The following is a 230,686-nucleotide window of genomic DNA, read 5'->3' as shown; positions in this document are numbered from 1 at the left end:
GGGGCGCGCCGCGCTCGCCAGTCTGCTCGCCGTCTCTGATCTGGAGGAGGCCACCGATGCGTGATGACCTGCCGTTCGTCGAGCAGATCCACAGTGACCTGAGGGATGTCCGGTGGCCGGCCCCGGAGGAGATTCGCTCGCGGGCCCGCCGTCGCAGCCAGCGCAGGATCGTGGTGGCCACCGTCGTGCTGGCGTTTGCCGGGGTCTCCGCGGTGGCGGTCGCCGCGCCGCGGAAGTCCCCGGCACCGGCCCTGCCGGCCGCCGCGCCCTCGGCCGCGCCGACCCGGCACGAGATCACCACCGACGCTCTGTTGCAGCCAGCCGAGCTGTCGCAGCAGGTCGAGGTGCGGCTCAGCGACTCCGGGCTCGGTGAGCCGGTCCAACTCGATCACCAGCTCGACTACTGCCGGACGAGCCAGGGGCGCTCGGACGGCCGGAAGATGTCCATCCTGTCCCGCTCGCAGACCCTGGTGCACAGGCAGTCTCCGAGCGTTGCCACGCAAAGCAAGGGCGTGTTGACGCAGGATCTCTTCCGAATGGTGCCCGAAGCGGCCACGCAGCTCTTCGCCGAACTGGACGAGTTGGTCGCACCCTGCGCCGAGTGGCGCAGCGTCGGGCAGGTGAAGACGGCAGAGGGCATCCGCACGATGGAGGCGGTCCACCGGTGGGCGGTGGTGCAGCGGGGCTTCGCCGGGGACGACGCCGCCATCCTGCGGGACTCGCTCACCGCCCCCCGGGACGTGCAGACCGGGCAGCCGCTCGGCGACGACCCTCCGCCGATCCTGCTGGCGATCGTCCGGGTCGGCGACACCGTCTCGGTGCTCCGCCTCTGGGCGGGGGGCACCGAGGCCGAACTCCGCCAGCTCACCCTGGCGGCGGCGGCCCGGATGTGCGCCGCCGCCAACCCGCCCTGCTGACCCCCCGGTCCGCGGAGCGGCCTCAGAGCGGGATGTTTCCGTGCTTCTTGGGCGGCAGGGTCTCCCGCTTGGTACGCAGCACGCGCAGCGCCCGGACGATCTGGGTGCGCGTCTCGTGCGGGGCGATCACCGAGTCGATGTAGCCGCGCTCGGCGGCCACGTACGGGTTGGCCAGCGTGTCCTCGTACTCGGCGATCTTCTCGGCGCGGACCGCCGCCGGGTCCTCCGCGCCGGCCAGCTCGGAGCGGTAGAGGATGTTGACCGCGCCCTGTGCGCCCATGACCGCGATCTGGGCTGTCGGCCAGGCGAAGTTCAGGTCCGCGCCCAGGTGCTTGGAACCCATCACGTCGTACGCCCCGCCGTACGCCTTGCGGGTGATCACCGTGACCTTGGGGACTGTCGCCTCGGCGTACGCGTAGATGAGCTTGGCGCCCCGGCGGATGATGCCGTCCCACTCCTGGCCGGTGCCGGGCAGGAAGCCGGGCACGTCCACGAAGGTCAGCACCGGGATGTTGAACGCGTCGCAGGTGCGTACGAACCGGGCGGCCTTCTCCGAGGCGGCGATGTCCAGGGTGCCGGCGAAGTGCATCGGCTGGTTGGCGACGACGCCCACCGGGCGGCCCTCCACCCGGCCGTAGCCGACCACGATGTTCTGCGCGTAGAGCGGCTGGACCTCCAGGAACTCCCCGTCGTCGAGGACGTGCTCGAGCACCGTGTGCATGTCGTACGGCTGGTTGGCCGAGTCCGGGATCAGCGTGTCCAACTGCCGGTCCTCGTCATTGATCTCCAACGAAGCCGGTGCGTCGAAGACCACCGGCTCGTCGAGGTTGTTCGACGGCAGGTACGACAGCAGCGCCTTGACGTAGTCGACCGCGTCGTCCTCGTCGCTGGCGAGGTAGTGCGCGTTGCCGCTGCGGGTGTTGTGCGTGCGTGCCCCGCCCAGCTCCTCCATGCCGACGTCCTCGCCGGTCACCGTCTTGATCACGTCCGGTCCGGTGATGAACATGTGCGAGGTCTGGTCGACCATCACAGTGAAGTCGGTGACCGCCGGGGAGTAGACCGCGCCGCCCGCACAGGGCCCCACGACCAGGGAGATCTGCGGGATGACGCCGGAGGCCCGCACGTTGCGGAAGAAGATCTCGCCGTAGAGGCCGAGCGAGACCACCCCCTCCTGGATGCGGGCGCCGCCGGAGTCGTTGATGCCGACCACCGGGCAGCCGATCTTCATGGCCAGATCCATCACCTTGACGATCTTCTCGCCGAAGACCTCGCCGAGCGAACCACCGAAGACCGTGAAGTCCTGCGCGAACACGCACACCTGCCGGCCGTCGACAGTGCCGTAGCCGGTGACCACACCGTCGCCGTACGGGCGGTTGCGCTCCAGCCCGAAGGCCGTGGACCGGTGCCGGGCCAGCTCGTCGAGTTCGACGAAGGAACCCTCGTCGAGCAGCATGTCGATCCGCTCACGGGCGGTCTTCTTGCCACGCGCGTGCTGCTTCTCGACCGCGCGGGCCGACCCGGCGTGCACCGCCTCGTCGACCCGGCGCTCCAGGTCCGCCAACTTGCCCGCGGTGCTGTGGATGTTGGTCCCGGTCTCGGTAGTCACCCAGGGAATATAACGATGGTTCAGGTCGGTGCCGCTGTGCAGTACCCCTCAGTGTCGACGCCACCACCGCCGTAGGCTGGCGGAATGTCGGGCTCCCCGTACACCGATCTGGACCGCCCGCCGCTGTCGGCGGCCCGGTTGCGCCGCGCGCTGGTCGCGCCGAACGGGCCGTGGGCCCGACTGGAGCTGCGCGCCGAGACCGGCTCCACGAACGCCGACGTGGCCGAGGCGGCCCGGGCCGGCGAACCCGAAGGTCTGGTCGTGGTGGCCGAGCGGCAGACCGCCGGGCGTGGCCGGCGCGGCCGGGTCTGGCAGTCGCCGCCCCGGGCCGGCATCGCGACAAGCGTGCTGCTGCGGCCCGGTGTGGCCGTGCCGGACCGCGACTGGCGGCCCGTGCCACCCACCGGGTACGGGTGGCTGCCGTTGCTGGCCGGCGTGGCGCTGGTCGAGGCGGTGGCCCGGCTGGCCGAGCTGGACGCCACCCTGAAGTGGCCCAACGACCTGCTGATCGACGGCGCGAAGTGCGCGGGTGTGTTGGCCGAGGCGGTGCCCGGACGGGCGCCGGACCAACCGCCGGCCATCGTGCTGGGCATCGGGCTCAACGTGACGCTGCGCGCCGACGAGTTGCCGGTGAATCCGACCGGGCTGCCGGCCACCTCGTTGCAGTTGGCCGGCGCGACGGCGACCGACCGGGACCCGCTGTTGCGGGCGCTGCTGCGGGCGGTCGCCGACTGGTACGACAGGTGGCGCTCGGCGGGTGGCGACGCGGTGGTCAGCGGCCTGCGCGACGCCTACCTGGCGGCGTGCGCGACGATCGGCCGTGAGGTACGCGTCCTGCTCCCCGACGGCGAGACTCTCACCGGCACCGCCACTGGCGTCGACCCGGACGGCCAACTGATGGTCACCACAGCGACCGGAGCGCGCACCCTGGCCGCCGGGGACGTCCTGCACCTCCGCTGACCGCCGTCCCCGCGATCGAGCGGTGTCGGTCGGGCCAGATCGGGTGCGCGCCGCGCGACGACGACCGAAAGCGCAAGATCGCGGCGAACGGGTGGGGGCCGCGTGGCGGATGTCGGCGTGGGGCTTGTGGGGTTTACCGTCGGCGCGTCCAGAAAATGGCGATGGAGGTTGTCGTGGCGTTTCCTGAAGACGTGCTCACCGCGGACGAGCATGTCGTGCTCCATCTGCACCCGCACTGGAAGGCGCTGATCCGGCCGATCGTGGTGCTGGTGCTGGCCATCGCCGCGGTGGTGGTCGGTGTGCTCCTGCTGCCCGAGGGTGGTGGCGGTTCGGTCGCGCTGGCCGTGATCGGAGTGATCGCCCTGGTCGGGGTGCTCTGGCTCGGGCTGTGGCCGTTCCTGGTCTGGCGCACCACGCACTACCTGTTCACAAACGAGCGAGTCCTGCTACAGCAGGGTGTCTTCTCCCGCGATCGGCGGGACCTCCCGCTCGCCCGGGTCAACGACCACTCGATGAACCAGCGGTTCGTCGAGCGCCTGCTCGGTTGCGGCACGCTCACCATCGAGTCGGCAGGTGAACGCGGTCAGTCGGTGCTCGCCGACGTGCCGGACGTCGGAAAGGTGCAGACCACCCTGTACGAGCTGGTCGAGGCACAGCACGACAAGCACTCGCTGGGCGATGGCGAGATGCGCGACATGCTCGCCGACATGCAGGACGGCAAGCCGCTGCGGGACACCACGACCTGATCCGGGTCGACTGCGGTCGAGGCCCGCCTCGGCCGCAGTCCGTCGAGGCGGGGTCAGTCGGTCGGTTCGGCCTCGGTCGCTTCTACCCCGCCTGGGCCGGCCTCGGTCGGGTCGGCCCCACTTGGGTCGGCCCCACTTGGGTCGGCCTCGGCTGGGTCGGTCTCGGCTGGGTCGGTCTCGGCTGGGTCGGCCTCGGTCGGTCGGACGGCGAACCAGCCACGGAAGCGGGTCCGGAGCACCTCCTGCTCGGGCCGGTCGTCCGGGCCGAGACGCAGCATGGTGCCGGTGAGGCTGACGGTGCCGAGCCCCGGGCGGGCGGTCGACGGTCGGGCGCCCATCACGTCGACCCGGACGGCGAGCCGGTCGCCAGCGCGCACGGGGGCGAGCCAGCGCAGCTCTTCCAGGCCGGGGGACGCGTCCGCGGCCGCCCGGGACAGCAGGTGGTCGACGTACGCGCGCATGAACAGGCTGACCGTGTAGAAGCCGCTGGCGATCAGTCCGCCGTGCCGGCTGGCACCGGCCAGGTCGGCATCGACGTGGTACCACTGCGGGTCGAAACGGCGGGCGAAGGCGACCATCTCGTCGCCATCCACGGTGACCACACCGAGGTCGACGGTGAGCCCCGGGACAAGATCCTCGAAGAACAGCTCGGCGGGTTGCCCGGTGCCGGAGCGAGCGTCCGGTGTCGTCACCGGCGGGGAGCGCGGCGAGTGCTGACCTGCAACTCCGCGGCGAGTTCCGCGTCCAGGTCCGCGTCGGGGCTGACGCTCAACCGGGGGCGGCCCTGGGGCGGCGCGCCGGGCGGTGGGTCGGCGCGTCGCGCGGCCTCCGCCTCCTCCAGTTCCGAGACGGATTCGGCCAGCTCGGCGACCGGGTCCATCTCCGCCATGGTGTCCCACTCGTCGCGCGGGATGTCGTGCCAGGTGGGCTCGGTCTTCGCCGCGTCGTCATCGGTGACGGGCTGGAAGACGAAGGTCCGGTACGACCAGAACCGGAACAGCGTGGCCAGCAGGACGCCCGCGGTCTTGGCCACGTTCAGTGCCAGCAGGCCGTGGACGCCGAGGCCGTACTTGGCCGCCGCCACGGCGCCCAACTCGATGATCAGACCAGCCCCGTTGAACAGGAAAAACAGGACGTACTCCCGGCGCATCGCCGATTTCGGGCGATCCCGGTACGTCCAGTGCCGATTCATGAAGTACGACGTGATCGTGGCGACGACAGTCGCAATCACCGTCGCCTTCAACTGACCATTGACGAAAACGGTCAGTGCAAGGGCGTTGAACACCGCGTAATTGATGACGGTGTTGATGCCACCGACGATGCCGAACTTGAGCGCCTCGTGGATGAACTTCTGCCAGCGCTCAGGCAGCAGGCGGACAAGACGCATGCGAAACACCTTAGGGCAGTCGGTGCGGCCGGCGATCACCGGCCGAACGAGGTGGGCGGCAGGTCACGCCCCGTGGTCACGGTCGGGATCCACCTGCGGAAGGGTCGGGGTTCCCGCTTCGACGAAGACGAACCGCCGGTACGACCAGAATCGAAACAGCGTGGCGAAGCCCGTGCCGACGATGTAGCTGGCGAGGTTGTCTGCCAGCTGGGTCTGGAACACCGCCGGCCAGATGGCTCCCAGCCCGTAGTGGCTGAGCGCGAGGCAGGCGACCGTGATCCCGAGACCGACCGCGTTGAAGAAGAAGAACAGCGCGTACTCGCGGGCCGCGTTGGTGCGCTGGCGGTGCCGCCAGGTCCAGAACCGGTTGCCCACGAAGGCGACGGAGGCCGCGATCACTGTCGAGATCGTCTTCGCCGTCACCTGTTCGACGTCGTGCTGACTCAACAGGTAGTTGAAGAGCGTGAAGTCGACGAGGAACGCGAAGCCGCCCACCGTGGCGAACTTGCCCATCTCGCGGATCAGGTGACCGAAGCGGTCGAGGAGTATGCCGACGAGACCCCGTCGGGTCTGCCGGGGACCCGGTTGTTCCCCGGTCATCGTGGCGGCCACGAAGGGAGCCTACCGGCTCTGGACCAGTCAGCGGGGTAGCTACGGCAAGCGGGCGTGGTCGCCCGGCGCTACTGATCACCGTGTGCGAAGCCGTCGTACGCAGCGTAACCAACTGGGAGGACTGACGCGCCTCGGAACGGGAATCCACGCACCGGTCGGCGGGGTAGGTCCACGGCCCGACCGCGACAAGCGTCCGTCGGGGCGCACAACAAGATTTGCGTGAAACTGCGCGGGAAAGCGGGTATCAGATCGTGATGCCGCAGCGTGGCCGTAGCTTGTGCAGTTCTTCACAACCTGTCCCACTGACTCGGAAGGCTGCCCGGTTTACGCTGAGGCCAATCCCAGGTTTCCACGAAGGCGACGCATCGCGCCGCCGAGTCTCGTGCATCCCATAGATCGGTCAGCGTCGACCACAAGGAGATGTGTCATGGTTGCTCCGGCTGTTGTGCGGGGTATTGATCAGGCCCCGACGTCCCATCCGAAACTGCTCGCCTGGGTCCGTGAGGTCGCGGAACTGACCACCCCCGACCGGGTCGTCTGGGTGGACGGGTCCGACGAGGAGTGGCGCCGCCTCACCGACGAGCTGGTCGAAGCCGGCACGCTGATCCGGCTCAACCCGGAGAAGAAGCCCAACTCCTTCTACGCGCGTACCGACCCGACGGACGTCGCCCGGGTCGAGGAACGCACCTACATCTGCTCCGTCGACGAGGCGGACGCGGGCCCCACCAACAACTGGATGGCGCCGCCGGAGATGAAGCGGACCATGACCGAGTTGTACCGCGGCTCGATGCGGGGCCGGACCATGTACGTCATCCCGTTCGTCATGGGTCCGGTCGAGGCCGAGTCCCCGATGTTTGGTGTCGAGATCACGGACAGCCCCTACGTGGTCGCCTCGATGCGCATCATGACGCGGATGGGCACCCGCGTCCTCGAGGCGATGGGCGACGACGCGGACTTCGTGCACGCGTTGCACTCGATCGGCGCCCCGCTCGCTCCTGGCCAGCAGGACGTCGCCTGGCCGTGCAACGAGACCAAGTACATCTCGCACTTCCCGGAGACCCGGGAGATCTGGTCGTACGGCTCCGGTTACGGCGGCAACTCGCTGCTCGGCAAGAAGTGCTACTCGCTGCGGATCGCCAGCGTCATGGGTCGCGACGAGGGCTGGCTCGCCGAGCACATGCTGATCCTCAAGATCACCTCGCCGGAGGGCAAGGTCCACCACATCGCCGGCGCGTTCCCCTCGGCCTGCGGCAAGACCAACCTGGCAATGGTGGAGCCGACCATCCCCGGTTGGAAGGTCGAGACCATCGGCGACGACATCGCCTGGATGCGGTTCGGCCCGGACGGCCGCCTCTACGCGGTCAACCCGGAGTATGGCCTGTTCGGTGTCGCGCCCGGCACCGACTGGAAGACGAACGCCAACGCCATGCGCACCCTGGACCGGGGCAACTCCGTGTTCACGAACGTCGGCCTCACCGATGACGGCGACGTCTGGTGGGAGGGCATGGGTGAGCCGCCCGCGCACCTGATCGACTGGAAGGGCAACGACTGGACGCCGGAGAGCGAGGGCCTCTCCTCGCATGCGAACAGCCGGTTCTGCACCCCGATCACCCAGTGCCCGATTCTCGCCGACGAGTACTTCGACCCCAACGGCGTGCCGATCGACGCGATCCTCTTCGGTGGCCGTCGTAAGGACACCATCCCGTTGGTGACCGAGGCCCGCGACTGGGTGCACGGCGTCTACATGGGTGCCACGCTCTCGTCGGAGACGACGGCCGCCGCGTCCGGCGCGGTCGGCGTGGTCCGCCGGGACCCGATGGCGATGCTGCCGTTCATCGGCTACCACGCGGGCGACTACTTCCGGCACTGGATCGAGATGGGCAAGGGCACCGACGGCGACGAGGCGAAGCTGCCGAAGATCTACTACGTCAACTGGTTCCGCAAGGACCCGGACGGCTCGTTCCTCTGGCCCGGCTTCGGGGAGAACTCCCGGGTGCTCAAGTGGGTCGTCGAGCGGATCGAGGGCACGGCCGACGCGGTCGAGACCCCGGTGGGCATGGTGCCGACGCCCGAGTCGCTGGACGTCGAGGGCCTGGACATGACCCCGGAGGACGTCCGGATCGCGCTCAAGGTCGACCCGGACGAGTGGCGCGGCGAGCTGCCGATGATCACCGAGTGGTTCGAGAAGTTCGGTGACAAGCTGCCCGGCGTGCTCTGGGCCGAGTTGGACGCGTTGCGCGCCCGCCTGGACGCCGTCCAGCCGCAGCGCTAGGTGTGAAGATCGCCCCGCGTGGGCATCATCTGATCCCATGAGGACGGCCGCCGAGACCCAGGTCCGGCGGCCGTCCGCCGTCCGGGTGCTCACCATCCTGCTCGCTACGACGGCGGCGGCCACCGTCGTGGTCGAGCTGCTCAATTGGTGGTACGCCCCGGAGCAGGGCTTCGGGTTGGCCGTGCGGACCGGCTGGGCGATGCTGCGCTCGCTCGGCTTCCTGCTGCTGATCGGGCACGTTCGCCGGGGCCGGACGGTGGCCCGCCCGTTCGGGCTGATCCTCGCGGTCACCACGGTCTTCGCGGTCGGCCGGTTGATCGTGCCCCGGCAGGGGGTGCCACCGCTGCCCGGCCTGCTCGGCTTCGCCGTGCTCACCGCGCTCTGTGCCGCGGTGGTCTGGCTGCTGTACCGCTCGTCGGCGCTGGCCGGGCACCTGGTCCGGCACCGACCCCGGCTGGTCCTCGACCGTGCTGGTTTCTCCTGGCGGGAAACCCCGCCGCGGCGGCCGGAGGCGAACGCCTGGCTGTTGACCAGCCGGGTGGCGGCGTTCACCTACAGCCCACTGATGCTGGTGCCGGCCCTGGTGGCCGGCGGCTCCATCCTGGATGGCCGGCTGACCGCGCTACCCGCCGTGCTGTTCTGGTTCGGCGCCGGGATCACGGCCAGCTACGCGGTGTTGTTCTGCACCGCGTTCCTGATGCGCGGCAAGGACTGGGCACGCGGCCTGCTGGTCGGCGTCACCCTGGTCGTGCTCGCCGTGGATCTGCCGCTGTGCTGGTGGCTGCTGGGCGTGGACGGTCTGGTCCGCGACGGCGCCCCCCTGCTCGCCGCGGCCGGGCTCACCCTCTACGGCCTGCGCCGCGCGTCCCGCGCCGACGACGTCGACCCCGGCTGACGGCAGCACCACCCGCGTCCGGGCGGCTCGCAGCCTCCGTCTCTGGCCAGGTAGTCACAGCCGCTGTAGAGCTGCCCCAGATGTGGGGCGCGCCGGCTCAGGAATCAGACGCGCCGGCACGCGGGCACAGCCTCGACTCCGCCCGCGTCCGTATCCACGCCGCCGCCGAGGGCCCTGCCTGCTGCCCCAGATGTGGGGCAGGTCTACAGGCGGTTGGACAGGTGGGCGGCCTCCGCAGCGCTGACGTCTCCCGGCAGGGGCGGCCTTCGATTCGTCACGCCTGGACTGCTGGTGCCTGCCACGGCAGGCGATCGCCGTTCTGACGGCAGGAAATCAGCGCTGCGCGGGTGCGGCACGCACGAGGGGGCAGGGGGCAGGATGGCGGGTGGCGTCGGTCACAACGGTCGGCGTGGGCGGCGCAGGTGGATCGTCGGGCGGTGCGGGAACGGCACGGCCGCGCCGCGCTGGTCGGAGGGAGGCGCGCGGTGAGCGACGAGTTCGACGTGGTGGTGGTGGGAGCGGGGCCGGCCGGGGCGGCCGCGGCGTTGACGGCACGCCGGGCGGGCGCGAGCGTGCTGCTGCTGGACCGGGCCGACTTTCCCCGGGACAAGGCGTGTGGTGACGGGATCGCCGCGCACTCGGTGGACGTGCTCGCCGAGCTGGGGGTGACCGAGGCGGTGGCGGGCTACGCGCCGCTGCCCGCCCTGCGCATGATCGCGCCGGGTGGTGGCGCCGTGGCACGGGCGCTGCCCCGACCCGCGTACACGGTGCCCCGGGAGGTCTTCGACGCGCGGCTGGTGGCGGCGGCCGTGGCGGCCGGCGCGCAGTTGCGCCGGCACACCGTGCGCCGGGTCGAGCCGCGCGCCGACCGGGTGGTGCTCGACGGGGAGGTGTCCGGCCGGGTGGTGGTGGGCGCCGACGGCGCCGCTTCGGTGGTGCGTCGGGCGCTCGGGCACCCGCAGAATCCCGACCGGCACCTGGCGCTTGCCATCCGGGGGTACGCGCCGGCCCTGCCCGGCCCGTCCGAGCAGCTCATCGTCACCTCGAAGGCGCGCTGGCCGGCGTACGCCTGGTCGTTTCCGATCGGCGACGGTCGGGCGAACGTCGGGTACGGGGAGGTGCTGCGCGGTGAGCCGTTGAGCCGGGCCTACCTGCTGGACCGGCTGGCCGCGCTGCTGCCCGGCACCGACCTGGACACGGTGACCGCGTTGCGCGCCCATCACCTGCCGCTGTCCACCCACCGGCCGACACCGGGCCGTGGCCGCACGTTGCTGGCCGGGGACGCGCTGTCACTGATCAATCCGTTCACCGGGGAGGGAATCTTCTACGCGCTGCTCTCCGGTGCGCTCGCCGGCACGGCGGCGGCCCGGTCCCCCGAAGCGGCAGCCGGTCGCTACGCGCACGGGTTGCGCCGGCGCCTCGGTACCCACCTGCGGCACAGCTCGGTCGCGGCCTGGTTGGCGCGCCGCCGCCGGGTGGTGGACGCGGCGGTTCGGGCGGCCCGGCGGGACGACCGGGTGTTCTACGACGTGGTCGAGCTGGGACTGGGTGACGGACGGCTCACGGCCCGTACGCTGGCGATGATCGGCATCGGTCTGCCGGGCCGGGATGGGGCTCCGAGGCGGTGATCTGACCGAAGGGTCGCTACGCTGCTAGGTGATGACGCTGCGGGACCTTATCTACTCCGTGTACGAGCGCCGGCTCACGGCGAAGCTCGCGGGTAAGCCGGTGCCCCGGCACGTCGGGGTGATGTGCGACGGCAACCGGCGCTGGGCGAGGGAGATGGGCTTCGTCGACCCGAACGACGGGCACCGGGTCGGCGCGGCGAAGATCAAGCATGTCCTCGGCTGGTGTGACCAGGCCGGCATCGGGCACGTGACCCTCTACCTGCTGGCCACGGACAACCTGCGCCGACCGGCAAGTGAGCTGGACCCCCTCCTCAAGATCATTGAGGATCTGGTGGTGGAGCTGTCGGAGGAGGGCAACCCCTGGCGGTTGCGCATCGTCGGCGCGCTCGACCTGCTCCCGGCGCAGACCGCGGCGGCGCTCAAGGGCGCCGAGGAACGCACCCGCGAGCGCACCGGCGGCGCGGAGGTCAACATCGCGGTGGGCTACGGCGGTCGCCGGGAGATCACCGACGCGGTCCGCTCGCTGCTGTTGGAGCACGCCGCCTCCGGCGGCACGATCGAGGAGTTGGCCGAGGTGCTGGACGTCGAGCACATCGCCGAGCACCTCTACACCCGTGGCCAGCCCGACCCCGACCTGGTCATCCGCACCAGCGGGGAGCAGCGGCTGTCCGGCTTCATGCTCTGGCAGTCCGCGCACTCGGAGTTCTACTTCTGCGAACTCAACTGGCCGGATTTCCGGCACATCGACTTCCTGCGCGCCCTGCGCTCGTACGCGACGAGACAACGCCGCTACGGCGCCTGAGCCGGCGGCGGGCGACGCCTCTGTCGCCGCGCGGCCGGGTCAGGGCAGGTGGGTCAGCGCCTGGGTGAGGAAGTCGCCCAGGGCGGCCGGTGACTCGATCGTCAGGTCGGCGGCGTTGGCCACCTCGTGGCCGGTCTCCGGGTTGGCCACGGCCACGCAGATGCCGAGGAAGTCCGGGTCGGCGGCGGCGCGGGCGCGTAGCGCGGCGAAGGCCTTGATGTCCGAGACGTCGTCACCGAAATACCAGGCCCCGGTGGCGCCCTTGATCGCCTCGCCGATCACCATGCCCTTGTCCCGGTCGACAGGCGGTTTGAGCTCCAGCACCATCCGCCCGGCCTGCACGCGCAGCCCCAGTCGGTCGGCCTGCGCCTGCCCCCACTGCTGCACGGTCGAGCCGAGCTGCGGGGCGGTACGCCAGTGCAGGGCGACGGAGAGCCGCTTGTATTCCACTAGCGTGCCGGGTGGCAGCTCGGCCCGAGCGAGGTCGGCCAGCTCCACCATTGTCGGCACCCAGGGCAGCGCGGCCGGCTCGGTGACGGTCTCCCCGCCGGAGTGGCTGTGCTCCAGCCCGTAGAGGCCGTAGAGGTCCACGCCGGTGAGCCCGCCGAGCTGATCCCGAAGGAACTCGACGGGCCGGGCGGAGACGATCGCGACCCGCTGCACGACCGGGGCCAGGGCCTCGATCGCGGCCAACGCCTTGGGCGCCGGGCGTACCGCGGTCGGATCGTCGTCGACGGGCGCGAGCGTGCCGTCGAAGTCGAAGAAGAGCACGGTCCCGGCCGCCCGGCTGGCGGTGGTCCGCCAGGCCTGGTCGGCGTTCAACGGGGTTCTCGGCTGGTGGTTGCCCACATTCAACGGCGGCACGCGCGTCAGCGTACCCCGGCGATGAAGGCTCATTCCTGGCCGAGCGGACCCGTTGCGGGGTGGGCGATCAGCGTTCGGCGGCTCCCCGTCCACGCCGGCCGAACGGCACCACCGCCGCGTCCTGGCCGTGGCTCAGGAGGTAGCCCTCCACAAACCCGGTGTTGCGATCGCCGGTGTGGTTCTCGATCTCGTTGAGTCGTGCCACCAGGAATTCGGTGAGCGCGCTGATCCGGTCGTTCATGCGCTCGTGCAGTTCGGCGACGACGGCCAGGATGACCGCGGTGCCGGCGGTGATCAGCACGAAGAGGTTGACGAGCAGCGGAAGCTGCCCGCCGTCGACCGCGAGGGTCACCGCGTTGCCGGTCGCCCACAGTGTCATCGACACCGTCGCGACCACGACTGCCAACCACTTCAGGGTCATGGACAGACCCCTCCTTTGTCCCGCAGGGCTGGGTTCGGCCTTGTCCCGTCCCCCCGCCGATGACGAGCCCAAGCAGTACGAGTAGGGACGCTAGCGTGCCCGTTCCGGCCCCGGAGGCAAACGAATAAACCTGACCAGGCGTTCTTTCGCCATCTGAGGAACTACCCTGCTTGATTGCCTCTATTTCGGACATCGACCGGCAACGTTGGGCGGTATGCGAGATATCTGATGGTTTCCCGGATGTGGAACTTCTCCGCGTCCGAGACGTTCGGATCGACCAGGCGGCGGAGCAGGGCCTCCACGTCCGGGTCCATCGGAGGGGCGGGCTGGCCGCCGCGGGGGCCAGCCGCGGTGCGGTCCCAGCCGAGCGCGGCGAAGGCGGCCGCCGGATTCAGCCCCAGGCCCTCGCAGAAGGCGACCACCCGTTCGGCCTCCGGGTCGCTGGCCCAGTCGCCCCGGACCCACCTGTTGATGGTCTGCCGGGAGACCCCGGTGCGCCGGGACACCTCGGTGCCGCTCCAGGCTCGGGTCGCTCGTGCCTCGTCCAGGGCGCGGCGGACGAAGGTGGCGAAGGCGATCTTCCGCGCATTGGCCGTCTCGGTCACCCCGTGACCGTACGGCCAGCCGCTGGCGAGCGCGCGCCCCGGCTCGCCACTGTCACGCCTACGTGACGGGATCTTCGGATTTCCGGTAAACGAGTCAGTGCCACTGTTGAGGGGTGTCACGCGGGCAGAATAGATGCCCGTAGTGGCGAGCGTAAGCGGACGAAAAGCTGATACTGTCACGCCCATGGGACAATCTACGGTGTGTCACGTGCATGAGACGATTGGTGCTCACATGCGTCACGCCCCCGGTTCGGAGGGGGTGTGGTGACCGAGCTCGCCACCCGCGCCCAGGCCTTCGGGCTGATCGCCGAGGGGGTGGCCGCGGGGCTGACCGCCCCCTGGCGCCTCTACCTCGCCCGAGGCTGTCGCTACCTGTCGCTGAGCGTCGGCGACCGCGCCGAGTGGAACGCCTGGCGTACCCATCTCGGTTGCCCGGAGCTGAGCGTCCGGGTCTACGACGCCGGCGGCGAGATCCGCCGTTCCTCGGTGGCCGAGATCGTGCTGGACGGCTGCCGGATCAGCGTCGAGCTGGTCGAGGAGGTCAGCACCGACGACCTGGACCGGCTGCTCGTCGCCGATCCCACCACGATCGAGCCGGAGGAGCGATGACCGGGCGTCCGAGCCGGGCCGGGGCCGCCCGATGAGCCCGTTCCTCGCGGTATTCCTCGTCCTGGTGCTCGGCGCGACGAGCTACGCGGCCGGCCGGTTGCACGGGCAGCTCAGCTACCGCATCGGCTACCGCTTCGGCTACCGACAGGGCTACTTCGACGGTGACCGGGGCGCCTGGAACCGGCGTCGCCGCGACGCCCAGGCCGCGATCGCCTCCGCCCTGTCGGTGTCCCCGGCGGGGGTCGTCCGCTCGACCAGCACCGTCGCCCGCCCCGGCACCACGTACACCGGCTCGTCGTTCAGCGCGCCGGCCGCCCCGATCGCCGGGCGGCACCCGACCGGCACGCTCGTTCGGCGTACCGGTTGAGGTCGGTCGGCGGGCGTGGGCCCGCCGACCGGCACCATCGACGCGGTGCGTCGTCCGCGGCGGACACGCACCGTCGGGGTCACGTCAGACCGGTGACGGTGGCCCCAACCCGGCCGGGGTGCGCGCAGGGGGCATGCATCCCGGCCGGTTCCGCCGCGCCCGCCGCCGGCCTTCCCGGTGGTGCGGGGCCCCGCGAAGCCGTGTTCACACGCCCGTCTAGGTAGATCCACGTCCGCCCCCTAGCCGGGAGGGTCCGGCGGGGCTAGCGTCTAGCTATGGCACGGGGTTCTCCCGGGCCAGCCGGTCCGCCCGGATCTGCGACCTCGCGCATGGGGTTCCGCATCCGACCCCGTGTCCCCGGGCACCGGAGGAGGCGGAACACGGGTGGCGGGTGCCCATCCGTCGGAGCAGGCCTGTGACGACTCGCCGTACCACCGCCGGTGCCGACCAGACCCCGGCCGCGACTGCCACGACCCGCCGTGCCACCAGGAGCCGCCGTACGGCGGCCGCCGCGCCGGCCGACCCGAAGGAGCCACGACCAGCCGGCCAGGCCTTTGTCCTGGACACGTCCGTGCTGCTCTCCGACCCGGCGGCGTTCCACCGGTTCGCGGAGCACGAGGTGGTGCTGCCTCTGGTGGTCATCACCGAACTGGAAGGCAAGCGGCACCATCCGGAGCTGGGCTGGTTCGCCCGGCAGTCGCTGCGGATGTTGGACGACCTACGGGTCCGGCATGGCCGACTCGACCGACCGGTGCCCGCCAACGACGTCGGTGGCACCCTGCGGGTGGAGCTCAACCACACCGACGACGGCGTGCTGCCGCCCGGCTTCCGGACCGAGAGCAACGACGCCCGGATCCTGTCCGTCGCGCTCAACCTCGCCGCCGAGGGGCGGGAGGTCACCCTGGTCAGCAAGGACATGCCGCTGCGGGTGAAGGCGGCCTCGGTGGGCCTGCGCGCCGACGAGTACCGCCACGGCCAGGCCAGTGACCCGACCTGGACGGGCATGTCCGAGCTGGACCTGACCGACGAGCAGATCGGGTCGCTGTACGCCGGCGAGACGCTCGACCTCGACGAGGCGGCCGGTCTGCCCTGCCACACCGGCCTGGTGTTGCACTCGGGGCGGGGCTCCGCGCTCGGCCGGGTGCTGCCGGACAAGTCGGTCCGGCTGGTGCGGGGCGACCGTGAGGCGTTCGGCCTGCACGGCCGCTCCGCCGAGCAGCGCATCGCGCTCGACCTGCTGCTCGACGAATCGATCGGGATCGTCTCGCTGGGCGGCCGGGCCGGCACCGGCAAGTCGGCGTTGGCGCTCTGCGCCGGGCTGGAGGCGGTAATGGAGCGCCGCCGGCACAAGAAGGTGATCGTGTTCCGCCCGCTGTACGCCGTCGGCGGCCAGGAGTTGGGCTACCTGCCCGGGTCGGAGTCGGAGAAGATGTCGCCGTGGGCCCAGGCGGTCTTCGACACGCTCGGCGCGGTGGTGCACGAGAACGTGCTGGAGGAGGTCACCTCGCGGGGCATCCTGGAGGTGTTGCCGCTCACCCACATCCGGGGGCGCAGCCTGCACGACGCGTACGTGATCGTGGACGAGGCCCAGTCGCTGGAGCGTGGGGTGCTGTTGACGGTGCTGTCCCGCATCGGGCAGGGCTCCCGGGTGGTGCTCACGCACGATGTGGCCCAGCGGGACAACCTGCGGGTCGGCCGGCACGACGGCGTGACCGCGGTCATCGAGGCGCTCAAGGGTCACCCGCTCTTCGCCCACGTCACCCTCAGCCGGTCGGAGCGGTCGCCGATCGCCGCGATGGTCACGGATCTCCTGGAGGACATCCCGATCTGATGATTTTTGCGGGCTTTTGTCCGCATATTTTATGTGGCACAGATCACAAACAGCGTGGTTGGTTTCCCATCAGCCTCACTGTGCGCAATCGTGTCCCACGAGCGTCCACGCGCCATGGGCATCGTTGGCTATCGAACGTCGCGAGACGGGCGATATCGGCGGCGGTCGGTGCGTCGGCGCGACCGGCAAACGGTCGGGGCGCTCGTGGCACGGTTGACGGTCCATTTCTGGCCCGCGCCGCGCCGCGTCCATGCCCCCGACGAAGGGACCACTTCGTGAGTCGGCTGTGGAGCCGGTTGGGTGCCCGTACGGCTGCTGTGGCGCTGCTCTCCGTGGGCGTTGCCGGCGGCTTCTACCTGGGCGAAGACCGGGAAACCCAGCAACAGGGGCTGACCGAGCAGGTCAGCCGCGAGGTCGACCAGGCCGACCTCGCGTACCAGCGTGAGCGGCAGTCCGCCCACCAGGTGCAGTTCTCCAAGCAGCGGGCCGCCGAATACCAGGCCAAGCTGCGGGCGGCGCAGGCCGCGAAGGAGGCCGCCGAACGCGCCCGCCGGGCCGAGGCCGCCGCGGCGTCCCGCAAGCGCGAGCGCGAGGCCGCGAACGCGCCCGCCAAGCCGTACGACGGGCCGATCCCGGCGTCCTGCGAGGAGTTCAGCGGCAACCGCAAGACCGGCTGCGCCCTGATGATCAGCTCGGGCTTCGGCATCTCCGAGTTCCCCTGCCTGGAGAAGCTCTGGACCAAGGAGAGCGGCTGGAACCACAAGGCCGCCAACAACTCGTCCGGCGCGTACGGCATTCCGCAGGCCCTGCCCGGCAGCAAGATGGGTACGGTCGCCGCCGACTGGCGGACCAACCCGGCCACCCAGATCACGTGGGGGCTGGGCTACATCAAGGGCAGGTACAAGACGCCCTGCGGCGCCTGGACGTTCTTCCAGAACAACAACCACTACTGACGACTTTCGAAGGCGGGGCCGGGTGGATCTCCACTCGCCCCGCCTTCGCGCGTACTCCGGACGGGACGTGAGTGGCGGTCGGCCGCTTTTGCTGATAGCAGTTGTCAGGTGACCCTGCACCCGTCAAGCGGCGACCCCTTCCGGTTCGGCACCGAGGCGTTCTACGCCGCGCTCGGCCGGGCGTTCGTCGCCATGTGCGCGGTGGTCCCGTTCCTGTTCCTCATCGAGGCCGTCGACCAGGGGCTCGCGTTCGGCCTGGACGCCAACGCCGGCATCATCCCGCAGCGCATCGAAGGGTTGGACGGGGTCTTCTTCTCCCCGTTCCTGCACCACGGCTTCGACCACCTCTACAGCAACAGCATCCCGCTGATCCTGCTGGGCACGTTCGTCCTGGCGGCCGGTGCCCGCCGCTTCCTCTGGTCGACCCTGGTCATCATCCTGGTCAGCGGGCTCGGCGTCTGGTTCACCGGCTCGCCCAACTCGGTGGTGGTCGGCGCGAGCGGCGTCATCTTCGGCTACCTGGGCATCCTGCTCACCCGGGGCATCGTCGAACGCAGTTGGTGGAACTTCGCGGTCTTCCTGTTGGTCGGCCTGCTCTACGGCTGGCAACTCGTCGGCATCCTCCCCACCGACGAGCGGATCTCCTGGCAGGGCCACCTGTTCGGCCTGCTCGGCGGGGTGGTGGCGGCGATCCTGTTCCGCCGCCGGCGCCCGGCCGTGGACGGGCCGGACTACTCGGGGTCCACGCTGAGCATGCCCTGACCAATTCCCCGGCGCGCCCCTGAGACGTGCTTGCCGGACCGCCGCCACCCGCCTACGGTCGAGATCAGCAAGCGTTGATCGTAAGCGGAAAGCGACGGTACGCCATGCGCGAGGTCGATGTCGCCGTGATCGGGGCCGGTCCGGCCGGTCTCTTCGCCGCGTACTACGCCGGGTTCCGGGGTCTGTCCGTGGCGGTGATCGACGCCCTGCCCGAGCCCGGCGGTCAGGTCACCGCCATGTACCCGGAAAAGTTGATCCTCGACGTCGCCGGCTTTCCCGCCGTCAAGGGCCGGGACCTGGTGGCCAACCTGGTCGCACAGGCCGCCCCGTTCGATCCGCACTACCTGCTCGGCACCCGTGCCGAGAAACTCTCGTACGCCGACGACCGTCCGGTGCTCGGCCTGGCCAACGGCGAGCAGCTCGCGTGTGGCGCGGTCGTGGTCACCGGTGGGCTCGGCAGCTTCAGCCCGCGTCCGCTGCCGTGCGCCGACGGCGCTCCCGGCACCGGGATCGTCTACTTCGTCACCGAGCCGACCGCGCTGGCCGACCGGGACGTGTTGATCGTCGGTGGTGGCGACTCCGCCTTCGACTGGGCGTTGACGCTGCAACCACTTGCCCGTTCGGTGACCCTGGTGCACCGTCGGGAGAAGTTCCGGGCGCACGCCTCGACGGTCGCCCGAGTGCTTTCCCTGCCGGTGCGGGTGGTGGTCAACGCCGAGGTCAGCCGGCTGATCGGGGACGGCGCGGTGACCGCCGCCGAGGTGACCGTACGCGGTGGTGCCACCGAGACGCTGCCGGTGGACACCGTGGTCGCCGCGCTGGGCTTCACCGCCGACCTGGGCCCGCTCGCCGAGTGGGGGCTGCGTCTGGACCGCCGGCACATCCTGGTGGACAGCGCGATGGCCACAAACCTGCCCAGGGTCTTCGCGGCGGGCGACATCACCGAATACCCGGGCAAGGTGCGGCTGATCGCCACCGGCTTCGGCGAGGCGGCGACGGCTGTCAACAACGCGGCCGTGGCCATCGACCCGAGCGCGCACCTCTTCCCGGGGCACTCCTCCGAGGGCGGCTGATCGTCGATATCGGACCCAGACCGACCTGAGTCCGGATCGAGACGGGTCGACCCGACCCTGAGGGGATGACGGGTTCCGAGACACCGCAGGATGGCGCACCCACCACGCTGTCCTGGCTCTGCCATCCCGCCACCGTGATCGCCCTGGTCCTGTTGCTGGTCAACGACCACGTGCTGAAGGCGGCCTTCCCCGGCCCGGTGACCGGGAAGCTGAGCGACGTGGCCGGCCTGGTGCTCGCCCCACCGCTGGTCGCGGTGCTGCTGACCCTCCTGGTGCCGCGGTTGCCGGCCCGGGCCGCCGCGCTGGCCGGTCTGGTCGCGGTGGGCGCCGGCTTCGCGCTCGTCAAATCCAGCGGGTACGCCGCCGAGCTGGCCTCGTCGGCCTGGACCGTGCTGGCCGGGCCCTCGCTGGTCCGGGCCGACCGGACCGACCTGCTGACCCTGCCGGCGCTCGGCCTGGCCTGGTGGAGTTGGACCCGGTCGCGCCGCCGACCGGTGCGCCAACGGACCGCCCGACTGGTCCGACTGTTCGTGGTGCTGCCGCCGGCGGTGCTGGCGGTGGCCGCGACCAGCCCGATCTACTATCCGTACGCAGTGGCCACCGCTGTCGTCGACGGTCACCCGGCGATCTCGGTCGGCACCGGCTACAGCACGTCGGACTGGCCGGCCGATCCGTTGGACGGGCAGTGGGCGGTCAGCGAGGATGGCTCGACCACCTGGCGGCTGGCCACGGAGGATGAGCAGCGGCAACTGTCCCGCCAGGAGCTCGGGCAGCAGCAGGCGTGCGCTTCGAATGAGCCCCGGCGTTGCTACCGGATCGTCACCGGGCACCTACGGGTCGAGGAGAGTGACGACGCCGGTGCGACCTGGCGGGTGGCCTGGGAGGTGCCCGACGGGCAGCGGGAGGAGTTGGCCCGCCGGTCGCCGAACCCGGGCGATGTCCCGCGCCACTTCGCCTCCCGCGATCTCGTCGTCTATCCCCATGCCGGGGGTGGTCACGAGGTGCTGGTCGCCAACGGGCGGGACGGTTTTCTGCGCCGTCTGCCCGACGGTGGGTGGCAGCGCGACGGGTTCCTCTTCGAGGAGGGGCAGCTCGGCACGTCGTGGAACGAACCGCCCCGACTGGGCGGTGGCGGACCCGGCGACCGCCAGTTGGACCTGTTGCTCGCCGTCGCGCTGGCGCTGACTCTCGGCTGCGCGGTCACTGCGCTCGCCGGTCATCTCGCGATCCGCCGTGGTGGAGGTCCGCGCTGGTGGGGGGTCGTCAGCAGTGCGTCGATGCTGGTCGCGGGGATCGTGTTGACCGCGGCCTGGGGGCGCGACGACGACACCCTGGCGTTCATGGCCGTGCCGTTCGTGCTGGCGGTGGGCGTCCTCACGGCGGTGGCCATGATCGTTCGAGCTTCCTACCAGGGCGCTCTGCGGCGCTGGATCGGCCGGGTGCTCGCCGGGTTCCTGCTCACCGTGCTCCTGGCTGGGCTGCCGCTCGTCGGTTGGCTGTACGGCACCCCGTCGCGGACCCGGTTCGCGGTGGCGCTTGCCCTGCTGGCCACGGTGCCGGGCGTGTTGCTGGCCACCCGGATCGCGCGGCTGGTGGACCCGGCCCGTGGGTTCGAGCGCCGGTACCCACCGCGCCTGCCCTATCCGCCGTACGGGCCCTATCCGCCTGCGCCATACCCGGCTCGCCCACCGACGGTGCCTGATCCGCCGTACCCGTCGCAATCGCCGCCGCGGTGAACCTCCGACGTGCGGCTGACCCTGCTGCGTGCGGTTGGCCAGCGGCGGGCCGCTAGGTCAGCGGGCGGGCCGGTGGCGCCAACGCGGCGATCAGCACCGCCACCATTGTCAGCGCTGCCCCGAGCAGGGTGTTCACACCGGGGTGCGAGGCCGCCGTGGGCAGCACCAGGTCCAGCAGGACCGCCCCCACGATCTGGCCGGCGATGGTGGCCAGGCCCAGCAGCAGCACCCCGGTGAACCGCACGATCGCGGCGGCGATCGCGATGAACACGATGCCGATCGGGCCGCCCACGTAGAGCCACGGCTCGCTCGGCAGGTGGCCGGTCGGCCAACCGCGTACCGCGACGTCGATGGCGAACGCGACGAGCAGGGTGGCGGTGCCGACGGCGAAATTGACGAGTGTCGCGGTCAACGCGCTGTCGGCCGCCGCCCGGACCCGCCCGTTTACCGCCTGCTGCCAGGCCGTGCCCACCCCGGCGACCAGCGGCAGCAGGGCCAGCGCCAGCGTGCCCGGACTACCGAGCCGGTCGCCGACCGCCAGGCCGACCGCGAGCACGGTGAGCACCGCGCCGGCCAGCCGTTGCCGGGTCACCGGCTGCCGGCCGGTCGGGCCGATGCCGGCCCGGTCCACGGCGAGGCTGCTGCCGGACTGGCCGGCGACCACGGCCACGGTGAAGACCGCCACGCCCAACGTGCCGATGGTGAGGCCCTGGCAGGCCACCAGGAACGCCCCGCACATGCCACCGAGGCACTGCCACGGCCGCAGCGTGCCCGTCGCGAGCGCGCGCCGCACCCCGACCAGCCCACGCCGCCCGGTCGCGGTGGCGGGCACCAGCACCAGGAGCACCAGCAGGCCGAGGCCGAACGAGACGACCGCGGCGGCGAAGCCGTCGTCGAGGCGCACCCCCAACTCGCCGTTGATGCGCGACTGCACCGCCACCGCGAGCCCGGCGACGGACGCCAGCGCGACGCCGCTGATGCGGCGGGCGGCCGACAGGACCTGCGGTGTCTCCGTGTTGGCGGCTGTCACTCCTGCTCGGCCAGCGGACGACCGTCGAAGTCGACAGCGGAGTAGAGCGCCAGCTTCTCCAGCCGGTGGTACGAGTCGATCACCCGGATGGTGCCGCTCTTCGACCGCATCACGATCGACTGCGTGTACGCGCCGCCGGCCCGGTACCGCACCCCGCGCAGCAGATCTCCGGAGGTGACCCCGGTCGCCACGAAGAAGCAGTTGTCGCCGGTGACCAGGTCATCGGTGCCGAGCACCCGGTCCAGGTCGTGCCCGGCGGCGAGCGCCTTCTCCCGTTCCTGCTCGTCGCGCGGCCAGAGCTTGGCCTGCATCGCACCGCCCATGCACTTCAGGGCGCACGCGGAGATGATGCCCTCCGGGGTGCCGCCGATGCCCATCAGCACGTCGACCTCCGACTCGCCCCGCGCGGCCGCGATGGAGCCCGCGATGTCACCGTCGGAGATGAACCGGATGCCCGCCCCGGTCCGGCGAATCTGTGCGACCAGGTCCTCGTGGCGGCTCCGGTCCAGCACACAGACCGTCACCTCGGAGACGTCGGTGCCCTTGACCTTGGCGATCCGCCGCACGTTCTCGGCGACACCGGCGTTGATGTCGATCACGTCGGCGTACGCCGGCCCGACGGCGAGCTTCTCCATGTAGAAGACGGCGCTGGGGTCGAACATCGCACCCCGCTCGGAGACGGCGAGGACCGCGACCGCGTTCGGCATGCCCTTGCTCATCAGGGTGGTGCCGTCGACCGGGTCGACGGCGACGTCCACCTCCGGGCCGGTGCCGTCGCCGACGTGTTCGCCGTTGAAGAGCATCGGGGCGTTGTCCTTCTCGCCCTCGCCGATCACCACCACGCCACGCATCTGGATCGAGTTGATCAGCTTGCGCATGGCGTCGACGGCCGCGCCGTCGCCGCCCTCCTTGTCGCCCCGGCCCACCCACCGACCGGCCGCCATCGCGGCGGCCTCGGTGACCCGGACCAGGTCGAGGGCGAGGTTTCGGTCGAGATCCTGTGGGATCCGCGTCCTGGTGTTGGTCATGACGGCTGCTCCTCCTCGCGACGGTGCGGGGACGACCGGCGGCGGGGCGGTCCCCACTGCCGGCTCTGTCGCTGATCCTCACACGATGGCCGACCGGGCGTTGGCGCGGGGCGGTGATGGCCTGGATACCGCCGGTCGGGCGGCTGCGAAGATAACGGGGTGGAACCCGCACAGCCAGCCGACCGCGTACCCGCCGACCGCACGCCGCCCGACGGTCAGCCGCCGGTTGACGTCCCAGTCGCCGCCGGTGGTGAGCCCACCGGCGACGACCCGATGCCACCGCCGCGGGCGAAGCCCGCCAAGTCCGAGCGGTCGCCGAAGGACATGGCGATCTCGTTGCTGGTGCTGCTCGTCCCGATCGCGCTGCTGCTGGCGTTCTACCGGGGCTTTCTCGGTGGTGACCAGGCCACGACCGTCGATCCGGCCCCGGCCATCGAGCAGGCCCGGTCGGCGAACGTGTTTCCGGTGAGCCAGCCGGAAGGGCTCGGCTCCGGCTGGTCGACGGTCAGCGCCCGCTACCAGACAGTCGACGGCGGCGCGAACCTGCGGATCGGCTACCTCACGCCGGAGGGGCGGGGCGTCCAGCTCCTCCAGAGCAGCGTGCCGGCCGAGCGGCTGCTCCCCGCCGAGCTGACCGACCAGGGCCAGCCCCAGGGCCCGACCGAGCTGGCCGGGCGGAGCTGGCAGCTCTACGCGGCCCGGGGCAACCAGCAGGCGCTGGTCCTGCTGGAACCGACCCGCACGGTGATCGTCGTCGGCGATGCCCGGGACAACGAACTACGCGAGTTGGCCGGCTCGCTGCACTGAACGGACAGAAGGGCGATTGTCCGACCCGACAACAGGGAACAGAGAGGGAGTGATCCGGGCGCGCTGCTCGGCCCGGATCGCGCGACGCGGCCGACGGTGCTGCCGCGTCGCCCGGTTTCCGGCGCCGCCCAGGTCGTCGGGTGACCCTCTTGGGAGACACGTATGACTGTCCGACGACTCGGCGCCGGCCTGGTAGCCGCCGCTCTGATCACGCCCGCCCTGGCCGCCTGCGGCGACGGCACGACAGGCACCGCCGGATCGACCGCGACCCCGACGGTGACCGCGTCCGCCACGGCGAGCGCGTCCGGCGCCCCGGCGGCGGGCGACGCCAAGCAGGCCCTGCTCGACTCCACCAAGGAGATCAGCAGCGGCAACTTCCGGTTCACCCTCGCCGGTGCCGGCTCCACGGCCGAGGGCCAGGTGCACCAGCCGAGCCAGAGCGCGGAGATGAAGATCGCGGTCGGTGGTCCCTCGTCCGACCTGGCGATGAAGCTCGACGTGATCCACTTCAAGCCGGACAGCTGGGTGAAGCTGGAGCTGACCGGCTCGAGCGCCAACAGCCTGCCCACCATCAAGCAGCTCAACCTCGGCAAGTACCAGCACCTGGACCAGACCCGGATCAAGGGCAACCGCAGCCTCGGCTTCGACTTCGACAAGGTCGACCCGGCCGGCAGCGCGGTGCTGACCCAGGGCATCACCGAGGTCCGCAGCACCGGCACCGGCGCGTACGCGGGCACCATCGACGTCACCAAGGCCGCCGAGGCGGGTTCGCTGAACGCCGCCACGATCGCCGCGCTGGGCACCCAGGCGAAGACGGTTCCGTTCACCGCGAAGGTGGACCCGCAGGGCCGGCTCAGTGAGCTGGTGCTGCAGTTGCCGGCCGCCGGGCAGACCGCCGCCCAGGAGATCAAGATGACGTACTCCGACTACGGCGCCGCCACGGCCGCGCAGAAGCCGCCGGCGGCCCAGGTCGTCGAGGCGCCGGCCGAGCTGTACAGCCTGTTCAACTGACGCGTCCGCGTGGGGCGGCTCCGGCCGCCCCACCGGCGGTCGGTCAGGAAGCGGGCTCCTGCCGGGCGGCGTCGATCCGCGCCCGCGCCCCGTCCAGCCAGCGTTGACAGATCACCGCCAGCGCCTCGCCGCGCTCCCACAGCGCCAGCGACTCCTCCAGGGACGTGCCGCCGGCCTCCAGCCGCTCGACCACCGAGGCCAGCTCGGCGCGGGCCTGCTCGTAACTGAGCCGTTCGTCCGGCCCGGCCTTCGTGTCGTCAGTCATCGCACCCATCTCAGCACACCGCTCGCCAGGTCACCGCGTCGCCACTGCGCCGTCCACGGTGGCGGCCAGTTCGCCGTCGGCCAGCCGTACCCGCAACGGGTCGCCCTTGCCGACGTCCGCCGTCGCGCGCACCACGTGGCCGTCGGCGCGCTGCACGATCGCGTACCCCCGCTCCAGGGTGGCGGCGGGGGAGAGCGCGCGCAGCCGGGCGAGGGTGTGGCGCAGGTCGTCGTCGGCGGCGACGAGCCGGTGCTCCAGGCAGCGGCCGGCCCGCTGGCGCAGCGCGGTCAGCTCGGTCGCCCGATGCTCCACCATCACCTGCGGCCGGGCCAGCACCGGCCGGGAGCGGAGTCCGTCGAGCCGGTGCGTCTCCCGATCGACCAGATTGCGCACCGCCCGTTCCAGGCGGTGCCGGGCCTGGCCGATGAGGCGTACCTCCTCGGTGAGGTCGGGGACGACGCGCTTGGCCGCGTCGGTCGGGGTGGAGGCGCGGACGTCGGCGACGTAGTCGATCAGCGGCGCGTCCGTCTCGTGACCGATCGCGCTGACCACCGGAGTACGGCAGCCGAACACGGCGCGGCAGAGCGCCTCGTCGGAGAAGGGCAGCAGGTCCTCGATGCCGCCGCCGCCCCGGGCGATGATGATCACGTCGATGCTCGGGTCGGCGTCGAGCACCCGGAGCGCGTCGACGATCTGCGGCACCGCGGACGGCCCCTGCACGGCCACGTTCACCGTGCGGAACTCCACCGCCGGCCAGCGTCGCCGGGCGTTCGTCAGCACGTCCCGCTCCGCCGCCGACGCGCGCCCGGTGATGAGCCCGATCCGGCCGGGAAGGAACGGCAGTCGGCGCTTGCGGGCGCGGTCGAAGAGCCCTTCGGCGGCGAGCAGCTTCTTGAGTTTCTCCAGTCGGGCCAGCAACTCCCCGAGCCCCACCTGGCGGATCTCGTCGGCGCGCAGGCTCAGCGTGCCCCGGGCGGCGTAGAACTCCGGCTTGGCGTGTAGCACCACCCGGGCGCCCTCGCGCAGCTCCGGCGCCCCGGCGTCCAGCACGTCCCGATTCGTGGTGACGGTCAGGCTCAGGTCGGCCGACGGGTCACGCAGGGTGAGGAAGACCGTGCTGGCCCCGGGACGACGGCTGATCTGCGCCACCTGCCCGTCCACCCACACCCAGCCGAGCTTGGCGATCCAGGCCCCCACCTTCTGGCTGACCACCCGTACCGGCCAAGGCTCCTCCGCGCTACTACGAGCCCCCTCACTCACCGCCCACCCCCGCTCGCCCACTCGACCACTCACCCACCCGCCCACCCTACGGACCCCCACGGTCTGCCCCGTTGATCATGAGGTTATTGCCCCTGGTGTCGGGCGTGTCGCAGCGATAACCTCATGATCAACAAGGTCTTGGGAGGGGCGGCACGTACGATGGGTTCGTGACTGAGGCTGAGGCGACTCCCCGGACCGGCAAGCGCGTGCTCCTGGCGAAGCCCCGCGGTTACTGCGCTGGTGTCGACCGCGCCGTGCAGACCGTCGAGGAAGCACTGAAGCTCTACGGCGCCCCGATCTACGTGCGCAAGCAGATCGTGCACAACAAGCACGTCGTGCAGACGCTGGAGGCCCAGGGCGCGATCTTCGTGGAGGAGAACGAGGAGGTGCCGGAGGGGTCCACCGTCATCTTCTCCGCGCACGGCGTCGCCCCCGAGGTCTACGAGCAGGCCAGGCAGCGCTCGCTGAAGGCGATCGACGCGACCTGCCCACTGGTGACCAAGGTGCACCACGAGGCGAAGCGGTTCGCCGCCGAGGACTACGACATCCTGCTCATCGGTCACGAGGGGCACGAAGAGGTCATCGGCACCGCCGGTGAGGCCCCCGCGCACATCCAACTCGTCGACGGCCCGGACGGCGCCGACAAGATCACCGTACGGGATCCGGAGAAGGTCGTCTGGCTCTCCCAGACCACGCTCTCGGTCGACGAGACGCTGGAGACGGTGGCCCGGCTCAAGCAGCGACTGCCGCTGTTGCAGTCCCCGCCCAGCGACGACATCTGCTACGCCACCTCCAACCGGCAGCACGTGGTCAAGGAGATCGCCGCCGACTGCGACGTGGTGATCGTGGTCGGCTCGACCAACTCCTCCAACTCGGTCCGCCTGGTCGAGGTCGCCCTGGACGCGGGCGCGCGCGCCGGCCACCTTGTCGACTTCGCCCACGAGATCGACGACGCCTGGCTGGAGGGGGCCACCACGGTCGGCCTGACCTCCGGCGCGAGCGTCCCGGACGATCTGGTCCAGGAGGTGCTCGGCTACCTCGCGGCGCGGGGCTTCGCCGACGTCGAGGAGATCACCACCGCCAACGAGCGGCTCGTGTTCTCCCTCCCGCAGGAGCTGAGGCGGGACATGAAGGCCGCGGCGGCACGCGGCTGAGCGCGGGAACGAACTCGACCCGGCGTACGTCAGATCCGGCATGAGGACCTTTCGGCTCGCCGTCTCCGCGCTGACCATCTGCGTGGCGCTGAGCGCCTGCGCCAGCGAGGACGCCGGACCCGGCAACCCCCCGCCGATGCCGACCGGAACGCAGCCGGTGACCAGCCCGCCGACCCCCGCCCCGAGCGGCACGCCGTCGATCGTCGACCCCGCACCGACCACCCGGCCGTCGAACCCGAAGCCGGGCGGGCCGAGCACGCCCCCGGGGGTCCGGGCCACCACCATAACCGGGGTGGTGCAGAGCGGGGTGGAGCCCAACTGCGTCCTGCTCGGCGATTACCTGCTGCTCGGGGGGCCGCGGGACGTGCTGACCCCGGGCGCGCGGGTGGAGGTCACCGGCCGGGCCGAGCCCGGCATGATGACCACCTGCCAGCAGGGCACCCCGTTCGTCGTGTCGAACGCCAACCCGTCCTGACCGGCCGAGCTAGCGGGTCGCGACCTCGTCGTCGGCCGGATCGACCAGCTCGGGCGCCTGCGGCTGTCGGGGCGTCAACTCGACCTGCGCGGGCGCGGCCAACTCCTCGTCCGACACGCCCAACTCGGCGAGCTTGCGCGCGCTGACCAGCACCCGGGCCTCCAACGAGCCGACCGCCCGGTTGTACGCGGTCACCGCACCGGCCAGCGACGACCCGAGCTTGCCCACGTGGTCGCCCAGGGTGGAGAGCCGACCGTACAGCTCCCGGGCGAGGGTGTGCACCGCCAGCGCGTTACGGGCCAGAGCCTCCTGCCGCCACGAGTAGGCGACGGTGCGGAGCAGGGCGACAAGCGTGGCCGGCGTGGCCAGCACCACGTTGCGGGTGAAGGCGTGCTCCAGCAGCGTCGGGTCACGCTGGAGCGCGACGTCGAGGAAAGGGTCGGCGGGGACGAACAGCACGACAAACTCGGGTGAGTTGTCGAACGCCGACCAGTACGACTTGGCGGCCAGGGCATCCACATGCCCCCGCAGGTGCCGGGCGTGCGCGTCGAGGTGGGTGTCTCGGCCACGCTCGTCACGGGACTCCATGGCCGTCAGGTACGCGTCGAACGGCGCCTTGGCGTCCACCACCACGGATCGGCCGCCGTGCAGCCGGACCACCAGATCCGGTCGGACGACCTGCTGGTCGGTGGCGGCGGTGACCTGCTCGGAGAAGTCGCAGTGCTCCAACATCCCGGCCGCCTCGACGATCCGGCGCAACTGGTGCTCGCCCCACCGGCCCCGCACCTGCGGCGCGCGCAGCGCCGCCACCAGTTGTTTGGTCTCGGTGCGCAGCTCACCGGAGACGGCGGTCATCGACCGGACCTGTTCGCGCAGCTCGGCGTACGCGTCGACCCGGTCGTGCTCCAGCTCGGCAACCCGCTGCTCGTAGCGGCGCAGGGTGTCGTGCAGCGGCGCGACCGCCCGGGCCACCGCCTCCTGGGACTGCGCGGTGGCCTCGTAACCCAACGCCCGCATCGACTGCTCCAGCCGGCCCTCGCCCTCCCGGGTGGCGGCCAGCGTGGCATCGAGGCGGGCGATGTCGGCCGCCGAGCGGGACCGGGCCGCGAGCCAGCCCACCGCCCCGCCGGCACCGAGGCACACGATCACCAGGAGCAGCGTCGAGACGTCCATCACCGGAGCTTGCCAGACCGGTACGACGTGCGAGCCGGGGGTACGTTCGATGACATGGAACTTGTGTTGTGCCTCGCCGTGGTGGTGGTTGGCGCGTTGGGTGCCGCGGCGCTCGTCCGCGCCCAGGCCGGCGCTCGGCAGCGCACCGCGCTCGGCGACGCCCGCGCGGAGGCGCAGCGGTGGTACGAGCGCCTCGGCGGCCAGTTGATGAACCTGCAGGGCGACGAGCCAGCGGTACGCCAGGCGCTGGCCGATGCCGGTGAGCGGTACAACGCGGCCGGCTCGCAGTTGGAGCAGGCGCGTACGCCGCACCAGTTCGGGCTGGCCCGGGAGACCGCGCTGGAGGGGCTGGCGTACATCCGGGCGGCGCGTACCGCGCTGGGCATCGACCCGGGCCCGGAGGTGCCGACGCTTGCCGCCGCGCGCGGCGTCGGGCAGCTCACCAAGGAGCGCGAGATCGACGTGCAGGGGCAGACCTTCCGGGCCGGTCCGCAACCCGGCCGGGAAACGCCCTACTACTACCCCGGTGGGCGTTACCAGGGTCGGCCGGTGCCCGCCGGGTGGTATTCGACGCCGTGGTGGAAGACCGCGCTGGGCGCCGGGGCCGGTGTGCTCGGCGGCATCCTGATCGCCGACGCGCTGTTCTCGCCGGCCTTCGCCGACCCCGGGTACGGCTACGACGCCGGCTACCAGGAGGGCTTCGGCGACGGAGTCGACCAGGGCGGCGACGGCGGCGACCAGGGCGGCGACTTCGGCGGCGGCGACCAGGGCGGCGACTACGCCGGCGGTGACTACGGCGGCGGCGACTTCGGCGGCGGCGGCGACTTCGGTGGCGGCGACTTCGGTGGTGGCGACTTCGGTGGCGGCGACTTCTGACAGTCGTTCACACCTACGGAAACGGGCCCCGGTCGCAGCGACCGGGGCCCGTTCTCGTACCTGTTGATCAGCCGGTGTTGCGCATTCCGGCGGCGATGCCGTTGACCGTGGTGAGGAGTGCCCGCTCCAGGGCGGTGCCGTCGCTCGGTGCGCGTCGGCCGCCCGGGGCGGTGGCGATCGCCCGTCCGGCGGCGCCGGACTCCCGGTACTGCCGCAGCAGCGCCACCTGGAGATGGTGCAGCGGCTCCAGGTAGGTGTCACGGACGGCGAGGGTGCGCTGGAGCACCGGCGAGTTTTCCAGCAGGGCGGGCGAGGCGGTCACCGCCAGCACCTCCCGCTTGGTGAGCTCGTACTCCTGCTCGATCTGTTCGAAGATCGGGTGCAGCTTCTTCGGGACCAGGGTCTCGACGTACCGGCGGGCGATGCTCAGGTCGGTCTTGGTCACCATCATCTCGACGTTCGACAGGAACGTGCGGAAGAAGTGCCAGTTGCGGTGCATCTCGGCGAGCACGTCCGCCAGGCCGGCCTCGCGGGCGGCGGCCAGACCGGAGCCCACGCCGAACCAACCCGGCACGATCTGCCGGGTCTGCGTCCACCCGAACACCCACGGAATGGCCCGCAGACCGGACAGCCCCGCGCCGGTGTTCGGGCGCTTAGCCGGCCGGGAGCCGATGTTGAGCGCGCCGAGCAGCTCGGTGGGGGTGGACGCCCAGAAGTACGCCGGCAGGTCCGGGTCCTCGACGAGCGACCGGTAGGACCGGTACGCCGACTCGGAGACGACGTCCATGGTGGCGTCCCAGCGTTCCAACATCTCGGCCGGCTGCCGGGGCGCGGTGTGCAGCAGGGTCGCCTGGAGCACCGCGGCAAGGGTGAGTTCCAGGTTTTCCCGGGCCAGGGACGGCAGGGTGTACTTGTCGGAGATGACCTCGCCCTGCTCGGTCACCTTGATCGCGCCGTCCATCGTCCCGTACGGCTGAGCCAGGATCGCCTCGTGCGTCGGCCCGCCGCCGCGCCCGACCGTGCCGCCCCGGCCGTGGAACAGCCGCAGGTGCACCCCGTGCCGGGCGGCCACGTCACGCAGCGCGCGCTGCGCCCGGTGGATCGACCACTGGCTGGTGGTGATCCCGGCTTCCTTGTTGGAGTCGGAGTAACCGAGCATGACTTCCTGTACGTCGCCTCGGGCGCTCACAAGTGCCCGGTACGCGGGCAGCGACAGCAGGTCGTCGAGGAGTTCGCCGCCGGCGTTCAGCTCGGCCGGGGTCTCCAGCAGCGGCACGAACCCGATCCGCGCCCGCCCGCTGTGCACGTCCACGAGACCTGCCTCGCGGGCCAGCACCACCGCGGCCAGCACGTCGTCGACGCCCATGGTCATCGAGATGATGTACGACTCGATCACCTCGGTGCCGAAACGGTCCTGGGCCTCGCGGATCGTGCTGAACACGTCGAACGTCTTGCGGGTGGGCTCGGTGAGCGGAGTGTCGAGGGTGGACAGCGGTCGACGGCCGGTCAGCTCGTCGGCCAGCAGCTTGGTGCGTTCCAGCCGGGTCAGCGCCGGGTAGTCGGAGACCTCGCCGACGGCCGCGTAGAGCTGGGCGAGCACCGCGTGGTGCGCCTCGGCGTGCTCCCGGACATCCATGGTGGCCAGGTGCAGGCCGAACGCGGACACCGTACGGATCGTGGAGGCCAGCCGGCCGACGGCGGTGAGCTGCCCGGAGTTGCGGGCCAGCGAGGCGCGCAGCAGGTCCAGGTCGGCGATCAGCTCGGCGGAGCCCTGGTAGTCCCGGCCGGGCACGTGGGCGGTGCCCTGACGCAACCGCTGCCGGGTGTTGGCGAGCTTCGCCTTCACGCAGCGCGCCTTGAGTCGGTACGGCTCCTCGGCGTTGACCCGGCGGAACCGCGTCGCCACCTCGGGCAGCGCGTCCAGGTCGGCGGCGAGGCTGGCGGAGAGGTCGAGCGACACCCCGCGCAGCCGACGCGAGACCGAGACCTCGTTGATCAGGTGGTCCATCGCCTTCTCGGTGGCCGCGATGCCGTGCTCGTGCTGGATGGTCAGCACCTCGCGGGTGACCGCCGGGGTGACGAACGGGTTGCCGTCACGGTCGCCGCCGATCCAGGTGCCGAAGCTCAGCGGCCGGGCCGTCGGCGAGGTCTCCACGCCGAGGGTGCGCAGCGTGTCGGCCAGGTCGTCGAGCACCTGCGGGGCGGCCTCGGCGTACAGGTCGCGCAGGTAGTAGATGGCGTTGCGGGCCTCGTCGGTCGGGTCCGGCCGGTCGAGGCGCAGCTCGTCGGTCTGCCACATCAGGTCCAGCAGCTCGGCCAGGCGACGGTTGGCCGGGCCCTCGTCGCTGGCGCCGTAGAGGATCGCGTTCGCGGTCTCGGTGTCCAACTCGTCGGCGATCGCGCGCAGCTTGGACAGGATCGAGCGGCGGGCCGCCTCGGTCGGGTGGGCGGTGAAGACCGGGCGCACCGCCAGCCGGCGTGCCGCGTTCGCGATCTCCTCGGCCGGCACCCCGCGCTCGGCGATCATCTTGGCCGCCTGGTCCAGCCAGCCGCCCTGCACCGCGCGACGGCGGCGCAGATCGCGCGCACGGTGCACCTGCTCGGTGATGTTGGCGAGGTGGAAGTAGGTGGAGAAGGCGCGGGCCAGCTTGGTGCCGGTGGTCACGTCGAGCCCGCCGAGGCGGGCGGCGGCCGCGGGGGCGTCGGTGCGGACCTGGGCGCGGATCTCCTCGACGAGGTCGAGCAGCGGCCGACCCTCCTGGCGGGCGAGCGTCTGCCCGAGCAGGGTGCCGAGCCGGCGGATGTCGGCACGCAGCGCGGCGTCGGGGCCGTCGTGGTCGTGCTGGTCAGTCACGGTGCGCTCCCTCACGTGGATACGAAGGACAGCGCTGTCCGACTTACTGGATGGTATCCGCGCGCACCGGGTGTCCGGAGGGCCCCCTGGTGATCCACTGTCTTCGAGGTGGTGTTTTCGGGCGTGATCTCAGCCACCGTGGCGGGCTGATCCGGGGCCGTCGGGGGCTGATCCGGCGCCGTCGGGAGCCGATCCGGGGTCGGAGCGGGGCGAGCCGGGGCCGGCGGTGCTGGCCCGGCGACCCCGCACCAGGCTCGCGCTGACCAGGCCGAGCGCGCCGAGGACCGCCCAGAGGGTGAGGGCGATCACCGGCCAGCCGGCCGATCGCCAGTGGAAGTAGACGGCGGCCTTGGTCAGGTCGTTCGCGAGCCCCGGGATGTTCCAGCGGTGCATGCCGCGCAACAGGCCGGGCAGGAACTCGGGCGCGTAGATGCCGCCGGAGCCCGGGTTGCCGAGCACCACCAGGAGCAGGATGACAAGCGCGGTGCCCGCGACGCCGAGCCAGCCCTGGATGGCGCTGGCGAACAGCGCGGCGGCGAAGACGGCAAGCGCGCCGATGGCGGCGATCGTCGGTACGTGGTGGTGCCAGATGCCCAGCACCGGCCCGACCACTACCGCGCCGGCGATGCCGAGCAGTGCGCTGTAGACGGCCAGGGCGGCAATACGCAGCCCGGCCCGTCGCGCCGTACGCGGGGTGGTGCCGGCGGATATCCCCAGCACCGTCGAGGCGAGGTAGCCGCCGAGCACGTACCCGACGTTCAGGTAGAAGGGCACCACCCCGCGCGGGTCGGACGAGGTGACCGGCACCTTGTCGACGATCTGTAGCGGGGTGCCGGTGCGGGTGGCGGCGGTGGTGAGCACCTCCCGGATCGCGCTCGTGGCGGATGGGCCGGAGGCGCTGGCGACGGCGAGGAGCAGGCCGTTGTCGGGGCCGGTGCTGAGCACCGCGTACACCGCGCGGCTGAGCAGGGCGTCCTCGGCGGCGCGGGCGTCGTCGTACCCGATGGGGGTGATGATTGTGGTGTGGCCTCGGATGGCGTCGAGCGTCGCCTGGGCGCGCTGGTCGCCGAGGGCGACACCGACCGGCAGGTCGCGCGGGGTGGGCTGGTGCAGCGCGCCGACGTAGGCGGCGATGAACGCGGTGGCCAACGCGAGGGTGCCGAGCAGCAGCGCGATGCTGCGCGGTGCCCAGTCCCGGGCTCGACCCTGCGGGATTTCGTCCATATTGCCAGCGTATGGTCCGGTTCGTCATTCGCCGGGCGAAAACCGGTTGGCTGGTCGGATAGCTTCTGATCATGGTGTCGCTGCGCTACCCGCCCAAACCACGGCCGGGCGACCGGGTCGCGGTCGTCTCGCCGTCCGCCGGCCTGCCGGCGATCTTCCCCCACGTGTACGAGTTGGGGCTGCGCCGGCTACGCGAGGAGTTCGGACTGGAGCCGGTGGAGTATCCGACCACCCGGGTCCTGGGGGCCGACCCGCGCGACCGGGCCCGCGACCTGACCGCCGCCTTCGCCGACCCGAGTATCACCGCCGTGCTCGCCACGATCGGCGGGAACGACCTGATCACGGTCACCCCGCACCTCGACGACGACGTGGTGCGGGCCAACCCGAAGCCCTACTTCGGCTTCTCGGACAACACGAACGTGCTCAACCACCTCTACCGCCTGGGCATGGTCGCCTATCACGGCGGGTCGGTGCTCGTGCACCTCGGCCGGCCGGGCGCGCCGCACCCGCTGACCTTCGACTCGCTGCGCGCGGCCCTGTTCACCACCGACTGGTACGAGTTGACGCCCGCCCACGAATGGGGTGACCGGCCGAACCCGTGGACCGAGCCCGAGACGCTGGCGTACGAGCCGGAGATGCTGCCCGGCGAGGGCTGGCGCTGGCAGGGCCCACAGCGGGCGGTGCGGGGGCGCACCTGGGGCGGCAACCTGGAGATCCTGCACTGGCTGCTGGCCACCGACCGGGTGCCCACCGTCGCCGAGCTGGACGGGTCCGTGCTCGTCGTCGAGACCTCGCAGGAGATGCCCAGCGCGCAGGAGGTGTTCCGGATCGTGCGGAACATGGGGGAGCGGGGGCTGCTCGCCGCCTTCCCGGCGATCGTCGTCGGTCGCCCGAAGGCGTGGGATTTCGACAAACCGCTGTCGGTGCCCGAACGGTCGGCGTGGGGCGAGGCCCAGCGGGAGGCGATCACCCGCGCCCTCACTCCGTACAACCCGGACGCGGTGGTGGTCTTCGACGTCGACCTCGGTCACACCGACCCGCAGTTGATCATCCCCTACGGCGGCGAGATCCTGGTCGACGCCGTCGATCGCCGGATCTCGGTGCGCTACTGACGAGACCCGGGCGTGCCGTACGCACCAGCGGGGAGGTGCCACCTCCCCGCCGGTGCGTGCCCGTCGGCGTCAGTCGGCCGGGCAGAACACCGACCGCAACGCGGCCAGGAAACCCGCGCTCGCCGGAGCCGGCGACAGCCCACGTGCGTCGGCGTCGATGTCGTAGACGTTGGCGGCCAGGACGAGTTGTCGGGAGTTGTCGAGGCTCGTCGCCGCGAGGCTGGTGAAGCCCGGCCCGCCGCCGTCGGTCGTCCACACCGTCGTCGGGCCTCCGGCGCAGGGGAGCGTCCTCCGCTGCACGCCCAGCCCGTACCCGTCCGCCCCGTCGTCCGTCGCCACGAGCGTCTCCAACTCACGCTGCTGCGCCGGCGCGAGCAGCCGCCCGCCGAACAGCGCCCGGTGGAACCGTGCCAGGTCCGCCGTCGTCGAGATCATCGCCCCGGCCGTCCAGTCGTACGACGGGCTGAACCGGGTCACATCTCGCCCGGCCAGGTCGTAGCCGTGCAGGTGCCGGCCGTGGATCTCCGGGTCGGTGACCGGGAACGAGGTCTGGCTCAGGCCCAGCGGGTCGATGATCCGCCGCCGCACCTCGCTCGCCGCGGCCCGACCGGTGACCGCCTCGATGATCAGACCGGCGAGCAGGTAGTTCGTGTTGGAGTAGGCCCACGAGGCGCCCGGGGCGAAGTCCGGGCGGTGGGCCACCGCCAGGGCGATCACCGCGCGGGGCGAGATGACCCGGTCCCAGTCGTGCTCGTCGAGGTACGGCGCCCAGAAGCCTCGTTCGCCGGTCGGATCCCAGATGCCGCTCGTGTGGTTGAGCAACTGCCGGACGGTGATCGTCGAACCGTCGTTGCCGTTACCCCGGACGACCCCGGGCAGCCACCGCTCGATCGGATCGTCGAGGGTCAGCCGTCCCTCGCCCACCAGTTGCAGCAGCACCGTCGACACGAACGCCTTGGTGTTGCTGGCGATCCGGAACCTGTCGTCCGGCCGGGCCCGCGCACTGGTGGCCCGGTCGGCCACTCCCGCGGCCACCTGCCACCGTCGGCCGTCCACCCGGCCGTACGCCACCGCGCCGGGAAAGCCGTCCGCGACAAGGTGGTCGAGCGCGGCGGTCAATGCCGGGCCTTCCACCCCTGGACGGCCGGCCCGAGCCGGCAGGGGTCCGACCGCGAGTGCGGCGACCAACGACCCGACCGATACCAATACTGTCCACATCCGACGTTTCATGACCCTGCTCCCATCGACGTCACGACGTCTGTCCCCGTCGACCCTGCCGAAGTACCGGCCGCCGGTGAATGCGGATCTCCCGCCGGACGGGTGGGGTTAACCCGACAGATCCCGACGGGCTGGCCGGCTGGGCGGCTGGCGCGCGCCCCGCGCATGCTCGGCGGGGCACCCGGCACTGGCCCCGTCCGGGACGATGGCAACCGGCGTGACGTCGGCCGGCAGGTCGGGAGGATCAGATGACGCGTCTCCGGCAGCTCCGCAATCAGGTCGCGTACGTGCTGGTGGGCCTTCCACTGGCGGTCGTCGGCCTCGCGTACGCCGGTCTCACGGTCGTGGTCGGCGGCATGTTGTCGCTGACGCTGCTCGGCCTGCCGCTGCTGTCCTCAGGCGTCCTCGGCGCTCGCGGCTGGGGGCGGCTGCACCGCGCTCTCGCCGGCGCGACGCTCGGGCTGCGGGTCGCCAATCCACGCCCGGTCCGCCGACGGCCCGGCCCGGTGGGGTACGTCCGGACCGGTCTGGGCGATGCCACAGGCTGGCGGGCGATGGCCTACCTGGTCGTGAAGCTACCGGTGGCCCTGCTCGCGGCGGCGGTGGTCGCGGTCTTCCTCTGCTACCCGGTGTTCCTGCTCAGCCATCCCCTCTGGTGGCGGTTCGTCCGGCCGGTCAACACCGACAGCCTGGGTCGGCCGCACCGCGCCGCCCTGCAACTCGGCGACTTCTTCTTCGACACCTGGCCCCGGTCGTTCCTGCTGGCCGGGATCGGTGCCGGGCTGCTCCTGGCCGGTCCCTGGCTGCTGCGCGCCGTACTGTTCCTGGACGCGCTGCTGATCCGTGGCCTGCTCGGCCCGACCAGCCTGGACGACCGGGTGGACAACCTCGAACGGACCCGGGCCCTGGCCGTCGACGACGCCGCCGCGCTGCTGCGCCGCATCGAGCGCGACCTGCACGACGGCACCCAGGCGCAACTTGTCGCCCTGGCCATGAAGCTGGGGATGGCCAAGGAGAAGCTCGCCGACGGAGCCGGGCCGGAAGCCAGGGCGCTTGTGGAGACCGCGCACCGGGACGCGAAGACCGCCATCACCGACCTTCGGGACCTGGCCCGGGGCATCCACCCGCCCATGCTCGACAACGGGCTGGAGGCGGCGCTTGCCACCCTGGTGGCCCGGGGCGCCGTACCCGTGGGGTTGCGTGTCGCGTTGACCGAGCGACCGTCGCCGGCCGTGGAGACGATCGTCTACTACTGCGTCGCCGAGCTGCTCACAAACGTCGTCAAACACTCCACGGCCCGGCGGGCGAGCGTCGAGGTACACCACGATGGCGGTCTGCTGCGGGTGCGGGTCTCCGACGACGGCGGTGGAGGAGCCAGGATCAGGTCCGCGGCGCACGCGCTACCCGGCGGCGGGTTGGTCGGCCTGCGCGACCGGGCCCGTACCGTGGACGGCACGATGCGGATAGACAGCCCGCCCGGTGGGCCGACAGTTGTCACGGTGGAACTCCCGGTGCGGCCATGACCGGGCTGCGAGTGGTCCTCGCCGAGGACTCCGGGATCCTGCGCGACGGGCTCACCTACCTGCTCACCGACCGGGGGCACCGCGTGCTCGCCGCGGTGGCCGACCCGGAGGCGCTGCGGGCGGCCGTCGACGAGCACCGGCCGGACATCGCGGTGATCGACATTCGGATGCCGCCGACGTACACCGACGAAGGGCTGCGCGCGGCACTCGCCGTCCGCGCGGATCATCCCGGCACGCCGGTGCTGCTCTTCTCCCAGTACGTGGAGACCAGGTACGCGGCGCAGCTGCTCGCCGGAGGCGCCGGGGGCGTCGGCTACCTGCTCAAGGACCGGGTAGCCGAGGTCGGCGAGTTCGTCGACGCGCTCACCCGGGTCGCGGGCGGGGCGACAGTGCTCGACCCGGAGGTCGTGACGCAACTACTCGGGGCGGCCCGGGGTGTCGAAGAGCTGGCCGGCCTCTCCGAGCGGGAACGCGGCGTACTGGCCCTGATGGCCCAGGGACGCTCGAACGTGGCGATCGCCGCGGCGCTGTTCCTCAGCGTGGGGGCGGTGGAGAAACACATCACGAGCATCTTCGGCAAGCTCGGCCTGCCCCCGTCCGAGAGCGACCACCGTCGGGTCATCGCGGTCCTCCGCCACCTCCGGTCCGGGTCCTGACCAGTCGCTTCGGCGATGCTCCCGTGGAGCCAGCGCCGCACGCCGCTTTCCGTCTGCGGAGCTGACTGCTCCGACGCAACCTCCGGCGATCTTGCAGTTTCTGTCGTCGATCTGGGCGGATATGCCACTTGTGTCGGGACAGAAAGTGCAAGATCGCGGGGTGGAGGCACGGGGAGAAGTCAGTGGGTTACGAGGGCGAAGGCGCGCACCGGGAAGGTGCCCATGCCGGCCACCCTCGGTGGGGCCGCCGTGAACCGGAATCCGCTTGGCGGCAGAGCGTCGAGGCCGGTCAGGTGCTCCACGATCGGGACGCCGGCGGCGAGCAGTGTGCTGTGCGCGGGGCGTACGCCGCCGGCCGTCGGACCCATGTCGTCGATGTTGATCGAGTCGATGCCGACCAGAGCGGCGCCAGCGTCGGCAAGAGCCTGGGCGGCGTCCCCGGTCAGGTACGGCGCTTCCGGGTCGCCGTACCGCTCGGTGCCGAAGTGCACGTCCCACCCCGTGTGCAGCAGCACCGCACACCCGGCCACCTCGTACGGCGCCAGCATCAGTCGTTCCACGGCCCGCGTGCCGGCCGGCACGCGCACCACCACGCCGGGCAGGTCGGCGAGGCGGCTCAGCGACACCCCGGCCAGGTCGTCACCGCCGGCCCAGCGGTGGGCGGGAGTGTCCAGGTACGTGCCGGTGTTGGCGATCATGTCGATCCGGGCCACGTGGAACTCGGTGCCGGGCGCGTAGTTCGCCCGGGACGCCGCGAAGGTCAACCAGTCACTGATCCGCGGCGCCGGCCAGCCCGGCAGGGTGATCATCCCGTCGCTGATCACGTGGCTCAACTCGACCAGCCGACGATCGGAGCCGGACTCCTCGACGGCGACGCCCCGACCACCCTTGTGCGGCTCCTCGATGATCGTCTTCGCGCTGATCAGGACCTCGGCGACCATCAGCAGCCCGAGGTGCCGGACGAACAACGCCGCCAGGTCCTCGTCGCTGATTTCCGGACCCGGAATGTCCAGCCGGAACTCCTCGGTGCGCAGCCCGCCGCCGTTGGCGAAGCGCACCTGCGCGTCGAACTGTGCCCGCCACTGCCGCATCACAAAACCGGATCACAAACACCATCCGCCGGTCAAGACCGTCGGTCGTGCGTCGCGTGCCGCGTGCCGCGTGTCGCGTGTCGCGTGTCGCGTGTCGCGTGTCGCGTGTCGCGTGCCGCGTGTCGCGTGTCGCGTGTCGCGTGTCGCGTGTCGCGTGTCGCGTGTCGCGTGTCCTGCGCCGTGCTTCGCGGGCCGCGGGCCGTGCTTCGTCGGAGATCTTGGACAGTTTCCGTTCCGCGCTAACTATTCAGCGCTAACGGAAACTGTCCAAGATTGCCCGGCATCCGTCACTTGGGCGGGGTGGTCCCGGCAGCGGGTCGCGCCGCCACCCGCCATGCCGGCCAGACCCGGAAAAACTGCTGCCTCCGAAGACCCGGAGGCAGCAGTTTCAGAGAAGTCGCGCGAATCTTGGCAGGCGTGAGGCGCTGGGCTCGTTGGTGTGCGAGGCGCGAGGGTGGTGCGCCTGGCGCGAGAGGTGGTGCACGGGGATCGGGGGAGGCGGGGGTGGTGCGGGAGGCATGGGTGGCGCGGGTGGTGCGGGAGGCGGGGGTGAACGCGGGAGGTGCGGGAGCGGGGGTGGTGCGGGAGGCGGGGGCGCGGGAGGCGGGGGCGGCACGGGTGGCGGGGGTGGTCCGGGAGGCGGGGGTGGCGCGGGAGGCGCGACGCGGCGTGGACCTTCGCGGAAGGGGGTGTGTGTCGGTGGACGGGGATAGGCTTGTGTCAGGCACCCCCCGTCCGGCTGGACGAGGGGCCGCCGTCGTGTGTGTCGACTCCCCAGGAAGGTTTCCCTTGCTCACCGGTCTGTTCTCCGCCGCCCTGGCCGACCCGGCTCTGGCCCGGGCGCGTGACCTGGCGCGCTCCGGTGCCGCCCAGGTCGACGGCCTCGACATCACCGCCCCCGCCGCGCTGCGCCCGTTCGCGGTCGCGGCCGTCGCGGCCGACAACGACGGGGCCGGGCGACCCGTGCTGGCGGTGACCGCCACCACCCGCGAGGCCGACGACCTGGCCGCCGCGCTGGGCGAGCTGCTGCCGGCGGATCAGGTGGTGGTCTTCCCCTCCTGGGAGACGCTGCCGCACGAGCGGCTCTCCCCACGCTCGGACACCGTGGGTCGGCGGCTGGCCGTGTTGCGCCGGCTGGCGCACCCCGAGTCGACCGACGCGCACGGCGGCACCGGGCCGCTGCGGGTGGTCGTGGCCCCGGTCCGTTCGCTGCTCCAGCCGCAGCTCAAGGGGCTCGGTGACCTGGAGCCGGTGCAGCTCGCCGCGGGCGAGGAGGCCGACCTGGAGGAGGTCGCCCACCGCCTTGTCGACATGGCGTACGCCCGGGTCGACCTGGTCACCAAGCGCGGCGAGTTCGCCGTACGCGGCGGCATCCTGGACGTTTTCCCGCCGACCGACGAGCACCCGTCCCGGGTCGAGTTCTGGGGCGACGAGGTGGAGGAGATTCGCACCTTCGCCGTCGCCGACCAGCGGACCATCGAGCAGGTTCCGCTGCTCTGGGCGCCGCCGTGCCGTGAGTTGCTGCTCACCCCTGCGGTCCGCGACCGGGCCGCCGCGCTCGCCGAGCAGCACCCCGAGTTGGCCGAGATCCTGGACAAGCTGGCCGAGGGCATCCCCGTGGAGGGGATGGAGTCCCTCGCCCCGGTGCTGGTCGGCCCCGACTCGCTGGAGTTGCTGCTGGACGCCATGCCGGCCGGCACCCACGTGCTGCTCTGCGATCCGGAGCGGATCCGCACGAGGGCGCACGATCTGGTGCGTACCTCGGAGGAGTTTTTGCAGGCCAGTTGGGCCGCCGCGGCGGTCGGCGGCCAGGCCCCGGTGGACGTCGGCGCCGCTGCCTTCCGGACCCTCGGTGAGGTGCGCGCCACCGCCGGTCAGCTCGGCCAGCCATGGTGGACGCTGTCCCCGTTCGGTCTCATTGAGGGGGAGACGGCGACCGAGGCGCGCCAGCCCTGGGAGGACGCGCCGGAGCAGGCCGCCGTCACCCCGGACGACGCCATCGCGGTGACCCTGTCCGCCCAGCCGGCGCCGCTCTATCACGGGGAGACCTCGCGGGTGGTCGAGGACCTCAAGCGCTGGGCCGGCGAGGGTTGGTCGATCGCGCTGGTCTTCGAGGGGCACGGCCCCGCCCAGCGGGCGGTGGAGGTGCTGCGCGACGCCGGTCTGGGCGCCCGGTTGACCGAGGAGGTGTCGACCGCGCCCGTCCCCGGCGAGCTGGTGGTGACTTGTGGCGCGCTGAGCAGCGGGTTCGTCGACGAGGCGTCCCGCTTCGTGCTGCTCACCGGCAACGACGTGACTGGTGGTCGGGGCACCTCGACGCGGGACATGCGCAAGATGCCGAGTCGGCGGCGCAACACCATCGACCCGCTGGAGCTGAAGGCCGGCGACCACGTGGTGCACGAGCAGCACGGCATCGGCCGCTACGTCGAGCTGGTGCAGCGCACCGTCAACGGCGCCAGCCGGGAATACCTGGTGATCGAGTACGCGGCCAGCAAGCGGGGCCAGCCCGGCGACCGCCTGTTCGTGCCGACCGACCAACTCGACCAGCTCTCCCGCTACGTGGGCGGCGAGCAGCCGACCCTGCACAAGATGGGCGGCTCGGACTGGCAGAAGTCCAAGGCTCGGGCCCGCAAGGCGGTCCGGGAGATCGCCGCGCAGCTCATCCAGCTGTACGCCGCCCGCAAGGCGTCCAAGGGCCACTCGTTCGGCCCGGACACCCCGTGGCAGCGCGAGCTGGAGGACGCCTTCCCCTGGCAGGAGACGCCGGACCAGCTCGCCGCGATAGACGAGGTCAAGCGGGACATGGAGCAGACCGTCCCGATGGACCGGCTGATCTGCGGTGACGTCGGCTACGGCAAGACCGAGATCGCGGTACGGGCGGCGTTCAAGGCGGTGCAGGACGGCAAGCAGGTGGCGGTGCTGGTGCCGACGACGCTGCTGGTGCAGCAGCACTACAACACGTTCGCCGAGCGGATGAGCCAGTTCCCGGTGCAGATCCGGCAGTTGTCGCGGTTCCAGACCCCGAAGGAGACCGAGCGGACGCTGGAGATGGTCGCCGACGGCACCGTCGACATCGTCATCGGCACCCACCGGCTGCTGCAGACGGCCACCCGGTTCAAGCAGCTCGGGCTGGTGATCGTCGACGAGGAGCAGCGCTTCGGTGTCGAGCACAAGGAACACCTGAAGACGCTGCGCGCCTCCGTCGACGTGCTGAGCATGTCGGCCACCCCGATCCCACGGACCCTGGAGATGGCGATCACCGGCATCCGGGAGATGTCCACGATCGCCACCCCGCCGGAGGAGCGCCACCCGGTGCTCACCTTCGTGGGCGCGCAGGACGACCGGCAGGTGGCGGCGTCCATCCACCGCGAGTTGCTCCGCGACGGGCAGGTCTTCTACCTGCACAACCGGGTCGAGTCGATCGACCGGGCGGCGCGGCGGCTGCGGGAGCTGGTGCCCGAGGCGCGGGTCGCGGTGGCGCACGGCCAGATGGGTGAGGATGCCCTGGAGAAGGTCATGGTCGGCTTCTGGGAGAAGGAGTTCGACGTCCTGGTCTGCACCACGATCGTCGAGTCGGGCATCGACATCCCGAACGCCAACACCCTGATCGTGGAGCGGGCCGACCTGCTCGGCCTGGCCCAACTGCACCAGATCCGGGGTCGGGTCGGCCGGGGCCGCGAGCGGGCGTACGCGTACTTCCTCTACCCGCCGGAGAAGCCGCTCACCGAGCACGCCCACGAGCGGCTGGCGACCATCGCCCAGCACACCGAGTTGGGTGCCGGCATGTACGTGGCGATGAAGGACCTGGAGATCCGGGGCGCCGGCAACCTGCTCGGCGGCGAGCAGTCCGGGCACATCGAGGGTGTCGGTTTCGACCTGTACGTGCGGATGGTCGGCGAGGCGGTCTCCGCGTTCAAGGGTGAGCGGTCGGAGGACGAGCCCGACGTCAAGATCGACCTGCCGATCGACGCGCACCTGCCGCACGACTACGTGAGCGTGGAGCGGCTGCGCCTGGAGATGTACCGCAAGCTCGCCGAGGCACGGGACTCCGACCGGCTGACCGAGGTGGTCGCCGAGATGACCGACAGGTACGGCGAGCCGCCGGCCCCGGTGCAGAACCTGGTGGAGGTGGCCCGGTTCCGTCTGCTGGCCCGCCGGTACGGCCTCACCGACGTGTCCATGCAGGGCAAGCACGTGCGGTTCGGTCCGCTGCCGTTGCCGGATTCGAAGCAGATGCGGCTCAAGCGCTACCATCCGGACGCCGTCTACAAGCTGGCCACCGACCAGGTGAGCGTGCCCCGGCCGAGCACCCGTCGGGTCGGCGGGGAGCCGCTGCGGGACCAGGCGCTGTTGCAGTGGTGCGCGCAGTTGCTCTCCGATGTGCTGGGTGCCCCCGCCCCGCTCGCCGTCGCGGCGGGGTGAGGTGGGGGCGGCCGGGACGACTGGGGCCGGGGTGAGGTGGGGGCCGTTCCAGCACGGACGAGGGCATGAGAGAGTGACGGGCATGCGTGCTCGCCGTGTGATCGCCGCCGCCAGCGTCGCGGCCCTGGGTGTCCTTTCCCTCACCGCCTGCGGCAGGTCCGCGCCGGACGTCGCCGCGTACGTCGGTGACACCACCTATTCGCTGGAGCGGGTCGACGCGATCTACGCCGATGTGCAGGTGAAGTACGGCGACGCGGTCCGGCAGCAGGCGGCCCAGGCGGGTGCGTCGCCGTCGCCGGAGCAGTTGCGCTCCACGGTCACCCGTCAGGACGTGGTCGACCTGCTCGTCAGCCTGGATCTGGCCAAGCGGGTGGTGAAGGCCAAGAACGTGCAGGTGCCCGACGAGATCACGCCGCAGCAGCTCGAAGATGGCCTGCGGGTGCCGGCCACCACCGAGTACGCCCAGCTCTTCGCCGAGTGGGTCGACCTGTCCGGTGTCCTCAGTCAGCAGCTTCCGCCGGCCGATCTGAGCGACGACTCGATGATGGCCGTCTACGACGCCCTGGTGGAGGTCGAGGCGATCCCGGCCGGAATGTCGCCGGCAAACGTCCGTCAGGCGTTCGGCGACGGCGGGTTCGTCCGCAGCGCCACCGCCCTCGGCGTCGCGCTGGGTGAGGAGGCCGGCCGGGTCGACGTCTCGATCAACCCGCGCTTCCGGGCGGTCGGGGTGCCGTCGATGGTGAACAAGGGCCAGCAGGTGTTCGTCTACTCGCTGCCGTTCATCGACGAGGACGGCCCGGTCACCGACATCTCCACCCCGGAGGCGGTGCCGTCGACCGGTTCCCCGAGCGCCGAGGGCCCCGCGCCGGACCAGGGCACGGCCAGCTGAGCATGACGGCACGGATCGTCCTCCTGGTCACCTCACCCCGGCTGCCGGCCGGCCTGTTGACCTCCGCGGCCTGGGACGTCGTACGCCAGCACCGGGTGTTGACGGGCGCGGAGAGCGAGTTGGCGACGGCCGTGCGCCAGGCGGGCGCCGAGGTGACTGTGGTGGACGGTCCGGCGACGCAGCCGTTGCTGGACGCGATGGCCACGCACGGCACTGTGGTGTGGTTGGCCAGCCCCGCGGGCGACGAGGCGTTGGCTCGGGAATTGGGTCTGCGGTTGGCCCGGCAGCCCGGGTTGGCCGAGATGGAGCTGATGTACGGCTCGTGGGACCCACCGGGCGCCCGGCTGCTAGACGCGGTGGCCGTGCTGGACCGACTCGCCTCGCCGGGTGGCGACCCGTGGAAGAGGGCGCAGACGCACCGCAGCCTCGCGGGTTATCTGCTGGAGGAGAGCTACGAGGCGTACGACGCGATAAGCGCCGACGACACCGACGCGCTGCGCGAGGAGTTGGGTGACGTCCTGTTGCAGGTGGTCCTGCACGCGCGGCTCGCCGAGGAGTTGCCCGAGGGCGAGCGGTGGACCATCGACGACGTGGCGGGTGGCCTGGTCGACAAGATGATCCGGCGCAATCCGCACGTCTTCGCCGGGGCGGAGGCGGGCACGCTCGAGGAGATCACCGAGAACTGGGAGCGGATCAAGCGGGCGGAGAAGGCACGGAATTCGGTGCTGGACGGGGTGGCCCTGAGCCAGCCCGCACTGGCCCTGGCCGCGCAGATCCTGGACCGCGCCGCCCGTGCCGGCCGAGCGGTTCCGCCACCACTCGCTGACACCCTGGTGGACCCCGAGGCGCGCCTCGGCGCCAGCCTCCTGGCAACTGTCGCGGCGGCCCGCGAGGCGAATATCGATCCGGAAGCAGCCCTCCGCCGCGCCACCCTCGCCCACGCCGAGGCCATCCGCGCCGCCGAGTCCCCACCCCCACCCCCACTGGCAGATCCCCGTTGATCATGAGGTTGTTGCCGCGACACGCCGATGCGGATGGCAATAACCTCATGATCGGCGGGACGGGTGGTGGTGCAGGGGGCGGTCGGTAGGGTGGGTTGGTGGAAGCGTTTGGGGTGCTGGCCGAGCGGGTTGTCGAAGCGTTGCTGGAGTCGCGGCCGGGGGTTGCCACCTCGGCCGGGGATCACCGGTTTGACGATCGGCTACCGGACCTGTCCGCCGATGCCGTGGCCGCCGACCGGTTGATGCTTTCCGACGCGGCCAACGCACTGTCCGAGCTGGACCCGGACTCGCTCGACGTCGACGCGCAGGTCGACCATGCGCTGCTCAGCTCATTCGTGGATCGGGAGCTGTTCGAGCTGACCGAGATCCGGTCGCACGAATGGGACCCGCTGGTGCACAATCCCGGCCCGCTGCTGCACGCCCTCCTCGCCCGCCCGTTCGCTCCGGCGGACGTCCGGCTGACCAGCCTCGCCGGCCGGCTCGCCGCCGTACCGGACGCCCTCGCCACCGCCCGCGCGACGCTGCGGGACATGCCGCGGATCCACGCCGAAACGGCGGTCGGGCAGTTCACCGGCACGGCCGCGCTGATCCGCGACGAGCTGCCGGCGCTGCTCGCCCAGGCGCCGAGCACCCTCGACCGGGTCGAGCCGGCGGCCACCGCGGCGATCGCCGCGCTCGAGGAGTTCGTCGCCTGGCTGCGCGCCGGCCTGGCCGCCGAGGCCGCCCCGGGCCGTGACCCGCGACTGGGCCGACGCCGCTGGGAGGCCCGCCTCTGGCACACCCTCGACACGGAGCTGAGCGCCGCCGAGATCCAGCGCCGCGCCTGGGCCAACCTGGACCGGGTCACCGCCGAGATCCGCGAGGCGGCCGTCGAGCTGGTCGGTGGTCCCGCCGACGACGCGGCCGTACGCCGGGCACTCGACCTGCTCGCCGCCGAGCACCCGAACGACGGGACCATTGTCGACCTGGCCGGCGTCACCCTGGACGAGGCCACCGACTTCGTCCGCGCGCACGACCTGGTCACCCTCGTCGAGGACAGGTGCGTGATCCAGGAGATGCCGGAGTTCGCCCGGGGCGTCGCGGTGGCCTACTGCGACTCGCCCGGTCCGCTGGAGACCGCGTCCGTGCCCACGTTCTACTGCATCGCGCCCACCCCGTCGGACTGGTCGGCGCAGCGGGTCGAGTCGTTCTACCGCGAATACAACGACCACATGATCCGCAACCTGACCGTGCACGAGGCGATGCCGGGGCACTTCCTGCAGCTCGCCCACGCCCGCCGCTACGTCGGCGCGACCCGGGTCCGGGCCCTGGCCGAGTCCGGCCCGTTCATCGAGGGTTGGGCGGTGTACGCGGAGGAGGTGATGACGGGGCTTGGCTTCGGCGGCCTCCCGGTGCGGTTGCAGCAGCTCAAGATGCAGCTCCGGATGACCATCAACGCGCTGCTCGACCAGTTGGTGCACGCCGAGGATCTGCCCGAGGCCGAAGCGATGGCGTTGATGACCGAACGCGGCTTCCAGGAGGAGGGCGAGGCGGCCGGCAAGTGGCGCCGGGCGCTGCTCACCTCCACCCAGCTCTCCACCTACTTCGTCGGGTACAGCGAGGTGGCCGAGATCGCCGCGGCCCGCCCGGACGGGGTGTCGGTCCGCGACTGGCACGACGCGATGCTCGCGCACGACTGCCCGCCCCCGCGCCACCTCCGCACCCTGCTGGAGATCTGAGCCAGGCCCCAGGGGGTCGGTCACTAGGGCGTGTGTCGAAGCCCCTGGCCGGCCTGCGGCGGGCTCGACCGAGGACTGTGACACACGCCCTATCCGCCGGGGCGGCGGTCCACCACGCCGGCTCCGGCGGGCGGGTCGAACGCGCCCGTGTCGACGGCCGCGGAGTAATCGCTCAGCGCCAGGTCCACCGGCTTACCGTCGACCGGTCCGGTGAAGCTGCCGAGTACGCCCTCGGTGGTCACGCAGGCGGTGAAGTCGCCTGCCGACGAGCCCTGCACCTCGACGCAGGCGGCGTGGTGCCCGGCGACTGTGGTGTCGCTCTGCTTGATGACCGCCTGCGGGTCGAGCGCGGCGGCGGTCAGCAGCCCGATCACGACGGGTGGGGTGGCGAGGCCCTGCTTGTTGGCCTCGCCGAAGAGCGTCACCGTGGGCTTGCTGCCCGGGGTGGGCGGGGCGAGCACCGTGCACTCGGGGCGGGCGCCTGTCGTCGTACACCTGGTGATGGCCTCCGGGGTGACGGTGAGTCGCCCGCCCGGATAGGTGTACGCGGACCGGGCCGGATCCTGCGCCTGCACGATCGCGGCGCTCTGGCCGCCCGGGAGTTGGTAGTCGGCGGAGTAGGTCAACTCCAGCGCCCGGTCGAGGCGGGCGGCGAGGTCGTTGACGAGTTCCGAGCGGCCCATGGCGACTCCGGCGTCCTCGAATGTCTGACAGCCGGTGACCGTGAGCGACGCGATGACCGACACGGCGAGCATGCGGAGGGTGGTCGAGGCGGCGGGCATGACGACCAGCCTGGTGGATCTGGTCCGCGCAGCGCAAACCCGTTGCCGGTTGACGCCCGGAAATCCGGGAATGTCCGTCAATGCGGGGCGACTCGGGTGCGCGGGCGACGCCGTGCCCGTTCGCGCGGCCCGATACGCTGCGTTCAACACCTGCCTCAGCCGCACCGTCGCGGCCCACCCACGGACCGGATCACAACAACGAGGAGCGACTTAGTGGCAACCATCGAGGGAATCGTCGCCCGGGAGATTCTCGACTCGCGGGGCAACCCCACGGTCGAGGTCGAGGTCGGCCTGGACGACGGCACGGTCGCCCGCGCCGCCGTGCCCTCCGGCGCCTCCACCGGCGCCTTCGAGGCGATCGAGCTGCGCGACGGTGACGCCGACCGCTACCAGGGCAAGGGCGTGGAGAAGGCGGTCTCCAACGTCGAAGACAAGATCGTCGACCAGATCATCGGGTACGAGGCCAGCGAGCAGCGGCTGATCGACCAGAAGATGCTCGACATCGACGGCACCGACAGCAAGTCGGAGCTGGGCGCGAACGCCATCCTCGGGGTCTCCCTGGCGGTGGCGAAGGCCGCTGCCGGCAGCGCCGAGCTGAGCCTCTTCCGTTACCTGGGCGGCCCGAACGCCCACCTCCTGCCGGTGCCGATGATGAACATCCTCAACGGTGGCGCGCACGCCGACTCGAACGTCGACATCCAGGAGTTCATGGTCGCGCCGATCGGCGCGCCGACCTTCCGTGAGGCGCTGCGCTCGGGCGCGGAGGTCTACCACGCGCTGAAGTCGGTGCTGAAGAAGAAGGGCCTGTCGACCGGGCTCGGCGACGAGGGTGGCTTCGCGCCGAACCTGCCGACGAACGCGGCGGCCCTGGACCTGATCGCCGAGGCGGTCGAGAAGGCCGGTTACCGGCTCGGCACCGACATCGTGTTCGCGCTCGACGTGGCGGCCACCGAGTTCTTCGACAACGGCACCTACACCTTCGAGGGTGCCGCGAAGTCCGCCGAGGAGATGAGCAACTACTACACGAAGTTGGCCGGCGACTACCCGATCGTGTCGATCGAGGACCCGCTGGCGGAGGACGACTGGAGTGGCTGGCAGACGCTTACCGCCTCGATCGGTGACCGGGTGCAGATCGTCGGTGACGACCTGTTCGTGACCAACCCGCAGCGCATCGCCCGGGGCATCGCGGAGAAGTCGGCGAATGCGGTCCTGGTCAAGGTCAACCAGATCGGTTCGCTCACCGAGACCCTGGACGCGGTGGACCTGGCCCACCGGGCCGGCTTCAAGTGCATGATGAGCCACCGTTCCGGCGAGACCGAGGACACCACCATCGCCGACCTGGCGGTGGCCACCGGCTGCGGTCAGATCAAGACCGGCGCGCCGGCCCGCTCGGACCGCGTCGCGAAGTACAACCAGTTGCTCCGGATCGAGGAGGAGCTGGCCGACGCGGCGCGCTACGCCGGCGCTGGCGCGTTCCCGCGCTACCGTTCGGCCTGAGCGCACGAAGCCTCGGGGGAGGGGTGTGACGATGCAGCAGCGCCGCACACCGGGTGGTCAACGTCCCGCCCGCCGGCCGGGTCAGTCCGGTCGGTCGGGTGGTGGCCGGACCAACCGGGGATCGGTCCGCGAGACCGGCGTACGCGCCGAGCCGCGCGGCACCGCCGGTCGGGCTCCGGGCGCGGCCCGGGGCGCCGAGGGCGTCCGCTCCGCGAATCGTCCGGCCGCCGCTCGGCGTACTGCCGCCGGTGGCGCCGTCAAGCGGCTCACCGCACCCCACCCCCGTCGCTTCACCGGTCGGGCCACCGTGCTGTTCGCGGTCCTGATCGCGCTCGCGCTGGCCTACACCTACCCGGTCCGGGTCTACCTGGACCAGCAGGCCGACATCGAGCGGATGGAGGCGGCCCAGGCCGTGCAGGAGGCGGAGATCGCCAAACTCGCCGCCGAGGCCGCCAACTGGCAGGACGACGAGTACATCAAGACGCAGGCTCGGGAGCGCTTCTTCATGGGTCCGCCGGGCGAGAAGATGATGGTGGTGCTGCACGACGCGGAGGGCGCCGCCCGGGACGCCGGGAAGTCGGCCGGCGCGGCCGCCCCGGCCGGACCATCGACCTGGTACGACACGCTCTGGTCGAGCGTGCGGGCGGCGGACAGCCAACAGCCGGGCAAGTGATCCACCGACCAGCACCCCAGGAGAGATGGCACCGTGACTGTCGTACCACCGTCGGAGCCGGCGGCGGATTCCGTACCCCTGCCGCAGCGTGAGCCGGCCACCGAGGCGGACCTGGCCGCGGTCGCCGCGCAGCTCGGCCGGACGCCCCGGGGCACCCGGGCGGTGGCCCACCGCTGCCCCTGCGGGCTCCCGGACGTGGTGGAGACGACTCCCCGTCTCGCCGACGGCACGCCGTTCCCCACGCTCTACTACCTGACCTGCCCCCGGGCCACCGCGGCGTGCAGCCGGCTGGAGTCGGCGGGGCTGATGAAGGAGATGGCGGACCGGCTGACGACGGATCCCGAGTTGGCCGCCCACTACCGTGCCGCGCACGAGGACTACCTCACCCGCCGCGAGGCCATCGGCGAGGTGTCGGAGATCGCCGGTATCTCGGCGGGTGGGATGCCGGGGCGGGTGAAGTGCCTGCACGTGCACCTGGGGCACGCGCTGGGCGCCGGCCCCGGGGTGAACCCGTTCGGTGACGAGACGTTGGAGCTGGTCGAGCCCTGGTGGACGGCGGGCCCGTGCGTGGACGTCGCGGCGGGCGAATGAGCGCGCCGGCCGGGTCCTCGGCACCCGAGAGTCAGATCCTGGTGCGGCGGGCTCGCACCGGGGACGTGCGCGGCATCCGGCGGCTGGTCGACACCTACACGAACGACAGGCGGCTGCTGAGCAAGGCGACAGTCACCCTCTACGAGCAGGTGCAGGAGTTCCGGGTGGCGGTCCGCCCCGCCGACGGCGCCGTGGTGGGTTGCGGCGCGCTGCACGTCATGTGGGAGGACCTGGCCGAGATCCGTACGGTCGCGGTGGATCCGGTCTGTCGGGGCCGGCGGATCGGGCACCGGCTGGTGGGCGAGCTGATCGACGCCGCCCGGGAGTTGGGGCTGGCACGGATCTTCGTGCTCACCTTCGAGACGCGGTTCTTCGGCGCGTTCGGTTTTCAGGAGATCGACGGCGCTCCGGTGCCCCAACAGGTGTACGAGCAGTTGCTGCGCTCGTACGACGAGGGTGTCGCGGAGTTCCTGGACCTGGAGCGGGTCAAGCCGAACACGCTTGGCAACACCCGGATGCTGCTGCGCCTGTAGGTCAGGCGGCCTTGCGGGGGTGCGCCGCGAAGAACTCCCACATCAGGTCGGTGGCCGACAGCCCCGCGGAGGAGGCGGCGAGCGACCCGGTCGTCGCCCCCGGCCAACTGTGGCCCATCTCGGGCAGGGTGTAGACGCTCACCTCGCTGCCGTCCGCGCAGCTCGCCACCGTGTGCGTCACGCCCGGCACCCCGGACGCCTTCGGGCTCGGTCGGCAGGACAGCCGCTGCTGCCAGGTCTTCATGCCGGTCTGGAACGTCGAGGCCTGCCGGTCCTGGCCGCCGATGAAGGTGATCACGGAGACCGGGCTCTTCGGCACGTAACTCTCGGCCGTGGTCAGTTTTCCGCTGTACCCACCGCTCACCACCCCGATCGCGGCGAACTTGCCGGTGCTCTCCACCGCCGCCCGGAAGCTCATGTCGCCGCCGTTCGAGATGCCGGTGAGGAAGACCCGATTCGGGTCCGCGTGCCAGGTCTGCACCAGGTGGTCGGTGAGGGCGGTGAGGAAACCGACGTCGTCCGCGCTGCCGCAGCAGACCAGCCCGTTGAAGCCGCCGCCCTCCCCGTCGGGGTACGCCACCAGCACGTTGTCCTTGTCGGCCTTCGCGTCCAGGCCGGCCAGCTCCTGCACGCCGGTGGCGCTTCCGGGATAGAAGTGCAGCGCGATGACAAGCGCGGACGACCGGCTCGGGTCGTACCCGGGTGGTGCGTGCAGCAGGTAGGTGCGCTCCTGGCCGTTGTGGTTCAGGGTGAGGTCGTGGTCACCCGCGGTCGGAGTTTCGGTGGGCGCGGAGGGCGGGGCCGGCGAAGGCCGCCCCCGCTCACCGCAGGCCGGAGCCACGACTATGAGGCAGAGCCCCGTTAACACCGCCATCATTCGCCGCACGTCGGCCACCCCCCCCGTAGACCCGTCGCCCACTCTGGATGTGGCCCGCTGGTGGATCAACCCTTTCGGCCCTGGGCGAAGGGAGGCAGGCTGTCCCTCATGCTTCGTCTCCAGCTCGGGCCGGCCGACCTGTGCCGGGTGCGGTTCGCCGATCGGCTGCATCCGGTGGGCATCGCGCTGCTGGCCGGTCAGTGGCTGCGGGACCCGACGGTCGCGGCGTTGGCGCCGGCACTCGCCGAGCGCGCGGCGGCGGTCGAGCGTACGGGCGCCGCGCGGGCCGCCACCGCGACGCTGCGGCACCTGCTTCCCGCCCGGGGGCGGCTGCCGGATTTCGTCACCCCGTGGTCCGGCAATCAGTCGGTCGAGGCCGGCCTGGAGGCGATCCGGGCCACTCCGGCACAGCGGATCCGTGCCGAGGCCACCGCCTCGTACGCGCAGACGGCCGTCACCCCGCTGCGGCGGCGGTTCGCGGCTGCCGACCCGGAGGTGTTGGAGCTGTTCGGCGGGGCCGTCCGCACCTGGTTCGACGCGGTCCTGGCCCCGCTCTGGTCCGATCTGACCGGCGCGTACGGCCAGCAGGTGACCTGTGCCAGCCAACGGCTGGCGCAGCACGGCCTGGATGGCCTCTTCGCGGGGTTGCACCCGGAGATCCGGTGGCGGCAGCCGGTGCTGGAGGTGCGGACGTGGTGGAGCGGGAACCTGTCCGGCACCGGCCACGGGCTGATCCTGCTGCCCTCCCCGTTGGCCGGACCCCGTCCGCGGGTGCTGGTGCAGCCAGATCGCCCGATCCTGCTCGTCTACCCGACGGTGCTGCCCACACTCGGGGCCACCACCGGGGGTGATTCCCTCGGTCGGCTGCTCGGCGCCACCCGGGCGCTGGTGCTGCGTCGGCTGGCGGTCGACGGCGGGATGACCACCACAGTGCTGTCCCAGGCCGTCGGGATCAGTCTCTCCTCGGCCTCGGAGCACGCTACCGCGCTGCGGTCGGCCGGCCTGGTGGCCAGCGAGCGGGAGGGCGGGGCGGTTCGGCATCACCTGACCGCGCTCGGCGCGGAGTTGTCGAGCGGCTCGTCCGGCGGCTCGGCCGCCCGGCAAGCTGCGGGGCGCCGGCCCGTCCTGCCGTAAGGTTGCTGCCGTGACGACGCGTGTGGCGGCCATCGACTGCGGGACCAACTCGATCCGACTGCTTGTCGCCGACCTGCCCGAGGAGTCCACCGGGTCGCCGGCGCCGCTTGTCGACCTGACCCGGCGGATGGAGATCGTCCGGCTCGGCCAGGGTGTCGACCGCACCGGCCGGTTGGCGCCGGAGGCGATCGAACGGACCCGGGTGGCGCTGGCGTCGTACGCGGCGGACATCGAGAAGTTGGGCGCGGAGCGGGTGCGCATGTGCGCCACCTCGGCCTCCCGGGACGCCGCAAACGCCGACGACTTCACCGAGATGGTGCGGGGCACCCTCGGTGTCGCGCCCGAGGTCGTCACCGGCGACGAGGAGGCCCGGCTGTCGTTCACCGGCGCGGTACGCGGCCTGCCGGCCGCCGCGAAGGAGCCGTTCCTGGTCGTCGACATCGGCGGCGGTTCCACCGAGTTCGTGGTCGGTGACCGCGCCACGGGGGTGCGCGCGGCGATCTCGGTGGACATCGGCTGTGTCCGGATGACCGAGCGGCACCTGCCCGGCGACCCGCCGACGTCCGAGCAGGTCGCGGCGGCGGAGGCCGACATCGCCGCCGCCGTGGACCGGGCGCTCGCCGTGGTGCCCGGCCGCGAGGCGGCGACCCTGGTCGGCCTCGCCGGGTCGGTCACCACAGTTGTCGCCATCGCGCAGGACCTGCGGGAGTACGACCCGGAGCGCATCCACCACGCCCGGGTGTCGTACGAGGCGGTGGCCCAGGTGACAGCCGACCTGCTGGGCCAGACCCGTGCGCAGCGGTTGGCGATCCCGGTGATGCACCCGGGCCGGGCCGACGTGATCGGCGCGGGTGCGCTGGTGCTCCGCGTGATCATGGAGCGGGCCGGGATGCCGTCGGTGGTCGCCTCGGAGCACGACATCCTCGACGGCATCGCCTGGAGCCTCCAGCCAACCGCCGCGCGCTAGGCGTTGATCAACTCGCCTTCATTGAAGGCGCGGCGTCCGGGTCGTTGATCGACTCGCCTTCCGTAAAGGCGCGGTGTCCGGGTCGTGTTGATGCCCCGCCTTCCCGAAAACCGAGTCGATCACGTCCGACCCGGCCCGACCGGCTTTCGCTTCAGTCCGTCGTCAGGTCAGGCCGGTGCTGCCGGATCCACTTCTCGACGTCGGTGCGCCGCCAGATCTGCCCCATCCGCAACACCTGATGTGGGGCCGGAAAATCGCGCCGGGACGCAATCACGGAAGCCCGAGCGCGCGATACCCCACCGAGCATGTCTCGTATCTCAGCGATCCCAACAAACTCGCCCATGGGTTGACGGTAGGTACCGTCGATTGTTCTACGATCAGTAACAGCGATCGTGGTTGACGATCGCCAACAGCGGTAGCATGATCGAGGGATGTCGGCGACAGGTGGCCCTCCAGTTCGTGACCGCCAGCGTCGGGCCGTACGCCCGCACCTACCCATGCGGCCCCTGTGGCTGTGCCGGGTGTGCGCTGCCCCTTGGCCGTGCCAGCCCGCGCGACTGCTGCTGCTGCTGATGGAGTATCGACGGGATCGTGTTGGTCTGAGCATCTACATGGCTGGCTTGCTTTGCGAGGCGACCGCAGATCTGATCAAGCTCAATCCGAACCCCGTCCCGTCTCCGGCCGACCTGTTCACCAGGTTCGTGGGCTGGACCGCCAAGAGGTCTGCTTCCGATTCGCTCGGCTCGGAGGGTCTGGAAGGATCCGCGCCGGGCGGTTGATCGACTCGCCTTCCGTGGAAGGTGCGGCATCCGGGTCGTGTTGATGCCCCGACTTCCTGCAAACTGAGTCGATCACGGGTGGGCGTGTCGGGGGGAACGCGTTGACGCTACTTCGCAATGCAGAGTAGTGTGCATTGCGTGGACACCACACAGTTGCTGAAGGGCGTGCTCGACATGGCCGTCCTGGCCGTGCTCCGGGAGGAGGACGGCTACGGTTACGACATCCTGCGCCGGTTGCGGGAGGCCGGCCTGGAAGAGGTCGGCGACGCCTCGGTCTACGGGACGCTGCGCCGCCTCTTCGCCGCCGGCCTGCTCACCACCTACGTCGTGCCGAGCGAATCCGGGCCGCACCGCAAGTACTACTCACTCAACGCCGCGGGGCGTGACCAGCTGACCCGCTCCGGCAAGCTCTGGCGCTCGTTCGCCACCACAATGGACAGTCTGCTCGACGATCGGGGGATGGCGGCATGACCGTCGCGGAGCAGGAGATCACCGACTATGTGGCGCGGGTCCGGGCAGCTCTGGCCGACCTGCCGCCCACGCAACGCGACGAGCTGATCGAGGATCTCGCCGACCACCTCAGCGAGGTGGCCGCCGAGGCCGAGGGCACCCTCGTCGAGCGGCTGGGCGAGCCCGAGACGTACGCGGCCGAGCTGCGCGCCGCGGCCGGCGCCGCCCCGGGCGGCAGTGGGCGCAATCTCGACCAGCGCGTCGCGGCCGCGATGGCCCGGCTCCGCGGCCGGCTGAGCGCGATCGACACCCGCCTCGGACCACCCCTGGGGTACGCGCACGCCAGCGATTTCCTCCGCCTGCTGCGCCCGGCCTGGTGGGTGTTGCGCGGCTATCTGGCCGCGATGCTGCTGAGCACGATCAGCACCGGCGGTGACGCTTACGGGCTGCTGCCTCGGTTTGGTGGCGAGTTGCTCGCCGGCATGGTCATGCTCGTCGGCCTCGTGCTCGCCTCGATCTGGCTCGGTCGCCGCTCCGCGCAGTTGACCCGATGGCCGCGTTCGGCGCTGCAGGTCGGCAGCGCGGTGCTGGTGATCTTCGCGCTCGGCGCCCTGGTCAATCTCGAGGACCGGATCGACCGTGGCTACTACTACGACCAGACCTCGGTCGACAGCCAGTACAGCCAGGTCCGGGACGTCTTCGTCTACGACAGTGAGGGCCGGTTGGTGGAGAACGCCCGGCTTTTCGACCAGGACGGCAATCCGATCCGCCTCGGCTACCCGGACTGTGACGGTCCGGTCAACGAGTACGGCGCCCCGTTGCTGCGCCCGTACCCGTACTGCCTGGGCCGGGCGCCCTTCGGCCCTCGCGCTCCGGCCGGGCCCAACCCGATCCTGACGCCGGTCGCGCCCAACTCGTCGCCGGCGGAGCCGACCGGTACGCCACCGGCCGGGCCGACCGGTACGCCACCGGCCGGGCCGACCGGTACGCCACCGGCCGGGCCGACCAGCACGCCGACGCCGAGCGGGACGGCGTCCGACGCGCCCTCGGCAGGCCCGCCCGCGACACCGGCCGGCACACCGAGCCCCACCCCGACGAGCTGAGCCACGGTGTGAACTGGATCATGTGGGCCAGGGTGGGAAATAACTGAACGGACGAGGCGGGCGGGACGACACCGGAAATCAATGATCGTTACGGTGTCGTCTGCTCATCAACCCCTCGGAAGGAACCCCCGTGCCAGAGCAGGTCGCAACGCCCCCCGCCTCCGATGGTGCACCAGCTGAGCCGGCCGTCGAGGCGCCGCAGCCGACCGTCGAGACGCCCCGGTCGGCCGAGCCGAAGGCGGGGGTGTCGCGTCCCGCCGAGCCGAAGTCGACCGAGCCGAAGTCGACCGAGTCGGAGCTGACCAAGCCGCGTCCGACCGGGTCCGAGTCGACCGAGTCGGGTCTGATCGAGTCGAAGGCGGCCGAGTCGGGTCCGACCGGCTCCGAGCCGGCCGAGCCCGAGTCGGCCGAGTCGCGTCCGGCTGAGCCCAAGTCGACCGAGTCGGAGTCGGGCGAGTCGGGTCTGGCCGAGCCGAAGTCGGCCGAGCCGGAGTCGGGCGAGTCGGTTCCGGCCGAGCCGAAGTCGACCGAGCCGCGTCCGACCGGGTCGGACTCGGGCGAGCCGGAGTCGGCTGAGCTGAAGTCCGCCGAGTCGGACTCGGCCGAGCCGGAGTCGGCCGAGCCGGAGGTGAAGAAGTCTGGTGCGAAGAAGGCCTTCGGCATCGTCGGCGTGATCCTCGCGATCGTCGTCGTGGCCGGCCTGAAGTTCGGTGTCGTCTCGGCGATCGGCAACCTCATCAACAAGGACGAGACGGCTGCCGCGAAGGCCGGCGACTGCATCGCCAAGCTGCCCGAGGTCACCGGCACCAAGCAGGAGAAGGTCACGGACGCCCGGATCGTCGAGTGCACCTCCACCGAGGCGGTGTACAACGTGGTCGGTCGGGTCGACAACCAGACCGAGGCCCAGGCCAGGGCCGACACCGCGTGTGAGCAGTATTTCAAGCCGGACGAGGAGGGGTACATCTACTCCAGCATCCTGCCCGGCAAGACGGGCTACGTGCTCTGCCTGACCAAGAAGGCCTGACCACGAAGGCTTGACTACGAGGGCCTGACCAGGAAGGCCCGATTACAGCGGTAGATCGGCATCGACGGCGACGGGAGGCCATCCCGTCGCCGTCGGCGTACCCCGGGTCAGCGGCGGGCAAACGGGAGGTGAATGCCACTGTTCCGGCGTCTTCCCGGCGGCGGCGCGGCATGGCAGGCTACCGGCACTAGGACCACTGGGCGACCAGCCAACGATGACTGACCGCTAGGAGGACGGCCCATGGGCGAAATGGTGACCTACCGCAGCAACGGGGGTACGAGCGAGGGGTATCTCGCGATACCCGCCAGTGGCATGGCCAGCCCCGCCGTCATCGTCATCCAGGAGTGGTGGGGCCTGGTCCCGCACATCCGGTCGGTTGCGGAGCGGTTCGCCGAGGCCGGCTTCGTCGCTCTGGCCCCGGATTTCTACCACGGTGAGACGACAAGCGAGCCGGACGAGGCGCAGCGGCTGCTGATGGCGATGCGGATGGACGAGGCGGCGAAGGACATCGCCGGCGCGGCCGACTATCTCGCCGGGCGGCCGGAGGTGACCGGTAAGGTCGGTGCCGTGGGCTTCTGCGCCGGTGGCAGCCTCGCGCTGTGGTCCGCCACCGTCTCCGAGCGGATCGTCGCGACCGCCGGCTTCTATCCGGTGCTGCCGTGGGAGTCGATGCGCCCCGACTGGGCCGACTACGCCGGCAAGGCCGCGGTCGTGCACTGCTCCGAAGAGGACGGCACCTCGGCCGCCGAGGGCGTACAGACCGCCCGCCGGGCCATCGAGGAGGCCGGCGGCGACTGCCACCTCTACGACTATCCGGGCACCTCGCACGCCTTCTTCAACGACGACCGGCCGGAGGCGTTCGACCAGCGCGCCGCCGCCAGCGCCTGGGCCCGCACCCTGGAACTCTTCCGGGCCAAGCTTGGCTGAGTCGCGTACCCCCGAGCAGGTGGTCGCCCGCGCAGCGCGGGCGACCGACCTGGCCGACCTGGACGCGGCGGTGAGCGACTGTTTCGCCTGCCCGCGGTTGGTGCGGTGGCGGGAGGAGGTGGCTCGCACCCGCCGGGCCGCCTTCCGCGATCAGGAGTACTGGGGTCGCCCGGTGCCGGGCTTCGGCACCGGGGACGCCCGGATCGCCATTCTCGGGCTCGCGCCCGCCGCGCACGGCGGCAACCGCACCGGCCGGATCTTCACAGGTGACCGGTCCGGTGACGTGTTGTTCGCCGCGCTGCACCGGGCCGGGCTGGCCAACCAGCCGACAAGCCTCGCCGCCGACGACGGGCTCACCCTGCGGGACCTGCGGATCTTCTCGGCCGTCCGATGTGCGCCTCCGGACAACAAGCCGACCCCGCCGGAGCGCGACAACTGCGCGCCCTGGCTGCACCGCGAGGTCACGCTGATCCAGCCCACGCTGCGTGTCGTCGTCGCGCTCGGCGCGTTCGCCTGGGCCTCGTGGTGGCCGGTGCTTCGCCAGGTGTACGGGCAGCGCCCGCCCAGCCCGCGACCGGCGTTCGGTCATGGGGCACACTGGTCCGGCACAGCCGCTCCGGACTTGCTGGGCTGCTACCACGTCAGCCAGCAGAACACCTTCACCGGGCGGCTGACACCAAAGATGCTGGACGACGTCTTCGACCAGGCTAAGCACCTGGCCGGGGTGGACTGAGACACGCGGTGGGGTGGTGGCGATGACGGACGGAACACGCGCCCCCGCCCCGTCGCAGGCCGCCGAGCCGGGGGTGTTGCGCCCGGCGCTCGGTCTGCTCCGCCGGTGGTGGCCGGTCGCCGCGGTCGCCGCCCTGCTCGCCGGTGCCGCGCTGGCGTCCGCGCACTCGTCGATCGGGGCCAGCCGGATTCCGCCGGCCGCGGACAACGTCCCGTGGGTGCCCGAATACCCGACCGCCGAGCCGTCGCCGTCCATTCCGATCGAGCCGCGTACTGCCGGTGAGGCCACCCAGGCGCACATACCGCAGTGGATCGCCACCGTGGCAGTGGCGCTGCTCGGGCTGGCCATTCTCGCCGCCCTCGGTTACCTGTCCTGGATTCTGATCCGGGGCGTACTGCGCCGCACCACCCGGGCCCTGCCGGCGCAGCGGGCCCGGCGTACCGCCGAGGGCACCGCCCGTGAGGTGGTCGCCGCCCTCGACGCCGGCCTGGTGGAGCTGGACGACCGGGACACCGACCCGCGGGTGGCGGTGATCGCCTGCTGGGTACGCCTGGAGGAGGCCGCCGCCGCGGCCGGTGTGCCACGGCTCGCCGGGGACACCCCCACCGATCTGGTCAGCCGGCTGCTGCGGGGTGACCCGGAGGCCGGCGTTCCGGCGATCGTCAGCACCGACGTGCTGGCCGAGTTCGCGCACGTCTACCGGGAGGCCCGCTACGCCACCCGCCCGGTCGACGAACGCACCCGCGACCAGGCTCGCGCCGCACTTCGTCGGCTGCGCGGAGAGCTCACGGCGGTGACCCCATGAGCAGCACCAGCATCGACGACCTGCTCGGGTCCGAGGAGGAGGCGGCGCCGAGGGGCCCGCAGGAGCCCCGGTCCCGGGTCGGCCCGGTGGTACGCGCCCTCGCGTGGGCCGCCGCGGTCGTCGCGGTGCTGCTCGTCGGCCTCCGCGCGGTCGGCCTGCAGGTCTCGCTGCCCGTCCTCGTCGCCGGGGTGCTCGCCGTGCTCGCGGTCCGCCGGGTCACCGCCCTGCTCGCGCCGCCACCTCCGTCGCCGGCGGGTGGCCGGGGCGGGACGGGCGAGGAGGACGGCAGCTACAACTGGGGTGCCCGGGACGCGTTGCGCACCGCGATCAATCGCTGGGAGTGGCCGCTTGACTGGTCCACGACCCGACCCGAACGTTTCACCGGGGTGGTCCTGCCCCGGATCGCCGAACTGGCCGACGAGCGGATGCGCCTGAAGCACGGTGTCACCCGCGAGTCGGACCCGGCCCGCGCCCGTGTCCTGCTGGGTGACCGGCTGTGGACGTTCCTGGAGACCCCGCCTCGCCGCACCCCGTCGCCACGCGACCTTGCGGTGATCGTCGCCGAACTGGAGAAAATCTGATGAACGACGTGGACCGGAGCATTGCCCCCGCCGAGGTCGGCCACCTGGCCCGGGCGGTCCTGGACGCCGTCGGCACCGTCGTGGTCGGCAAGCGGGACGCGTTGGAGCTGGTCCTCGCCGGCATCCTGGCGGGCGGTCACGTGCTGCTCGAAGATCTGCCGGGGCTGGGCAAGACGCTTACCGCTCGCTCGTTCGCCCAGGCGCTGGGCCTGGACTTCCGCCGGTTGCAGTTCACCCCCGACCTGCTCCCCGCCGACGTCACCGGCTCGTTCCTCTACGACCAGCGCAACGGCGACTTCACCTTCCGGGCCGGGCCGGTCTTCACAAACCTGCTGCTCGCCGACGAGATCAACCGGACGCCGCCGAAGACGCAGTCCGCGCTGCTGGAGGCCATGCAGGAGAAGCAGGTTTCGGTGGAGGGGGTGACCTACAAGCTGGACGAGCCGTTCCACGTGCTGGCCACCGCCAACCCCATCGAGTACGAGGGCACGTACCCGCTGCCCGAGGCGCAGCTGGACCGGTTCCTGCTGCGGGTCTCCTTCGGTTACCCGCAGCACGAGGAGGAGTGGGAGGTGCTCCGCCGCCGGATGAGCCGCCGCCGTGAGGAGGCGGACATCAAGGCGGTGGTCGACGCCGCCACGCTGCGGGCCATGCAGGCCGCCCTGGAGGACGTGGTGGTGGAGGACTCCATCGGCCGCTACATCGTCTCCCTCACCGCGGCCACCCGGGAGCATCCTTCGGTGCTGGTCGGCGCCTCCCCGCGGGGATCGCTGGCACTGCTGCTGCTGGCCCGGGTCCGGGCGGTGTTCGGCGGACGCGACTACGTGGTGCCGGAGGACGTCAAGGAGGTCGCGGCTCCCGCCCTGGCCCACCGGATCACCCTGCGCCCGGAGATGTGGCTGCGCCGGGTCGACCCGGCGTTCGTGGTCGGCGAGGTGCTGGAGGCCACCCCCGCCCCGGCGAGCGGCGCGCTGCCCAGCTACGCCGCGGGCGGGCCTCGGCACTGATGACCGGACCGACCGAGCCGATGGCCACCGAGCCGGAACCGGCCGCCGGCTGGGCACCCACCCGGGCGCTCGGCCGGGCGGTGCTGCTCGCCGGCCTGCTGCTGGTGGCGGGTGTGCTGCTGGGGCGTGTCGACCTGATCGTGCTGGCCGCCCCGTTCGCGCTGGGCACCGCGTACGCGCTGCGCCGCCGGCCCACGGCGCTGCCGCAGGTGTGGATCACCCAGGGTGCGGACGGGCCGCTTGTCGAGGGCGGCGGCCTGACGGCTGCGGTGAGCGTCGGCAATCCGGACACGGTCGACTACGACCTGGTGGTGGTGCGTTCCCGCGTGTCGCCGTGGCTGCGCATCGACCGGGCCGGCTTCGCCCAGGACGGGGACGTGCCCGAGGTGCCGCCCGCCGCCGCGACGCCGGCCGGCGGCGGGGCTCCGGCCAACGGCAGGGGCCGTTCCCTCGCCGACCGGCCGTTCGTGACCGCAGTGCCCACCGGGACGGTGGCGGACCTGGAACTGGCCGGCCACGCCATGCGCTGGGGCCGGCATCCGGTCGGACCGGCCGGTGCCCGGGTCGCCACGGCGGGCGGCCTGCTGGTCTCCCGGGCGGTGCTCACCGAGCCGGTCCGGGTGCGGGTGTACCCGCGTACCGAGCCGTTCGAGGCCGTCGAGGCCATGCCCCGCGCCGCCGGGCTCGTCGGGGCGCACCACTCCCGCCGGCCCGGCGAGGGCGGCGAGTTGGCCGGGGTACGGATCTTCGCCCCGGGGGATCGACTGCGCCGCATCGACTGGCGGGTGTCGTTGCGCGCCCGGCAGTTGCACGTGGCGGCGACGCTCTCCGACCGCGACGCGGAGGTGGTGGTGCTGCTCGACGTGCTCGCCGAGGCGGGCCGCTCCGGCGGGGTGAGCGGCGCGGCCTCGGTGCTGGACACCACGGTCCGGGCCACGGCCGCGATCGCCGAGCACTACCTGCACCGCGGCGACCGGGTCTCCCTGCTGGAGTACGGGCCGGGAGCTCGCCGGCTGCGTCCGGCCGCCGGGCGTCGGCAGTACCTGACCGTTCTGGAGTGGCTGCTCGACGTGCACGTCCACCCGTCCTCGCACGAGCCGTACGACCAGGTTTTCGGCCCGCAACTGCTCTCCTCGGACGCGCTGGTGGTGGTGTTGACCCCGCTGCTGGACGAACGGTCGGCGCAGATGCTCGCCCGGCTGGCCCGCGCCGGGCGGTTCGTGGTGGCCGTCGACACACTGCCGACCGACCTTTCCGCGCCGAAGAACCTGGGCTGGGCCGAGGTGGCGTACCGGCTGTGGCGCCTGGATCGGGACGTCATGATCGGGCAGCTCCGGGAGCACGGCGTACCCGTGGTGCGCTGGGCCGGCGCCGGCAGTCTGGACCAGGTGTTGCGGGACGTGGCCCGGTTGGCGACGGCGCCGAGGGTGGGTGGCAGATGATCGACGCGGTGACCGGGCGGGTGCGGACCGCACAGAGGGCGGTGGCCCGCATCAGCGGCGCCCCGCTGCTGGTGCGGGCCGGGATCTTCGCCGTCGTGTTTGCCGGGTTCGCCCTGGCCTTCCCCGCCGAGGTGCTTTCCGGCCGTCCCCTCCTCTTCCTGGCGGTCGCCGCCCTGTTTCCCGCGTTCGGCCCGCGCCGGGTCTGGGCGGTCTTCACGGCGTTGGTCACGGTCGGCGGTTGGCTGCTCGCCACCGACGGGTACGGCCGCCCGGTCGCCCTCTGGCGGCTGCTCGCCGTCGCCGCCCTGCTCTACCTGGCGCACACCCTCTGCGCGCTTGCCGCGCTGTTGCCCTACGACGCGGTGGTGGACCCCGCGCTGATCAGCCGGTGGTTGCTGCGGGCGGGCGGCGTTCTGCTGGGCACCGCGGTGCTCGGGGTGCTGTTGTTGCAGGCCGCGGGCATGGGCGGCGAGGCCGGATACCAGTGGGTGACCCTGCTGGGGTTGCTGCTGTCCGTGGGGACGGCGGCGTTGCTGGGCTGGCTGCTGCGACGGCGGTGACCGCTGCGACCGGAGGGTTACGCAGGTCACATAGGTTGTGCTCCGTCACAGATGGGGGCCGCGAGCGGCATTACCTGAGCCGGCCGGGGAAAGATAGACAACGTGAATCCGAAGCGGATCCTTGTGGTGGGTGCCGGGCACGTCGGTCTGTACGCGGCGCTGCGCCTGTCGAAGAAGCTCAGCTCCCGTGAGGCTGAGGTCATGGTGGTGGACCCCCAACCGCACATGACCTATCAGCCGTTCCTGCCCGAGGCCGCGGCGGGCAACATCTCCCCACGGCACTCCGTGGTGCCGCTGCGCCGGGAGTTGAAGCGGTGCAAGATGGTGGCCGGCACGGTCACGCGGATCGAGCACGACCGCAAGGTGGCCACCGTTCAGCCGATCAGCGGCCCGGCCCGGGAGATCCCGTACGACCACGTGGTCGTGGCCCCGGGCTCGGTCTCCCGCACCCTGCCGATCCCCGGCCTGCACGAGCAGGGCATCGGGTTCAAGACCATCGGCGAGGCGATCTACCTGCGCAACCACGTCCTGGACCGGCTCGACGTGGCGGCCGCCACGGCGGATGCCGACGTCCGCCGTTCGGCGCTGACCTTCACCTTCGTCGGCGGTGGGTACGCCGGCATCGAGGCGCTCGCCGAGATGGAGGACATGGCTCGCGACGCCCTGCGCTACTACCCGGAGCTGAAGCAGGACGAGGTGCGCTGGGTGCTTGTCGAGGCGACCCAGCGGGTGCTGCCCGAGGTCGACAGGGACATGGGCGCCTACACCGTCCAGCAGCTGATGAAGCGCAACATGGACATCCGGCTGGACACCCGGCTCGAGTCCTGCGTCGACGGGGTGGTCAAGCTCTCCGACGGGGACAGCTTCCGGTCCGACACCATCGTGTGGACGGCGGGAGTGAAGCCGTCGCCGATGCTTGACGCGACCGACTTCCCCCGCGACGACCGTCGCCGGATCACCTGCCTGCCCACGCTTCAGGTCGTCGACGGTGACCAGGTGGTCGAGGGCGCGTGGAGCGCCGGCGACTGCGCCGCTGTGCCGGACCTCACCAAGGAGCCGGGCAACTTCTGCTCCCCGAGCGCGCAGCACGCGGTGCGCCAGGCCGCCCGGATGGCCGACAACATCACGGCCGTGATCCGGGGCCGCGAGCCGGTCAACTACAAGCACAAGCACGTCGGCAGCGTCGCGAGCCTCGGTCTGCACAAGGGCGTCGCCCAGGTGTACGGGATCAAGATGACCGGCTGGCCGGCCTGGGTCATGCACCGGACGTACCACATGAGCCGGATCCCGTCGTTCAACCGCAAGGTCCGGGTGGTGGTGGACTGGTCCCTGGCGTTCTTCCTCAAGCGTGAGGTGGTCGCCCTGGGGCAGCTGCACGACCCGCGCGAGGAGTTCGCCGAGGCGTCCCAGCCGGTCGGCGCTCCCCGCGTCTGACCCAGAGGTGCCCGAGAAGGGCCCCCGCTCACCGAACCCGGTGAGCGGGGGCCCTTCTCTGTGTGGGCTCGGGTGCGGGGGCGGTGGTCAGACCCGCCAGGTCCAGGCGTCGGCCACCCGGGTCGCGGGGCCGTAGAGCTGCTCCAGGGTGGTACGCAGGCTCTCCACGTGGGGGGCGTCGTCGGCCAGCACCACGCAGGAGGCGCCCCAGAAGTCCGCGTCCCAGGCGGCCTGCTGGCGCTGCTCGTCGCCGATGGCCGGCTGACCACCCCGCCGGGCGACGTCCGCCAGCAGAGCGGAGGTGGGCTGCTTGAAGGTGCCCATCGCCGCGGTGCCGCGCCGCCCGTACGGGCCGATGAAGAACCCCTCGGGCAGGCTGAAGGCAGCGTCGGCGGCGGTGGCCCAGCGCATCGGCCCGGGTTCCTTGGGCGTGGGCAGCGGCACCGGAACCAACACCCCACCCGGGGGTACGCACTCCCGCCAGTGGCCGCCGGTGATGAATTCCGGCACGGCGGGCCGAGCGATTGTCGGCAGGGGAGTCGGGAAGATCGGCAGCAGCGCCGCGCCGACGGCCAGTGGCACCAGCCGTCGGGCCCGGCCGGTGCCGCGCAGAGCCCTGTCGACGGCCAGCACGAGCAGTGTCGCGACGATCGGCAGCAACGCCAGCGCGAACCGCATCGGCAACGCTCCGTCCACCACCGGGAGTCCGCCGATCAGGGCGTACGGGCCGGGAAGCGCGGTCCTGGTGCCACCGAGCACCACCTCGGGGCCGAGCGAGAGCGTACCCATCACGAGGCCCGCCACGACGCAGGCGAAGACCAGTCGACGTCGCCCCACCCAGATCGCGCAGGCCACGGTGACCAGCAGGAGGGGCCAGCCGAGGAAGGTGTTGTATTCGGCGGGACCGGTGGTCAGCCGGGCCGCCTCGGCGCTGCCGGCCACCGACAGCGGGGAGACCGCCCACCAGCTGCCCAGGTCGGCGGAGAAGTACGCCGGGGTGAACATGCCGTCGGCAACCCCCTGCGGGCCGGCGAACTGGAACCACAGCGGATAGCCGAGCACCAGCAGGGAGAGCCCGGCGGCGATGGCCAGCCCACGGGCGAAGCCGGGCAGCGCCCGCCGGGCCAGGTCCCGGTCCGCCACGGCGTAGGTGATCGCCATCACCAGCAGCGTGACGGCGGCCAGGAAGAGCACCTCCTCGCCGATGAAGACCTGCGCGCCGACCGCGCCGGCCAGCCCGGCCGCCGAGGTGATCATCCGTCGGCGGTCCGGCCCGCCGGGTCGGACCCGTCCGGTCTCGTCGGGGGTCGCCGGGCCCGGGTCGGCCGCCCGCAGCAGCCGGACCACCAGCCAGACGATCACCGGCACCAGCCACTGGGCGGTCATGTGCAGGTGGCTGTTGGTCTGCGAGACCATGCCGGGGCCGAACCCGCACAGGCCACCGCCGAGCGCGGCGGCGAGCCGGCGGGCGCGCAGCGTCCGGTGGAAGAGCAGGTACCAGGCGACAGCGGTGCCGGCGAGGTTGGCGGCGGCGAGCAGCGCGAAGCTGACCGGTGCGCCCAGCAGCAGGGTGACCGGCGCGAAGACGACGCCGAGCGCGATCACCGTGGTGTTGGCCATCAGGTTGACGCCGTCGGGCGCGTTGAGCCGGTCGGTGCGCAGGTCGAAATCCCCGAGCAGCGCGCGGGCGTCGACCGCCAGGAACCATTCGTAGAGGGTCTGGTCCTCCGGGTTGAGCGCGAGGGTGCGGCCGGCCGGATCGGGCCACATGCCGTGGGTGAGCCAGCCGGCGAGCGCGACCCAGACCAGAGCGACAAGCAGATCCGCCCGGTGTCGGCGGACGGCTTCCCGCAGGCGGGTGACCCGAGGCCGGCGGTCGACCCGTTCGGCGAGGCGGAAGGCCTGCTCCGGGGCGGCGTCGGGGGCCGTGGGGGCTGCGCTGCTCACGGGATCGACCCTAATGTGGCCAGCCCTGCTGGGTACGTCGAGACGCCGCTAACCGGTTACGGTGACACTGCACAGCGCGTGTCGACGCGCCGGTGCCACCCGCCCGGGTGGTGGAAAGGCAGACACGGCCGCCTTAAAAGCGGCTGCCGCAAGGCGTGCGGGTTCGACCCCCGCCCCGGGCACCCCCCTCAGCTCGACACATTCTCATTCGTGATCACCAGGACTAGGCTGCGCCGTTTACTCTTGGAGGGCACGTTCACGTGCACACGACCCCCTGAGGGAGGCCAGACAGTGAAGACCTCGAACCCGGTGCTCGCCCGGCTCGGCCAGGCGGCCGAGCGGGAGCGTTCCGCCGGGTACGCCCCGGCCGGGCCGTACGGACAGCCCGGCATTCCCCAGCAGTACCCGTCCCAGGCCGGTTACCCGGCCGCGCCGCCCACCGTGGCGCCGATGACTGTCGACGACGTCGTCGTCAAGACCGTCGCTCTGCTCGGCATCCTCGGCATCACCGCCGCGGCAGCCTGGGTGCTCGTGCCCGACGCGCTCGTCGGCACCGCCTGGATCGGCGCGGCAGTGGTCGGGCTGGTCCTCGGTTTGATCATCTCGTTCTCCCGGATGGCCAACCCGGCCCTCGTCATCGCGTACGCGGTCGTCGAGGGTGTCTTCGTCGGCATGGTCAGCAAGGCGTTCGAGACGCTCTACGACGGCATCGTGCTCCAGGCGGCGGTGGCCAGCTTCGGCATCTTCTTCCTGATGGCGATGCTCTACCGGGCGAAGGTCATCCGGGCCACCCCGGCGTTCGTCAAGGGCATGATCGCGGCGATGGTCGGCCTCTTCGCCGTCATGATGATCAACCTGGTGCTGGCGCTGTTCGGCGTCAACACCGGCCTGCGTGACGGCAGCCCGTTGGCCATCGGCTTCAGCCTGGTCTGCATCGTGGTCGCCTCGCTGAGCTTCGTGCTCAGCTTCAAGGAGATCGAGGACGGCGTCCGGATGGGCCTGCCGCAGCGCTACTCCTGGGTGGCGGCGTTCGGCATCCTGGTCAGCCTGGTCTGGCTCTACATCGAGATCCTGCGTCTGCTGAGCTACTTCCAGGGCGACGACTGACCTCGTCCGCACTGCCGACCGGCGCCCGCTCCCGCTTCGGCGGGGGCGGGCGCCGTCGTCGGCGCCGTTTCCCCGCCGCCGCCGGCCCGTCCGGGGCAGAGTGACTGCGAGGGCGTGACACAAGCCCTGGGGGTACGCGGGCCAAGGAGGCGGCGGTGCGCAGCAACAACCCGGTGCTCAACCGGCTGGACGAGACCGGCCGGGTGGAGTCCCGGGTGCTCGGTGCCCGCGACGTCGAGCCGATGACCGTCGACGACGTGGTGACCCGTACCGTCGGGTTGTTGCTGGTCACCGGTGTGGCGGCGGCGGTGTCCTGGGCGGTGGTCCCGGACGCGGCCTGGCTCGGCGCCGCGCTGGCCGGCAGCGCGCTCGCCTCGATCGCGCTGGTCCTGGTCATCTCGTTGCGGGGCATCACCAATCCGGTGCCGATCGTCGGCTACGCCGTGCTCCAGGGCCTGCTGCTCGGGGTGGCGAGTCGCACCTTCGAGCAGGTCTACCCGGGCATCGTCGTGCAGGCGGTGGCCGGCACGTTCGGCGTCTTCCTCGGCATGGCGGCGCTCTACCGGGCCCGGGTGATCCGGGCGACGCCCCGGCTGGCCCGCCTGGTGATCGGGACGCTGCTCGGGATCGCCGTGCTCAGCGTGGTCAACCTGGTGTCGTACCTGATCTCCGGCCGGTCTGCTCTGGCGGTCTACAGCGTCAGTGGACAGGTGGGCTGGCTGCCGTACGCCTTCTCGGTGGTGGCCATCATCGCCGGTGCGTTCAGTTTCATCCTGGACTTCGACCTCGTCGAGCGCTCGGTGCGCGACGGTCGACCCCGCCGGTACGCGTGGCTGAGTGCGTTCGGCCTGCTCACCGGCCTGGTTTTCCTCTACTGGCAGCTGCTGCGACTGCTCAGCTACCTGCGTCGCTGACCGGCGCGCGGGTCGGCCGTAGACTCGGCGGCGATGAGCGCAGCGGAGTTGGAACAGGCCGTACGGTTGCTGGTCGGTCAGGTCGGGCACTGGCAGCAGCCGCGCTGGGCGGCCGTCGCGACGACCGGCAACGTGCCCCGCGCCGACCTGGTGCACCGGTTGGTGCAGGAGCTCGCCAACCTGGCCGCCGACGCCGAGGGCACACCGCGCCGGAGCGTGCCCCGGCTCGACAACGATCTGGCGCTGCCCGACCAGTTGCGGGTGGTGACGGCCGACCTGCGGGCCGCCGGAGCCGGCGACGAGGTGTTGGCGCGGGCCGCCGCCGAGGTGACGGCGACCCGCAGCGCGCTCTGAGGCCCGCGGGGCGGGCCTGCCTCAGCTCAGCTCAGCCGTTCGAGCACCATGGCCATGCCCTGGCCGCCGCCCACGCACATGGTCTCCAGACCGATGGTCTTGTCGTGCCACTCCAGGGCGTTGAGCAGGGTGCCGGTGATCCGGGCGCCGGTCATACCGAACGGGTGGCCGACCGCGATCGCGCCCCCCATCACGTTCAGCTTCTCCTCCGGGATGCCCAGCTCGCGGTAGGACGGAATGACCTGCGCCGCGAAGGCCTCGTTGATCTCGACGAGGTCGACGTCGTCGATGGTCATGCCGGCCCGGCGCAGCGCCTGCCGGGACGCCTCGACCGGCCCGAGGCCCATGATCTCCGGCGACAGGGCTGTCACACCTGTGGAGACGATCCGGGCCAACGGGGTCAGCCCCAACTCCTCGGCCCGCTGGGCGCTCATCACCACGACGGCTGCCGCGCCGTCGTTGAGCGGGCAGCAGTTGCCCGCGGTGATCCGACCATCCGGACGGAACACCGGCTTCAGGCCGGCGACCGCGTCCAGGGTGACGCCGGCCCGGGGGCCGTCGTCGGTGCTCACCACGGTGCCGTTCGGCGTGGTGACCGGGGTGATCTCCCGGGCCCAGAGGCCGTCGGCGATGGCCTTCTCGGCGAGGTTCTGGCTGCGTACGCCGAACTCGTCCATGTCGGCGCGCGTCACGTCGTACACCTGGGCCAGGTTTTCCGCGGTCTGCCCCATGGTCAGGTAGATGTCGGGCAGCTCACCGGCCTCGCGCGGGTCGGTCCACACCTCGGCGCCGCCCTGCGTGCGGCGCTTCGAGCGCTCGCTGGCCGCCCCGAAGCGCGGGTTCTCCCAACCGCCGCCGACAAGCGCCTGCGCCTCGGGCGGCAGCCCGTCGGAGCTGCCCCGGGCATAGCGGGAGACCATCTCCACGCCCGCGGAGACGAACACGTCACCCTCGCCGGCCCGGATCGCGTGCATCGCCATCCGGGTGGTCTGCAACGACGAGGCGCAGTAGCGGGTCAGGGTGGCACCGGGCACAGTGTCCAGACCGAGCAGGGTGGACACCACCCTGGCCATGTTGAAGCCCTGCTCGCCCCCGGGCAGGCCGCACCCGAGGTAGAGGTCGTCGATGGTGGTCGGGTCGAGCGCGGGGATCTTGTCCAGTGCGGCCTGGACGATTGTCGCGGCGAGGTCGTCGGAGCGGACGTCGCGCAGGGACCCCTTGTGTGCCCGGCCGATGGGGGAGCGGGCGGTGGCGACGATGACGGCGTCGCGGGACGACTCAATCGGCATGAGCCAACGTTAACCCGTCAGTAACATGGCGCGGAAGGAGCCGGCGCGGCGGGAAATGTCACCCGACCATGGAGTTATAGCGCCGACTCGCCGGTCGGACGAGCAATAACTCCATGATCAACGGCGAGAGGCTGGCCGGGGACGATCTAGCGCCGGGTCGCGACCGTCGCCGCGGCGACGATGGCGGGCAGCAGCGCGTGCGCCCACACCCGGTAGCCGTCGGCGGAGGGGTGGAAACCGTCGTGGCAGAGCGTCCCCGCGTCGGCCCGGAACACCGGCCCGGTCTCGGTGGCGAGGTCGACTACCGAGCCACCGGCGTCCAGCACGGCGGCGGTCTGCGCGCGGGCCATCCGACGCCCGGACCAGCCGATCACCTGGCGCAGTGGCGGTGCGATGGCACGCACCGCGCCGAGGTCGGGGCAGGTGCCCACCACCACCTCGACCCGCGCCTCCCGCAGCCGGTGCACCGCAGCGGCCAGATAGGCCGCCGCGTCGGAGGGGCGGCGCAGCCCGGTGGCGTCGTTCGCGCCGATCAGGATCAGCGCCACGTCGGGTCGTTCACCGAGCAGGGCTCGGGCCACCTGGGTGGCGAGGTCCGTCGAGCGGGAACCGGAGACGCCGACGCTGGACAGGTGCACGCGTCGACCGGTCGGGCCCTCGGCGAGCAGGTTGGCCAACTGCCCGCCGATGGTGTCGTCGAGACGGTCGACGCCCACGCCGAGCGCCGACGAGTCGCCGAGCAGCACCAGCCGCAGCGGCGGAGCGCCCGCCCGGCCGATCGTGGCCCGCAGGGCCAGCCCCAGCTCCGGTTGGGCGTAGCGCCGGTGCCGGGCGACGAACGCCTCCCCGGCCAGGACGGCCGCGCCGCCCACGGTGCCGGCGAGCAGCGAGAACGCCGCCGCCCGGCCCAGTCGGCCGGCGAGGCCCGCGGTCGTGCCCCGCTCGCTGCGCTCGTTCATGCCAGTCCCTCCACTGTCGAGGCGTCCGGGGCGGATCCGTGCTGCGGCACCGCGCCGACACCGAAGAACGCCCGGCGGCGCAACTGCGCCCACCGGCCGGCCGGCCCCCGGTCGCGGCCCCGGACCTGGGTGCCACTGACCTCGGTGCCGGCGTGCCGGGCCGCCTCCGCAGCGGCCTCCGGCAGCGACCGTACGCCCTCTCCCCACGTCGGTGTGGTCCGTCGTTCCTGCCCTGCGCCGAGCGCCGACAGCATCGTCGGCAGGAGCGCGGCGGCGGCCATCGCGTATCCCTCGGCGGAGGGATGGAACCGGTCCCACGCGAACATCCGGGTCGGCTCCGCCGTGAACCGGGGGCCGAGGAGATCACCGAGAGAGACCGTCCAACCGCCCGCCTCCACCACGGCGACCGTCTGGGCCGCGGCGAGTTGGCGGCTCCACCGGTGCGCCAGCCACCGCAGCGGGGGCTGGATCGGGCGGATCGCACCCAGGTCGGGGCAGGTGCCGACGACCGCCTCGCACCCGGCGTCACGCAGCGTGTGCACCGCCTCGACGAGGTAGCGCACTGCCAGCCCACGCGGGGTCCGGTTGGTGATGTCATTGCCGCCGATGAGGATCACCGCGATGTCGGGTCGGCACTCCAGCGCCGCTTCCACCTGGTGGCGCAGCGCCGCGGAGATGGCACCGACCACCGCGAAGCGGTGCAGTTGCACAGGCCGGTGCAGTCGACGGGACAGCCCGGTGGCGAGCAGCGCCCCGGGCGTCTCCCGACGGCGGTGCACCCCGTAGCCGGCGGCCGACGAGTCACCGAGCACGACCATGGTGAGGGCCGGGCCGGGGAACTTCGCGCCGTAGATCCCGTCGATGCGCGGTGGCGGCGCCTCGGCCATCGGGATGGTGCGCCGGGCCTGCCGGGCCTGGCCGAGCAGCACCCCGCCGGTCGCCACCGCGGCCGCCGCGGTGGCGCCTGTCCCGATCGCCGCCAGGCGGGCGAACCGCAAGGTCTGCCGCCAGCGCTCTCCGGGTACGACGGAATCAGCCACCCCCATACCGCGACATTATCGCGCCGCCCCGACATGCCGCTGTCGTCGTGACGGCACCCGAGTGCCTGGAAACCGACGCGACGGGGTATCCGTAGGGCGGAGGCCGGCGGACTTGCGCCGACCCGCCACGCTGATCCGGCGGAGAGGAGCGCGACGATGGGGAAGACACTGAAGCGCAGCGCGGCCTTCGCGGCCCTGGCGCGGGCACTGACGGCAGGGGCACGCGGGGGGCCGTCGCTGGGCACCCGCCTGGCCGCCCTGCCCCGGATGATCCGGGCCACCACCAAGGGGGAGTACGACGGCGGCCTTCGGCTGGCCCTGATGACGGCGGCGACGGCGTACATCGTCTCGCCCATCGACCTGCTCCCGGAGATCCCGCTGGCGATCTTCGGGCTGGCCGACGACGCGGTCATGATCACGTGGTTGGCGGGCAGCGTGCTCGCCGAGACCGATCGCTTCCTCCAGTGGGAGGCGGGGCGCAGCTCGGTCATCCCCGGGGGGCTGGTGCCCTGACGACACGTACGCTGGACGGCGAGGAAACGTCTGCCCGGCCGCCGTTGCCGGCGCCGCAACGAAGGGCACACCGTGCAGTTCTACGACAACGTCGTCGACATGATCGGCAACACCCCGCTGGTCCGTCTGCGTAACGTCACCGCGGGCATCCAGGCCACCGTGCTGGCCAAGGTGGAGTACGTCAACCCGGGCGGCTCGGTCAAGGACCGGATCGCGCTGCGGATGGTGGAGGACGCCGAGGCCGCCGGCCTGCTCAAGCCCGGCGGCACCATCGTCGAGCCGACAAGCGGCAACACAGGTGTCGGGCTGGCCCTGGTGGCCCAGCTCAAGGGCTACAAGTGTGTCTTCGTCTGCCCCGACAAGGTCAGCCAGGACAAGCAGGACGTGCTCCGGGCGTACGGCGCCGAGGTGGTGGTCTGCCCGACCGCCGTCGCCCCGGAGGACCCGCGCTCGTACTACAACGTCTCCGACCGGCTGACCCGCGAGATCCCCGGCGCCTGGAAGCCCGACCAGTACAGCAACCCGGCCAACCCGCGCTCGCACTACGAGACCACCGGCCCGGAGCTGTGGAAGCAGACCGAGGGCGGGCTCACCCACTTCGTGACGGGCGTCGGCACCGGCGGCACCATCTCCGGCATCGGCCAGTACCTCAAGGAGGCCTCCGAGGGTCGGGTGCGCATCATCGGGGCCGACCCGGAGGGTTCGGTCTACTCCGGCGGCACCGGCCGTCCGTACCTGGTGGAGGGTGTCGGCGAGGACTTCTGGCCGGAGACGTACGACAGGGGTGTCGCCGACGAGATCGTCGAGGTCTCCGACAAGGCGTCCTTCGAGATGACCCGGCGGCTGGCCCGCGAGGAGGGGCTGCTGGTCGGCGGTTCCTGCGGGATGGCGGTGGTCGCCGCGCTGGAGGTCGCCCGCAGGGCCGGCCCGGACGACGTGGTCGTGGTGCTGCTGCCGGACGGCGGTCGGGGCTACCTCTCCAAGATCTTCAACGACTCGTGGATGGCCCGGTACGGCTTCCTCGACAACTCCGGCGCCGAGCCGACCGTGGCCGACGCGCTGGCCAGCAAGCCGGGCGGGCTGCCCGAGCTGGTGCACGTGCACCCCACCGAGACGGTTCGCGACGCCATCGACTACATGCGCGAGTACGGCGTCTCCCAGCTGCCGGTGCTCAAGGCAGAGCCGCCGGTGGTGACAGGTGAGGTGGCCGGCTCGATCGCCGAGCGGGACCTGCTCGACGCGCTCTTCACCGGCCAGGCCCACCTGCACGACACGATCGAGCGGCACATGGGCGACCCGCTGCCGATGATCGGTGGCGGCCAGCCGGTCAGCGAGGCGGTCGGCCTGCTGGAGAAGTCCGACGCCGCCCTGGTCCTGGTCGACGGCAAGCCCAAGGGAGTCCTCACCCGCCAGGACCTCCTGTCCCACCTCGGCGCCCACTAGCCCAGCCCCAACCCCGCCCCGCCCTCCCCCCGTTGCCCGTCGATCTTGCGCTTTCTGTCCCCGCATATGCCGCATAAACGACATACGCACGACAGAAAGTGCAAGATCGACGCAGTGGGGGCGGGGCAGGGCAGGGCGGGGTCAGGGTGGGGCAGGGCTAGAGGGGGCGGGTGTAGCGGAGTTGGCGGGTTGGTGCTGATCCGATCGCCTCGTCCCGTTCGGTGCCCGTCGGGGTCCAGCCGCCGCGCTCGTAGAAGGCGCGGGCGTGCGCGTTCTCCCGCAGCACCCAGAGCACCGCGCGCCGCCAGCCACGGGCCCGCATGGCCTCCAACGTGTCGACCATGAGCGTGCGACCGGTGCCTCGGCCCTGCTCGGCAGGGTCGAGATGGATCGCGTTGAGTAGCCCGGTGGCGGGGTCGTCCTCGTCGTCCGGACCCAGGTAGCTGAACCCGACAAGCGCCCCGGCCCGTTCGGCCACGGTCATCCGGTGGTTGTCCCGCTCCCACTGCCACCGCTCCGCCCAGTACCGCCCCATCGCCTCCGGCGTCGGGTCGGCCAACGCCTCGGCCGGCAGGAAGGCGGAGTACGCGGCGATCCGGGAGCGCTGGTGCAGGGCTCCCACCGCCATCATGTCGCGAGCGGTCGCGGGGCGGAGCGAGACGGTCATCCGGCCGAGGCTACCCGGCGGGGTGGGAGCTGCACCGTGGTCAGGTCCTCGGCGATGATCAGGTCGCCGTCGAAGTGCGCGCGGGCCTCGTCGTGGAACCGGCGCGGGTCGGAGTAGCGCTGGGAGAAGTGGGTGAGCACGAGCCGGCGTACCCCGGACTCGGTCGCCACCCGGGCGGCCTGCGCCGCGGTCAGGTGGCCGGCCTCGGCGGCGAGCGCGGCCTCCGACTCCAGGAAGGTCGACTCGATGACCAGCAGGTCGGCGTGCTCGGCGAGGGCGTACACCCCGTCGCAGAGGCCGGTGTCCATCACGAACGCGAACCGCTGCCCCGGCCGGGGGACGCTCACCTCGTCGCGGGTGACGCGACGTCCGTCGAGGTCCAGGTGCCCGACGCGGATCAGCTCGCCGACTGCCGGCCCACTGATGCCGTACGCGGACAGCCGCTCCGGCAGCATCCGGTGGCCGTCCGGCTCGACCAGGCGATAGCCGTACGTCTCGATGGGGTGCCGCAGTCGGCGTGCCTCCAGGGTGCCGCAGCCCAGCGCGATCCGCTGCCCGTCCTCCTCGATCGGGGTGACGTCCAACTCGGCGGTCTCGTGAAAGGAGGTGGCGTGCCGCAGCCGGGCGAAGTACTCGGCGCCGCCCGCCGGGAAGTGCACGGCGACCGGGTGCGGCACCCGGTCCAGGGAGAGTCGCTGGATGGTGCCGGGCAGGCCGAGGCAGTGGTCACCGTGGAAGTGGGTGACGCAGATGCGGGTCAGGTCGGTGGCCGTGACCGTGGTGTGGAGGAACTGGCGCTGGGTGCCCTCGCCCGGGTCGAAGAGGATCACCTCGTCGTCCCAGCGCAGCACGTACCCGTTGTGGTTGCGCTGACGGGTCGGCGCCTGGCTGGCCGTTCCGAGGATCACCAGCTCGCGCATGGACATCGCCGCTCCCCGGAGATGGAGCGACCCCCGGGGCGCTCCGCGCTGGTGCGCGGGCCGGCTGGACTTGGCCGGCACCCCGGGGGTCGGGTGGCTGTCGTGGATTCGCCGCACCGCTGCCACACGGTCTCGACGATGGTGCTGGTGCCCGCCTCGCGGCGGACCGATCACTGTCGAGGACAGCGGCTAGCTGACAGCCACCTCACGAGTCCGATTGCTATACAAGTCTGGACCACCTCCCTTCACGTGTACGGCCACGTTATCGAGTCCCGGCGAGGCTCCGCAACGGATTTGAATCACAGGCGGAGCGGGAAGCTCAGCTGTCGAGGATGCTCCGGGTTTGGTAGCCGCCGTTGAAGGCCCGGTCGCCGCTGTCGCACCAGGCGGATGCGGTCTGCTTGTTTGGGATGACCCAGACCCAGGAGGAGTAGCGGTCGTAGTCCGGCGCCCAGGAGACGTCGCAGCGGACCTTCGCCCGGAACGTGCCGGCACCGCCCCAGCAGGTCGCGTAGCCGGTACGAGAATCGCTGTAACCGCTCGTGCAATTCTCCGGGTAGCCGGGCGGCCCGGCCTGCGCGCTACCCGCGGTGAACAAACTGGCAGCGATGCCGATCGCGACAGTTAGCACCGCCGCGTGGATTGCCCGTCGTTTTCCCATGCCGACTTCCTCCCGTTGGGTGGTCGCCCCGCCAGACTGCGGGCGAGGCGACTGAAGTTTATGGATCATGGGAGCTGTCGGCAACGAGCTGATTACGCCACGAGATATCGGTTGTCTCGCATATCCACGGAGAAAACCTGGCGTCGTGCGGGGTCGCCGCCAGGTGGCCGAAAACGGGACCGGGCCCACGGTGTGACGAACACACCGTGGGCCCGGAGCTGGACGACAGGTTTCAGCCGCCGACGCGGGCCACGCCGACCGGGCAGCTCAGCCCGTTCGGGCCGTGGTTGCAGTAGCCGTTCGGATTTTTGGTCGGTGCCAGGTACTGCTGGTGGTAGTCCTCGGCGAAGTAGTAGCTGCCGAGCGGAGCGATCTCGGTGGTGATCTCACCCTTGCCGGCCCGGCTCACGATCGGCTGGAACGCGTCCCGGGACGACTCGGCGATGGTCCGCTGCTCGTCGGTGGTCGTGTAGATCGCCGAGCGGTACTGGGTGCCGACGTCGTTGCCCTGGCGCATGCCCTGGGTCGGGTCGTGGTTCTCCCAGAAGACCTTCAGCAGGTCCTCATAGTTGATCTTGCTGGGGTCGTACACCACCTGGACGACCTCGGCGTGCCCGGTCCGGCCGGAACACGTCTCCTCGTACGTCGGGTTCTTGGTGCTGCCACCCGCGTACCCGGCGGAGGTGGTGTAGACGCCCGGCAGCGTCCAGAACAGCCGCTCGGCGCCCCAGAAACAGCCCATGCCGAAGACCGCTACCTGCAGGCCCTCCGGGAACGGGCCCTTCAACGGGGTGCCCAGCACCTCGTGGCGGTCGGCGACCGGCATGGCGATCGGACGGCCCGGCAGGGCCTGGTCGGGCGAAACCATCTCAGCGTTCATACGGCGCAAAAACACGTGGGGATCTCCTCTCGTACCTCTCCCAGCGTGTAACACCGGTGGGTCCACCTTCCTTACCCGCGCCGGTGTGACTCAGGCCCCGCCCGGGAGTGCGGCGGCAACCCGTTTCGCGTAGGCCCCGGCCTCGGCGTCGTCCTCGTAGCGGGTACGCGGCCAGAAGAAGCCCCGCAGCCCGTCGCCCTTGGTTCGTGGGACCACGTGGGTGTGCAGGTGTGGGACGGACTGGGACACCTTGTTGTTCATCGCCACGAACGTCCCACCGGCGCCCAGGCCGGTCTCCACGGCCACCGCCAGGTGCTGGACCAGCGCGAAGTAGCCGGGCAGCAGGTCCGCCGGCAACTCGGCAAGGGTCACCAGGTGGACTCGGGGCACCACAAGCACATGCCCCTTGAACACCGGTCGGGTGTCCAGGAACGCCACCCCGTCCGGTGTGTCGGCCACCCGGAACGCCGGCACCTCACCCGCCACGATCCCGCAGAACACGCAACCGCTCATCGGCTCAGGCTATGCCGGGGCGGACGGACCACGGTGCCCCCCCACGCATGCATCGACTGTGATAGTCATAGACAAGTCTGGATAAGCACACGGGGGGAAGACGTGCTGTCGCGACAGCGACGCCCGGCCGGTCGGCCGAGGCGGGCTGCCGCGTGGACGGCGTCCGCACGGCGACGAGCCGATTCCTCGTGTCGACCTGACGACCCCGGCTGTCCGGGTCCCGTTCGTCGAACCTCGAAAGGACGCACCTTGCTCATCAGAAGACGCCCGACCCTGGCCCTGGCCGCCCTGACCGTCGGGCTGCTGACCGCCGCGATCTCGACCCCCGCCCAGGCGGCTCCCGCGCAGACGGCCACCCCGCTGTCGCTGCCGGGGGTGGCCGACGTGGTGTCGGCCGGTGACCGGGTCTTCGTCAGTGGTGGCTACTCCTCGACCGAGGTCGTGGTGACCAGCGCGACGGGCACCGTGGTCGGCACCCTGTCGGGGCTGCCCGGCCCCAGCGACCTGCTGCTCAGCGCCGACCGGCAGACGCTCTACGTGGCGCTGCCCAGCGCCAACGCCATCGCCGCCTTCAACACCGGGTCGCTTGTCGAGTCGGCCCGGTACGACACCGGCGAGGGGGAGTGCCCGTCGTCGCTCGCGTTGACCGGGCGCTACCTGTGGTTCGGCTACGGCTGTGACCAGTGGGGCGGCAACATCGGCCGGATCGACCTGGGACGCCAGCCGGCCCTGGTGACCACCGGGGTGGCCACCGGCCAGGACTTCTACGACGCCCCGCTGCTGACCGCCGCCAGCCAGAACCGTTCGGTGTTGCTGGCCGGGCAGCCCGGGTTGAGTCCCGCGTCGGTGTACGCGTACACGATCGGCGCCGGGGGCGCACTGAGCGCACCCCGGGAGAACGACTTCATGGCGGTCGGCAGCAACCTGCGAGACGTCGCGCTCGACCCCACCGGCACCACCGTCTTCACCGCTTCCGGCTCCCCGTACAAGGTGCAGGCGTTCCCGTTCGCCGACATCAGCACCCCGTCGGCGACCTACGACACCGGCGCGTACCCGAGTGCGGTCGAGGTGTCCCGCGACGGCACCAAGGTCGCCGGCGGAGCGGACGCCTCCTATGACCCGGACGTGTTCCTCTTCCGGGCCGACGGCACCGAGCTGGCCCACTTCGAGCTGAACGACGAGCTCAGTCCGGGCGCGCTGGCCTGGGCGCCCAACGGAGCCCGGGTCTACGCGGTGTCCTACGACTGGACCGGCGTCCGCCCGGTCACCCTGCACGTCCTGCCCGTTCCGGCCGGCTGACCGGCTCGCCGGCGGATCGTCGGCGTGTGCGGGGCCGGGCCAGACGGTCCGGCCCCGCCCGGGAGCGCGGGTTCCGTTCCAGCCCTCTGCGTCGGGGCACTAGCCTCACCAGAATGACCCACGGCTTCGACACGCTCGCGATCCACGCCGGTCAGGACCCCGAGGCGCGGACCGGCGCGGTGATTCCACCGATCTACCAGACCAGCACGTACGCCCAGGACGCCGTCGGCGCGCCCCGGCTCGGCTACGAGTACAGCCGCTCCGGTAACCCGACCCGCGACGCGCTCCAGGAGTGCCTGGCAGCGCTGGAGGGTGGGCCGGTAGGGCTCGCCTTCGCCAGCGGTCTGGCGGCGGAGGACGCCCTGCTGCGGACCGTCTGCCAGCCGGGCGACCACGTGGTGATCCCGGACGACGCCTACGGCGGCACGTACCGGCTGTTCGCCCGGGTCGCCCAGCGCTGGGGCCTGGAGTTCACCCCGGCGAAGGTCTCCGACCCGGCGGCGATCCGGGCGGCGATGCGGCCCGGCCGCACGAAGATCGTCTGGCTGGAGACGCCGACCAACCCGCTGCTGGGCATCGCCGACATCGCCGCCCTGGCCGCCGTGGCACACGACGCGGACGCGCTGCTGGTGGTGGACAACACCTTCGCCTCGCCCTACCTGCAACAGCCGATCGCGTTCGGCGCGGACGTGGTGGTGCACTCCACCACCAAGTACATCGGCGGGCACTCCGACGTGGTCGGTGGCGCCCTGGTCGTCGCGGACGCCGCGCTCGGCGAGGAGCTGCGCTACCACCAGAACGCGATGGGCGCGATCAACGGCCCCTTCGACGCCTGGCTCACCCTGCGCGGCATCAAGACCCTCGGCGTACGCATGGACCGGCACTGTGACAACGCCGAGCGGCTGGCCGCATACCTCGACGGGCACGCCAAGGTGGCCCAGGTGCTCTACCCCGGGCTGCCGTCGCACCCTGGTCACGAGATCGCCGCCAAGCAGATGCGCCGGTTCGGCGGCATGATCTCGTTCCGTGCCGCAGGTGGTGAGGAGCACGCCGTGGACATCTGCAACCGCGCCAAGCTCTTCATACTCGCCGAGTCGCTGGGAGGCGTGGAATCCCTGATCGAGCACCCGGGTCGGATGACACACGCAAGTGCTGCCGGCTCGCCGCTTGAAGTTCCCGGCGATCTCGTGCGACTGTCTGTCGGCATCGAGACGGTCGACGACCTACTCGCCGATCTGGAGCAGGCGCTGGGCTGACCGCTGGGGAGGATGGCCGTGCAGGACATCATGGCGACCTGGGTCGGGGCGACCGCCAAGCAGATCGCCCGGGGCGTACGCCGAGGTGACGTGTCGGCCACGCAGGTCGTCGCCGACCACCTTGAGTACATCACCCGCGCCGACCGCGAGCTGGCCGCGTTCCGCGTCGTCCGCGGCGGTGAGGCGATCACCGAGGCGGAGAAGGTCGACGAGCAGGAGGACCTGGCCAACCTGCCACTTGCCGGGGTGCCGGTGGCGGTCAAGGAGAACACTCCGGTCGCCGGCCTGCCCACCTGGAACGGGTCGGCGGCGGCACGCAGCGACGTCGCGGAGGCCGACCACGAGGTGGTGCGCCGGTTGCGCGGTGCCGGCGCGGTGATCCTCGGTGTGACCCGGATGCCGGAGCTGGGGCTGTGGGCGGTCACCGACGACGACCACGCGGTGACCCGCAATCCGTGGGACAGCACGCGTACCCCCGGTGGGTCCTCCGGTGGCGCGGCCGCCGCGGTGGCCGCCGGGCTGGTGCCGATCGCGCACGCTAACGACGGACTCGGCTCGATCCGGATCCCGGCGGCCTGTTGCGGGCTGGTCGGGCTCAAACCGGGCCGAGGTGTGGTCCCCTGCCAGCTCGGCGCGGACGACTGGTTCGGCCTCACCGAGCACGGCATGCTGACCAGCACGGTCGCCGACGCGGCGGTGGGCTTCTCGGTGCTCGCCGGCCGGCGGCCCGAGAAGCTGGTTCCGCCGCAACGGCTGCGGGTGGGTGTCTCGCTGCGCTCCCCGGTGCGGGGTGTCGCACCGGACGCCCCCAACCGGGACGCGGTCGCCGCCGCCGGTCGGCTCCTCGCCGCCGCCGGGCACGACACCGTACCGGCCGATCCGGTCTATCCCACCGCGCTGGGCCTGCAGGGCATCGCCACCTGGCTCGCCGCCGCCGCCACCGACGTGCGGGCCGCCGGGTTGGACCGCCGGGGCCTGCAACGGCGTACCCGTCGGCACGTCGCCTTGGGCGAGTGGGCGCAGCGTCGCGGTTACGTGCGGGAGGCGGATCGGGCCGCGTGGCGGCAACGGTCTGTCGACTTCTTCACCGACCACTCGGTCGACCTGCTGCTCACCCCGGCGCTGGCCAGCGCGCCACCGGAGGCGGCACGCTGGTCCGACCGGTCCTGGCGGGCGAACATGACAGCCAACATCCGGTACGCCCCGTTCGCCGCGCCGTGGAACATCGCCGGTCTGCCGGCGATCGTGGTGCCGGTGGGCCGCCGCCCGGACGGTCTGCCGGTCGCCGTGCAGATCGTCGGTCCGCCGGGCTCGGAGCTGCTGCTGCTCGGTGTGGCCGGCCAGTTCGAGATGGCCGCACCGTGGGCGCGGCACGCTCCCGGTTACCCCCGGGTCGGAACAGGGTCGCCGGCTGCCGCGTGATCGTCTACGGTGTGCGCGCATCATCGCGCGGACCCGGGGGCTGTCATGCACTGCCAGACCTGTGGGGGCCCCACGTCCCCCGAGCACAACGAGTGCCAGCGGTGCTACACGCCGCTGGGCCAGCCCGCCGTCACACCCGGGCTGCCGACCTATCGGGTACGCGGCATCGGTCTGGCATCGCCCGCGCGGCGCCAGCGTGGCCGAATGGGCCAGTCCCGGGTGGGCCGTTCCCGGGTGGGCCGTTCCCGGGTGGGCCGTTCCCGGGTGGGCCGTTCCCGGGTGGGCCGCTGTCGGACGCTCCCGCGCCGACCGTGACCCCGCCGGGGCCGGAGGGCCAGTCCCGGACATGATCCACTCGGGCTTGCGGATATCGCGCCGTCACCGCCCGGTTGATACCGCGATAGCAGGGATGTCGGGTGGATCAACGCACCGGGCCGGGACACCAGTCGAGGCCGGTGTCGCCGCAGAGGGCTCCGGAGGCGGGTGGCACGATCGGGGCATGACGGAACTGGTCGGTCTCGACGACGTGCGGGCTGCACGGGAACTGCTCGCCGGTGTCATCCGGACCACCCCGCTGGAGCCCTCCCGCCCGCTCAGCGCGGCACTTGGCGGGCCGACCTGGCTCAAGTGCGAGAACGTGCAGCGCGCCGGCTCGTACAAGGTGCGCGGCGCGTACGTGCGGATCTCCCGGTTGTCGGCGGCGGAGCGGGAGCGCGGCGTGGTCGCGGCGAGCGCGGGCAACCACGCGCAGGGCGTGGCCCTCGCCGCGGGCCTGGTCGGCACGCACGCCACAGTCTTCATGCCGGTAAACGCGCCGCTGCCGAAGGTGGCCGCCACCAAGGGGTACGGCGCGCAGGTCGAGTTCGCGGGCAACACCGTCGACGAGTCACTTGTCGCCGCGCAGACCTACGCCGAGCGCACCGGAGCGGTGCTGATCCACCCGTTCGACCACCCGGACGTCATCGCCGGCCAGGGCACGGTGGCGCTGGAGATCCTCGAACAGTGCCCGGACGTGAAGACGATCATCACCGGGGTCGGTGGCGGCGGCCTCATCTCGGGCATGGCGGTCGCCGCGAAGGCGCTGCGACCGGACGTCCGGATCATCGGCGTCCAGGCGGCCAGTGCGGCGGCGTTCCCTCCCTCGCTGGTGGCCGGGGAGCCGGTCCGGCTTCCGGCGTTCTTCACCATCGCCGACGGCATCGCGGTCGGTCGGCCCGGGGAGATCACCTTCAACCACGTGCGCAAGCTCGTCGACGAGATCGTCACGGTCTCCGAGGAGGACATCTCCCGGGCGCTGTTGATGCTGCTGGAGCGTGGTAAGCAGGTGGTCGAGCCGGCCGGGGCGGTCGGCGTCGCCGCACTGCTGGCCGGCGTGGTCGAGGTGGAGACGCCTGTGGTCGCGGTGCTCTCCGGCGGCAACATCGACCCGCTGTTGATGCTCCGGGTGATCGAGCACGGTCTGGCCGCCGCAGGTCGCTACCTGCGGGTGACGGTGCGCTGCTCGGACCGGCCGGGACAACTGGCGTCGCTGCTCACTCAGATCGCCGAGCACCGGGCCAACGTGGTGGACGTGGAGCACCAGCGCGCCAACCCGCACCTCAGTCTCGGCGAGGTGGAGGTGGCGCTGTCGGTGGAGACCCGGGGCGTGGAGCACTCGGACACGCTGATCAGCGCCCTACGGGCCAGCGGCTACCAGGTGGTCTTCGCCGCCGAGGCGTGACACCTGTGGGTGCCACGCCTCGGGGCGGTGCGTCTGAGCTGCGGTGGAGCCGGCGACGTCAGCCGGAGAAGGGCTCGAAACTGACAACTGTCACCTTGATGTCGGCGCCGCTGGGTGCCGTGTAGGTGCAGGTCTGCCCGGGCCGACCGCCCAGGATCGCCTTGCCGAGCGCGGACTCGGGGCTGTAGACGGTCAGGTCGGTGGTGGCCGCGATCTCCCGAGAGCCGAGCAGGAAGGTCTCGGTGTCGTCGGCGTCGTCGTCGAAGTAGATCGTCACGACCATGCCGGGCGACACCGCGTCCGCGGTCGGCGCCTCGCCGACCTTCGCGGTGCGCAGCAGCTCCTGCAGGTAGCGGATGCGTCCCTCGGCCTTGCCCTGCTCCTCGCGGGCGGCGTGGTAACCGCCGTTTTCCCGCAGGTCGCCCTCCTCGCGCCGAGCGTTGATCTCGGCGGCGATCGCCGGACGGTTGGCGATGTGCTCGTCGAGCTCGGCCTGGAGGCGGTCGTGCGCGTCCTGGGACAGCCAGGTGGCGGGCGCCTCGTTGCCAGTGGACACAGGCGTTCTCCTCAGTTGTGCGTGGCTGGCTGACAGGTGAACTACCAAGTTACCAGTGCGGTACGACACAGCGTGTCGGCCATCACCGCGGGTGTCCGGATCCGACACCCCGGGTAGGCACCCTCCGAGGCCTGTCGCTGAGGCTGTTGTGGCAGCTCAGGCCGGGGGTCGGCAGCGCAGAACCTCGCCGATGAACGGCCGCGCGGTGGTGGTCAGGCGGTGCCGGGTCGTGACGTGCCGGTCGCCGGGCTGGGCGGTGACGGTGATCTGGTCACGGGCCACCTCGGCGCCCGCGCGGTCCCGGGCGCGCAGCACGCAGACCGCCGAGCCGCCCGCGGGCACGGTCACCCGAAAGTCGACAAGCACCTGAGTGTCCGTGATGTCGGTGTAGGTGATCACCTGGGCGTCGTAGACCGGATCGCCGTACTGGCGGTAGAGCCGCACCGAGATCACGGTAAGCGTCGCCACGAGCGCCAGCAGCACCAGCGCGGCGAGCAGGCTGCGACGGCGTTCGCCGCCAGGCGCCCGGCGACGGCCGTAACGTCCGGCGGGAAAAACCGGAGCGCCTGGCGAAAGTGTGGCGTGCGTCTCGGTCACCGGCGGGTATCTCCTGGCGTTGTTGTCGGCGGCATCGGCAAGAATGACAGAGTCCATCCTCCCACCCGGTCCAGCGGCAGGAATGGCAGGTCATGCCCTGCGGTGCTGGCCGGCGACAGGGTGCGGTGAGCAACGATCCCCGGCAGGTCAGCCGGTCGAGCCCGGTCGGGTCCACCGGCCGGCACAGACGAGGAGTGCCGAAGTTGGCAGAGCAGCTGCGACTCATGGCCGTGCACGCGCACCCCGACGACGAGTCGAGCAAGGGAGCGGCGACCATGGCCAAGTACGTCGCCGAGGGCGTGGACGTCCTGGTGGTGACGTGCACCGGCGGGGAGCGCGGCAGCGTGCTCAACCCCAAGCTCGACCGTCCCGACGTCTGGGCCAACATCGGCGAGATCCGCCGCGCCGAGATGGACGCCGCGCGGGCGATCCTCGGCGTCGATCAGGCCTGGCTCGGCTTCGTCGACTCCGGGCTGCCCGAGGGCGACCCGCTGCCGCCGCTGCCCGAGGGCTGTTTCGCCCTACAGGACGTCGAGGTGGCCGCCGGCCCGCTGGTGCGGCTGATGCGCGAGTTCCGTCCGCACGTCGTGACCACGTACGACGAGGAGGGCGGCTACCCGCACCCGGACCACATCATGTGCCACAAGGTGAGCATGGCCGCGTTCGAGGCCGCCGGTGACCCGGAGCGCTACCCGGAGCTGGGCGCGCCCTGGCAGCCGCTGAAGCTCTACTACGACATCGGCTTCTCCAAGGCCAAGATCATGGCGCTGCACGAGGGCATGCTGGCCGCGGGCAAGGAGTCGCCCTACGAGGAGTGGCTCAAGCGCTGGGAGGACCGGCCCGACAAGGGCCCACGGATCACCACGCGGGTGGAGTGCTCCGAGTTCTTCCCCGTCCGCGACGACGCGCTGCGCGCCCACGCCACCCAGGTCGACCCGGACGGCTTCTGGTTCCACGTGCCGATGGAGTTGCAGCGCCACGCCTGGCCGACGGAGGACTTCGAGCTGGCCCGATCCATGGTCGACAGCCCGCTGCCCGAGTCCGATCTCTTCGCGGGGGTGCGCGAGACGGCGCACGCGCGCTGATTCCGGGCAGGGCTACCCTGGTTACCAACCGCACATCGGAGGAACGCCATGCTGACCGCTGCCCAGGTGCTCGCGGAGAACAACTTCGGTGACACCCGCACGGGTGGTCTGGCCGGGCCGATGGGCCTCTTCCTCATCCTGCTGCTGGCCGCCGCGACCATCCTGCTGATCCGCAACATGAACGCTCGGCTGCGCCGCCTGCCGGACCGGTTCCCGCAGCAGGCGGGGCCGGCCGACCCGACCAGGGCCGACGCTTCAGTCGTCGATCCGACAGACGGGACCGCGGGGCGCGATTCATCCACTGCCGGCCCCAATGGGCACCAGCAGCACCGGAACGGGTAGCCAGCGCGTGAATCACGCCCAACCGGGTGGTCGCCCCCTGTTGCGGCCACCCGGTTTGGCTTAGCCTTCCGCCGGGGGACCAAAAGTCCCCGAGCCGTGTGCGGGAGGGGGCGCCGATGACCAACACAGCACCGGCCGCCCGCCGCATCATCGGTCGGTCGGCTGACGGGGGAGGTCGATGACCTCCGGTCCGGCCGGCGACTCGTTCGACCGGCTCGGGGCGCGGGGCACACCGGGCCGCCTGCTCGTGCTCACCGCCGCCGTCACCCTGACCGCCCTGGTCGCCGCCGCGGTCGGGTTGACCCTGCCCGCCAGGCTGCCGGCCGACGACCCCCTCGGCGGGCCGGCCCGATTCGGCATCGCGGTCGGCGTGCTCGCTCTCGCCCAGCTCGCCCGGCTGCGGTTCCGGTCGGCCGCGGGCATGGTCAGCATCACCTGGGGCGAGGCGGCGTTGATCGTCTGCCTGCACCTGACGCCGGCCGGCTGGCTGCCGTCCGCCACGCTGCTCGGCACCGGCCTGGCCTGGACGATGCTCTCACTGCACACCGACCGCCGCCCGGCCCTGGAGATCCTTCGGATCGCCGCGTCGCTGGCCGCCGCCACGGCGCTCGCCGTCTCCGTGGCCACCGCGCTCGGGCAGCCGTTGCTCGCCCCGCCCACCCCGACGCTGGCGTTGGCCGTGATCGCCGGGTCGGTGACCTACCTCCTGGTGACGGCCTGGCTGGGTGGGGTGACGCTGGGCCTGCGGCACGGGCTGCCGATCGGGCCGCCGCTGCTCGCCGCGCTGCGCGGCAAGTTGTTGATGTTCGTCGGCAACGTCGCGGTCGGGCTCGTGGTCGTCGCCCTGCTGGAGCTCGACCCACGGTGGTTGCTGTTGCTCCCACCACTGCTGTGGCTGCTGCAACAGACCTACCGCTACCGGCTGCGCTCCGATCAGGAGCGCCGCAGTTGGCGAGCGTTCGCCGAAGCCACCGCGGCCCTCAACCAGCTCGACGAACGAGGTGTGGCAAGCGCGGCGGTCACCGGGGCGCTGACGCTGTTCAACGCCGAACTGGTGGACGTCGACGTCGCTCGGACCGACGGCCGGTGGCACCGCTACCGGGGAGACGCCACCGGCCAGTTCGTCGACCGGGAGACCGACCCACCGGACCACTCCGAGCCGGACGAGCACGAGCTGAGCCGGGCACTGTCGGTCGGCGCCGCTCCAGTCGGTCGGCTGCGGGTGCGGTTTCCCCGCTCCGCCCCACCCAACGCCCGGGAACGCGACGCGGTGGCCGCGTTCGGTGACGCCCTCGCTGCCGCGCTGCACGACGCCGCGACCCACCGGGAGCTGCGGCTGGTCACCGCCCGTTCGTCGTACGAGGCGGTGCACGACCCGCTCACCGGGCTGTCGAACCGGGCGGCAATGCTCGGCAAGGGCGATCAGTCGTTGCGACAACTCGCGCACGATCACCCGGTGGCGCTGCTGCTGCTGGACATCAACCAGTTCAAGGAAGTCAACGACACCCTCGGTCACGCCGCCGGCGACCAACTGCTGCGACTGACCGCGAACCGGCTCAGTGCGCTGGCCCGCCCCGGCGACCTGCTCGGCCGCCTCGGCGGCGACGAGTTCGCCCTGCTGCTCACCGCGGTCCCGGTGCTCGGTGACCGGGCCGCCCCGATTGCCCACGCACTGCGTCAGGCCCGCGAGATCGCCGAGCGACTGGCCGCGCCGACCGAGGTGGCCGGCGTCCGGATGTCGATCGAGGTCTCCGTCGGGGTGGTGGTGGCCGACGCCGGCACCGCCGACCTGACCGAGCTGCTGCGCCGGGCCGACATCGCCATGTACCAGGCCAAGGAGGGCGGCGGCAACGTCGCCTCGTACGACGGCACCCGCGACGCGGCCAGCACCGATCAGCTTGCCCTGCTGGCCGAGCTACGCGAGGCGCTGAAGGTCGACGACCAGTTGGTGCTGGCGTTGCAACCGGCTGTCGACCTGGCCACCGGCGCGCCCACCGGGGTGGAGGCGCTGATCCGCTGGCGGCATCCCCGGCGCGGGTGGTTGACCCCGGCCGACTTCATCCGTCCGGTGGAAAACAGCGAGCAGCTCGGCACGTTCACCCGCTACGTGCTGGACAAGGCCCTCGGCGTGGCCGCCGGTTGGGCCCGGGAAGGGCTCGACGTCCCCATCTCGGTCAACCTGTCGGCGCGCAGCCTGCTCGACCCCCGGTTGCCGGCGGAGATCGCCGAGGCGCTGCGCCGCCATCAGGTGCCACCGCGCCGACTGGTCCTGGAGATCACCGAGACGGTGGTGATGAGCGAGCTGGAGATCATCGACGAGGTGCTGGCCACGCTCCGGTCGATGGGCGTGCAGCTCGCGGTCGACGATTTCGGCACCGGCTTCTCGTCGCTGACCTTCCTCACCCGGATCGCGGTGGACGAGCTGAAGGTGGACCGCTCGTTCGTGATCCGGATGACGGACTCGCCGGAGGCCGCCGCGATCGTACGGACGACCGTGGGGCTCGCCCACGAGCTGGGGCTGCGCGTGGTCGCCGAAGGGGTCGAGACCGCCGAGCAGCGGCTGGCCCTGGCCGAGCTGGGTTGCACCTCCGCGCAGGGCTACCACTTCTTCAAGCCGATGCCGGCCGACAAGATCGGCGCGGTGCTCGGGTCGCTGCGCGACTCGGCGGAGTCGAACGTGTTCCGGCTGCGCGCCGACGGCGCCTCCTGACCGGAGGAATCAGGGGTTAACAGATTCTGCGCAGCGGAGTGCGCTTGCCAAATCGGGCACCAGGGCGGTAAGTTTCTACCATCACAAGCAGGGCTGCCAGATCGGCCCGCGCCGCTGAGGATCACTGCCACCCAGACAAAGCCGTGCCCCGGGCGGCATGCAGAGCAGAGGCGGACCCGGGGCTTACGTTTTCCACCGTACCACGCCATCCCTTGCAGCTAACCGTGTCGGACGGAGTGATTCAGCATGAGCGCCGACGACCTGGCGGACTGGATCCGCCGGACGTTCTCCGAGCCTCGCTTGAACCCGTACCTGACGGAGAGTGGGCAGGATGCAGGCAAGGCGGTGGAACTCTACTGGTGGAACATCGATGTTTCGGCCGCCTTCTACGGGCCGCTGCACTGTCTCGAAGTCGCGCTAAGGAATGCCCTGCATGAGCAACTCCGTCGGCGATTCGGTCGGTCGGACTGGTGGGCATCAGCGTCGGTTCCCCTGACCGATCATGGCGTCCGGCTGGTGACCGAAGCGACGCTCAAGTGTCGCCGCAGGGGCCTAACGCCCCCGTCGGCGGATGACGTGGTCGCCGAATTGAGCTTCGGATTCTGGGTGTCCCTGCTGAGTAATCGCCGTGGTTCCTCCTACGACCGTTTGCTCTGGGTTCCGACGCTGCACCTGGCGTTTCCGCATCACTCCGGCCGACGGGACGACCTGCACGAGGCGTTCGAGACGATGCGGTTACTTCGAAACAGGATCATGCATTATGAGCCCATCCACCACCGCGACCTGGCTGCCGACCATCGCAAGCTCTATTTCCTGTTGAGCAGGATGGACCCCGTGCTGGCAAAGGAGATCCGGGGGCTGGACCGGGTCGGGACGGTCCTCGCGCGACGCCCTGACGTCCATCCGCGCGTCGCGCGGCCGGACCGCTGAGACGGGTATGGACACCACCGGAGCAGGTCTCGTTTCTCGATCTGACATAGCCCGTCTGGCGGGCGTGGAACGTCCGGCAGTCACGAACTGGCAGCGTCGTTATGCGGACTTCCCGAGGCCCGTGCAAACGGCTCACGGCGAGCTGTTCCAGCGAGACGAGGTGACCGCCTGGCTCTCTCGGCGTCGAATTCCGGAGCGGGCGCTCCGCGATGACGAATCGCCAGGCGCCACGTACGGCAGCCGGATGGAACCCGGCGCAGGACTCGAAGTGCCGACAGGCGGGTCGGGAGCACCGGAGCGCGATCACCTACTGGTGCGAGAGCTCGCCGGCCTTGCGGCGGACCTTCCCCGAGCGGCGACCCACGATGGCGTTTACTGGCACGTTCTTTTGGTGCTCGTGTTCCTGCGCCGCTTCTCGCTGGAGGCATGGCGCGATCTCGTCGCCTCAGTCGACCAGTCAGGTCTGCTAGGCAGCCGACTCGTCAACGCATGCGTTGACGTTGGTCTGGACGAGTCCGCGAGGATTGCCGAGCGGTTGACAAACGTGCAGCCGGCTGTGCGGCACGCTGTGCGTCGTGCGATCGGCCTCTTGGACGGGGTGACCGCAGAGTCGTCTGATCTTATCGGCGGCTTCGATCATGCGCTCGAACGGCTCGGTGACGACATGAGCCATCAGTTCATCACACCTCGATCGGTCGCCCGACTGATCGCGGAGTTGGTCGGCCCGATTACCGCCGGCTCACGCTGTCTCGATCCGTTCTGCCGGACCGGCGAACTTCTCGTCGAGCTTGCCCGTATGGCTGGTGGGCACGATTCGGCGCCGCTCGTCATACACGGTGTGCACCCCGAGCCGATTCTGGCGGAACTGGCCACGATGAACCTCGCCATGCACGGTGTGCATCCCCAGATGTCGAGCTCGGATCTGGCTCCGCTGGCCATGTCAGTGGACGACCGATTCGACGTGGTGGTGTCGAATCCGCCCTTCGGGTCGATGAGGGAGCCCGAGAGGGCGCACCGGCGGTATGGGCCATCCCGTCGGCTGGAGTTCAATTGGTTGCAAGTCGTCGTCGAGTTGCTTGACAGACACGGGCAGGGTTGTGTGGTCATGCCCAATGGTGCGGCCTTCACCCTAAGTCCCCGGGAGCGGGACATTCGCCGGGCCCTCGTTGAGGACGGAGCGCTTGCCGCCGTGGTGGCTCTGCCAATGCAACTCTTCCGGGAGACCTCGATCGGGGTAACGCTGTGGCTGGTCCAGCGGTCGTCGGGGCGGAGCGGGGAGATTCTTTTCGTCGATGCGCAGAAGTTGGGCCGCATGTCCACGCGGACCCGCCGAGAGCTGACACCGCAGAATATCCAGAGCGTGGTAATGGAGTATCGGCGATGGCGGTCGGCCCATGGGTCGGACCGGAAGTTCGTTCCGCGCGTAGGCTTCAGCGCCACCGCCACGGCCACGGCCATTGCCGAACAGGGCTACTCCTTGTATCCGCCGACTTACGTGGAGCCGGAGTCGGCCGCAGTGGACGGCGATTCCGAGGCGGACTTTTCGACGCTCGCGGAAGAGTTGGTTAGGTTGACGAATTCTGCAACCGAGATCGACGCGGGGGTTCGCGAGATGCTCCGGGGGTTCGGCGGGCGATGAGCTTCCTTGGTGTGCTGCCCGAAGGATGGGCAGAGTCGCGTCTGGGGGATATCGCCGATATCCGTTCCGGGCCTTCGGGGGCGGCGGTGCGGCCGCACGATCGGAGCGCTGACGGCGTGGGGATGATTATGCCCAAGGATGTCCGGGACGGGCGGGTCCAAACGGGTGCGGTCGGCCGCATCCGTGCCGACGTGGCGGCGACTCTCATGCCGTACACCGTTGTCATGGACGACATCCTCGTTACCCGAACCGGAACCGTCGGTCGGCTCGCGTGGATCCCGGCAACCTGCGACGGGTGGCTCTTCTCGACCGGCCTAATGAGAGTGCGCCCCAACCAAGTGGTGTCGCGGTACCTCGCCCACTACCTGGCGCTGCCCGAGGCGCAGGAGTGGGTGCGGCGGCGAGCCCGGGGTACGGCTGTGCCTTCGATCAGCACCGCAGTCCTCGCCGGGCTGCCGGTCACGCTTCCGCCCCTGCATCATCAGCGGGAGATCGCTGCTGCCCTCGCTCTGCTGGACGAGCAGGTCGAAGTTCACGACGCACTGAGCCGGTTAGCAGGTAGGACCCGGGATCGGCTGGCCGGAATGCTGATGCGAGGCGAGAGCCCCGGGCGGCTCGTGCTTCCTGGGTAACTTGTCGCGCCCGTCTCGGCGGGGCTGGCTATGGTCGTCAGGTGAACCGACTCGTCGACGCCACCTCCCCATACCTGCTCCAGCACGCCGACAACCCGGTCGACTGGTGGCCCTGGTCGGACGAGGCGTTCGCCGAGGCGAAACGGCGGGACGTCCCGGTGCTCATCTCGGTGGGCTATGCGGCCTGCCACTGGTGCCACGTGATGGCCCACGAGTCGTTCGAGAACGAGCAGGTCGCGGCCCTGTTGAACGACAACTTCGTGTCGATCAAGGTGGATCGTGAGGAGCGCCCGGACGTGGACGCGATCTACATGACCGCGACCCAGGCGATGACCGGCCAGGGCGGCTGGCCGATGACCGTCTTCGCCACCCCGGACGGCACGCCGTTCTTCTGCGGCACCTACTTCCCGCGCCCGAATTTCACGCAGTTGCTCCAGTCGGTCACCACCGCCTGGCGGGAGCAGCGCGAGGCGGTGCTGGGCCAGGGGGCCGCGGTGGTCGAGGCGATCGGCGGCGCACAGGCCGTGGGCGGCCCCACCGCCCCGCTGGACGCGCCGCTGCTCGACGCCGCGGCCGGCAGGCTGGCCAGTGAGTACGACGCGACGAACGGCGGCTTCGGCGGCGCCCCGAAGTTTCCACCACACATGAACCTGCTCTTCCTGCTGCGCCACCACCAGCGCACCGGCGACCCGCGCAGCCTGGAGATCACCAGGCACACCGCCGAGGCGATGGCCCGTGGTGGCATCTACGACCAGCTCGCCAGCGGCTTCGCCCGCTACTCGGTGGACGCGCACTGGACGGTGCCGCATTTCGAGAAGATGCTCTACGACAACGCGTTGCTGCTGCGGCTCTACACCCAGCTGTGGCGGCTCACCGGTGACCCGCTGGCCCGGCGGGTGGCCCGGGACACCGCCCGGTTCCTCGCCGACGAGCTGCACCGGCCGGGGCAGGGGTTCGCGTCCGCACTGGACGCCGACACCGAGGGCGTCGAGGGGCTCACCTACGCCTGGACGCCCGCCCAACTCGTCGAGGCGTTGGGCGAGGAGGACGGCCGGTTCGCCGCCGACCTGTTCACGGTGACCGACGAGGGCACTTTCGCCCCTCATTCCGCCTCCGCGCCGCAAGGCGGCACTCCGGACGGAAAGAAGGGCGTCGAAAAGGGCATGAGCGTGCTCAAGCTCGCCCGGGACGTCGACGACGCCGCCCCCGAGGTCCGGGCCCGCTGGCAGCAGGTGGTCGGGCGACTGCTCGGTGCCCGGGACACCCGGCCGCAGCCGGCCCGCGACGACAAGGTGGTGGCCGCCTGGAACGGCCTGGCGATCACCGCCATCGTCGAGTTCCTCCAGGTGGCCGCGTTGTACGCGTCCCCGCAGGATGAGGACGCCAACCTGATGGACGGCGTGACGATCGTCGCCGACGGCGCGATGCGCGACGCTGCCGAGCACCTGGCAGGAGTGCACCTGGTGGACGGCCGGCTGCGCCGGGTCTCCCGGGACGGCAGGGTCGGCGAGCCGGCGGGCGTCCTGGAGGACTACGGCTGTGTGGCCGAGGCATTCTGCGCGCTGCACCAGCTCACCGGCGAGGGGCGCTGGCTCACGCTGGCCGGCGAGTTGCTGGACACGGCGTTGGCGCACTTCGCCGCGCCCGGTGGTGCGTTCTACGACACCGCCGACGACGCGGAACGGCTTGTCGCCCGGCCCGCCGACCCGACCGACAACGCCACCCCGTCCGGCCGGTCGGCGTTGATCGCCGGGCTGGTGGCGTACTCCGCGTTGACCGGGGAGACGCGCTACCGGGAGGCCGCCGAGGCGGCGCTCGCCACTGTCGCGCCGATCGTCGGGCAGCACCCGCGGTTCACCGGATACGCGGCAATGGTCGGTGAGGCGTTGCTCTCCGGACCGTACGAGATCGCCGTGGTGACCGACGACCCGGCTGGCGATCCCCTGGTGGCCGCGGCCCGACGGCACGCCCCGCCCGGGGCTGTTGTCGTTGCGGGACAGCCGGACCAGCCCGGGGTGCCGCTGCTCGCGGACCGTCCGCTTGTCGACGGGCGGTCCGCCGCGTACGTCTGTCGGGGGTTCGTCTGCCAGCGGCCGGTGACCTCGGTGGAGGAGTTGGTCGCCGAGCTGGGCTGAGCGCACAGTAGTTGCCTACGCCGCACGCCGGGTGGCCCCCGCGGTGCTTCCGGGACGGGCCGCCGGCCCTGCGGGTGGGCGTGCCGAGGGCCCGGATAGGCTGGCCGCGCTATGGATTCCCGTACCGGTCTGCCTGTTGTCGGCATGGTGGGTGGCGGCCAGTTGGCCCGAATGACCCACCAGGCCGCGATCGCCCTCGGCCAGTCACTGCGTGTGCTCGCGACCGCCCCCGACGACGGCGCGGCGCTTGTCGCCGCCGACGTCCAGTACGGCGATCACACCGACCTGGCCGCCCTGCGCACCTTCGCCAAGGGCTGTGATGTGGTCACCTTCGACCACGAGCACGTGCCCTCGGAGCACATCCGCACGCTGACGGCGGAAGGGGTGACCCTCTATCCGCCGGCGAACGCGCTGCTGCACGCCCAGGACAAGCAGGTCATGCGGGAACGCCTGACCGAGCTGGGCGCGCCCAACCCGGCGTGGCGGCCGGTCGGCGAGCCCGCCGACCTGGTCGGCTTCGGCGAGCAGGTCGGCTGGCCGGTGGTGCTCAAGGCGGCGCGCGGTGGCTACGACGGCCGGGGCGTCTGGATGGTCGACGACGCCACCCAGGCCGCCGAGCTGGCGGGCACGCTGCTCGCCGGCGGCACCCGGCTGATCGTCGAGGAGCGGGTGCCGTTGCGCCGGGAGTTGGCCGTGCAGGTCGCCCGGTCGCCGTTCGGTCAGGTGGCCGCCTACCCGGTGGTGGAGACCGTGCAGCGGGACGGCATCAACGTGGAGGTGCTGGCCCCGGCGCCGGGCCTGGACGAGGAGTTGGCGGTCGCCGCCCAGCAACTCGCCATCGACCTGGCCACCGCGCTCGGAGTGATCGGCCTGCTGGCCGTCGAGCTGTTCGAGGTGCGCGACGACCCCGGCCGGCCCGCGATCGTGGTCAACGAGCTGGCGATGCGCCCGCACAACTCCGGGCACTGGACCATCGAGGGTGCCCGGACCTCGCAGTTCGAGCAGCACCTGCGGGCGGTGCTGGACTACCCGATGGGCGACACCTCGCTCACCGCGCCGGTGGTGGTGATGGCGAACGTGCTCGGCGGAGAGCCGGGCGGCATGTCGATCGACGAGCGGCTGCACCACCTCTTCGCCGCCGAGCCGGGCGCCAAGGTGCACCTCTACGGCAAGCAGGTGCGGCCCGGCCGGAAGGTCGGACACGTCACGGTGCTCGGCGACGACCTGGACGACGTACGGGCGCGGGCCGCACGGGCCGCGCGCTGGCTGCGTGAGGGGCACGAGTGAGTCCCTCAGCCGAGAAGGAGACCCCGGTGACCACTGTCGGTCTGATCATGGGCAGCGACTCGGACTGGCCGACCATGAAGGCCGCCGCCGAGGTGTTGGACGACTTCGGTGTGGCGTACGAGGTGCGGGTCATCTCGGCGCACCGCACTCCGGTCGCGATGATCGAGTACGGCCGCGACGCCGCCGACCGAGGGCTGAAGGTGATCATCGCCGGGGCCGGTGGTGCCGCCGCGCTGCCGGGCATGGTCGCCTCGGTGACGCCGCTGCCGGTGATCGGTGTGCCGGTGCCGCTGAAGCACCTCGACGGCATGGACTCGTTGCTGTCCATCGTGCAGATGCCGGCCGGGATCCCGGTCGCCACCGTGTCGATCGGCAACGCCCGCAACGCCGGCCTGCTGGCCGTCCGCATCCTCGGCGCGGCCGACGAGACGCTACGCGCCAGCATGACGACCTACCAGCAGAACCTGGAAAAGCTGGTGGCGGACAAGGAGTCAGCCCTCCGGGCAACCCTGTCCTAACCGTACCCCCGGCGATCTTGCACTTTCGGTTGTTACTTCGTGGCATTTACGCCTTGTGCCGCGACAGAAAGTGCAAGATCGCGTGAGGGGTCGCCTGGGGGCCTTGGATCTATCTCATGCCTCGCAGGGCTGTTTGGAGGCGTTCCTGGGTGCGGCGTCGGCGCTCGTTGCTCGCGCCGAGCACGAGCAGCAGGATGCCCACCGGGATGAGCGCCAGCCACGGGCCGAGGCTGACAAGCGCGTGGATAGCGGCGATCGCCGTGACCGACGCGCCGACGATCACCGGCGCCTGCTGCCGGCTGGACGATCCGAAGATCAACACCGCCACCGCGCCGAGGAGCAGCAGCATCTGCCGCACGGTGCTGGACTCGGTGGCGAGCACGATGGCCAGTGTCGGCACGAAGGCGGCGAACAGTGCCGGCCCGTACGCCATCCAACTGCTCAGGTCCGGTCGGTGGCGCAGTTCCAGGACCCCGACGAGCAGGGCCAGCGCGGCGAACGGCAGCGTGTACGCCTCGGGCAGCGCCACGTCGGCGACCCGCATCAGGATCCACCACGCGGTGATCTCGCAGACCACCACGGCCCAGAACAGGATCCGGCGTTCCACCGGCCGACGGCCGGGCCGGGTCGCCGCCACGCCGAGGACCGCACCCCAGGCGGCCAGCAGGGCGGCGATGTGTCGGGGCGAGTCGAAGGCGAGGGCCAACGCGATAAGCGCGGCGGCGTAACCGGTCCATTCCACAGTGGACGCTTCCCGCTGCGCCTCCGGACGGCGCAGCCGGGGCAGGGTCGCGGCGAGCACCTGCAGGACCGCCCCGACCGCGAGCACCCCGAACGCGGACCAGACCGCGGCCAGCCCGGCGACCAGGCCCACGGTGAGGACGAAGAGCTGCGCCATGAGCGAGGCGAAGAGCCAGCCGAGGATGCGCGCCCGCTGGGTGGTGCCGAACAGCGCCCCCACCGCGCCCACCCCGACACCGCTACCGAGGGTGAACAGGGTCATCTGCCGGTCGGCCAGGCTGCCGGCGAGCCCGGCGCTGCCTCCGGCCAGACCCATCACGAACACCAGCACCCGGGCCAGCCGCAGCGAGCGGGCCCGCTCGGCCAGCGGCGGCGGTGGGGTCAGCGCGAGCCCGAGCATCGCGATGGTGAAGACGGCGAGCGCGGCGACGGTGCTGGCGGGCCAGCCCCGGCCCAACGCGATGGGCGCGATCAGCAGGGTGACGGCTGCCCCGGGCAGCACCACCGGCACGGCCCGGGACCGCCGCCCGCCGCTGAACCCGGTGGCGGCCAACGCGGCGGTCGCGGTGAGCAGCAACGCCGTCAGCACGTGCGTCGGATTGACCACATCCGGCGGCGGGGTGAGCAGCCCCGGCGGCGGGCCCTGCCAGATCCGGGTCAGGGTGCGGTGTGGCTCGACAAGCGCGGTGACAAGCGCCGGCGCGATCGAGGCGAGAGCCAGGGCGGTCGGCAGGGCCGCCGCGGCCAGTGCGCCGGCAGCCGGGTTGACCCGCCACCGGCGTCGTTCCGGGTCGTCCGGCAGCCGCCGTAGCGCGCCGTCGAGCCGTACCGCCCAGCGCCGGACCGGCTGGGCCGAGCCGGTGGGCGGCACGGTGGCCGCTCGGATCAGCTCGGCCAGCACGCCGAGCAGGGCGGCGGCGGCAGCGTAGACGCCCGCGGGGAGGCCGGTGGGGATGGCGGCGAGGGCACTGATGCTGGCCCCGCCGACCACCGCGACGCTGACCCAGGGCAGATATTGCGGCACCTGCCGGCGGACCGCTGCCACGGCGGCCAGGCCGAGGCTGGACGCGGCCAGCGCGGCGGTCAGCACCACCTGTGCCGAGTTCTCGAATTCGGCGGCCAGTGCCGCCACCGCACCGGGAAGGGCCAGCAGCGCGGCACCGATCGCCGCACCACCGATCTGCGCCAGGTGCGGTGGCATCCCCTCGGTGTCGATGTCGGTCACCTGTGGGCCGGCCAGGACGCGGGCCAGCGTCGCCACCACCACGCCGATCAGCGCGATGCTGACCAGGGCCAGTGCCGTCGTCCAGGGCCGGACCAGGCCGGCTCCGGCGGCGTGCAGCGCGACCACCCCGGCCACCGTCGCCCGGGACAACCCGGCTCGCGCCTCCTCGGTGGCCACCGCGGCCATCCCGTAGATGGTGGCGACCATTCCGCCGACCAGGACCGGCGACCACCAGGCCAGATCGAAAGCGGCAGGCGCGCCGATCGTGGCGAGCACCATGGCCCCGCCGGACACGTCCCACCGCCAGGGCGGCGGGAGCAGGATGCCGGCGGCGAGGGCCAACAGCGCCAGCGCGACAGGTGCCTGCCAGGTGGCCCCGCCGACGGGCGACGCCGGCCAGCCGCTCAGGTCGCCCTGCCAGATCGGGCCGGGGGTGGCCAGCACGCCGACGCCACCGCGCAGCGCCGACCATCCGGCGAGGACGCCGATGAGGAGACCGCCGGCGGCGAGGCCGAGGATTGGGCCGCGTCGCCACTCCTCCGGCATGGTGCGTGCTCCCACGGCGACCACCAGGACCAGGGCGGCGGCCATCGCCAACTGCCCGCCCGGGGCGAGCACCGCTCCGATCCGCACCAGCGTGGCGATCAGCGCGGTGGTGACCGCCGCGGCGGCCAGGTCCGAGCCGTCGAGGGTGAGGTCGGCGCGACGGCCGGCGTCGATGGAGGGGGCCAGGAACAGCAGCACTGCGGCGACCAGCAGTAACGCGCCCACCCAGGCGTCGGCGACGGTCGCGCCGGGCGCTCCGAACGCGGCGGCGGTGACGAGCAACGCGCCCAGACCGGTGCCGACCGACAGCGGTGCGGGGATGCGACGCTGGGAGACCTGCACGACGGCGGCGTAGCCGAGGGTCACGCAGACCGCCAGGAAGCTGGCCGCCAGGACCGGGACGGTCACCTCCCGAAGGCTGGCCGGGGTGGGGGTCGGGTCGGTGGGCACGGTGGCGGCCACGAACGCGGCCACCGCCCCGGGCAGCGCGAACGCCGCGCCTCCGGCGGCCCAGGCGGTGACCGTGTCGGAGGCGGCCGAGGCGATCCGGATCCGGGGTGCCAGCGCGACAAGCGTGCCGGCCGCGCACAGGGTGAGCAGGACCGCGGCGGTGAGCGTGGGGCGCGACAGGCTGGCACCGGCGCCGAGCAGGCCCACCACGGCCGCCCCGATGGCGTGCGCCGCCGCCGCTCGGTGGGTGCGCGCGGAGAGCCCGATGACCCCGATGCCGACCGCGGTGATCACCATCGGCCAGGGTGCCGTGGCCCAACCGAGACCGAGCGAGGCCGGTACGGCGAGCGCGGTCAGCGCCGCGCCGGCGACCGCGAATTCCCGGCGGATCTCCGTGGGCAGGGCCAGCACCGCCGCGATGGTGAGCAGGAGAGCGGCACCCGCGAGCTGCCAGGTGGTCGGCCCCACCGCGGCCGCCAGCTCGGCCGGGAACCTGTCGAGGTCGGCACCCCAGGCGGGCAGTGCCGCCCGGACCGGCGCCAACCCGGCGCGTAGCGCGCCACCGGCGACCACCAGCCCACTGACGGTCAGCGCCACCGCCGAGGCGAGCTGTGGGCCGCGTCGGGCCGCCTCGGGGACCGCGCGCACGGCCAGCCCGGTCACCGTGATGACCGCCGCGATCAGCAGCAGTGCCCGACCCGGGAAGGCCACCGAGGCGATTCGACTCAGCGCGCCGATCACGGCCAGCGTCACGATGCCGGCCGCGACGTCGGGCAGCGGCGGGCGACGCAGCACCAGCGCGCCGGCCAGCCCGATCGCGGCGGCCAGTAGCAGCACCACCCCGGCGCCGGTCGCGGTCGGCACGGTCTGCGCCCGGAGCAGGGCGGTGACCGCGTACGCCAGGGCGACCGCGACCGCCACCGCGTGCAGCACCCAGGTCAGCTCGCGCAGGCCGGGAACCGGGCGGGCCGGCCGGTTGTCGGCCGAATCCGCGCCGGCGTCGATCAGCTCGGCGGCCTCCTCCGGGTCGCCCTCCGGTCGGGTCTCGGCGCTGCGCTGGCGTGGTGCCGGCGTGGCGCCCGACGGTGGCGGGTCCTGCCGGGCGGGGCGTTCCAGGGCCACCCCGGAGCGGGCCAGCCAGAGGTCGACGAGGGCGACCAGGGCCAGCACCAGCGCCCAGCCGCCCGGTCCGGTGAGCTGGTCGTACGCCAACAACGGCAGCACCGGCTGCGCGGCGAGCACGGTGGCGAAGCGGGGTGCGCGCAGACCGGTCCAGCCGGCGTACCCGAGGGCGACCGCGGCGGTGACCGCGAAGAGCGCACCGGCGAAGACCGTGCCGGAGGCGCCGCCGGCGCCGATCCGGTCGACGGCCCAGAGGGCGTTGCCGGCGAGCGGCACCAGCAGCAGGCCAACGGCGGCGATGGTCTCGGCGGTGGAGGTGAGCCCGCGCCGGGCCAGCACCGGTGGGGCGAGCAGCATCAGCACCGTGGCCAGGAGCAGGATGCCGAGCCGGGCCAGCGCGTCCATCGAGCTGGTGGCGACCGCGGCGAAGACCACCGCGGCCACCGCGAGCAGCAACGCGCCCAGCCCGAGGGGGATGTTCTGGACCTCGCGCGAGGAGGCTTCCGGGGGATGGGCCGGATCGTCCGCGTCCAGCCAGCTTGGCCGCGGCGGAGGCGGCGGCGGGTCCTCGGGCGCGGTCGGGGTGCCCTGGCGGGGGACCCGGGGCGGCGCGGACGTGCCGGCGGCCGACGGCCGCCGACCGGGACGGCGGCGTAGCACCCGGCGGGGTCGGGTGGCCTGCTTGAGCCGCTCCTCACCGGCGTGGGCGAGGATGTCCCGCTGGAAGAGCGCGGCCTGCATCTTCGCGGCGATCTGCCGCTGCTCGCGGGCGATGGCGGCGTCGCGCGCCTTCATCTCCGCGATCGAACGCTCGATGTCCGCGAGGTGCTCGACCCACTGCGGCTGGTCGGCCCCGCAGTGTGGGCAGTGGACGGCCGGCTTGATCTCCCGGCCGCACGAGGAGCATTGAAAGTTCGCCACGACACCCCTCCACCCGCACTGTGGACTTCTACTGTCGCAGCATGCCCAAAGCTGGCCCGGATTTCGACTCTTGTCGGCGGGTCCGGGGCAAACAACGACACCGGCCGGCCATCGAGACGTTCGATGGCCGGCCGGTGGGGTGGTCCGATCAGGGGCGGCCCATGCCCCGGTACTCCCAGCCGGCCTGGGTCCAGAGCGTCGAGTCGAGACAGTTTCGGCCGTCGACCACCTTGCGACCGTTTACCAACTCGCCGAGGGCGACCGGGTCGGCGTTGCGGAAGTCGGCCCACTCGGTGAGGACGCAGACCAGGTCCGCGCCGGTGACCGCCTCGTTGATGCCGGTCTCGTAGATCAGCTCGGGCACCGCGCGGCGGGCGTTCTCGGTGCCCTGCGGGTCGTACACGTGCACCTCGGCGCCGGCCTTGTGCAGCAGTGCGGCGACGGCGAGCGCCGGGGCGTCGCGGACGTCGTCGGTGTTGGGCTTGAAGGTCGCGCCGAGCACGGCGATCCGGGTGCCGGAGAAGTCCGGGCCGGCGGGACCGGAGCGGCGGCCGAGCAGCTCCGAGGCCAGGTGCAGCACCCGGGTACGACGGCGCAGGTTGATCAGGTCGACCTCGTGCAGGAACCGCAGCGCCTCGCCGGCGCCCAGCTCCTGGGCACGGGCCTGGAAGGCCCGGATGTCCTTGGGCAGGCAGGCGCCGCCGAAGCCGAGGCCGGCCTGGAGGAACCGGTTGCCGATCCGTGGGTCGTAGCCGATCGCGCGGGCGAGTTGGGTGACGTCGCCACCGGAGGCCTCGCAGACCTCGGCCATCGCGTTGATGAAGGAGATCTTGGTGGCCAGGAAGGCGTTCGCGGCGACCTTGACCAGCTCGGCGGTGGAGAAGTCGGTGACCACCAGGGGCACCTCGCGGTCCTCGGTGGCGGCCAGGTCGAACACGCCCTTGTGCGCGGCGTAGAGCATGCCGTTGGCCCACTCGCTCTTCACGCCGACCACGATCCGGTTGGGGCGCAGGACGTCGTCGACGGCGAAGCCCTCCTGGAGGAACTCGGGGCTCCACGCCACCTCGACGCCCAGGTCGTGCGGGGTGTGCTTGCCGACGAGCTGCTCCACCCACTCGGCGGTGCCGACCGGGACGGTGGACTTGCCGACGATCAGCGCCTTGCGGGTGAGGTGCTGTGCGAGGCCGGTGACCGACGCCTCGACGTACGACAGGTCGGCGCCCATCCCGTCGGCCCGCTGGGGGGTGCCGACGCAGATGAAGTGCACGTCACCGAAGTCGGCGGTCTCGGCGATGTCGGTGCTGAACCGGAGGCGGCCGGCGGCGAGGTTGCGCCGCAGCAACTCGTCGAGGCCGGGCTCGTGGATCGGCACCTGACCGGCGTTCAACATCGCGATCTTGTCGGCATCGACGTCGAATCCGAGCACGTCGTAGCCCAGTTCGGCGTAGCAGATGGCGTAGGTCGCACCGAGGTAGCCGGTCCCCAGGAACGTCACCCGCGGTCGAGGCGCGCCCGAGGGCGGCGTCACCGCCGCGATGGCGGGGGTCGGCTGGATGGTGGGGTAGGGGATCGTCACGCCTGTCTTCTCCGCTCGCACTGGCGGCGCGTCGTCGCGTCGCAATCCGCTGCGGCGCCTGGCGGGGCACCGGAGGGGTGGCTCACTGTTGTCCTCCATCATTGCCCAGCGGCGTGGGTGCACCCTCATGCCCATACCTACGCGCCGGTAACATCACCTGAACCGCAGTCGCTAGTCTTCAGTCTGCGCGGTCGGCGGTCAGGAGTCGTCACAGACTGCGCATGATAGCGGTGAAGGGAAGGGGCCCAACATGGCCGCAGGCGAGTTGTTCGACGTCTACCGGTTGCCCGAGGAGCACGAGGCGATCCGGGAGGCGGTGCGTGCGGTCTGCGCGGCGAAGGTCGCCCCGCACGCCGCCGAGGCCGACGAGACCGGGGAGTTTCCCAAGGCGTCCTACGACGCGCTGCGGGCCGCCGACTTCCACGCCCCGCACATCCCCGAGGAGTACGGCGGCGCGGGCGCCGACGCGCTGGCCACCGCCATCGTGATCGAGGAGGTGGCCCGCGCCTGCGCGTCCTCCTCGCTGATCCCGGCGGTGAACAAACTCGGCACGATGCCGCTGTTGTTGTCCGGTTCCGAGGAGCTCAAGCGCCGCTACCTGACGCCTGTCGCGGCCGGGGACGCGATGTTCTCGTACTGCCTCTCCGAGCCGGAGGCGGGCAGCGACGCCGCGTCGATGACGACCCGGGCCGTGCGTGACGCGGATCACTGGGTGCTCAACGGCGTGAAGCGGTGGATCACCAACGCGGGCGTCTCCGAGTTCTACACCGTCTTTGCCGTCACCGACCCGACTGCCCGCTCCCGGGGCATCTCGGCCTTCGTGGTGGAGAAGTCCGATGCCGGTGTGAGCTTCGGCGCACCCGAGAAGAAGCTCGGCATCAAGGGCTCGCCCACCCGCGAGGTCTACCTCGACAACGTGCGGATCCCCGCCGACCGGATGATCGGCGCGGAGGGCACCGGCTTCGCCACCGCGATGAAGACCCTGGACCACACCCGGGTCACCATCGCCGCGCAGGCCGTCGGGATCGCGCAGGGCGCGCTCGACTACGCCAAGGGGTACGTGGCCGAGCGTCGCCAGTTCGGCAAGGCGGTCGCCGAGTTCCAGGGCATCCAGTTCATGCTCGCCGACATGGGCATGAAGCTGGAAGCGGCCCGGCAGCTCACGTACGCGGCTGCCGGTAAGTCGGAGCGCGGTGACGCCGATCTCACCTACTTCGGCGCGGCGGCCAAGTGCTTCGCCTCGGACGCCGCCATGGAGATCACCACGGACGCGGTGCAGTTGCTCGGCGGCTACGGCTACACGCGGGACTACCCCGTCGAGCGGATGATGCGCGACGCCAAGATCACCCAGATCTACGAAGGTACGAACCAGGTGCAGCGGATCGTCATGGCGCGGCAGCTCCTGAAGGACTGATTGCGGCTGTTGTGCAGTTCAGAGCGGGTGTGACCGAGTCAATCGACTCGGTCACGACTCGTATCCGGCCGGTTGCTCTGCGGGAAATTTTCGGCCGTTCCGGGTGTCGACCGGCAGCCGGTCCGCTGGGGGCTCTTGAGCCGCTGACACTGGCTGATCTCCTCCGCGCGTCGTCAAGTCAGACTCGCCGCCGTGAGGCTGTTGTCACGGGCCGAGGCCGCGGTGATCTGGGCGGCGAGTGCTTCAGGTGTCGCGTCGGCCGGCCGGCGGCAGCATGAGCTCGCTGTATGTGGACAGGGCCCCGGTCCAGTCGTTCTGGGCGACGTAGGCGACGTAGCCGTCGGGCCGGACGAGGATCTGGGCCGAGCTGGTGATGCCGTAGATGCGGCTCACCCCTGCCGCATCCTTTTCGGGGACCTCGACGGTCTTGAGAGCAGCGCCCGGCCCGGGCCACGAGATGTGCTTGAGCGCCGACACTGCGCGCTGCCCGACGGCAATGAGGGTGAAGTGAGCACCGCGAAAGGTGTCGAACAGTTGGCCCGGGCGGCCGTTGGTGTCGAGGTAACGAGCGTTGGGTGCGCGGTCACCGGCGATGACGTTGGGGGTCTCTTCGTCGCTGTCGGCAGCCAGAGGGCCACCGCGGTAGTTGAGGGCGAGTTGGCGTTCCTCGTCGCCGCGTTTGGCCGCGGCGAGCGGGCGACTGCTCATCCGGGCGTAGATGTCGCTCGACAGCCCCAGTACCCGGGCGGCGATGGGCTGCCGTTCGGCCTCGTAGGTGTCGAGCAGGTCGTCGGGTGCTCCGGCGAGGACCTGGCCCAGTTTCCAACCGAGGTTGTAGGCGTCCTGCACGCCCGTGTTCAAGCCCTGACCACCGGTCGGCGGGTGTACGTGGGCGGCGTCGCCGACGAGGAAGACGTTCCCGGACCGGTAATGCTGCGCCAGCCTGATGTTTGGCCGCCACACCGAGGCCCAGTGCACCTCCGCTACGTGCAGTTTGGTGCCCGCGAACACGTGAACGAGGCGGTTCACGGCTTCCTGGCCCAGATCGGTTCCTTCGTCTGGGCGCAGCTTGAGCATTAGTTGGAACGTGTCGCCGTCCGGCAACGGGCACAGGGCCATGAACCGGCCGTTGCTACGGGGCCAGATGTGCCACCGGTTGCGGGGCAGACCGGTCAGGGTCACGTCAGCGACGATCATACGGTCGCTCTCGTCGGTGTCCCCGATGAAGTCGATGCCCGCGGTACGGCGGACGGCACTGCCGCCTCCGTCGGCGCCGACCAGGAAACGGGCGGAGATCCGCACGATGCCAGCCGGACCTTCGACGGTGGCGACGACACCGTCCGCGTCCTGCTCGTAGGACGTCAGCCGGGTCCGGTACTCGACCGTGCCGCCGAGTTGCTCGAGACGGCGTTTGATCGCCGCATCAGTGTCGTACTGCGCCACCAGAATGGTGTTCGGGTGGGGAACATCCGCAGTCGATTTGCGGTGCTTGATCATCACCCAGGGCACGGTGAGGGGGCCGACATGCGCGCCGAGCATGGGATAGAGCGAACTGCGGGACTGGATCTCGGCCAGGATGCCGAGGTCGTCCAGAACCTCTTGGGTTCGTGGCTGGATCCCTTTGGCCCGAGAGCCTTCGAAGCTGTGGTCGGCGGCGTCGATGACGCGCAGCCGAACACCGCGGCGCTGAAGATCACAGGCCAGCGCGAGCCCGGCCGGGCCGGCCCCGACCACCAGCACGTCGATACGGTCAGTCATTGCCGTCACCTCGAAGCTCCAAAACGGTTGAGTGGCTTCGCCCACTGCACGGGATCGATCGGGACGCTGTGCCACTGGATCCGTCGGTCGAACGCCAGGTCAGCGTCGCTGGTCTAGGGCCCCCAGGCAGCCTGTCGGCAGCCGGTTGTAGACGGCGTCCTTCTCGGGATTGCCCTGTGCCAGAGCGAATGGGACGGGATTGGGAATCACCCTCCCCGTGTCCGCCGTGGCGGCCTATCCGTGCGCGAGCGTCTGCAACCAGACGACCACCAGGCCGGCGACACCCAGGGTCAGGAGGAACAGCGTTCGCTGCCACCACGGCACGTTGATGCCGCGTATCGCGACGGCGGCGACGGTGACGAGCGTTGCGAGAAGAACGGCTGCGGAAACCCACAACGCGGGGGTGAGGGGCCAGGCGCCGAGAGCAGAGGCGCCGAGCAGAACAAACGGGGCGACGACCGTCACCAACGAGCCCAGCGAGGCCCGCAGCGCGTGGCGCAGCTCCGGACCCTTCACGAACCGATCGTGTACGGCCAGGTGTGAGAGCACGTCGGCGGTCAGTGTGGCGACCACGGTCCCGGTGGTCGTGGCGAGCAGAACGAGTGTCGCCGCAAGAGGTGTCCCGGGGTGGGAAGCCACGACGAGAGTCACGGAGAGCGCGGTGAAGGTGACATAGATCCCCTCGCGTAGGGAGTCGGTCTGCTGCGCGGGGGTCGCAGCCGGGGTGAACCGGCGGCGTCGAGAGAACGTCCTGTCAGTATTAATGACTACAGCGTAGCCATAAATATTCGAACAGGCCAGTGGATCCACACCGCGATTTCGAACTCCGTTGCTGGTAACCGTCGTCGACCAGGGTGCACAGGGATCAACGGCCCGGCCAGCCACCCATTCGAGGCACCCGATGCCAGGGCGTCGCGACGCCAGAGCTGCGGTCCGCAGCGGTCCCTTGAGTCCGGCAATGCCCGCATCCGCTTCTCCTGGTCCCATGCGTGTAGCGTCTTCGTACTGTCCTGACCCGAAGGTCGTGGCCTCGCACTCGTGATGGGAGACGCGATCGAATGGACGGTCCGGCCAGGAAAGAACCAAAGCGGCCACGAGGACGTCCCGCCGTCGGTCGCGCCCGCATCATCGAGGCGGCACTCGGCGTCCTCGACGAGGAAGGCGCAGACGCCCTCACCTTCCGGGCTGTGGCCAAACGTCTCTCCTCGAGCACAGCGACGCTCTATCGCCATGTCGAAGGCCGCTCTGAACTACTCGGGCTTGTCATGGACTACCTTCTTGGCGAAGCTGACGGGCAGATCCGGGCCCAGCTCGGCGCGAACGCGAACTGGGACGAGGTCTGCCGCAACTCCGCCAGAATCTCGTACCGGGTCATGTCGAGCCACAACGCCTCAGCGCACCTGTTCACCAGCAGATTTCCGCTGGGGCCGAACGGCCTGGTCATCCGCGAACGGATGCTGGCCGCCCTGCTGCAGGCCGGGTTTCCCCCCATGATGTCCGTGAACGCAGTCGCGATGATCTCCCATTACGTGGTGGGGTTCGCGATGCAGAACGACGCGACGGTCAGTCGTTCGACGCTGGAGGAGACCTTTCTGGGGGAGGGCGGCGACCGGTACCCTGCCACGGCTTCGGTCGTGCACCTCCTGCCCCGTCCGCTGGACGAGGAATTCGAGTTTGGGCTCGATCTGATTCTCCAAGCCCTGAACAACGGACTCTCGGGTTCCGCACCTCCGTTGGCAGCGCGCGAACACTGACCCGGTAGTTGAGCCGCACAGTGACTTACTTCGCAATACTTGCCTCTGACGCCAACGTAAGGTTTTAGCCTGACGGCATGCAGATCAACGGCACGAAAGCCCTCGTAACAGGCGCCAATCGTGGACTCGGCAAGGCCTTCGCCGAGGCTCTCCTCGCCCGCGGCGCCACCACCGTCTACGCCACCGCCCGACGCCCCGAGCGCATCAACATCCCCGGCGTCGTTCCCCTCCAGCTGGACATCACCGACCCGACATCCGTCGACGCCGCGGCAGCCGAGGTGGGCGACCTCGATGTCCTCATCAACAATGCTGGCATCTCCACAAACGCGCCCCTGCTCGGGCCCTCTACGGAAAACGTCCGCCGCGAGTTCGACACCAACTTCTGGGGCACTCTCAACGTCACCCGCGCCTTCGCCCCCAGGCTTGCGGGGGGCGCCATTCTCAACGTCATCTCAGCGCTGAGCTGGTACACCTTCGGCCCCGCCAGCAACGGCTACGCCGCCTCCAAAGCTGCGGAGTGGTCCCTCACCAACGGCATCAGGCTCGAGCTGGCCGACCAGAAAACCCAGGTCACCGCCCTGGCCCTGGCCATAGCCGACACCGACATGATGGCCGCCTACGACATCCCCAAACTCCCACCCCACGAGGTGGTCGCCATGGCACTGGACGGCCTGGAAGCGGGCAAGCTGGAAGTAATCGCCGACAGTCCCACCGCCAAGGTAAAGGCCTCGCTCTCCCGCGATCCCGCCCTCTTCTACGCCGACATCCAGGCCGCCCTCTTCGGCTGACACCAGCACCTCCTGCCCAGCCGGCCAGGGAATGTGTGGCCGATCGACGTGCTGCTGGGGCTGGCGGTGAGCTCTGCGACCGCATCGAGGGCCGTCTGCACGGTCCGTACTGCCGGGGTGGCGTGGTTGAGGAGCGCCGCCCCGGGGGTGGCATCTCGTCGCGCTCAGTGGGCGAAGCGGCCGTAGCGACCGCGGAGGAACAGCAGGGGCTGCCCGTCCGTCCGACCGTGCGGGTGGTGCACCCGCAGCACGACTATGACGTGGTCGCCGGCGTCATGTTCGGCTTCCACCGTGCCCTCCAGCCATGCCACCACGCCGGCCAGTACCGGCGCGCCACCGGGGGACAGCTCCCAGTCGAGGTCCCCGGACGCGAACGAGTTCACGGTCAGACCGACCGGCCGGTCGGATGCGGGATCGAGGGCCGTCACCGTCGTGACGCCTGTGCCGAAATGGCCCAGGACGTGCCGGAACTGGTCGGGTTCAACCGTTGGCGCGGGTGGGTTCACGAGTCTGTCCTCCGTTCCGGTCGCCGCCGGCCCGCGAGCGACCGGGGGCGGGCGCGGAGCGATCGACCGGTTGACCGAAATGAATGCGGTCAACGTCGGCAACATTGGGGTTGGCCAGCATGAATGCCGGTAACGCGACGAAGAGTTCGAGGATGGTCCGGAATTGTCGGTGTCAGGGTCGGTTCATGCTTGAAGCGTCCGCGATGATAACGGACTTCGGCTCAGGTGTGGGGGATGGATACTTTCCGTGATCCGGGTCCGCGGATTGTTCCCGGGTGTCCGGGCGAAAGCGTCGCGTTGTCGAAAAATTGCAGGTCATGGCGGTGCTGGCGCCGATTCGTGACGCGCCAGCGCCGGAGACTGCCGCGATGCGCAGCGCCGCTACTGTTTGACTCAAGGTAATCTCAGTCAATACTATTTCACCATTTGTCCACCCAGGCGAGGTGGACCACTTCATCCGATGGATGTGACCCGGATCACTATTGTGCTCGGTGCTGTCTTGGTAATGTGGCGCGGGACTACCGGCGGGGAGACATTGTCATCCGTGATGCCCTTGCTCATTGTCGCTAGCGCATTCAGGGGGAAGGTGTTGCCAGCAGAATGTTCGCGAGCGGTGCCGTCACTCGTGGAGCGCTGGGTCCAGAGCCGACCGGATAGCCCGGCCATTTTCGACCCAACCTGTCAAGAAACGACGAGCTACGCGCAATTGTGGCGGTCCTCCGGCGCGCTGGCCGCCCGCCTTCGCCGGCTGGGCGTAGGCCGGGGCGAGGTGGTCGCCCTTTCCCTGCCGCGCGGTCGGTCGTTGATCGTGGCGATGCTCGCGGTGGCGCGTGCCGGCGTACGCGGCCGGGTGTTCCGGCCCGGTCTGATCATGTCGGCCCGGGACACCGGTGCCTGCAACAACAGGGACCTGGTCTGGCGGATGCTCACCAGTGGCCTCGCCGTCGGCGCCCACCCCACTGACGAGCGCGCCGAACCGGTCTCCCCGGTCGACACGATCGCCCGGGCGATCGTGTCCCTGGCGCTGTCGCCGTCCTCGGTCGGCAGGGTCTACCACTTGGCCGACGAGCGCTCCGTCAGCACCCGGGAGCGGTTCGACATGCTCGGTCGGGCCGGCCTGACGACCGAGCCGCTTCCGCAGTGGCGGCGGCGGGTGGCCGAACGGGCGCTGGACGGCGGCAGCGAGGTCATGTCGGCCGTGGCCCTCGACGAGCTGGAGGGGCAGAAGCTGGCCGAGGACGACTTGCAGGTCCGGGGCTGGCAGCCCTGGCTGCGCAAGCAGGGCCTCTCCGCCGCCATCACCCCCGAGCAGCCGCGCCAGGGCCTGGTCTTCCTGGCCGAACGCCACGAGGAGTTCGCCGCGCTCCTGCCCAAGCTTGCCGGGCGGCGGGGCGGTGACGACGTCAACGCGATCGAGGAGCGGGTATGAAGCAGCGACATGTCGCAGTGCTGGGCGCGGGAGTGATGGGCAGCGCCATCGCCGCCCTCGCCGTCGGGCACGGCCTGCCGGTCACCCTGGTCGACGTCGACCCGGCCGTGCTGGAGCGGGCCCGGGGCGAGGTCACCAGCCACCTGAGGCTGGCCCGGCTGATGGGGGCGCAGACCGGGACTGACGTGGCCGAGCTGCGTACCACGGTGGAACTCGGCCAGGTCGCCGACGCCGACGTGGTCGTCGAGGCCGTCACCGAACTCGCCGACGTCAAGGCCACGGTGCTCGCCGAGGTCTCCGCGCTCATCGGCCCGGAGGCGCTGGTGCTCACCAACACCTCCGCCATCCCGGTGGACGAGCTGGCCGGGGCGGTCGAGCACCCCGAGCGCACCGTCGGCGCCCACTTCATGAACCCGCCATACCTGATCAAGACGGTGGAGGTGATTCGCGGGCCGCGCAGTTCCGCCGCCGCGCTGGCCGTGGCCCGGGACTTCCTGGCCAGCATGGGCCGGGAGGTCGTGGTGGTCGGAGACGGGCCGGGATTCGTGATCAACCGGGTGCTGCAGCGGATGATCAACGAGGCGGCCCGCATCGCGGACGAGGGGCTCGCCACGCCCGAGGAGATCGACAGGCTCTTCACCGGCTGCCTCGGGCACCGCACCGGGCCGCTGGCCACGGCAGACCTGATCGGCCTGGACAACGTCGTCGACTCGCTGCGGGTGCTCCGCGACCGCACGGGCGACCAGGGCTACGAGCCATCCGCGCTGCTGCTGGCCAAGGTCGCCGACGGTGACCTCGGTCGCAAGACCGGGCGTGGCTTCTACGAGCACAGGGGGATCAAGTGAGCGCATCCACCGCCAACCAGCACACCCTCAGCCCGGGATCGATCTGCGGCCACCTCACCGCCTTCCTGGAGCGGTAGACCAAACGGGACATCGAGCCGGGCCTCGACATCTTCGCCGCCGGCCTGGTCTTGTCGCTGTTCGCGCTGGAGCTGGTGGTGCACATCGAGTCGACGTTCGACGTCCAATCCAGGAGAACTGGAGATGGCCAATCTGTTGGAGTCGCACAAGCTGACGGAGAACAGCGTCACGATGCTCCGCCGGACGAGCGGGGTCAGGCGCCTCTACTACGGCGCCTCCGGCGGCACCGTGAAGTACTCGGCGGCGCTGCGAGAGGCCGCCGAGGAACAGGCCCGGCCCTTCTGACCGGCCTCGGGTGGTGGGCGGGGACCCGCTTGGCGGCCACCCCACTCTCGCGTGCTGCCACAGTCTTCGTGACGGCACGGCAGGTCTTGTGCGGCGGACGGCGGTCGACCGCTCGTACGGCCACCTCGGACACGTCCGACGTGGCCGACTTCCCGATGGCTCAGCTGGATCAATGCGACCAGCGGTCGGATTTGACGAATCGGCCTTCCGTCGGGGTGGTGCGGCGTGATCCCGGCGGTAAAATGCCGGCATGGCCGAGGATTTGCGACAAGCCGTCGAGGCGCACACGGCGTTGTTCAACGAATGCGTGAGGTCGGGAGACTGGCAGGCGTTCGTGCAGACATTCACCGAGGATGCGCGAGTGACATTCACTGATCTGCCGGTGCCACCGATCGTCGGGCGGGACGCGCTCGCCGAGGCTTACCGGCGGCGTCCGCCGCAGCAGGCAATGGTGCTCGACGGTGTGCGCGTCGAGAGCTCGGACACCGCACATGTGCAGCTCAGGTGGGATGACGGGACGCCGGGAGCGATGGTAACCCGCTGGCGGGACGGGATGGTCGCGGTCAGCGAGATCACTATGAGTGTTGGTAAGGGCAGCTCTGGGTCTTGACGCCTCTCCGGCTGCCGCCTAGTGTAAACCGCGTTGACTCAGACGGGGGCGGGATCGTGCCGGACGAAGGTGCAGTCGTCGGTAAATCAACTTCGCTCCCCCTGCTGTTGGCCTGCGGAGCGGCCTTTCTCGCTCTTCTCGATGTCACAGTTGTCAATCTGGCGATTCCCGATCTGATCACGTCGTATCCGGGCGTCACGGTTGCCGACGCTTCCTGGGTCATCACCATTTACGCCACGGTTTTCGCCGCGCTGCTGGCACCGGCGGGCCGCATCGCGGACGTGATCGGCCGGCGGGCTCTCTTCATGACCGGCGTCGGCGTCTTCACCGCGATGTCGCTGCTCGACGCGCTCGCACCCAACCTGGCCGTACTGCTGGTCGGCCGGGGCCTCCAGGCGGTCGGCGCCGCCGCCATGATCCCGGCGTCGCTCGCCATCGTCCTGCACGACACCTCGGCGGCCCGGCGCGGCGCCGCGATTGGGGCATGGAGCGCGGCGGGTGCCCTTGCCGCGGCGCTCGGTCCGGCGCTCGGCGGCATACTTGTCGACGCGTTCGGCTGGCGCTCCGTCTTCGTGATCAACCTGCCGCTCGGGGTGCTCATCGTGCTCGGGGCCGTGGTGCTGCCGGCCGGCCGGAGCGCGGGCGGCCGCCTGCCCGACCTGATCGGCACGACGTTGCTCGCGGGCGCGGTCGGCCTGGCCGTCCTCGGCGTCACCGAGGGCGGTGACTGGGGCTGGGGCGACCTGCGTACGATCGCTTGCCTGGCCGGGGCGGTCGCGGCTGGAGCGCTCACGGTGTGGCGGTCGCTGCGCCATCCGGTGCCGACGATCGAGATCGCGCTCTGGCGCAACCGCGGGCTCGCGGTGGCCAACCTCGCCTCCCTGCTGTACGGCGGGGCCCTCTTCGCCTGGATGCTCTGCTCGGTGTTGTACCTGACCGAGATCTGGCACTACCGCGAACTGCAGGCGGGCCTGGCGATGAGTCCCACCGCTGTGCTGACCGCGGTGGTCGCGCTCCTGACCGGCCGCTTCATCCATCGGCTCGGTCTGCGCGCCGCCGTGATCCTCGGCGCCCTCGTAATGGCCGCGGGCGCCGGGCTCTTCGCGCTCTGGGCACCCGGCACGCCCCACTTCGCGTCCTTCTTCCTCCCGGCGGCGGCTATCGGCGCCGTCGGCATCGGTGTGATCACCACTGGCGTCTCCACGGCGGCTGCCCTCTCCGTGCAGCCCCAGCGCTTCGCCGCCGCCACCGGCCTCAACCAGACCGCTCGGCAGATCGGTGGAGCCCTCGGCATCGCCATCCTGGCTGCGGTCCTCGCCGGCCAGGCCGCCACTGACCTGACGGCCTACCGTGACGTCTTCGGCTTCTGTGCGCTCCTCGCGGTTCTTGCCGGGGTGGTCGGTGTCTTCCTCGTCACCCCGAGCCGTCCCCAGCCCGCCCCGGCCCAGCCGGTCTCGAAAACGGCCGTCTGACCCGGCTGCGGTTGTGGAGGTCGCTCATCCGCAACCACCGGCGTGGCCCTGATCGCCCCCCGGGCCAACGATGACGGGGACCTGGTCGTCCGTGCTGGCCGGGCCGGTCGCCGTGACCAGCTGCGCCGATTCGGCGTCCGCCCGTCGGTCGGCGCGAACCGCGGCGGCGAAGTCGGGGAGGCGGTCCAGGCCCCAGAACTTCTCGCGGCCGTGCACGAAGAACGGAACGCCGAAGACGCCGTCCCTGTCGATGCGGCGGAGGGCGACGATCCCGTCGGCCCGCAACTGCGGGTCGGACACCGCGGTGCTGAGATCTTCCGGGCTCAGTTGCAGTTCGGTGGCGACCGCGGCCATCGTGGCGGGGTCACTGATGTCGCGGCCCTCCTCCCAGCGCGCACGGTAGACGGCATCGATGAAGGCGCGGCCCCGGCCGGCGCGTTCGGCGGCAAGGTAGGCCAGGTGGGCCACCTCCCAATGTGGGGCGCGGTCGACCGGCCACGCGATGGCGAGACCGCGGCGCTGGGCGAGCCGGCGCACGTCCTGCAGGATGTAGAGCGCCTTGGCGCGGGACATGTCCACATAGGGAAACGAGCCGCCGCTGTCGGTGAGCGCTGCCCGCGACTCCTCGTCGGGCTCCCAGAATGGTCGCCACTCGATGACGTCGGCGACGTCGGCGTAGGCGCTCACGAGGTCACGGCAGGCCAGCCACGAGTACGGGCTGCGGAGTGAGAAGTAGAAGCGTGCGGCCTTCACAGCACGATTCCACCGTCCACCGCGAAGACCTGGCCGGTGATGTAGCGCGCCCGGTCGGAGGCGAGGAACGAGACGAGGTCGGCGACCTCGTCGGGCGTGCCCATCCGACCCATGGGGATCTGTTTGAGCGCCCGTTCGCGTATCCGTCCGGTGAGCGCCGCCGTCATCTCCGTCTCGATCATGCCGGGGGCCACCACGTTCGCCCGGATACCGAACTGGGCGACCTCCTTGGCCAGCGACTGGGTCAAGCCGATGATGCCGGCCTTGCTGGCCGAGTAGTTGGTCTGGGTGGCGTTGCCCCGTAGGCCGACCACGGAAGAGAGCGTGACGAGACAGCCTGAGCGGCGCTTCATCATCGAGAAGATCGTGGCCCGACAGGCGTGATAGGTGCCGTCGAGGTTCACGTCGACGACCTCGCGCCAGTCCTCTGGGCGCATCATCACCATCGGATTGTCACGGACGATGCCGGCGCTGGTGACCATCACGTCGACCGGGCCGAGATCGTTCTCCGCGGCGTCCACGAACTTCTTCACCGCGTCGTAGTCGCGGACGTCGACCTGGTGGGCGCGGATCCGGGTACCACTTGCGGCCGCCGCCTCGCGCACCTGTTCGGCCGCGACGGGACTGGCGTGGTAGCAGAAACTTACGTCGAAGCCGTCGGCGGCGAGGCGTCGCACGATCGCGGCCCCGATCCCGCGCGACCCGCCGGTGACCACCGCGGCTGGCCGCCGTTCGTCCATTTCAACCTCCCGAGCTCGAGTCGTGCGGGGTCACGCGGGGCTGCGCAGCTCGGCAGACTCGCGCAGCGCGATGATCACTTGGCCCACCCGCAGCACCGGGACGTCGGCCACGGTCGACTCGCCGGTGAACACCGCCGCGTCGGAGAGCAGCTTGAGTGCCCGCACGTGGTGGGTCACCTGGTCACCCGGGCGGACCGGCGCGAGCACCTCGATGCGGCTTATCGCCCCGAACAACGTCACCCGACCGGCGAGCACGTCGGGGTTGGGCGTGCCGTGGACGGCGAGGACCCCGGCCGCCTGGCACCAGGACTCGATGAGCAGGGTGGCCGGATAGGAATAGTCGGTCGCTTCCTCGGGCAGGCCGGCATAGCATGGTTCATTCGCTGTGACGGCCTTTGTCGCGATCAACGAATCGCCCGGAACCAGGGACTCGACGCGATCTATCAGCAGCATCGGGAATCGGTGCGGCAGTATCCGCCTGATCTCAGCGGTGTCCATTCTCCCCGCTCTCCGCGAAACGTAGAACGATCAAGGCCGCCTCGCTGCCCACGTCGTCCGGGCGGCCGGTCGAAATTTGGGCCGAGCAGGTGTCACCCGAGAAGTCGATGTTGATAGTCAACCGCTCACCCGGGAACACGGGTCTGATGAACCTGACACGATGGACACTTGTCAAGTGGGCAGCCGGCCGGTGTCGGTAGGCGGCTTGCAGGGCGCATTCGACCAGGCAGACGCCAGGGAAGATCGGAAAGCCGGGGAAGTGACCGGCGAACACCGGCTCGGCCGGATCGACGTCCATTGTGCACACAAGCCCGCCGGGGTGGCGGCTCACGACCTGCGGCGAGAGCGAGAGTGGTGTGGCTCTGAAGATCAACACTTCCCCTTCCCCCTGAGGTCACGAGCGTACCGGACAAGTATTCGACATTGAGCCCTGCGCGTCCTCGTTGATCACCCCAGAGCTCAAGATAGGGGTGGTCTTTCGGGGTGCCCCTAAATGTAGAGTGGACGCAATGGAAAAATGGGGGTGAGACAGTTGCCGAGTAAGCCGTCCCGGTTGGTCGACCTGGCGAGCGTGGTGACGATCGCCCCGTTGGGCGTGGCGGCCTGGGCCATGACGCGCGCAGCCTGGAGCGTCTATCACCCCAAGCGCCGACCGGTTCGGCAGACGCCGGCGTCGTTCGACCTACCGGCCGAGCGGATCACCGTGTCCGGTGCCGACGGGGTCGCCCTGGCCTGCTGGTTCATCCCCGCTCCCGAGGTGGCCGGCGGCACCGTGGCGCAGACCGCCGAGGAGGTCGGGCAGCAGCAGGTCGTCGTCGTCCTCGGCCACGGCATGGGCCGCAACAGCGGCATGCTCATGCCGTTGGCCAAGACCCTGCACGACGCGGGTTACCACGTCCTCACCTTCGACATGCGCAACCACGGCGACAGCGCCGACGACCGGCTGTTCCGTGGGCAGTCCCCGCGCTACGCCATCGACCACCACAACGTCGTGACCTCGTTGCGGGAGCGGTCCGACCTTGGGGATTTCCGGGTTGCCTGCGTCGGCTTCTCGATGTCAGCCTGGACCTCGCTGGAGTGCGCCCGACTCGATCCGGGCCTGGTCCGTGCGGTGGTCTGCGACAGCGGGCCAACATTGGACATCGACGGCACCATCAGGCGGACCTTCGACGCCACGATGACGAAACTGCCGCGCTTCCTGGCCGGGCCGGCGATGCGGGCCGCCTCCCGTTTCTTCTTCACCCGGGCATCGCTCTTCTTCCTCAAGCCCGCGCCCTGGCCGCAGGAGCTGCCCGATCACTCCGTCCGGCTGCTGTTCATCGCGGGGGAGGCCGACCCGGTCGCCCGGCCGGTGGACATCCGTGCACAGCTGGAGCACTATCCGGAGGCCGAGGTGTGGTGGGTTCCCGGTGCCAGCCACACGACCGCGCGCCTGATCGCCACCGACGAGTACGACAAGCGCGTGCTGGCGTTGCTCAGCGACACGTTCCACCGGCCGGCGGGGTGAGCGTCATGCGGTCGTACCTCCTGGTGGAGAGCCGCACCGAGCAGGAGAGCCCGGACGTGCCGCGGTTCTTCGAGCTCGGCACCGGGTTGCGCCGCGCCGGTCATCCGGTGACCGTCTTCCTCATCCAGAACGCGGTGATCGGCGCACGGGCCCCGGCGGTGACCAGCCTGGTCGCCGCAGGCGTCGAGGTCTGGGCCGACGAGAGTTCGGTGCGCACCCGAGGTCTCTCCCCCGACGACTGCCCCGAGGGTGTTCGCCTGGGCGGGATGCCCAATCTGGTAGGCATGCTCATGGCGGCGGGCTGCGTCCCGGTGTGGCACTGAGATGACCGCCCCCACCGGTGGCCGGTCCCTCTTCCTGGGGTTGATCGGAGCGCCGTACGAGTCGGATCTTTTCACCACGGCGACCCGAATGGCCGAGGAGGCGGTCCGGCAGGGCCACCAAACGACCCTCTGGACCTGCGGTTACTCGACCGCGCTGACTGTTGCCGGCCTGGCCCCGACCAAGCCACGCAACCTGACCGAGTGGGACCGCGGCTACCCGTCGCCGGCCGCGCTCGCCACGCATCTGATCGACTGGTCCGCCGGTCGGCTGGCGTGGTTGGTCTGCCGCTACTGCGCCGAGGAGCGGGGGGCGTCGGCACAGATCCCGGCGGTGCGCATCCGCCCGCCGTACGAGTTCGTCGAGCGCTCCCGGGCGGCCGACGTGAGCCTGGTGTTGGGGACCAAATGACGACCGTGGCGATCCTGGAGCGGGCCCATCGCGGCGCGATCGAGGAGCAGTACGCGCACGAGTTGTGGCTGGCGCACGGCCTGCACCGACAGTCCCCGATGGTGGTGCTGCTGCGTGGGCTCGCCGCGATGTATGCGATCGACGCCGCACCGTCGGGGCCGATCGAGCTGGGCGGTGTCGATTGGGGTGCCTATCCGGACTACCGGGCGGCCATCGGGCGACTGCTCGACGACGACGCGCGAGTGCTGGTGTCGGTTAGCGCGCTCGATCGGCTCGGGATGTCGGACAAGCGATTGCTGCCGGGCCTGGGGGCAGTCGAGGATCATGAAATAACCAACCTTCTGACCATTGCCGAGCGCATCTTCTTCCTTTGATGCGAGGCACTCAAGCTCTGTTGTCCGACTGCCCTTCCAAGGTAACCTTAATTCGACTTGTGCGTCCTCATCGGGGGGTCGCATCCTCTTGCGATTGAATAGGAGTCGACGGATGTCCTCGAGCGTTAGAACTCTCGACCCAGAAGAGCTGCGCCGTTTCGTTGCCGACGTGCTCGACCTCGATCCGGAAAGCGTGACCGACGATGCGAATTTCGTCGCCGAGCTTGGCGTCGACTCGCTGAAGGCCCTGGAGGTGCTGGTCGCGCTGGAGCGCAAATACGAAATCAAGATCTCGGAGGACGAGGTGCGCGACATGACCTCGTTCGGCGAGGTGCGCGAGATGGTCGAGGGGAAGCTGGCGGCAGCCTGACCAGCCCCATGTGCCACGCGGCCGCAACGTTGCGGCCGCGTCGCCATGTCCGGGGAGGCTCCGAGGGCGCGATCCCGGCCGCGGCCCACCACGCCGACCAGCCCTCGGGCGGCGTTGGCGCCGGGTGCGCCATCCCGGCGGCCGGGACCACGGGACCACGGGACCACGGGACCACGGGACGCCCGGCGGGCCGGGGCGGGATGGCCGCCCCGGCTCGGACCGGACCGTCAGAACGACACGGGCAGGGCGACCAGACCCCGGTTGCTCGCCGACGGCAGGAAGCGCAGCTTGACGTCGGGGATTCGCAGGTCATGTGCTCCGGCCAGCAGCGCGGCGAAGCTCTCCTGGGTTTGGATCCGCCCCAGCGCCGCGGCCACGCAGTAGTGCAGACCGTGCCCGTACCCGAAATGGCGGGGCTTCTCGCGGGTGACGTCCAGTTCCTCGGCGCCGGGTAGCGCGTCCGGGTCGCGGTTGGCCGAGGCGAGGCAGAGCCGCACCAGCTGGCCCGCCTCGATGTGCTGGCCGAAGAGGTCGAGGTCGATGCTCGCGACGCGGTCGTTCATCTGCACCGGGCCGTCGAAGCGCTGGAGTTCCTCGATCGCGGTCGGCAGCAGGCCCGGGTCGGCGCGCAGCGCGGCCAGTTGGTTGGGGTGGTTGACCAGCGACAACAGCCCCAGCGCGAGCATCTGCGTGCCGGTTGGGTGACTCGCCTGGTAGAGGAACACGAGGCTGTCCAGCAACTCCTCCCGCGTCATCCGGGCGTCCGTTGTGCCCTGTGCGAGCAGGCTCAGTACGTCGTCGCCGGGATGTGCGGTGCGACGGTCGACGAGTGATCCGAAGTACTCGTACATGGCGGTCAACGCGTCCTGCCCGGCCTGGAGCACCTTGCGGGTCAGCATCGGCTCCGACGTCAGCGAGATGGCCCGGGACCAGGCCACGAACTGGTCCCAGTCGGCCCGGGGCAGGCCGAGCAGGTGGTTGATCACGTAGACCGGGAGCGGGTTGGCGAAGTCGCCGATCAGGTCCAGCCCGCCGGCCGCGAGCCCGGGCGCGAGCAGTTCGCGCACCAGACCGGCGACCGTGGGACGGCAGGCGGCCAGCACGGCGGGGCTGAGCGCGCGTTCGTGGATCTCCCGCAGTGGCGTGTGCCGAGGCGGATCGATCATGACGAGCCAGTTGCTCATCATCTTTTCCAGCGGCCCGTCCTCGGGGCTGCGCCGCCAATCGCGGAATCCGTTCCACCCGCGAGTGTCGCGGGAGAGCAGCGGATTTTCGTACGCGGCCAGCACATCTTCATATCGAGTGACGATATAAAATCCAAATTTGGTCAGATGGACCGGGTTCTCGGCCCGAAGTTGCGAATAGTGCGGATAGGGATCTGCGAAATATCCGGGCGACATCGGGTTGTAGGTAACGAGCTCGTTCTCCACGTCGGCGGCTCCCTCAGAGACTGTTGTTCACGGCGTTGGATACCTATACTCGAAGCGGTTGTCGAACTTCGTCGGCGCGGGGGGCACAGTTGGAGCGGATACTCATTACTGGCTTGGGCGTCACCTCCTGTGTCGGAAACGGGGTGGACGCCTATTGGGCCGGGCTCGCCAGAGCGCGCAGCGTTCCCGCACCTGTCGACGATCCCCGGGCCGACATGGACAATCGGCTGCTCTACGCGGTGCCGCCGATGGCCGCCGAATCCGACTCCGGTGCCGGCACTCCGGGGCGTACGTCGACGTTCGCGCTCGCCGCGGCCCGGGAGGCGCTCGCCGACGCGGGCCTCGCCGATGCCGACCTCGCCGAGGTCGGCGTGAGCGTGGGCACCGGCGTGGGCGACGTCAGCCTCTTCGAGTGGGCGCCCGACGACGGTCCCGGGCCGGAGGGCGCCACCGCGTTCCCGTTCAAGGTCGGCGCGACGCTCGCCAGCGGCCTCGGTCTCGGCGGTCCGGTCACCAGCGTGAGCACCGCGTGCTCCGCCTCGGCGTACAGCGTCAGCCTGGCCGCCGACCTGATCCGGGACGGCGCGGCGGACATCGTGCTCGCCGGCGGTGCCGATGGATACACGCGGGTCGGCGTGGCCTGCTTCAACCGGATGGGTGCGCTCGACCCGGTGGTCTGCCGGCCGTTCGACGTCGGTCGCCGCGGCACGATCTTCGGTGAGGGCGCCGCGATGCTGGTGCTCGAGTCCGAGTCGAGCGCCCGCCGTCGCGGCCGTCGCGGCTACGCGACAGTTGCCGGAGCCGGTTGGAGCTGCGATGGGCACCACCCGACCGCGCCGGACCGCGGCGCCGGGCAGATCGTCCGCGCGATGCGCGACGCACTGGCCGAGGCGGGCGTCAGTCCGGATGAGGTCGACTGTGTCGTCCCCCATGGAACCGGCACCCCGCTCAACGACGAGGTCGAAGCCCGCGCCCTCGGTGCGGTCTTCGGGGCCGGTGACGCCCTGCCGGCGTACAGCCTGAAGGCGATGCTCGGCCACACCGGCGGCGCCGCCGGCGCCTTCGCCCTGTTGACCGCCGCGCTGATCGTCGCGCGTCGTGAGATCCCGCCGAACGTGCCGCTCGCCGATCCCGATCCCGGCTGCCCGATCCGCCTCCCGGAGGTGGCGTCCACGACCCGGGCACGGCACGCCCTGGTCAACGCCTACGCCTTCGGCGGCAACAACATCTCGGTGCTGCTGGGGAGTGCGGCATGAGCGGCGATGTGGTGTTGACCGGATCGGCCTTTCTCGTCTCACCGGAAACGGCCCCGCCGGACGGTGCCGTCGGCTGGTTCGACCCGGCCGAGCACCTCGGGGCCCGCGGCTGGAAATACCTCACGCCGGCAACCCGGTTCCTGCTTGCCACCGCCCAGCTCGCGCTGGTCGACGCGAAGCTGGACCCGGCGACCATGGCGCCCGAGTCGATGGGTGTGGCTGTCGGCACCAACTTCGCCGCCGATCCGGTCGTCGGTCGACTCGACCACACGGTACGAACCGAGGGTGCGCACTGGCTGAGCCCCGCCGAGGCGCCCAACTTCTCGGTGAACATGGCGGCCAGCCACCTGTCGATGAAATGGGCGATGCGTGCCTTCAATCTGACCCTGACCAATCCCATGGTCGCCGGCATCGACGCGGTCCTGACGATGGCCGGGGCGATCCGACGCGGCCGGGCCCGACTCGGCCTCGCCGGTGCGACCGAGGAACGGCCCACCGCCTACCGACCCGCGGGCGGTACGGCCGGGGAAGGGGCGTGTTGTCTGGTGCTCGAGTCGCGGGAGACGGCGATCGAGCGGGGCGCCACCCCGTTGGCCACCGTCGCGGGCGGCTTCAGTCGCTTCCGCGGTCAGCCTCCGGAGGAGGACGGGACTCCCCGGGTGACCGTCTCCGCCGACGCACCGTACCTGACCCTCGCACCCCTGCTCGCCGCGCTCGACCTGCTGGCCGTGCACGGCCGGGCCACAGTGGTCGCGTCGAGCCCGCACGGCAACCTGGCAACACTGACGTTGAGCGACCGCTGAGCGGCACGGAACGAGGAGGACCGGATGGACGACGCGTTGAACGGCCAGTGGAGCCTGATCCTCGGGGTCTCGGCCGGAATGGGACGGAGCGCCGCGCTCGCCCTCGCGGCGGCCGGCTGCAATATCGCCGGCGTACACATCGACACGTCGGGCCGGCAACACGAGATCGATCAGTTGGTCGACGAGTTGCGTGCCCTCGGCGTGCGCGTGGAATTCTTCAACGCCAACGCAGCGAGCCCTTCCGTTCGCGAGGAAGTGGTTGCCAAGCTGGGCAAACTGACCGACGGGGCGGGCGTGCGGGTGCTGATGCACTCGCTGGCCTTCGGGTCGCTGGTGCCGCTGCTGCCCTCGCCCGAGCAGCCCGGCGCCACTGCCAAACAGGTCGACATGACGCTCAACGTGATGGCCAACAGCCTGATCTACTGGTTCCAGGATCTGTTCGCCGCGGGACTGCTCGTCGAGGGCTCGAAGGTCTTCGCCATGACCAGCGCCGGCACCGCACGCTTCACCAGCCACTACGGGCCGGTCTCGGCGGCCAAGGCGGCCCTGGAGAGCCACGTGCGCCAGCTCGCCGTGGAAGCCGCACCGCACGGGATCAGCGTCAACGCGTTGCGGGCTGGCATCACGCTTACCGAGTCGTTCCGGCGCATCCCCGGCAGCGACGACCTGAGCGAGCGCGCCAGGCTGGGCAACCCGCATGGTCGCCTGACCACGCCCGAGGACGTGGCCGAGGCGCTCGTGCTGCTGTCGCGGGCGCGGTCGTCCTGGATCACCGGCAACGTGATCGGCGTCGACGGTGGCGAGTTTCTGACCGTCTGACGAGGTCATTTGGCTAATCCGGGCATCAGGCCGGTCCGCATCAGCAGCGTCGCCACACTGGACAGTGAGCCGAACTCGTCGGGGTGCACGCTGCCCGCGAGCACCCCGAAGAACCGGTCACGCGCGTTGTCGTCGATTTCGAGGGCCCGCAGCACCAGCTTCTGCATCTCGGTCAGCGGCAGGTAGCGGGCCTGCTCGATGGTGTAGCGGAAGATCGGCTCGGCCAACTCGTCGCGTCGTCGCTGGTAGTGCCCGAACGCCTCCTCCTCGGTGCGCTCGCCGGCCAGGCTCTGGTGCAGCGCGTCGCTGACCAGCTCCACGTCGCGGAAGGCGTCGGAAATGCCGAGAGCGGTCACCGGATCCTTGTGATAGCCGGCGTCGCCGACCAGCGCCCAGCCCGGCCCGTACGGCTTGCGGAAGAAGTTCGGCACGTCATGTGTGCCGACGAACTTGTGCACCCGCCGCGCGTCCCGGAACCGTTCCGCGAATTCCGGGCTGGTCTGGGTGCGGACGGTCTCCAGGTAGTTGCCCTCGACGTCGCTGCGGTAACGCCGCCATTCGTCGTGCGGCCAGCCGGAGAGGACCACGGTGAGCCCGTCGTGGGTGGGGATCGCGGGCACACACCGGCCCGGCCGCCAGTGGATCAGCAACCGGTCCATCGGAAGGTTTTCCCAGTACGTCAGGTACGTGGTGGTCAGCGGCGGAATCGTGTGGTATTCCTCGGCGCCGACCGTGCGGGCCACGAAGGAGCGCATACCGTCCGCCCCGACCACGTACCGCGCGGTGACGTCGACAGGTGGCCGGCCCTGCCGGCGCAGCCGGACACCTGTCACCCGGTCGGCGTCACCGAGCAGGCCGGTCACCCCGACGGCCTGCTCGACCTCGACGCCAGCCTCCTCCGCAGCCTGGAGCAGAAGGTGGTCGAGCACGATGCGGCGCGGGCAGACCCCGAACCGGTACCCCTCGTACGGCGGGGGAGTGCCGGTCAGTTGGATCGGCCCCCAGTCGGAGGCGAGCCGGTCCACCGGTGGGCAACCCGTCTTGAGCAGGCGGTCCAGCAGGCCCCACCGGGCTAGGCGGGCCACCCCGTAGGCATGGATGAAGTGCGACGACATCCTGTCGCTCGGGAATGTCATCCGATCGACGAGCAACACTCGCCATCCGCGGCGGGCCAGCAGCATCGCTGTCGGCGATCCGGCAGTCCGGGCGCCGACCACGATCACGTCGTAGTCGGGCGCCCGGCTTGCTGCGGCTGGTTGCACGATGCTCATCCGCCGCTGACCGCGGGCAGGATCAGCACCTCGTCGGTGCTGTGGACCGCGGTGTCGATGCCGTCGCTGTTACGGATGTCGTCGCCGTTGACGTACAGGTTGACGAAGCGGTAGAGCTTGCCGTCCTCGTCCAGGATCCGCCGGGTGGCCCCGGGGATCTTCCGTTCGATCTCTGCCAGCACGGCACGTAGCGTGGTGACCGTCGGTACGTCGACGTCGACCATGCCGGCCTTGCCGCTCTGGCTCAGCGATGCGGGGAGCCGAACTCTCACGTCGCCTCCTAGGCGGACCAGAACTTGTTGACGAAGACGTCGTCGTAGACCCAGATGCGGGCCTCGACGACCTTCTCGGTCTCCGGGTCAATCTTGAAAACGTGGACGCCGGGCATCTCGAGGGTCATGCCCTTGCGCTCGCCCCGCCAGGTCGCGATCACGACGGCGGTGTCGCCGTCGGCGACGATCTTGTGAGTCTCGGCGCGGAAGGTCCCGTTGGTGACCTCCGCGCTCTTGCGCAGCCACTCCAGCACGCCGGGAAGCCCGTCGATGCGCCCGGACAGCGGGTGGTTGCCCGGCGTATACCACACGACGTTCTCGTCGATCCCCTCGCTGAGGCGCTCGAGGTGGGCCGAGTAGAACCGGGCGTGCCCCATGGTGAGGAGCCGGATGAAGCGGTTGGACGCCGCCGTCTTCTCAGTGGTGCTCGCGGTCATGTGACGTGTCCCTTCCGTGGTTGAGATAGATAATTTTCAGTAGGCCCAGAACTCGTCCGAGGCCGGCTGGTCCTCCATGAACAGCTCGCGCTCGGTCACCTTGCCGTCCGATTCGCGGAGCTTCCACACGTTTATGACTTTCTGGTCGAGGGTCTTGCCGTTGCGCTTGCCGTGCACCCGCATGAGGCAGAAGACGGCATTCTGGTTGGCCGCGATCTCCAGGACCTCGGCACCGAACGTGCCAGCGGTCTCGGCCTGCACCCGCCGGAAGAACTCGAGAACCTCGTCGATCCCGATGATGTCGGCGGCCAGTGGGTTGACGTGCGGAACCTTCCACACGACATCCTCGGCGAGCATCTGTCGCATCAGCTCGACCTTGCCGCTATGGAACAGTTCGATCGCGAGTTTGGCCGCCTGCAGGTTGAGTGTGGAGCCGGTCATTTCGCACCCCCGCTCAGCGCGGTCAACGTCCGAGCGTCGAACGGGACCAGCTCCCAGTCGGCGCGGTTGAGCACCTTCGCGTACCCGTGGGTGATGCGACCGGTCGCGGTCGGTACGAGGCGTCCGTCGCGCTTGACGTAGCAGTCCATCCGGGACGTGTAGGTGAAGTCCTTGTAGATCTCCTCGACCGAGTAGACGGTGTGCAGTTCCTCCTCCATCAACGCGTCCTCGATGATGCGCACCGAGGCGCGCGGCACCACCGGGATCCATCCACGCTCGTCCAGGTAGGACCGGATGGAGATGCCACGCTCGGCCAGGAACAGGTCGACGACCTCTTCCATCACCCGTAGGTAGCCGGAGTGTTGGATGTGCCGGGAGAAGTGGCAGTAGAAGTAGGGAATCCGCCAGCGCCAGGCCACCGCGTTGGTGCCCTCGATCAGCTTCGCCACGTCCGGGTCCGGGGCCAGGCTGCCGCGCCCGACAAGACTCGCCGGCTGCGGTGGCAACGTCGCCGCCGGGCCAGGCTCACGGATGGCGACCCGAACCGTCGCGGTCACCGCGCGAACAGTTCCCTTCGGGCGGTCGACAAACGATCGGGTACGGAGCAGAAGCGTCCCGTCGGCATCGGGTGCCCCGGCCGTCACCTCGGTGCGGACCTCGTCGTCCATGTGCAACGCCGAGGCGATCCGGGCATCGCTCTCCACGATCTCCACGCCCAGACCCTGCTCCTCGTAGAGCCGGCGGGGCACCGAGCCGACCTGCCGGAGATGGTCCAGCACCGCCTCCTCGATCAGGTACATGACGTGTTTGAAGCCGATCCAGGTGCAGATGTTCGATCCCTCGAAGCGCGGGCGACCGATCACTTCGGTGCGCGCCGCCGGCATCGTGGTGGCCATCAGGTCCTGCTCCCCTCTTGGCGGTTCATGACGCCGGTGCTCAGCCCGCCGAGGAAAGGCCCGGCAAGCGCGGCGACTCCCGCGGTGTCGTCGATCATCGAGAAGTGGCCGGAATCCGGCAGGATGTGCGTCTGGGCGTCCGGCAACGCGTGCCCGAGGCTGCGTACGTCGGCCGGGTAGGCGGCCGTGTCCCGACCGCCGCCCAAGACCAGGCACGGCACGTCGACGGCGGACAGGTCGAGGAACGGAGTCTGGGTGAACAGGTCGAAGAAACGCAGCCAGCCGTACGGTCCGATGCGCTCGCGGACCTTCGCCACCATGGCCTCCAGCAGGTCGTCCCCGCCGGTCGCGGCGAACGCGGTGCCCAACCGCGGCCCGCGCCGGCGCTTGATGCCGGAGCGGATCAGCTCGTCGAAGTCGTTCATGTAGTGGCTCATCGCGGCCCAGTCGAAGGCCCGTGCCGCCGGCCGATAGAAGGGCGAGATCAGGACCAGGCCGCGTCCCAACCCCGGCCCACCCGCGCAGATGGAGTCGAGCAGGACGTTGGCCCCGAACGAGTGCGCCACGACGAGTTCGGGCCGCACCGGTGCGGCGTCGAACGCCCGCTCCAGCCACACCCGACTGTCCCGGTGCTCGGCCCAGCCGCTGCCGCCGGCCGTGTCCCAGGGCAGGTGGTAGGCCCACACCTCGAGCTGAGGCGGAAGCAGCGGAAGCAGCCCGTCCCAGACACTCGTGCCCGAACCCAACCCGTGCAGTAGGCCGGTGATCGTCGACGGGGTGCTGGTTGCGGGACGCACCAGCCGAGCGCTCACGATCTCGTTCGTCATCGTGGGCCCTCCAACGTCACTGACGCGTACGGCGCGCCCCAACAGCCGCCCGCGGTGAGCAGCGCGTGCCCCGCCGAGCCAGCCGCCAGCAGGTTCGCCGCGGTGGCGGCCTGCAACACCCCGTACGCCCCGCGCGCCTCGCCGAGCCCACTCAGGTCGAGCGTGTCGGCACTGGCCGGGGGTTGCGGGGAGCCGTGTGCCGCGCAGGGCGGACCCCACAACCCGCTGTCGGGCGCGGTCGGCGTGCTGGGCCGGTCGTAGCTGCGCAGGGTGGCCATCGGCCGGCGCTCCAGGTCGGCGGCCTCGAGCACCACGGCGGCCGCGCCGTCGAACGCGGGCGGCACCGGGCCACCGTGTCGATTCGCCGTGTCGGCGAGGAGCCGCCGCACGGCCGGGCCGTCCGGCTCCACCCCGACGACAAGCATCCGGCGTACCCGGCCGACACGGATGGCGGCCGCAGCGTGCCGTAGCGCGTCCAGCCCCGAGGTGGCACCCGCCGAGATGGTCAGGTTGACCCCGCCGAGCCCGAACCAGATCGCCAACTGCGAGGCGGCCACGTTGCCGGAGACGTTTGGCAGGTCCATCGGGCTGGTGCCGACGACCCCGCCGGCGTGCAACTCGTCGACCACGCGACAGACCGTGTCGAGTAGAGCGAGGTCGGTGCTGACCACCACGCCGAACTGGTCGTCGGGCGGGTCGCTGGAGTGTCGCGCCGGTCCGGCCGGGCGGCTCAGCCCTGCCGCTGTCAGGGCCCTCGTCGCGGCGCAGAGGGCGAGAAGAGTGGCCCGGTCCTTGTAGCGCAGACCGCGGCGGCCCAACAGCGGCACGGGGTCGAAGTCGGCTCCGGACGGCGTCGCTCCGGACAATCCGGCGGCGTCGGCGATGCCGCGCACCTCCACGCCGGTTCCGGTGATCACGACATCAGCCACGGCCGGACCTGCGGCCGTCGGCGGTGTCCGGGAAGGGCGTTCCAGCACGGCCACCGCGTTCACCCCGCCGAAGCCGAACGCGTCGACCTGGGCCGTCCCGACGGCGATCTGCCGCGCCGCGCCGGTCACCACCGGGAACGGCCGGATCGGCTCGATCGGGTCGGTGTGGTTACGGGTCGGCGGCACCCGGCCGTCGGCCATCGCGCACACCGCGGTGATCAGGCTCATCAGACCGGAGGCGCCGCTCGTGTGCCCGATCAGGGACTTCAGTGCGGTCACCGCCGGGCGGCCGGCCACCGCAGCGTATGCGTCGCCGAGCGCCTCGGCCTCGGTCGCGTCGTTGAGTATCGTGCCCGTGCCGTGAGCCAACACCAGATCGACGTCCTCGGGCCGCACCCGTGCCCGCTGGTACGCGTCGGTGAACGCACGCCCGATCCCGCTGCGCAGCGGGGCTGTCACGTGGTAGGCGTCGCAGGTGGCGGCCACGCCCCGTACGGTCGCGAGGGCGATGGCACCCCGGGCGGCGGCGCGGTCGGCACGCTCGAGCACCACGGCAGCCGCGCCCTCGCCGAGGATGACTCCCACCCGGCCGGCGTCGAACGGTCGGACCTCGGCCGGTGGCCTCGGGTTCACCCGGTCCAGCAGGCCGAACATGCTCTCGGACAGCCCGTCGGTGCCGGCCACCACGACCGCCTCGGTCTCGCCGAGCGCCAGGAGATCGGACGCGGCGGCCAGTGCGCAGAGGCTTGCCGCGCACGCGTTGACGAAGGTGACCACGCTCGACAGGCGGGTCGAGTCGGCGAGCGCCCCGGCAAAATGCAGGTCGTCCAAGGTCAGGGTGGCACCGGCGGTGTGCCAGAGCTCCATCGAGCGTTGCTCGGCCAAACCGGTGCCGACCAGGGCCGGCAGGTGGGTGCCGGCGGGCAGGTCGGCCTGGCTCAGCGCCTCCTCGACGGCGGCGGCGAGCCATCGGCCGGGCCGGCCGGGCTCGTCGGGCCCGTCGATCTGGTACGCGTTGCGCACCCGGTACAGCGTCGGGTCGAACTGCCGCAGCGGGCGTCGGGCGGTGTGCCCGGCGACGAAGGCGTCGAACGACGAGCGCACGTCCCCGCCCAGGGCGCTGACCATGCCCAGGCCCGTGATGACGAGGCTCATCGCGCACCGCCGGGCCGGGCCAGCACCAGGATCGCGTTGTTGCCACCGAACGCGAAGGCGTTGTTCTGCACCACGCGCAGCTCGGCGGGGCGCGCCTCGTTCGGCACACAGTCGAGACCGATCTGCGGGTCGGTGCGCCGGTGGTTGATCGTGGGCGGGATGAACCCCCGCTCGATGGCGATCGCACAGCCGATCGCGGCAAGTGCGCTCGCCGCGCCCATGGTGTGACCGATCATCGACTTCATCGACACGGTCGGCGGCGGTGTCTCGCCGAACACCGCGCGGATCGCGGCCGCCTCGGTGAGGTCGTTGGCCCTGGTGCCGGTGCCGTGCGCCGAGATCAGGTCGACCTGCCCCGGTTCGATGCCCGCGTTGCGGTGCGCGTTGCTGATGCAGGCCGCGATGCTCACGCCGTCGGGCGCGACCGGATGGCTGGCGTCGCAGGTCATGCCGTAACCGAGGATTTCGGCGTGGACCCGGGCGCCGCGGCGTTTGGCGCTCGCCAGCGTCTCCAGGAAGAGCATGCCGGAGCCCTCGCCGGTCAGGATGCCGGAGCGGTCGGCGTCGAACGGCTGGCACACCGCCGGCGCGATCGTGCCCAGCCGGTAGAAGCCGGCGAAGGTCTTGCGGCACATCGCGTCCGCGCCCCCGCACAGCGCGTACTCCGCCTCACCGAGACGCAGGGTGTCGTACGCGTAGCCGATCGCGTAGTTTCCGGCCGCGCAGGCGGTGGCCAGCGTGGCCGTCTCCGCGCCGCGCAGGTTGTATTCCCGGGCCACCGAGGCGGAGAGCCAACTGGCCGCGACCCGCCCGACGACGTCCGCGGGCAGGTGTTCGGGACCGCTGCGAACGGCGAGCTCGGTGAGCGCGTCGATGTCGGCCGACTCGCCGTCGGTCGTGCCGACGGTGACCAGGCCGGGCATGCTGGCCAGGTCGGCCGGCCGGACGCCGGCGTCGAGGAGCGCCAGCCCGGCGGCGGCGACCGAGAACCGGGACGCTCGGCCGAGCCGCTCGGCCGGCACGTGGTCGAAGTCGGGCTTGAAGTCGGTCACCTCGCACCCGTTGGCGTGGCCGAACCCGGTGGTGTCGAAGACCGAGACCGGCCGTACGCCGCTGCGTCCGGCGGCCAGCCCGGCGGCGAAGGCGTCGACTCCCACGCCGATGCTGGTGACCGGGCCGAGCCCGGTCACCACCACACGCTCCGCGTCGGGAGTGTCGACCATCGGCATCAGCGCTCAGCCCTTGGCCGAGGCGGCCTCGTCGACCACCTGGTAGATCCCGGCCAGGTTGACCATCCGGGCCAACTCGGCCTGGTCGATCTCCACCTTGAACTCGCGCTCCAGGGCCGCCAATATCTCGATGGCGCGCAGTGAATCGGCGTCGTGATCTTCTTTGAAGAGGCTCGTTTCGGACAATTCGTCTGGGTCGATCTCAAGGATTTCGGAAACGATGTCGATGACGCGCTTCCGATCCATTTCGCTCAACATGGGCATGCGTCGACCTCACATGATCTTGTGCGAATAACCACGCGATCGGACGCCCGCTCTCAGGCCCCCCGTGGCTTCAAAAGCTTCGTGAGCCAGTGTAGTGTTTAGAAAGCCGCTTGTCACCGCTCAAAATTCGGCCCGAATCAGGCGGCAAACGGGGAGGTGTGGTGTTTACGACGTCGCCGTGCATCGTCGGATGGTCCGCCCTCTCACCTTGGGGCGTCGGCCGCGAGTCCTTCGTGGAGGGCTTCCGCTCCAGCCGTCCGGGGCGCTCGGGGTCGGTGGTCGTCGGCGACGACGGTCCGCCGCCCGGTTATCTGATCGACGCCGACGACCTGGCCGGTCTGGTGCGGGGCAAGGGCACCCGCACACTGGACCGGATGACGATGATGGTCCTCGCCACGAGCACCATGCTGCTGGACGAGCAACCCGCGGCCGCGGTGCCCGACACCGGCCTGGTGCTCGGCACCAGCGCCGGCAGCATCGACAGCATCACCACCTTCCTGCGCGACACGTTCGTCCAGGACAAGCCGTACTTCGTCAACCCCGCACACTTCCCCAACACGGTCATGAACGGGGCTGCCGGCCGTACCGCCATCTGGCACCGTCTGCGCGGCCTGAACAGCACCATTTCCGCAGGTCACAGCACCGGAATCGCCGCTCTGCGATACGCCAGCCGGATGATCCGCCGTGGCTACGCCGAGCGGTTGTTGGTCGGTGCCGTCGAGGAACTCTCGCCCCCGATCGCCTGGGCGGCGCACCACATGCGGAGCGCGGCCGGGCCGGGCGTCGAGCGGGTGCCGATGGGTGAGGGCTGCGTTCTGTTCCTCGTCGAGCGTTCCCGCGCGGAGGGCTCCCAGACCGCACCTCCGGTGGCCCGGCTCGCTGGTTTCCAGGCCGGCACGGCACCACTCGCCAACGGTGCGCAGGCGCTCGCCGAGGCGATCGGCACCCTGCTGCGTCGAGCCGGCGTCGACCCGGCCGACCTCTGGGCGGTCAGCCTCGGGCAGAGTGGGGACGGCGACGCGGACCGCGCGGAGAGCCTCGCCGTGGAACGGGCGCTCGGATCGGCTCGTCCTCTGCTGTTGACCCCCAGCCGGGACATCGGTAACAGTTTCAGCGCATTGGGTGCATTCCAGGTGGCGGCCCTGCTCGCTGCCGCCGAAGGTGATCGCCAATTGGGCAGACCGGCTCTGGTGACGTCGATGGGAGTCGACGGGGTCGTCTCCTGCGCACTGGTTGTCGTCTGAATCGAACGATTCGAGCGAATAGGCGAGACTGCACTTTTCGACCTATTGCCCGTCATTGGTGCAGCTCGCGATCAACGCCGTACCACGGGGGCTCGTCGGTGCGTCCGGCGGTCCGGTAGCGGCGATTTAATCGACTAGTGGGCGCCCATTGTGTCGGCTCCGGGACAGAGCATTCAAACCGGATGATTCGCCACCCTTGGACACCGCACAATCCTCAGACCGCTGGCCCCGCGTGCGGCCGGGGATGCACCCCGTTGGGGGGTGGCGGGGTGCACCCCGGCCGCACGTTCGGACGCACGGCGGCGTGCTCCGGGTACACCTCGCGGTGTGCCCGGGCAAAGCGCGCCATGCGCTCGCCCCCAAGCTGCCGAACGCCGGACTCCGTGGACGCCGCGGCAGTTGGTGGGCGGGCGCGTGGCCGGTCCGCCGTCGTGCCCGTGACCAGTCCGCCTCGGTGGGCGGTCAGGCCTCGTGGAGGGTGATGGTGCGGGTGGGGCAGGCGGCCACCACGTCGCGGAGTTCCTCGACGCGGTCCGGACCGACCTCGGCGATGGTCAGCAACACCATGCCGTCGTCCTGGTCCTGGTCGAAGATGTCCGGGCTCATGGACACGCAGGTCGCCGCCCCGGTGCAGCGGCTGCGCTCGATTGTCACTCGGGCCACGGCAGGCGTCCTCACCAGGCGGCCGGCAGGGAACGCAGGCCGTAGACAGGGGCCAGGTTCTTGAACGGGAGTTCCTCCAGCGGCACTGTCAGGCGCAGCGTGGGGATGCGCTTGAAAAGCGTGGTGTAGACGATCTCAAGCTCGACCCGGGCCAGGTTGGCACCGAGGCACTGGTGCGGGCCGTAGCCGAAGGCGACGTGCTGACGGCTGGTGCGGTGGATGTCGAACTTGTCCGGTTCGGGGAAGACCTCGGGGTCGCGGTTCGCCGCACCGCCGAGCGCCACCACGCCGTCGCCGGCCTGCAACGTCACCCCGCCGATCTCGATGTCCTCGGTGACCGTCCGGGCGGTGATCACGTCGGTGATGCTGCAGTAGCGCAGCAGCTCCTCGACCGTCTGGGCGGCCAGCGCGGGGTCGGCCCGGAACGCGGCCAGCTGATCCGGGTGGCCCAGCAGTGCCGCGGCACCCAACCCGATCATGTTTGCGGTGGTCTCGTGACCCGCCACCAGCAGGCCGAGCGCCGTGCTGATGATGCGCGCCCGCTCGTAGATGCCCTCCTCCTGGTAGCGGACCACCAGGCGGCTGAGCAGGTCGTCGCCCGGGCTGGCCTCCTTCGCCGCGATCTGGGCGTCAAGGAAGCCGCGCAACTCCTGGAAGGCCGCGCCGATCTCCTGCGGAGTGCTTGTCTCGCGGAAGACGCGGGAGCTCGCATCCCAGAAGATCTTGCGCTCCTCGTACGAGATGCCGAGCAGCTCGCAGATCACCAGTGTGGGCACCGGCCGAGCCAGATTCTCCACCAGATCGGTCGGATTCTCGCCGGCGAGGATGTCGTCGATGCAGGTGTCAACGATGCGCTGGATGTTGGGGCGCAGGTTCTGCACCCGCTTCATCGTGAACTCGTTGATGATCAGACGGCGGTGCCGGGTGTGCTCGGGAGGGTCGAGGATGACCAACGGCCGGTTGATGGGTTGGAGGAACTGCGGGGGGATCGGCACCAGGCTGGGGTTGTTGGGCCGGGAGCGGTCGGAGCTGACCCGCGGGTCAGCGAGGAGTTTCCGGACGTACTCATGTTTGGTGGCGAGCCAGGTCGTGCCGCCGGCCGTGCGGTCGACAAGTGCGATCGGCTCGCTCTCGCGCAGTTCGGCATACTCTGCCGGCGGCTGGAAAGGACATTTCCTTTCCATCGGAAAACTCACCTTGACCTGAGCTTCGGTCACGATTTCCTCCCGTTGACGACCGGTGCGATGAAGGAAGATGTGACCGCCCTGCCCGCGCCGGCGATCCGGGTGGGCGGTCACATCTCCTGGCTGTTCCCGACGAGCTGGTCGGTTTCGGGTGCTAGGTGCCCCCGAACGGACCGCTGATGTCGCTGGCCTCAGTTGGCCCAGGGTAGCTGCTGACGGGCGTCACTGCCCGGCACGTAGGCCTCGCCTCCGACGGCCATGGCCACCAGCGCCTCGGCCTTGCCGTCCACGGCGTGGAACGTGCGCTTGACATCTGCCGGAATGACGATGGCCTGGCCGGACTGAACCAGCATGGTCTCGTCGTCCACGATGAACTCGAAAGCGCCGCTGATCGGCATCCACACCTGGTCTTTCGTGATCATGTGGACCGGGGCGTCGGTGCCGGCGGCCATCTCGACCCGCCACGTGCTGATCTGGTTGCTGCCCTGGCTCGGGCCTGCGAGTGCCGCGGCGAGGCCGGCGGGGTTCCTGGTGATGCGGTCTTCGGTTTCGCTGATGACTGGCATGGCAACTCCTGGGCTGAGACTTGAGGTACTGGGCGAGTAAACCTTCTTGATTTTGCCATTGTCAACCCCAGACGATACCCGATAGGGGTGGTAAGGAAAGCCGCTTGACACACATGAGGAAAGCGAGTTTACTTAGTTTCCCGACCGTGGTGTGGAGCCCGGTGTCACGACGTCGAAGGATTGACGATGGAAACTCCCGAAGTCGACGCGCGCAAGCGCCCCCTGATCTTGTGGGTGCTCGCGTTGACGGTCCTGGTCGTGATCATGGATCTGACGATCCTCAACGTCGCGCTGACCACGATCCAGCGCGAGCTCGACGCGTCGAACGCCGACCTTCAGTGGTCTCTCGACTCCTACCTGATCACCTTCGCGGCCTTCATCTTCACCATGGGCGTCCTTGCCGATCGGTTTGGCCGCAAGAGAGTCCTCATCGCCTGTCTGGTGATCTTCGGCATCACGTCGCTGTTCGCGGCGCAGTCCGGCTCGATCGACCAGCTGATCGTCTGGCGGGCGTTGATGGGGGTTGGCGCGGCCGCGCTGCCCACCGTCACGCTGGCGATTCTGATCACCGTCTTCCCGCCGGCCGAGCGGCCCAAGGCGATCGCCGGCTGGGCCGGCGCGGCGGGCATCGGCACCGCCTTCGGGCCGGTCGTCGGCGGTCTGCTCCTCGAAAAGTTCTGGTGGGGCTCGATCTTCATGATCAACGTGCCACTGGTCCTGGTCAGCCTGGTCTTGATCATCTGGCTGGTGCCGGAGTCCCGCAACCCACAGCACGCGAGGTTCGACCCGCTCGGCGTGCTGCTGTCGCTGCTCGGCGTCGGCTCGTTGACCTTCGGCATCGTTCGCGGCGGTGAGGACAACGACTGGCTGGCGGGCGACTCGATCGGCCCGATCGCCGCCGGGCTCGTTCTGCTCCTCGTGCTGGTGCTGACCGAGCGCCGGATGGCGACGCCAGCCCTCGACGTCACACTGCTGGGCAACACACGGTTCGCGGCCGGCACCAGCGTCATCGCGCTGGCATTCTTCGCCCTGCTCGGCGGCATCTTCGTCACCGCTGTCTACTTCCAGGCGGTCCGCGGACTCGAGCCGGCCCAGGCGGGTCTGCTCATGCTCCCCATGGGTGCGGCGGCGTTCGCGGTCTCGTTCGTGATCCCCCGGCTGATCAAGCGCTTCGGTATCCGTGGCGTCGTGGCGGCCGGCACCCTCTGCATGACCGCGTCGCTCGCGATCTTCAGTGTGGCCGTGCGGGACACCCCCACGGTGGTCCTCGTGGCCGCGCAGGTGCTGCTCGGCCTCGGCTGGGGTGTGGTGCTGGCGCCGGCAACAGCGGCGCTGATGTCGGTGGTCCCGATGGTCAAGGCCGGCGCGGGTCAGGCCGTGGCCAACACCGTGCGGCAGGTCGCTGGCGCACTCGGTGTCGCGGTGATCGGCAGCATCCTGGGCGTTGTCTACCGGGACTCGCTCGGCAACGCGGCCGACGTGTTGCCCGCCGGCTCGCGCGACGAGGCAACCGGCTCGATCGGTGGTGCGCTGGACGTGCTCGGGGACGGCGACGTCGGCGGCCTGCGCGGCCAGGTCTTCGACGCCTACCACTCCGGTATGCAGGTGGCGCTGCTGATCTGCGCCGGGTTCGCCCTGCTCGCGGTGCTGGTCGCCCTGCGCCTCCCCGGCCGGCCTCCGGCCCCGCCCGTCGCCGAGACTCCGGTCTCGCCGGCTGTCCCGGTCGAGCCGGAGCCCGCCGGCCGCCCGCAGTCGGTCCCGCGAGCCTGAGCAGTCGACGATGCCCCACCGCCGGTCCCGACCAACGGTCGGAATCCCGAGGTCAAGGCGGTGTTTCAGGCAGGATCTCGGGGTCGGGCGGCGGTTTCTCAGCCGCCACCCGACCCCGAGCGAGCCCGGAGACCCGAGCAGCGCCTCAGCCAGTCGCTGCTCGGTCCCCGGACGGTCAACCCCCGAGCGCCGAACCCTCCGGGCCGGCCGGTCGAACCGACGGCCGCACGGCGGCCCGGATCAGATCGAGGATGGCGGAAGCATGGTCGTCGAGGAAGAAGTGACCACCGCTGAAGGCGCGGAACGAGAAGCCCTCGCCGGCGTGGTCGGCCCAGGCGCGGACGTCGTCGATGCTTGCCTGTGGGTCGCGGTCGCCGCCGATGGCGACGATCGGGCAGCGCAGCTTGACATCAGCGCGGGGCGGGCAGGTTTCGATGGCCCGGTAATCGGATCTGATGACGGGCAGATAGAGCCGCATCAGCTCGGCGTCCGCGAGGATGCCGGCGCCGGTCCCGCTCAGCCGGCGCAGGTCGGCGAGCAGCGCGTCGTCGTCGAGCAGGTGCAACCCGGTGTCGCGGTGACGCGACGGGGCGCGGCGGCCCGACGCGATCAGACACACAGGGGTGCGGCCGGCGGCTTCCAGGCGGTGCGCCACCTCGAAGGCCAGCGTGGCACCCATGCTGTGGCCGAAGAGCGCGATCGGCCCGGAAACGGCACCGATCGCATCGAATATCGCTTCGGCGAGTTCGGGCATCGCCTCGATGCGCCGCTCGGCGAGCCGGTCCTGGCGGCCGGGATACTGCACGGCCACCACTTCGATGCCGGGCGCGAGTGCCCGGGCGGTCGCCAGGTAGTAGCTGGCCGAGCCGCCGGCGTGCGGGAAGCAGATCAAACGGACGGCGGCCTGCGGCGCCGGCCGGAAGGTACGCAGCCAGAGATCGGCCGTTCGGGGTGCCGCGCCGGCCGATCGCTCGGTGCCGATGGACATGTGGGGGCTCCCTTCCCGTCGGGTGCCAGCCTAGGTTCGGCATCTCCTCGGGTGAACCCGGTGCGACCCCCTACCGGAACCCCAGACTTGCGGTAAGGGGCGCTCCCGTCGGGTTCTCACCTGCGACAAAGCTAAACTGAATCATGGCTTGCCCGGGCCGATCCAGGCTCGGCTGCGGAACGATAAGCGCCCGCGGACGGCGGGTGGAAGGCGTGGAAGGAGGGACGTCACATGACCGACAACGCGGATCCGGCAGGGCTTCGGGCACCGTCCACTCCGGGGGCCGTGGCCGGTGCGGCGCCGGTGCAGCCCGACACGGACCGCTCGGATCCGCTGGCCCACGCCGAGCTGACCTTCCTGCTGGGCATGGCGTTTCAGTTGGTGCACGGCGAGTTCGTCCTGCGGATGAACGACCTGGGCTACCAAGAGCTGCGGCCGGTGCACGGCATGCTCTTCCAGTCCCTCGGGCCGCACGGCGCGACCAGCACCGAGCTTGCCGAGAAGCTGGGGGTCACCAAGCAGGCCATCGGCCAGATCGTCGACTTCCTGGCCGATCGCGGCTATGTGACTCGTAAGCCGCACCCGCAGGGCGGCCGCCGGCGGCTCATCGTGATGACCGACAAGGCGATGACGCACCTGGCGATCGCCGGTCGCACCCTGCACGAGCTGGAGGACCAGATCGCCAACCAGCTCGGCCCGGACCGGCTCGCGACGCTGCAGACGCAGCTGGCCCGGCTGATCCGCAACTGCGCGGGAGACGCGATCCCGCCGCTGCGGCCGCTCTGGTGAGCGGAGTTCTCGACTGACATGCGACGGCCCGCCCGGAAGCCAGGCGGGCCGTCGAGGCGCACTGTCAGTACCGGTAGAAGCCGTGCCCGGACTTGCGGCCCAGCCGGCCCTCGGCGACCATCGCGAACAACAGCGCGGGCGCCTTGTAGGAGAAGTTCGCGAGTTCCAGGAAGAGTCGCTCCGCCACCTCGGCGAGCGTGTCCAGCCCGACCATGTCGGCGAGGCGTAGCGGCCCCATCGGATAGCCGCACCCGGCGACCATCCCACGGTCGATGTCGTCGGCTGTGGCGTGACCCGACTCGACCATCCGGATCGCGCCGAGCAGGTAGGGCACGAGCAACGCGTTGACGATGAGGCCGGGCCGGTTTGCGGAGCGGACCACTTCCTTGCCAAGCCGGTCGGCGAGAAAGACGCTCACCCGCTTCGCCACCGACTCGTCGGTCGACGCCGGCCGGGCGAGCTCCACCAGGGGCATCACCGGTACGGGATTGAAGAAGTGCAGACCCAGCACCGGGCACCCGCCAGCCGCGGAGACCAGGGCGTCCAGTGGGATCGACGAGGTGTTCGACGCGAGCACCGTGCCTGGCGGTACGACGGCGCTCAGGCCCTTGAAGATCGTCACCTTCAACTCCTCGACCTCGGTGACCGACTCGATCACCAGATCGCAGTCGGCGAGGTCGGCCAGGTCGGCGGTGAACGACGTCAGTTCCTCGGCCCGGGCGCGTTCGGCAGGCGACATCCGACCACGTTCGACTGCCGCCGCGTAGCAGGACGCCAGCCGTCGCCGTCCACGCTCGGCCGACGGCCGGCTGGACGCGGCGACGCGTACCTGAAGGTTGGCCCGTGCGCACAGCTCGACCAGGCCGGCGCCCATGACACCGCAGCCCACCACGCCGACCCGGGCGATCTCCTCGACCGGCATCAGGCCACCCAGCGCAGCAGACAGTTGCCGAGCGCCATCCCGCCGCCGAACCCGGAGAGCATCACCAGGTCGCCGTCGTGCAGGTGGCCGGCCCGGTTGGCCTCGTCCAGGGTCACCGCCAGCGAGGCGCTGCCCATGTTGCCGTAGCGCTCGATGGTGCGGTGGATCTGGGCCTTCTTCAGCTCGAGCAGGTCGGCGAGCCGTTCGAGGATGACACCGTTGGCCTGGTGGGGCACGAAATGGTCGACGTCGGACGGGTCGACGCCGGCCCGGTCGAGCAGGACGCTCACCGAGCCGGGAACGGTCTCCATCACGAACGAGGTCACCTCACGGCCCATCATCCGTAGGTAGTGGCCGCCCTCCGCGAGCGTGCTCAGCGACGCCGGACGACGGCTGCCGCCGGCCTCGATCTTCAACAGCTCACTCCGGTCGCCACGGCCGCGCAGTTCGACGTCGAGGATGCCGGTCGAGTCGGGGACCGGGCCTAGTACGGCCGCGCCCGCACCGTCGGCGAGCAGCACCACCACGCCGAGATCGTCCGGGTCGACGAAGCGGGAGTAGAGGTCGGCCGATATGACAAGCGAGTACCCGTCCGGCTTGAACGTGCTCATGCCGCGGGCGAGCGCGACACCGTAGACGAAGCCGCTGCACCCGATGTTGACGTCGAAACAGGCGGCCCGCTCCGCGCCGAGCATCGCCTGCACCAGGCAGGACGTGGGCGGGAAGGGATGGTCGCCGGTGCCTGTGGTCACGATCAGATAGTCGATCTGGTCGGCGGTGATGCCTGCCGCCCGCAGCGCCTGCCGCCCCGCCTTGACCGCAAGGTCGGAGACCGCTTCGCTGGGCGAAGCGTACCGTCGGGACCGGATCCGGGTCTTGCGGAGGATCCATTCCTCGGTGACGTCGAACCGTTCCGCGATCTCCTCGTTAGTTAATTCCTTGCGGGGCAGGTAGGAGCCGGTCCCAAGAATTCCGGTGCCGTTTCTGAGAGAACTCAAATCCCTGCTCCAAACGGGTTCGCGCGCCCCGTGCCCAACTCGGCCCGGAGCGCGGGATCGGTGATTCCGAGGCCGGCCTCCGGTGCCAGGCACAGCACGCCCACCTTGCCGAAGTGGCTGTTGGTCTGCACCGTGCGAGTCGCCTCGGCCACCTCGGTCAAGGGGTGGAGGGCGGAGAGCACGGGCTTGATCCGGCCCAGGTTCACCAGCCGGTTGGTCTCCCACATCTCCTGGATGTTGGCGCCGTGACTGCCGACGATGCGTTTCAGCTTCATCCACAGGTAACGGTTGTCGTACTGGTGCCGGTAGCCCGAGCTGGAGCCGCAGGTGACCACGGTGCCGCCCCGGCGGGTGACGAACATCGAGATGCCGAACGTGGCCCGGCCCACGTACTCGAAGACGATGTGCGGGTCCTCGCCGGTCTCGCGACGGATGATCGTGCCGAGGCGCTTGCCGGCCTGCACGACCGTCACCGGGTCGTCCAGGTCGCGGCCGATCCCCAGCTCGTTTCGGTTGATCACGACGTCGCAGCCGAGTCGACGCAGCACCTCGGCCTTCTCCTCGGAGCCGACCACACCTACCGCGATGCCGCCGCCACCCCGGACGAGTTGGACCGCGTGGACCCCGAGGCCGCCGGTGGCACCCCAGATCAACACCACGTCGCCCTGCTTCATCCGGGCGCCGCGGTCACTGATCAGCATCCGGTACGCGGTGCCCGCGCACGCCGGGATGCTGGCCGCCTCCTCCCAGGTCAGGTGCGTTGGCTTGGGGATCAGCTGGGTGGCCCGCACGACGGCGTAGTGGGCGAGGCCACCGAAGTTGGTCTCGTAACCCCAGGCGCGTTGCTCCACCCCGAGCATGCCGTCGGCGTGCGTCGCCGGTTCCTGGTCGTCGGCCTGCACCGGGCTGAGCACCACGCGGTCGCCGACCTTCCACCGCCGTACCGCCTCGCCGACGCGCACGATGACGCCGGCGCCGTCCGAGCCGAGCGCGTGGAACGGCTGGTCGTGCCGGCGCTCCCACCCGCCCTGCCTCGCCAGGTTCCGCAGGAAGTCGAAGGTGGGCAGTGGCTCGAAGGTCGCCGACCACACCGTGTTGTAGTTGACGCAGCTCGCCATCACGGCGACCAGCACCTCGTCGGGCGCGATCTGGGGCATGTCCACCGGCCCGACCCGCAGGGACTTGCGGACGTCCTTGTCGGCGGTCCCGCTGAACATCCCGACGTCCTCGACACGCGTGTGGGCGGCGACGTACGTGGCTGGTACCGGAAGCGCCGCGAGCTGGTCGGGCGCTGCGCCGGCGACCACGGCGGCGGAAAGTTCATCCATCTCGGTCGTCCCCTTCGGCGGGCGGTAGAGGTCACCCCGGAGCGCTGCCCACGTCGATTCGCGGGCCGTTGGGTTCAGACAGTGAGCCGAGCGTTGCACGGCGCATTCGAGCCGCGACACCGGAGCCGGACAAGATAGGGGTCTCGTAGGGGGACCCCGTCGCACACCCGACGATGCCGGATCGTGATAGGGGTTATCGGGTCGTCTTCCCATTCGTATCGTCGTTTTCGATGACCGAAGGGAATTCGATGCGTTCTTTTGCTTCCACGCACCTTCCGTTGTCATCTTCGGATGGCATAGACGCATGGGCCGAGGGAAATGCGATAGCGATCGTCGGGATGTCCTGCCGATTTCCTGCCGCAGCCGGCCTGGACGAATTCTGGGACCTGCTGGCCGGCGGGCGTTCGGCGATCTCGGACACCGCGCCGCAGGGGCGCGGCGCCGGGATGACCCGCGGTGGCTTCCTGGACGGGGTGGACCTGTTCGACCCCGAGTTCTTCGGCATCTCGCCCCGCGAGGCCGCGGCGATGGACCCGCAGCAGCGCCTGATGCTCGAGCTGGGCTGGGAGGCGCTGGAGCACGCCGGGATCCGTGCCGGTGAGCTGCGCGGAAGCCGCACGGGCGTGTTCGTCGGCGCGATCGCCAGCGACTACGCCGAGCTGGTGACGGCCGCCGGCACAGCCACCCCGCACTCTCTCACCGGCCTGCACCGCAGCCTGATCGCGAACCGGTTGTCCTACGCCCTGGGCCTGCGCGGTCCGAGCATGACCGTCGACACCGGACAGTCGTCCTCGCTGGCGGCCCTGCACCTGGCCCGGCTGAGCCTGCTGGCCGGTGAGTCCGACCTGGCGATCGTCTCCGGTGTGCAGCTCAACCTCGCGGGGGGTCCACTCGCGGTCTCCCAGGAGTTCGGCGGACTCTCACCGGACGGTCGCTGTCACACCTTCGACGCCCGGGCCAACGGCTACGTCCGGGGCGAGGGCGGCGGCGTCGTGGTGCTCAAGCCGTTGCGCGCGGCGCTGGCCGACGGCGACGTCGTCTACTGCGTGTTGCGGGGCAGCGCGCTCAACAACGACGGCGGCGGCCGAGCGCTCACCGTGCCGCACCGGGAGGCCCAGGAGGCCGTGCTGCGGGAGGCGTACGCGACGGCGGGCGTCGACCCGACCCGGGTCGGATACGTGGAGTTGCACGGCACCGGCACCCGGGTCGGCGATCCGATCGAGGCGGCGGCGTTGGGCGCCGTCTTCGCCTCCGGACGACCCGACGGTGACCCGCTGCTGGTCGGCTCGGTCAAGACCAACATCGGCCACCTCGAGGGCGCGGCCGGCATCGCGGGCGTGATCAAGACGGTCCTCGCGATCCACCGAGGCGTGCTGCCGCCGAGCCTCAACTACGCCACCCCGAACCCGGAGATCGACCTCGAGGGGTGGCGGCTGTGCGTGAACACCACCGCCCGGTCGCTGCCGGCGGGCGAGGCCGGCGCCGTGGCCGGGGTCAGCTCGTTCGGCGTCGGTGGCACCAACTGTCACGTGGTCCTCGCGGCCCACCGTGGCGCGGAGCCCGACCCGTCACACGGACCCGCGGTGCTCGGTGACGGCATCACCGTCTGGCCGGTGTCCGGCCGCTCCGAGGCGGCCCTGCGGGGGCAGGCCCGCCGGCTCGTGGAGTTCGCCGGGACCGAGACCGTGGCGTCACCCGCCGAGATCGGTGCGGCCCTCACCCGTACCCGCGAGACCTTCGCCCGTCGCGCCGTGATTCTCGGCACCGACCGTGCTTCGCTGCTGGCCGGCACGTCGGCGGTGGCCGGCGGAGGACCGGCGGCCGGGGTCGTCTCGGGCAGCGTGACAGCCGGCGCCGACCGGGTCGTCTTCGTCTTTCCCGGCCAGGGCACCCAGTGGGCCGGGATGGCTGTGGAGCTGCTCGACGCCTCGCCGGTCTTCGCGGCCGCGCTCGCCGAGTGTGACGAGCACATCGTCGAGTTGGCCGGCTGGACCACTGCGGACGTGCTGCGTGCCTCCCGGAATCCGGAGGGTGCCGAGTTCCTCGCCCGGATCGAGGTCCTCCAGCCGGTGCTCTTCGCGGTGATGGTCTCCCTGGCCCGGCTGTGGCGGGACTGCGGGGTCGAGCCGGCCGCCGTCGTCGGCGCCTCCCAGGGCGAGTTCGCGGCGGCCTACGTGAGTGGAGCGCTGTCCCTGGCCGAGGCGTGCCGGCTGGTCGTGCAGCGCAGTGCGCTGCTCGGCGAGCAGATGGCGGGCCGGGGACACATCGCCTCGGTGGCGCTCTCCCGCGAGCAGGTGCAGGAGCGCCTGGGCCCGTGGCGTGACCGGCTCGCGGTTGCCGGATGCAACGGTCCGCGGGCGACCACCGTGGCCGGGGCGGCGGACGCGCTGGCCGAGTTCATCGACTCGCTGGTGGCCGACGGCATCGCCGCCCGGGTCGTGCCGTCGACAGTCGCGCTGCACTGCCCCGACGTCGACGACATCCGCGACGCCTTCTACGAGCGGGTCGACCCGCCGGCGCCGGCGGCCACCGACGTGCCGTTCTACTCGACCGTTACCTGTCGGCCGGCCGACGGTGCCGGGCTCGATCTCGACTACTGGTACGGCAACGCGCGGGAGCCTGTCGACTTCGCCGGCGCGGTGCGGACGATGGCGGCCGACGGATACCGGATCTTCCTCGAGATCGGGCCGCACCCCGTCCTCACCGTCGGCGCACAGGAGACATTCGAGCAGGAGGGCGTCGACGCGGTGGCGTTGGCGACGCTGCGTCGCGACCAGGGCGGCCCGATGCGATTCGCCACGGCGTTGGCCGAGGCGTACGTGCGCGGTGTGCCGGTGGACTGGGCCGCGCCCGTCTCCGGCATCGTGCGCCACCGGGTCGTCCTGCCGACGTACTCGTTCCAGCGGCAGTCCTACTGGTTGCCGGAAATCGCCCCGGGCACCGGGCCCGCCCCGACGTCTACTCCGACGTCTACTCCGACTCCGCCGCCAGTGACCGTGCCGGTCGACGAGGCGGCCTCCGAAACCGATCATCGGGAGTTGGTCAGCGGGCACGTCGCCGCCGTGTCGGGGCGTGCCGCGCTCACCGCCGAACAGCACCGGTACACGTTCAAGGACCTCGGTTTCGACTCGGTCATGCTTGTCGAGCTGCGCAACCGGCTCACCATGGCGACCGGTGTCTCCTGGCCGACGACTGTGCTCTACGACCACCCGAGCGTGGCGGCGCTCACCGCGTACCTCGACAGATCCGACACCGACGGGCTGCCCACGCGGGCGGCGGCCGATCCGGCGCCCGCCGCGGCGCGGGACACCGAGCCGATCGCGATCATCGGGATGGCCTGCCGCTACCCCGGTGGCGTCGCCTCGCCGGAGGACCTGTGGCGGCTGGTCGACGACGGGGTGGACGCCATCACGGAGTTCCCCCTCGACCGGGGGTGGCCGGTGGACGACGTGGTCGACCCGACCGGCGAGCGGGCCGGAACCTCGTACGTCGGTGCGGGCGGCTTCCTGCACGACGCCCCGATGTTCGACCCGGCCTTCTTCGGCATCTCGCCGCGCGAGGCGCAGGCGATGGATCCGCAACAGCGGCAACTCCTGGAGGTCTCCTGGGAGGCGCTGGAACGGGCCGGCATCGACCCGGCCACCCTGCGCGGCAGCCGGACCGGCGTCTTCGTCGGCGCCATGGCCCAGGACTACGGCCCCCGGCTGCACGAGCCGACCGGCGACGGCGACGGGTACGCGCTCACCGGCACCACGATAAGTGTCGCCTCCGGCCGTATCGCCTACACGCTCGGGCTGGAGGGGGCCGCGTTGACCGTGGACACGGCCTGTTCCTCCTCGCTGGTGGCGCTGCACCTGGCCGCCGAGGCGTTGCGCGACGGCCGCTGTTCGATCGCGTTGGCCGGCGGCGTCACGGTGATGGCCAACCCGGGCATGTTCGTGGAGTTCAGCCGGCAGCGCGGGCTGGCCCCGGACGGCCGCTGCAAGGCCTTCGCCGAGGCGGCCGACGGCACGGCCTGGGCCGAGGGCGCGGGTGTGCTCGTGGTGCAGCGACTCTCCGACGCGGTCCGCGACGGGCGCCGGGTGCTGGCCGTGCTCCGCGGCTCGGCGGTGAACCAGGACGGCGCTTCCAACGGGCTGACCGCGCCGAGCGGCCTCGCCCAGCAGCGGGTGATCCGGGAGGCGCTGGCCGACGCGCGACTGTCCGCGGTGGACGTCGACGTGGTCGAGGCCCACGGCACCGGCACCCGACTGGGCGACCCGATCGAGGCCCAGGCCCTGCTTGCCACGTACGGTCAGGATCGGTCGACGCCGCTCTGGCTGGGTTCGCTGAAGTCGAACATCGGACACAGCCAGGCGGCCGCCGGAGTCGGCGGCGTGATCAAGATGGTGATGGCGATGCGGGCGGCCACGCTGCCCCGCACGCTGCACGTCGACACGCCGTCCACGGTCGTGGACTGGTCGGCCGGCGCGGTGGCCCTGCTGAGTGAGCCCCGGCCCTGGCCCACAATTGATCGCCCGCGCCGGGCAGCGGTCTCGTCGTTCGGCATCAGCGGCACCAACGCCCACGTGATCCTCGAACAGGCGCCGGAGGAGACCCCGCCGGCCGCGGTCCCCGCCGCCGAAGGTCCGTACCCGATCCTGCTGTCAGCCCGCGGCCTACCGGCCCTGCGCGCCGCCGCCGACCGGCTGCGCGGCCACCTCGCCACCCGGCCCGACCTGGCGCCGGCGGAACTCAGTCAGGCGCTGCTCACCGGCCGCACCGCGCACCCGGACCGCGCCGTCGTGGTGGCCGAGGATCGCCACGGGCTGCTCCGCGACCTGGCAGCTCTCGCCACCGGCCAGGAGTCGGCGAGCGTCGTCACAGGCGTGGCCGCGCCTCGTGGCCGGACCGTCTTCGTCTTCCCCGGCCAGGGCTCGCAGTGGGCCGGCATGACTGTCGACCTGATCGACCACGATCCGGCGTTCGCCACCCGGCTCGGTCAGTGCGCCGAGGCGCTCTCCTCCTTCGTCGACTGGTCGCTGCTTGACGTGCTGCGCCAAGTGGAGGGCGCGCCCGCGCTGGACCGGGTCGACGTGGTGCAGCCCGCGCTCTGGGCGGTCATGGTCTCGCTCGCCGAGTCCTGGCGGGCCCGGGGCGTACGGCCGGACGCGGTGGTCGGGCACAGTCAGGGCGAGATCGCCGCGGCGACGGTGTCCGGCGCGCTCTCGCTGGTCGACGGTGCCCGGGTGGTCGCGCTGCGCAGTCGCAGCCTGATCCGGCTGGCCGGCACCGGCGCCATGGCCTCGGTGCCGGAGCCCGAGCACAAGGTCCGGGAGCGACTCACCCGCATCGGCGGCCGGATCAGCGTCGCCACGGTCAACGGCCCGATGAGCACCGTGGTGTCCGGTGACCCCGATGCGGTGGCCGAGGTGCTCGCCGTCTGCGAACGCGAGGGTGTCCGCGCCAAGCAGATATCTGTCGACTACGCCTCGCACTCCGAGTACGTGGAGTCGCTGCGGGACGAAGTGCTGGACCTGCTCGCCGGCACGACGCCGTCGTCCGACTCACTGCCGTTCTACTCCACCCTTCTCGGCGCCCGGCTCGCCGACACCGCCGAGCTGACCGCCGAATACTGGTTCCGCAGCCTGCGTGAGACAGTCCGCTTCGCGGACGCCGTCGAGGCCCTCAAGGCTGCCGGGCACGACACCTTCGTCGAGGTGAGCCCGCACCCGGTGCTGCTACAGGGCATCGAGGAGATGCTCACCGACGAGGTCGCGGTCGGCACGCTTCGCCGCAACCTGCCCGGACCGGCCCGCTTCCTGACTTCGGTGGCCGAGCTGCACGTGCGCGGCGGCAAGGTCGACTGGCCGGTCCCGCCGGCCCCGCGTGTCCTCGACCTGCCCACCTACCCGTTCCAGCACGGGCGCTACTGGACCCGGCCCGAGGAGCGTTCCACAGGTCTGGCCGAGGCCGGGCTGGCGGATGCCGGGCACCCGCTGCTCGGCGCGGTGGTCGAGCTGGCCGACGGCGGCCAGGTGCTCACCGGCCGGCTCTCCACGCGTACCCATCCCTGGCTCGCCGACCACGTGGTGCGGGGCACGACGCTGCTGCCCGCGACCGGCTTCGCCGACCTTGTGCTGCACGCCGCCGCCGCGGCCGGCTGCGACGTGCTGGAGGAACTGCTCGTCGTGGCGCCACTGGTGCTCCACGGTCACGACACCATCCAGGTGCAGATCGTGCTCGGCGCGGCCGGGGCGGACGGGCGTCGGACGGTCGCGCTGCACGCGCGGCCCGGCGACGACCACGAGTGGGTCCAGCACGCCAGCGGCACGGTGACCGCCGGCTCGGCCGGCCCGACACCGGCCGCCTGGGCCGCGGCCTGGCCACCGGCCGGCGCGGCCGCCCTGGACGTCGACGAGGCGTACGGGCGGCTGTACGCGCTCGGCTACGAGTACGGTCCGGCTTTCCGCAACCTGCGCTCGCTGTGGCGTGCGGGCGATGACATCTTCGCCGAGGTCGCACTCGGCGAGGACCTCACCGGCACCGGGTACGTGCTGCACCCCGCCCTGTTCGACGCGGTGCTGCACCCGGTGGTCCTGGACGCCCCGACCGGCGCCGGCATCCGGCTGCCGTTCTCCTTCGCCGGTATCCGGCTGCGGGCGGTGGGCGCGAGCCGCCTGCGGGTGCGGATCCGGGCCACCGGGGAGGACACGTACGCCTGCGAGCTGGCCGATCCGGCCGGTGCGCCGATCGCCTCGATCACCGCACTTACCCTGCGTGAACGGCTTGACGGCCTGCCCGCCGCGTCCTCGACCCGCCGCGACAGGCTGTTCGAGGTGGACTGGGAGCCCGTGCCGGAGCCGGCCCTGCCGGAGGGGACCCCCGGCGCGGTGGTCGTCGGTCCGTCCGGCTCGCTCGGGCTGACGTCCTACCGCACCCTCGCCGCGCTGCGGGTGGCGATCGCCGGAGGAGCGCCCGCCCCGGACGCCGTGGTGCTGAGCTACTCCTCCGGCCGGGCCGGCTCGGACGTCGCCGAGGTGATCCACGACGCCACCGCCGAGCTGCTCGAGACGGTGCAGGACTGGCTCGCCGACGAGGTGCTCTCGGCCTGCCGGCTCGTCCTGGTGACCCGCGGTGCGGTGTCCTGCCTGCCCGGCGAGGACGTGATCGACCTGCCCGGGGCGGCGCTGTGGGGTCTGCTGCGCAGCGCCCAGTCCGAGGTGCCCGACCGGATCGGGCTGGTCGACCTTGGCGACCAGGGGGCAGCCCGACTCACGGCGGCACTGGCGACCGGGGAGCCACAGCTCGCGGTACGCGGTGACCAGCTCCTGGCGGCCCGGCTCGAGCGGTACCGCGGTGCCGGTGAGCTGAGCACGCCCGCCGGTGGGCGGGACTGGCGTCTGGAGCTGACCGAACGCGGCAGCATCGACAACCTCGTCCTCGCCGAGGCACCCGACCCGCAGCAGTTGACCGGTCACCAGGTCCGCGTGTCGATCCGCGCCATCGGTGTGAACTTCCGCGACGTGATGGTCGCGCTCAAGATGTATCCCGGCGCGGCCAACCTCGGGGCCGAGGGCGCCGGCGTGGTGCTCGAGGTGGGTCCCGAGGTCACCGGCCTCGCGGCCGGCGACCGGGTGATGGGCCTGTTCATCGACGGCATCGGATCGACTGCCACGACCGACGGCCGCTACCTTTCCCGGATCCCGCAGAGCTGGTCGTTCGCCCAGGCCGCGGCAGTGCCGGTGGTGTTCCTGACCGCGTACCACGGGTTGGTCGAGCTGGCCGGCCTGCGAGCCGGCGAGCGAGTGCTGGTGCACACCGCCACCGGTGGCGTCGGTCTGGCCGCGCTCCAACTCGCCCGCCACCGCGGCGCCGAGGTCTTCGCGACGGCGAGCGCCGGTAAGTGGCCGGTCCTGGCCGCGCAGGGCATCCCGGCCGACCACATCGCGTCCTCCCGCGACCTCGGCTTCGAGGCCGCGTTCGGGACGGTCGCCGGTGGGGCCGGTCTGGACGTGGTGCTCCATTCGCTCGCCCGCGAGTTCACCGACGCGTCGCTGCGGCTGCTCGGCGCGGGTGGCCGGTTCGTCGACATGGGCAAGACCGACATCCGCGACCCCCAGCGGGTCGGCGTCGACCACCCCGGTGTCACCTATCAGAGCTTCGATCTGCTGACCCTGGGCCCGGAGCGGATCGCGGCGATGTTCGCCGAGCTGCTCGTCCTGTTCGAGCAGTGTGCGTTGCGGCCGCTGCCGGTACGCACCTGGGACGTGCGCACCGCCCCGCAGGCGCTGCGTTTCGTCAGCCAGGCCCAGCAGATCGGCAAGGTGGTGCTGACCGTCCCGACGCCGCTCGACCCCGAGGGTACGGTGCTGATCACGGGCGGCACCGGTGTGCTCGGCGCGGCCCTGGCCCGCCACCTCGTCGCCGTGCACGGCGTACGGCACCTGCTGCTCACCAGTCGCCAGGGCCCGGACTCGCCCGGCGCCGGGTCGCTGCGCGACGAGTTGGTCGCCGCGGGAGCCGAGGTGACGGTCGCCGCGTGTGACGCCGCCGACCGGGACGAACTGGCCGACCTGCTGGCCGGGATCCCGGCCGAGCACCGCCTCACCGCGGTCATGCACCTGGCGGGCACGCTCGACGACGCCACCATCACCTCGCTGACCCCGCGCCACCTCGAACGGGTTTTGCGCCCCAAGGCCGACGCCGCGTGGCACCTGCACCAGCTCACCGAGGGGCACGACCTGAGCGCGTTCGTGATGTTCTCCTCGGTGGTCGGCGTACTCGGCACGCAGGGGCAGGCGAACTACGCCGCGGCGAACGCATTCCTCGACGCGCTGGCCCAGCACCGGCAGGCGACCGGGCGCCCCGCGACAAGCCTCGCCTGGGGCATCTGGGCCGCTCGCAGCGCGATGACCGCGCATCTGAGTGAGGCGGACATCGCCCGCTTCGCCCGTGGCGGCAGCCTTCCGCTCGAGACCGACGAGGCGCTCGCACTCTTCAGCGCGGCGCTGGACCGGCCCCGCGCGGTGCTCGTGCCGGCCCGCCTCGACCTCAGTCCGTCCCGGGCCACCCCACCGATGCTGCGCCGCCTGGTCCGGGTGCCGGTCACCGCTGCCGACACCGGCCCGGCCGCGTCCGAGTCGCTGGCCGACCAGCTCAGCCGGCTCTCCGGCAGCGAGCAACTGCGTACGTTGCTGGAGCTGATCCGCGCACACGCGGGGGTGGTCCTCCGCCAGGGGGACGCGCAGGCCATCGGCGCCACGCAGGCGTTCAAGGACCTCGGATTCGACTCGCTGGCCACTGTGGAGCTGCGCAACCGGCTCGGCGCGGCGACCGGCCTGCGCCTGCCCATCACGCTGCTCTTCGACGACCCGACACCGAACGCGCTGGCCCGCAAACTCCGTACCCTGCTGGTCGGCGAGACCAGCGGAGCCGGCGAGACCAGCGAGGTCGGGCAGGCCGACGATGCCAGCACGGTGCCCGTCGCGCCGGTGCCGATCACCCCGGCGGCCGGCCCCGAGCCACTGGCCGTCATCGGCGTCGCCTGCCGGCTGCCCTCGGCCGACGACGTGGACGGACTGCGCCGTCTGCTGCGCGAGGGCCGCGAGGGGGTCCGGCAGGTGCCGGCGTCACGCTGGGACGCGGCGGCGTACGCCGACCCGGAGTTGATCGTCCCGGTCGAGGCCGGCTTCCTGACCGGCGCGATCGACGAGTTCGACCCGCTGTTCTTCGGTATCTCGCCACGTGAGGCGATCGAGATGGATCCGCAGCAGCGGCTGTTCCTCGAGGTTGCCTGGGAGGCGCTGGAAGACTCCGGGCTCGCCAACGACCGGCTGGCCGGAAGTCGGACCGGGGTCTTCGCCAGCGCCATCTGGCACGACTTCGCCGAACTCACCACCGGGCGGACCGGCCCGCAGACGGCACACTCGGCGACCGGCGGGGCCCTCAACATGGTCGCCAACCGGCTGTCGTACGTGCTCGGCCTGCGTGGTCCGAGCATGGTGGTCGACAGCGCCTGCTCGTCGTCCCTGCTCGCCGTGCACCTGGCCTGTCAGAGCCTCTGGTCGGGCGAGTCCGAGGTGGCGATCGCCGGCGGAGTGAACCTGCTGCTCAACCCCGAGAGCATGGTCGCGCTGACCAAGTTCGGCGGTCTGGCGCCGGACGGCCGCTGCAAGTCCTTCGACGCTCGGGCCGATGGTTTCGGGCGCGGTGAGGGCTGCGGCGTGGTGGTGCTCAAGCCGCTCTCCCGGGCGCTCGCCGACGGCGACGACGTCTGGTGCGTCATCCGCGGTTCGGCGGCGAACAACGACGGGCTCAGCAACGGGTTGACCGCCCCGAGCTCGGAGGCACAGGAGGACGTGCTGCGGGAGGCGTACCGGCGGGCCGGGGTCGACCCCGGTGACGTGCACTACGTCGAGGCGCACGGCACCGGCACCGCACTTGGCGACCCGATCGAGGCGTCCTCCCTCGGCGCGGTCCTGACCAGGGGACGGGCCGACGACGCGAGTCCGTTGGTCATCGGGTCGGTCAAGTCCAACATCGGTCATCTCGAAGCCGCGGCCGGCATCGCCGGCCTGCTCAAGACGGTGCTGGTGCTGCGCGACAAGGAGATCCCGGCCAGCCTGCACTTCGACGTGCCGAGCCCGCACATCGACTTCGACGGGCTTCGGCTGCGGGTGCCGCGCGAGCGGGAGTCCTGGCCGGACGACAGGCCCCTGCTGGCCGGCGTCAGCGCGTTCGGCTGGGGCGGCACAAACGTCCATCTGGTCCTCGAAGGCCGCCCACCGGCGCCGCGCCCGGTCCCCGCCGAGAAGAACGCGTACCTGCTCACGCTGTCCGCGAAGAGCGTGGGTGCGCTACGCGACACGGCCGCCCGGGTGGTCCGACAGATCGACGAGGCCGGCGACTCGCTCACGCCAGTCGATCTGGTCGCCGCGGCCGTCCGCCGGGGCGAGTTCAACCACCGCCTGGCCGTCACCGGCGACTCGGTGGAGCAGCTCCGCGCCGCCCTCGCCGACGACGGCGACGACGCGCGGGGGTACGCCGAGGCCGCTCCGAGGATCGCCTTCGTCTTCCCCGGCCAGGGCTCGCAGTGGCTGGGCATGGCCCAGGAGCTGATGGCGGCCGAGCCGGTCTTCGCCGAGGCGGTGCACGCCTGCGACGAGGCTGCCGCCGAGTTCAAGGACTGGTCGGTCGCCGACGAGCTGGCGGCCGGCGCGGAGGACTCGCGGCTGGACCGGATCGACGTCGTTCAACCCGTGCTCTGCACCGTCGAGATCGCGCTCGCGGCGCTCTGGCGCTCGTGGGGCGTGCACCCGGACGCCGTGATCGGACACAGCATGGGGGAGATCGCCGCCGCGTACGTCGCCGGCGCACTGCCGCTGCGCGACGCCATGCGGATAATCTGCCGTCGCAGCGTGCTGCTGCGCCGCGTCAGCGGCCAGGGCGCGATGCTCAACGTCGAGTTGTCGCTGGCCGACGCCGAGCGCCTGATCGTCGGGCACGAGGACGCGGTGTCGGTAGCGGTCAGCAACAGCCCGCGCTCGACCGTGCTTTCCGGAGACAAGGACGTCCTGGCCGGGTTCCGGGACCGTCTCGAGGGCGACGGGGTGTTCTGCCGCTGGGTCAGGGTGGACGTCGCCTCGCACAGCCCACAGATGGACCCGCTGCGCGACGATCTCCTCGCCGCCCTCGACGGCGTCGCGCCAGGACCGGCCGACGTGGCGTTCTGGTCGACCGTCACCGGCACGACGCTGGAAGGGTCCGAGCTCACCGCGGCGTACTGGGTGGACAACCTGCGCCGTCCGGTGCTCTTCGCCGACCAGGTGGCGCGGCTGCTCGCCGACGGCGTGCGGGTCTTCGTCGAGCTGAGCCCACACCCCGTGCTGCTGCCCGCGGTCGAGCAGATCACCGGACCGGACGGCACCCCGGCGGAGGCGCTGCCCTCGCTGCGTCGCCACGAGCCGGAGCGCGCCGCGTTGCTGCGGTCCCTCGGCCGTCTCTTCACCCTCGGCGTGCCGGTGGCGCAGAGCCCCGCGCTGGCCGGTCCGCGCGGCACCCTGAAACTGCCGCACTACCCGTGGCAGCGCGAACGGTTCTGGCCGTCGACGGCCGGCCGGCCGGTCCGTACGGCGGGCGCGACCCTGCTCGGCAGCCGGTTCGACCCGGCCTCCGCGCCGGGCACGCACTACTGGCAGCGCGATTTCGACAGTGCGACAGCCGCCGTCCACGATCACCGGATCGGCGGCCACGCGCTCGTGCCGGCCGCCGCCTACGTCGACATGGCGCGAACCGTCGCCGCCGAGCTGGGCGCGGCCCCGGACCACGAGTTGCTCGACCTCACCTTCCCCGAGGCGCTGCGGATCCCGGACGACGAGTCGCGGACGGTGCAGACCGAGGTGTCGCGGGCCGGCGACGGGTACCGGATGCGGGTGTACGCGCCGGACGGCCAGGCACCGGTACTCGTGGCCGAGGGCGTCGTACGGCCGGTCCCGGCCGCCGGGCCGTCCGCGCCGTTCGACGTGGACGCGGTGCGCGGCCGGCTGGCCGAGGAACTGGCCGGCGGCGACTTCTACCAGCGGCTGGCGGCGGCCGGGATCAGCTACGGCCTCGCCTACCAGGGTGTCGAGCGGGTCTGGCGAAGGGGCGGCGAGGCGTTGGCCCGGCTGCGTCTGCCGGCCGCCCGCCCGGCTCACCTCGTCGATCCCGCACAGCTCGACGCCGCGTTGCAGGCGGCGGTGGTGCCGCTGCTCGGACCGGACTGGGGCCGCGACGCGTCACACGCCTTCCTGACCGCCGCGATCGGGTCGGTCCGCATCTTCGGCCGGCTCGGTACGGAGTGCTGGTCCCACGCCGTGGTGCGGCCGGCCGGCTCGGTCGCCGACCGCTTCCTCGCCGACATCACTGTGGTCGCGCCGGACGGCGCGGCACTGATCGAGGTACGCGACATGGTCGTGGTCCGGCTCCCGAACGACGCGGCCGCGCCGGCCCCCGAGTCCGACGGGGTGTACGCCCGGCTCAGTGGTCTGGACGGGCCGGACGCGCAGATCGCCGCGATCGAGGAGATCATCCGGGAGAACGTGGCCCGGGTCGTCAAGCTGACCTCCGAGCGGATCGAGAACGATCAGCCGCTTCGCAGCCTCGGCATCGACTCGGTGATGTCCCTGGAGCTACGCACCCGCCTTGAGCGGGAGTTGGGCATCCAACTGTCCGCCACGTTGATCTGGAACCACCCGACGATCCGCGAGATGGCGCCGTTCCTGGCAGCCAAGCTCGGGCTGTCCGCCGAGCCGGAACCGCCCGTCGCACCCACCGTGACCCTCGACGAGCTGTACGTCGACGTCGACGTCGACGTCGACGACCCGGCTGGGCAGCTCGCTCGCGAGATCGCCGAGCTGACCGAGCGAATGGAGAACATCTGAGATGAGCTCCGACGAGCAACTCAAGGCCGCCCTGACCGTGATGCGCGACCTGCGCCGGAAGATCGACGACCTGGAGCGGTCCCGGCGTGAGGAGATCGCCATTGTCGGCATGTCCTGCCGGCTGCCCGGGGACGTCGACTCGCCGGAAGCCCTCTGGCACCTGCTCAACTCGAAGGTGGACGCGGTGACCGAGGTGCCCGCCTCGCGCTGGAGCACCGACGCGTTCTACGACCCGGACCCGAAGACGCCGGGGCGGATGACCGCACGACACGGCGGCTTCCTGTCCCGGGTGGACGAGTTCGACCCGTACTTCTTCGGCATCTCGCCGCGCGAGGCGCAGGACATGGATCCGCAGCAGCGGCTCTTCCTCGAGGTTGCCTGGGAGGCCATCGAGGACGCCGGCATGACCCGCGACCAGCTCCGCGGCAGCCCGACCGGCGTCTTCGTCGGCGCCAACGCCGGCGACTTCCTCCAGCTCCAGCTGCGGGATCCCGCGCGGATCGGCACCTACACCTCGGCCGGCGGCGCCAACTCGCTCATCCCGAACCGGCTCTCCTACCTGTACGACCTGCGCGGTCCCAGCATGACCGTGGACACCGCCTGCTCGTCAGCTCTGGTCGCGCTGCATCTGGCGGCTCAGTCGCTGCGGGCCGGTGAGTGTGACTCCGCCGTGGTCGGCGGCCTGAACCTGATGTTCTCGCCGACCACCACGCTCGGCTTCGCCAAACTCGACGCGCTCGCCCAGGACGGCCGGTGCAAGACCTTCGACTCCCGCGCCGACGGGTACGTGCGCAGCGAGGGCGTGACGGTCCTGATGGTCAAGCGGGTGTCCGACGCGCTCGCGGCGGGTGACCGGATCTGGGCGGTGCTACGGGGCAGCGCGGTCAACCAGGACGGCCTCACCAACGGGATCACCGCGCCGAACGGTAAGAGCCAGCGTGAGGTCATCACGCAGGCGCTGCGTAACGCCCGGCTGGACCCGGCCCGGGTGACGCTGATCGAGGCGCACGGCACCGGCACGGCGCTCGGCGACCCGATCGAGACCGAGGCGCTGCGCGAGGTGTACGGCGACCGGGACGGACCGCCGTGCGCACTGGGCTCGATCAAGTCCAACATCGGCCACGTCGAGGCGGGGGCCGGCCTGGCCGGTGTGCTCAAGGCGGTGCTGAGCATCCACGGCCGGGCGGTCGCGCCGAACCTGCACCTGCAGGTCCTCAATCCGCACATCGACCTGAACGGCAGTCGGTTCTTCATCCCGACCGAGCCGCAGCCGTGGGAGGTCGCCGACGACCACAGGTACGCCGCCGTCAGCGCGTTCGGGGCGGGTGGCACAAACGCCCACGCGATCCTCGGGCCGGTGCCGCCCGCCGAGCCCCGGCCCGCGCGGGCACCCGAGGAACTGCCGATGGTGCTGCCGATCTCCGCGCACACCCCCGAGGCGCTCACCGCGCTGACCGCCGCCTACCGGGACGCCCTGCGGGCACCGTGGACGGATGACCGGAGGTTCGGCGACGTGGCGTACACCGCGGCCACCCGGCGGACCCGGCACCCGCACCGGCTCGCGGTGGTGGCGGGGACCCGTCAGCAGGCCGCGGACCGGCTGACGGAGTGGCTCGACGCCGGACAGGCCCCGGGTGTGGTGACCGGCCGGGCCCGCGCCCAGGCTCCGCTCGGCCCGGTGTTCGCGTTCGCCGGGCACGGCACGCAGCGACCCGGCATGGGCCGCGAGCTGATGCGCGACTGCCCGGACTTCCGGGCCGCCGCCACCGAGTGCGACGAGGTGCTCGCGTCGATGCTCGGCAGGTCGGTGCTCACCGAGGTACACCGACCCGACCTGCGGGAACTTCCCGACGACGTCACCCTGATCCAGCCGGCGCTGTTCGCTCTCGGCGTCGCCCTGGCCGCGCGGTGGCGGGCCCACGGCGTCGAACCGGGGGTGATGCTCGGACACAGCACCGGGGAGATCACCGCGGCGTACGTCGCCGGCGCCCTGTCGCTCACCGACGCGGCCCGGATCATCTGCGTCCGGGCCGAACTGCTCGACCGGCTGCGCGGGGCTGGTTCGCTGCTTGTCGTCGGCCTGTCGATCGACGAGGCGGACGCACTGCTGGACGGGCGCCGCGACCGGGTCGGCGTGGCCGTCAGCAACAGTCCCCGCTCGACCGTGCTGTCCGGCGAGACGCCGGTGCTCGAGCAGATCGCCGACGAGCTGCGCGCCCGCAACGTCTTCTGCCGGGCGATGCCCAACTCGGTCGCCGGTCACGGCCCCCGGGTCGAGCCGCTGCGCGCGGAGTTCCTGGAGCGGCTCGCCGGTGTGCGGCCTCGGGCGGCGGAGATTCCGATCTACTCCACGGTCACCGGCAAGATTGGCGACGGCACCGACCTCGACGTCGACTACTGGTACCGCAACCTGCGCGAGCCGGTGCTCTTCTGGGACGCCCTGAACGGCCTGGTCGCCACCGGGCACGACACGGTCGTCGAGATCAGCCCGCACCCGATGCTGCTGAACGCGGTCGAGCAGGCATTCGAGGAGGCCGGGCGGGCGGGGTCCGGCATCGCCTCGATGCACCGCGAGGTGCCCGAGGCCGAGTCGGTGCCGCTCGGCCTGGCCGCGATGTTCGCCCGGGGTTCGTCGATCGCGCTGCCGGTCGCACCCGACGCGCGGTCGGTGCCGCTCCCGGCGTACGCCTGGCAGCGCGAACGGTTCCCACTGGGCGACGTGACCGCGATGTTCCGCACCGGACCCGTCGACGACGGCCCCGCCGTGGTCGAACCGGCGCCGTCGAGGCCGGAGCCGGACCACCAGCCCGCGGCGGACCTGCCCACCGATCCGTTCGCGCGCCGCGACGTCGTCCGGCGGGCGGTGGTCGACGCGGTCGCGGAGGTCCTGGCGTTCGACCCGAGGCGCATCGACGGCGAGGCCGGATTCTTCCAGCTCGGCATGGACTCGCTGATGGCGATCAAGGTGCGACGGCAGTTGGAGGCGCGCTTCCGGCTGCGCCTCGGGACCCCGGTGATGTTCGAGCACCCCACCGTCGACGCCCTCACCGACCACCTCACCGACCTGCTCGGTGAACCGACAGTTGGCGCCCCCGTGCACGTGTCGCCGCCGGATGACGCCGGCGAGCAGGCCATCGACGGGATGACCGAGCGTGAGCTCCTCGAGCTCCTCGGCGACGAGATTCGCACCGCGCAGCGGGCGAGAGGGAGCGAGTGATGACCGATGTGACCGACGAGCGGCAGCAGGTCCTGAGCCGCTCGATACGGGAGATCCGCCGACTGCGGTCCGAGCTGGAGTCCGCCCGGCAGGCCGCCACCGAGCCGATCGCCGTCATCGGGATGGCCTGCCGGATGCCGTCCGACGTGCGCGACCCGGAGGAGTTCTGGCAGTTCCTGCGCCGCGGCGGCGACGGTGTCAGAGACGTGCCCGACGACCGGTGGGACGCCGACGCCTTCCACGACCCGACAGGTCAGCGCCCGGGGACCAGCTACACCCGGCGCGGCGCCTTCCTGGACGACGTCGCGTCCTTCGACGCCGCCTTCTTCGGAGTCTCCCCGCGCGAGGCGCCGTGGCTCGACCCGCAGCAGCGCCTGCTCCTGGAGGTCAGCTGGTCCGCTCTCGAGGACGCCGGCCAGGCTCCGGACCGGCTCGCCGGCACGGAGACCGGCGTCTACCTGGGCATCACCAACTACGACTACTGCCAGGTCGAGATGCAGCAGGTCGCGCCGGCCGAGCTGGAGGCGCACTACGCGACAAGCAACGCCTCGACCTTCGCGGCCGGGCGGATCTCGTACTGGCTCGGGCTGAACGGGCCGAGCCTGTCGGTCGACACCTCGTGCTCCTCATCGCTTGTCGGCGTGCACCTGGCCGTGCAGGCGCTGCGGTCGGGGGAGTGCTCGATGGCGCTTGCCGGCGGCGTCAACGTGCTGCTGTCACCCGAGGTCTTCGTGGTGCTCAGCAAGACCGGCGCGCTCGCGCCGGACGGGGTGTGCAAGACCTTCGACAAGAAGGCCAACGGGTACGCCCGCGGCGAGGGCTGCGGCGTCGTCGTGCTCAAGCGGCTCAGCGACGCGCTCGCCGCCGGCGACCCGATCCAGGCGGTGATCCGTGGCTCGGCGGTCAACCAGGACGGCCGTAGCAGCGGACCGACCGTGCCCAACCCGAAGGCTCAGCAGGACGTCATCCGGCGGGCCGTGCGGTCGGCAGGTGTCGAGCCGAGCCAGATCGGCTATGTCGAGGCGCACGGCACCGGCACTCCGCTCGGCGACCCGATCGAGCTGCGTGCGCTCTCCGCCGTGCTCGGCGATCGTGGCGGGGCCGGTCCGCTGCGGGTCGGCTCGCTCAAGACCAACATCGGTCACCTCGAGCCGGCCGCGGGCATCGCGGGCCTGATGAAGGTGGTTCTCGCGCTGCGTCACGCCGAGATCCCGCCGCACCTGAACCTGTCCGAGGTCAACCCGGAGATCGACCTGGACGAGCTGGGCGTGACCATCCCGACCGAGGTGACCGCGTGGCCGGCCGGGCCGCGTCCCCGTGTCGGCGGTGTCAGCTCGTTCGGCGCCAGCGGCACCAACGCGCATGTCGTCATCGAGGAGGCGCCGCCGGTGACCTCCGAGCCGGCCGGGCCGGACCGTGGCTCGCACGTGCTCGTGCTCTCGGCCAAGACGCCGGCTGCCCTGGCCGAGCTGACCGAGGCGTACAGCGCTCGGCTGGCGGACGCGGCACCGCGGGAACTGGCCGACCTCTGCCACACGGCGGCGACCGGGCGTGCCCGGCTGCCGTACCGGGCCGCGGTGAGCGGCAGCACGCCGGGCGAGATCAGCCGGCGGCTGCGTGATTCCCGCCGCGCCGAAGGGCACGTCCCGGCCGGCGCGCGCCCCCGGGTCGCGTTCCTCTTCACCGGCCAGGGCTCCCAGTACGCGGCGATGGCGGGTGAGCTGTCCCGCACCGAGCCGGTCTTCAGGGCCGGCCTCGACGAGTGCGACGAGATTCTGCGCCCGCTGCTCGGCCGGCCGCTCGACGAGCTGTTGGCCGACGAACAGTTGGTACACCACACCGAGTACGCCCAGCCGCTGCTGTTCGCCGTCGAGTACGGCCTCGTCCAGCTCTGGACGTCCTGGGGCGTACGCCCCTCGGCGGTGCTCGGGCACAGCCTGGGCGAGCTGGTCGCGGCCTGTGTGGCCGGGGTCCTGCCGCTGGCCGACGGCCTGCGCCTGGCGGTGCGGCGCGGCGCCCTCATGGCGGAGCTGACCGAGCCCGGCGCGATGGCCGCGGTCTTCGCCGCGCGCGAGGTCGTCGACGCCGCCCTCGTGCCGTTCGCCGACCGGCTCTGCGTGGCCGCGGTCAACGGTCCGGAGAACTTCGTGGTCTCCGGCAGTGGGCCGGCGCTGGCCGAGCTGCTCACCGCGCTGGCCGAGCAGGGCGTACGGACCCGGCCGCTGAGCGGCGGCCGGGCCTTCCACTCGCCGCTGATGGACTCGGTCCTCGACCGGTTCGAGGAGGAGGCGGCCACTGTCGAGTACGCCCGCCCCCGGTTGACCCTGGTCTCCAACGTGACCGGTCGGCCCGTGGAGCAGATTGACGCGGCCTACTGGCGTGACCACATCCGTCGCCCGGTGGAGTTCGCGGCCGGGATCACCGCACTGCTCGACGACGGCTACGACACCTTCGTCGAGATCGGCCCGGCACCGACGCTGCTCGGGCTCACCCGCCGGATGACGATGGATCGACAGCTACGGCTGCTGCCCTCACTGCGTCCGCGCCACGACGACTGGGCGGTGCTGGCCGAGAGCCTTGCCGGCCTCTTCGTCGCGGGTTGCGACATCGACTGGGCGTCCTTCGACGCCGGGCGGGGTCGCCGCAAGGTCACCCTGCCGACCTATCCGTTCCAGCGGACCCGCTACTGGTTCTCGCGCAGTGCGACGCCCGTCGCGGCTCCACCGCCGGGCAACGGTCAGCCCGTCACCGGGCTGCTGGGGCCGCGCGTGCCGTCGCCGCTGGACGTCGCCCAGTTCGCCGGACGGCTCGCCATCGCCGACCACGGCTGCCTCGGCGACTGCGTGATGGACGGCCTTCCGGTGGTCAACATCGGCGTCTACCTGGAGAGCGCCTTCGCCGCCGTCCGGCAGACCGGCGGGGTCGCCGGGGCGCTGGTCGCGGAGGGAACGCTTGTCCTACAGGGCCTCGTCCTCGATCACGACACCCCGACCGCCACCCAACTGCTGCTGGAGCGCGACGGCGGGTACCGCTACTACGCCGCTGACGGCTCGTCGTGGGTGTTGCACGCGCAGGGCCGGGTACGTGCCGACGAGACCCTGGCGAACCCGGCCGACGGCGAGGCGCACCGGGCGGACGTACGGTCGGGGCTCGGCGGCGAGATGTCCGGTGACGACTTCTACCAGAGGCTGTGGCGGCGCAAGCTCTACCTCGGCCCGTCCGCCCGCTGGATCGAGCGGATCTGGCATGGCGGGTCCGAGACCATCGCCCAGATGCGCGCCCCGCGCGACGGCGAGGCGGACGCCTACCTGCTGCACCCGGGTCTGGTCGACGCCATGTTCCAGGTGCTGTTCGCCTGCCTGCCGGCGGAAGCGCCGGCCGACGCGGCGTACGCCCTGGTTGGCGTCGACCGATTCGTATTCCACGGCGGGGCAGCCGGGCCGCTCTACTGTCGCGCCACCCTGTTGCCGGAGACGGACCCGGAGTCGACGCTTGTGGCCCGGGTCCGACTGGAGGACGCAGCCGGGCGGATCGTGGTCGACGCGAGCGGCGTGGTGGCCAAGCGGGCCGGGCGCGGCGCCATGTTGCGTGAGGGGGCGGAGCGTCCGGCGGCCGAGCCGTACCGTGCGGTTCCCGCGCCGGCCCGCGCCGGCGCCACGGAGTTCGCGACCGCCACCCCGGCGGACCGGCCGGCCGTGCTGCTGTCGATCCTGCGCCGATCCGTCGCCGGTGCCCTGCGCGCCGTCCCCGACGATCTCGACGTCCACGAGCCGCTGTCGCAACTGGGCCTCGACTCGCTGATGGCGCTGGAGGTCAAGGAGTCGCTCTCGGCTGAGCTGGGCCTCGCCCTTCCGCTCGTCGCGTTCCTCGACGGCAGCAGCATCGCCAAGCTCGGCGACCTCGTGCTGCCCATGCTCGGCGAGCCGGTCAGGACCACGGACCAGCCCGCGCCGCCGGCCCAACTGCCGGCGCTGGTCGCCGACGACGAGGCCCGGTACGACGCGTTTCCGCTCACCGACCTGCAACAGGCCTACCTGGTCGGTCGCTCCGACGCCTTCGCGCTGGGGCGGATCTCCACGTACTTCTACCTGGAGGTCGACCTGACCGGCACCGACCTGGGCCGGGTGGAGGACGCCTGGAACGCGATGATCGCGCGGCACGACATGCTCCGCGCGATCGTCACGCCGGAGGGCTGGCAGCGGGTGCTGGCCGATGTCCCGACCTATCGGATCGCGATCACCGACCTGGCCGGCGCCGACGAGCGGACGCGCACGGCCCACCTGGCCGAGGTGCACGACGCGATGAAGTACCAGGTGCTCGACGCCGCGACCTGGCCGATGTTCGACATCCGCGCGACCGTGCTCGCCCCCGGCCGGATCCGCCTGCACCTGGGGATGGACGCGCTGATCGCCGATGCCTGGAGCACGTCGGTGGTGTTCTCCGAGTGGGCGACCGCGTACCGGGACGGGGCCGAGGCGCTGCCGCCGATCGGCGTGCGATTCCGCGACTACGTCCTGGCGGCGCGGGCCCTCGAGGACGGCCCGCAGTTCCGTGACTCGCTCGAGTACTGGCTCGACCGGGTGCCGACCCTGCCACCGGCTCCGGAGCTGCCGCTCGCCGTCGCGCCCGACGCCATCGAACGGCCCGAGTTCACCCACCGCTCCGGCGGCCTCACCGCCTCGGAATGGGCGAGCTTCAAGGAGTACGCCGCGGCGGCGGGCGTCACCCCCTCCGCGGCCCTGTGCAACGCGTACGCCCAGGTCCTCGCCGGGTGGAGCAAGTCCAGCCGGTTCACCCTCAACGTGCTCTTCTTCAACCGGGTTCCGCTGCACCCGGACGTGCCCAAGGTGGTCGGCAACTTCACCTCGACGACGCTGCTCGAGGTCGACGCCACCGCGACCGACAGTTTCGACGCGCGGGTCGACCGGCTGCAGAAGCAGCTCTGGAGTGACCTCGAGCACAGCCATGTGAGCGGCGTCCGGGTCCTGCGGGAACTACACCGCGCCCGTGGTGGCGCACGTCCGGTGACCTTCCCCGTCGTCTTCGCCAGCACCGTCAACTTCGGTGCGCGGGAGAATCCGGGGGCGGCCACCGGTCTCACCCACCCGATCATGCAGATGGGCGAGGACGGCGTCGAGCGTTGGACGTCGGTGCGTACGCCACAGGTCTGGCTCGACCACCAGGTCATCGAGGAAGCCGGCGGCGTGGTCCTCAACTGGGACTCGGTGGACGAGCTCTTCCCACCCGGCCTGGTCGACGCGATGTTCGCCGCGTACCTCGGACTGGTGCGCGAGCTGGCCGCGGACGGCGTCGCCTGGCGTCGCCCGGCGGCCGTGCTGACGCCGGAGGCGGATCTGGAGGCGCAGCGGCGGGCGAACGACACCGGCGGACCGCGGCCGGCCGGCCTCCTCCAGGACGGTTTCCTCGAGCAGGTGCGGACCGCGCCCGGACGCACCGCCGTCATCGCCGCCGGACGTGAGTTGACCTACGGCGACCTGGGTGAGCTGGCGAACCGGCTGGCGAACTGGCTGCGTGAGCAGGGCGCCGGCGCGGGTTGCCTGGTCGGCGTCGTCATGGAGAAGGGCTGGGAACAGGTCGCGGCGGTCCTCGGCACCTTGCAGGCCGGGGCCGCCTACGTGCCGATCGACGCGGGTGTCCCGGCGGAGCGGTTGCGGCTGCTCATCGAGACGGCCGGCATCGGCTGTGTGCTGACCCAGTCCTGGGTCGAGGCCGAGGCGCGGTGGCCGGACGGGGTCGCGGTGCTGGCGGTGGACGGTGCCCGGGTGGCCGACTTCCCGGCCGAGGCGCCGTCGCCGGCAACCGCTCCCGACGATCTCGCCTACGTCATCTTCACCTCGGGCTCGACCGGTCTGCCCAAGGGCGTGATGATCGAGCACGCCGCCGCGCTGAACACCATCGCGGACATCAACGAGCGGTATGCGGTGACCGGCGACGATCGGGTTCTCGCGTTGTCCGCGCTCAACTTCGACCTCTCCGTCTACGACATCTTCGGCCTGCTGGCGGTCGGCGGCGCGATCGTGCTGCCGGAGCCGTCGGCGCACCGGGAGCCGGCGCGTTGGGCCCAGCTGGTGACCGCGCACCGGGTGACCATCTGGAACAGCGTGCCCACCCTCATGCAGATGTTCACCGAGTTCGCCGCCGGCAGCGGAACGGACTGGCCGCTGCGGGTGGTGATGATGAGTGGTGACTGGATCCCGGTGACCCTGCCGGCGCGGATCCGCGAGCTGCTGCCCGCGGCGCAGGTGTGGAGCCTCGGCGGGGCGACCGAGGCGGCGATCTGGTCGATCCGCTATCCGATCGACGAGGTCGATCCGTCCTGGACGTCGGTCCCGTACGGCAAGCCGATGCGCAACCAGCGGTTCCACGTGCTGAACGAGGCGATGCAGCCGTGCCCGACACTTGTCGCCGGGCAGCTCTACATCGCCGGCGCGGGCCTGGCCCGCGGCTACCTGAACGACGAGTCGAAGACCCGGGTGAGCTTCCGCCGGCACCCGGCCACCGGTGAGCGGTTGTACCGCACCGGTGACCTGGGCCGCTACCTGCCGGGCGGCGACATCGAATTCCTCGGCCGGGAGGACTTCCAGGTAAAGGTGCAGGGCTACCGGATCGAGCTCGGCGAGATCGAGGCGGCGTTGCTGCGACTGCCGGAGGTCGCCGCGGCGGCGGTCACCGCCGCCGGCGACCGGGAGAACAAGCGGCTGATCGGGTACGTGGTGCCAGCCGGTGCCGGGCTCGACGAGGAGTCTCTGCAAGCGGCGCTGCGGGAGAGCCTGCCCGGGTACATGGTGCCGCCACGCATCCTCGTCCTCGACGACCTGCCGTTGAGCGCCAACGGCAAGGTCGACAGGTCCGCGTTGCCGGCACCGGGCGAGGCCGAGGCCGATGGCCAGGTCGTGGCGCCGGCCGACGACGTGGAGGCGTGCCTGGCGGAGATCTGGAGCGGGTTCTTCGACGTGCCCGAGATCAGCGTCCTGGCCGGTTTCTTCGACCTGGGCGGCAACTCGCTGCTCGCGGTCCGGATGATGGCCCAGGTGCGCAGCCGGCTCGGTCGGCGGCTGCCGCTCTCCGCCCTGTTCGCGCACCCGACGATCCGTGACCTGGCCCGGGTGCTGCGCGAGACGGAGGGGGACGCGGAGCGGCTCGCGTTGGTGCCGATCCGGCCGGGCGGGGAGCGTACGCCCCTGTTCCTGATCCACCCGGTCGGCGGCGACGTGCTCTGCTACGCCGACCTGGCCCGGCTGCTCCCGGCGGACCAACCGTTGTTCGGTCTCCAGGTCCCGGACGCGCCGTCGCCGCTGTCGTCGGTGCGCGCGCTTGCCGCGCACTACGCCGAGGCGGTCCGGCAGGCGGCTCCCGACGGACCCGTCCACATCGGAGGCTGGTCGATGGGCGGCGTGCTCGCGCTCGAGGTGGCGTCCCTGCTGCGCGAGGCCGGACGTACGGTCGGCCTGGTCGCGGTCATCGACCTGATCGAGCCGCCCGGCCCCGCAGCCGAGACGGTGGCCGAGGCCGACCTGTACGCCTGGCTCGCCCGCGATCTGGCCGGGCTCGCCGGCACCGGCTGGACGCCCGATGCCTACCTCTTCGAAACCGCCGACCCGCTGGGCACGCTGCTCGACGCCGGACGGGCGGCGGGCGTGCTGCAGGACGACGTCGACCGCGACGCGCTCGGCCAGATCGCCGAGCGGTTCCGGCGCAACTCGCGGGCGCTGATCGAGCACTCACCCCGCCCGTATGACGGCCCGGTGTTGTTCCTGCGGGCGACCGGCGGCGCGACGGTCGAGACCGCCGGCCGATGGCTCGACCTCTGTTCGCCAGGTTCCACGCTCGCGGATCTCCCGGGCGACCACTACTCCCTGATGCAGGCACCTCACCTAGAGGTTCTCGCGGCCAGTCTGTGCGCGGCACTGGCTGTTGGCCAGTCCGCCAACCACCACAACGAGAGGAACTCTCATGCAGCTCAAGTTCGGCGCGTTCATGGCACCCTTCCACCGGCTCGGTGAGGACCCGACCGGCGCCCTGAGCCGCGACCTGGAACTCGTGGAGTGGCTCGACACACTGGGCTACGACGAGATCTGGGTGGGCGAGCACCACTCCGGAGGCTGGTCGCCGATCTCATCACCCGAGCTCTTCCTGGCCAACGCGGCTGCCCGGACCCGCCAGATCAAGCTCGGTACCGGCGTGGTGAGCCTGCCCTACCACCACCCGCTGATGGTGGCCGAGCGGATCATGCTGCTCGACCACCTGAGCCGGGGTCGGGCGATGCTCGGGGTGGGAGCCGGCATCAACCCGGCCGACGCGTACATGATGGGCATCGCCGCGGGGGACCAGCGGCGGATGATGGCCGAGTCGCTGCAGGCTGTCGTCCAACTGCTCGAGGGCACCGAACCGGTCAACTGCAAGACCGACTGGTTCGAGCTGCGCGACGCCGCCGTCCAGCTCCGCCCCTACCGCCGGCCGGCCCTGGACATCGCTGTGGCCAGCCCGGGGTCCGAGCGGGGTATGCGGTTGGCCGGCCGCTATGGCGTCGGCGCGCTCACCTTCGCCGGCCGCCCCGGGGTGCCGGACGCCCCGCTCGACGGCCTCTGGCTGGCCACCGAGGACGAGGCGAACAAGTACGACAAGACCGTGGATCGCGCCAACTGGCGGGTTGCCATCTGCGTGCACGTCGCGGAGACCCGGGAGGAGGCGCTGAACCAGGTCCGCCCGGGCATGACCCGCTGGTACCAGGAGTACGTGCGGGAGACGATCGGGGCGCCGGCCGTGCTCACAATGGGCTGCGAGGTCGACGAGTGTCAGGAGCAGAAGACCGTCATCATCGGCTCGGTCGACGACGTCATCGAGGGCATCCACCATCTCTACGAGGAGACGGGTGGCTTCGGCACGCTGCTGATCAACACCCACGACTGGGCGGCACGGGAGCAGGTACTGCACAGCTTCGACCTGTTCGCCCGCTATGTGGCACCGCACTTCACCGGTGCGCTGAGCGGCCTGCAGGCCTCCCAGCAGTGGATGGCCACCAACCGGGCCGATTTTTCCGCTCAGGGGCGCGAGGCCGCCAAGGCCGCCCCGGTCAGCTGAGGGGAGCACCCATGTCAGCCGAGGGCGTCGCGGAGCAGCTGGTCGCACCGTCTGTGGACGGCCAGACGTTCCGCGACGCGATGGCCCTGCTGGCCGCCCCGATAACGGTCGTGACCTTCAGCGATCACACCGGCCGCCGCTGGGGTTTCACCGCCAGTTCTGTGACCTCCGTCTCCCTCGACCCACCGTTGATCACGGTGGGTATCGCACACACCTCCAGTTGCTACCGGGCCCTCGCGGTAGCGCCGGAGTTCGTCGTCAACGTGCTCTCCGACCGTCACCGGGCGGTGGCCACCCGGTTCGCCGCCCGGGGCTTGGACCGGTTCGCCGAGGGTGGCTTCGTCCGCTGGCCCGACTCGATGCTGCCGTACCTGGCCGACGCTCACCTCCTGCTGCGCTGCCGGCCCACCCAGTTGGTGCCGGTGGGTGATCACGACCTGCTGGTCGGCACGCCGACCGAGGTCCGCATGTCCGACCCCGGAAAACCGCTGGTCTGGTACCGCAGGGACTTCCACATTGTCGAAGATCATTGTCCGATTTCCGTCAACGGCCCGGCCGGTAGCGGGTACTAATCAGAAATCTAGTAATTGAAGGGGTGTTAATCGCACGCTTCCTGGTCTTTACTTATCAGTCATTTCCCCCGTTCCCGCACCTGTGACAAGCAGCTTGTCTCGGATCCGCCCCCTGTGGTATAGTCGTGCCGTTAATGCGGACAGTAATTACTTCGTAACTTTCAGCATTGCTGGAATTGAATGGAGACACAACTAAATACCTCTTATAGAAAGAGCCACATCAGTCCGTACGGGGGGGCGAACAGTTGAGTGGTGCGAAAGTCAATATCGGGTGTCTGGAAAAGCTGATCGCGGTGTACGACGGCACCAGGGAGGCCGGCGCGGCAGTCGTCGTCGAGGGGGACGTCGGCAGTGGGAAGACGGCGCTCCTCTCCACCCTGGCCGCGCACGCCCGCGAACGTGGCGCGACCGTGCTGCGAGCGGTCGCGTCCCGGGCCCAGGGAGGTGTGCCACTCGGAGTCTTCCGCCAGCTCGCGGACGGTCTGCGGGTGCCCCGGCGGCGGGCCGAGTTCGAGCGTCTGCTGGACGACGCCGGTCTGGCTGGCGCTGCCCAGTCCGACGGCTCGGACGACCGGCTCGTCTCCGAAGCCCGGGTGGGCGCCGCCATCGAAGGCGTCGGCCGCGTCCTGTTCCGGACCGCCGAGAGCAAGCCGATCGTCATCCTCATTGACGATGTTCACCACGCGGACTTCGCCTCGCTGCGCTGCCTTGCCTATCTCACACGCAGGCTCACCGCCGCCCAGATCCTGCTGGTGATGACCAATTGTCGCGGCCTGCAGCCTCTGCACCCGCTCATCCATGCCGACGTGCTTCGTGGCAGTGGCGAGCGGATCGTCCTTCAGTTGCTTTCCCTGCTTAATGTGGGTGAACTGTTGGCGGAGCGGCTCGACGGCGCGGTCGCGCCCAGCCTCGCCTGCGCGGTGCGGGCCGCTACCGGAGGCAACCCGCTGCTGGTCAACGCCCTCATCGAGGACTGCCGTTCCGGCCCCTCCCGACCGTACGAGTTGTATGCCGCCGACGAGTTCGCCCGGGCGGTGCTCGGGTGCCTGTGTCGCCTCGACGCCGAGACCATCCAGGTGGCCCACGCGGTCGCGCTGCTGGACAATCCCGACAGCGAGGCGATCCTGCCCCGACTGCTCGACTGTCCCAACGACGTCGTCGGCCAGGCCCTCAGCACACTGGAGAACGTCGGGGTCGTGCACCGGCTCCGGTTCCGCCACCCGAGGGCGCGCACCGCGGTGCTCAGCAGCCTGAGCCGCGCGGTCCGCTGCGAGCTGCACTGCCGGGCAGCCACCCTGCTGCACCAGCACTCCGCGGCTGCTGCCGTCGTCGCGCCCCACCTCGCCTCGGCCGACCAGAAGTACGACTCCTGGGCCATCCCACTCATGCACGAGGCCGCCGAGCAGGCGCTGGCCGACGAGGATCTCGAGCTCGCACAGAACTACCTGCACCTCGCGTTCGACCGCTGCGACGACGTCGGTCAACGGGCCACCACCCAGTTCGCGCTGATGGCCACCGAGTGGTGGATCAACCCGGCGGTCGCCGCCCGCCATCTCGACGAGGTGCTGGCCGCCGCCCGTGCCGGGCAGCTGAGCTGGCGCGAGGGCGTCAAGGTCGCCGATCATCTGCTCTGGCAGGGCCGCACCGACGACACGATCACCCTGATGGAGGGTCTGCAGCTCGCCGACGACTCCGACGGTCAACTGGGCCGTGCGCTGCAAAACCTCTGTCGCTCGGTCCAGCACGTCTTCCCCGGCCTGGCCGCGCGGCTGGGCTCGGGCACGATCGACCCGGTAGGGGTCACCTCGCCCGCCGGCGAGGAGGCGATCTGGGGCCTCCGCGAGTTCCTGCTCGCCCAACGCCTCGACAACCACCTGCTGGGCCGGACGCTCGGCGCGCTCGGCGCGCTCTTCACCTCCAACGGCCCGCTCGACGCCGTGCACGAGGTGATCGATAAGGGGGACTGGCTCACCCGGGCGCCGACCTGGCGGGCGGTGGCCGCCGCAATCCGGGCCGAGGTCGCGTTCCGGATGGGCGCGCCGGCCGAGGCGCGGCTGCACGCGCAGAACGCGCTCGTGCTGATGCCGCCGCGCGGTTGGGGCGTGGCGATCGGCGCACCGCTCACCACGCTCATCAACGTCGCGCTCGAGTCGCGCTGGCCCGAGGACGCCGCCGAGTTCGTCAGCGTCCCGGTGCCGACGGCGATGCTTCGGTCGACCCTGGGCTGGCGCTACCTCTCCGCCCGCGGCCGGTTCTGTCTGGCCACCGGGCGCCGGCAGGAGGCGCTCTCCGACTTCCAGGCGGCCCACGAACTGGCCGCCGCACTGGACCTGGGCGGCGCCCGGCAGGCGTCGGCGCCAAACGGCGACAACCTGGCCGGCCTCATCCCGCGGCAGCGCTCCGCGGAGTCGCACCCGGACGTCGACATGCCGTCCCCGGTCGGGCGGCTCAGCGACGCCGAACGCCGGGTCGTGCGGCTCGCGGCGCTCGGTCGCACCAACCGGCTCATCGCCAACGAGCTCTTCGTGACGATCAGCACGGTCGAGCAGCACCTCACCCAGGCGTACCGCAAGCTCGGTGTGCCCGGCCGCAGTCACCTGCACGCAATCCTCGAGTTGGGCAACCAACTGGCCGGCTGACCCGGTCACGGGTGCACCGCACCGCGTCCCAGCAGGCGGGCGTGGCTCCCCACACACACCGGCTGGTCGAGGATCGCCCAAGGCGTCACCCGGCGGCGAGCCGTCGCATCAGCACCGCGTGCCCGCGTCCCGATTCGGTGAAGCCGAGCCCGCGGTACAGCGCCAGGGCCGGCTGGTTGGTGTCGCTCACCTGGAGTCGCAACCGGCGGTAGCCCGATGACCGGGCCTGGTGCAGGGCCCGCACGATCATCGCGGTGGCCAGGCCGTGGCGGCGCCAGGGCTGTCGGGTGCCGAGGCAGTGCAACAGCGCGGTCGGGTCGTCCGTGCCCTCGTCGGCAAGCGCGAACAGGAAGGCCGCGACCGCGTTGTCCGCCCGGCTCTCCTCGGCGAGCAGCAGGCAGGAGAGGTCCGGGAGGAACCGCGGGTGCGCGACGGCGTGCTGCGGCCACGTGCGCTGGTCCGGCCGGACCGCCGCCGGGCTGTCCGCGTAGGCCTCGTTGTGGGCCAGCCGGGTGAGTTCCTCGTACCGCGCGTCGACGGGCTCCAGCACCAGACCGGGCGGCAACGCCACGGTGGGCGGCGACTCCGGCACCGCCAGGACGAGGTCGCGTTCGTGCCGGGCCGGCGTGAAGCCCTCCTCGACAAGCAGCCGGTGCCCGGCCTCGTCGTTCTCGGCGCACCGGGTACCGAGCACGGCCGCCCGTGCCGTTCCGCCGGCCCGCCGCACCTGCTCGGCCCGTTCGATGAGCCACCGGTGCAGCTCCGTGCGGACGTCGCCCGGCAGTTCGGGATGGGCCACGGCCGTCAGCCGGAGCCGGCGTACGCCATCGGCCTCCCCCATGTCGGCGACCTCCGCGTACGCGGCGACGGCTCCGTCGTCAGCTACGCCGACAACCGTGTGCCGAGCAAGGTCGGGCCCGAGAGTCGCCAGCCGCAGGTGGACGTCCTCGGGGCGTTGATCGAGGCCGACGGGCGCGCTCGCCTCGGCCCGTCGAAAGAGAGCCGCCAGCGGCTCCGCGTCGTCCAGGGTGGCCGGCATCCAATCGAGGATCTTCATCGATGGGCATCTTATCCAGGTGCTGCCCAGGATGGGATCGGCCGTGGGCCATCGACCGAACGACCGAGGACATCGAGTGTCTAGGATCTCCTTCATGCCCGGATACCGCGACTTTCAGTCAGGCCTGAGATTCCTGCCGACGCTGGTCATCGCCCCCGACGGTAGCCAGATCGCCTACGTCGACGACCGAAACGGCCAGTTCAACCTGGTCACGCAGTCCTTGTCGGACGGCGCCACCCGTCGGTTGACCGCCAACACCGACTCGACAGTCCGCAGGGTTGCCTGGCACCCCGGCGGCGAGTGGCTGTTGTACCTGGCCGATGACCACGGGGACGAGAAGACGCAACTGCACCGGATTGCCGCCGACGGCGGGGACCCGGTGCGGCTCACCGACGTGCCGGACGTGCAGTTCTCCGCGGCCGAAGGTAATCCGTTCTCTCCCGACGGCAGGTTCGTCGCGTACTGCGGCAACGATCGGACCCCCGCCGACCAGGACGTGCTGGTCCTCGACGTGGCGTCCGCCGAGGTGCGCCGGGTGTACGCGGGCGGTGGCAGGACGTTTCCCGGCTACTGGTCTCCCGACGGGACCAGGCTCACCGTCGCCGAGTGGCGGACCACGAACAGCGACCACCTCGTGTACGTGGCCGCCCTGGACGGCGCCGAGCCCCGTTCGCTGACGTCGCGCGACGGTGTGGCGACGTACTGGTTGGGCCCGTGGCTGCCGGACGGCAGCGGCTTCCTGGTCATGTCGAACTTCGAACGGGAGTTCACCGGTCTGGCCGTGATGGACGCGGACACCGGCGCCCTCACCTGGCTGGACACCCCGGACTGGGAGGTGCAGGAAGTCGCCCTCTCCGCTGATGGGCGGGTGCTGGTCTGGAACGTCAATGTCGACGGCCTCTGCCAACTGCGCGGTCGTGACCTCGGCACCGGCGACGACATCCGGATGCCGGAACTGCCCGCCGGGGCGGCGACGGGCCTCACCGTCTCGGCCGACGGGCGCTTCGTCGTGCTCCGATTCTCGACGGCGACACAGCCGTGGAACATCCTCCTGATCGAACTCGACACCGGCGAACTCCGATGGCTCAGCGACGCTCGGCCGGTCGCGGCCGACCCTGCCACATTCGTCGCGCCGACGTTGGTCCGCTATCCAGCCGGCGACGGCCGCCAGATTCCCGGCTTCCTCTACCGTCCCGAGGGTCAGGAGTCAGCCGGTGTCCTGATCTCGGTGCACGGTGGTCCGGCGTGGCAGGAGCTGCCGGTCTACATGTACGACGGCTTCTACCAGTACCTGCTCGCGCACGGGGTCGGCGTCTTCGCCCCGAACATCCGCGGCTCGCTCGGATATGGCCGTGCCTACTCGGACCTGGTGAACCGTGACTGGGGTGGCGGCGATCTGACGGACCTCGCCGACGCGGTGGCCTTCCTGCGAAGCCAGGACTGGGTCGATCCGGCCCGCATCGGGATCATGGGCGCGTCGTACGGCGGTTTCGCGGTCCTGTCCTGCCTCAGCCGGCTGCCGGAGCTGGACTGGGCCGCCGGCGTCGACCTGTACGGGCCGAGCAACCTCGTCACCCTGGCGAAGGCTTCGCCTCCGACGTGGCGTTCGTTGGTGGCCGCGGTGATCGGCGACCCGGAAGCGGACGCGGACCGGCTGATGGCCCGCTCACCGGTCACCCACGCGGACCAGATCCGGGCCCCGTTGCTTGTCATCCAGGGGGCCAACGATCCCCGGGTGCCGCAGCACGAGAGCGATCAGATCGTGCAGCGGTTGCGGTCGCGCGGCGTGGAGGTGCGGTACGAGATCTTCGAGGACGAGGGCCACGGCCTGCTCCGCCGGGACAACCAGGCCAAGGCATTCGCGGACGCGGGCGAGTTTCTGGTCAAGCATCTCGGTCACTGACGCCGGCTCGGTCGGCCGACGGCACGCCCACAGGTGAGGCGCGACCGTCGGCCGACCGGGTCATCCGACCTGGCCCCCGACCATGTGCTCAGACTGGCCGACGCGCGGAGGCTCGCTCGGCCTCGGTGAAGCTGCTCAGCGCTCCGGCGCGCACCAGTCGCAGCTCACCGAACCGACGACGGTGGGCTTCGCCCCCGTCGCCGACGTCGAGGCCATCTGCGGAGCGGAGACGGACAGAGCCACGGCGAAAACAGCTGCCGCGGCAGCGATGTGCTTCCTCAAAACTGCTCTCCAATGCCGATCACCAAATGGACGGCAGAATCCTAGCGTCTATGTCTTCGACCGTGGGGCCCATTGATGCCCGACAGGTCATCCATCGTCGCCAAAGAGATCGCGAACAGTCCGCTGCACAAACGATTCCACGATCGAGGGCGTCGGCTGCTGGACCAGCCGCAGCGCCTCGTCGAGTGACGCCCGCGCCTGCGGGATCCGACCCGCCCGGTGGTGGCAGATGCCAAGTCCGCGCAGCACCTGGGCCTGCCCGTGCCGGTCTCCGAGGACTGCGGTGATCTGCAGGACGTGGTCGAACAGTGGGGCCGCCTGCTCGTGAGCGCCCGCCGCCAGTAGGCACATACCCTGCCAGAACAGCGCTTGCCCGCGTGCCATCGGCGCGGGACCGATCGTGTCGTACAGCGCGAGGGACTTGTCCAGGTGCACCTTGGCGCCGTCCCGATCACCGAGATCCAGGTAGGCCTGCCCCATGCCCCGCAGGACGAAGGCGGCGCCGCCGACGTCGGTGTCCCGCAGACCCGTCAGCGCCAACGAGTACCGCTCCAACGCCACCTCCGGCTGGCCCCGGAAACGCATCACCATGGCGAGGTACGCATCCACCACCGCCATGCCGTGGACGTCGTTGATGTCGTCGAATAGTCGCCTGGCGCGCGTGAGGTAATCGTCGGCCTTGTCGATTTTCTGGCGGTCGAGGCTCAACATCCCCAACCGGTAGGAAATAGCCGCCTGCCCCCGAATGTCGTTCCCCGCGACCGCGCTCTCCCAGGCGACATCGAGGACGCGTTGCCAGTCGTCGTACTGCCGGCGCAACGGAAACAACGGGGACGCCGTGCAGGCGAGATCCCAGGCGGGTTCGGCGAGCCCGTCCCGGGCCGCTCGGTTGATGATCGACACGAGGGTGGGGCGTTCCACGTCGAACCAGCCGAGCAGATCGGTCGCCGACGAGCCGACGAGAACCTCGTCGACCTCCCACCGTGGAGTCCCGCCCTGGATGGTGAGGCTGAGCCCGCCGTACAGCGTGTGGATGAGCCGCTCGATGATGCTCAGGGCGGCGCCGAAGGCCCGGCCACGTGCCGCGCCCAGCTCACCGGGGGCGGCCTCCGGCGTCGCCCGCTCCCGGGCGAAGAGGCGCACGAGGTCGTGCAGGCGGTAGCGCGGCTGACCGGACGAGTAGTGGCCGGCGAAGTCCAGCAGTTGGGCATCGATGAGCTGTTCCAGCAACTCCTGTGCGGTGTCGGCGGTGGTGTCGAGCAGCGCGGCGGCGAGCCAGTCGCTGACCTCGGCGATCTCGATGTCGCCGAGTCGGCGCAGCAGTGTCCGCGCCGCCGGGCTCAGCACCTGGTAGCTGAGTGCCAGGCTGGCGCGGACGTCGAGGTGGCCGTGCGAGAGCCGGTCCAACCGGCTGCGCTCGTCGTCGAGCATCTGGACGAGCCGGTCGACGGTCCAGTGTGGTTTGGCGGCCAGCTTCGCGCCCACGATCCGGATCGCCAGCGGCAGGTACGCGCAACGGCTGAGCAGGGCGGTGGCGGATGTCTCGTCGAGCATCCTGCCCGGGCCGGCGATCCGGGTCAGCAGGAGCGCGGAGTCGGCCGCGTCCATCACCTTGAGCGCCACGGTCTGTGCGCCGAGGATGGCCCCCAGCCGGGCGCGGCTGGTGACCAGGACGCCGCACGACGTGCTGCCGGGGATGAGGGCCGACAACTGGTCGTCGGCGGCGGCATTGTCCAACAGGAGCAACAGCCGCCGATCCGCGAGCAGATCCCGATAGAGGTCCATCCGCTCGTCCAGGGTCGCGGGCAGGTGGAGCCCGTCGACGCCGAGCGCGCGAAGGAACCGACCCAGCACCTCGAACGGCGCCAGGCCGCGATCGCTGTCCGCGCCACGAAGGTTGACGTAGAGCTGTCCGTCCGGAAAGGAGTCGACCAGTCGGTGCGCGACGTGGATGGAGAACGCGGTCTTGCCGACGCCGGCGGGCCCGGAGACCACCGCGATCCGGGCGCCGGCGCCCGGACGTAGCAGGATCTTCTCGATCCTCGCCAGCTCCGACTGCCGCCCGGAGAAGTCGGCGATGTCAGCGGGAAGGTGCCGCGGCGTGCTGAGTTGGAACCCGGCCCGGGAGCTTCGTCGCTGCCCGTCCGGAGGTGGTGGCGGCTGGGTGGGGGCGACAGCCGTCCGGCTGCCGTCGGTGTCCGCCGGGCCATCGGCGCCCCGCAGCACGGCGAGGTGGATCGCCTGTATCTCGGCCGACGGGTCGGTGCCCAGTTCGTCCCGCAACCACCGCCGCCACCTGTCGAACGACGTCAGCGCCTCCGGGCCTCGTCCCGACCGGGCAAGGGCCCGGATCATCTGACCGGCCAGCCGCTCCCGGGTCGGATGCCTGCCGGCCAACTCGACGACGTCGTCGGCGATGTCGCGGTGGTTGCCGAGCCGGAGCTCGACGTCGAAGAGGTCCTCGTTCGCGGTCAGACGCAACGCTTCCAAGCCCTGGGCCAGGTCCGCCTGCCCCTCGGCCGGCAGCCACCCGCCGAGGACCGGCCCGCGCCAGAGAGCCAACGCCGACCGGAGGATCGACCGCGCCTCGTCGTCGGAGCCCCGCGTCCGCTGATCGCTGACCAGGTTGCGGAACAGCTGGGCATCGACCTGCTCGGGTGACACCCGCAGTCGGTAGCCACCACCCGTGGTGTCCAGCAGAACCGCCGGATCGGGGTCCTCGGCCAGGTCGAGGATCGCGCGAATCTCGGACAGCCGGGTCTGCAACACCGCGCGGGCCCGCTTGGGCGGCTCCTCACCCCACAGTAGATCGATCAGTCGGTCGCCGGTGACCAGTTGGTTCGCCTCCAGCGCGAGGATCCCCAGGAGCACTCGCTGCTGACGCCGAGCGAACTGGAGCGGAACCCCACGGTTCCACACCTCGACCGGGCCCAGGACCCGAAGCTCCACCACGACCTTCCCGATTCCCACGGCTGTCGATCTGACGAGTTCCGGCGTTGGGAAGAATACGGGAAGGATTCGGCATGGGTGGTCCGTGATTCTTCTTTCGACCGACACGGGGGTGTGGTTGGTCGGCGTTCAGCACTTCGATTCACGACGCCGACCGGTCGACAGGTTGAGGGACGACGGGGGCGTGCGAAAAAGTGGAGCAACCTTTACTGGTTGTTGAGATACGCCAGCACGGCGAGGACACGCCGGTGATCATCATCGGACGGGGGCAGGCCGAGCTTGGTGAAGATGCTGCTGACATTCTTGTCGATGGTCTTCTCGGCGAGGTGAAGCGCGGCAGCGACCGCAGAATTCGTACGCCCCTCGGCGACCAGCGCGAGCACGTCGTGCTCGCGAGGCGTGAGGGAGTCCAGCGGCGAACTGGCCGGGGCGGAGTTGAGGACGCGGGACACGACCTGCGGGTCCATCACCGTGCCGCCGGAACTGACCTGGTAGAGCGCCATCATGAACTGGTCGGCATCCATCACCCGGTCCTTCAGCAGGTAGCCGACGCCGCCGACGTCGTCCGCGAGCAGCTCCACGGCGTACAGGGGCTCGACGTACTGGGACAGGATGACGACCGGCAGGCCGGGGACGCGTCGCCGGGCCTCGATCGCTGCCTTGAGCCCCTCGTCGGTGAAGGTCGGCGGCATGCGGACGTCGACAACCGCGACATCCGGTCTGGTCGTCTCGACCGCACGCAGCAGTTCGTCGGAATCGCCGACGGCGCCGACGGTCTCACAGCCGTACGCCTGCAGCAGCCGGGTGAGTCCGTCGCGCAGCAGGAAATGGTCGTCGGCGATCAATACCCGCAGGGGGGTCTCCATGTTCATGGCTCCAGGCTACGAGTTGCGTTGGCCGGTTCCGTGCGGCACCACGAGGGGGAGCAGGCCACGTGACGGCAATCGAGGTCCGAGATCTACACAAGAGTTATGGCACACATAGCGTTCTGCGCGGCGTGAGCTTCACCGCGGATGCGGGCTCCGTGCTCTGCATCCTCGGGCCGAACGGGGCGGGCAAGACAACGACTATCGACATCCTCACCACGCGGCGACTACCTGACTCGGGCACGGTGCGCATGCTCGGTCGGGATGTGGTGCGTGAGCGGGACGCCGTCGTCCGGGACATCGCGGTCGCGCAGCAGGAAGCGGCGGTCGACACGTTCCTGACCGGCCGGGAAAACCTGGTCCTCTGTGGTCGGATGATGCGTCTCGGCAAGGCCGACGCGCTTCGACGGGCCGACGAGCTGCTTACCCAGTTCGGTCTGGCCGAGGCGGCGCGCCGGCCGGCCGGGGAGTATTCGGGCGGCATGCGGCGCCGGTTGGATCTGGCGATGTGTCTGCCGGCGTCACCCAAGGTGATCTTTCTGGACGAGCCGACGACCGGGCTCGACACGTCGAGTCGGGCCAAGCTCTGGGCCGCGGTCAATGAGCTGGCCGCCGCCGGGACCACGATCGTGCTCTCCACCCAGTACCTGGAGGAGGCCGATGCGCTCGCCGACCAGATCGTGATCATCAATCGCGGTGTGGTGGTGGCGTCCGGCAACCCCCATACGGCAGGGCCAACTCCGGTGGGAGGCCCGCGAGCAGGTCCCGCCAACGGTCCAGGCCCACGCCGCGGTCCCGGGTCAGCTCGGCGGCCGGCGCGTCAGGTGTGCTCACCAGCTACCGCCGCTGGGCGAGCGAGCTGCGGGAGCAGGCGCCCCGGCACACCGCCGAGCTGCCGATGTGGCGGGAGATCGCCTCCGCCGCGCCGGGCGGCCTGGTCGACGGGGAGCTGGATCCGCTTCGCGACCACCGTGGCACCACCCGGACCCACTGGACGCGGCTCACCCCGGAGGGGACCGCGGCGGCGCTCGCCGCCGCCGGGGCGCTCGGCACCGGAATGGAAGCGGTGTTGCTGGGGGTGCTCGGCCTGGCCGTCGCCGAGGTACGCGAACCCGGACCGGTGCTTGTCGAGCTGGAGTCACACGGGCGTACGTCGCTGCACGGCACCGTCGATGTGAGCGGCACGGTCGGTTGGTTCACCAGCAGCTTCCCGCTGCGCCTGGACCCGCCCGCCGCAACGGGCACGCCGACGGAGCGGCTGCGGGACGCGATCCGGGACGCCGCCGCGCGGCGCGGCGGCGTTCCACACGAAGGTCTGGGCTGGCAGCTGCTGGCCGGGTCCGGTGTGCACGAGGTGCGGCCCCAGATCTCGGTCAACTACCTGGGCGCGACAGGTGCGGCGGACGAATTCGCGGCCCGCTGGTCTCTCGCTCCCGAGCGGGTCGAGAACCTGGCCGACGTCGTGGCCGCGGATCTGCCGCAGCCGTTCGTGCTGGCCGTCGACGCCTCCCTGGAGGGCGCCGAACTCGTCGTGCGCTGGGAGTTCGCCCAGCGACTTGTCGGCGAGGAGGTCGGGACGGCGCTCCTGCGTTCGTTCACGGCGTGGTGGGAGACCCTGACCGAGGTGACGGTCGAAGCGGCCGACGACGCGTTCGCACCGCTCGTCGTGCTCCAGGAGGGTGACTCGCGCCCGCCGCTGATCACCGTGCACGGCGGCGTCGGGCTGGCCTGGCCGTACCTGGCGCTCGCGCCGCACCTGGATCCCGCGCAGCGGGTCCTCGGCCTCCAGGCGGACCCGGACGCCGCCCCCGCCGCCTCGGTGTCCGAACTGGCGGCCCGGTACGTCAAGCGGATCCGCGCGGTGGCGCCGTCGGGCCCCTACCGGCTGCTCGGCTGGTCGTTCGGGGGCTACGTGGCACACGAGATGGCCGTGCAGTTGCAGGCGGCGGGGGAGACCGTCGATCGTCTCGGGGTGCTCGACATCTATCCGGCGCACGGGTTCGACGACACCGAGGACGATCGCGGTCTGCTCGCCCATCTGCTCGCGGAAGGTGGGTACGACCCGACCGACCCGGAGATCGCGGCGCTTGTCGACGTGCTCGACGTGGACGGGATCTGCGCGCTCGCCCGTCGGCGCGGCGGGGTGCTGGGGGAGTTCTCCCCGCGGCGACTGCGGGCGATGCTCGCGACCATCCGCCACCACGGCGCGCTGGGTGCCGCGTTCACGCCGGGCCGGTACGACGGTCTGCTGCTGCTGGTGGCGGCCGAGGCGGACGAGCCCGCGAGCCGTGGCCCGGTCGACGGCCTCTGGGCACCCCACGTCACGGGAGTCATCCGGGTGCTGCCGGTCGCGGCCCGTCACGACGACCTGATGAGGGCGGACGTGGTGACCGCGTACGGCGCGGATCTCCTGGCCGGCTGGGGAGCGGACGGTTGAGGCGCGGCGGGGCCGGGCTGCCGGCCCCGCCGCAGTGCTCCGATCGTCCGGAGCAGGCTGCCGACGAGCGGATACGCCAGCAGCAGGCCGGCCACGACCGCTATCTCGGGCGCGCTGGTAAGCAGCAACCGGGGGTCCAGCGGGTAGCCCTGCACGAGCGCGCCGCCGCCGTACACCAGCCCAACGGTGGCGGCGGCGGCCACCACGACCGCACCCACGATGCCCAGCAGTGCCCGTCGCGCCGAGTTGCGGCGGCAGCCCCGGGCCCGGCCGCGCGCCAACCGCACCGCCCGGAGCAGCATCAGCAGCGCCACGAGCGCGGCGACACCGTCCACGATCAGGTAACGGCTCCAGAAGCCACCGGCACCCGTCGCGGGCTCCTCGCCCGACAGGACGGCCAGCCCGGCCGTGTACGCGGCCGCGTTGTCCAGGAGGAACGAGTTCTGGGCGGTCAGCACGACCAGGCCGGTGTCCCGCTCCGGCAGCAGACCGAAGTCGTTGTGGAAGCCCGTCACGTCACCCTCGTGGGCGACGAGCGGCGTACCCCCGGCCGTGCCGGTGGCGAGACCGAGGCCGTACCCGTCGGTGTGCGGTGCGGCCGCTCCCGCCGGTGTGCTTGTCGCGGTCCGTTGCATCAGCGCCAGCAGGTCCGCCGAGATGACCCGCTTTCCCCACAACGTGCCGTCGCCGAGCTGCATCCGCAGGTAGTGACTCATGTCCTCGGCCGTGGAGACCAGGTATCCGTCCGGCAGCGCGCCGGGGAACGAGGCGGCCTCGCGGCGCACTGCCAGGCCGAACCAGGGCACTGTGCCGCGCACGAGGCCCGCCTGGCGCGCCTCGTCGACAGACGTGTAGGTGTGGCTCATCCGGAGTGGCCGCAGCACCTCGGACTTCAGGTAGTCCCCGAATGGCCGCCCCGAGACCTCCTGCACGAGCAGGCCCAGCGTCGCGAAGTTGAGGTTGCAGTACTGGAAGCGTTCACCGGGCGCGGACGAGGGACGCACCGTCGCGATGCCCCGGACCCGTTCCTCCAGGGAACGCCCGGTGTCCTGCAGGTCGGCGACGCCCGCCGAGGTGGGCAATCCGCTCGTCTGATCGAGCAGTTGACGCACCGTCGGCACGCTGCCCGTCCCCGCCGTCCGGAACCAGGGCAGGTGCTCCGTGACCGGCGCGTCGAGTCGCACCGCACCCCGGTCCACAAGTTGCAGCACGGCGAGCGCGGTGAACGACTTACTGATCGAGCCGAGCACGAACGGCGTGTCGGCCGTGACGCCGGCTCCGTATCCGCCGGTGACGACCTGGTCGCCCTCGACCACCGCGTACGCGGCGGCGGGCACCCTCGCGGTGGCGAGGCGGTCCGTGATGGCCGCGGTGACCGCCTCGGTGAGCGGTCGGTGCGCGGCCGGGGCCGCGACGGCCGGGGCGACAGGTGACGCGAGGGTGAGCGCCACCGCCCCGACGGCGAGAGTGCGGGCGATCATCAGCGTTCCTCCCTGGTGCCGGTCGGTTGACGTGTTCCATGTTTCCGCGCGCCACGGGGGTTGGTCTGCCGTGCCCGACCCCGTTCCGGACCGGGTGCCAGCACCCATGCCCACCGCCTCCGCGCGTGGTTCAATGGCCGCGATCAGCACGAATGGAGGATCTTCATCGTGACGCCGCGGGAAGACCGTGCCCCGGCCCGGATCGTGTCGGGCCTGCTCGCCGCCCGCCAGGGCGCCTGGCGTGCGGCCTGTTCGGGAGCCGCCGTGCTGCTCGCCGCAGTCGCCGTGATCGTCGCCTGCCTGGTGCTGGTCGGCGTCGGCGTCTACCTGATGCCACAGGTCCTGGCCGGCCTCCGCGCCCTCGCCAACGCCGCCCGCCGCCGCATCGGCGTCGCCGAGATCCCGCAACCCGCGGGCACTGCCTCCGGCTGGTCCGCGGGCCTCGCCGCGTGCCGCCGGGCGTTCCGCGCCCCGGCCACCAGGCGCGACCTGATCTGGGCCGCCGCCGACTGGCCCGTCGGCGTCACCCTCGGCCTGCTCCCCGCCCTCCTGCTCGCCGGTGGCCTCTGGGGCCTCTCGGCCCCGCTGACCTGGCGCTGGGCCACCGAGGCCTGGGACGGCTCCTGGTTTCTGTTCGTCCCCCTGATCAGCGACGTCACCGCGGCCCTGGCCGCGGTGGTCGGCGTGGCCCTGCTCGCGGCCGGGCTGATCTTCCCGCCCTGGTTGGGCCGGCTAGCGGACGCCTGGGCGGCCCGCCTGCTCGGCCCGTCGACAGTCACCCGACTCACCGAACGGGTCGAACACCTGGCCACCACTCGCGCCGACACCCTCGACGCCCAGCAGTCCGAGATCCGCCGGATCGAACGCGACCTGCACGACGGCGCCCAGGCACGGCTGATGGCCATGGGCATGACGCTCAAGATGATGGAACGCTCACTGGAACGCGACCCCGAGGCGGCCCGCACCCTGCTCGGCCAGGCCCAGGAAGACTCCCGCAAGGCCATGCAGGAGCTCCGCGATCTGGTACACGGCATCCACCCCCCGATCCTGGCCGACCGGGGCCTGGTCGACGCGGTCCGGGCGCTCGCCCTGGAATGCCGCGTCCCGACCCAGGTCGAATCCACACTGACCGGCAGACTCGAACCCCCGATCGAGTCGGCCCTCTATTTCACCGTCGCCGAACTGCTCACAAACGTGGTCAAGCACGCCGCCGCCACGGCCGTTCAGGTCACCCTCGCCACCACGCCCGCCGGCATCCGGGTGACTGTCGCCGACAGCGGGCGCGGCGGAGCGGACCTGTCCCGCGGCACCGGCATCGCCGGCGTTCGCCGCCGTCTTGCCGCCTTCGACGGCACCCTCACCGTCGACAGCCCCACCGGCGGCCCCACCCGGATCGACATCTTCCTCCCGTTGACCGCACCGTGAGGTAGACGGGCGGGGCCGCGTCGACGGTGCGTTACTGGTCGAGGGCGGCTTCGCTGGCGGGTCGCAGGGGGCAGCCCCGCAGGGTGTACGCGAGCAGACCGGCCACCGCCAGGGTGCTGGCGCAGACCGTGGCGGCGGTGGTGCCGGCGGGTTGGATCAGCCAGCCGGCGATCTGCACCCGCAGGTCCCCGCTCGGACCCATCAGCGGCAGGACCGCGATGAGGGTCCAGGTCAGCGGGCAGATCCACGACAGGGCGGCACCGAACAGGGCGGCGCCGAGGGCGGTGAGCCCGAGGAGCCCCGCGGTGTTGCGCAGCGTCAGGCTGAACGGTTCGTAGTGCGCGTCGGTGACCGTGCTGAGGGCCAGCAGGGCGGTGATCGTGGCGACGGCGAGCAGCAGATGCCCGGCGCGTCGCAGCTGCCAGTTGACCGACGCGGTGCGGTCGAGGGCGTCGTCGGCACCGCTGAGGGTGGTGCCGACCGCGACCACCGCCAGCATGATGACGAGGCTGGCCGTGCGGATGTTGATGGTCGTCGAGTCGGTGTAGGCCAGCGACAGTGCCCACGCCACCGCGATGAGCGCGGTCGCGGTGGTCAGCGCGAGGGGGACCCGGCGGGAGCGTAGGTAGAGCTGAAGCCACCTCACGGCTGGCCCTCGGGCAGGGCCGCCGCGAGGCCGTCGCCCTGGCAGGCCAGCGCCGCCTCGCGTGCCGCTGCCATCCGACGTCGTTGCTCGGCCTCCGGCAGACTCACCAGCGCCTGGTACGTGCTCACCAGCCGCTCCACCTCTGCGGGGTCCCATCCGCTCGGGGCCGGTGGTCGACCGGTCAGCCAGGCGGCGGCGACGATCCGCGCCCGGTACTCGTCGCCCTCCACCGACTGGTCGGCGCACTCCTGCCGCCAGGCGGCCTCGAGCAGGGACGGCAGGAAGTAGTCGTCGGTCAGGCCGGCGCGTCCGAGGCGGTCGAACGAGGGGGTGTCGAAGACGATCGTGTCGGCGGAGTGCGGTGCCGGTGCCACTCGCGGATCCAGCCGCGCCCAGAAGGTGACCTGTTGGGTCTGCACCGCTCGGACGGGTGCGTTGGGCAGCTTGGCCGCCATCATGGCGAGGGCCTGGCGGGCAGGGCCGACGACGTCGGGCAGCAGTTCGGCGTGCACCCGCGTCACGCAGACCTGCGGGCCGGCGTTGTCGCAGACCAGCTCGATGGCGGCCGGGTCGACGACCGCCGCCCCGCGTGTGCCGCCGATGGGCAGGAGCGGTACGGCCACCGCGGCGCCGAGCACCGCCGGGAGGACGGCCAGCGCGGTGGCTCGGCGGCGGACCGTGCCCAGCAGCAGCAGTCCGGTGGCGGCGAGCGCCACCAGCCACAACGTCTGGAGCGCGCTGACCCGCGGCATGATCGTCTGGAAGTCGTCGAGCTCGTTGATGACCGGGATGAGCAGCAGCGCCGCAGGTTCGGGCCGGATGACCGCCGTGTCGGGGTCGGGCTGCGCCAGGAGTTCGGGGACGAGCCCGAGCAGGGCGAACCCGACCACCGCGACGACGGGTGCGGTGATCACCCGGGGCACGGCCCGACCGGCGGCCATGCCCAGCCAGCCGGCGGCGATCAGGGCCGGAACACCGACGGCGGCGACGACAATTGTGGCGCCCGGGAAGTAACGCGCCGTCGGCACCACCCAACCGGCCGCGACGAGACACACCAGGATGTACGCGGCCACCACCGTGATCGCGAGCGCGCCGGCCGTCACCGTGGTGCGGTGCCACCGGGGTCGGGCGGTGCTGGTGAACAACTCGCCGACCCGGTGACGGGCGTCGCGCCGACCCAGCCACGCCCCACCGGCGAGCGCCAGCGGCAGCAGGAGCACGAGCATCGACCGCGCGATGACCGCCAGTTGCATCCACCGGCCGGTGAAGAAGTCGGTGGACGTGATCAGCATCGGCACGCCGGTGGCCAGCAACAGCAGTGCGACGCCCAGGGCCGCCGACCGGCGTAGCTCGATGCGGAGGATGCGCCCGATCATGCCGGCACCTGCCCACGGTGGGAGCGCAGCAGCGCCGAGTAGCCACGCTCGGTGGCGCTGTCGCCCGCGTCGCCCGCGCCGCCCTGCTGGGCCAGTTGCCCGGTGGTGCCCTGCCACACCAGGCGACCCTCGTGGACCAGCACCACGTCGGTGCAGGCCACCGCGACGTCCTCGACCAGGTGGGTGGAGACGAGCACGCAGCTGTCCAGACCGATCTCACGCAACAGCTCGCGGAAGTCGAGGCGCTGCTCCGGGTCCAGGCCGACCGTCGGCTCGTCGAGCAGCAGCACCTCCGGGTCGTTGACGATCGCCTGGGCGATGCCGGCACGGCGCAGCATTCCGCCGGAGAGCGTCTTCATCCGGGAGTCGGCGCGGTCGGCGAGGCCGACCCGTTCGACGGCCCGTTGCACCGCGCCCGGGATGACCGTCTTCGGCATCTCCTTGAGCCAGGCCATGTATTCGACGAACTCCCGGACGGTGAAGCGCGGGTAGAAGCCGAAGTGCTGCGGCAGGTATCCGAGGCCACGGCGGACCCGACGGAGGTCCGCCTTGGCGGTGATGTCCTCGCCGAGCAGGCTCAGCCGGCCACCGGCGGGCTGCACCACGGTGGCGAGGGCTCGCATCAATGTCGTCTTGCCGGCGCCGTTGGGGCCGAGCAAGCCGTGCACGCCGGTGCCCAACGCCAGGCTCAGTCCGTTGACCGCCAGGTGTCGTCCGGCTCGGACCTGCAACTTCTCGGTGTGCACCGCCCACGGATGCGTGGACGGTCGGGTCTCCGCCGCACTGACCATACGCATCATTACTTCTCCATTCGGTAGTTGATTCGTGGTGTCGTGTCTGGTCAGGACGTTCGGGGAAGTCCTCCGAGCGGACGTCGTCGGGCCCGGACGAGCACCACGGCCACCAGCGCCACGGTGCCGACGGCCCACCAGGGCGAGCTGCTGTCCGCGAGGACGGCCGGGAGTCGCCCGCCGGCCAGGCTCGGTGCCACCACACCCGCGGACCAGGTGAGAGCAAGTACGGCGGCGGCCCGGTCCACCCCCACCAGCCCGCCCAGCGCCAACGCGCCGGCGGTGAAGCCCAGCGCCGGCAACAGCCAGAGACTCGGGGAGTGCCCGGTGCCCCACCCGGCCACGGCCAACACCGGGATGACGGCCACCAGGACCGCCAACGTGCGGCGCAGCAGCAGCGCCAACCCGGTACGTGGCATGGTGGCCAGCAGTTCCCAGGCCGGATCGAGTCGCCGGCTCCACAGCGCGGCCACCGGCAGCAGCGGTGCCATCGGCGCGACGAGCAGCACCAGCGACGGCAGGCTGTGGAAGGTCCGCTCGAACAGCACCGCGACGAGCATCAGGCCGGCGGCGGTGGCCAGCCACGGCAGGACGCGGGCGGCGACCCCGGTACGCCGCAGCCGCCGCCGGCGCACCGGTCCCGGGCCGCCGGCGATCCCGGTGGCGATGCCGTCGGCCACCCGGTCCAGCAGGTCGCGGGTGGCGGGATCGGTCACGTCGGCGAGGACGGCCCGGCAGGCGGCGCAGGACTCCAGGTGCGCCTCGACCGCCCAGGTGGTCGTGTCGTCGACGCCGAGACCGCCGGAGGCGTACTCGGAGATCATGGTTTTGGTGGGATGAGTGGTCATGACAGCGCCTCCCGCAGCGCGATCCGGGCCCGCCGCGCGCGGGTCTTCACGGTTCCTTCGGGCATGCCGAGCAGCAGTGAGGTCTCCCGCACGGTCAATCCGTCGAGGACCATCGCGCGCAGCACCTGACGCAGCTCCGCCGGCAGCGCCTGCAGGGCCCGCTCCAGGTTGGCGTCCAACCCACCGGCGAGCGCCTCTTCCTCGGCCGCCGGAGACACGGTGTCGTAGGTCTGCACCGACGGGATCCGCTCCCGTCGGGCCCGGTGACGGAACGCGTCGACGAGCCGGTGCGCGGCGATCGTCCACAACCAACCCACCGCGCTGCCGGAGCCCGAGGACTGCGCCTGGCTCCCGGCCGACCGCCACACCGCCAGGTACGTCTCCTGCAACACCTCGGCCACCACGTCCTCGTCGGCGCACCGCCGACGCAGCCGAGTGGTCAGCCACGGGGCGGTACGCCGGTACAGTGCGTCGAAGGCACGCCGGTCGCCGCGGGCGACGCGGCGGAGCAACTCGCCCTCGTCCAGTCCGTCCAGACTTCGTCTCACGACAGGCAAGACGACGCGACCCTCCCCTCCGGTTCTGACCCGACAGTGACCCCGGTCACATCTCGGCCGCGCTGGGGTCGGGCCGACGCGGCGTGACACCCCCCACAGCGGGAACGTCCTCCGGGTTCCGGGCGTTGCCGACACACGCCCGGGCAGTTGCGGACGCGCTGACGCCGTGACGACGTACAAGCTTCCGCAGAGAGATCGAGATGATGAAACAGTTGGTGGACCAGACCGGACCGGTCACCCCCGCGGCACCACCGGGCGCGACCGCCGAGGTGCTGCCCGGTGACCTGATGACCAACCGTCAGCGTGTGCAACTCGTCCTCGTGCTGGGTGCGTTGATCGCCATCGGGCCGTTGACCATCGACATGTACCTGCCCGCCCTCCCCGCCATCACGGCAGGGTTGCAGACCACCGAGACCGCCGTGCAGTTGACGCTCACCGGCACGCTTGTCGGCCTCGCGCTGGGCCAACTGCTGATCGGGCCGCTCTCCGACGTGGTCGGGCGGCGGGTGCCGCTGCTCGCCGGGCTGGCCGCGCACATCGTGGCCTCCGTCCTGTGCGTCTTCGCACCCAACATCGAGGTGCTCGGCGGGCTGCGCGTACTCCAGGGGCTCGGTGTCGCCGCCGCCACAGTGGTCGCGACGGCAGTGGTCCGCGACCTGTTCAGCGGCGCCTCGTTCGCCCGGATCTTCTCCCGGCTGATGCTCGTCATGGGCCTGGCGCCCATCCTCGCGCCGACGCTTGGCAGTGGCCTGCTGAGCTGGACCGACTGGCGGGGCGTCTTCGCGGCGTTGGCGGTGCTGGGCGCGCTGCTGATCGTCGTGGCCGCGCTCCGGCTCCCGGAGACCCTCCCGGTGGCGCGTCGGCGGCACGGAGGAATCGGTGCGACCCTGCGCGACTACCGGGGGCTGCTCAACGACCGGGCGTTCGTCGGGCTGGTGCTCGTCGCCGGGCTGGCGATGGCGGCCCTGTTCGCGTACGTCTCGGGATCGTCGTTCGTGCTCCAGCGGGAGTACGGCCTCGACGAGCAGCAGTTCGGCATCGCCTTCGGGGCCGGCGCGGTGGGCCTGATCGGGGCCACCCAGTTCAACGTGCGGCTGTTGCGCCGCTACACCCCGCAGCAGATCCTGGTCAGCGCCCTGATCGCCGGAACGGCGGCCGGCCTGCTGCTCGTCATGTTCGCGGCGACCGGCATCGGTGGCCTGGGCACCCTGCTCGCCTCGCTGTGGCTGGTCCTGGCCGCCGCCGGCCTCGCCCTGCCGAACGCGCCGGCGCTGGCCATGAGCCGGCACAGCGAAGCCGCTGGCACCGCCGCGGCGCTGCTCGGCGCCGTGCAGTTCGGTGTCGGCGCGCTCTCGGCGCCACTCGCGGGCCTGTTCGGCACCGGGAGCGTACCGATGGCGATCGTCATCGCGGGCGGCATGGCCGCCGCGCTTGTCGTCATGGTCCTCGTCGTGCCCCGCGCCGGCCTCGGCACTGTCGACCCGGACCTGGCGGTCGCCCTGCACTAGAAGGTCGCCCTGCACTAGAAGCAGGAGGGCGGGCCGGTTGCCCGGCCCGCCCGACGATCAGCGAATCTCCGTGGTGTTGTCCTCCGGGCGCGGCTGGCCGCGCGGTGGGGCGGACCACGGCGACTCGCCACCCACCCGGCGCGGCAACGGCTCGGTGGGTGTCGGCTCGGTCGGGTAACCCAGAGTGAGCGGCGCGGTGTCGCGCTCCGCGGGGGTGGGGGACGGCCAGTCGGTGAGCGTGAAGTCGTCGTCGCGGGGGCCGGCGCCCGGCGTGGGCACCGGCGCCACGGCCGGCTCGGTGGCCGGGCGCGGCCACTGCCGCCAACGCTGCAGGCTGAAGGTCGCCATCAGCAGCAGCAGGCCGATCAGGAAGAGTGTGCCGTTCTCCACGGGCAGCCGCAGCGGCAACGGATCGCCGGCCACCTTCCACCCGTGCGGGATCGCGTCGCGTACCGCGAAGGGTGCCGTCAGCATCCCGATGTACGGGGTGACCAGCAGCAACCCGGCCACCAGCGGACCGAGCGGCGAGAAGCGCAGCGTGCCGAGCAGGCCCAGCAGGACGCCGCCGACACCGAGGTACACGGCTGGCTCGATCAGGTTGGCGGTGTTGAACGTGCCGGTCTCCACCCAGCGGTCGACCGTCCGGCTCGACCCGTCCTGCCCCAGTGTGACGAGCACCCAGGTGATGGGCGCCACCACCAGCCCGGCGAGGAAGCTCCAGAGATGTCGCATCCGCGCACCGTACCGTTTTCGACATGACTGAGCACCTCTCCGCCGCTCCGATCGGCAAGCCGACGTCGTACTCGCGCGTCACTCTCAGCAAGATCATGACTGCGGTGGACGTGAACCTCTACGGCACCGTGCACGGCGGGGTTCTGATGAAGTTCGTCGACGACGTGGCGGGTGCCGCTGCCGCCCGGCACAGCGGCGGAACGGCCGTGACCGCGGCGATCGACGAGATCGTCTTCTCCGAGGCGGTCCGGGTCGGCGATCTGGTGCACGCGCACGCGCAGGTGAACTGGACCGGTCAGACCTCGATGGAGGTGGGCGTGCGGGTGGTCGCCGAGCGGTGGGACTCGGCCGAGGACGCTCCGGTCCGGGTGGCCACCGCGTACCTCGTCTTCGTCGGCGTGGACGTCGGCGGGGCCCCTCGGGTGGTCCGTCCGGTGCTGCCGGAGACGGCGGAGGACGAGCGCCGGTACAAGGAGGCCGAGATCCGTCGCGCGCACCGCCTCGCCCGCCGCCGCGCCATCCAGGCCCACCGCGCCGGCTGACCCACATGAGGTGCCGGGTTGGAGTGTGGGGTGGGCACGCATCGGTTGCCGTACCCGGTGCGCAGAATGGCGCTTCGAGGTAGGGCAAGATGGCGCCACGGCCCAGGCACAGAGTCGTGCCGGGCCAGGGGAGGGTGGAGCAGTGGGTGACATGCTGTGGACGCCGCCGGCGGACGTACGGGAACGGTCCCGGATCGGTGGCTACCTGCGCTGGCTGCGGGAGCACCGCGGGTTGGACTTCGCCGACTACGACGCGCTGTGGCGCTGGTCCACCACCGACCTGGACGGGTTCTGGCGCTCGATCTGGGACCATTTCGAGGTTGTCGCGCACACCCCGCCGACCGCCACCCTGGCCGAGCGGAGCATGCCCGGCGCGAGGTGGTTCCCCGGTGCCACGCTCAACTACGCGGAGAACGTGCTGCGGATGCCGGGACGCGCCGACGACGACCCGGTGGTGATCGCGCACGGGCAGACCCGCGCGCCGGTCACGCTGACCGCCGGGGAGTTGCGCGAGCAGGTCCGCCGGGTGTCGGCCGGGCTGCGCCGGCTCGGCGTCACTGCCGGGGACCGGGTGGCGGCGTACGCCCCGAACATCGGCGAGACGTACGTCCTCCTGCTGGCCACCGCCAGCCTGGGCGCGATCTTCTCGTCCTGCGCGCCGGAGTTCGGCACCCGCAGCGTCACCGACCGCTGGCAGCAGATCGAACCGACAGTGCTTGTCGCCGTGGACGGCTACCGGTACGGCGACAAGGCGGTGGACCGGCGCGCCGAGGTCGCCGCGATCCGGGCCGCCCTGCCGTCGCTGCGGCACACCGTCGGCATCGGCTACCTCGACCCGTCGGCCGTGGCACCGGATGCGCTGGGCTGGGACGAGCTGGCCGCGCCCACCGACGAGCCGTTGACGTTCACGCCGGTGCCGTTCGACCACCCGCTGTACGTGCTCTACTCCTCGGGCACCACGGGCCTGCCGAAGCCGATCGTGCACGGTCACGGCGGCATCCTGCTGGAGCACCTGAAGATGCTCGCCCTGCATCACGACCTGGGCCCGGCCGACAGGTTCTTCTGGTTCACCACCACCGGCTGGATGATGTGGAACTTCCTGGTCTCCGGGCCGGCGGTGGGCGCGACGATCGTGCTCTTCGACGGCAATCCGGCGGTCCGGGCTGAGCCCGGCCGGCCGGCTGAGCCCGACCTCGGTGGGCTGTGGCGGCTGGCGGCGGAGACCGGCACCACGTACTTCGGCACCTCGGCGCCGTTCCTGCTGGCCTGCCGCAAGGCTCAGCTGGTGCCCCGCGAGGTCGCCGACCTGTCCGCGCTGCGCGGCGTCGGCTCGACCGGTGCGCCGCTGCCCGCCGAGGGCTTCCACTGGGTGTACGAGACGGTGAGCGACCGGGTGCAGCTCCAGTCGCTCTCCGGCGGCACCGACGTGTGCACCGGCTTCGTGGGCGGGGTGCCGCTCCTGCCGGTGTACGCCGGCGAGATCGCCTGCCGGGCGTTGGGCGCGAAGGTGGAGGCACGTTCGGCCGACGGCACCCCGGTGCTCGGCGAGTTGGGCGAGCTGGTGATCACCGAGCCGATGCCGAGCATGCCCGTGGGTTTCTGGAACGACCCGGACGGCGTGCGTTACTCCGAGGCGTACTTCGACGTCTACCCGGGCGTCTGGCGGCACGGGGACTGGATCACCATCAACGAGCGGGGCGGTTGTGTGATCACCGGTCGCTCCGACGCCACCCTCAACCGGGGCGGGGTGCGGTTGGGCACCGCCGAGTTCTACTCGGTCGTCGAGGGCTTGGACGAGGTGGTCGACTCGGTCGTCGTACACCTGGAGGACGACGATGGCGGCACCGGTGAGCTGCTGCTCTTCGTGGTGCTTGCCGATGGCCTGGCACTCGACGACGACCTGCGGAAGACGATCTGCCGCGAGCTGCGCACCGCCCTGTCGCCCCGGCACGTACCCGACGAGATCCACCAGGTACGCGCGGTGCCCCGCACCCTGTCGGCGAAGAAGCTGGAGGTCCCGGTCAAGAAGATCCTGACCGGCACCCCTGTCGACCAGGCCGCTGCCAAGGGCGCCCTGGCCAACCCCGAGTCCCTCACGGCCTTCGCCGCCCTGGCCCAACGCCGAGCCACGACCTGACCCGTCCCGCGCCGGGCCTGGCCTGGCCTGGCCACCCCACGCGATCTTGCACTTTCTGTCCCATCATAAGGGGCATTTCCACGCGTTCTGGCGACAGAAAGTGCAAGATCGCCGGGGCGGGGCGGGGCGGGGCGGGGCGGGGCGGGGTTGGGGTTGGGGTTGGGGTTGGGGTTGGGGTTGGGGGCGGGGTTGGGGGCGGGGTTGGGGTTACGGGAGGGCTTGGGTGACCTTCTCCGTGGTTTGGCGGCTCGCCAGGCGGGCTGGGTCGAGGTTGGCGCAGAGGACCACTGTCGCGGCTCGGGTCAGGGGGGCCAGCAGCCAGTCGACCGGGTCCGGGTAGCGGGCGGCGTCGACGAGGACCCGCGTGCCGGGCTCGATGCCCAACTCCGCAGCGCGGGCCTCGGCGCGGGCCAGCAGGTGCTCGTCGGTGGGGCCCGGCCCCGACTGCGGGTTGAAGTGGTCGCCGTGCCGGCGTACCTCGACCACGTAGTCGGCGAACCCCGGTGGCACCTGCCGCAGCGGGGCGGCCATCGGGGCCAGCCCGAGGGCGTACCGCTCGTCGGCCGACCAGGACTGCGCCTCGTCGAGCCGGTCGGCGGCGGCGAAGAGCACGTCGACGTCGCCGGGCGTGTCGAGGACGCTCAATTTGGTCGACCAGCAGCCCAGCAGCACCGCAGCGGTCTGCCAGTGCGGCGGCAGCAGCACCCCGGCCGGGGTGCCCGGCGCGAGGCCGACCTCGTCGACGAGAAGGTTCGCGGTCTTCGCCACCCAGTTCGCCAGGGTGGCGCCGGAGAGTTCGGTGCGGTCACCACTGGCATCGTCGTACCAGGTGAGGAGCGGTCGGGTCGGGTCGGTCGCGATCGCGTCGGCGAACACCCGGGCAATGTTGTCGGCCATCGGCGCGAACTTTACGCCCCTGCGGCCCGTACTCGATGACGATGACAACTCGGCGTACCGTCGGGTCGCAGTCAGCGTCGGCCCCGCGCTCCGGCGTAGGCTTGACCCCCGGAGTGTTGTTCCCCACAGACCCGCCAGTGCAAGGAGTCGCCCCGTGACCGCCGGTCGCCCGCCCCGCGTGCTCATCGACGCCACGAGTGTCCCCACCGACCGTGGTGGCGTCGGTCGATACGTCGATGGTCTGCTCGGTGCCCTCGGCAAGGTGTGCGGGTCGGGGGTGGAGCTGGCGGTGGTCAGCCTCCGCACCGACCTGGAGCGTTACACCCGGATGCTGCCCGGCGCGGAGATCATCCCCGCTCCGGCCGCCGTGGCGCACCGCCCGGCCCGGCTCGCGTGGGAGCAGACCGGCCTGCCGCTGCTCGCCCAGCAGGTGAGCGCCGACGTGCTGCACTCACCCTTCTACACCTGCCCGCTGCGGGCCGGGTGTCCGGTCACGGTCACCGTGCACGACGCGACGTTCTTCACCGAGCCGGAGCACTACGACAAGTCCCGCCGCACGTTCTTCCGCAGCGCCATCAAGACCTCGCTGCGCCGCGCCAACCGGGTGATCGTGCCCAGCAAGGCCACCCGAGACGAGCTGATCCGGCTGCTCGACGCCGACCCGACACGGATCGACGTGGCCTACCACGGTGTCGACCAGGCGGCCTTCCACGCCCCCACCGAAGAGGAGAAGGCCCGCGTCCGCGCCCGGCTGGGGCTCGGCAACAGCAGCTATGTCGCCTTCCTCGGCGCCAAGGAGCCGCGCAAGAACGTGCCCAACCTGATCCGTGGTTGGGCACGCGCGGTGTCCGACCGGGCCGAGCCGCCGGCCCTCGTGATCGCCGGTGGGCAGGGGCACGACGACGACATCGACCGGGCGGTGGCCGAGGTCCCGTCACACCTGCGCCTGCTGCGCCCCGGCTACCTGCGCTACGCCGACCTGCCCGGCTTCCTCGGTGGCGCACTGGTCGCCGCCTATCCGTCCTACGGCGAGGGGTTCGGGCTGCCGATCCTGGAGGCCATGGCGTGCGCCGCCCCGGTGCTGACCACGCCCCGGCTCTCGCTGCCCGAGGTGGGCGGCGACGCGGTCGCGTACACCTCGGAGGACGCGGAGCAGATCGGCGCCGACCTGGCCGCGCTGCTCGACGACGAGCAGCGGCGGTTGTCGTTGGCGAAGGCGGGTTTCGACAGGGCCAAGGAGTTCACCTGGGAGTCCAGCGCCGAGGTGCACATCGCCGCGTGGAGTCGCGCCCGTTCCTGACCCCGGGCCGCTGGTGGTGACCCGTGCCACTGCCAGCAGGTACGTCGGGCATGATGTGCGGATGCTTTATGCGGTCATTCCGGCAGGTGGCAGCGGCACGAGGTTGTGGCCGTTGTCCCGCGCCGGCCACCCCAAGTTCCTCCACCCCCTGACCGGCACCAGCTCCTCGCTGCTGCAGGCGACCGTGGAGCGGCTCGCGCCGCTGACCACACCGGACCGGACCCTGGTGGTCACCGGCGCCGCGCACGTCGCGGCGGTGGCCCGGCAGCTGACCGGTCTGCCGGAGGAGAACATCCTGGTCGAGCCGTCCCCCCGGGACTCCTGCGCGGCGATCGCGCTGGCCGCCGCGGTGATCGCGGTACGCGATCCGGAGGCGGTGATGGGCAGCTTCGCGGCCGACCACCTGATCGGCGACCCGGGGAGCTGGGTGCGCACGGTCCAGGAGGCGGTCCGGGGAGCCGAGCAGGGGATGCTGATGACGGTCGGGATCACCCCGACGCGTCCGGAGACCGGCTACGGCTACCTGGAGACCGGCGAGGAGACCGACGGCGCTCCGTGGCGGCCGGTGACCGAGTTCAAGGAGAAGCCGGACGCCGAGGTCGCCGAGGCGTACGTCCGTTCCGGCCGGCACCTGTGGAACGCGAGCATGTTCGTGTGGCGGGTGGATGTCTTCCTCGCCGAGCTGGCCCGCCAGCAGCCGGCGTTGCACGCTGGCGTCGCTGCGATCGCCGCCGCCTGGGGCACTCCCGAGCAGGACGAGGTGCTCGGGGCGATCTGGCCGACCCTGCCGAAGATCTCCGTCGACTACGCGGTGATGGAGGGCGCGGCCACCGCGGGTCGGGTGGCGACCGTGCCGGGCGACTTCGGGTGGAACGACGTCGGCGACTTCCACACCCTGGGTGAGGTGCTGCCGGCCGACGAGGCGGGCAACGTGGTGCTCGGCACCGACGCCAAGCCCGGGGTGCTCCTGCGGGACAGCGCCAACCTGGTGGTGGTGCCGCAGTCCGGTCGGTTGGTGGCGGTCCTCGGGCTGCGCGACCTGATCGTGGTGGACACCCCGGACGCGGTGCTGGTCTGCCCGCGCGACCGGGCCCAGGGCGTCAAGGCCCTGGTCGACGAGCTCAAGGCGCGCGGCGAAGAGGGCTACGTCTGAGAGCCGCGAGGGCCGGCGCGACGAGTTGCACGGTCCCGCCGGCCAACGGCTCGGGCAGGTCGTCAGGCGAAAACCAGCCCAGCTCCTCGGCCTCGTCGCTGATCTGCTCCACCGCGCCGGGCGGCGCGACCACGGCGAACCGGACGTCGTAGTGGCGTGAGCCGCCCTGGCAGAGCACCTCGTGCACGTCGACGTCGATCGGCACCGGGTCGATGCGCAGGCCGGCGATTCCGGACTCCTCGGTGGCCTCGCGAAGCGCGGCGGCCACCAGGGTCTGGTCGACCGGCTCGCAGTGCCCGCCGAGCTGCACCCAACGGCCGAACTTGACGTGCAGGCAGAGCAGCACCCGCGAGCCGGTGGCGTCCAGCACCAGCGTGCTCGCGGTGATGTGCCCGGGGCGGTGTTGTCGGCTCATCGCGATCGGTCCGGCCGCGAGCAGGGCGAGGGACCGGTCCCGCGCGGTGGAGGCGGCCGGGCTGGTCGGCTGCCAGCCTTCGAGCAGCGAGATCGCGTCGGCGTGCAGTGGCGCGTACGCCTCGGGGTCGGCAGGGTGGGCGGTGATCGGGGTGTCGGGCACCCCGACACTGTACGAGCGGGCGCTCCGTACGCTGGCCCGGTGACCCTGCGACTCGTCGAATTCGTGGTAGCCGGCAACGAGGCAAGCGATCTGCTGCCGGTGCGGTCGGTGGCGCTGCTGCGCGCGTACGGCGCCCGGCGGGGCTTCTGGACGGTGCTGGACGAGGGGCCGGTGGAGCGCTGCCTGGCGTTGCTCCTGCAGGGGGATGACGGCGAGTGGACGGCCCGGCACGTGCTGGCGGACGCCGGTGCGGAGAACGGGCGTACCGAGGACGGTGAGGCGCTCGCCCAGCACGACGGCTGGGTGTACGTCTTCGGCTCCCACTTCGGCTCGAAGGCTGGCCCGCTGCGTCCCCGGCGCGCCTTCGTGGCCCGCTTCCGGGAGGACGACGCGGCGGCCGGGTCGGTGTCGGTGCACGTGGTGCGCAACTCGTTCCGGCTGCACCGGGCGGTGAACGATGCCCTCGCCCGGTCGCCGTTGACCCTGTTGCCGCCGGGGGACCGGGTGCGGGCGCGGTTCATCGTGGAGACGCTGGCGCGGGGGACCGCCCGGGAGAAGCGCTGGGTGAGCCGGTTGGCCGCGGACGACCTGCCGTTGAACGTGGAGGCGGCCGCCTTCACCCCGGCCGGGACCGTGCTGCTCGGGCTGCGGTTCCCGGTCACCGATGCCGGTGAGCCGATCCTGGTGGAGGTCGCCGGTGTGCCGGGCATGTTCGCGGCCGAGCCGGCGTGGCCGGTGGCGTTGCGCGCGTACGCGTTGACCGGTGTCACCCCGCCGGGAAAGCTGACCGGGTTCCGCGCGATCACCCCGACCCCGGACGGCGGGTACGCGGCCGTGATCGGCTCGATCGACGCGCTGGGCAAGGGGTCGGTGCTGCTCGACGACCACCCGGGCGGCGGTGAGGTCACGTCTCGGCACGTCCGCTTCCGGCTTCCGGCCCCCGCGTCCGACGACGTGTGCCGGTTGGTCGGGGAGCCGGTGCGGGACCTGGCGCCGTTCCACCACGTGGAGGGGGTGGCCGAGCTGGACGGGCGACCGTTCTACGTCACGGACGAGGATCACCGGGTCGCGCTCTGGGTTGGTTGAGCCGAGCGGGTGCGGCGGCGAGGCTGGATGACCGGACGGCACCTCTGCGGAGCAAGGGCCGCAGACCCTCGTGGTGCCGCCCGATCACCGGGGCCTCCCCAGACCCGGTGCCCTGAGCCGGCGCATCGAGGACACGCCGGCACGGTGTTCGGGCACTGGAAGCATGTCGAAACGCTTCCGCGACGTCGAGGTTTTTCAGTCCTGGCTTAAAGATGGAGATTAGTGCCGTCCGGGTAGAGTCAAACTGTCACCCGGCATCCCCCTGCTGGCGACACTGGAGCGCTCCATGCTGAAGATCCACTTTTCCGGGGAGGACATCCTCCGGACCCGGGTGGCGCCGGCGGCGGACCCGGTCTGGGAGCTGGTCCTCAGCCTGCACGCGTTGCAGAGCCGCAACCGCGACCCGTTGACGGCGCATTGGCGGCGCACCGTGTCCCGAGGGCTGCGTCAGGACGTCGCCTCCGATCAGCTCCGGTTACTCTTCGCGTTGAGCCCACCACGCGGCTACTTCCCGGACTTTCTCACCCCGTACGCCAGCGTCGACGGCTTCGAGGCCGGGTTGGACGCGCTCCGCAGCACCCCGACCGGGCTGCTGCAGCGAGACCTGAGCGTCCTCGCCACCGAGAACCGGCTGCCACCCTCGGCCGCCGCGCTGGCCCGCGGTGAGGTGGCGGCGCTGCACCACCTCACCGATTCGATGGTTCACTACCGATCGTTGGCGATCAACCCGTACTGGAGCCGGATCCAGTCGGCGGTCGAGGCGGACCGGGCGCACCGGGCCAGGGCCCTCCTCGACGGTGGTGTCGAGGGCCTGCTCACCAGCCTCCGGCCGGCGATGCGCTGGGACGGCGGGGTGTTGGAGATCCGCAACTACCCCCACAGCCGCGAGCTGCACCTGGACGGTCGAGGGCTGCTGCTGGTGCCGTCGTTCTTCTGTGCGGACACGCCTGTCGCCCTGCTCGACCCGGCCCTGCCGCCGGTGCTCGTCTACCGGGTGGACCGGCTGGGCGGGCTGGCGTCGGTCGACGGCACCGGGGCGGCCCGGTCCGTTGCCCCCCGCGACTCGCTCGCCGCGCTGCTGGGCCGCACCAGGGCTGCGGTGTTGCAGGCCAGCGACGACGGCTGCACCACCGGCGAAGTCGCCCGCCGGCTCAACATCTCACCGGCGGCGGCGAGCCAACACGCCACGGTGCTGCGCAACGCCGGCCTGCTGGTCAGCCACCGGGACCGCAACAGCGTGCTGCACACGTTGACCCCGCTCGGCCGAGCCATGCTGGACGCCTGACCCGCCGCAGGTCACCACACGAGCACGCCGGGCCGCCTGGGACGGGCGACCCGGCCGTGTCTCCGAGCGCGAGCGCCGCGCTCGCCGGGACGGGCGACCCGGCCGTGTCTCCGAGCGCGAGCGCCGCGCTCGCCGGGACGGGCGACCCGGCCGTGTCTCAGAGCGCGAGCGCCGCGCTCGCCGGGACGGGCGACCCGGCCGTGTCTCAGAGCGCGAGCGCCGCGCTTGCTGGGCTGCCGGGTGGTGGCGGCAACAGGGTCGACCCGACGCCCTGGGCGGCCAGGGCGACGCGCAGCCGGTGCAGGTCGGCGCCGAAGCGAACCAGGCCGATCGGGTCGACGGGTGTCGGGGGCGAGCCGAGCAGCAGGGCGGCCCCGTCCGGCCAGCCGGGCATCTCGGCGACAAGTCCGGCGCGTACCTCGGCCTCGTCGACAAGTGTGAAGACCGTGCCGGGGGCGACCACCCCGGCGATCGCGTCGATCGCCCGTCGTACGGCGGTCAGGTCGGCCGGGGTGGGTCCTGGACCGTCGGCCAGGGTGGCGGCGTCGGCGAGCCCGGCGGCGCGGGCCTCGGCGGTGCCGAGCGCGAAGAGGTCCTGTGCCGCGTCGCGGATCAGCGCCCGCGCGCCACCGGCGTCGTCCGGGGTGGTGGCGGCGAGGTAGCCCCGCACGACCGCGACGGGGACCTGATCGCACTTGCCCTTGATCAGCTCGCCGGCGGCGGCCAGTTCGTCCACCACTGCCATCTGGGTCAACTGAAGCTCGTTGCCGTACGGATCTACCTCGCCCCGGTGGTCGCGGATGGCCGACATCCCGGCCACGCCCAGCGCCACGTCGGTGAGCCCGTTGCGCCAGGGGCGGCCCATGGTGTCGGTGATGACCACGGCCACGTCCAGGTCGTAGCGCTCCCGCAGCGCGTCACGGAGCGCCCGTGCCGACGCGTCCGGGTCGACCGGCAGCAGCACGAGCTGGGTCTTGTCCACGTTCGACGCGTCGATCCCCGCGGAGGCCATCACGAAACCGTGATGGGTCTGCACGATCCGGGTCGGCCCCCGGCTGGCGACCACCCGGGCGGTCTCACCGGCCAGGATCTCGTCCCGGGCGGCCAGCCGCTCGGGCCCGTCGGCCGGGACGTCGACAAGCCGCCCCTCGGACTTCGAGACGATCTTGCTGGTCACCACGAGCACGTCCCCGTCGCGCAGCCACGGCGCGGCGGTGGCGATCATCGCCGCCAGGTCGTCACCCTCGGTCACGTGGCCGATGCCGAGCACCGGCATGATCTCCAGCCTCACGTCAACTCCACCGCGGCGCGGACCATGGCCGCCGTCGCCGCCTCGTCGGTCATCCGCAGCGGCATCGCGCGGACCGTCACCCCCGGCACCACAGCGCCGGCGTCCTCGTCGGCCACCAGCCAACCGTCCAGCAGGCCGCCGTCCGACCGGCCCCCGTAGAGGCGGCCCACCCCGGCGGCGCTGCACTCGACACCCAGCACGGCGAGACAGCGGTCGGCCATCCCGCGCACCGGCGCGCCGCCGATGATCGGTGCGACACCCACCACCGGCGCCGGGCCGCCCGCCACCGCCTCCCGAAGCCCCGGTACGGCCAGCACCGGCGCGACGCTCACCACCGGGTTGCTGGGAGCGACCAACACCAGGTCGGCAGAGCCGATCGCGTCGAGCACCCCGGCTGCCGGCTTCGCCGTCTCCGCACCGACGAAGACGAAACGGTGGGTGCGGATGTCGGCCCGGTGCCGGACCCACCACTCCTGGAAGTGGATCGCCCGCTGCCCCTGCTCGTCCTCCACCACCGCGTGGGTCTCCAGGCGGTCGTCGGTCGCCGGCAGCAGGCGTACGCCCGGCTGCCACCGGGTGGACAGCGCCTCGGTGACCGCGCTCAGCGGGTAACCGCCGTTGAGCATTGTGGTGCGGACCAGGTGGGTGGCGATGTCCTTGTCGCCGAGGCCGAACCAGTCCGGCTGTGCCCCGTACGCGGCCAGCTCACCCTTGACCGTCCAGCTCTCGCCGACCCGACCCCAGCCCCGCTCCGGGTCCGCGCCGCCGCCGAGCGTGTACATGACGCTGTCCAGGTCGGGGCAGATCTTCAACCCGTGTAGCCACAGGTCGTCGCCGACGTTGACCACGGCGGTCACCTCCGCGCCCAGTTCGCGGGCGTACGCCCGGACGCCGAGCAGGAACCGGGCGCCGCCGATGCCGCCGGTCAGAACCACGATGTGCATGACGACCATCCTCGCGCACGTGATGCCTCCGATCCGTCGGTGGCCCACGAGACTAGGCTCACGTGCGCCCTGTCCGCTCATGCCCCGAGGGGGAGCTCGTGACCAGCCCCGCTGAGCCCGCGTCCGCCGACGCGGCGCAGGCCCGTCAGCTGACCAAGCCACTACGCGAACTCGCCGCGCTCGCGTTGCTCGGCGCCAACGCCGTGTTCCTCTTCGTGGGCCTGCTCCGGTGGATCGCCCCGGACGGCTCCTTCACCGATCGTTCGGGCAGTGCCTTCGGAACGTTCGTCGGGCTGGCGGCGGTGGGTCTCCCGCTGCTGGCCGTGCTGCTGGCCACGCACATCTCACCGGTGGTGCCGAAGGCCAAGCTGATCACGCAGGTGGCCCTCGGTGAGTACGGGGTCAGCGCGATCTTCGGCACGCTGACCCTGCTGATCTGGACGGTGGGCCAGCTGGCCGAGGGCGAGGTGCTCGACGCGCTCCTCGGTGTGCTCACCCGGTTCGCCTGGATGGTGATCTTCGCGGTCGCCGCCTGGGTCGTCTACACCATCTGGCGTGCCCACTACTACGTGCCGCGGCCCAAGCCGCAGCCGGGCGTCTACGGCCAACCGCAGCAGCCGGGTTGGCCGCAGCAGCAGGGTGGCTGGCCGACCCCGGGGCAGCCCGCTGGCCAGCCGCAGGGCGGGTGGCCCGCTCCGGGCCAGCCCGGTGGTTACCCGGCGGATCAGTTCGCCGGCCAGTACGCCCAGCCCTCCCCGCCGTTCCAGGCCCCGCAGTCGGCCCCGCCGCACCCGCAGTCCGCGCCGCCGTTCCAGGCCGCCCCGCAGTCCGCGCCGCCGTTCCAGGCCGCTCCGCAGTCCGCGCCGCCGTTCCAGGCCGCTCCGCAGTCGGCCCCGCCGTTCCAGGCCGCTCCGCAGTCGGCCCCGCCGTTTGCGCAGTCCGCCCCGCCGGTAAACCCCGCACCGTCAGCCCCGGCCGGGCCGCCGTTCGGGCAGCCGCCGTCGGCCGACCCCACGCAGGCCATCCCGCGCCAGTCCGCCGAGCCGACGCAGGCGATTCCCCGCCCCGCTGACGCGGCCGCCGCCGACCCCACGCAGGCGATCCGTCGCCCCGCCGACCCAGCCGCCGCCGACCCGACGCAGGCGATCCGTCGCCCCGCCGACCCGGACGAGGACCGTACCCAGCACATCAAGCCCGACCAGCCCCGCTGACTCGGCCTCTCCGGGTGACTCCATGATCAGGTGATGAGAAGTAGGTCGGCAGCGGTCCGGCCACCTACTTTTCGTCACCTGATCATCGTGTTGGCGGATCGCCGAGGTGCCGGCCAGCGAGATCAGAGGTGCCGGGGAGCGAGATCACTGACGAGGTCACCCCGCCGCAGCATCGCGTACCCGAGCCGAGGTGGGCCGTTTCTCACGGTGCGGGCCGGGACTGGCAGGGCGGGCTCGCGCTGCGCATAGGCTGAGCGGATGGTTGATCGCACCCAATCTGGCCCGAGTGACGCTAGCGTGCGGCGGGCCCTGGCCCGGGCCGCGACCGGGCGGGCGCTGGATCTCGACGAGGCGACCGCCCTGCTGTCGGCCCGGGGGGACGCCCTCGCCGAGTTGCTCCGGGTTGCCGGTGGGATCCGCGACGCCGGGCTTCGCGACGCCGGGCGGCCGGGCGTGGTCACGTACTCGAAGAAGGTTTTCATCCCCCTGACCCGGCTGTGCCGGGACCGCTGCCACTACTGCACGTTCGCCACCGTGCCGCACCGGCTGCCGGCGCCGTTCCTGGACCGCGACGAGGTGCTCGCCATCGCGCGCGCCGGTGCCGCCCAGGGCTGCAAGGAGGCCCTCTTCACGCTTGGTGACCGGCCGGAGGAGCGCTGGCCGGCGGCCCGGAGCTGGCTCGACGAGCGCGGCTACGACTCCACACTGGACTACCTGCGGGCCTGCGCGGTTGCCGTGCTGGAGGAGACCGGGCTGCTGCCGCACCTCAATCCCGGCGTGCTGTCCTGGTCGGAGCTGCAACGGCTCAAGCCGGTCGCCCCGAGCATGGGCATGATGTTGGAGACCACCGCGACCCGGCTCTGGTCCGAGCCGGGTGGCCCGCACTACGGCTCACCGGACAAGGAGCCGGCGGTCCGGCTACGCGTGCTCGAGGACGCCGGCCGGGTCGGGGTGCCCTTCACCACAGGCATCCTGATCGGCATCGGCGAGACGCCGGCCGAGCGGGTGGACGCGCTCTTCGCGATCCGCCGGGCCCACCGGGAGTACGGCCACCTCCAGGAGGTGATCGTGCAGAACTTCCGCGCCAAGCCGGACACGGCGATGCGCGGCATGCCCGACGCGGAGCTGCACGACCTGGCCGCGACGGTGGCGGTGGCCCGGCTGCTGCTCGGCCCGAAGGCCCGGATCCAGGCCCCGCCGAACCTCATCGCCGGCGAGTACGACCTGCTGCTGCGCGCCGGCATCGACGACTGGGGTGGCGTCTCGCCGCTCACCCCGGACCACGTCAACCCGGAACGCCCGTGGCCGCAGATCGAGGAGTTGGCCCGGCACAGCGAGCTGGCCGGGTTCACGCTGCGGGAGCGGCTGACCATCTACCCGGAGTACGTGCGCGCCGGTGACCCGTGGCTCGACCCGCGGCTGCTGCCGCACGTCAACGCGCTGGCCGATCCCGATTCCGGCATGGCGGTCGAGTCGGCCCGGCCGCAGGGCCGTCCCTGGCAGGAGCCGGAGGAGGTGTTCGGCGGGCGTGTCGACCTGCACGAGACCATCGACACCACCGGCCGCACCGACGACCGGCGCGGTGACTTCGACAGCGTCTACGGCGACTGGGCCGAGGTCGCCGGCAAGGTCACCCCCGAGGCGGCGGCGCGCCGGGCGGGCGTACCCCAGGTGTCGGCCGGGAGCGGCGCGGACCGCGACCTGGCGGCCGGGTTGCGGCTGGCCGCGGACGACCCGGCGGCGCTGCTCGATCCCCGGCACACCGACGCCGCGCTGGCGCTGTTCGGCGCGGACGGGCCGGCGCTCGACGCGTTGTGCCGGCTCGCCGACGACGTCCGCCGCGACGCGGTTGGCGACGACGTCACCTACGTGGTCAACCGCAACATCAACTTCAGCAACGTCTGCTACGTGGGCTGCCGGTTCTGCGCCTTCGCGCAGCGTGAGCGGGACGCCGACGCGTACCGGCTCTCCGTCGACCAGGTCGCCGACCGGGCCGAGCAGGCGTGGGCCGCCGGCGCCAGCGAGGTGTGCCTCCAGGGCGGCATCGACCCGAAGATGCCGGTCACCGGGTACGCCGACATCGTGCGCGCGATCAAGGCCCGGGTGCCGGAGATGCACGTGCACGCGTTCTCGCCCATGGAGATCGTCACCGCCGCCGCGAAGGCGGGCGTGCCGGTGCGCGAGTGGTTGACGCAGTTGCGCGGGGCCGGGCTGGACACCATCCCGGGCACCGCCGCGGAGATCCTCGACGACGACGTGCGGTGGGTCTTGACCAAGGGCAAGCTCCCGGCCGCCGCCTGGGTCGACGTGGTCAGCACCGCCCACGAGCTGGGCATCCGGTCCAGCTCCACGATGATGTACGGCCACGTCGACCACCCCGGGCAGTGGCTGGCGCACTTCCGGGTGCTGGCCGGGGTGCAGGACCGCACCGGCGGGTTCACCGAGTTCGTGGCCCTGCCGTTCGTGCACACGAACGCCCCGATCTACCTGGCCGGCATCGCTCGCCCCGGGCCCACGTGGCGGGAGAACCGGGTGGTGCACGCCATGTCCCGGCTGCTGCTGCACGGTCGGATCGACAACATCCAGTGCTCCTGGGTGAAGCTCGGCGACGAGGGCTCCGTGGCGATGCTCCAGGGTGGATGCAACGACCTGGGCGGCACGCTGATGGAGGAGACCATCTCCCGGATGGCCGGTTCCGACAACGGATCCGCGCGTACGGAGGAGCAGTTGCGGGCCATCGCCGAGGCCGCCGGACGACCGGCGCGCAAGCGGTCGACTGCGTACGGTCACGTTCGCCCCTGACGTCGAACCTTTCCCCGCCGCCGGCCGTACCACGCGATGCCGGCGGCGGTCGCGGCCAGGACCGCCGCCGGTGTCCCCTCAGGGGCCCGGCGGTGTCGATGGACGGCGCCGGACCCGTCCGTCCCCGCGGGCGCGTTCGCGCCGCCGCCGGAAAGGTTGCCCATGACCAGTGATCAGCGGAAGCGGCAGTGGCCGCGACTGACCCGCCGGCAGACGTTGACCGCCGCGGCCAGCGCCACTCTCGGCGCCGCCGCGCTCACCGTGCCGGGCCTGTCGGCCGCGCAGAACGCTCCCGGCGCGGCCGGACGTCCCGACGAACCGATCGTCGTGCATCTCCGTGATGCCAAATCCGGAACGATGGACGTCTTCGTCGGCGATGCCCGGATCGAGGTACGCGACCGCGGCCTGGCGGACCGGCTGCGGCGCGCCGCGCGGCGCTGACCCGGCACTCCGCACTGCCATCCTGTCCCCGCCCAGTGAGGTTGGTCCGCCATGTCTTCCCACCGCGAGGCCCCGGAGATAGCCAAGGATCCGGTCGCCGACAGCTCCGACCTGTACGCGTTCGTCAGCCCCGACAAGCCCGACACGGTGACGTTGGTCGCCAACTACGTTCCGTTGCAGCTGCCCTCCGGGGGCCCGAACTTCTTCGAGTTCGGTGACGACGTGCGCTACGAGATCCATATCGACAACGACGGCGACGGTCGTCCGGATGTCACCTACCGGTTCGAATTCACCACCGAGATCACCAATCCGAACAGCTTTCTCTACAACACCGGCACGATCGAGTCGCTGGACAGCAAGAACTGGAACCGACGGCAGTTCTACAGCCTGACCCGGGTGTCCGACGGCCGGGAGCACCGGTTGGCGCACAAGCTGCCCTGCCCGCCGTGCAATGTCGGCCCGCTGTCCACCCCGAAGTACGCGGACCTGGTGCGGCAGGCGACCTACTCGCTCTCCACCGGGGAGCGGGTCTTCGCCGGGCAGCGCGCGGACGGCTTCTTCGTCGACCTCGGGGCGATCTTCGACCTCGGCACGTTGCGGCCGTTCCAGCAGCTGCACGTCGCCGGCAAGAAGATCTTCAAGGCCGAGGGTGAGCCGGTGAACGCCACCGACCGGATGAACGTGCACAGCATCGCCGTGCAGGTGCCGTTGAAGCAGGTACGCCGCCGCGCCAACCGCTACGGCGCCGGTGACCAGGCGTCGGTGATCGGGGTGTGGACGTCGGCGTCGCGCCGGCAGGTGCGGGTGCTCGGCGACCGGGGTGACGCGGACACCTCGACCGGGCCGTTCACCCAGGTCTCCCGGCTGGGTAATCCGCTGTTCAACGAGGTCATCGTGCCGATGTCCAAGAAGGACCTGTGGAACTCGCTGCCACCGTCGGAGGACAAGCGGTTCGCGCGATTCGTCGAGCAACCCGAGCTGGCCGCTCTGCTGCCGGCGCTCTACCCGGACGTCTTCCCGAACCTGGACCGGCTCACCAAGGCGAAGAAGGCCCGCGCGGACCTGGTGGCGATCCTGCTCACCGGCGTACCGGCCGGTCTGATCGACGGTTTCACTAACGCCACCGGCGACGTGCAGGCCGACATGCTGCGGCTGAACACCGCGATCCCACCGACGGCCAAGCCGGACCGGTTCGGGGTGCTCGGTGGTGACCTGGCCGGATTCCCGAACGGGCGGCGCGTCGGCGACGACGTGGTGAGCATCGCGCTGCGGGCGATCGCCGGGGTGACCGTGCCGCTCGTGGACAAGACGTTCCGCCCCGATGCGGCGGCCGCCGCTGTCACTCCCGGCCTGAGCGCCGCCGACGTGACCGCGCCGTTCCTCGGAAACTTCCCCTACCTGGGTACGCCGTACGACGGGTTCAACAACCCGCCGGCGGGGTCCTGACCTTCGGCGGGGAGCAGCGGATGCACGAACACGCGTACGGGCCGTCCGAGACGGGAAGCGTCGTTCTCGATCTGGGTGGCGACACCGGGGCCCTGATCGTCTACACGGGCCGGGATCTACACGGTCGGGAAATCGAGATCAGCGGGGACGACGATCGGCGGGTCCACTCCGCCGTACGGGAGCGCCGGGTGCAGGACGGCTCGTTCCACAGCGCGGTCTACCCGGATCTGCCCGGCGGGATTTATACCGTCTGGTGGGACGGCACCACGCCAGTAGGCACGGTTTCTGTCCATGGTGGAGGGATAGCCGAATTCGTGTGGCCCACCAGCGGTTTCGGGGTCGCCGGCTGACCTTCGAACACCGTTTTCGCGCAGCGCCCCGTCCACATTGTGGGCGGGGCGCATGTGCTGCCCCCGGCTTGACGGGCGGTCTGCGCCGCGCCGCGTTAACCTGTCCCCCACCAAGATCAGCTTTGGGGGTGTGGGTGTCTGACGCTGTCCCGCCGGCGACTCGTCGGGGGAGCGCCACGGCAGAAAAGTCGGGCAACTCGCCGGAGAGGGCGTTACTCGGCCGGGGTCTGAATCGATAGGGCAGGTTGCGGGGCTGGACGGCCCCAGTGGCCGTCCGGGGGTGTCGGGAGGGCGACTCCATTATCAAGTTTGGCTTGACGGCGCACGCATTACACGCGTGTAATTTGAATGGGGTTGTTCGCACGGAACGCAACAAAACGGGACCGGACGGACAAGCACGCCTTTCGCGTGGGGGGTTGCAGCGGCGATGACGCCGGTGCGCGACAAGGAGGCATTTGATGGACGGCCAGCTTGAGGTGGCCGACCTGCTCGGAAACGCGCCGGAGTGGCAGGAGCGGGCATTGTGCTCGCAGACCGACCCCGAAGCGTTCTTCCCCGAGAAGGGCGGCTCAACCCGCGAGGCGAAGCGGATCTGCTCGCGGTGCGAGGTCAAGACCGAATGCCTCGAATACGCTCTCGGTCACGACGAGCGGTTCGGCATCTGGGGTGGGCTCTCCGAGCGGGAGCGGCGCAAGTTGAAGCGGCGGGCCGCCTGAGCGGTACGAGGTTGGGGCGGCGGGCCGCGTGAGCGGTGCGAGGTTGGGGCGGTGGGCCGCGTGAGCGGTGCGAGGTTGGGGCGGTGGGGGCCGCCCGGCCTACCCGGGCGGGGCCTGGTTCAGGCCAGTTCGTCGGGGTCGACCCCGAGTAGGTTCGCCACCTGTTCGATGATCACGTCATGCACGAGGTCGGCGAGGTCCTCACGGTCCATCGCCCGGAACTCCAGGGGTCGCCGGTACAGCACGATCCGCGGCGGCACCTCCTGTCGACCCGGACGGCCCGGCAGCAGTCGGGCCAGCGGGACCTCGCCGTCCTCCAGCACATCGGAGTCGTAGACGTTCAGGTCCGGCGGGACGTCCTCGACCGCGAACTCGACCCCGGCCAGCTCCTTGGCGAACCGACGTTCCAGCGTCTCCACGGTGTCCAGGACCAGGTCGTCGAAGACCTCGGCCTTGGTCCGCGCCAGCGGCACGGTGGCCGGCACCAACCGCCCGCGCAGGCCGCGACCGTGCCGGTCACGGTGCACACGCCGGCCGGGGCCGGGGCGGCGGTGTTCCGGGCTCGTCATGAGGCAAAGGGTAGCGCCCGTGGCGGGCTGGCCAGCGGCACCGCCGCTCCCGTGGCGCGGCGCGCCCAGGGCGGCCAACTGTGATCACCGTGACGGGCGTGTCGCAACGCGAAGCGATGCGCTGGACCCGGTAATGGAGATACCCTGCCGCACGTGAGGTCACCACGGCGCTGCTCCCGTAACGGCTGCCCCCGGCAAGCGGTCGCCACATTGACCTATGTCTACAACGAGTCGACAGCGGTGGTGGGGCCGCTGGCCGCGTTCGCCGAGCCGCACACGTACGACCTGTGTGAGCCGCACGCCCGCAGCCTGACCGCACCGCGTGGCTGGGACGTGGTCCGGCACGAGGGTGAGTTCGAGCCGCCGCCACCCACCACCGACGACCTGGTCGCGCTCGCCGAGGCGGTCCGCGAAGCCGCCCGCCCGGCCCCCCGCCCCCCGGAGCCCGACCCAAAGCACCACGAGAACCCCCACCAAACGGGCCGCCGAGGCCACCTCCGCGTAATCCCCCCCAACCACTAACCCACCCCCACCCCCGGCCACTCCGTGTTGACCATGGAGTTATAGCCATCCCGCTCGGCGTGTCGTGGCAATAACCTCATGATCAACGCGCGGTCCCGTCGGTGCGGGCTGGTGATCCCCCTGGGTTTGGGGGAGGCGCGTTGTTCGGGTGCGTGGACGCCCCGACTTCCGGGACGTGGAGTGGATCAAGCTGGGGGGCAGCGAGCGGATCAGGCTGAGCGTGGTTGGTACCTCTACGGGCAGTGACGCGTCGGCCCCGATGCTTCGCCGGTGCCGCCGGTTTGTCATCGTGTCAGTCGTCCCCGGCACCGACCCTGAGGAAAACTGATGCGTGTCCCCCTCCGGCCAATCTCCCGGCGTGGACTGCTCACCGGCGCCCTCGGTTCGGCCGCTCTGCTCGCCACCGGCGGCGGCCTTGCCGGTTGCGGCACCAAGGGCGCCCAACAGACCGAGGCCGGCTGCGTCAGCGAGGATCTCTCCGGCACCGAGAAGAAGCTCACGTTCTCCAACTGGCCGCAGTACCTGGACGTGGATGAGGAGGACGAGTCCAAGCGACCCAGCCTGGACGAGTTCGTCCGGAAGACCGGCATCCAGGTCACTTACACCGAGGACATCAACGACAACAACGAGTTCTTCGGCAAGGTGCGGCACCAGCTCGCGGCCTGCCAGAGCACCGACCGGGACATCATCGTGCTGAGCGACTGGATGGCAGCCCGGATGAGCCGGCTCGGCTGGATCCAGAAACTCGACCCGGCGAAGATCCCGAACGTGCGGGCCAACCTGCTCCCACCGTTGCTCAACCGCTCCTTCGACACCGACAACCAGCTCTCCATCCCGTGGCAGTCCGGCCTCGCCGGCCTGGCCTACAACGGCAGGGTCACCAAGGAACTGCGTACGGTCGACGAACTGCTGACCCGCCCCGACCTCAAGGGCCGGGTGACCGCGCTCAGCGAGATGCGCGACACCATGGGCCTGCTGCTCGGCGCGGCCGGGCACGACCCGTCGAACTTCACCACCGCCCAGTTCGACGACGCGCTCGGCAGGTTGAAGAGGGCCGTCGACTCGGGGCAGATCCGCAGGTTCACCGGCAACGACTACGCACCCGACCTCGCCAAGGGCGACATCGCCGCCTGCATCGGCTGGTCCGGGGACGTCATCCAACTCTCCGGCGCGGACGAGCGGGTGCGGTTCGTCGCGCCCGACTCCGGCGTGATGCTCTACAGCGACAACATGATGGTCCCCAACCGGGCCACCCACAAGGCGAACGCCGAGCAGCTCATCAACTACTACTACGAGCCGGCCGTCGCCGCGAGGCTCGCCGCGTTCGTCAACTACATCTGCCCGGTCAGGGGCGCTCAGGCCGAGATGGAGAAGATCGACCCCGAGCTGGCGGCCAACCCCCTGATCTTCCCGGACGAGGCTCTGCTGTCGAAGTCCACGATGTTCATGGCTCTGGACGAGAAGCAGGAACAGGAGTACGAGGGCAAGTTCCAGCAGGTCATCGGGGCGTGACGGGGATGGCACGCGAGACACCCGCCGACGACCTGCGCCTGGTCGGCCTCACCAAGCGGTTCGGCGCCTCCACCGCGGTCGACGACCTCACCCTGACCATCGGCTCGGGCTCGTTCTTTGCGCTGCTCGGCCCGTCCGGCTGCGGCAAGACCACCACGCTCCGGATGATCGCCGGCCTGGAGGAGCCGAAAGGCGGCCAGGTGCTGCTCGGCGATCGCGACATCACCCGACTGCGACCGTACAAGCGGCCCATCAACACCGTCTTCCAGAGCTACGCGCTCTTCCCGCACCTCACCGTCTTCGAGAACGTCGCCTTCGGGCTGCGTCGACGCGGCATCCGCTCGGTCGACGGCGAGGTCCAGCGGATGCTGTCGCTGGTGCAGCTCGACGGCTACGGCAGCCGCCAGCCAGCCCAGCTCTCCGGCGGCCAGCAGCAACGGGTCGCGCTGGCCCGCGCGCTCGTCAACCGGCCGCGGGTCCTCCTGCTCGACGAGCCGCTGGGTGCCCTGGACCTGAAGCTGCGCCGGCAGATGCAGATCGAGCTGAAGCGGATCCAGACCGAGGTCGGCATCACCTTCGTGCACGTCACCCACGACCAGGAGGAGGCCCTGACCATGGCCGACACCGTCGCGGTGATGCACGACGGACGGATCGAGCAACAGGGCACGCCGGCCGACCTCTACGAGCTTCCCGCCACCGCGTTCGTGGCGAACTTCCTCGGCCAGTCCAACCTGCTCGCCGGCGACGCCACCGGTGCCAGCGGCGGCGACGTCGCGGTGACGGCGCACGGCAGCCGCTTCTCGGTGCCCGCCGGCCGGGCCCGGTCCGACCACGGTCCGGTCCACCTGGGGGTACGCCCGGAGAAGCTGATTCTGGTCGGCTCCGCCGACCAGGTGCCCGCTGGGCATCAGCACGTCACCGGTGTGGTCACCGACGCGTCCTACCTGGGGGTCAGCACGCAGTACCTGCTGCGTACCGGCTGGGGCGTCGAACTGTCGGTCTTCGCGGCCAACAGCGGGACGTCGACGCCGGTGGCGGTCGGCGGCGAGGCCGTGGCGTACTGGGATCCGCGGCACGCGTTCCTGCTGCCCCGCGCCCCGGAGGGCGCCGACCGGACGTCGCCGGTGTGCGACGAGCCGGTCGGCGCGTCGTCGTGACCCTCTCGTCGCCGACACGAGCGGGGCAGGCGTTGCCGGCAGCCCGGTCCGGGTGGCGTCGGCTCCTGCCGTACCTCCTGGTGTTGCCCGGGGTGGCCTGGTTGTTCGTCTTCTTCGGTGTGCCGCTGGCGCAGCTCGCGGCGGCCAGCCTGTACGACCCCGACGGCTCGCTCTCCACCGGGTACGCGATGGCCTGGGCGTTCGGTAACTACCCGGACGTGGTGCAGGCGTACTGGCCGCAGTTGCTGCGCTCGTTCGGCTACGCCGGGCTGGCCCTGGTGTTGGCGCTGCTGCTGGGCTACCCGCTGGCGTACGCGATCGCGCAGAAGGCCGGGCGGTGGAAGAACCTGCTGCTGGTGTGCGTGGTCGCGCCGATGTTCACCAGCTTCCTGGTCCGGACGCTGGCCTGGAAGACCATCCTGTCGGACAACGGCGCGCTTGTCGGTCTGCTGCGCGACGTGCACCTGCTCGCACCGCAGGGTCGGCTGCTGGCCACGCCGTTCGCGGTGGTGCTCGGCCTGACGTACAACTTCCTGCCGTTCCTGGTGCTGCCGCTGTACGCAAGCCTGGAGCGGCTCGACCACCGGTTGCTGGAGGCGGCCGGCGACCTGTACGCGAGCGGAGCGCAGGCGTTCCGCCGGGTGACCCTGCCGCTGTCCCGGCCCGGCCTGGTCGCCGGCACGCTGCTGTTCTTCATCCCGGCCAGCGGCGACTACGTCAACGCCGAGCTGCTCGGCACCCCCAACGAGTACATGATCGGCAACGTCGTCGACTCGGCGTTCCTGGTTCGGTTGGACTACCCGCAGGGCGCCGCGCTGTCGTTCCTGCTGATGGCGGCGATCCTCGCGGTGGTCTTCGCCCATCTGCGCCGGGCCGGCACGGAGCAGGTGTGGTGAGCGCGCGGAGTACGGCGCGGCGGAGCCCCGCGGTCGCGAACGAAGGGCGGCTCTGATGAGGCTGTCGCGCTGGTTGGCGGACCGCTGGGTGCTGATCGTGGCGCTGCTGGTGCTCGGCTACCTGGCGCTGCCGATCCTGGTGGTGGCCGGTCTGTCCTTCAACCGGCCGTCGAGCCGGCTGTCGTACGACTTCAACGACTTCACCCTGGACAACTGGCGGCGGCCGTGCGCCACGTCGGACATGTGTGACGCCGTGCTGCGCAGCGTACAGATCGGGTTCCTCGCCACAGTGGTCGCCACCGTGCTCGGCACCCTGCTGGCGTTCGCGTTGGTCCGGCACCGCCTTCGCGGCCGGTCCGGAGTCAACGCGCTGATCTTCCTGTCGATGGCCACCCCTGAGCTGGTCATGGGCACGTCGCTGTTGGCGCTCTTCGTGTCCGCCGGGGTGCCGCAGGGCTTCTGGAGCATCGTGATCGCGCACGTGACGTTCTGCGTGTCGTTCGTGGTGGTCACCGTGAAGGCGCGGCTGGCCGGGATGGACCGGCGGCTGGAGGAGGCCGCCATGGATCTCTACGCCAACGAGTGGCAGACCTTCCGGAGGATCACCCTGCCGTTGGTGCTGCCCGGCATCGTGGCCGCCGCGCTGCTGGCCTTCTCGCTCAGCTTCGACGACTTCATCGTCACGAACTTCAACGCCGGCACCACTGTCACGTTCCCGATGTACGTCTGGGGCGCTGCCCAGCGGGGCATCCCACCGCAGGTGAACGTCATCGGCACCGCGATGTTCGCAATCGCGCTGATACTGACCGGGCTAGGTGCGCTGCGGGCTCGCCGTCCCACAACCTGACCCACCCACCCACCCACCCACCCACCCACCCACCCACCCACCCACCTCTTCGCGCGATCTTGCACTTTCTGTGCTCCCATACTTCTTCTATCGGGCATTTCGTCAACAGAAAGTGCAAGATCGAGAGGGCGGGCGGGGTGGGGTAGCACGGGGGCGGGCGGGGTGGGGTTTATCCACAGGGGCAATTGTTTTCCACAGGCGGGCGGTGGTGGGCTTACCTGGGGGCGGGCGTCAGTCAGCCTGAATGTGTGGCAACTCAGTTGTGGCGTACTGACGGGCTCATGCAGAAGCTCACGATGGGGCGGATCCGTAGCCAGCTCGATCGTGAGGAACTGTTGCGAGTGCGTCGGGGGGTTTACGCCGACCGACCCTGCGGCGACGATGACGAACTGCGTGCCCTGCTGCTCCGCCTGCCCGAAGGGGCCATGCTGGCCAGGCAGAGTGCCGCACGCCGGCACGGCTTCGGTGTGCTCCGGGATGGCCTGATCCACATCCAGTTGCCCGCAGGGGTGTCGAAGCCCCGTCTGCCCGGGGTCGTCGTACACCGGACGGTCCTATCCACCCGGCCAGCCCTCGTCAAAGGGATGCCGTGCGTGCCGGCGGCCCGTTGCGCGGTCGACCTGGCGCGCGCCGTTCGGCGGCTCGACGCCCTGCCGGTACTCGATGCCGCGCTCCGCTCCGGTGTGGTCAGCCAGGGAGATCTGCTGGCGGAGGTCTCGGTTCACGCTGCGCTGCGTGGTGTCCAACAGGCTCGGAACCTCGTATCGCTCGCCGACGGCCGGGCGGAGTGCCGGCAGGAGAGCCAACTGCGACTGATTTTGCTCGATGCGGGGCTGCCGCCTCCCGAGCCGCAGCTATGGGTGACCGATCGACACGGCGGCCGTCGCTACCGGTTGGATCTGGCCTATCGCGAGCGTCGGGTCGGCATCGAGTACGACGGACTGTCGCATCTGGACCGTGATCGACTCCGGTACGACCGGGAGCGGGTCAACTGGCTGGATGCAGCGGGCTGGCGGATGCGCTACTTCACCGACCGTGACCTCTACCGCCGCCCCCAATACATCAGCGCCACCATCCGCGCAGCCCTGTCGTAACCCTCCCGCCCCTCCCCGCCGCCCCTCCCCGCCCGCCCCTCCCCGCCCGCCCCGCCCCTCCCCGCCCTCCTGAGCGATCTTGCACTTTCTGTGCCGACAATGGCCATAAATAAGACATCTGGGCAACACAAAGTGCAAGATCGGCGGACCGGATTGCGGGCGGGGCGCAGGGAGGTGTGGCTTGGGTCACTTGGGTTGTTGGCGGCGTGGTTGTTGGGGACGAACGGCTCGGGCGGCGCGGATGGGGAGGAAGCCGGCGGGGTCTGGCTTGCGGTGGTTTGACCGCCGGACGTTCGCGTGGAGGATGGCTGCGGCGGGTGCTTACAGAACCCTTAACCCGGGCCTGCGACGGTATGCCGGGGCAGGCCGAACTCGGGGGAGCGGAAAACGTGCGGGTGCTGGTGGCGGACGACGAGCGGTTGTTGGCGGACATGGTGGCCGAAGGGCTGCGCCGCCTGTCGATGGCCGTCGACGTCTGCTACGACGGCGACGGCGCGCTGGAGCGGATCGGGGTGCACCGCTACGACGTCGCGGTGCTGGACCGGGACATGCCCGGGCACACCGGCGACGAGGTGTGCCGCAGCATCGCCGAATCACAGGTCGGCACCCGGGTGCTGCTGCTCACCGCGGCGGCCGGTATCCGCGACCGGGTGGAGGGTCTCGGGCTCGGTGCGGACGACTACCTGACCAAGCCGTTCTCCTTCGCCGAGTTGGTGGCCCGGGTGCAGGCCCTCGGTCGACGGTCCACCCCGGCGCTGCCGCCGGTGCTCAGCCAGGACGGCCTGACGCTGGACGTGGGCCGGCACGTGGCTACCCGGGACGGCCGGCCGCTCACCCTGAGCCCGAAGGAGTTCGCAGTGCTGCACGTGCTGTTGCGGGCCGAAGGGCAGGTGGTCAGCGCCGAGGAGTTGTTGGAGCAGGCCTGGGACGAGTTCGCCGACCCGTTCACCAACGCGGTACGGGTCACCGTGATGACTCTCCGGAAGAAGCTCGGCGATCCGACGATCATTCACACGGTTCCCAAGGTCGGCTATCGGATCGGCGGTACGGCGTGACCTGGACGCCGCGACGTCGGGTGCTGCTCGTGGGCCTGCTGGCACTGCTGGCCGGGCCGGTGCTGCCGACGATGGGCAAGTCGCTGACCGGGGTGACCTGGGACTGGGGGCAGCAGTTCTGCGACGTGCCCCTGCCCGGGCTCGGCACGGTGTGTGCCGAGGTGCGGCCGGGGGCGTTCGTGCTGCCCCTGGTGGCCGTCCTGCTCGTCACCGTGGCGGTCCTGGTGGCGCTCTGGTTCGGCGCGGTGTGGTGCCTGCGCCCGGTGCGTGACCTGGCCGGGCCGATCGGGCACGTCGGGCCGCAGAACCTCGGCCACCGGATCCGCCCTCGGGGGCGCGACGAGTTGGCCCGGCTGTCCCGGGCGATCGACGAGATGATGGAACGCATCTCCGCCGGGTACGAGGGGCAGCGGCGGTTCGCCGCCAACGCCTCGCACGAGCTGCGTACCCCGCTGGCGGTGCAGCGGACGCTCATCGAGGTCGGCATGGCTCGGGCGCTCTCCGCCGAGCAGTTGGAGCTGTTGACCGCCCAACTGTTGGAGACCAACGAGCGCAACGAACGGCTGATCGAGGGCCTGCTCGCGCTCAGCGAGAGTGACCAGGGCCTGCGCTCGCGGATACCGCAGCGCCTCGACGCGATAGTCGAGGCGGTGCTCGCCGGGTACCAGGACCGCGCCCGGGAGGCCGAGGTCACCATCGACACCTATCTCGCGCCCCGGGTCGTCGTCGGCGAGCGGGTGCTGCTGGAGCGCCTGGTCAGCAACCTGGTGGAGAACGGGATCAAGTACAACCGGCGGGGCGGCTCGCTGACCGTCGCGGTGAGCGGGGTGCCCGCGTTGTCCGTGGTCAACACCGGTCAGCCCGTACCGGCCGAGGCGGTGGCCGGTCTCTTCGAGCCGTTCCGCCGGCTCGCCCGGGACCGCACCTCGCAGGGCGGAGGCGCCGGTCTGGGACTGGCCATCGCCCGCTCGATCACCCAGGCGCACGACGGGATCATCGCGGCCCGGCCCGCCGAACACGGGGGCCTCCGGGTCGACGTCCAACTACCCACTGTGACCTAACGCTTCACCACCCTTTCCCGGGTCCGCGTACCTGCGGCTCCGACCCGTGGTGTGCCCGAAAGGAGAAACCGATGTCACGCACCGTTGCCCAGGTCCGGGCCGACGTGGAGGAGGCCGCCCGCTGGCTCACCGGCCGCGTGGTCCGGACACCCGTGCTCCGATCCCCGGTGATCGACGGACTGGCCGGGGCGCGCGTCCTGTTGAAGGCGGAGAACCTCCAGGACGGCGGCTCGTACAAGATGCGCGGAGCGCTGCGGGCGGTGAGCCGGCTCGCCTCGGCCGGCCACACCGGGGTGATCGCGCAGAGCACCGGCAACCACGCGGTGGCGGTGGCGTTGGCAGCCCGGCAGCACGGGATCGCGGCGACTGTCGTGCTGCCCGTCGACGCGGCGCCGACCAAGGTCGACCGGGCCCGCGCGGCGGGGGCGCGCGTGGTGTTCGCCGGCACCGGCGTCGAGGAACGGGTGGCGGTGGCCAACGGGCTCCACGACGAGAGCGGTCACCCGGTCGTCGACGCGTACGACCATCCGGACGTGATCGCCGGCCAGGGCACCGCCAGCCTCGAACTGATCGAGGAGGCCGAGCGCGCCGGCACACCGTTGGACACGCTTGTCGTACCGGTGGGTGGTGGTGGCGGGGTCGCGGGCGCCTGCCTGGCCGCCGACGGCAGGGGCATCGAGGTGTACGGCGTGGAACCGGTCGGCTGTGACTCGCTCGCCCGCAGCCTGGCAGCCGGTGCGCGCGTCCCGGTCGCGCCGGTGCCCACGATCGCGGACGGGCTGCGGCCGTCCTGCGTGGGTGAGCTGCCGTTCGCGATCGTGCGGAACGCGCTGCGCGGGGTCGTCCGGGTCGACGACGGCGAGATCGGGGCGGCGTTCCGGCTGATCCTGACGGAGCTGAGGGTGCTCGCCGAGCCGTCCGGGGCGGCCGGCCTGGCCGGTGCGCTTCGCCTCGCCCCCGGAGCTGGTCGGCAGCGGACGGTCGGGGTGGTGCTGACCGGCGGGAACGTGGAGCCGGCGCTGGTGGCCCGGTTGCTGGCCCCGCCGCCCGCCGAGCTGCCGACAGTGGAAGCGGTGGCGGCGTGAGCGCGCCGACGCGGATCGGAATCCTGTTCGGTGGACCGTCGGCGGAGCACGAGGTGTCCTGCGCGTCCGCGCTCGGGGTGGCGCGGGCGCTGGGCGGCGGCGGTTACCGCACGCTCGCCATCGGCGTCACCCGCAGCGGCGGTTTTCGGCTGATGCCCGACGCGCTGCTGGCGGAGTTGCGGGACCGGCCGGCCGGCGAGCGGGCCATCGACGACCGCCTGCTGGTGACCGGCCCGGCCGTCGAGTTGCGGGCCGGTCCGCGTCCGGGCGTCGTGCAGGTGTGCGCGGGTAACGCACCCGGCGCGGTGCACGCCGAGCTGGACGTGGTCTTCCCGGTGCTGCACGGCCCGTTCGGTGAGGACGGTGTGGTGCAGGGCCTGTTGGAGTCACTGAACGTGCCGTACGTCGGCTGCGGCATCCTCGCCTCCGCGGTGGGCATGAACAAGGTGGCGATGAAGCGGGCGCTGCGTGCTGAGGGCATCCCGGTCACCCCGTACGTGGCGTTCGACGCGCACACCTACCGGGCGGCCGACGACCCGGAGAAGCTTGTCGTCGGGTTGCGCCGGCCGCTCTACGTGAAACCGGCGAACATGGGCTCGTCGATCGGCATCACCCGGGTCGGTGCGGGCGACGACCTGGCCGCAGCCGTGGACGAGGCGCTTCGCCACGACCAGCTCGTCATGGTCGAGCAGGGGGTCACCGGCCGGGAGTTGGAGTGCGCGGTGCTCGGTGGCTGGCGTCCCGAGGCGTCGGCGGTGGGCGAGGTGCGGGTCGCCGGTGGCTGGTTCGACTACCAGCAGAAGTACTTCGGCGACGCCGACCCGATGATCGTCCCCGCCGTGCTGCCGGACGAGGTGACCGCCCGGGTCCGCGAACTGTCGCTGCGCGCGTTCGCCGCGATCGGTGGCTGGGGTCTGGCCCGGGTGGACTTCTTCTACGACGAGGGGAGCGGTGAGCTGTACGTCAACGAACTGAACACCATGCCCGGATTCACCGCCCACTCGATGTATCCGAAGGTGTGGGCGGCCGTCGGGGTCGGGTACCGGGAGGTGGTCGACCGGCTCGTCGAGTTGGGCCGTACGCGGCATGCGGAACGGGCCGCGATCACCGGGGGGAGCGTCCGATGATCCTGTTGTCCGACCCCCGGGTGGCGGCGGTGCGCAGCGCCGACGACGGTGACCCCCTGCTGGACCTGCGTGAGCTGCCGGACCTGCGGCTCGACGGCCGCGCGGCCGACCCCGCCGGGGCGTACGCCCGACTGCGCGCCGCGGTGGTGGACCGCCTGCTGGCCGCGCAGCGTGCCCTGCCGGCCGGGATGCGCCTGCTCGTGGTCGAGGGTTACCGGCCGTACCGGGCGCAGTTGGCCATCTTCACCGGCTACCGGGACGAGCTGCGCCGACGACACCCGGACTGGTCCCCGCAGCGGCTGCACCGGGAGACCACCAAGTTCGTCTCGCCGGTCGAGGTGGCCCCGCACAGCACCGGCGGGGCGGTGGACCTGACGCTGTGCACCGACGACGGTGTGGAACTCGACCTGGGCACGGCCATCGACGCGACCCCGGAGGACAGCGACGACGCCTGTTTCACCGACGCGCCCACGATCTCCGCCACGGCCCGGCGGCACCGGCAGATCCTGGTGGACGCCCTCGGCGGCGCCGGGATGGTGAACTACCCGACCGAGTGGTGGCACTGGTCGTACGGCGACCGCTACTGGGCGCTGATCACCGGGGCGCCGTGCACCCGGTACGGGCCGGTGGACCTGGCCGCCGCACGATCGGTGCCCGTTCCGGCTGAACGGTAGGGCGCTCCCGTCCGTACCAGGGGAGGAAGGACACCACCGAGGACGGGAATGACGGCGATGAGGGTGCAGCGCAGGCACGTGCTGGCAGCGACCGTGGCGGTGCTCGCCGCGGCGGGTGTGGCGGTGGGGACCAATCTCGGCTTCGCCGACACCGCCCCGGCGCGGTCGACCGTCTGCTCCGGCTCGGTCACCTTCTCGGCGGAGGGCGGTGCGCCGGCGGCGACAAGCGACCGTTTCCCGGTGGGCACCCGGCTGCGGGTCACCAACCTGGACAACAACCGGGCGGTCACCGTGACGGTGACCGGCCCGTCGGGCAGTTGTGTGCTGCTCAACGCGGCAGCCATGGAGTTGGTCCGGGAACCGGGCAAGAACGTGATCCGCCGCAACGTGGTGGAGCGGTTGGACGGTGGCCCGCCCTCGGCCGGGCAGCCGACAGCCGGCACGATCCGCCCCGGTGCGGCGTCCCCCGGAGCGCCGGGTACGGCTTCCCGGTCGGCCTGCTCCGGGTCGATCACCTTCTTCGCCGAGGGTGGCGTGCCGGCGGCGACCAGCGGCCAGTTCCCGGTGGGTACGCGGCTGCGGGTGACAAATCTGGACAACAACCGGGCGACCACGGTGACGGTGACCGGCCCGTCGGGCAGTTGTGTGCTGCTCAACTCCGCCGCGATGGACCAGATCCGGGAGCCCGGCAAGAACCTCGTCCGCCGTAACACGGTCGAGGTGCTGCGCTGACGCACCCGCCTCAGTCGGACTGCCAGGTGCCGTCGTCGCGGACCCGGGCGGGGGCGCGGCCGAGCAGCAGGGTGGTCAGTGCCGCGTCGATGGTGTCGCCGAGGAACCACTCGCCGGCCTGATCGAGGGCGAAGACCCGGCCGCGCTCGTCCACCGCCAGGATGCTGTCCTGTTGTTCGGTGCCGATCGGGAAGAGTCGTACGCCGAGCACCGCCCCGAAGTCCGCGAGGGTGTCGGCGGTGTGCGCGATGGTGTGCGGGCGGATGTCGAACCGGGAGATCCACACCTGCTCGCCCCGACCGCGTCGGGCACCGACCAGGCTGGGAAACGCGGTGAGCGCCTCGACGGCGGCGGGGAAGACCGCGTGCTGGTGGGTCGCCCCCCGTACCGCGGTGACGTCCCGGACGGCGGCGGCAGCCATGATCTGGTCCCCGATGTGCGGTCGCCAACCGGCCGCCACCAGCGCGTTGGCGACCTCCGCCGGAAAACGGCCCGGATCAGGGTCGGACTCGGCCGGGGCGCGCCAGGTCTCGGTGTACGCCCGAGCGGACTCCGGCAGGACGTTGGCGCGCACCAGGAACGTGATGCACGAGTCGCAGGGCAGGTCGGCGGGGCCGCCGGCCGGGTCACCCGGCTCCCGGACCCGGAAGATCTCGAACCGGGCATCCGCCAGCAGCGCCGCAGCCTCGGCCCGACCCATCGGCGCGATGCCCTCGGCAGCCCGGCGGTGGTCGTACTCGTGCAGCACGTCGGAGACCACGATCAGCTCGGCGTGGGCCTCGCCCCCGCGGACCAGGTCGCCCGGAGGTAACTGGTCGAGGTAGGTGCGGACCAGCGGATGATGGTTCAGCGGGACGTCCGCCCTGGTGCCCTGGGCCGTCCAGATCCGCCCTTCGAGGGTCAGGTGCGCGGTGGTGTTCGGGGTGGCGATCCGATGGATCTCCCGGACCAACAGACTCGACGGGTCGACGGTGCGGGGGGCGATCGGCCCGGCCGGCTGACTGCGGCGGTACAGATCCGCCACCATCTCGCTCGGCACCCGCGGCCAGGTGGTGACCCTGCCGGTCTGCTTGTCGATGACAGTCGTCGGCAGGTCCCCGGGGACCGTGCGTACCTCGATGGGGACGACGGACGTGATGACGAAGCCGAGGTCGAACTCGTCGACCATCGCGGTGCACTCGTGGCCGAGGCGCTGCGAGTCGCGGCGGGCCCAGGTGGCGGCGAGCTGCTCGGCCTGTTGACGGTCGATCACGCACTGAAACTACCGGACTACACGGATCGATGGCAGCCGGTATGGTGCTGCTCTACCGACGGTGACGGGAGGAGCGGCGGTGAGCGAACACGTGGACCGGCACGCCAACCGCGAGCTACGGGCCCGATTCGACGACGTGTACGGGCAGTACCAGCAGCTCAGGTCCGGTTTGGACAGTCTGCAGACGCGCCTCGCCGAGCTGCGGGTGACCCGGCGGTCGGCCGACGGCCAGGTGACGGCCACCGTGGGCGCCCAGGGCCAGTTGATCGAGGTCGAGCTGACGCCGGCCGTCTACCGCGAGCGGGACGCCGGTGCGCTCGGCCGAAAAATCACCGAAACGATCCGGGCCGCCGCGACCGCCGCCGCCGACGCCACCCGCGACCTTGTCGCCGAGGTCATGCCGGCCGGCTCCGGGTCGGCGGACTTCCTGCGCACCGGGGACTACGCCACGTTGCTCGGCCGGGCCGACACCGTTCTCGGCAGGGGTGCGGGTCAGCCATGACCGACGGACAGCTCTGGCTCGATCCGCCCCGGACCCGTCGCGGCGGTGCCGACCTGGCGCTCGCTGGTGAGGCGGTAACGGCCCGTCGAGCGGCGGAAGGCGGTGCGATCGAGGCTGCCAGTGACGCCCGGCCGTGGGGTCGCGACGACATCGGCGCCGCGTTCGAGCGCAACTACCGCGGGTTCGAGCAGACCGTGCTGCGGGCCTGGGCGGGCGTCGGGCACCGGCTCACCGAGTTGGGCGGCGACGTGGTCCGCGCCGTCGATGCGAGCGTGCAGACCGACGGGGACAGCGCCGCCCGGCTCGGTCGGGCCGCCGACAGGCGCTGACGGCCGGCGACCGCGATGAGTGTGCTGCCGAGCCCGATTCCGCACCCGCTGGACCACGCACCCTGGGACGTGCCGGGCTGGATCTACGAGGCCCTCGACTGGGTGGTCGGTGTGCAGTGGCCGGAGGGCAACGAACGGGCCGTCTGGGACCTCGCCGACAGGTGGTACGCGGTTGCCGGCGTCCTCTCCGGCCCGCACACCGATGCCGCCACCGCCGCCGCCGAGGTGCGCGACGGGTACGGCGGCGTCGGGGCGGTCGACGCGGCCTTCGAGGCGGCCTGGCGGGGGATCGCCGAGGGGGCCGACGCCCCGTTGCCCGTGCTGCTCGCGGTCACCGCCGATCTGGGCCGGCTTGTCGAGGAGTGCGGCTGCGACATCGAGGGCGCCAAGCTGGAGGTCTGGATCGAGCTGGGCATCCTCGTCGTCGAGCTGCTCTCGGTGGCGGTCGCGGCGGTGCTCACCGCCGGTGCGGCAAGCCCCGCGGCCGGCGCGGCCATCACCGCGACCCGGCTGCTGGTCCAACAGATCGTCAAGCGGCTGATGGGCCAACTCGCCCGCAAATCCCTCAAACACGGTCTCAAGGAGGCCGGCGAGCGGGCGGCCAAGGAGGTCACCCGGGGTGGCGTACGCGGTTTCACCAGGCGGGCCGCCCGAGAAGGGGTGGAGGAAGCCGCCGAGGAGGCCGGGGTCACCCTGGCCACCCAGGCGTACCAGAACTCCACCGGGCGGGCGCACGGCCTGGACCTGACCGACCTCGGCGCGTCGGCGGTCGGTGGCCTCGCCGGCGGGGCGGCTGCGCCGCTGGCCGGTCTGGGCCGGCGCGCGACCGGGCGGGTGGCGCGCGTCGGGGAGCACCTGGGGCGGGAGATGACCGGTGAGGTGCTCGCCGACAGCGCCGCGAGCCTGGCCACCGGTCAGGGCCTGACCTCCATGGAGGACGTGGCACGCGCCGCCGCGTCCGGGGCCACCGGTTCGGCCACCGGGCAGACCGACCACGCGTTACGCGCCCGGCTCGACGCGCAGGCAAACGCGCTCGCCGGGGCGTCCTTCACCGGCCCTTCCCTGCCTCCCGTGGCACCGGTCGCCGGCGATCCGTCCGCCTCGGGCACGTTCCCTGCGGCGTCGGGGGCGCTGCCATCCGCCTCGGGGGCATTCCCTGCGGCCTCGGAGGCGTTCCCGGCCGAGGCTTCGGCGGGTGTGGCCGGAGCGGGCTCGTCCGCGGTGGGCGCGAGTGCGGCGGGTTCGAGTGGCATGGCCTCGGCTCCGGGCGTTCCGGTGCAGGTGACGCCCTTCGCCGTCACGTCGTCACCGGACCCCTTGCTGCCGTCGCGTGCCGATCCGTCGGGCGTTTTCGCGGCTCAGGCGACGGCGCTGCCGTCCGCCACCGCGTCCGACGTGAACGTCCAACCCGATGTGGACGGTGTCGACCGTTCGCCACGCCTGTCCGAGCCAACGTCCTCGGCGGACGGGCCGCTCCTGCGGGAGGCCAGCGCCACACCCCCGCTCACGGCCGATCCGACGCCGCCGGCGGCCACCGAGCCGCGGCCGTCCCCGGTGCCGGCTCCCGGGGTCTCGGCGGTCGCTCCCGGGCTGCCGGCGGTGGCTCCCGGGGTCTCACCGGTCGCTCCCGGGCTGCCGGCGGTTGCGCCCGGCGTCGCGCCGGTGGCGGCTTCCGGGGTCTCACCGGTGGTCGCTCCCGGGCTCTCGTCAGTGGCCGCACCCGTGGCCTCGACGTTCGGGCCGGCCAGCGGACCGGCCACCGGTGTCGCGCCGGGCCACGTCGGCAACTCACCGCACGCCACCACCCCCGGTCCGGTCGCCTGGTCGCCGTCGACAGCCACGCCAACGCCGCCGACCACCGCCGGCCCGACACCTCCGGTCACCGTCGCCACCCCCGTGGTGGGTCGATCGCCCGCCCCGGCGCGGGAGCGGCGCGCGCCCGATCATCCGGCCCGGGGCACGGCATCAGTTCCCGTCGACGTCGTGGCGTTCGGCGATCCGATGACGTCCACAACTGACTCCGTCGACTGGTACGCCGCGCAGTGGGCCGCCGAGGCGGAAGCCGCCGAGCGGCGGCGCTACCAGGGCCACTACCAAACGCAGCGGACCGGGTTCGAGCGCAATCGCCGCCAGGCCGAGGCCACCCGACTGCGCGCGCGGGCCGCCGAGCACGATCGCCGGGCCATCGAGTACGCCACCTACGCCCGCCAACTGCACCAGGCTGGTCACCGACAGTGGGCCGACGGCTGGCAGCGGGCCGCGAACGACGAGACACGCGCGTACGCCCAGTGGCGTGACCTGGCGGAGGCGGTGCTGGCCGGCACCACGGCGCCCCCGGTAGTGGACATCGAAGCCGCCGCCTTCGAACACGCCAACAGGGACGTCGGCGCGCTTGCGCTCGGGGCGGTGGAGACCTTCGGTCCGTCCCGCCTCACCGGCGACGACATACCCCCGCCGATCGACGACTCGCGGCCGTACGGGCGACCAGGAGGATTGCGTCCACCGCTCGCCCTGCACCAGGTCGACGTCGAACGGCAGATGCCCCGCGAGCCGGACGGCGCCGTCACACGGACCGCCGACCCCCGCCGGGGCGGCTGGTTCCGGCTGCTGAACGACGGAGGTCCCACGGCCGACGCCACCCGGGGCATCAACTGCCTGGACTGCACATTGTCGATGTTCGAAACCTGGGTGCACGGGCGGCCGCGGGTGTCGGCGCCGCGTACCTTCGACGGCTACCTGGACGGGGACATCAGGCGCCCGATCCGTGGCGAGGCAGGCGGCCCGGGCCGGGTGGAGGACGTGACAGGTGGGCGCTTCCAGCAACTCCTCGCCCCACCACCAGGGCAAGGCGCGTACGCCGAGCAGGCCCGGCAGGCCGCCGACCGGGGCTACCGCAACCTGCACGACCAACTGTTGCTGGGCGGCCACGGCAGCTACGCGTTCCTGGTCACCGAGTGGCCGCACGGCGGTTCGCACGCGTGGGTGGCGCTCAACCAGAACGGCACGGTGCTCTACGTGGACCCGCAGAACGCGGTGGTCCGGGACCGGCCGCTGTACCCCGACGTGGTCGGCATCGACGCGCTGGTGCTCAGTGGTGACGGCCGGCCGATGCCGCTCGGCGGCCTACCCCGTGGCCGGTTCAGCGAGCGGCCCGACCTGCCCGACCACCCTTCGGCAGACGACGACGGCGGCCACGGTGACCCGTACGTCAACCGGATGTATCTCCTGCTGGACGGCCCAGGTTCGGCGAACGCGGGTGACGGCGGGGAGAATTCACGCAAACCCAGTCAGCCAGCTTCCGCTCTCGCTCAGCTCACGACCCCGGAATTGGCGGCGCTGACAGACCTCCGCGAGCGTGCCCTGGGTGCCGCTGACTGGGTCGAGGATGCTTTGACTCAGATCGGGCAGGGCGTGACCGACACGCTCGGCCTGAGCGATCCGATCCGACTACGGGACCGCGATTTTCGCGTAAAAGGGCTTGAATCGTTGGCACGCAAGTACCTCGACGAGGGGCGCGTCGAGCAGGTTGACGTAAGGGAGTTCGTGTCGAGCGTCAATGACGTCCTAAGATTCTGCTTCGAGATTCCGTCTGCTGAGCACTACACCAAAGCCGTAGATCTGGTTCTTGCTGGCCTTGTTGGAGCGGGGTTCGCAGTGCCGACCTCAGCTTGTAAGAACTTTTGGCGGGAGGGCAATCGATTTTACGGCTTGAATTGCACCCTTCGGTTGCCTGATGGAATGCTAGTCGAACTGCAGCTGCACACCCCGGCATCGCGAGAGGCCTGGTTGGCTACTCACGAAGAGTATGAGGTGGTGCGGCGACCGTCGAACCGCTCCGAACAGCGATTCGAGGCGTTGCTGCGGATGCTCGCCGCGAACCGCGAACGTGGACTCCCGGATTCCCTGCCAATCGGGCTGGATCTCCGATTCTCTCCCAAAGACGCCACCTTTGCCAAGTGGATTAGCCAGAACGTTGAAGTTTGGCGCGAGTACCACGCGTGGCTGACCCGGCGCGGGACGAGCCTCCCGCAGGTTGTGCAGGACCTTGGGTTAGGGTCTCGGGACTTCCCGATAGCGCCGAATGTTGCAGAAGAGTTGGAGCGGGAGATTGTTGAGTTACTACGTAATATACCGGACTGATGAGCAGGAGAGGCCGGTTGGCATCTTTGTCATGGATGCGGGACCCGGTCAGGCTGTTCTTTGGGATCATCGCGCTCGATCATGGGCCTATGACCCAGACCTCGTTGTGCGTTTTCTTGATGACTACCGTAATGTGGACCGCTATAAGAACGTCAGCCGCGCTGCGGTTGAGGCGGTGGTCGAGGCAGTCACCGGGGGCGAGAAGTTGCCTGACGAAAGTTCAATTCGTGCGATCTTCAGGGAAGGCAGCAACACTGACCGCTGAGACTGGCTACGCATTTGGGGCCTAGCGGACCCTGTCGCACGCCCGGAGGTACGCACGAGAGCAGTCACCTCGTGTAATCCGGCCCGGAGTTCGTCATGTTGCCGGGGACGAAGCTGACCGCGCCGAATACCATGGACGTCCGGACGACTCGGACGTGCAGGATCTGCTGACTGTGGTCCGGGCGGAGGTTGAAGCGGCGGGAGTGCAGGTCGCTTCGATCGCCCGTCGCCGATAGACGGCAGGTTCGACGCGGTCGAATTCGGTTGTACGCCCGGGAGTGGAAGCCATCCTGACGGGATCACCGGGGCTGCGGATGAGGCGGCCTCCCACCTGATGCTCGTCAACGGCGCTGCCGGTGTTGATGTGGGGCGACCGGCGCAGTCCGGGGCTGCGGATCCGGCTGGAGAGCGGCGAGGATGGTGAAGTGCACGGTGCGTTATGAGCCTTACGACCTGCGGCGTTGATCGGCAAGAGGGGCAGTCAGTGATGACCGAAGGGTTGGACGCTCGGTTGGTACGGGCGCAGGAGTGTTACAACCTGGCCGTCTTCGGCGGTGACGCGAAGTCGTTGGACGAGGCGGAGCGGGATCTCAGCGCGCTGGACGCTGATGTGGCGCTGGCCCGGGGCAAGCTCCTGCATGCCCGTTTCCTGGACACCGGGTTTGAGGACGCGGCTGAACTGCCGCTGTTCGAGCGGGCGGCCGGGCTCTACCGGGAGTTGGGCGACGCCCGAGGTGAGGGCGAGTCGCTCTTCTGGGTGGGCACGGTCCACCAGGTGATTAGGCAGGACCAGGCGACCGCCGAGCCCTTCTTCGCTCGGGCCCGAGAGCTGGCCACCACAGCGGGGGATCAACTGACGCTGTCGTACGTACTGCGGCACCTCTGCTTCGGAGAGCGGGCCGCCGGTCGCGTTGACGCGGCGCGGGAGTTGCTGACCGAGTCGACCCGGCTGCGCCGGGACCTCGATTTCACCCCGGGAGTCGCGGCCAACCTGATTGGTCTGGCGGTCCTGGCCGCAGACGACGGTGAGCGGGAAACTGCCCGTGCGTTGCTCGACGAGGCTGCTGGGCTCGCGGCCGAAAGCGGCGCGCGTGGGGTTGCCAAGTGGATTGAAGAGGCCCGCGACGGGCTGGGCCTTACCTGACGGTGGGTTGCCGCTGTCGTGCGAAGTGGACAGCGTGGGTGGAAGCTGACCGGGTCGAATAGCATCGACGGATGGCGAGTTCCGACCCGCAGAGCGGCAAGTCCAACCTCTGGGCCTGGCCGGTTGGCATCCTGATCGGCTTGGCGATCGGCATCCCCTCGTTCGGCTCGACCGGGGGCGTGGCCTTTGGAGTGGCCCTCGGCATAGCCTTCGCGATCGCTTTCGGTGCGGCGAAGGGCCGAACCGACGACGACCCTGCGACGGGCGGCCCGGACGGTGGTGCCGCCACATGGGACGGTGCCGAAGGTCCCCGACGAGGGTGATCGACTCGGGTTTGGTGACGTCGGGGCATCCGTCGCCCTGGGACAGCCCGACTTCAATGACGTCGAGTGGATCATGGGCCGCGACGACGACGACGGTGGTGGCGGTGGCGGTGGCGGTGGCGGTGGCGGTGGCGGTGGTGGCGGCGGCCAGGGCGGCGGCGGGTGGTGGGTGACGCGATGGCGGTCACGGCGGCGGGTGACGCGGAGTCGGCCACGGCGGCGGGTGATGCGGAGTCGGCCACGACGGCCTCGGCGGGTGACCCGGTGGGGCCGAGCAGTGTTGCCGAGGCGGTGGCCGTACAGGAGGAGTTGCGGCCGTTGGTCGACCTGGTCGGGCCGGGGCCGAGCGCGCCGGAGACGGTGGCCGGCCTGGACGTCGCGTACTCGCAGGACGGCGACCTGCTGGCGGCGGCCGTGACGGTGCTGGATGCCCGGACGTTGGTGGTGGTGGACTCGGCGGTAAGTGTGGGGCGGCCGGCGTTCGGCTATGTGCCGGGGCTGTTCGCCTTCCGTGAGTTGCCGGCGCTGCTCAGTGCGTTGGACCGCCTGGACACGGTCCCGGATCTGCTGGTGTGCGACGGGCACGGGCTGGCGCACCCGCGTCGGTTCGGGCTCGCCTGCCACCTCGGGGTGGTCACCGGTTTGCCCGCGATCGGGGTGGGCAAGACGCCGCTGATCGGGACGTGGGATCCGCCGGCCACCGAGCGGGGTGCCTGGTCGCCGTTGCGGGACGGCGGTGACGTCGTCGGCCGGGTGCTGCGGACCCGGGACGGCGTGAAGCCGGTCTTCGTCAGCGTCGGCCATCGGATGAGCCTGGAGAACGCGACCGCGCAGGTGCTCGCGCTGACCCCGCGGTTCCGACTGCCGGAGAGCACCCGCACGGCCGACCGCCTCTGCCGCGACGCCCTCGCCCGCGCAGAGCACCCGCACTGACCGCCGGGGACACCCCACCTGCCAGGACCGGGCCCACAACGGCCCGGACCGGCCCCCGACTGCCCGGACCTGGCTCAACGTCCGGACCTGGCTCAACGTCCGGACCTGGCTCAACGTTCGGACCCGGCCACCTGCCCAGACCCGGCCCCACCTGCTCGCGCCGTGAGAGATCGACTCGGGTTCGGCGAGGTCGGGGCATCCGAGGTGGCGGGATGGCCCGATTCCAATGAAGTCGAGTGGATCATGGCTGGCGCGGCGCTGCGTTCACGTCGAGTGGATCATGGTCGGGATGGCGTCGCGCCCCGACCGGAATCGCACCAGGAGCAGGTCGGCGGGCCGGGTCGCAAACCGTAACGCGGCACACATCCGGGCCGCTCTATGACCGGCGGGGTGGATGGGGCGGTAGTAGCCTGACCCGCGGACCCCACCCGGGGAGAACGGCGAGGTGATCATGACGGTGCGTCGACGCGCGGCACGGCTTGCGGCGGTCTGCGGTCTGGTGGGCGGCCTGGTGATGCTCGGCTCGTCGCCCGCGCTCGCCGACGACGACTCGGTCCGGGTGGGTGCGGCCAGCAGCTTCGCCGCCGGCGGTTCCCCGCAGGGGGTGAACGTGGCGGTGCGAAAGCGCACCGAGGGCTGCGTCCTGCTGCGTACCGTGCTGGTTCTCAGCCTTGAGGGTCTCCAGCCGAGCCAGGCGAAGGTCGAGGTCAACGCGGGTGGGCAGTGGTTCCCGGTGGCCCTGACCGGCGGTGGCGGCAACGTGGGGACCGCCCAGACGTCGCCGTTGAAGCCGACCCTGTGCAAGGGCAAGGGCATCACCGTGCGGTACCGGGTCACCTTCGGTGCGGACGCCCCGGGCGGCCGGCTCGTGGTGACCGGCGCGGGTGTCAGCGCAGCCGGTCAGGAGGTTGGCCGGGGCAGCGACACGGCCCGGGTGACAGGTGCGCGGGTCACCCCGTCGCCGACGCCGTCGAAGAAGGCGTCGCCCACCCCGAGTCCGACCGAGGTCGCGACAGCCGACGGCGCGGTGACTCCGGCGGCGCTGGGCGACGTGTCCGGCACGCCGCAGGCCTCGACGGTCGCCGCGGCCTCGTCCGGTGGCACATCACCGGTGATGATCTTCGGCATCGTCATGGTGGCGGTCGGGTTGCTGCTCATCGTGCTGCTGTTCCGTCGCTCGCGCCAGGATCGCCGGCCGTCCGACGAGCCGACCGGCACGCTGCCGGGCAACCCCGGCGGCACCACCTACCGGGCCGGCGGCGGGCCACCGGCCGCGCCCGGTCGCCCAGGCCAGGTGTACGGCCAGCAGCCGCCGTCCGCCAGTCCCGGTCCCATGCCGCCCCCGTACCCGCCTGCCGGTCCGGGTGCCGCGCCGTCCCCGTACCCGCCTGCCGGTCCGGGTGCCGCGCCGTCCCCGTACCCGCCTGCCGGTCCGGGTGCCGCGCCGTCCCCGTACC

Annotated in this window: 196 protein-coding genes, 1 tRNA gene and 2 pseudogenes (1 of these 199 running past the window's edge); 125 read left to right on the top strand and 74 right to left on the bottom strand. The window is 71.3% G+C overall.

Translation table 11 applies throughout. From position 1 onward, the window contains the following. Positions 1-64, top strand: partial view of a sigma factor-like helix-turn-helix DNA-binding protein gene (locus tag ACLQ29_RS02260; protein WP_425769995.1) — the final stretch only. Its footprint begins 437 nt before the window's first position; only the last 64 of its 501 coding nucleotides appear in the window; its start codon lies off the left edge, out of view; its stop codon occupies positions 62-64. Continuing rightward, entirely contained in the window at positions 57-917 is an 861-nt protein-coding gene (locus ACLQ29_RS02255; protein ID WP_425769994.1) for a hypothetical protein, read from the top strand. The genes ACLQ29_RS02260 and ACLQ29_RS02255 overlap by 8 nt, the downstream gene beginning before the upstream one ends. A gap of 22 nt (positions 918-939) precedes the next feature. Here ACLQ29_RS02255 and ACLQ29_RS02250 read toward each other — a convergent pair whose 3' ends face one another. Beyond that, positions 940-2,523 (bottom strand): acyl-CoA carboxylase subunit beta, encoded by a 1,584-nt coding sequence (locus tag ACLQ29_RS02250; RefSeq protein ID WP_425769993.1) that lies wholly within the window; start codon positions 2,521-2,523, stop codon positions 940-942. An 84-nt stretch (positions 2,524-2,607) separates the two neighbouring features. On the opposite strand from ACLQ29_RS02250, the gene ACLQ29_RS02245 reads away from it, so the two are divergent. Together ACLQ29_RS02245 and ACLQ29_RS02240 are read left to right on the top strand one after the other, a co-directional pair. Continuing rightward, positions 2,608-3,483 (top strand): biotin--[acetyl-CoA-carboxylase] ligase, encoded by an 876-nt coding sequence (locus tag ACLQ29_RS02245; protein WP_425769992.1) that lies wholly within the window; start codon positions 2,608-2,610, stop codon positions 3,481-3,483. A 173-nt stretch (positions 3,484-3,656) separates the two neighbouring features. Beyond that, positions 3,657-4,229, top strand: a complete 573-nt coding sequence (locus ACLQ29_RS02240) for a PH domain-containing protein (protein ID WP_425769991.1) — start codon at positions 3,657-3,659, stop codon at positions 4,227-4,229. A gap of 53 nt (positions 4,230-4,282) precedes the next feature. On the opposite strand, the gene ACLQ29_RS02235 is transcribed toward ACLQ29_RS02240, so the two are convergent. The 4 genes and pseudogenes from ACLQ29_RS02235 to ACLQ29_RS02220 all read right to left on the bottom strand — a co-directional run. Continuing rightward, positions 4,283-4,921 carry a MaoC/PaaZ C-terminal domain-containing protein gene (locus tag ACLQ29_RS02235; RefSeq protein ID WP_425769990.1) on the bottom strand — a complete coding sequence of 213 codons (639 nt, stop codon included), beginning with the start codon at positions 4,919-4,921 and terminating at the stop codon, positions 4,283-4,285. Further along, positions 4,918-5,616: a GtrA family protein gene (locus tag ACLQ29_RS02230; protein WP_425769988.1), complete on the bottom strand. Its 699-nt coding sequence runs from the start codon at positions 5,614-5,616 to the stop codon at positions 4,918-4,920. Before ACLQ29_RS02230 ends, ACLQ29_RS02235 begins: the two co-directional genes overlap by 4 nt. A 63-nt stretch (positions 5,617-5,679) precedes the next feature. Then, positions 5,680-6,216, bottom strand: a complete 537-nt coding sequence (locus ACLQ29_RS02225; RefSeq protein ID WP_425770155.1) for a GtrA family protein — start codon at positions 6,214-6,216, stop codon at positions 5,680-5,682. 216 nt (positions 6,217-6,432) lie between these two features. After that, positions 6,433-6,519, bottom strand: a pseudogene (locus ACLQ29_RS02220) (GtrA family protein); the annotation flags it as partial. A gap of 136 nt (positions 6,520-6,655) precedes the next feature. On the opposite strand from ACLQ29_RS02220, the gene ACLQ29_RS02215 reads away from it, so the two are divergent. From ACLQ29_RS02215 to ACLQ29_RS02200, 4 genes are all read left to right on the top strand, one after another. Next, positions 6,656-8,500, top strand: a complete 1,845-nt coding sequence (locus ACLQ29_RS02215; protein ID WP_425769987.1) for a phosphoenolpyruvate carboxykinase (GTP) — start codon at positions 6,656-6,658, stop codon at positions 8,498-8,500. A 37-nt stretch (positions 8,501-8,537) separates the two neighbouring features. Further along, positions 8,538-9,395 (top strand): hypothetical protein, encoded by an 858-nt coding sequence (locus tag ACLQ29_RS02210; protein WP_425769986.1) that lies wholly within the window; start codon positions 8,538-8,540, stop codon positions 9,393-9,395. A gap of 485 nt (positions 9,396-9,880) precedes the next feature. Next, positions 9,881-11,023 carry an NAD(P)/FAD-dependent oxidoreductase gene (locus ACLQ29_RS02205; RefSeq protein WP_425769985.1) on the top strand — a complete coding sequence of 381 codons (1,143 nt, stop codon included), beginning with the start codon at positions 9,881-9,883 and terminating at the stop codon, positions 11,021-11,023. Positions 11,024-11,054: 31 nt separating this feature from the next. Further along, positions 11,055-11,825: an isoprenyl transferase gene (locus ACLQ29_RS02200; protein ID WP_393366402.1), complete on the top strand. Its 771-nt coding sequence runs from the start codon at positions 11,055-11,057 to the stop codon at positions 11,823-11,825. Between the two features lie 39 nt (positions 11,826-11,864). Here the strand turns inward: ACLQ29_RS02200 and otsB are convergent, their stop codons facing one another. From otsB to ACLQ29_RS02185, 3 genes are all read right to left on the bottom strand, one after another. Beyond that, on the bottom strand, positions 11,865-12,689 hold the full coding sequence (otsB, locus tag ACLQ29_RS02195) for a trehalose-phosphatase (protein ID WP_425769984.1): 825 nt from the start codon (positions 12,687-12,689) through the stop codon (positions 11,865-11,867). Positions 12,690-12,756: 67 nt separating this feature from the next. Then, positions 12,757-13,110: a hypothetical protein gene (locus ACLQ29_RS02190; protein WP_357241645.1), complete on the bottom strand. Its 354-nt coding sequence runs from the start codon at positions 13,108-13,110 to the stop codon at positions 12,757-12,759. Between the two features lie 161 nt (positions 13,111-13,271). Further along, on the bottom strand, positions 13,272-13,715 hold the full coding sequence (locus ACLQ29_RS02185; protein WP_357241648.1) for an XRE family transcriptional regulator: 444 nt from the start codon (positions 13,713-13,715) through the stop codon (positions 13,272-13,274). A gap of 264 nt (positions 13,716-13,979) precedes the next feature. Here ACLQ29_RS02185 and ACLQ29_RS02180 point away from each other — a divergent pair, with 264 nt between their 5' ends. From ACLQ29_RS02180 to ACLQ29_RS02150, 7 genes are all read left to right on the top strand, one after another. Continuing rightward, the gene (locus ACLQ29_RS02180; protein ID WP_354995764.1) at positions 13,980-14,324 is read left to right on the top strand and encodes a hypothetical protein; all 345 of its coding nucleotides are present in this window, start codon (positions 13,980-13,982) and stop codon (positions 14,322-14,324) included. A gap of 31 nt (positions 14,325-14,355) precedes the next feature. After that, positions 14,356-14,691, top strand: coding sequence for a hypothetical protein (locus ACLQ29_RS02175; protein WP_425769983.1), 336 nt, complete (start codon positions 14,356-14,358; stop codon positions 14,689-14,691). A 415-nt stretch (positions 14,692-15,106) separates the two neighbouring features. Further along, on the top strand, positions 15,107-16,522 hold the full coding sequence (locus tag ACLQ29_RS02170) for a PhoH family protein (RefSeq protein ID WP_425769982.1): 1,416 nt from the start codon (positions 15,107-15,109) through the stop codon (positions 16,520-16,522). A gap of 275 nt (positions 16,523-16,797) precedes the next feature. Next, positions 16,798-17,475 carry a lytic transglycosylase domain-containing protein gene (locus ACLQ29_RS02165; protein WP_425769981.1) on the top strand — a complete coding sequence of 226 codons (678 nt, stop codon included), beginning with the start codon at positions 16,798-16,800 and terminating at the stop codon, positions 17,473-17,475. 108 nt (positions 17,476-17,583) lie between these two features. Further along, positions 17,584-18,237, top strand: coding sequence for a rhomboid family intramembrane serine protease (locus ACLQ29_RS02160; protein ID WP_425769980.1), 654 nt, complete (start codon positions 17,584-17,586; stop codon positions 18,235-18,237). A gap of 104 nt (positions 18,238-18,341) precedes the next feature. Beyond that, entirely contained in the window at positions 18,342-19,310 is a 969-nt protein-coding gene (locus ACLQ29_RS02155) for an NAD(P)/FAD-dependent oxidoreductase (protein WP_425769979.1), read from the top strand. A gap of 65 nt (positions 19,311-19,375) precedes the next feature. Next, positions 19,376-21,046, top strand: a complete 1,671-nt coding sequence (locus tag ACLQ29_RS02150; protein ID WP_425769978.1) for a hypothetical protein — start codon at positions 19,376-19,378, stop codon at positions 21,044-21,046. Positions 21,047-21,098: 52 nt separating this feature from the next. Here ACLQ29_RS02150 and ACLQ29_RS02145 read toward each other — a convergent pair whose 3' ends face one another. Together ACLQ29_RS02145 and glpX are read right to left on the bottom strand one after the other, a co-directional pair. Next, positions 21,099-22,043: a DMT family transporter gene (locus ACLQ29_RS02145; RefSeq protein ID WP_425770154.1), complete on the bottom strand. Its 945-nt coding sequence runs from the start codon at positions 22,041-22,043 to the stop codon at positions 21,099-21,101. A gap of 29 nt (positions 22,044-22,072) precedes the next feature. After that, entirely contained in the window at positions 22,073-23,104 is a 1,032-nt protein-coding gene (gene glpX / locus ACLQ29_RS02140) for a class II fructose-bisphosphatase (RefSeq protein ID WP_393366419.1), read from the bottom strand. A 159-nt stretch (positions 23,105-23,263) separates the two neighbouring features. On the opposite strand from glpX, the gene ACLQ29_RS02135 reads away from it, so the two are divergent. Then, complete coding sequence (locus ACLQ29_RS02135; RefSeq protein WP_425769977.1) at positions 23,264-23,911, top strand: DUF4245 family protein; 648 nt, start codon at positions 23,264-23,266, stop codon at positions 23,909-23,911. A gap of 162 nt (positions 23,912-24,073) precedes the next feature. Next, positions 24,074-24,922 (top strand): hypothetical protein, encoded by an 849-nt coding sequence (locus ACLQ29_RS02130; protein ID WP_425769976.1) that lies wholly within the window; start codon positions 24,074-24,076, stop codon positions 24,920-24,922. A 43-nt stretch (positions 24,923-24,965) separates the two neighbouring features. Here the strand turns inward: ACLQ29_RS02130 and ACLQ29_RS02125 are convergent, their stop codons facing one another. Then, positions 24,966-25,187: an exodeoxyribonuclease VII small subunit gene (locus ACLQ29_RS02125; RefSeq protein ID WP_030328827.1), complete on the bottom strand. Its 222-nt coding sequence runs from the start codon at positions 25,185-25,187 to the stop codon at positions 24,966-24,968. Positions 25,188-25,217: 30 nt separating this feature from the next. After that, positions 25,218-26,480: an exodeoxyribonuclease VII large subunit gene (gene xseA / locus ACLQ29_RS02120; protein WP_425769975.1), complete on the bottom strand. Its 1,263-nt coding sequence runs from the start codon at positions 26,478-26,480 to the stop codon at positions 25,218-25,220. Positions 26,481-26,614: 134 nt separating this feature from the next. Between xseA and ACLQ29_RS02115 the strand changes: the two genes are divergently transcribed. Next, a complete protein-coding gene (locus tag ACLQ29_RS02115) occupies positions 26,615-27,601 on the top strand; it encodes a 4-hydroxy-3-methylbut-2-enyl diphosphate reductase (RefSeq protein WP_425769974.1) in 987 nt (328 codons plus the stop codon). 40 nt (positions 27,602-27,641) lie between these two features. Then, entirely contained in the window at positions 27,642-28,076 is a 435-nt protein-coding gene (locus ACLQ29_RS02110; RefSeq protein ID WP_425769973.1) for a hypothetical protein, read from the top strand. A gap of 9 nt (positions 28,077-28,085) precedes the next feature. Here the strand turns inward: ACLQ29_RS02110 and ACLQ29_RS02105 are convergent, their stop codons facing one another. Continuing rightward, on the bottom strand, positions 28,086-29,249 hold the full coding sequence (locus ACLQ29_RS02105) for a DNA recombination protein RmuC (RefSeq protein ID WP_393366429.1): 1,164 nt from the start codon (positions 29,247-29,249) through the stop codon (positions 28,086-28,088). Positions 29,250-29,303: 54 nt separating this feature from the next. Between ACLQ29_RS02105 and ACLQ29_RS02100 the strand changes: the two genes are divergently transcribed. Beyond that, positions 29,304-30,125 carry a hypothetical protein gene (locus ACLQ29_RS02100; protein ID WP_425769972.1) on the top strand — a complete coding sequence of 274 codons (822 nt, stop codon included), beginning with the start codon at positions 29,304-29,306 and terminating at the stop codon, positions 30,123-30,125. 67 nt (positions 30,126-30,192) lie between these two features. Here ACLQ29_RS02100 and ppc read toward each other — a convergent pair whose 3' ends face one another. Then, positions 30,193-32,979, bottom strand: a complete 2,787-nt coding sequence (gene ppc / locus ACLQ29_RS02095; RefSeq protein WP_425769971.1) for a phosphoenolpyruvate carboxylase — start codon at positions 32,977-32,979, stop codon at positions 30,193-30,195. A 129-nt stretch (positions 32,980-33,108) separates the two neighbouring features. Further along, a complete protein-coding gene (locus ACLQ29_RS02090) occupies positions 33,109-34,203 on the bottom strand; it encodes a hypothetical protein (RefSeq protein WP_425769970.1) in 1,095 nt (364 codons plus the stop codon). A gap of 71 nt (positions 34,204-34,274) precedes the next feature. Here ACLQ29_RS02090 and ACLQ29_RS02085 point away from each other — a divergent pair, with 71 nt between their 5' ends. After that, positions 34,275-35,315, top strand: coding sequence for a S66 family peptidase (locus ACLQ29_RS02085; RefSeq protein WP_425769969.1), 1,041 nt, complete (start codon positions 34,275-34,277; stop codon positions 35,313-35,315). A gap of 69 nt (positions 35,316-35,384) precedes the next feature. Here the strand turns inward: ACLQ29_RS02085 and ACLQ29_RS02080 are convergent, their stop codons facing one another. After that, positions 35,385-36,434 (bottom strand): serine hydrolase domain-containing protein, encoded by a 1,050-nt coding sequence (locus tag ACLQ29_RS02080; RefSeq protein WP_425769968.1) that lies wholly within the window; start codon positions 36,432-36,434, stop codon positions 35,385-35,387. Positions 36,435-36,781: 347 nt separating this feature from the next. Here ACLQ29_RS02080 and ACLQ29_RS02075 point away from each other — a divergent pair, with 347 nt between their 5' ends. Together ACLQ29_RS02075 and ACLQ29_RS02070 are read left to right on the top strand one after the other, a co-directional pair. Further along, positions 36,782-38,056 carry a sensor histidine kinase gene (locus tag ACLQ29_RS02075; protein WP_425769967.1) on the top strand — a complete coding sequence of 425 codons (1,275 nt, stop codon included), beginning with the start codon at positions 36,782-36,784 and terminating at the stop codon, positions 38,054-38,056. Positions 38,057-38,061: 5 nt separating this feature from the next. Further along, the gene (locus tag ACLQ29_RS02070; RefSeq protein WP_393367088.1) at positions 38,062-38,712 is read left to right on the top strand and encodes a response regulator transcription factor; all 651 of its coding nucleotides are present in this window, start codon (positions 38,062-38,064) and stop codon (positions 38,710-38,712) included. 179 nt (positions 38,713-38,891) lie between these two features. On the opposite strand, the gene ACLQ29_RS02065 is transcribed toward ACLQ29_RS02070, so the two are convergent. After that, positions 38,892-39,803: a cyclase family protein gene (locus tag ACLQ29_RS02065; protein WP_425769966.1), complete on the bottom strand. Its 912-nt coding sequence runs from the start codon at positions 39,801-39,803 to the stop codon at positions 38,892-38,894. Between the two features lie 789 nt (positions 39,804-40,592). Here ACLQ29_RS02065 and mfd point away from each other — a divergent pair. The 4 genes from mfd to ACLQ29_RS02045 all read left to right on the top strand — a co-directional run bounded on the left by mfd (position 40,593) and on the right by ACLQ29_RS02045 (position 47,833). Next, a complete protein-coding gene (mfd, locus tag ACLQ29_RS02060) occupies positions 40,593-44,225 on the top strand; it encodes a transcription-repair coupling factor (protein WP_425769965.1) in 3,633 nt (1,210 codons plus the stop codon). 82 nt (positions 44,226-44,307) lie between these two features. Then, positions 44,308-45,114 (top strand): hypothetical protein, encoded by an 807-nt coding sequence (locus ACLQ29_RS02055; RefSeq protein ID WP_425769964.1) that lies wholly within the window; start codon positions 44,308-44,310, stop codon positions 45,112-45,114. 2 nt (positions 45,115-45,116) lie between these two features. Next, complete coding sequence (locus tag ACLQ29_RS02050; RefSeq protein WP_425769963.1) at positions 45,117-46,115, top strand: nucleoside triphosphate pyrophosphohydrolase; 999 nt, start codon at positions 45,117-45,119, stop codon at positions 46,113-46,115. Positions 46,116-46,213: 98 nt separating this feature from the next. Next, a complete protein-coding gene (locus tag ACLQ29_RS02045; RefSeq protein WP_425769962.1) occupies positions 46,214-47,833 on the top strand; it encodes a DUF885 domain-containing protein in 1,620 nt (539 codons plus the stop codon). 89 nt (positions 47,834-47,922) lie between these two features. Here ACLQ29_RS02045 and ACLQ29_RS02040 read toward each other — a convergent pair whose 3' ends face one another. Continuing rightward, positions 47,923-48,615 (bottom strand): hypothetical protein, encoded by a 693-nt coding sequence (locus tag ACLQ29_RS02040; RefSeq protein ID WP_425769961.1) that lies wholly within the window; start codon positions 48,613-48,615, stop codon positions 47,923-47,925. A 213-nt stretch (positions 48,616-48,828) separates the two neighbouring features. Between ACLQ29_RS02040 and eno the strand changes: the two genes are divergently transcribed. Genes eno through ACLQ29_RS02020 form a run of 4 tightly spaced genes read left to right on the top strand, consistent with a single transcriptional unit; the run spans position 48,829 to position 51,909 of the window. Further along, the gene (gene eno, locus ACLQ29_RS02035) at positions 48,829-50,112 is read left to right on the top strand and encodes a phosphopyruvate hydratase (protein WP_184181511.1); all 1,284 of its coding nucleotides are present in this window, start codon (positions 48,829-48,831) and stop codon (positions 50,110-50,112) included. 31 nt (positions 50,113-50,143) lie between these two features. Then, positions 50,144-50,785: an FtsB family cell division protein gene (locus ACLQ29_RS02030; RefSeq protein WP_425769960.1), complete on the top strand. Its 642-nt coding sequence runs from the start codon at positions 50,144-50,146 to the stop codon at positions 50,783-50,785. A gap of 33 nt (positions 50,786-50,818) precedes the next feature. Next, entirely contained in the window at positions 50,819-51,376 is a 558-nt protein-coding gene (locus ACLQ29_RS02025) for a DUF501 domain-containing protein (protein WP_425769959.1), read from the top strand. After that, the gene (locus tag ACLQ29_RS02020) at positions 51,373-51,909 is read left to right on the top strand and encodes an amino-acid N-acetyltransferase (RefSeq protein WP_425769958.1); all 537 of its coding nucleotides are present in this window, start codon (positions 51,373-51,375) and stop codon (positions 51,907-51,909) included. Before ACLQ29_RS02025 ends, ACLQ29_RS02020 begins: the two co-directional genes overlap by 4 nt. A gap of 1 nt (position 51,910) precedes the next feature. Here ACLQ29_RS02020 and ACLQ29_RS02015 read toward each other — a convergent pair whose 3' ends face one another. Beyond that, positions 51,911-52,786, bottom strand: coding sequence for an alpha/beta hydrolase family esterase (locus tag ACLQ29_RS02015; RefSeq protein WP_425770153.1), 876 nt, complete (start codon positions 52,784-52,786; stop codon positions 51,911-51,913). Positions 52,787-52,894: 108 nt separating this feature from the next. Here ACLQ29_RS02015 and ACLQ29_RS02010 point away from each other — a divergent pair, with 108 nt between their 5' ends. Then, the gene (locus tag ACLQ29_RS02010) at positions 52,895-53,920 is read left to right on the top strand and encodes an ArsR/SmtB family transcription factor (RefSeq protein ID WP_425769957.1); all 1,026 of its coding nucleotides are present in this window, start codon (positions 52,895-52,897) and stop codon (positions 53,918-53,920) included. Between the two features lie 22 nt (positions 53,921-53,942). After that, the gene (locus ACLQ29_RS02005) at positions 53,943-54,887 is read left to right on the top strand and encodes an exopolyphosphatase (RefSeq protein ID WP_425770152.1); all 945 of its coding nucleotides are present in this window, start codon (positions 53,943-53,945) and stop codon (positions 54,885-54,887) included. 151 nt (positions 54,888-55,038) lie between these two features. Here the strand turns inward: ACLQ29_RS02005 and ACLQ29_RS02000 are convergent, their stop codons facing one another. Beyond that, a complete protein-coding gene (locus ACLQ29_RS02000) occupies positions 55,039-55,230 on the bottom strand; it encodes a hypothetical protein (protein ID WP_425769956.1) in 192 nt (63 codons plus the stop codon). A gap of 574 nt (positions 55,231-55,804) precedes the next feature. Between ACLQ29_RS02000 and ACLQ29_RS01995 the strand changes: the two genes are divergently transcribed. From ACLQ29_RS01995 to ACLQ29_RS01945, 11 genes are all read left to right on the top strand, one after another. Further along, positions 55,805-56,137 (top strand): PadR family transcriptional regulator, encoded by a 333-nt coding sequence (locus tag ACLQ29_RS01995; RefSeq protein WP_030328782.1) that lies wholly within the window; start codon positions 55,805-55,807, stop codon positions 56,135-56,137. Beyond that, positions 56,134-57,219 (top strand): HAAS signaling domain-containing protein, encoded by a 1,086-nt coding sequence (locus ACLQ29_RS01990; RefSeq protein WP_425769955.1) that lies wholly within the window; start codon positions 56,134-56,136, stop codon positions 57,217-57,219. The genes ACLQ29_RS01995 and ACLQ29_RS01990 overlap by 4 nt, the downstream gene beginning before the upstream one ends. A gap of 130 nt (positions 57,220-57,349) precedes the next feature. Further along, positions 57,350-58,243 carry an LppU/SCO3897 family protein gene (locus ACLQ29_RS01985; RefSeq protein ID WP_425769954.1) on the top strand — a complete coding sequence of 298 codons (894 nt, stop codon included), beginning with the start codon at positions 57,350-57,352 and terminating at the stop codon, positions 58,241-58,243. 240 nt (positions 58,244-58,483) lie between these two features. Further along, entirely contained in the window at positions 58,484-59,170 is a 687-nt protein-coding gene (locus ACLQ29_RS01980; protein ID WP_393366460.1) for a dienelactone hydrolase family protein, read from the top strand. Further along, a complete protein-coding gene (locus ACLQ29_RS01975) occupies positions 59,163-59,903 on the top strand; it encodes a uracil-DNA glycosylase (RefSeq protein ID WP_425769953.1) in 741 nt (246 codons plus the stop codon). Before ACLQ29_RS01980 ends, ACLQ29_RS01975 begins: the two co-directional genes overlap by 8 nt. A 22-nt stretch (positions 59,904-59,925) precedes the next feature. Further along, positions 59,926-60,708, top strand: coding sequence for a DUF4129 domain-containing protein (locus ACLQ29_RS01970; protein ID WP_425769952.1), 783 nt, complete (start codon positions 59,926-59,928; stop codon positions 60,706-60,708). Next, positions 60,705-61,289 carry a hypothetical protein gene (locus tag ACLQ29_RS01965; RefSeq protein WP_425769951.1) on the top strand — a complete coding sequence of 195 codons (585 nt, stop codon included), beginning with the start codon at positions 60,705-60,707 and terminating at the stop codon, positions 61,287-61,289. Before ACLQ29_RS01970 ends, ACLQ29_RS01965 begins: the two co-directional genes overlap by 4 nt. Next, positions 61,289-62,296, top strand: coding sequence for an AAA family ATPase (locus tag ACLQ29_RS01960; protein WP_238644181.1), 1,008 nt, complete (start codon positions 61,289-61,291; stop codon positions 62,294-62,296). The genes ACLQ29_RS01965 and ACLQ29_RS01960 overlap by 1 nt, the downstream gene beginning before the upstream one ends. Continuing rightward, complete coding sequence (locus ACLQ29_RS01955; protein ID WP_425769950.1) at positions 62,296-63,738, top strand: DUF58 domain-containing protein; 1,443 nt, start codon at positions 62,296-62,298, stop codon at positions 63,736-63,738. The genes ACLQ29_RS01960 and ACLQ29_RS01955 overlap by 1 nt, the downstream gene beginning before the upstream one ends. Next, positions 63,738-64,298 (top strand): hypothetical protein, encoded by a 561-nt coding sequence (locus ACLQ29_RS01950; protein WP_425770151.1) that lies wholly within the window; start codon positions 63,738-63,740, stop codon positions 64,296-64,298. Before ACLQ29_RS01955 ends, ACLQ29_RS01950 begins: the two co-directional genes overlap by 1 nt. A 102-nt stretch (positions 64,299-64,400) precedes the next feature. Then, positions 64,401-65,732, top strand: coding sequence for an NAD(P)/FAD-dependent oxidoreductase (locus ACLQ29_RS01945; RefSeq protein WP_425769948.1), 1,332 nt, complete (start codon positions 64,401-64,403; stop codon positions 65,730-65,732). An 87-nt stretch (positions 65,733-65,819) separates the two neighbouring features. On the opposite strand, the gene ACLQ29_RS01940 is transcribed toward ACLQ29_RS01945, so the two are convergent. Further along, positions 65,820-67,679, bottom strand: coding sequence for a hypothetical protein (locus tag ACLQ29_RS01940; RefSeq protein WP_425769947.1), 1,860 nt, complete (start codon positions 67,677-67,679; stop codon positions 65,820-65,822). Positions 67,680-67,780: 101 nt separating this feature from the next. On the opposite strand from ACLQ29_RS01940, the gene ACLQ29_RS01935 reads away from it, so the two are divergent. The 4 genes from ACLQ29_RS01935 to ACLQ29_RS01920 all read left to right on the top strand — a co-directional run bounded on the left by ACLQ29_RS01935 (position 67,781) and on the right by ACLQ29_RS01920 (position 70,054). Next, positions 67,781-67,861, top strand: a tRNA-Leu gene (locus tag ACLQ29_RS01935). 109 nt (positions 67,862-67,970) lie between these two features. Then, complete coding sequence (locus ACLQ29_RS01930; protein ID WP_357241764.1) at positions 67,971-68,786, top strand: Bax inhibitor-1/YccA family protein; 816 nt, start codon at positions 67,971-67,973, stop codon at positions 68,784-68,786. A gap of 155 nt (positions 68,787-68,941) precedes the next feature. Continuing rightward, positions 68,942-69,700: a Bax inhibitor-1/YccA family protein gene (locus ACLQ29_RS01925; RefSeq protein WP_425769946.1), complete on the top strand. Its 759-nt coding sequence runs from the start codon at positions 68,942-68,944 to the stop codon at positions 69,698-69,700. 33 nt (positions 69,701-69,733) lie between these two features. After that, positions 69,734-70,054 (top strand): hypothetical protein, encoded by a 321-nt coding sequence (locus tag ACLQ29_RS01920; RefSeq protein ID WP_425769945.1) that lies wholly within the window; start codon positions 69,734-69,736, stop codon positions 70,052-70,054. Between the two features lie 26 nt (positions 70,055-70,080). Here ACLQ29_RS01920 and ACLQ29_RS01915 read toward each other — a convergent pair whose 3' ends face one another. The 3 genes from ACLQ29_RS01915 to ACLQ29_RS01905 form a co-directional block, all read right to left on the bottom strand. Continuing rightward, entirely contained in the window at positions 70,081-71,343 is a 1,263-nt protein-coding gene (locus ACLQ29_RS01915) for an acetyl-CoA C-acetyltransferase (RefSeq protein ID WP_425769944.1), read from the bottom strand. Between the two features lie 146 nt (positions 71,344-71,489). Beyond that, positions 71,490-72,302: an SGNH/GDSL hydrolase family protein gene (locus tag ACLQ29_RS01910; RefSeq protein ID WP_425769943.1), complete on the bottom strand. Its 813-nt coding sequence runs from the start codon at positions 72,300-72,302 to the stop codon at positions 71,490-71,492. Further along, entirely contained in the window at positions 72,299-73,348 is a 1,050-nt protein-coding gene (locus ACLQ29_RS01905) for an SGNH/GDSL hydrolase family protein (RefSeq protein ID WP_425769942.1), read from the bottom strand. Before ACLQ29_RS01905 ends, ACLQ29_RS01910 begins: the two co-directional genes overlap by 4 nt. Before the next feature lie 150 nt (positions 73,349-73,498). Here ACLQ29_RS01905 and ACLQ29_RS01900 point away from each other — a divergent pair, with 150 nt between their 5' ends. Together ACLQ29_RS01900 and ACLQ29_RS01895 are read left to right on the top strand one after the other, a co-directional pair. Continuing rightward, positions 73,499-73,855 (top strand): YkvA family protein, encoded by a 357-nt coding sequence (locus ACLQ29_RS01900; RefSeq protein WP_393366484.1) that lies wholly within the window; start codon positions 73,499-73,501, stop codon positions 73,853-73,855. Between the two features lie 72 nt (positions 73,856-73,927). Next, positions 73,928-75,298 carry a cystathionine beta-synthase gene (locus ACLQ29_RS01895; protein WP_393366486.1) on the top strand — a complete coding sequence of 457 codons (1,371 nt, stop codon included), beginning with the start codon at positions 73,928-73,930 and terminating at the stop codon, positions 75,296-75,298. A 157-nt stretch (positions 75,299-75,455) separates the two neighbouring features. Here the strand turns inward: ACLQ29_RS01895 and ACLQ29_RS01890 are convergent, their stop codons facing one another. From ACLQ29_RS01890 to ACLQ29_RS01870, 5 genes are all read right to left on the bottom strand, one after another. Further along, positions 75,456-75,965, bottom strand: coding sequence for a GNAT family N-acetyltransferase (locus tag ACLQ29_RS01890; protein ID WP_393366487.1), 510 nt, complete (start codon positions 75,963-75,965; stop codon positions 75,456-75,458). Further along, positions 75,962-76,891 carry a ribonuclease Z gene (locus ACLQ29_RS01885; protein WP_425769941.1) on the bottom strand — a complete coding sequence of 310 codons (930 nt, stop codon included), beginning with the start codon at positions 76,889-76,891 and terminating at the stop codon, positions 75,962-75,964. The genes ACLQ29_RS01890 and ACLQ29_RS01885 overlap by 4 nt, the downstream gene beginning before the upstream one ends. A 313-nt stretch (positions 76,892-77,204) precedes the next feature. Further along, entirely contained in the window at positions 77,205-77,546 is a 342-nt protein-coding gene (locus ACLQ29_RS01880; RefSeq protein WP_425769940.1) for a hypothetical protein, read from the bottom strand. A 232-nt stretch (positions 77,547-77,778) separates the two neighbouring features. After that, the gene (gene msrA / locus ACLQ29_RS01875; RefSeq protein ID WP_425769939.1) at positions 77,779-78,441 is read right to left on the bottom strand and encodes a peptide-methionine (S)-S-oxide reductase MsrA; all 663 of its coding nucleotides are present in this window, start codon (positions 78,439-78,441) and stop codon (positions 77,779-77,781) included. Positions 78,442-78,516: 75 nt separating this feature from the next. Further along, positions 78,517-78,939, bottom strand: coding sequence for an HIT family protein (locus ACLQ29_RS01870; protein WP_425769938.1), 423 nt, complete (start codon positions 78,937-78,939; stop codon positions 78,517-78,519). A gap of 249 nt (positions 78,940-79,188) precedes the next feature. On the opposite strand from ACLQ29_RS01870, the gene ACLQ29_RS01865 reads away from it, so the two are divergent. The 4 genes from ACLQ29_RS01865 to ilvA all read left to right on the top strand — a co-directional run bounded on the left by ACLQ29_RS01865 (position 79,189) and on the right by ilvA (position 84,636). Then, complete coding sequence (locus ACLQ29_RS01865; protein WP_425769937.1) at positions 79,189-80,238, top strand: hypothetical protein; 1,050 nt, start codon at positions 79,189-79,191, stop codon at positions 80,236-80,238. A 113-nt stretch (positions 80,239-80,351) separates the two neighbouring features. Then, positions 80,352-81,494 (top strand): cystathionine gamma-synthase, encoded by a 1,143-nt coding sequence (locus ACLQ29_RS01860; RefSeq protein ID WP_425769936.1) that lies wholly within the window; start codon positions 80,352-80,354, stop codon positions 81,492-81,494. Between the two features lie 12 nt (positions 81,495-81,506). After that, positions 81,507-82,916, top strand: a complete 1,410-nt coding sequence (locus ACLQ29_RS01855) for an amidase (RefSeq protein ID WP_425769935.1) — start codon at positions 81,507-81,509, stop codon at positions 82,914-82,916. Positions 82,917-83,415: 499 nt separating this feature from the next. Beyond that, on the top strand, positions 83,416-84,636 hold the full coding sequence (ilvA, locus tag ACLQ29_RS01850; RefSeq protein ID WP_425769934.1) for a threonine ammonia-lyase: 1,221 nt from the start codon (positions 83,416-83,418) through the stop codon (positions 84,634-84,636). Positions 84,637-84,694: 58 nt separating this feature from the next. Here the strand turns inward: ilvA and greA are convergent, their stop codons facing one another. Beyond that, positions 84,695-85,192 carry a transcription elongation factor GreA gene (gene greA, locus ACLQ29_RS01845; protein ID WP_099850624.1) on the bottom strand — a complete coding sequence of 166 codons (498 nt, stop codon included), beginning with the start codon at positions 85,190-85,192 and terminating at the stop codon, positions 84,695-84,697. A gap of 156 nt (positions 85,193-85,348) precedes the next feature. Beyond that, the gene (locus tag ACLQ29_RS01840; RefSeq protein ID WP_425770150.1) at positions 85,349-85,789 is read right to left on the bottom strand and encodes a DUF4307 domain-containing protein; all 441 of its coding nucleotides are present in this window, start codon (positions 85,787-85,789) and stop codon (positions 85,349-85,351) included. 203 nt (positions 85,790-85,992) lie between these two features. Between ACLQ29_RS01840 and mca the strand changes: the two genes are divergently transcribed. From mca to purE, 9 genes are all read left to right on the top strand, one after another. Next, positions 85,993-86,874, top strand: a complete 882-nt coding sequence (gene mca / locus ACLQ29_RS01835) for a mycothiol conjugate amidase Mca (RefSeq protein WP_393366501.1) — start codon at positions 85,993-85,995, stop codon at positions 86,872-86,874. 48 nt (positions 86,875-86,922) lie between these two features. After that, complete coding sequence (locus tag ACLQ29_RS01830; RefSeq protein WP_425758203.1) at positions 86,923-87,216, top strand: hypothetical protein; 294 nt, start codon at positions 86,923-86,925, stop codon at positions 87,214-87,216. Positions 87,217-87,394: 178 nt separating this feature from the next. After that, positions 87,395-89,926, top strand: a complete 2,532-nt coding sequence (locus ACLQ29_RS01825) for a putative bifunctional diguanylate cyclase/phosphodiesterase (protein ID WP_425769932.1) — start codon at positions 87,395-87,397, stop codon at positions 89,924-89,926. A 246-nt stretch (positions 89,927-90,172) separates the two neighbouring features. Next, positions 90,173-90,856 (top strand): hypothetical protein, encoded by a 684-nt coding sequence (locus tag ACLQ29_RS01820; RefSeq protein ID WP_425769931.1) that lies wholly within the window; start codon positions 90,173-90,175, stop codon positions 90,854-90,856. 391 nt (positions 90,857-91,247) lie between these two features. Beyond that, the gene (locus tag ACLQ29_RS01815; protein ID WP_425769930.1) at positions 91,248-92,495 is read left to right on the top strand and encodes an HsdM family class I SAM-dependent methyltransferase; all 1,248 of its coding nucleotides are present in this window, start codon (positions 91,248-91,250) and stop codon (positions 92,493-92,495) included. Continuing rightward, positions 92,492-93,127 (top strand): restriction endonuclease subunit S, encoded by a 636-nt coding sequence (locus ACLQ29_RS01810; RefSeq protein ID WP_425769929.1) that lies wholly within the window; start codon positions 92,492-92,494, stop codon positions 93,125-93,127. The genes ACLQ29_RS01815 and ACLQ29_RS01810 overlap by 4 nt, the downstream gene beginning before the upstream one ends. A gap of 41 nt (positions 93,128-93,168) precedes the next feature. After that, on the top strand, positions 93,169-95,262 hold the full coding sequence (locus ACLQ29_RS01805) for a thioredoxin domain-containing protein (RefSeq protein ID WP_425769928.1): 2,094 nt from the start codon (positions 93,169-93,171) through the stop codon (positions 95,260-95,262). Positions 95,263-95,373: 111 nt separating this feature from the next. After that, a complete protein-coding gene (locus tag ACLQ29_RS01800; protein ID WP_425769927.1) occupies positions 95,374-96,549 on the top strand; it encodes a 5-(carboxyamino)imidazole ribonucleotide synthase in 1,176 nt (391 codons plus the stop codon). A gap of 26 nt (positions 96,550-96,575) precedes the next feature. Beyond that, positions 96,576-97,067, top strand: a complete 492-nt coding sequence (gene purE / locus ACLQ29_RS01795) for a 5-(carboxyamino)imidazole ribonucleotide mutase (protein WP_425769926.1) — start codon at positions 96,576-96,578, stop codon at positions 97,065-97,067. A 109-nt stretch (positions 97,068-97,176) separates the two neighbouring features. Here purE and ACLQ29_RS01790 read toward each other — a convergent pair whose 3' ends face one another. Continuing rightward, complete coding sequence (locus ACLQ29_RS01790; protein ID WP_425769925.1) at positions 97,177-102,072, bottom strand: SCO7613 C-terminal domain-containing membrane protein; 4,896 nt, start codon at positions 102,070-102,072, stop codon at positions 97,177-97,179. A 148-nt stretch (positions 102,073-102,220) separates the two neighbouring features. Beyond that, positions 102,221-103,648: a UDP-glucose dehydrogenase family protein gene (locus tag ACLQ29_RS01785; RefSeq protein WP_425769924.1), complete on the bottom strand. Its 1,428-nt coding sequence runs from the start codon at positions 103,646-103,648 to the stop codon at positions 102,221-102,223. A 250-nt stretch (positions 103,649-103,898) separates the two neighbouring features. On the opposite strand from ACLQ29_RS01785, the gene ACLQ29_RS01780 reads away from it, so the two are divergent. Further along, positions 103,899-105,062, top strand: coding sequence for an acyl-CoA dehydrogenase family protein (locus ACLQ29_RS01780; protein WP_425769923.1), 1,164 nt, complete (start codon positions 103,899-103,901; stop codon positions 105,060-105,062). Between the two features lie 243 nt (positions 105,063-105,305). Here ACLQ29_RS01780 and ACLQ29_RS01775 read toward each other — a convergent pair whose 3' ends face one another. Then, a complete protein-coding gene (locus ACLQ29_RS01775) occupies positions 105,306-106,820 on the bottom strand; it encodes an FAD-dependent monooxygenase (RefSeq protein WP_425769922.1) in 1,515 nt (504 codons plus the stop codon). Between the two features lie 234 nt (positions 106,821-107,054). Then, positions 107,055-107,630 (bottom strand): hypothetical protein, encoded by a 576-nt coding sequence (locus tag ACLQ29_RS01770; protein ID WP_425769921.1) that lies wholly within the window; start codon positions 107,628-107,630, stop codon positions 107,055-107,057. A gap of 248 nt (positions 107,631-107,878) precedes the next feature. On the opposite strand from ACLQ29_RS01770, the gene ACLQ29_RS01765 reads away from it, so the two are divergent. Together ACLQ29_RS01765 and ACLQ29_RS01760 are read left to right on the top strand one after the other, a co-directional pair. Beyond that, positions 107,879-108,574, top strand: coding sequence for a TetR/AcrR family transcriptional regulator (locus ACLQ29_RS01765; RefSeq protein ID WP_425769920.1), 696 nt, complete (start codon positions 107,879-107,881; stop codon positions 108,572-108,574). A gap of 77 nt (positions 108,575-108,651) precedes the next feature. Then, positions 108,652-109,362 carry an SDR family oxidoreductase gene (locus tag ACLQ29_RS01760; RefSeq protein WP_425769919.1) on the top strand — a complete coding sequence of 237 codons (711 nt, stop codon included), beginning with the start codon at positions 108,652-108,654 and terminating at the stop codon, positions 109,360-109,362. Between the two features lie 164 nt (positions 109,363-109,526). Here the strand turns inward: ACLQ29_RS01760 and ACLQ29_RS01755 are convergent, their stop codons facing one another. Then, positions 109,527-109,868, bottom strand: coding sequence for a flavin reductase family protein (locus tag ACLQ29_RS01755; RefSeq protein ID WP_425769918.1), 342 nt, complete (start codon positions 109,866-109,868; stop codon positions 109,527-109,529). A 460-nt stretch (positions 109,869-110,328) separates the two neighbouring features. Between ACLQ29_RS01755 and ACLQ29_RS01750 the strand changes: the two genes are divergently transcribed. The 5 genes from ACLQ29_RS01750 to ACLQ29_RS01730 all read left to right on the top strand — a co-directional run bounded on the left by ACLQ29_RS01750 (position 110,329) and on the right by ACLQ29_RS01730 (position 114,587). Next, positions 110,329-111,297 carry an AMP-binding protein gene (locus tag ACLQ29_RS01750; RefSeq protein ID WP_425769917.1) on the top strand — a complete coding sequence of 323 codons (969 nt, stop codon included), beginning with the start codon at positions 110,329-110,331 and terminating at the stop codon, positions 111,295-111,297. Next, complete coding sequence (locus ACLQ29_RS01745) at positions 111,294-112,142, top strand: 3-hydroxyacyl-CoA dehydrogenase family protein (RefSeq protein WP_425769916.1); 849 nt, start codon at positions 111,294-111,296, stop codon at positions 112,140-112,142. Before ACLQ29_RS01750 ends, ACLQ29_RS01745 begins: the two co-directional genes overlap by 4 nt. A gap of 201 nt (positions 112,143-112,343) precedes the next feature. Then, positions 112,344-112,505 (top strand): hypothetical protein, encoded by a 162-nt coding sequence (locus tag ACLQ29_RS01740; RefSeq protein WP_425769915.1) that lies wholly within the window; start codon positions 112,344-112,346, stop codon positions 112,503-112,505. Positions 112,506-112,755: 250 nt separating this feature from the next. After that, a complete protein-coding gene (locus tag ACLQ29_RS01735; protein ID WP_425769914.1) occupies positions 112,756-113,115 on the top strand; it encodes a nuclear transport factor 2 family protein in 360 nt (119 codons plus the stop codon). A gap of 56 nt (positions 113,116-113,171) precedes the next feature. Further along, entirely contained in the window at positions 113,172-114,587 is a 1,416-nt protein-coding gene (locus ACLQ29_RS01730; protein ID WP_425769913.1) for a DHA2 family efflux MFS transporter permease subunit, read from the top strand. A gap of 24 nt (positions 114,588-114,611) precedes the next feature. Here ACLQ29_RS01730 and ACLQ29_RS01725 read toward each other — a convergent pair whose 3' ends face one another. From ACLQ29_RS01725 to ACLQ29_RS01710, 4 genes are read right to left on the bottom strand one after another with little or no spacing between them, the layout of a single operon-like run. Continuing rightward, the gene (locus tag ACLQ29_RS01725; protein WP_425769912.1) at positions 114,612-115,340 is read right to left on the bottom strand and encodes a 2-hydroxychromene-2-carboxylate isomerase; all 729 of its coding nucleotides are present in this window, start codon (positions 115,338-115,340) and stop codon (positions 114,612-114,614) included. Next, entirely contained in the window at positions 115,337-116,080 is a 744-nt protein-coding gene (fabG, locus tag ACLQ29_RS01720; protein ID WP_425769911.1) for a 3-oxoacyl-[acyl-carrier-protein] reductase, read from the bottom strand. The genes ACLQ29_RS01725 and fabG overlap by 4 nt, the downstream gene beginning before the upstream one ends. Before the next feature lie 30 nt (positions 116,081-116,110). Continuing rightward, complete coding sequence (locus ACLQ29_RS01715) at positions 116,111-116,578, bottom strand: 3-hydroxyacyl-ACP dehydratase FabZ family protein (RefSeq protein WP_425769910.1); 468 nt, start codon at positions 116,576-116,578, stop codon at positions 116,111-116,113. Beyond that, the gene (locus ACLQ29_RS01710; protein ID WP_425769909.1) at positions 116,565-116,954 is read right to left on the bottom strand and encodes a 3-hydroxyacyl-ACP dehydratase FabZ family protein; all 390 of its coding nucleotides are present in this window, start codon (positions 116,952-116,954) and stop codon (positions 116,565-116,567) included. The genes ACLQ29_RS01715 and ACLQ29_RS01710 overlap by 14 nt, the downstream gene beginning before the upstream one ends. Positions 116,955-117,110: 156 nt before the next feature. Here ACLQ29_RS01710 and ACLQ29_RS01705 point away from each other — a divergent pair, with 156 nt between their 5' ends. From ACLQ29_RS01705 to ACLQ29_RS01685, 5 genes are all read left to right on the top strand, one after another. Next, positions 117,111-118,085 carry an alpha/beta hydrolase gene (locus ACLQ29_RS01705; protein ID WP_425769908.1) on the top strand — a complete coding sequence of 325 codons (975 nt, stop codon included), beginning with the start codon at positions 117,111-117,113 and terminating at the stop codon, positions 118,083-118,085. A 5-nt stretch (positions 118,086-118,090) separates the two neighbouring features. Further along, the gene (locus tag ACLQ29_RS01700; RefSeq protein WP_425769907.1) at positions 118,091-118,408 is read left to right on the top strand and encodes a DsrE family protein; all 318 of its coding nucleotides are present in this window, start codon (positions 118,091-118,093) and stop codon (positions 118,406-118,408) included. 1 nt (position 118,409) lies between these two features. Continuing rightward, positions 118,410-118,817 carry a hypothetical protein gene (locus tag ACLQ29_RS01695; protein ID WP_425769906.1) on the top strand — a complete coding sequence of 136 codons (408 nt, stop codon included), beginning with the start codon at positions 118,410-118,412 and terminating at the stop codon, positions 118,815-118,817. A gap of 5 nt (positions 118,818-118,822) precedes the next feature. Continuing rightward, complete coding sequence (locus ACLQ29_RS01690) at positions 118,823-119,191, top strand: hypothetical protein (protein WP_425769905.1); 369 nt, start codon at positions 118,823-118,825, stop codon at positions 119,189-119,191. A 112-nt stretch (positions 119,192-119,303) separates the two neighbouring features. Beyond that, positions 119,304-119,561: an acyl carrier protein gene (locus ACLQ29_RS01685; protein WP_425769904.1), complete on the top strand. Its 258-nt coding sequence runs from the start codon at positions 119,304-119,306 to the stop codon at positions 119,559-119,561. A 227-nt stretch (positions 119,562-119,788) separates the two neighbouring features. On the opposite strand, the gene ACLQ29_RS01680 is transcribed toward ACLQ29_RS01685, so the two are convergent. Next, entirely contained in the window at positions 119,789-120,991 is a 1,203-nt protein-coding gene (locus ACLQ29_RS01680) for a cytochrome P450 (protein WP_425769903.1), read from the bottom strand. Between the two features lie 23 nt (positions 120,992-121,014). On the opposite strand from ACLQ29_RS01680, the gene ACLQ29_RS01675 reads away from it, so the two are divergent. Genes ACLQ29_RS01675 through ACLQ29_RS01665 form a run of 3 tightly spaced genes read left to right on the top strand, consistent with a single transcriptional unit; the run spans position 121,015 to position 123,869 of the window. After that, positions 121,015-122,247 (top strand): beta-ketoacyl-[acyl-carrier-protein] synthase family protein, encoded by a 1,233-nt coding sequence (locus ACLQ29_RS01675; RefSeq protein ID WP_425769902.1) that lies wholly within the window; start codon positions 121,015-121,017, stop codon positions 122,245-122,247. After that, positions 122,244-123,050, top strand: a complete 807-nt coding sequence (locus ACLQ29_RS01670) for a beta-ketoacyl synthase N-terminal-like domain-containing protein (RefSeq protein WP_425769901.1) — start codon at positions 122,244-122,246, stop codon at positions 123,048-123,050. Before ACLQ29_RS01675 ends, ACLQ29_RS01670 begins: the two co-directional genes overlap by 4 nt. 24 nt (positions 123,051-123,074) lie before the next feature. Beyond that, positions 123,075-123,869 carry an SDR family oxidoreductase gene (locus tag ACLQ29_RS01665; protein WP_425769900.1) on the top strand — a complete coding sequence of 265 codons (795 nt, stop codon included), beginning with the start codon at positions 123,075-123,077 and terminating at the stop codon, positions 123,867-123,869. A gap of 5 nt (positions 123,870-123,874) precedes the next feature. Here ACLQ29_RS01665 and ACLQ29_RS01660 read toward each other — a convergent pair whose 3' ends face one another. From ACLQ29_RS01660 to ACLQ29_RS01620, 9 genes are read right to left on the bottom strand one after another with little or no spacing between them, the layout of a single operon-like run. Then, on the bottom strand, positions 123,875-125,140 hold the full coding sequence (locus ACLQ29_RS01660) for an NAD(P)/FAD-dependent oxidoreductase (protein ID WP_425769899.1): 1,266 nt from the start codon (positions 125,138-125,140) through the stop codon (positions 123,875-123,877). Further along, positions 125,137-125,412: a ubiquitin-like small modifier protein 1 gene (locus ACLQ29_RS01655; protein WP_425769898.1), complete on the bottom strand. Its 276-nt coding sequence runs from the start codon at positions 125,410-125,412 to the stop codon at positions 125,137-125,139. The genes ACLQ29_RS01660 and ACLQ29_RS01655 overlap by 4 nt, the downstream gene beginning before the upstream one ends. An 8-nt stretch (positions 125,413-125,420) precedes the next feature. Continuing rightward, complete coding sequence (locus ACLQ29_RS01650; protein ID WP_425769897.1) at positions 125,421-125,849, bottom strand: nuclear transport factor 2 family protein; 429 nt, start codon at positions 125,847-125,849, stop codon at positions 125,421-125,423. A gap of 36 nt (positions 125,850-125,885) precedes the next feature. After that, positions 125,886-126,290: a nuclear transport factor 2 family protein gene (locus ACLQ29_RS01645; RefSeq protein WP_425769896.1), complete on the bottom strand. Its 405-nt coding sequence runs from the start codon at positions 126,288-126,290 to the stop codon at positions 125,886-125,888. Continuing rightward, on the bottom strand, positions 126,287-127,186 hold the full coding sequence (locus ACLQ29_RS01640; protein ID WP_425769895.1) for a thioesterase family protein: 900 nt from the start codon (positions 127,184-127,186) through the stop codon (positions 126,287-126,289). The genes ACLQ29_RS01645 and ACLQ29_RS01640 overlap by 4 nt, the downstream gene beginning before the upstream one ends. Beyond that, entirely contained in the window at positions 127,186-128,013 is an 828-nt protein-coding gene (locus tag ACLQ29_RS01635; RefSeq protein WP_425769893.1) for an alpha/beta fold hydrolase, read from the bottom strand. The genes ACLQ29_RS01640 and ACLQ29_RS01635 overlap by 1 nt, the downstream gene beginning before the upstream one ends. Then, on the bottom strand, positions 128,010-130,097 hold the full coding sequence (locus tag ACLQ29_RS01630; protein ID WP_425769892.1) for a beta-ketoacyl synthase N-terminal-like domain-containing protein: 2,088 nt from the start codon (positions 130,095-130,097) through the stop codon (positions 128,010-128,012). Before ACLQ29_RS01630 ends, ACLQ29_RS01635 begins: the two co-directional genes overlap by 4 nt. Further along, positions 130,094-131,326: a beta-ketoacyl-[acyl-carrier-protein] synthase family protein gene (locus ACLQ29_RS01625; RefSeq protein WP_425769891.1), complete on the bottom strand. Its 1,233-nt coding sequence runs from the start codon at positions 131,324-131,326 to the stop codon at positions 130,094-130,096. Before ACLQ29_RS01625 ends, ACLQ29_RS01630 begins: the two co-directional genes overlap by 4 nt. Positions 131,327-131,332: 6 nt before the next feature. After that, entirely contained in the window at positions 131,333-131,590 is a 258-nt protein-coding gene (locus ACLQ29_RS01620) for an acyl carrier protein (protein ID WP_425769890.1), read from the bottom strand. A gap of 233 nt (positions 131,591-131,823) precedes the next feature. On the opposite strand from ACLQ29_RS01620, the gene ACLQ29_RS01615 reads away from it, so the two are divergent. Continuing rightward, positions 131,824-132,834 carry a beta-ketoacyl synthase N-terminal-like domain-containing protein gene (locus tag ACLQ29_RS01615; RefSeq protein ID WP_425769889.1) on the top strand — a complete coding sequence of 337 codons (1,011 nt, stop codon included), beginning with the start codon at positions 131,824-131,826 and terminating at the stop codon, positions 132,832-132,834. 462 nt (positions 132,835-133,296) lie between these two features. On the opposite strand, the gene ACLQ29_RS01610 is transcribed toward ACLQ29_RS01615, so the two are convergent. The 3 genes from ACLQ29_RS01610 to ACLQ29_RS01600 form a co-directional block, all read right to left on the bottom strand. Beyond that, positions 133,297-133,497, bottom strand: coding sequence for a ferredoxin (locus ACLQ29_RS01610; protein WP_425769888.1), 201 nt, complete (start codon positions 133,495-133,497; stop codon positions 133,297-133,299). 11 nt (positions 133,498-133,508) lie between these two features. Further along, the gene (locus ACLQ29_RS01605) at positions 133,509-134,714 is read right to left on the bottom strand and encodes a cytochrome P450 (RefSeq protein ID WP_425769887.1); all 1,206 of its coding nucleotides are present in this window, start codon (positions 134,712-134,714) and stop codon (positions 133,509-133,511) included. Positions 134,715-134,872: 158 nt separating this feature from the next. Next, positions 134,873-135,247: a cupin domain-containing protein gene (locus ACLQ29_RS01600; protein ID WP_425769886.1), complete on the bottom strand. Its 375-nt coding sequence runs from the start codon at positions 135,245-135,247 to the stop codon at positions 134,873-134,875. Between the two features lie 186 nt (positions 135,248-135,433). Between ACLQ29_RS01600 and ACLQ29_RS01595 the strand changes: the two genes are divergently transcribed. Beyond that, a complete protein-coding gene (locus tag ACLQ29_RS01595) occupies positions 135,434-137,017 on the top strand; it encodes an MFS transporter (protein WP_425769885.1) in 1,584 nt (527 codons plus the stop codon). A 175-nt stretch (positions 137,018-137,192) separates the two neighbouring features. Here the strand turns inward: ACLQ29_RS01595 and ACLQ29_RS01590 are convergent, their stop codons facing one another. Further along, positions 137,193-138,005, bottom strand: a complete 813-nt coding sequence (locus ACLQ29_RS01590; RefSeq protein WP_425769884.1) for a thioesterase II family protein — start codon at positions 138,003-138,005, stop codon at positions 137,193-137,195. Between the two features lie 231 nt (positions 138,006-138,236). On the opposite strand from ACLQ29_RS01590, the gene ACLQ29_RS01585 reads away from it, so the two are divergent. Next, on the top strand, positions 138,237-138,794 hold the full coding sequence (locus ACLQ29_RS01585; RefSeq protein WP_425769883.1) for a MarR family winged helix-turn-helix transcriptional regulator: 558 nt from the start codon (positions 138,237-138,239) through the stop codon (positions 138,792-138,794). A gap of 64 nt (positions 138,795-138,858) precedes the next feature. On the opposite strand, the gene ACLQ29_RS01580 is transcribed toward ACLQ29_RS01585, so the two are convergent. From ACLQ29_RS01580 to ccrA, 3 genes are read right to left on the bottom strand one after another with little or no spacing between them, the layout of a single operon-like run. Then, complete coding sequence (locus ACLQ29_RS01580; RefSeq protein WP_425769882.1) at positions 138,859-139,716, bottom strand: 3-hydroxybutyryl-CoA dehydrogenase; 858 nt, start codon at positions 139,714-139,716, stop codon at positions 138,859-138,861. Beyond that, entirely contained in the window at positions 139,716-140,714 is a 999-nt protein-coding gene (locus ACLQ29_RS01575) for a 3-oxoacyl-ACP synthase III family protein (protein ID WP_425769881.1), read from the bottom strand. The genes ACLQ29_RS01580 and ACLQ29_RS01575 overlap by 1 nt, the downstream gene beginning before the upstream one ends. Continuing rightward, positions 140,711-142,042: a crotonyl-CoA carboxylase/reductase gene (gene ccrA / locus ACLQ29_RS01570; protein ID WP_425769880.1), complete on the bottom strand. Its 1,332-nt coding sequence runs from the start codon at positions 142,040-142,042 to the stop codon at positions 140,711-140,713. Before ccrA ends, ACLQ29_RS01575 begins: the two co-directional genes overlap by 4 nt. Positions 142,043-142,215: 173 nt before the next feature. On the opposite strand from ccrA, the gene ACLQ29_RS01565 reads away from it, so the two are divergent. The 6 genes from ACLQ29_RS01565 to ACLQ29_RS01540 all read left to right on the top strand — a co-directional run bounded on the left by ACLQ29_RS01565 (position 142,216) and on the right by ACLQ29_RS01540 (position 170,975). Beyond that, a complete protein-coding gene (locus tag ACLQ29_RS01565) occupies positions 142,216-155,445 on the top strand; it encodes an SDR family NAD(P)-dependent oxidoreductase (protein ID WP_425769879.1) in 13,230 nt (4,409 codons plus the stop codon). Between the two features lies 1 nt (position 155,446). Next, positions 155,447-158,662, top strand: a complete 3,216-nt coding sequence (locus ACLQ29_RS01560) for a type I polyketide synthase (protein WP_425769878.1) — start codon at positions 155,447-155,449, stop codon at positions 158,660-158,662. Continuing rightward, positions 158,662-166,686, top strand: a complete 8,025-nt coding sequence (locus tag ACLQ29_RS01555; RefSeq protein WP_425769877.1) for an amino acid adenylation domain-containing protein — start codon at positions 158,662-158,664, stop codon at positions 166,684-166,686. Before ACLQ29_RS01560 ends, ACLQ29_RS01555 begins: the two co-directional genes overlap by 1 nt. Continuing rightward, positions 166,637-167,764 carry an LLM class flavin-dependent oxidoreductase gene (locus tag ACLQ29_RS01550; RefSeq protein ID WP_425769876.1) on the top strand — a complete coding sequence of 376 codons (1,128 nt, stop codon included), beginning with the start codon at positions 166,637-166,639 and terminating at the stop codon, positions 167,762-167,764. Before ACLQ29_RS01555 ends, ACLQ29_RS01550 begins: the two co-directional genes overlap by 50 nt. Positions 167,765-167,775: 11 nt before the next feature. Further along, the gene (locus tag ACLQ29_RS01545) at positions 167,776-168,336 is read left to right on the top strand and encodes a flavin reductase family protein (protein WP_425769875.1); all 561 of its coding nucleotides are present in this window, start codon (positions 167,776-167,778) and stop codon (positions 168,334-168,336) included. 245 nt (positions 168,337-168,581) lie between these two features. Beyond that, the gene (locus ACLQ29_RS01540) at positions 168,582-170,975 is read left to right on the top strand and encodes an AAA family ATPase (protein ID WP_425769874.1); all 2,394 of its coding nucleotides are present in this window, start codon (positions 168,582-168,584) and stop codon (positions 170,973-170,975) included. A gap of 85 nt (positions 170,976-171,060) precedes the next feature. On the opposite strand, the gene ACLQ29_RS01535 is transcribed toward ACLQ29_RS01540, so the two are convergent. Beyond that, positions 171,061-172,032 (bottom strand): GNAT family N-acetyltransferase, encoded by a 972-nt coding sequence (locus ACLQ29_RS01535; RefSeq protein WP_425769873.1) that lies wholly within the window; start codon positions 172,030-172,032, stop codon positions 171,061-171,063. A 94-nt stretch (positions 172,033-172,126) separates the two neighbouring features. Between ACLQ29_RS01535 and ACLQ29_RS01530 the strand changes: the two genes are divergently transcribed. After that, positions 172,127-173,935, top strand: coding sequence for a S9 family peptidase (locus ACLQ29_RS01530; protein ID WP_425769871.1), 1,809 nt, complete (start codon positions 172,127-172,129; stop codon positions 173,933-173,935). A 369-nt stretch (positions 173,936-174,304) separates the two neighbouring features. Here the strand turns inward: ACLQ29_RS01530 and ACLQ29_RS01525 are convergent, their stop codons facing one another. Further along, complete coding sequence (locus tag ACLQ29_RS01525; protein ID WP_425769869.1) at positions 174,305-177,166, bottom strand: BTAD domain-containing putative transcriptional regulator; 2,862 nt, start codon at positions 177,164-177,166, stop codon at positions 174,305-174,307. Positions 177,167-177,372: 206 nt separating this feature from the next. Further along, a complete protein-coding gene (locus ACLQ29_RS01520; protein WP_425770149.1) occupies positions 177,373-178,020 on the bottom strand; it encodes a response regulator transcription factor in 648 nt (215 codons plus the stop codon). An 80-nt stretch (positions 178,021-178,100) separates the two neighbouring features. Between ACLQ29_RS01520 and ACLQ29_RS01515 the strand changes: the two are divergent. After that, positions 178,101-178,577, top strand: a pseudogene (locus ACLQ29_RS01515) (ABC transporter ATP-binding protein); the annotation flags it as partial. A gap of 142 nt (positions 178,578-178,719) precedes the next feature. Here ACLQ29_RS01515 and ACLQ29_RS01510 read toward each other — a convergent pair. After that, positions 178,720-178,866, bottom strand: coding sequence for a hypothetical protein (locus tag ACLQ29_RS01510; protein ID WP_425770166.1), 147 nt, complete (start codon positions 178,864-178,866; stop codon positions 178,720-178,722). Between ACLQ29_RS01510 and ACLQ29_RS01505 the strand changes: the two genes are divergently transcribed. Then, positions 178,859-180,469, top strand: coding sequence for a thioesterase domain-containing protein (locus tag ACLQ29_RS01505; protein ID WP_425769867.1), 1,611 nt, complete (start codon positions 178,859-178,861; stop codon positions 180,467-180,469). The genes ACLQ29_RS01510 and ACLQ29_RS01505 overlap by 8 nt on opposite strands. On the opposite strand, the gene ACLQ29_RS01500 is transcribed toward ACLQ29_RS01505, so the two are convergent. After that, positions 180,391-181,950 carry a serine hydrolase domain-containing protein gene (locus tag ACLQ29_RS01500; RefSeq protein ID WP_425769866.1) on the bottom strand — a complete coding sequence of 520 codons (1,560 nt, stop codon included), beginning with the start codon at positions 181,948-181,950 and terminating at the stop codon, positions 180,391-180,393. The genes ACLQ29_RS01505 and ACLQ29_RS01500 overlap by 79 nt on opposite strands. A 168-nt stretch (positions 181,951-182,118) precedes the next feature. Between ACLQ29_RS01500 and ACLQ29_RS01495 the strand changes: the two genes are divergently transcribed. Continuing rightward, positions 182,119-183,375: a sensor histidine kinase gene (locus tag ACLQ29_RS01495; RefSeq protein WP_425769864.1), complete on the top strand. Its 1,257-nt coding sequence runs from the start codon at positions 182,119-182,121 to the stop codon at positions 183,373-183,375. A gap of 31 nt (positions 183,376-183,406) precedes the next feature. Here the strand turns inward: ACLQ29_RS01495 and ACLQ29_RS01490 are convergent, their stop codons facing one another. From ACLQ29_RS01490 to ACLQ29_RS01470, 5 genes are read right to left on the bottom strand one after another with little or no spacing between them, the layout of a single operon-like run. Further along, a complete protein-coding gene (locus tag ACLQ29_RS01490) occupies positions 183,407-184,021 on the bottom strand; it encodes a hypothetical protein (protein WP_425769862.1) in 615 nt (204 codons plus the stop codon). After that, positions 184,018-185,397 (bottom strand): hypothetical protein, encoded by a 1,380-nt coding sequence (locus ACLQ29_RS01485; RefSeq protein WP_425769861.1) that lies wholly within the window; start codon positions 185,395-185,397, stop codon positions 184,018-184,020. The genes ACLQ29_RS01490 and ACLQ29_RS01485 overlap by 4 nt, the downstream gene beginning before the upstream one ends. Further along, entirely contained in the window at positions 185,394-186,194 is an 801-nt protein-coding gene (locus ACLQ29_RS01480; RefSeq protein WP_425769860.1) for an ABC transporter ATP-binding protein, read from the bottom strand. Before ACLQ29_RS01480 ends, ACLQ29_RS01485 begins: the two co-directional genes overlap by 4 nt. 44 nt (positions 186,195-186,238) lie before the next feature. Then, positions 186,239-187,036 (bottom strand): zf-HC2 domain-containing protein, encoded by a 798-nt coding sequence (locus tag ACLQ29_RS01475; protein WP_425769859.1) that lies wholly within the window; start codon positions 187,034-187,036, stop codon positions 186,239-186,241. Beyond that, the gene (locus tag ACLQ29_RS01470) at positions 187,033-187,584 is read right to left on the bottom strand and encodes an RNA polymerase sigma factor (protein ID WP_393366606.1); all 552 of its coding nucleotides are present in this window, start codon (positions 187,582-187,584) and stop codon (positions 187,033-187,035) included. Before ACLQ29_RS01470 ends, ACLQ29_RS01475 begins: the two co-directional genes overlap by 4 nt. Positions 187,585-187,796: 212 nt before the next feature. Here ACLQ29_RS01470 and ACLQ29_RS01465 point away from each other — a divergent pair, with 212 nt between their 5' ends. Next, entirely contained in the window at positions 187,797-189,101 is a 1,305-nt protein-coding gene (locus ACLQ29_RS01465; protein ID WP_425770148.1) for a multidrug effflux MFS transporter, read from the top strand. A gap of 57 nt (positions 189,102-189,158) precedes the next feature. Here the strand turns inward: ACLQ29_RS01465 and ACLQ29_RS01460 are convergent, their stop codons facing one another. Next, positions 189,159-189,833 (bottom strand): hypothetical protein, encoded by a 675-nt coding sequence (locus tag ACLQ29_RS01460; RefSeq protein ID WP_425769858.1) that lies wholly within the window; start codon positions 189,831-189,833, stop codon positions 189,159-189,161. A 23-nt stretch (positions 189,834-189,856) separates the two neighbouring features. Between ACLQ29_RS01460 and ACLQ29_RS01455 the strand changes: the two genes are divergently transcribed. Then, complete coding sequence (locus tag ACLQ29_RS01455; RefSeq protein WP_204943434.1) at positions 189,857-190,375, top strand: acyl-CoA thioesterase; 519 nt, start codon at positions 189,857-189,859, stop codon at positions 190,373-190,375. Between the two features lie 142 nt (positions 190,376-190,517). Then, entirely contained in the window at positions 190,518-192,512 is a 1,995-nt protein-coding gene (locus tag ACLQ29_RS01450) for an acetoacetate--CoA ligase (protein WP_425769856.1), read from the top strand. A 207-nt stretch (positions 192,513-192,719) separates the two neighbouring features. Here ACLQ29_RS01450 and ACLQ29_RS01445 read toward each other — a convergent pair whose 3' ends face one another. Next, positions 192,720-193,409, bottom strand: a complete 690-nt coding sequence (locus tag ACLQ29_RS01445; protein WP_425769855.1) for a TIGR03089 family protein — start codon at positions 193,407-193,409, stop codon at positions 192,720-192,722. A 154-nt stretch (positions 193,410-193,563) separates the two neighbouring features. Here ACLQ29_RS01445 and ACLQ29_RS01440 point away from each other — a divergent pair, with 154 nt between their 5' ends. Both ACLQ29_RS01440 and ACLQ29_RS01435 read left to right on the top strand, forming a co-directional pair. Then, on the top strand, positions 193,564-194,709 hold the full coding sequence (locus ACLQ29_RS01440) for a glycosyltransferase family 4 protein (protein ID WP_425769854.1): 1,146 nt from the start codon (positions 193,564-193,566) through the stop codon (positions 194,707-194,709). A 61-nt stretch (positions 194,710-194,770) separates the two neighbouring features. Further along, complete coding sequence (locus ACLQ29_RS01435; RefSeq protein ID WP_425769853.1) at positions 194,771-195,862, top strand: mannose-1-phosphate guanylyltransferase; 1,092 nt, start codon at positions 194,771-194,773, stop codon at positions 195,860-195,862. Here the strand turns inward: ACLQ29_RS01435 and ACLQ29_RS01430 are convergent. Next, the gene (locus ACLQ29_RS01430; RefSeq protein ID WP_425770146.1) at positions 195,831-196,424 is read right to left on the bottom strand and encodes an NUDIX hydrolase; all 594 of its coding nucleotides are present in this window, start codon (positions 196,422-196,424) and stop codon (positions 195,831-195,833) included. The genes ACLQ29_RS01435 and ACLQ29_RS01430 overlap by 32 nt on opposite strands. A 54-nt stretch (positions 196,425-196,478) precedes the next feature. On the opposite strand from ACLQ29_RS01430, the gene ACLQ29_RS01425 reads away from it, so the two are divergent. Next, on the top strand, positions 196,479-197,525 hold the full coding sequence (locus ACLQ29_RS01425) for a hypothetical protein (protein WP_425769852.1): 1,047 nt from the start codon (positions 196,479-196,481) through the stop codon (positions 197,523-197,525). Between the two features lie 286 nt (positions 197,526-197,811). Next, positions 197,812-198,810 (top strand): winged helix-turn-helix domain-containing protein, encoded by a 999-nt coding sequence (locus ACLQ29_RS01420; protein ID WP_425769851.1) that lies wholly within the window; start codon positions 197,812-197,814, stop codon positions 198,808-198,810. A gap of 205 nt (positions 198,811-199,015) precedes the next feature. On the opposite strand, the gene ACLQ29_RS01415 is transcribed toward ACLQ29_RS01420, so the two are convergent. After that, positions 199,016-200,101 (bottom strand): coenzyme F420-0:L-glutamate ligase, encoded by a 1,086-nt coding sequence (locus tag ACLQ29_RS01415; protein WP_425769850.1) that lies wholly within the window; start codon positions 200,099-200,101, stop codon positions 199,016-199,018. Next, on the bottom strand, positions 200,098-201,045 hold the full coding sequence (cofD, locus tag ACLQ29_RS01410; protein WP_425769849.1) for a 2-phospho-L-lactate transferase: 948 nt from the start codon (positions 201,043-201,045) through the stop codon (positions 200,098-200,100). The genes ACLQ29_RS01415 and cofD overlap by 4 nt, the downstream gene beginning before the upstream one ends. A 98-nt stretch (positions 201,046-201,143) precedes the next feature. Here cofD and ACLQ29_RS01405 point away from each other — a divergent pair, with 98 nt between their 5' ends. The 6 genes from ACLQ29_RS01405 to ACLQ29_RS01380 all read left to right on the top strand — a co-directional run bounded on the left by ACLQ29_RS01405 (position 201,144) and on the right by ACLQ29_RS01380 (position 208,011). Then, positions 201,144-202,256, top strand: a complete 1,113-nt coding sequence (locus ACLQ29_RS01405; RefSeq protein ID WP_425769848.1) for a hypothetical protein — start codon at positions 201,144-201,146, stop codon at positions 202,254-202,256. A 258-nt stretch (positions 202,257-202,514) separates the two neighbouring features. After that, positions 202,515-205,058 (top strand): bifunctional FO biosynthesis protein CofGH, encoded by a 2,544-nt coding sequence (locus tag ACLQ29_RS01400; protein ID WP_425769847.1) that lies wholly within the window; start codon positions 202,515-202,517, stop codon positions 205,056-205,058. Positions 205,059-205,220: 162 nt separating this feature from the next. Further along, positions 205,221-205,499 (top strand): hypothetical protein, encoded by a 279-nt coding sequence (locus tag ACLQ29_RS01395; protein ID WP_393366627.1) that lies wholly within the window; start codon positions 205,221-205,223, stop codon positions 205,497-205,499. 51 nt (positions 205,500-205,550) lie between these two features. After that, entirely contained in the window at positions 205,551-206,945 is a 1,395-nt protein-coding gene (locus tag ACLQ29_RS01390) for a DUF4331 domain-containing protein (protein WP_425769846.1), read from the top strand. A gap of 20 nt (positions 206,946-206,965) precedes the next feature. After that, complete coding sequence (locus ACLQ29_RS01385; RefSeq protein WP_425769845.1) at positions 206,966-207,295, top strand: phospholipase; 330 nt, start codon at positions 206,966-206,968, stop codon at positions 207,293-207,295. Positions 207,296-207,753: 458 nt separating this feature from the next. Then, positions 207,754-208,011 (top strand): WhiB family transcriptional regulator, encoded by a 258-nt coding sequence (locus ACLQ29_RS01380; RefSeq protein WP_007455784.1) that lies wholly within the window; start codon positions 207,754-207,756, stop codon positions 208,009-208,011. A gap of 119 nt (positions 208,012-208,130) precedes the next feature. On the opposite strand, the gene ACLQ29_RS01375 is transcribed toward ACLQ29_RS01380, so the two are convergent. Continuing rightward, entirely contained in the window at positions 208,131-208,580 is a 450-nt protein-coding gene (locus ACLQ29_RS01375) for a metallopeptidase family protein (protein ID WP_110562108.1), read from the bottom strand. 153 nt (positions 208,581-208,733) lie between these two features. On the opposite strand from ACLQ29_RS01375, the gene ACLQ29_RS01370 reads away from it, so the two are divergent. The 12 genes from ACLQ29_RS01370 to ACLQ29_RS01315 all read left to right on the top strand — a co-directional run bounded on the left by ACLQ29_RS01370 (position 208,734) and on the right by ACLQ29_RS01315 (position 220,342). Then, complete coding sequence (locus ACLQ29_RS01370) at positions 208,734-209,102, top strand: DUF3499 domain-containing protein (protein ID WP_393366633.1); 369 nt, start codon at positions 208,734-208,736, stop codon at positions 209,100-209,102. A 327-nt stretch (positions 209,103-209,429) separates the two neighbouring features. Beyond that, positions 209,430-210,614: an extracellular solute-binding protein gene (locus ACLQ29_RS01365; protein WP_425769844.1), complete on the top strand. Its 1,185-nt coding sequence runs from the start codon at positions 209,430-209,432 to the stop codon at positions 210,612-210,614. 5 nt (positions 210,615-210,619) lie between these two features. After that, positions 210,620-211,771, top strand: a complete 1,152-nt coding sequence (locus ACLQ29_RS01360) for an ABC transporter ATP-binding protein (RefSeq protein WP_425769843.1) — start codon at positions 210,620-210,622, stop codon at positions 211,769-211,771. Beyond that, entirely contained in the window at positions 211,768-212,667 is a 900-nt protein-coding gene (locus ACLQ29_RS01355; protein ID WP_425769842.1) for an ABC transporter permease, read from the top strand. Before ACLQ29_RS01360 ends, ACLQ29_RS01355 begins: the two co-directional genes overlap by 4 nt. A 55-nt stretch (positions 212,668-212,722) precedes the next feature. Further along, positions 212,723-213,514 carry an ABC transporter permease gene (locus tag ACLQ29_RS01350; RefSeq protein ID WP_425769841.1) on the top strand — a complete coding sequence of 264 codons (792 nt, stop codon included), beginning with the start codon at positions 212,723-212,725 and terminating at the stop codon, positions 213,512-213,514. 281 nt (positions 213,515-213,795) lie between these two features. Further along, positions 213,796-214,608, top strand: coding sequence for an endonuclease domain-containing protein (locus ACLQ29_RS01345; RefSeq protein ID WP_425769840.1), 813 nt, complete (start codon positions 213,796-213,798; stop codon positions 214,606-214,608). A 389-nt stretch (positions 214,609-214,997) separates the two neighbouring features. Next, entirely contained in the window at positions 214,998-215,663 is a 666-nt protein-coding gene (locus tag ACLQ29_RS01340; protein ID WP_425769839.1) for a response regulator transcription factor, read from the top strand. Continuing rightward, complete coding sequence (locus ACLQ29_RS01335) at positions 215,660-216,724, top strand: sensor histidine kinase (protein ID WP_425769838.1); 1,065 nt, start codon at positions 215,660-215,662, stop codon at positions 216,722-216,724. The genes ACLQ29_RS01340 and ACLQ29_RS01335 overlap by 4 nt, the downstream gene beginning before the upstream one ends. A 71-nt stretch (positions 216,725-216,795) precedes the next feature. Then, positions 216,796-217,809 carry a threonine ammonia-lyase gene (locus ACLQ29_RS01330; RefSeq protein ID WP_425769837.1) on the top strand — a complete coding sequence of 338 codons (1,014 nt, stop codon included), beginning with the start codon at positions 216,796-216,798 and terminating at the stop codon, positions 217,807-217,809. After that, positions 217,806-218,936 carry a D-alanine--D-alanine ligase family protein gene (locus ACLQ29_RS01325; RefSeq protein WP_425769835.1) on the top strand — a complete coding sequence of 377 codons (1,131 nt, stop codon included), beginning with the start codon at positions 217,806-217,808 and terminating at the stop codon, positions 218,934-218,936. Before ACLQ29_RS01330 ends, ACLQ29_RS01325 begins: the two co-directional genes overlap by 4 nt. Beyond that, positions 218,933-219,610, top strand: coding sequence for a M15 family metallopeptidase (locus ACLQ29_RS01320; protein ID WP_425769834.1), 678 nt, complete (start codon positions 218,933-218,935; stop codon positions 219,608-219,610). The genes ACLQ29_RS01325 and ACLQ29_RS01320 overlap by 4 nt, the downstream gene beginning before the upstream one ends. A 48-nt stretch (positions 219,611-219,658) precedes the next feature. Beyond that, positions 219,659-220,342 carry a hypothetical protein gene (locus ACLQ29_RS01315; RefSeq protein WP_425769833.1) on the top strand — a complete coding sequence of 228 codons (684 nt, stop codon included), beginning with the start codon at positions 219,659-219,661 and terminating at the stop codon, positions 220,340-220,342. Positions 220,343-220,352: 10 nt separating this feature from the next. Here ACLQ29_RS01315 and ACLQ29_RS01310 read toward each other — a convergent pair whose 3' ends face one another. Beyond that, positions 220,353-221,594: an SUKH-3 domain-containing protein gene (locus ACLQ29_RS01310; RefSeq protein WP_425769832.1), complete on the bottom strand. Its 1,242-nt coding sequence runs from the start codon at positions 221,592-221,594 to the stop codon at positions 220,353-220,355. A 79-nt stretch (positions 221,595-221,673) separates the two neighbouring features. Between ACLQ29_RS01310 and ACLQ29_RS01305 the strand changes: the two genes are divergently transcribed. The 8 genes from ACLQ29_RS01305 to ACLQ29_RS01270 all read left to right on the top strand — a co-directional run. Continuing rightward, positions 221,674-222,096 (top strand): YbaB/EbfC family nucleoid-associated protein, encoded by a 423-nt coding sequence (locus ACLQ29_RS01305; protein WP_425769831.1) that lies wholly within the window; start codon positions 221,674-221,676, stop codon positions 222,094-222,096. Beyond that, complete coding sequence (locus tag ACLQ29_RS01300; RefSeq protein WP_425769830.1) at positions 222,093-222,425, top strand: hypothetical protein; 333 nt, start codon at positions 222,093-222,095, stop codon at positions 222,423-222,425. The genes ACLQ29_RS01305 and ACLQ29_RS01300 overlap by 4 nt, the downstream gene beginning before the upstream one ends. Positions 222,426-222,440: 15 nt before the next feature. Then, on the top strand, positions 222,441-226,565 hold the full coding sequence (locus ACLQ29_RS01295; RefSeq protein WP_425769829.1) for a toxin glutamine deamidase domain-containing protein: 4,125 nt from the start codon (positions 222,441-222,443) through the stop codon (positions 226,563-226,565). 31 nt (positions 226,566-226,596) lie between these two features. Further along, positions 226,597-226,830 (top strand): hypothetical protein, encoded by a 234-nt coding sequence (locus ACLQ29_RS01290; protein WP_425769828.1) that lies wholly within the window; start codon positions 226,597-226,599, stop codon positions 226,828-226,830. 486 nt (positions 226,831-227,316) lie between these two features. Continuing rightward, entirely contained in the window at positions 227,317-227,973 is a 657-nt protein-coding gene (locus ACLQ29_RS01285; protein WP_425769827.1) for a tetratricopeptide repeat protein, read from the top strand. Between the two features lie 71 nt (positions 227,974-228,044). After that, complete coding sequence (locus tag ACLQ29_RS01280; protein WP_425769826.1) at positions 228,045-228,296, top strand: hypothetical protein; 252 nt, start codon at positions 228,045-228,047, stop codon at positions 228,294-228,296. Between the two features lie 177 nt (positions 228,297-228,473). Then, entirely contained in the window at positions 228,474-229,229 is a 756-nt protein-coding gene (gene nfi / locus ACLQ29_RS01275) for a deoxyribonuclease V (RefSeq protein ID WP_425769825.1), read from the top strand. 451 nt (positions 229,230-229,680) lie between these two features. After that, positions 229,681-230,686 (top strand): hypothetical protein (locus ACLQ29_RS01270; protein WP_425769824.1); only part of this gene is annotated, 1,006 nt, incomplete at its 3' end.

Source organism: Micromonospora sp. DT228, from assembly GCF_049841595.1.
Taxonomy (GTDB): Bacteria; Actinomycetota; Actinomycetes; order Mycobacteriales; family Micromonosporaceae; genus Micromonospora.
The sequence above is the reverse complement of the archived record's forward strand: the minus strand, read 5'-3'. Positions and strand labels throughout refer to the sequence as shown.

What these genes read in the sequence shown, in the direction of transcription:
- ACLQ29_RS01745 (WP_425769916.1), top strand. Translation starts at nt 111,294, where the DNA reads ATGAAGCAGCGACATGTCGCAGTGCTGGGCGCGGGAGTGATGGGCAGC.
- ACLQ29_RS02020 (WP_425769958.1), top strand. Translation starts at nt 51,373, where the DNA reads ATGAGCGCGCCGGCCGGGTCCTCGGCACCCGAGAGTCAGATCCTGGTG.
- ACLQ29_RS02085 (WP_425769969.1), top strand. Translation starts at nt 34,275, where the DNA reads ATGGTGTCGCTGCGCTACCCGCCCAAACCACGGCCGGGCGACCGGGTC.
- ACLQ29_RS01315 (WP_425769833.1), top strand. Translation starts at nt 219,659, where the DNA reads ATGACGGCGATGAGGGTGCAGCGCAGGCACGTGCTGGCAGCGACCGTG.
- ACLQ29_RS01580 (WP_425769882.1), bottom strand. Translation starts at nt 139,716, where the DNA reads ATGCCGGTCGAGGAGATCGCCCGGGTCGGCGTGGTGGGCTGCGGTGTC.
- ACLQ29_RS01360 (WP_425769843.1), top strand. Translation starts at nt 210,620, where the DNA reads ATGGCACGCGAGACACCCGCCGACGACCTGCGCCTGGTCGGCCTCACC.
- ACLQ29_RS01385 (WP_425769845.1), top strand. Translation starts at nt 206,966, where the DNA reads ATGCACGAACACGCGTACGGGCCGTCCGAGACGGGAAGCGTCGTTCTC.
- ACLQ29_RS02050 (WP_425769963.1), top strand. Translation starts at nt 45,117, where the DNA reads ATGACGGCACGGATCGTCCTCCTGGTCACCTCACCCCGGCTGCCGGCC.
- ACLQ29_RS01715 (WP_425769910.1), bottom strand. Translation starts at nt 116,578, where the DNA reads ATGGACACCGCTGAGATCAGGCGGATACTGCCGCACCGATTCCCGATG.
- ACLQ29_RS01965 (WP_425769951.1), top strand. Translation starts at nt 60,705, where the DNA reads ATGAGCAGCACCAGCATCGACGACCTGCTCGGGTCCGAGGAGGAGGCG.
- ACLQ29_RS01670 (WP_425769901.1), top strand. Translation starts at nt 122,244, where the DNA reads ATGAGCGGCGATGTGGTGTTGACCGGATCGGCCTTTCTCGTCTCACCG.
- ACLQ29_RS01445 (WP_425769855.1), bottom strand. Translation starts at nt 193,409, where the DNA reads ATGGCCGACAACATTGCCCGGGTGTTCGCCGACGCGATCGCGACCGAC.
- ACLQ29_RS01915 (WP_425769944.1), bottom strand. Translation starts at nt 71,343, where the DNA reads ATGCCGATTGAGTCGTCCCGCGACGCCGTCATCGTCGCCACCGCCCGC.
- ACLQ29_RS01970 (WP_425769952.1), top strand. Translation starts at nt 59,926, where the DNA reads ATGACGGACGGAACACGCGCCCCCGCCCCGTCGCAGGCCGCCGAGCCG.
- ACLQ29_RS01905 (WP_425769942.1), bottom strand. Translation starts at nt 73,348, where the DNA reads ATGGGGGTGGCTGATTCCGTCGTACCCGGAGAGCGCTGGCGGCAGACC.
- ACLQ29_RS01585 (WP_425769883.1), top strand. Translation starts at nt 138,237, where the DNA reads ATGACCGACAACGCGGATCCGGCAGGGCTTCGGGCACCGTCCACTCCG.
- ACLQ29_RS02010 (WP_425769957.1), top strand. Translation starts at nt 52,895, where the DNA reads ATGCTTCGTCTCCAGCTCGGGCCGGCCGACCTGTGCCGGGTGCGGTTC.
- ACLQ29_RS01620 (WP_425769890.1), bottom strand. Translation starts at nt 131,590, where the DNA reads ATGCCCATGTTGAGCGAAATGGATCGGAAGCGCGTCATCGACATCGTT.
- ACLQ29_RS02110 (WP_425769973.1), top strand. Translation starts at nt 27,642, where the DNA reads ATGAGGACCTTTCGGCTCGCCGTCTCCGCGCTGACCATCTGCGTGGCG.
- ACLQ29_RS01645 (WP_425769896.1), bottom strand. Translation starts at nt 126,290, where the DNA reads ATGACCGGCTCCACACTCAACCTGCAGGCGGCCAAACTCGCGATCGAA.
- ACLQ29_RS02040 (WP_425769961.1), bottom strand. Translation starts at nt 48,615, where the DNA reads ATGCCCGCCGCCTCGACCACCCTCCGCATGCTCGCCGTGTCGGTCATC.
- ACLQ29_RS02190 (WP_357241645.1), bottom strand. Translation starts at nt 13,110, where the DNA reads ATGACCCTGAAGTGGTTGGCAGTCGTGGTCGCGACGGTGTCGATGACA.
- ACLQ29_RS01420 (WP_425769851.1), top strand. Translation starts at nt 197,812, where the DNA reads ATGCTGAAGATCCACTTTTCCGGGGAGGACATCCTCCGGACCCGGGTG.
- ACLQ29_RS01635 (WP_425769893.1), bottom strand. Translation starts at nt 128,013, where the DNA reads ATGACGAACGAGATCGTGAGCGCTCGGCTGGTGCGTCCCGCAACCAGC.
- ACLQ29_RS01550 (WP_425769876.1), top strand. Translation starts at nt 166,637, where the DNA reads ATGCAGCTCAAGTTCGGCGCGTTCATGGCACCCTTCCACCGGCTCGGT.
- ACLQ29_RS01640 (WP_425769895.1), bottom strand. Translation starts at nt 127,186, where the DNA reads ATGGCCACCACGATGCCGGCGGCGCGCACCGAAGTGATCGGTCGCCCG.
- ACLQ29_RS01600 (WP_425769886.1), bottom strand. Translation starts at nt 135,247, where the DNA reads ATGCCAGTCATCAGCGAAACCGAAGACCGCATCACCAGGAACCCCGCC.
- ACLQ29_RS01810 (WP_425769929.1), top strand. Translation starts at nt 92,492, where the DNA reads ATGAGCTTCCTTGGTGTGCTGCCCGAAGGATGGGCAGAGTCGCGTCTG.
- ACLQ29_RS02105 (WP_393366429.1), bottom strand. Translation starts at nt 29,249, where the DNA reads ATGGACGTCTCGACGCTGCTCCTGGTGATCGTGTGCCTCGGTGCCGGC.
- ACLQ29_RS01350 (WP_425769841.1), top strand. Translation starts at nt 212,723, where the DNA reads ATGAGGCTGTCGCGCTGGTTGGCGGACCGCTGGGTGCTGATCGTGGCG.
- ACLQ29_RS01285 (WP_425769827.1), top strand. Translation starts at nt 227,317, where the DNA reads ATGACCGAAGGGTTGGACGCTCGGTTGGTACGGGCGCAGGAGTGTTAC.
- ACLQ29_RS01300 (WP_425769830.1), top strand. Translation starts at nt 222,093, where the DNA reads ATGACCGACGGACAGCTCTGGCTCGATCCGCCCCGGACCCGTCGCGGC.
- ACLQ29_RS01980 (WP_393366460.1), top strand. Translation starts at nt 58,484, where the DNA reads ATGGGCGAAATGGTGACCTACCGCAGCAACGGGGGTACGAGCGAGGGG.
- ACLQ29_RS01735 (WP_425769914.1), top strand. Translation starts at nt 112,756, where the DNA reads ATGGCCGAGGATTTGCGACAAGCCGTCGAGGCGCACACGGCGTTGTTC.
- ACLQ29_RS01990 (WP_425769955.1), top strand. Translation starts at nt 56,134, where the DNA reads ATGACCGTCGCGGAGCAGGAGATCACCGACTATGTGGCGCGGGTCCGG.
- ACLQ29_RS02065 (WP_425769966.1), bottom strand. Translation starts at nt 39,803, where the DNA reads ATGCGGCAGTGGCGGGCACAGTTCGACGCGCAGGTGCGCTTCGCCAAC.
- ACLQ29_RS01390 (WP_425769846.1), top strand. Translation starts at nt 205,551, where the DNA reads ATGTCTTCCCACCGCGAGGCCCCGGAGATAGCCAAGGATCCGGTCGCC.
- ACLQ29_RS01475 (WP_425769859.1), bottom strand. Translation starts at nt 187,036, where the DNA reads ATGACCACTCATCCCACCAAAACCATGATCTCCGAGTACGCCTCCGGC.
- fabG (WP_425769911.1), bottom strand. Translation starts at nt 116,080, where the DNA reads ATGGACGAACGGCGGCCAGCCGCGGTGGTCACCGGCGGGTCGCGCGGG.
- ACLQ29_RS01885 (WP_425769941.1), bottom strand. Translation starts at nt 76,891, where the DNA reads ATGTCCATGCGCGAGCTGGTGATCCTCGGAACGGCCAGCCAGGCGCCG.
- ACLQ29_RS01665 (WP_425769900.1), top strand. Translation starts at nt 123,075, where the DNA reads ATGGACGACGCGTTGAACGGCCAGTGGAGCCTGATCCTCGGGGTCTCG.
- ACLQ29_RS01870 (WP_425769938.1), bottom strand. Translation starts at nt 78,939, where the DNA reads ATGAGCGGTTGCGTGTTCTGCGGGATCGTGGCGGGTGAGGTGCCGGCG.
- ACLQ29_RS01380 (WP_007455784.1), top strand. Translation starts at nt 207,754, where the DNA reads ATGGACGGCCAGCTTGAGGTGGCCGACCTGCTCGGAAACGCGCCGGAG.
- ACLQ29_RS01650 (WP_425769897.1), bottom strand. Translation starts at nt 125,849, where the DNA reads ATGACCGCGAGCACCACTGAGAAGACGGCGGCGTCCAACCGCTTCATC.
- ACLQ29_RS01820 (WP_425769931.1), top strand. Translation starts at nt 90,173, where the DNA reads ATGAGCGCCGACGACCTGGCGGACTGGATCCGCCGGACGTTCTCCGAG.
- ACLQ29_RS01435 (WP_425769853.1), top strand. Translation starts at nt 194,771, where the DNA reads ATGCTTTATGCGGTCATTCCGGCAGGTGGCAGCGGCACGAGGTTGTGG.
- ACLQ29_RS01455 (WP_204943434.1), top strand. Translation starts at nt 189,857, where the DNA reads ATGACTGAGCACCTCTCCGCCGCTCCGATCGGCAAGCCGACGTCGTAC.
- ACLQ29_RS01765 (WP_425769920.1), top strand. Translation starts at nt 107,879, where the DNA reads ATGGACGGTCCGGCCAGGAAAGAACCAAAGCGGCCACGAGGACGTCCC.
- ACLQ29_RS02175 (WP_425769983.1), top strand. Translation starts at nt 14,356, where the DNA reads ATGAGCCCGTTCCTCGCGGTATTCCTCGTCCTGGTGCTCGGCGCGACG.
- ACLQ29_RS01530 (WP_425769871.1), top strand. Translation starts at nt 172,127, where the DNA reads ATGCCCGGATACCGCGACTTTCAGTCAGGCCTGAGATTCCTGCCGACG.
- ACLQ29_RS01330 (WP_425769837.1), top strand. Translation starts at nt 216,796, where the DNA reads ATGTCACGCACCGTTGCCCAGGTCCGGGCCGACGTGGAGGAGGCCGCC.
- nfi (WP_425769825.1), top strand. Translation starts at nt 228,474, where the DNA reads ATGGCGGTCACGGCGGCGGGTGACGCGGAGTCGGCCACGGCGGCGGGT.
- ACLQ29_RS02015 (WP_425770153.1), bottom strand. Translation starts at nt 52,786, where the DNA reads ATGATGGCGGTGTTAACGGGGCTCTGCCTCATAGTCGTGGCTCCGGCC.
- ACLQ29_RS01400 (WP_425769847.1), top strand. Translation starts at nt 202,515, where the DNA reads ATGGTTGATCGCACCCAATCTGGCCCGAGTGACGCTAGCGTGCGGCGG.
- ACLQ29_RS02230 (WP_425769988.1), bottom strand. Translation starts at nt 5,616, where the DNA reads ATGCGTCTTGTCCGCCTGCTGCCTGAGCGCTGGCAGAAGTTCATCCAC.
- ACLQ29_RS01375 (WP_110562108.1), bottom strand. Translation starts at nt 208,580, where the DNA reads ATGACGAGCCCGGAACACCGCCGCCCCGGCCCCGGCCGGCGTGTGCAC.
- ACLQ29_RS01920 (WP_425769945.1), top strand. Translation starts at nt 69,734, where the DNA reads ATGAGCGCAGCGGAGTTGGAACAGGCCGTACGGTTGCTGGTCGGTCAG.
- ilvA (WP_425769934.1), top strand. Translation starts at nt 83,416, where the DNA reads ATGACGGAACTGGTCGGTCTCGACGACGTGCGGGCTGCACGGGAACTG.
- ACLQ29_RS01545 (WP_425769875.1), top strand. Translation starts at nt 167,776, where the DNA reads ATGTCAGCCGAGGGCGTCGCGGAGCAGCTGGTCGCACCGTCTGTGGAC.
- ACLQ29_RS01700 (WP_425769907.1), top strand. Translation starts at nt 118,091, where the DNA reads ATGCGGTCGTACCTCCTGGTGGAGAGCCGCACCGAGCAGGAGAGCCCG.
- ACLQ29_RS01960 (WP_238644181.1), top strand. Translation starts at nt 61,289, where the DNA reads ATGAACGACGTGGACCGGAGCATTGCCCCCGCCGAGGTCGGCCACCTG.
- ACLQ29_RS01900 (WP_393366484.1), top strand. Translation starts at nt 73,499, where the DNA reads ATGGGGAAGACACTGAAGCGCAGCGCGGCCTTCGCGGCCCTGGCGCGG.
- ACLQ29_RS02000 (WP_425769956.1), bottom strand. Translation starts at nt 55,230, where the DNA reads ATGGGCGAGTTTGTTGGGATCGCTGAGATACGAGACATGCTCGGTGGG.
- ACLQ29_RS02245 (WP_425769992.1), top strand. Translation starts at nt 2,608, where the DNA reads ATGTCGGGCTCCCCGTACACCGATCTGGACCGCCCGCCGCTGTCGGCG.
- ACLQ29_RS01695 (WP_425769906.1), top strand. Translation starts at nt 118,410, where the DNA reads ATGACCGCCCCCACCGGTGGCCGGTCCCTCTTCCTGGGGTTGATCGGA.
- ACLQ29_RS02155 (WP_425769979.1), top strand. Translation starts at nt 18,342, where the DNA reads ATGCGCGAGGTCGATGTCGCCGTGATCGGGGCCGGTCCGGCCGGTCTC.
- cofD (WP_425769849.1), bottom strand. Translation starts at nt 201,045, where the DNA reads ATGCACATCGTGGTTCTGACCGGCGGCATCGGCGGCGCCCGGTTCCTG.
- ACLQ29_RS01750 (WP_425769917.1), top strand. Translation starts at nt 110,329, where the DNA reads ATGGATGTGACCCGGATCACTATTGTGCTCGGTGCTGTCTTGGTAATG.
- ACLQ29_RS01860 (WP_425769936.1), top strand. Translation starts at nt 80,352, where the DNA reads ATGACCCACGGCTTCGACACGCTCGCGATCCACGCCGGTCAGGACCCC.
- ccrA (WP_425769880.1), bottom strand. Translation starts at nt 142,042, where the DNA reads ATGGATGAACTTTCCGCCGCCGTGGTCGCCGGCGCAGCGCCCGACCAG.
- ACLQ29_RS01630 (WP_425769892.1), bottom strand. Translation starts at nt 130,097, where the DNA reads ATGAGCCTCGTCATCACGGGCCTGGGCATGGTCAGCGCCCTGGGCGGG.
- ACLQ29_RS02225 (WP_425770155.1), bottom strand. Translation starts at nt 6,216, where the DNA reads ATGACCGGGGAACAACCGGGTCCCCGGCAGACCCGACGGGGTCTCGTC.
- ACLQ29_RS01500 (WP_425769866.1), bottom strand. Translation starts at nt 181,950, where the DNA reads ATGATCGCCCGCACTCTCGCCGTCGGGGCGGTGGCGCTCACCCTCGCG.
- ACLQ29_RS02200 (WP_393366402.1), top strand. Translation starts at nt 11,055, where the DNA reads ATGACGCTGCGGGACCTTATCTACTCCGTGTACGAGCGCCGGCTCACG.
- ACLQ29_RS01760 (WP_425769919.1), top strand. Translation starts at nt 108,652, where the DNA reads ATGCAGATCAACGGCACGAAAGCCCTCGTAACAGGCGCCAATCGTGGA.
- glpX (WP_393366419.1), bottom strand. Translation starts at nt 23,104, where the DNA reads ATGACCAACACCAGGACGCGGATCCCACAGGATCTCGACCGAAACCTC.
- ACLQ29_RS01880 (WP_425769940.1), bottom strand. Translation starts at nt 77,546, where the DNA reads ATGGGAAAACGACGGGCAATCCACGCGGCGGTGCTAACTGTCGCGATC.
- ACLQ29_RS01290 (WP_425769828.1), top strand. Translation starts at nt 226,597, where the DNA reads ATGGATGCGGGACCCGGTCAGGCTGTTCTTTGGGATCATCGCGCTCGA.
- ACLQ29_RS01460 (WP_425769858.1), bottom strand. Translation starts at nt 189,833, where the DNA reads ATGCGACATCTCTGGAGCTTCCTCGCCGGGCTGGTGGTGGCGCCCATC.
- ACLQ29_RS01535 (WP_425769873.1), bottom strand. Translation starts at nt 172,032, where the DNA reads ATGAAGATCCTCGATTGGATGCCGGCCACCCTGGACGACGCGGAGCCG.
- ACLQ29_RS01780 (WP_425769923.1), top strand. Translation starts at nt 103,899, where the DNA reads ATGGCCGCAGGCGAGTTGTTCGACGTCTACCGGTTGCCCGAGGAGCAC.
- ACLQ29_RS01825 (WP_425769932.1), top strand. Translation starts at nt 87,395, where the DNA reads ATGACCTCCGGTCCGGCCGGCGACTCGTTCGACCGGCTCGGGGCGCGG.
- ACLQ29_RS01685 (WP_425769904.1), top strand. Translation starts at nt 119,304, where the DNA reads ATGTCCTCGAGCGTTAGAACTCTCGACCCAGAAGAGCTGCGCCGTTTC.
- ACLQ29_RS02125 (WP_030328827.1), bottom strand. Translation starts at nt 25,187, where the DNA reads ATGACTGACGACACGAAGGCCGGGCCGGACGAACGGCTCAGTTACGAG.
- ACLQ29_RS01800 (WP_425769927.1), top strand. Translation starts at nt 95,374, where the DNA reads ATGGATTCCCGTACCGGTCTGCCTGTTGTCGGCATGGTGGGTGGCGGC.
- ACLQ29_RS01485 (WP_425769861.1), bottom strand. Translation starts at nt 185,397, where the DNA reads ATGATCGGGCGCATCCTCCGCATCGAGCTACGCCGGTCGGCGGCCCTG.
- ACLQ29_RS02150 (WP_425769978.1), top strand. Translation starts at nt 19,376, where the DNA reads ATGACGGGTTCCGAGACACCGCAGGATGGCGCACCCACCACGCTGTCC.
- ACLQ29_RS02075 (WP_425769967.1), top strand. Translation starts at nt 36,782, where the DNA reads ATGACGCGTCTCCGGCAGCTCCGCAATCAGGTCGCGTACGTGCTGGTG.
- ACLQ29_RS01595 (WP_425769885.1), top strand. Translation starts at nt 135,434, where the DNA reads ATGGAAACTCCCGAAGTCGACGCGCGCAAGCGCCCCCTGATCTTGTGG.
- ACLQ29_RS02055 (WP_425769964.1), top strand. Translation starts at nt 44,308, where the DNA reads ATGCGTGCTCGCCGTGTGATCGCCGCCGCCAGCGTCGCGGCCCTGGGT.
- ACLQ29_RS02130 (WP_425769976.1), top strand. Translation starts at nt 24,074, where the DNA reads ATGACTGTCCGACGACTCGGCGCCGGCCTGGTAGCCGCCGCTCTGATC.
- ACLQ29_RS01565 (WP_425769879.1), top strand. Translation starts at nt 142,216, where the DNA reads ATGCCGGATCGTGATAGGGGTTATCGGGTCGTCTTCCCATTCGTATCG.
- ACLQ29_RS02255 (WP_425769994.1), top strand. Translation starts at nt 57, where the DNA reads ATGCGTGATGACCTGCCGTTCGTCGAGCAGATCCACAGTGACCTGAGG.
- ACLQ29_RS01830 (WP_425758203.1), top strand. Translation starts at nt 86,923, where the DNA reads ATGCTGACCGCTGCCCAGGTGCTCGCGGAGAACAACTTCGGTGACACC.
- ACLQ29_RS01345 (WP_425769840.1), top strand. Translation starts at nt 213,796, where the DNA reads ATGCAGAAGCTCACGATGGGGCGGATCCGTAGCCAGCTCGATCGTGAG.
- ACLQ29_RS01465 (WP_425770148.1), top strand. Translation starts at nt 187,797, where the DNA reads ATGAAACAGTTGGTGGACCAGACCGGACCGGTCACCCCCGCGGCACCA.
- ACLQ29_RS02215 (WP_425769987.1), top strand. Translation starts at nt 6,656, where the DNA reads ATGGTTGCTCCGGCTGTTGTGCGGGGTATTGATCAGGCCCCGACGTCC.
- ACLQ29_RS01660 (WP_425769899.1), bottom strand. Translation starts at nt 125,140, where the DNA reads ATGAGCATCGTGCAACCAGCCGCAGCAAGCCGGGCGCCCGACTACGAC.
- ACLQ29_RS01320 (WP_425769834.1), top strand. Translation starts at nt 218,933, where the DNA reads ATGATCCTGTTGTCCGACCCCCGGGTGGCGGCGGTGCGCAGCGCCGAC.
- ACLQ29_RS02030 (WP_425769960.1), top strand. Translation starts at nt 50,144, where the DNA reads ATGCAGCAGCGCCGCACACCGGGTGGTCAACGTCCCGCCCGCCGGCCG.
- ACLQ29_RS01295 (WP_425769829.1), top strand. Translation starts at nt 222,441, where the DNA reads ATGAGTGTGCTGCCGAGCCCGATTCCGCACCCGCTGGACCACGCACCC.
- ACLQ29_RS01280 (WP_425769826.1), top strand. Translation starts at nt 228,045, where the DNA reads ATGGCGAGTTCCGACCCGCAGAGCGGCAAGTCCAACCTCTGGGCCTGG.
- ACLQ29_RS01910 (WP_425769943.1), bottom strand. Translation starts at nt 72,302, where the DNA reads ATGAACGAGCGCAGCGAGCGGGGCACGACCGCGGGCCTCGCCGGCCGA.
- ACLQ29_RS02090 (WP_425769970.1), bottom strand. Translation starts at nt 34,203, where the DNA reads ATGGACGAAATCCCGCAGGGTCGAGCCCGGGACTGGGCACCGCGCAGC.
- ACLQ29_RS02100 (WP_425769972.1), top strand. Translation starts at nt 29,304, where the DNA reads ATGGAACTTGTGTTGTGCCTCGCCGTGGTGGTGGTTGGCGCGTTGGGT.
- ACLQ29_RS01625 (WP_425769891.1), bottom strand. Translation starts at nt 131,326, where the DNA reads ATGCCGATGGTCGACACTCCCGACGCGGAGCGTGTGGTGGTGACCGGG.
- ACLQ29_RS01955 (WP_425769950.1), top strand. Translation starts at nt 62,296, where the DNA reads ATGACCGGACCGACCGAGCCGATGGCCACCGAGCCGGAACCGGCCGCC.
- ACLQ29_RS02210 (WP_425769986.1), top strand. Translation starts at nt 8,538, where the DNA reads ATGAGGACGGCCGCCGAGACCCAGGTCCGGCGGCCGTCCGCCGTCCGG.
- ACLQ29_RS01555 (WP_425769877.1), top strand. Translation starts at nt 158,662, where the DNA reads ATGACCGATGTGACCGACGAGCGGCAGCAGGTCCTGAGCCGCTCGATA.
- ACLQ29_RS01740 (WP_425769915.1), top strand. Translation starts at nt 112,344, where the DNA reads ATGGCCAATCTGTTGGAGTCGCACAAGCTGACGGAGAACAGCGTCACG.
- ACLQ29_RS01480 (WP_425769860.1), bottom strand. Translation starts at nt 186,194, where the DNA reads ATGCGTATGGTCAGTGCGGCGGAGACCCGACCGTCCACGCATCCGTGG.
- ACLQ29_RS01855 (WP_425769935.1), top strand. Translation starts at nt 81,507, where the DNA reads ATGGCCGTGCAGGACATCATGGCGACCTGGGTCGGGGCGACCGCCAAG.
- ACLQ29_RS01395 (WP_393366627.1), top strand. Translation starts at nt 205,221, where the DNA reads ATGACCAGTGATCAGCGGAAGCGGCAGTGGCCGCGACTGACCCGCCGG.
- ACLQ29_RS01560 (WP_425769878.1), top strand. Translation starts at nt 155,447, where the DNA reads ATGAGCTCCGACGAGCAACTCAAGGCCGCCCTGACCGTGATGCGCGAC.
- ACLQ29_RS01365 (WP_425769844.1), top strand. Translation starts at nt 209,430, where the DNA reads ATGCGTGTCCCCCTCCGGCCAATCTCCCGGCGTGGACTGCTCACCGGC.
- ACLQ29_RS01590 (WP_425769884.1), bottom strand. Translation starts at nt 138,005, where the DNA reads ATGTCCATCGGCACCGAGCGATCGGCCGGCGCGGCACCCCGAACGGCC.
- ACLQ29_RS01890 (WP_393366487.1), bottom strand. Translation starts at nt 75,965, where the DNA reads ATGACCGTCTCGCTCCGCCCCGCGACCGCTCGCGACATGATGGCGGTG.
- ACLQ29_RS01775 (WP_425769922.1), bottom strand. Translation starts at nt 106,820, where the DNA reads ATGACTGACCGTATCGACGTGCTGGTGGTCGGGGCCGGCCCGGCCGGG.